We start from the raw sequence: 199,706 nt of genomic DNA, 5'->3' as shown, positions 1-199,706 counted from the left end.
CAGCCGGTCAAACCCGTTGCCGCCATCCAGCGTGTCGTTGCCATCCTCGCCGTAAAGATTATCGGCATGGTTGCCGCCATTCAGCCCGTCATTGCCACCCCCGCCGCGTAAAAGATCAAAGCCCGCATCGCCAAAGATCGTGTCATTGCCGGCACCGCCTTCGACACCATCCACCGACGTGCCAAAGTTGAAACCCGCGCGGATCAGGTCAGCGCCATCGCCGCCAAAGATGCGGTCGGCCCCGGCACCGCCAAACAGCTGGTCATTGCCGCCGCCACCATCCAAGCGGTCACTGCCGCCCTGGCCCAACAGCGTGTCTGCGCCGCCTCCGCCATTGAACGTTTCGGCCGTGTCTGTTCCATCAATTTCGTTGTTCAGGTTATTGCCATTGACCGTAAGCTTTGCAGGGGAATTCAGGATGTTCAATTTGGCCTGACCGCTGGCCATGTTGTAAACGGCAGGAGCGTTATCCTGCGTGCCATAGACCTGACGGATCCCATTGATGTCATCCTGTTGCAGAGACGTTTGGCTAAGAGATGGGGTCATAACAGAATTTACATTCTGGTCGACATGCCCCAGACCCAACGCATGGCCGATCTCGTGCAAGGCCAATCCCTTGAACGTATCCGCGGCATTGTCCAGCCAGGAAACGGTGTCCAATACGATATCGCCGGCCAAGGCGGAGGTTCCACCAAAAGGCGGAAAATAGGCCACTCCCAGCGTACTGCCGGGAATATCGCCAAAGAAGATGCGAATGTCAGGATCAGCCACCTGCCCCGCCGCGCCACCGGTATCTTCGACCTGCATGAACTCGATGTTCCCATAACGGGACCACTCTTCAAAAGACTGCCGGATCAGGTTCTCATATTGCAGGTTTTGAAACGCCGAAGCAGGATCAATCGAATTGCCGTTATTGATCCCGAATTCTGAGATATTCTCGCCGCCGCCCGCAATGCTCCAAGTGACCACGCCACCCGCATCGCCTAGTGTTGAGGGTGTACTTCCCCAGCTGCTACCGCCTGGATTTGCCATTAAATTCGCCTTTCATATGTCGCGCTCAACAGGGGTTTTGAACACGTTTCTGTCCCCGGCCTGACGGTTGACAGGGCGCGTTAAGCCGCGCAACACGCAACATTGAGCCTGGGCTCTGGCATGCGGTTTACAGCTTATTGAACGGCTTCCAGCGGCGGATTTCCGACCACCAAAGAGCGGCTCAAACGCAACGCGGGGACCGTTGTGCAGTATCTTGCCGACCTGTCGGCGAAAATCGGATCAATTGACCAGGGTTGTGGCACGTGCCCGCAATTGCCGAAAACGGAGTGTCAGGCTTAACCCCGCTGGCGATCTTGTGTCGAACCGTGCTTGCCCTGCGCCGCATGCTGACCTAAAACCGCCGAGCAACCAAGATGAGCGGAGCCATCCCATGCTGGACCTGACCTATGAGCCCCCGAAACCCAAGGTGATCGCCGGAGCGAAACACGACTGGGAACTGGTGATCGGCATGGAAGTGCACGCGCAGGTGGCCAGCAACGCCAAGCTGTTTTCCGGCGCCTCCACCCGGTTCGGGGCCGAGCCCAATTCAAACGTGGCTTTCGTGGACGCCGCCATGCCGGGCATGCTGCCGGTGATCAATGAATACTGCGTCGAACAGGCGGTGCGCACGGGCCTTGGCCTGAAGGCCGAGATCAACCTGAAATCCGCCTTTGACCGCAAGAACTATTTCTATCCCGATCTGCCCCAAGGTTACCAGATTTCGCAACTTTACGAACCCATCGTGGGCGAGGGCGAAGTGCTGGTGGATATGGAACCGGGCATCGCGCGGCTGGTACGGATCGAGCGTATTCACATGGAACAGGATGCCGGGAAATCCATCCATGACATGGACCCGCACATGTCCTTTGTCGATCTCAACCGCACCGGCGTTTGCCTGATGGAGATCGTCAGCCGCCCCGACATTCGCGGCCCGGAAGAGGCCGCCGCCTATGTCGCCAAGATGCGCCAGATTCTGCGGTATCTGGGCACCTGCGATGGCAACATGCAAAACGGCAATCTGCGCGCCGACGTGAACGTGTCGATCTGTCGACCCGGCGCTTATGAGAAGTACCAGGAAACGCAGGATTTCAGCCACCTGGGCACGCGCTGCGAGATCAAGAACATGAACTCGATGCGCTTTATCCAGATGGCGATCGAGGTCGAGGCCCGCCGCCAGATCGCGATTGTCGAAGGCGGAGGCGAGGTTGATCAGGAAACCCGCCTTTATGATCCGGACAAGAACGAAACCCGCTCGATGCGCTCCAAGGAAGAGGCGCATGATTACCGCTATTTCCCGGACCCCGATCTGCTGCCTTTGGAGATCGAGCAGGCCTGGGTGGATGACATCAAAGCCTCCCTGCCCGAGCTGCCGGACGAGAAGAAAGCGCGCTTTGTCGGCGAATTCGGCCTGTCGGAATATGACGCCAGCGTCCTGACCGCCGATGTCGCCAACGCTGCCTATTTTGAAGAAGCCGCACAGGGGCGCGACGGCAAGCTGGTCGCCAACTGGGTCATCAACGAGCTGTTTGGCCGCCTGAAGAAAGAAGATCATGAGATCACGGATAGCCCTGTCAGCCCCGCACAGCTGGGCGGGATTGTCGATCTGATCAGCTCGGATGCCATTTCCGGCAAGATCGCCAAGGACCTGTTCGAGATCGTCTATACCGAAGGGGGCGACCCGGCCGAGATCGTCGAGGCGCGTGGCATGAAACAGGTCACCGATACCGGCGCCATCGAGGCGGCTGTGGATCAGATCATCGCCGACAACCCCGCGCAGGTGGAAAAGGCCAAAGCCAACCCCAAACTGGCAGGATGGTTTGTCGGTCAGGTGATGAAAGCGACGGGTGGCAAGGCCAATCCCAAAGCGGTGAACCAGATCGTGAGCGCCAAACTGGGGCTATAGAAGCCCCAGCCGCGTCTTTATCCAAATATCGCCAGCAATGCCGCGATCAGGGTCAGCAAACCCGATGCAATTGCGCAGGCCACGATGGGCACCCCCAAAAGTGGCGCAACACAAAGCCCTGCAAGGGCAAACTGGATCATAAAGTTGGCGGTTTTCAGCATGTTTCTACTCCTTTAGCTGAAAACACCGGCCGGTGATCAATTTCCAGGTGATCTTGTTTTGAGCTCTCCCACAGGTTAGCCTTTCAGTGCGGCGCACGAGGTCCGGTTCTGACTGGTCCCTGTCCCGCAAAATCGGGCGAGCTGACCGGAAAGTTACGGAATTGAGTTCATTTGGTGAGGAATACGGCAAGCTGATCCGCAAACGCCGCGAATCCTATGGCGAGTCCCTGGAACAAGCCGCACTCGGGGCCTTTGGCGAGGCCAACAAGAAATCCCGTATTTCTGAGCTTGAAAACGGTAAGGTGAAACGCCCCCAGGCCAAGACCATCGCAGCCCTCAACGCCCATTTCGCCATTACCGATGACGAGGTGGAGGCCTGCCGTAACCCCACCGCGCCCGACCCGGCGCAGCAGACGCATATCGACGCGCTCACCGCTTATGTGGCGCGGCTGCAAACCCAGTTGGACGCCCAGCGGGCCGAGCTGCAATCAGCCCATGAAGATGAAGCCAAGATTCTGCACGCCCAGATTGTCGAGCTTGAATCGCGCATCGCCGATCCCGAAGCGGCGCTGCAAAAGGCCGAGAAAACAATCGCCGCCCTGCGCGCGGAAATTGAGCGGGACAGTAACCTTCTACCGGAAGGGCTTGAGGCCGAGGCGCAAAAGGCACTGGACGACAAGGACTTACCGAAAGCCGAAGAGATTTTCGACCTGATCATCGACGGGGAAGAGCTTGCCATCCAACGGGCCGCCCGCGCCCATTTTGCCAAAGGCCAGATCGCCGAGGAGCAGGTGCGTTGGCCCGACGCGCAGACCCACTACACTCGCGCGGCGGAGTTGCATCCTTGCTTCAAGCATCTCCGACAATCCTGGGACTTTCTGTGGAAACTCGGAGATTATAGCAAGTCATTCGATGAAGCTGAGAAACTAGTTTCCGCTGCAATTGAAGAACAGGGGGAATTCTCGCATGAACACGGTACTTCTCTGGCTTGTAGGGGCCTGAGTTGCCGTCACGTCAACGACCTTGAGGGTGCAGTAGAAAGCACGAGAAAATCCAACGAAATCGCTCATCGTAACCTAGGCAAGGATCATCCAGACTATGCAGCAAGCCTGAACAATCTAGCAAGCCTCTACTATGCGATTAACCGTCTAGAGGACGCCGAGCCGCTCGCGAAACAGGCCTCGGATATCTCCAAGGCCGCGCTTGGTGAAAACCACCCAACTTACGCCATCAGCTTAAGCAATCTTGCAGCTCTCTACCGCGGTATGAGCCGTCTGGAGGATGCCGAATCGCTCTACAAAAAAGCTATTGAGCTCGGCAAAGCCACAATCGGTGAAAACCACCCAGATTACGCCATGCTTCTCAACAATCTCGGCCATCTATATGCCGAAACCGACCGACTGGATAAAGCCCTTCCTCTGATGGTCCAGGCGGTAGAAATCACCGCCAACAACCTTGGCGCTGACCATCCCCAAACCCAGACCATGGCCAACACCATCACCGCCCTCAAATCCCGGCTTTCAGCATCCTGATCCGGACGTGTGTGACGGCAGCCTCAAAAGCGTGATCCGGTCTTTCCCTTTGCATTTCGGCGCATACCGCTCTATCCGACATAGAGGCCAATAAAGACGCATGATGATGACCCAGCCCACCCCTTTCATGTCCAGCTGGATGAGCATCGAACCCGAGTGGATCGACTACAACAACCATCTGAACATGGGATATTACACCGTCCTCTTTGATCGGGCAGCGGACGAGGTGTTTCACGAGTTCGGCTTTGGCCCCGACTATGTCAGCCGCTCCAACCACACCACCTTCTCGGGCGAGTTTCACCTGCGGTACCTGCGCGAGGTCAAGCTGGGCGACAAACTGCGCTCAAGTTTTTATCTGGTTGATTACGACGAAAAACGGTTTCACACCTTTCAGGAACTGTATCACGAGGATGGCTGGATTTCGGCCACCGGTGAAGGTCTGACGCTGCATGTCAATCTGGACGGCCCCAAGGTGGCACCGATGCCCGGCGATATCCTTGGGCGGGTCAGGGCGATGGCCGACACCCATGCCAAACTGCCCCGCCCCGACGGGGTCGGCCGCCAGATCGGGATCAAACACAAGTAGTCACGACGTCGTTCTTCCGCAGCACCCGTATGCTCACTGCCCAACAGGGTCATGCCAAGGGCGAACCGGGGCGGGAAATCCCCGGGGCCTGATCGTGGCCTCTGATCGGCGCGCACCCCGTGCGGGGCGGCATCCCAAACACCCTAAGGCAATCGGATATAGCTCCAGTAGCCTTCAAAGCGATCATCGGGAAAGCGCAGATCCTCATCGCTTTGATGATCCTGAAACCAGACTTCCGCATAATCGTCGAAAGGTTCTATGCCAATATATTCGAGGAAACGACCGCCATCTCCAAAGTCAAAGGCAAAGGCGTTCAGACCGCGTAGGGGTGTCTCGGTATATAAGTCGAGTTGCGGATGCACGAAATTAAGATCGCGCGCGCGACGATCATCATAGTTTCTCCAACTCGGCTCATACCGCCACCGGGCGTTATGCCGTATGAACCGACCATCGTCTGGGATGATGGCGTATTGCACCGTAACATCGAAGAGGAAGTCATCATCTGTAAATGTGGCGACATAGGTCTTGTAGTCCGCAAAGCCTGAGTTTTGTCTCAAACCGATACGCCTGACATGGCCATCCCCGTCGTGGCGGAGAAAGTCGTACCCTGCGATCAAAAAGATCGGAGACCCGCGGAACTGGCCAAGGCTCATGTCACAGGAGGTACGACAAGAGATCCGATTGACTGTGCGCAACCGCGTTCCTTCGGGCAGCTTGTAAAGCCAGACAAAGCCATCGGCATACTCACCACCATCCTTGTCGGTAAAGGCGAATTGCAACCCGTCGCTCTGTTGCAGGAAGGTCATCTGCTGGATCTTGGCCCCGCCACGGATGTTAAACCGCCAGCCCGCCATCGCATAGGTGGCATTAGGGTCATAGCAGCCAGACGGCTGGATGCGCGGTATCCCGTTATGCGAGGTGCCAAGCGTTCCATTGGACAAGAAGGCCGGGTTGCCGTTGGGAGCGTTGAGGTAGATGCGGCAAAGCCCGGCCGTCGGGGGGGCAGCCCCACACGCCGGATGCGCCGGGCACGTCTCTTCCTGGGCGCGAGCCGCAAGGGCAAACAAACATGTCAGGACAAAGGCCGTTAAAACGACCCAAACGGGAAATCCAATGCGTTTCATATGCTTTTCCAAAACTTCTTAAAATATAGAAGCAGGGTAGCACAGGGACGTGACACAATCACTGTTTTTCAAGAACAGTCATCTGTGTTGTACGGAACCCGCAGACCAGAGTCAGACCAGCACGCCGCTCAGCGCAGCATCACAAAGTCTGCGCGCCATTCAAACGGATCATCCGGGCGGCGGCGATCGTCTTCTCCCTGATTGTCCTGAAACCACGCCTCATATTCGGCCTCTCGGCGCTCAATCCCGATATCTTCGATGAAATGCCCTCCATTGCGAAACACAAAGTCAAACCCCTGCAGAACGGCATCGCCCGCCCCCGTCTCGGCGCGCAGTTGCCGGCGCACATCGCCCCCATTCCGCTCGTAGCTGGCCGAGACCGTGCCCCGGCGCGCGACGATGCTGGCCGGCACATAGGCATATTGCAAAATGACGTCGTAATTGAACCGGTCATCCATGAACGTGATGGGCAATCCAGGCTCGGAGGCATCTCCGGTGGGCGGGCCAACGCCAAACCGCAATACATGCCCGTCGCCATCTTGCCGCTTTGCACTAAACCCCACCAGTACGAACACCTCGTCCTCGGCGATGGGGTCTATGTCAAAGGTGCAACGCGCGTTGCATCGCACGCCGCTGGTCTCGCGCATTTGCGTGCCTTCGGGCAGCGGCACAAGCCACACAAACCCATCCGCATAGTCGTTGCCATCATCATCCAGCAACCCGAAATGCATCACATCGCCGCGCTGAATGAACAGGATCCGCTCGATCTTGTGACCGCCGCGGGTGTTATAGCGCCAGCCTTGCAAACCATAGGGGCGCGTTGGATCAAAACAGCCGTCAGGCTGATCACGCGAAATACCGGTGACGGTGCCGGTGATATCCGGAGCGTTGAGAGCGATCCGACCGGTTGGGGCGTCAAAATAGATCCGACAGGCATTGCCGATGGCATCGCTGGCCGAACAGGCCGGATGGCTGCAGGGGGCATCCTGCGCCTCGACCGGCGACGCACTGGACCACATAAGAAGGGTTAAAATGAAGACGAAGACCCAAATACATCTAAAATAAAACATGAGGTTACACCTCCAATAAACTGAAAATCAGGGGGGTATTTTATCACAGGATGTGTGTTTTTCGCGGTGGTGCGCCGTTACCATCTCGGGTCGGCGGATTCTGGCCTGAGCGCCTAGCTCATCTCGGCAAGGCGCGCGACGTAACGGGCCAGTGTATCAATCTCAAGGTTGACTGCATCGCCCACGGCCACATCGCCCCAGGTGGTGACCTCTTTGGTGTGGGGAATGAAATTGATACCGAAATCGGCCCCGTCCACCTCGTTCACGGTCAGGGATGTCCCATTCAGCGCGACCGAGCCCTTGGGCGCAATGAACCGGGCCAACCCGTCCGGCGCGCGCAGGATGACCCGGGTGCTATCCCCCTCATCCGTCACGTCAATCACCTCGGCCAGACCATCGACATGGCCCGACACGATATGCCCGCCCAATTCATCGCCGACCTTCAGGGATCGCTCCAGGTTGACGCGCGTGCCCGTCTCCCAGGCCCCCAGGTTGGTCTTGGACAGCGTTTCGCCCGAGACATCCACGTCAAACCAATCGTCCCCGAGGCCCACAACTGTCAGGCACACGCCGTTGCAGGCGATTGAGGCCCCCATATCAATGCCCGCCGTGTCATAGCCCGTGGCGATGCGCACGCGCAGATCACCCTTTTGATCCAACTGGCGAATGACGCCGATATCGGTCACGATCCCGGTAAACATCTCATTTGCTCCTTACGTGCTACACTTTCCCCCCTAAAGGGCGGTTACACCGGTGGCAAGATGTCATAATCTTGCCCCAATAAGACAGTAGTTTTCCGCAAAAAGCAGGTACAGGTGACATTCGGTATGGCAGCGTTGACAGGAGAAAACCGTGTTTTCCTGTTTTTACAGGGTCCGCATGGTCCTTTTTTCCACAAATTGGGAAAGATGTTGCGCCGTGCCGGGGCCGAGGTATGGCGCGTCGGCTTTAACGCGGGTGATCAGGCATTCTGGCCCCAGCGCAGCAGCTATATTCCCTATCGCGGCAACACCGATGACTGGCCCGAAGAATTCAGCCGCATCCTGACCGACAAGGGCGTAACCGATATCGTGCTTTACGGCGATACGCGGCCAATCCATGCCGAGGCTGTTGCGCGGGCGAACGACGCTGGCCTTCGCATCCACGTGTTCGAGGAAGGCTATCTACGCCCCTACTGGGTGACCTATGAACGTGGTGGTTCCAACGGCCACTCACGTCTGATGGAGATGAGCGTGCCGGAGATGCGCACCGCGCTTGAGAATTCGGATATGGATCAACCGCTGCCTCCCGCCAGCTGGGGTGACATGCGCCAGCATATCTTCTACGGCGCGCTGTATCATGGGTTTGTCCTGCTGACGAACTGGCGTTATCGCAACTTTCGCCCGCACAGAGCCCTCAGTGTCACGCAGGAATTCAAGCTTTATATTCAACGACTTCTACTGATGCCCGCGCAGGCGATTGACCGGCGCATTGCCACGTTACGCATCCGCCATGGCGGCTTTCCCTATCATCTTGCCCTGTTGCAGCTCGAACATGACAGTTCGTTCCAGGAACACAGCGCCTTCGCCAGCATGACCGATTTTCTGGAGACCGTCGTTGATGGGTTTGCCCATGGTGCCCCGCCCCATCACCACCTTGTGGTCAAGGCGCACCCGCTTGAAGATGGGCGCACCCCGATCCGGCGCGAGCTGAAACGCCTGGCCAAACAGCATGGCGTGGCAAACCGTGTGCATTACGTGCGCGGGGGCAAGCTGGCCCAGCTTCTGGACGAGGCCCGCAGTGCCGTGACAGTGAACTCGACCGCCGCTCAACAGGTGCTGTGGCGCGGAATTCCGCTCAAAACCTTTGGCGAGGCGGTTTATGCCAAACTCGAATTCGTATCGACCAAACCGATCCGCGATTTCTTTGCCGGGGCCGAGCGCCCGGATCACAAAGCCTACAAGGATTACCGCCGTTATCTGCTGGAAACCAGCCAGGTTCCGGGGGGTTATTACTCGTCCCGCGGGCGGCGACAGCTGCTGCGACAGGCGATTGATATGATGCTGGCCGCCGAAGATCCCTATGATGCATTGAAATCCGGCACCGCGGCACCTCGGCAACAGTTGCGGGCCGTTACCTGAACCACGTGATGACTAAAGCTGGATTTTCTCAACGGATTCAGTTAACTTAAATAAAAAAACTGAGGCAGTACATAAGGTCGAGGAGACCGTAGCAGTGAAAACTCAACCCAGCAGATGGGCGAAGTCCGTCGCCCTGGTGGTTCTTGTGGGCATGATATCGTCATGTGGCGTGTTGCCCCGTTCGGGCCCCAATAAAAAAGAAATCTATGCCGGTTCGGTCCAGAAATCAGGCGATGCGTTTGTGGTGTCGGTCAATGACCGTGTCACCCGCGCCACGGCCGTGCAACCGGCCCTTGGCTTCACCGATAAGTTCCTGAATGCAGGTCGGATCGGATCAGACACGATCAGCCCCGGCGACACGCTGGGCATCACCATTTGGGAAAACGTCGATGACGGGCTTCTGGTGATCGAAGGGGCCAATGCCGCCGTTCTGGAAGAGGTTCAGGTGGATGGTGCCGGCTTTATCTTCATTCCCTATGCGGGCCGTATTCGCGCCGCAGGCAACTCGCCCGACGCGGTGCGCCGCATCATCACCGCCAAGCTGGAAGAACAGACACCTGACCCGCAGGTTGAGGTCCGTCGTTTGGCCGGGGACGGGTCAACCGTCTCGCTGGTTGGTGCGGTTGGGGCACAAGGTGTTTACCCGATCGAGCGGCCCACCCGCACATTGTCGGCCATGCTGTCACGTGCAGGCGGTGTGGCGATCGAACCCGAGGTGGCGCAGGTCACCGTTATTCGTGGCGATCAACGCAGCAAGGTCTGGTTCCAGGACATCTTCAAGCATCCCGAGTTTGACATCGCCCTGCGCGGCGGGGATCGCATTCTGGTCGAACAGGACAGCCGTGCCTTTACCGCCCTTGGGGCAACCGGTGCACAGGCCCGTGTGACCTTTGAAACCCAAACGCTCAGCGCGATTGAGGCGATTGCCCAAGTCGGTGGCCTGTCCACCGCCAGCGCTGACCCCACGGGTGTCTTTGTTTTGCGCAATGAACCCGCCGAGATTGCCAATATCGTGCTCGGACGTGATGATCTGCAAGGCGCACAGCGTCTGGTTTATGTGCTGAACCTGACCGAGCCCAATGGCATGTTCATGGCACGCGACTTTGCCATTCGCGACGACGACACGCTTTATGTGACCGAAGCGCCCTTTGCACAGTGGAGCAAGGTGATTTCAGCCCTGACCGGCACATTGGGCGCGGTTGGTACCATCTCAACCGCAGGCGATACGTTCTCCGATCTGGGACTCTAATGCCGCCAGACAAACCGCATGAAACACCCGCCGGGCCTGAAACCCGGCGGGTTTTCTATTACAACGCCGGGTTTCTGCGCCAGCGTCGCATCCGGCGCATACTGGCTTTGGCGGGGTATGACCTGCGCCTTGGCAAACCCCGCGCCGATGATCTGATCGCAGTCTGGGGCCGCAGCCCCTATGCCCATCGCGGCGAAGGGATGGCCGAAAAAACCGGCGCCGCCCTGATCCGCGTGGAAGACGCGTTTTTGCGCTCGCTGCATCCGGGGCGAGATGGCGAACCCCCTTTGGGTCTGCTGATCGACCACACGGGCATGCATTTCGACGCCTCACAGCCCTCCGACCTTGAAACCCTGCTGGCCACGCACCCGCTGGACGACACCGCCCTGCTGGATCGGGCCCGGGGTGGGATCGAACGGATCAAAGAGGCGCATTTAAGCAAGTACAGCGCGTTCAAGCCAAGTGCCCCCTGCCCCGATCCGGGATATGTGCTGGTGATCGACCAAACCCGCGGCGATGCCTCGGTGACCCATGGTGGTGCCGATGCCAACACGTTTCGCGAAATGCTGTATTATGCGCAGGAGGATAATCCCGGCGCACGCATCCTGATCAAAACGCACCCGGAAACGATTGCTGGTCACCGTCAGGGCTACTTCACGGCTGAGGACGCGAATGACCGGATCACACTGTTTTCCGACCCGGTCAGCCCCTGGACGCTGATGGAGGGCGCGGTCGGGGTCTACACCGTGTCCTCAGGTCTCGGGTTCGAGGCGATTTTCGCCGGGCACAAACCCCGCGTCTTTGGCCAACCGTTTTATGCAGGTTGGGGTCTGACGGAAGATCACCACCCGCATTCCTTACCCCGCCGGGGCCGCGATCTGACCCGCGCGCAGATATTTGCCGCCGCGATGATCCTCTATCCGAAATGGTACGATCCGCATGCCGACAGCCTGTGTGATCTGGATCAGGCCATTGCAGTGTTTGAGGCTCAAACCCGCGCATGGCGCGAGGACCACCAGGGCTGGGTCGCGTCGGGCATGCGGTTGTGGAAGCGCAAACCGCTACAGCAGTTCTTCGGCAGCCATGGCCCCCGGGTGCAGTTCAAGGAGGTGGAACACGCCGCGCCGCTCCGCCGCCACATGGTCTGGGCCGGAAAAGCCGCACCGGACAGCCCCGCCATAAGAGTCGAGGATGGGTTCCTGCGCTCGCGCGGGTTAGGGGCCGAACTGGTTCCGCCCCTGTCCTTGGTCTGTGACGATCTGGGGATCTACTATGACCCCGGCCGCGAAAGCAGACTGGAGCGATGGATCGCAACCCGGAGCGACCTTCGCCCGGATCAGCAACTGCGTATCGAAAGGCTGATCATGCGCCTGCGCGAACTGGGTTTGTCGAAATACAATCTGGGTGGCGCACGGCCTGATCTGCCGAAAGGGCATCGCATTCTGGTGCCGGGCCAGGTGGAGGATGACGCCTCGATCCGGCTGGGCGCAGGTGAGGTTTGTACCAATCTTGCGCTGCTGGAACGCGTTCGCACCGAGAACCCCAAGGCGGTGGTTCTGTACAAACCCCATCCGGATGTTGAAGCAGGTTTGCGCGCAGGGGCCACCGCATCAGAGGCGCTGAAAGGGCTGGCCGATGCGGTCCTCTCCGAGGCTGATCCAATGGCGCTGCTGAACGACGTGCAGGAGGTCTGGACCATGACCTCGCTTCTGGGGTTCGAGGCGATGCTGCGCGATGTACCGGTTACCACCACTGGCGCACCGTTCTACGCTGGATGGGGCCTGACCCGCGATCTGGGCAAGGTGCCTACCCGCCGGGTTGCGCGGCCCTCGCTTTTCGGGTTGGCCCATGCCGCATTGATTGATTATCCCCGTTATTTCGATCCCGTCACCGGACAGGCCTGTCCTGTGGAGGTGGCTATCGACCGGTTGGCCAGCGGCGAGGTGCCCCATCCCGGTGCGGGCAACCGCCTGTTGGCCAAACTTCAGGGGGTGTTTGCCTCTTATGCTCCGCTGTGGCGCTAAGCGCCTCAGGCACGTGTCCAGCGGTGCAGAATATCGTTGCCGATGGCCCGGCATTCCACAAGGTCAAAGCGCAACGCCTCGTCAAGCCTGGACAGGCCCAGAGCACCAATGGCGGGCAGCCCTTCAGCCCCAATCGCCAGACCGGCGGTAAAGCCTACGAAATCATCCACCAGATCAGAGCTGAGTAAAGAGGCGGCAAGCGCACCACCGCCTTCGCAGAAAACCCGGGTCAGGCCCAACTGGCCCAGCTCTTGCAAAACCGAACTCATATCCAGCTGTTGACCTGTCAGGCGGCAAGGGATCAGTTTTGCACCCAAACCGTCCCATGCCTCGACCAGGGCGGCATCGGCATCCGGACCATGACAGATCCACACCGGCAGGTCCTTGGCGGTGCGCGCCAGTTGCGACATCAGAGGCAGATCAAGCCTGCGCGAGATGACAACACGGATCGGTTGATGATCACTCTCGACATCCCGCACGGTCAGCGACGGATCATCCGCCCGTGCTGTACCTGCCCCCACCATCACCGCGTCGTGGAACGCGCGCATGGCATGCACCTCGGCACGCGCCTCGGGCCCGGTGATCCATTGGCTGTGACCGCTGGCGGTGGCAATACGTCCATCCAGAGACGTGGCAAGTTTCAAAGTCAGACGCGGGCGCCCATAGGTGACGCGGTGAAAAAATCCGGCAAGATCCTGCGCAGCGATATCGGCCAGAAGGCCGGTTTCAACCGTAATGCCAGCGTCGCGCAACATGTCAAAGCCCTGCCCGGACACACGCGGATCGCTGTCTTCGATCGTGGAAACGACGCGGGCAACCCCCGCATCAATCAACGCCTGCGCACAGGGGGGTGTTTGTCCATGATGTGCACAGGGTTCCAGCGTGACATAGGCGGTGGCCCCTTTTGCAGCCGCGCCAGCCTCGGCCAAAGCAATGGTTTCCGCATGCGGACGCCCACCTGGGGCCGTGCGCCCCTGACCGATGATCTGATCATCTTTAACAATCACGCAGCCCACAGCCGGGTTGGGCCATGTGGCCCCCTGCGCACGCCGGCCCAAGGCAAGGGCCAGCGTCATATGCGTGGTATCTGTGGTGCTCACCCGTCCTCAGACTCGCCCTGATCGGCATCGGGGCGCAGTTCGCTGACGAACTTGTCGAAATCATCAGCCGCCTGGAAGTTCTTGTAAACGCTGGCAAATCTCACATATGCCACGGTGTCGATCCGTGCCAGGCTTTCCATCACGATCTCGCCCACGACTTTCGAGGCAATGTCGGTTTCGCCCAGGGACTCAAGCCGCCGGACGATCCCCGAGATCATCTGCTCAACGCGTTCCGGTTCGACCGGGCGTTTCTGCAGGGCGATCCGGATCGAGCGTTCCAGCTTGTCACGGTCAAAATCTTCGCGCCGTCCATTGGTTTTCACCACCACCAGATCGCGCAGTTGCACACGCTCATAGGTGGTAAAGCGTCCGCCACAGGCCGGGCAAAAGCGCCGACGCCGGATCGAAACATGATCTTCCGCGGGACGCGAATCTTTCACTTGTGTATCGATATTTCCACAAAACGGGCAGCGCATTGGCCGGTCCCCTTTTCTTCTCTGCCTCTGTCACATGGGTCTTATGCCCAGTTATCCACAGCCACTATAGGACAGCCGCAAGGTTTTGGGTAGAGGGGAAATTCAACCGCTGCATATAGGGCACACTGGGATCGAATTGAGGGCCAAAACCACGGGTAAAAGCGCGCAAATCGGCGTTTACGAGGCCGCGCTGCCGAGATGTGCAACGACCTGACGCGCATGTGGCGCGTCGCGATGTTCAAAGACGTAAATGCCCTGCCATGTACCAAGGGCCAGCCGCCCATCGCTGACCGGGATCGACAAGGAAACCGGCATCATCGCCGCCTTGATATGGGCAGGCATATCGTCGGGGCCTTCATAAGTATGGGTCAGATAGGACATCGACGGATCCGAGGTTGGCGGAACAAGTCTTTGAAAATAAGCCCGCAAATCGCTTTGCACTTCCGGGTCAGCATTCTCCTGAATCAGCAGGCTGGCCGAAGTATGGCGGATGAACAACGTCAAAAGGCCGGTCTGCACGGCCTGCTCAGCAACCCAGCGTGTCACCTCGCGGGTCACCTGATAGAGGCCCTGCCCATGCGTAGAGATCGTGAAATTGGTCTGCATGGCCTCTAGCACGCACCCCAGCTAAAGGCGGTACGGTCCCAACATTGGCCTTTCGCCTCTTTCGCGAGATAGACCGGATAAAACTCGCGCACCTCGACGCTGCCCGGGTCACAGGTCAGTTCGGCCAATTTCTGATCCGCCTTGGTCACCGTGATGCCACCCGTCACCTCCGGCTCATCCGCCGCAATCCGGCTGACGGCATAATGCACGGTGTAATCAACATCGCCGTTGGTGAACCCGAGCTCCTCGTAAATCGAGCTGCCAACGCCGTTCCAGGGCAACATGAACATGACTTCAACCCGGTCCGCCAAGAGCAATTCTGACGCTGCCTCAGAGGGGCCATAGCGATAGATTCCGACATCGCCCTGAAGACAAATATCAACCGCCCGCGTGCCGTTTTTGAAAGTGCAATGAAACAGCGGCTCACCCGCTCCGAAACAGCCCTGCCCCAGTGCAGGGCCAGCCAACACTCCGGCAAAAGCAAGGGCGATCCAGCGGGTCATGGCACATCCTTTGGTTCAATGCGGCCAGTTTAGCAGCCGATGCGCGGCTTGTCCTGCGTGATGATCACCGATCAGCCCTCTGGTGAGAGGTGCCCGGAATAGCGGATCAACAGGCCCAACAAAGGCAGATGCGCCGACACATCGAAACAGAACCGACCCGCTGCGTCCATAGTTTCGCGCGTCTCGCTGCGGGGGCGCAAAAGCCCCGGAACCGGCAGGCCCAGACATCGCAGGCGCGCGATATGAACCAGCAGACCGCCATTTTCGGCCTCAAACCGCATATCGACCGCAAAAGGGCCAAACCGTTCGGAGACACAGTGTGTTGACGCGGACCAACGCATGGATGACCGCGTGACATGCCCGCCGAAATCACGCTGCCACTCGGCCCCGTCCGGCGTCGTGATCAGGGTCAGGCGCACCGGCACGCGATGCCCGTCTGCCGGGAGGCCAGCCATCCGCAACAGCGCGCGCACCAGCGGGTTGCGGTCCCGGACAATGTCGCATTCACCCGCGTAATGTTTGGTGCCCAGCCCCTCATGAAAGGCGACAACGCCCGCCGCCACATCCAATTGCCCGGCGGTGATCGCGTGCCAGAACGGATCGCCGCTCATTCCCAACCCCCGGGCAGGAACCGGGCGCGCAGGTTTTCGTCAGGCAGCATACAAGTCGGGTAGCGGCCGAAAATCCGATACCGGTTGCGCGCGATCAAACCATATGCGGGATCCTTGATGAACTGCGGCAAGAACCGCAGCCCCGACAGGATCCGCCAGGGTCCGCCAACCGCCCGCATCGCAGCGGCAAAGGCATCAAGCTTGCCATAAATCCGGCCGTCAACCATCACCAGATTGGTCTCATAATCGGTGACCGGCAGGCCCAGGGCCTGGTAAACCTGCGTCCCCAATTCCGATTGCGCCAATACAAACCGAAACCGCTCTGCCCTGCCCTTTGAGAGCATGAACCGAAAGAACCCCGAGCAGAGCACACATTCACCGTCAAAGACGATCACATCCTCGCCGTTCAAGACCTCGGCCAACGCGGCGGGTAGATCGGATATAAAGGTCATTGCCAACGAAAAACGGCGCCCGCAGGCGCCGCTCCCTTACTGATCCAGGAAGGATCGCAATTTGCGCGACCGGCTGGGATGCTTCAGCTTCCTGAGCGCCTTCGCTTCGATCTGGCGGATACGTTCGCGTGTCACGCTGAACTGCTGACCCACCTCTTCCAGCGTGTGATCGGTATTCATACCGATGCCAAAGCGCATCCGCAGCACGCGTTCTTCACGCGGCGTCAGCGACGACAGAACCCGCGTCGTGGTTTCCTTCAGGTTGTCCTGAATGGCGGAATCCAGTGGCAGGATCACGTTCTTGTCTTCGATGAAATCGCCCAGCTGGCTGTCTTCTTCGTCGCCAATCGGGGTTTCAAGGCTGATCGGTTCCTTGGCGATCTTCATCACCTTGCGAACCTTCTCAAGCGGCATCTGCAGCTTTTCGGCCAGTTCCTCGGGCGTCGGTTCGCGACCAATCTCGTGCAGCATCTGACGACCGGTGCGCACCAGCTTGTTGATCGTTTCGATCATATGCACCGGAATACGGATGGTGCGCGCCTGATCCGCAATCGAACGGGTGATCGCCTGACGGATCCACCATGTGGCGTAGGTGCTGAATTTATAGCCACGGCGGTATTCAAACTTATCAACCGCCTTCATCAGGCCAATGTTACCTTCCTGAATAAGATCAAGGAATTGCAGGCCACGGTTGGTGTATTTCTTGGCGATTGAGATCACCAGACGCAGGTTCGCCTCGACCATTTCTTTCTTGGCCTGACGCGCCTCTTTCTCGCCCTTCTGGACCTGCTGCACGATGCGGCGGAATTCAGGGATATCAAGGCCCACATACTGCCCGACCTGCGCCATGTCGGCGCGCAGATCGTTCACTTTCTCGGGGCTGCGCTCCATGAACATCTGCCAGCCACGGCCCGATTTCTTGGCCATATCGTCCAGCCAGTTCGGATCCAGCTCGCGACCACGATATTCTTCGACAAACTCGCGCCGGTTGATACGGGCCTGATCGGCCAGCTTCACCATCGCTGAATCGATCTGCATAATCCGGCGGTTGATGCCATAAAGCTGGTCAATCAGCGCCTCGATCCGGTTGTTGTGAAGGTGCAGTTCGTTCACCAGTTCAACAATTTCCGAGCGCAGCTTCTGATAGGTGCCTTCCTGCTTCTTGGAAAACGAACCGTCCTCATTCAGCGTTGCGGAAATCCGGCTGTCCTGCATTTCGGCCAGCTTTTCATAATCGTCGGCGATGCGATCCAGCGTTTCCAGCACGCGCGGTTTCAGCGCGGCTTCCATCGCGGCCAGGCTCATGTTGGCCTGTTCGTCATCATCATCATCGTCATCGTCAGTGGCGATTGGATTGCCGTCAGCGTCGACTTCCTGGGTCTCTTCCTTCTTGGCCGAGGGGGCAGTGGTGACATTAGCAGCATCCACGACAGGCGCGCTGTCATCATCCTCGCCCATCTGATTGCCGAATGTCGCCTCAAGGTCGATCACGTCGCGCAGCAGAATATCTTCGCCCAGAAGTTCGTCGCGCCAGATGGTGATCGCCTGGAAGGTCAGCGGGCTTTCGCAGAGGCCCGCAATCATCGTGTTGCGACCAGCCTCGATCCGTTTGGCGATGGCAATCTCGCCTTCGCGCGACAGCAATTCGACACTGCCCATTTCGCGCAGATACATGCGCACCGGATCGTCGGTGCGATCCAGTTTCTCTTCCTTGCCCGAGCCAAGCGTGATCTCACCCTTGCGGCCAATCTCGGCCACGGCGGTGGTCTTTTGCTCTTCTTCTTCAACCTCTTCGTTCTCGATGATGTTGATGCCCATCTCAGAGAGCATCGACATCACGTCCTCGATCTGTTCCGAGCTGACTTGATCGGGCGGCAGAACCTGGTTGAGCTGATCGTAGGTGATGTAGCCTTTCTCGCGGGCCTCGGCGATCATCTTTTTGACGGCGGTCTGGCTCATATCCAGCGAGATTTCGGACTCCTGATCGTCCGTCTTCTGGTCGTCATTGTCTTTGGCGGCCATGCACATCTCCTCACTTTGGCGGGGGCTAGGTGATTCGTTTGAAACGAATCATTAGCGCGAATCACTGATTCGCACACCCGTTTACCCTGTTTTCTTTACCTAATCCTAAGCAGATGGGCTAGCGCCCTCGTTTGGAATAGGTGATCTGGTCTAACAGCGCCTCGAATTGCGCCTTCTCGTCTCGCTTGATTCGGGCGCCATTGTCGCTCGTATCGTATTCGGCCTTATCTTCGCTTTCACTGCGCAGGGCCTTGTTATGGGCCTCGGCCGCCTGCCCAAGACGCCAGGTCACGGATTCATCCGCGACATGCGCAATATCCTCGGCTGCCTCGCTGATTTCGACCCGTAGTCCGCGTTGCGCATCCAGCTTGGCCAGTTCTTCGGCCACGGTCATACGGGCGATATCGGTCTCTCCGGGATGGCGCACCGAGGGTGCCAGCCCGACATGGGGCAGGTTCAGCAGCTTTTCAAGGGTGCCTTCGCCCATCTCATTGGCAATGTGGGTTTTCAGTGTCTCCTGCCCGGCATGGAAATGGCGCAGGATCAGATTGCGTAACTGCGCATGATCTCCACCACTACACTCCATCGCCTCAACAGCGGCCTCAAACTCATCACAGATATCAGGCACGCAGATCAGTGTTGCCAGGATCACCGCCTCGCGCATCTGTGTCTCGGCACGCTCACCCGCAGCCACCAGCAGCGAGGATTTCGCCGAAGGCGTGGCCGGATCAGGCGCGTTCCACTTACGCCCTTTGCCCTGCCAGCTGCTTTTGCCTTGTGGCGCGCGGCGCGGACTAAACAGCTCCCAGCGCATGTCCTTGATCGCCTGACCATAATGGGTGCGGATCGAGGGATCACGGATCAGTTTGATCTTTTCGCGCAACGCCTTGTCCAGCGCCGCTTTACGTTCCGGGCTGTCAAAGACGCGCCCCTCGGTTTCGCGCTGCCACAGCAACTGCACCATGGGCAGGGCGCGCTCGATCAAACCCTGCACAGCAACGGCTCCTTCTGCGCGGAGCAGATCGTCGGGATCCTGCCCTTCGGGCATGATCGCAAAGCGCAGACTTTTACCAGCTTCCAACAACGGCAATGCCAGATCAATCACCCGGTGCGCGGCGCGCAGACCCGCCGTATCGCCATCCAGCGCAATGACAGGCTCATCCGCGACACGCCAAAGCATCGCCAATTGATGCTCGGTCACTGCCGTTCCCAAGGGTGCCACCGAGGCACCAAACCCGGCCTCGGCCAGCGCGATCACATCCATATACCCTTCGGCGACGATCAGGGGCTGACCCTTGCCCGCCGCCTCGCGCGCAGGCCCAAGGTTGTAAAGTGTGCGGGATTTATCAAACAGTTCGGTCTCGGGCGAGTTCAGGTATTTGGCGTTGTCATTGGGATCCATCGCGCGCCCACCAAAGGCGATAGCGCGCCCGCGCGCGTCGCGGATCGGATACATGATCCGGCCCCGGAACGTGTCATAGGGCTTGCCACCCTTTTGCGAGGGTTTGGCCAGCCCCGCGCCGAGGATCAGTTCATCCTCGACATTCTTGCCCTTCAGGTGATCCCACAGCCCTTGCCAGGCATCGGGGGCAAAGCCGATCTCAAACCGCTCCAGCGCCGCCTCCGACAGCTTGCGCCCGACCAAATAATCGCGCGCCGCTGCCCCGGCCCCGGTTTTCAGTTGCAGGCGGAAATACTGCACCGCGATCTCCATCACATCGCTCAACTGCGTGCGCCGGTCGGCCTTGGCCTGTGCCTGCGGGTCGCGTTCGGGCATGGGCATCCCGGCCTCACTGGCCAGAATGCGCACCGCCTCCATGAAATCGACATTCTCGGTTTCGCGCACGAACGAGATCGCATCACCCTTGGCGTGACAGCCAAAGCAATAGTAAAACCCTTTGCGGTCATCGACGTGAAAGCTGGCGGTTTTTTCCTGGTGGAACGGGCATGGTGCCCAAAGATCGCCCTTGCCCTGATTGGACTTGCGGGCGTCCCATATGACCTTGCGCCCCACCACCTGTGACAAGGAAGTGCGTGTACGCAAGTCATCAAGAAATCCGGGCGGCAGGCTCATACGGACTATATTGGCGCGCGTGGCGTCCGAGTCCAGCCCGCGCGGGCTTTATTTACTGCTCAAGACACGCGGTTTTGTAAGAGGATGCCACCTCATCGCCCAGTTGTTCTTCGGGCAAGGTGTAGACCCACTCTACGATGGGTTGAACCGCGGCCTCGTACGCGGATTGCTCATCCGGAAGGTTTGCGGCGATGGCCGTGACGGCACTGTTCGCGGCCTGCCCGTCCTGACGCTCGGCAACAGCAGCCCCGGCGATATCCGAAGACACCTGACACAGTTCAGCCTTGTCCTGCGCCATCACTGGCGTGGCAAAAAACAACAAACAGATCGTGGTACGCAACATGGTCAAAGCCCTCGTGAATCAGTCATTCGTCGCAAGAGTATCTTAGCGAACCGGGCTTGTCAGCGCCCAGACGGACCTACGCGGATTTGCATCGTTTCACCGCGCTGCGACACCCTCCATCGCCGTTTTCAGATCATGCACCAACGTTTCGGCGAAGGCGCGAAACACCATAATCTGATAGCTGTCCGCCCCGATCCGCGTGATCGAGGCCATCATATGCTGCAACTCGGTGCGCGCCGTGTGGCCGCGTTTGAACACAGCCTCGCGCAGATCAATCGGCGTCAGCCGCGCCAAGACATCGCGCGCACCCTGCCCTTCGAGTCGCACGACGGCCCAAGCGTCGGATTGATCGACGAGGGCAGCGTGTTTGACCAACCCGTTATCGGGCACTGGCCCCATCAGCAGAACCATGCGCTGACCGAACCAGATAGCCCGCGCGCCCTCTTTGCCCGTTGATCGGTTTGGCAACGGGGCGGCCACACCATGCGCGGCCTTCAACGCCGCGCCAAACGCCTTATCGGCCCCCTTGAACGGGGCGAACGAGGTCATCACCCCCGGGTCCACTTCTTTTAGGGCAACATCGCCGATCGAGATCGGCAATAGGCCCGCACAGGGCGATTTCGCTTGCAGTTTAATCACGCATCCGCCCTCCCTCGGGATCAAGCACCACCGGATCAATCACCTCGCACAGGGTCTCGACCCCTTTCAGATGCTCGACCATGCGCACCACTTCGCCATGACGCGCGCGACCGTTTTTGAGGAACCCCATGGCCAGCGGCGTCTCCAACGTCGGCGAATAGCCCACCGACGTGATGTACCCCTGATCATTCACGCGCACGGCCTCGTCCTCTTTTTCAAACAGATGCGCACCCGCCACCAACAATTTGACCTCGCCCACCGGTCGCAGGCCCACCAGCTGTTCACGCTCTTCGCCCCAAAGGCCCGGGCGGGCGGCGGCGGCCTGCCCGATACAGTCTTTTTTGGCGCTCACCATCCGCTCCATCCCGATGTCAAAGGCAGTGACACGACCATGAATCTCGGCATGGGTGATAAACCCCTTTTCGATGCGCAGCACGTTCAGCGCCTCCATCCCATAGGGGCCGCCATCCATCGTCTCGGCCCGCGCAACCAGCTCCTGGAACAGGCTTTCACCATACCGGCTGGGCACCGCCAATTCATAGGCATGTTCACCCGAGAACGAGATGCGGAACAGCCGTGCGGCCACATCACCGATACTGACATCCCCACAGCCCATGAACGGCCAGTCGGCCAGCGATTGCTCCAACAGCTCTTCCAACAGCGCGCGCGATTTCGGCCCCGCCACGGCAAACTGCGCCCATTGTTCAGTGACCGAGGTGAAACGCACATCCATCTGCGGCGCGAGGCATTGATGCACAAACTCCAGATGCCGCATCACTTGCCCGGCGGCCGCCGTCGTGGTGGTCATCAGGTAATGCTGTAGCCCCAACCGCGCGGTGGTGCCGTCATCCATGACATGCCCATCCTCGCGCAGCATCAGACCATAGCGCACGCGCCCCTCTTTCAGGGTCGAGAAGGTGTTGGTGTAAACCAGATCCAGAAACGCGCCCGCATCCGGGCCCTGAATGTCGATCTTGCCCAGGGTCGAGACATCACAAATCCCAACCGCCTCGCGCACCATCTGAACCTCGCAATCACAGCTTTGCCGCCATGTGGTCTCACCGGCCTTCGGGAAGTAACTGGGGCGATACCACAACCCCACTTCGATCATCGGCGCGCCGCGCGCCACGCTCGCCTTATGCGACGTGGTGAAACGTTGCGGGGCAAAGCCTGCGCCCTGCCCGCCCGCGCCCATCGCCGCGATGCTGACCGGCACGTAAGGCGGGCGGAAGGTGGTCGTTCCGGTTTCCGGGATGCCGCTGCCAGTGGCGTCTGCCAGTACAGCAAGGGCGGCCACGTTCGAGTTCTTGCCCTGATCCGGCGCCATGCCTTGCGTGGTATAGCGCTTCATATGTTCGACGGATTTAAAGTTCTCCTGCGCGGCCTGTTTGACGTCCTTGACCGTCACATCGTTCTGAAAATCCAGCCAGGCGCGGCCCTTGCCCGGCACCGTCCATAGCGGGGTGATGTCATAGGCCCCATCATCCGAGCCGGGGATTTCCACCTTGGCGGCCTTCAGGCCCAGCGCGCTTAGCGCTTCATTGGCAGACTCAACCCCTTGCTCCAGACAGGCGCGGGTAGAGAACCGGCCAGCTGCCGCGCCTGCAACCCTCATGCCGGGAATGGCATTTGGCGTGGGCACAAAGGCCTGAATATCCACATCCCACTCGGGCCGCCCGCCCATGTGACAGGTCAGATGCACCGACGGGTTCCACCCGCCCGACATGGCTAGGCAATCGGTTTGAATTTTGTCCTGCCCGCTCACGCTTTGCACCGTAACGGCCTCTAACCGCTTACTGCCTTCGGCATTGCAGACCTGCGCACCCGCATAAAACGGCACATCAAGGCCAGTGGTGGCATGGGCGCGCGCATCGACCAAAGCGCTGACATGGACACCCGCATTGATCAGATCGGCAGCCGTGCGGTGTGCGCTGTCGGTATTGCCGAACACGACCACGTTCTTGCCCGGGCTGACGCCCCAGCGGTTCAGATAGGCACGCACCGCGCCCGCATTCATAACGCCGGGGCGGTCGTTGTTGCGAAAGGCCACGGGGCGCTCCAAGGCACCGGCGGCCAGCACAGCACGCTTTGCCACGATCCGCCAAAAGGTTTCAACCGCGGCACCTTTGCGATCCCGCCTCTGGGGGGAGGACCGCTCCACAGCACCATAGGTGCCCTGATCATAGGCCCCAGTGACCGTGGTGCGGGTCATGATCCGCACATTGTCCATGCCTGCCAGCTTTGCGGTGATTTCTTCCGCCCAGATATGGCCGGGCTTCCCCTCAACCTCTAAGGTCTCGGCATTGAGCCGCCCACCGGTGCGTGTGTCTTCCTCGGCCAAAATCACATCGGCACCGGCGCTTGCTGCACTCAGTGCCGCCATCAACCCGGCAGGCCCCGCACCGATCACCAGCAGATCGCAATGGGCATAGGCCTTGTCGTATTTGTCGGTGTTATGCGCCCCCGAAAGCGCCCCCAGACCGGCGGCACGACGGATCACCGGCTCGTAAAGTTTCTCCCAGAACGCCTTGGGCCACATGAAGGTTTTATAGTAGAAACCTGCGCTTAGAAATGGCGCGGCCCAGTCATTGAGGCCCAGAATATCAAAGCCCAAGGACGGCCACCGGTTCTGGCTGCGCGCCAACAAGCCTTCGTAAAGTTCCGTCGTCGTCGCCCGGGCATTGGGCTCTTGCGCCCCTTCCAGACCCAGCGTGACAAGGGCGTTTGGCTCCTCACTGCCCGCTGTCAAAATCCCGCGCGGGCGGTGGTACTTGAACGAGCGGCCCACCAGACGCACGTCATTGGCCAAAAGGGCCGAGGCCAGCGTATCGCCCTCAAACCCCTGATATTCATGCCCGTCAAAGGAAAACTGGATCGGGGCATCGCGATCAATCAACCCACCGCTGGACAACCTCATGATGTGGCCCCCTTCACGGTGCTGGCCAGTTCGGTGCTCAGAACTTCGTGGGTGATCGTGTTGCGCGTCACCACGATCCAGGCGGAACAGCCGCTTTCGTGATGCCAAAGATCGCGGGTCACCCCGGCCGGGTTATCGCGGTTGTGAATGTAATCATCCCACGCCTCGGCAGGCGCATCGCCTTCGGGGCGGTTCAGCGCAACCGCATCACCAACATAGTAAAATTCTCGCCGGTCACGCTCGCCGCATATGGGGCAGGTCAATCGCATCTCAGTTCTCTACTCTTGCAAGGCAGGTATCCATCGCCACCCGGTTCAGACGGTATTTCACCTGCTGGCCCGGGATTTCTGCCAGATCAATCGCACCGCCGCAGTCTTCGGTCTCGCCCACCCAAAGTGTTTCGGTGGCGATGGTCAGGGTGGCGTCGGTCTGATCCGTTACAATGAACGAGCCACCGTCACACTCGACGCCACAGCCCTGTCGGCCGTCGCGCGTGTTGAAACAGATCAATTGCTGATCCAGGGTCTGCGCCCCGTGGCCATCGCGTTTGACATGGCCCTGATTGGCAAAATCGACCAACAGATAGGCAAAGCGGGTCATGAACTCACCGTCCTGTTGATCATGGATCATCATGGTCAGGGACCGCGCCACCTGATCGGGATGGGCATCCAGATGGGCTTGCGAATACTCACGGGCATAACAGCCCGGCATCGGGCCGTCTTGTGCCATCGCCGTGCCCGCCACACAGAGCGCGCTAATGAAGGTTATGCTGCGCACCCGTGCCCTCCTCGTCCATCAATCCATGGCCCGTGGCAAAGCGATCCAACCGGAAACGCGCCGCGGGTTCGTGGTGCTGATCCGTGGCCACCAGGTGCGCCATGGAATAGCCCGAGCCCGGCACCGCCTTGAACCCGCCATAACACCAGCCGCAATCCAGATAGAGGCCATCAATATGCGTCTTGTCGATGATCGGGCTGCCATCAGGGGTCATATCCATGATACCGCCCCATGAGCGCAGCACCTTGGCCTTGCCGATCATCGGCATCAGGGTCACGCCCGCTTCCATCACATGTTCAACCATGGGCAGGTTGCCGCGAGCGGCGTAAGAGGCATAGAAATCAAGGTCTCCGCCAAAAACCAGACCGCCCTTGTCAGACTGACTGATATAGAAATGGCCCATGCCAAAGCTGACCACATGGTCGATCACAGGTTTCAAACCTTCGGTCACAAAGGCCTGCAAAACATGGCTTTCAATCGGCAAGCGCATGCCCGCCATCGCCGCCACCTGACTGGTGCGTCCGGCCACGATAATCGCCACTTTCCTGGCCCGGATCGCGCCGCGCGTGGTTTGCACGCCTTTGGCCACTCCGTTTTGGATATCAATGCCGGTGACTTCGCAATTCTGGATCAGATCGACACCCCGGTCGCTGGCCCCGCGGGCAAAGCCCCAGGCCACAGCGTCGTGCCGCGCCGTGCCTGCCCGGCGCTGCAACAGCCCGCCATAGATGGGAAAGCGGGTCTGATCGTAATCGAGATAGGGCAGGATGCGTTTCAGATCATTGGTGCTTAACAGCTCGGCATCGTCGCCCTGATTGCGGATCGCATTGCCCCGGCGGATCGCGGCATCACGCTGACCATCATTGTGGAACAGGCCAATCTGCCCCCGTTGGGAATGCATCACGTTGTAATTGAGGTCTTCCTCCAGCCCCTCCCACAGCTTCAGGGAGTGGCTGTAAAACTCGGAATTGCCGGGCAGGAAATAGTTGGCGCGCACAATCGTGGTGTTGCGCCCCACATTACCGCCGCCCAGATATCCCTTTTCCAGCACAGCAACATTGGTGATGCCGTGGTTCTTGGCAAGGTAATAGGCCGTGGCCAAACCGTGACCGCCGCCACCGATAATGACCACGTCATACTCAGGCTTTGGCGTGGCATCGCGCCAGTGGGCTTGCCAGCCCGTGTTGCCCCTCAGCCCTTCTTTGAGAACGCGCAGCCCTGAAAAGCGCATCAAGCCTCTCCCCTTGTCACTGGCCGAACTCAACCAAGTTCTTTTACGGATAGCAATGGGGTGCGGTTGCTGCTGAGCGCATTTCGACAAACGCAGGTCAACGTGCGACCCCGGCGAACAACACTCAGAAAACATGCCCCAAGGGATTCAGGACAGATGCTTAGGGATCGCGGCGCGGCGTTGATCTTTGGTGATCACCTCAACCGGAGCAATCGGCTTACCGTCTTTGCCGATCAGCGGTGTGTCCTTGCTGCGCCCGCTAAGCCAAGCGGCAAGCATCCGTTGCAACACATCAAAACCAGCACGTTTAAAGCCCTTGTCCCGCGTGGATGCCCCAGCGCCTGGGCGCACACCTTCAGTCGACGCATGACAGCGCAGTTTCCCGTAGACCGCATCGGCGTCAGACCGTGCAGACTGGCGCAGGATCATACCGATGAATGGCAGCTTCAGATTGGGCAGCGTGTTGAACATCGGCGTGCCACAGCACCCCGCGTGCCAGCGCATAAGACCTTTAGGAGACAGACGGATCACTTTGAGATGCTCTGCGCCCTTTACAATCTTGATCCGATCCGGCGTGGTCTGCCAGATATCGCTGCCCCCTGCCGGGGATAGCATATCGGCACCGTCGCCGTGCAACTGAGCGGCCGTTTGGCAATCCTTACAATAACATATCGCGCGGGTGCCCGCCGAGGCGCCTGGCACATCAACACGCAGATGCGTGGCACCACAGCGGCGGGTATGATCAACCACACCCGCCGCCATTTGTTACAGGCCCAATGCGCGGTAACTGGTCGCGACCTTGCCGATCGATACCAGATACGCGGCCGTGCGCAGATCCGTGACGTCGTCACGCTCATGCCAGACCTCGCGCATGGATTGGTAGGCCGCGCGCATGGTGTCATCGAGTCCTGAGCGCACCAGTTCCAACTCACCCGCACCCCGCAGGTATCTTGACTTGAAATTCGGCGTCATGGTCCAGGCATCGCCCAGATGATCGTCGAGCTTTTCCAATTCGCGTACGATCAGCTCGTGCCGCGCTTCTTCCTGACGGCGGCCCATGCGCCCAAACCGGATATGGCTGAGGTTCTTGACCCATTCAAAGTAAGACACGGTCACACCGCCTGCGTTGGCATACATGTCCGGGATGATCACACAGCCTTTTTCGCGCAGGATCTCATCCGCGCCAGCCGTCACCGGACCATTGGCCGCCTCGATAACCAGCGGAGCCTTGATATTGGCCGCGTTGGATTTGTTGATCACGCCTTCCAGAGCCGCCGGGATCAGAATGTCGCAATCATGCTCGAGGTATTTCGAACCATCGCGGATATACTTGCCCTGCGGATAACCATCGACGCCGCCATGTTTGGCGATCCAGTTGCGCACCGCCTCAACATCAAGGCCGTTTTCGTCCATCAGACCACCATCGCGTTCGATGATCGCGGTAACTTTGCAGCCATCCTCTTCGCTGAGGAACTTGGCGGCGTGATAGCCCACATTCCCAAGACCCTGGACAACGACACGTTTGCCATCAAGCGAACCTTTCAAGCCCGCGGCCTTGATGTCTTCCGGGTGACGGAAGAATTCTTGCAGGGCATATTGCACACCTCGGCCAGTTGCTTCGGTCCGGCCCTGAATACCGCCAGCATTGACCGGCTTGCCAGTGACACAGGCGCGGCTGTTGATGTCGGTGGTGTTCATCCGGCGATACTGATCAGCAATCCAGGCCATCTCGCGCTCGCCCGTGCCCATGTCGGGGGCCGGAACGTTCTGGGACGGGTGGATAAGGTCGCGCTTGGCCAGCTCATAGGCGAAACGGCGGGTGATCCGCTCCATCTCGTGCTCGTCCCATTCGCGCGGGTCGATACGCAGGCCACCTTTAGAGCCACCAAAGGGCGCCTCCACCAAGGCACATTTATAGGTCATGAGGGCGGCAAGCGCCTCAACCTCGTCCTGATTGACGCCCATGGCAAAGCGGATACCGCCCTTGACAGGTTCCATATGCTCCGAATGGACCGAGCGATAACCGGTAAAGGTATGAATCTGACCACGCAGCCGAACACCGAACCGGACCGTATAAGTGGCATTGCAGACGCGGATCTTTTCTTCCAGCCCGGGTGGCAGGTCCATCAGGGCAACCGCGCGGTTAAACATCAGATCGACGCTTTCGCGAAAACTCGGCTCTTTGGCTGGTGACATATTCTCTCTCCCTCTGTCATCCGGGAATTGCTCTGTCTTGTTTGTTTTGACGCGCCGGATGTGAATCCATGGTTAATGCCTGCGACAATTTTGTCCACCCAATGTGTAAAATCCGTATGGCTCTCGTTGAATTGCTCAACTTTGGGTCGCATTAGCGCCCCGGTTGGAAACAACGAAAATGGCCGCACTATATTGTTGAAACATATGGGTTAATGAGCCCTCTTTTTTGCTGGTTTTGCCATAATTACGCCACAGACTTCGGCAAAAAAGAGCGCGGGGCAATGTGTTTTCTGGGCTGGAATCCGCCCAAAGAGGTGACGATATGATACTGAAGTTGACACGCAATCAACCAAGCGAGCGCTCGCTTCGCGGCGCCCTTCTGGCCCGCCTTGAGGCGAAGTATCGTACCTATGAACGGGACGAGGATGGCGGGATGGCGATTATCGCATTCTTCATCTTCCTTCTGATGTTAACGGTCGGCGGCCTCAGCATCGACTTGATGCGCCACGAGATGGAACGCACCCAGTTGCAGGCCACGATTGACAGCGCCGTACTGGCGGGTGGTGGTGCGCCCGCAGGCGCCACCAAAGAAGAAATCAAAGCCATCGTTGAGGATTTCTTTGTCAAGAGTGGCAAGTCTGAGTACATGAACGAAATCAGTGACGACGATATTGTAGCGACTCTCAATTCACGTACGGTGACCGCCTCGGCCGATATGACTCTGAACACCTATCTGATGAAGCTGATGGGCGTGAACACTCTGGATGCCGGCGGCATTGCCACGGCCGAAGTCCGCACACCCAAACTGGAGGTGGCTCTCGTCCTTGACGTGTCTGGCTCGATGCGCGGGGCCAAGCTGGACAATCTGAAAATCGCCGCCAAGCAATTCGTGACGACCATTCTGAACAGCTCGGATCCCGGCGATGTCGTGATTTCGATTGTGCCGTTCAGCTGGACCACGGCACCGGGCGAGGCGATTTACAGCGCGATGCGCCCCAACATCATAGACACGCATGACTATTCGAGCTGCCTGCGGTTTGAAGAGGGTCACTATGAAGACGCGTTCATTACGCCGACGCTGAAACCTCTTGAAGGCCCAGAATACGCGCAGCAAATCTACACCTCTGTGTATGGTGGTTTCGATGACCTAAGCTCAGGCTGGCGGTCGTGCTTCAATGATGACTATGCTGAAATCCTGGCTTACTCGATGACCGCGCAGGAACTGCATGACAAGATCGACCTGCTGCACGCCGATGGCAACACCTCTACCCATATCGGGATGAAATGGGGCGCGGCCCTGCTGGACCCGGCCTTTGCCCCCGTGGCCGCATCGCTGCAGGCAGAAGGGTTGATGGATGCATCGCTGACCAACGTTCCGGCGGCATATGACGAACCTGAGTCCCTGAAAATCATTGTCGTGATGGGCGATGGCGCAAACACGTCGTCATATTACTTTGACAAGAACAGCTCTTTTCGTGGCGAAGACTCTGATCTCCACGAAGTGATCTATCAACACATGGAGTTCGACTACGCGCGTCATAAATATAAGAACAAGACGTCGACCAGCTCGAGCAAATGCTCCAATTCCAAGTGGAACTGTTACTACAAACCGGTCGGCGAACCAGAAAAGAAGTTCTACCTGCAAGCCAGCAGTGGCAGCTACAACGAGGTCTCCGTTGAAGAAGGAAATGAAGGCGGCGAGTGGTTGAGCGAAACTGAATACGAAGAAATTGCAAATGCTGGTGAGGACAATCCGCTTCTGGAAGTCACAGAAAGAATTCTGGATTGGGAAGAGGCCTGGGGCCTTATGTCCCCGCACTTTGTCGGCAGCGTCACTGGCAACTGGAGCGCCTGGAACGACTATGTTGGTTCGGAAAGAGAGAGCGGTTCAGACAAGAATGGGATGATGCGCGACATTTGCACGGCGACCAAAGCCAACGATGTTGTGGTCTACTCGATCGGTTTCTCGGTGCCTGAAAACGGTACGGCCGAAACCGAACTGCGCAACTGCGCGAGTGATCCGCTGCTTTACTATCGCGCAACGACGAGCACAATTTCCGATGCGTTCGGCTCGATTGCTTCGAATGTTCAAAACCTGAGGTTGACCCAATGATTGGTTCTTTGCTGAAGCGGTACATGCGTCACTGGCGAGACGAAACCGGCAGTGCCGCTGTCGAGTTCGTGATCGTCTTCCCGGTCATGGCCACAATGATTGTCATGACGCTTGAGTTGGGGTTCATCACCTTGCGGCAGACCATGCTGGAACGTGGGCTGGATATGGCGGTGCGCGAAGTGCGGCTCGGAACAGGACAAACCATCGCGTATGATGATGTAAAACAGCTGGTCTGTGACAACGCGATGATCTTCGTCGATTGCGAAAACCAGATGTTCCTGGAAATGTCCAATAGCGATCCACGCGCATTTGCCCCGCTGGATCCCATAGCTGTTTGCACCGATGAGCCGATCGACGAAACTATTCGGCCCGTCAAGAGCTTCACCCCCGGTCAGGCCAACGAAGTTGTTATGATGCGCGCCTGTCTGAACTACTCGCCCCTGTTCCCAGAGGCACTTCTGGCGGGATTGCTGACCAAAGACAGTTCAGGCGACGCGGCCATTCTAGCGGTCACCGCCTTTGTACAGGAGCCCGAGTAATATGTCGTTGTTTGATCCCAGCAAAATCAAAGACCAACTGGCGCGTTTTTTCTCCAGGTTCAGCAAGGAAAAAGACGGCGTCATGACCGTCGAGATGGTTATTACCCTGCCGCTGCTGTTCTGGATGATCACCACTTCGTTCGAGTTGTTCGAGGTGCATCAGTACAAATCCGTACGCATCAAAGCGACATATACCGTTGCCGATATGCTATCACGCGAGATGCAGACGGTGAACGATACGTATATGGACACCGCCAAGAGCATTTTTGACGCTCAAGCGAACGATGGTGGCGATAACCAGCTGCGTATGTCCGTGGTGGTCTATAGCGCCGGCACTGAATCCTACTGGGTGCGCTGGTCCGAGGTCCGCGGCGATGGTCCGATGAGCGAGCTCACAACAGCAGAGGTGGCGCAAGCGCATGCCGAACTGCCAGTTCTCCAAGGTGGCGAAGAGCTAATCATCGTGGAAAGCGTGTCAAACTATCAGCCGACCTTCATCTATCCCGGCCTGAACAACAGCTATACCGCGCGTGCCAAAGTGTTTACCGGTATCCGCTTTGCCTCGCAGCTTTGCTGGGAAGACTCATACTGCGGTTAATCCGAAGTTTGTGACCGAGAAGCAATCATGGCCGATATCACGTCGGCCATGATTTTCGTTTGAGCGCCGGGCGTTACGCCGCCCACGCCCAATCGCTTGCCAAACCGCCACCACATGCCTGGATGCCAACCCGCCGGGGTCTTACCCGCCAATTTGAGGGTGAAACCGTGGGACGGTTTGAAGGCAAACATGCCTCGATCAATACTCACGATGCTGTCCGTAGCAGTCAGAACAGTGCCATCGCTGAGCCGCAACTCTTCGGTGGTGAGTTCCAGCGCCAGTTGCGTGGCCTGCCACATCCTGGCTGTCATGATCAGCGCGCCGATCCCGAAGGCAATCAGCATCAACTGAAACCCCAGCCCCGCCGGGGGTGATGCGAACGCCAGATAGATCAGCATCACACCAAGTGAGCCCAGCACAAATACCCCAAAGCCCCTGCGGGGGGGCGATGCGCGCACACTTGCCAGAACTTCATCGGCCATTGATATCTCCCTTTGACTGCCCCTTAGCGTGTTCACGGGCAAAGAGAAAGATATCTCCGGTTCGACAGGGCGAGTGTGCCTAGAATTTGGGTCTGACCTCGGCACCCCGCTCCTCGGGCTCGTCGTCCACCAATTCCTGGGGAAAGCCGGGGGCCGTGATGCTTAGGCCCGTGGCCTCTTCCAGACGTTCAATCATCCGGTCGGATTGTGCACGCTCGCCATAGCGGGCTTGACCATCGCGCATCAGGTCGATCATCATCGGCGAGATTTCCAGCGGCACGTCATTGCGCTCGGCAATTTCCTGAAACAGGCCGATATCCTTCAGGACCAGATCCATGGTGAAATCCACACAGCGTGATCCCGACAGGATCAGCTGACTTTCGGTTTCATGCACGAAGGAGGTCCCCGAGCTGATCTTGATCGCCTCATAGGTGGTGGCCATGTCCATGCCTGCCGCCTTCATCGTGGTCAACGCCTCACACAGCATCAACAGATGACCAGTCGCCAGATAGTTGGTCATCACCTTGAGCACGCTGGCCGAACCGATATCACCGGTATGAAGCACGCGCCGCCCCATGATCGTCAGGATTGGCAAAATCCTCTCAAAGGTCGGGCGATCACAGCCCGCATAGATGCTGATATTGCCGGTATCGGCCCGGTGGCAGCCGCCAGACACCGGACAATCGACGGCCGCGCCGCCTTGTTCGATCACCAAGGCCCCAAGGCGTTTCACCTCGGCCTCATCGGTAGTGGACATCTCCATCCAGATCTTGCCGGGCCCGATCTCGGGCAGCATCTCTTGCATGACGGCATTCGACGCTGAGGGACTGGGCAGACAGGTGATCACGGCATCGCAGTTGCGCATCATTTCTGCAGGACTGCCCCCAGCCGTGGCACCCTTTTCGACAAATGCCGCGACGAAGTCGTCATTCAAGTCATGCACCTGCAAATCCACGCCATTGCGCAACAGGCTGCCCGACAGTTTGCCACCGACATTGCCCAGGCCGATAAATCCGATTTTCATTGTCAAAACTCCCTGACCGTTTCAGCGACCTTTGAAAACCGAGACCCGTAAGACTATCCCGTCTGCGACATCATGCGCCCAAAACGGCGTTTAATCGCCCGCCACTGAAAAATCCGTCTGCCCGGCATGGGGCAACGGTAGGCGCACCCAGATCGGCATGTGATCGGTGAAGTCATGGGTGAAGCGGTCGTAATCGGGGCTGCCATCGGGTTTTGCCCCCGGCCCGGCATCGACAAAGGCCTGCACGAAATCGAACATGCCATAGTCGTATTCATCTACCCCCAACGTGCCGGCCTGATCATTGTGCCGCCCGCGCGGCAGGCGCGTATCGGTTGTGACCCAGGCGATATGATCAAAGGTTTCGCTGCGCCGCGCATTGGTGAAATAGGCGCCATCGAGAAATGGAAAATTCGCTTTTGATTTCAGATTCTTCTCAGCATTTATCGTGGTCATATACTCTTCAAAGGCCCGTCGCCTTTTGTCCACGTTTGACTGAAAATCAAGGTTCAGATCGGCCATCAGAAGATAGCTCTTACCGTTCTTTTCAACCGTCCTCGGGCTGTCCAGCAACAGCCATTCGAGCAACGCAAAAAACTCCAGCTCGCGTTCAGTCTTGCTGTCGCCCGACACCAGATGCGCATTCACGACACAGAACTCATATGCACCGTCCGGCCCGTCGATGATGAATTCCACCAGATGCGGGGTGCGGATAAACTGCACGAATTTCTTGAACCGTGCGCCAACCAACTTGCCCTGCCCGCCCAGCCACGCGGTCAGCTTGTCCCAAAACCCATCCTGCCCGGCAATCTCGACTTCTTTTGCCACCAGCAGTTTCAACGCTTCATCTGAATTCTCGACCACTGCCGAGCGATCAAAGGACAGGTCCGAAGCCAGATCGCCGCGCCGCACTCGATCGCTGCGATAGAGCACTGCCATGCGCTCGGCCATACCGGTGTATCCGGGGGCCATGCCGGTGACGTCACTGACGACCACTTCCCAAGGATACCCACCTGCCCGCAGCCGGTCACGCAGCATGTAGAGGCTGGTCATGTCGCGCTGCACTTCCTGAATGGCGATCAGATCGGCAAGGCCGCAGACCCGTTCGATCAGATCAAACGCGCCTGGGGATTTCTTGGGCGTACCATTCTCTTCGAACGCACCGAATTTGCGAATGTTCCAGCTCATCAACACAACGGATGCATCGCGCCGTGTGGGCAAGCCATAGGCCCCCGGATCCGCATCAAGATGCGCGTTGATCTGCGCCCACTCTGTGCTGGTAAAATCGCTGGCCATAATCCGGTCTCCCCCGGCAAGCTTTACACGGTTTTCAACATAGGTGTTACAACTGCATTTATGCACATCTTGGGCGCGTAGCGGCACATACCTATCTATTGGCGCAGGGTCACGCACGCCTTATGTCTTTGCGGAAAGGAGGACCACACCATGTCCCTCAGACCCACCTTAGAGACCCGCCGCGCGCAGCCTACGATGGAAGGCGCCGGCGTTCATCTGCACCGCGCCTTTGGCTTTGGCGATCCTTCCAAGCTGGACCCGTTCCTGCTGTTTGACGACTTCCGCAATGATGATCCGGCCAGGTTTGAGAAAGGCTTTCCATGGCATCCCCATCGCGGCATCGAGACCATCACTTATGTTCTGTCCGGCGAGGTCGATCATGGCGACAGTCTCGGCAACACTGGCACGCTTGGGGCAGGCGATGTGCAATGGATGACCGCCGGATCGGGCATCATGCATCAGGAAATGCCGCGTGGAAATGCGGCGGGACAAATGCACGGGTTTCAGCTTTGGGCCAACCTGCCCTCTTCACTGAAGATGACCACGCCGCGCTATCAGGACGTGGCCTCGCAAGATATCCCCGAGATCACCGATGATGACGGCACCGTTGTGCGGGTCATCACCGGCGCATTCTGGGGCAAGCGCGGGCCGGTCGACGGCATCGCTGCCGATCCGCAATACCTGGATATCTCGGTGCCTGCCGGGGTGAAAAAGACGTTTCGGATCGACACCTACCGCCGCGCATTCGCCTATGTCTTTGAAGGCGCCGCCGCTTTTGCCGATGCCAGCACGCCCTCAGGAGTCTTGCTGGAAAAGGAAGTGGCGGGAAAAGAAGTGAACATTCGCGACATGTCAGGCAACCGCACCCTGATCCGCTTTGGCACCGGCGATGAAGTGACCCTACAGGCCGGCGAGGAAGGTGTGCGCTTCCTGCTGATCTCGGGCGCGCCAATCCAGGAGCCTGTCGCCTGGCACGGGCCGATCGTGATGAACACGCGTGATGAGTTGTTGACCGCCATGCAAGAGCTGCGCAACGACACGTTCATCAAACCGGCACATTAAACCAAGGGCGCCGCCGCTTTCCAAACGGAGGGCTGCGCCACACATTATTTTTGATGCCTCCGGCGGGAGTATTTCGAGCAAGATGAAGAGAGACGTCAAAGCGCGACTGTCTTGCGCACCATGTCCCAGTACAGGGTTTCCACTTCGGTCAGGCTGAGGCGACCACCCTCGCGGAACCACGTATTGACCCCGGTCAGCATGGCAATCAGCGCCATCGAGGTAACACGCGTGTCGGCCACCTGAAAATCACCCGAGGTGACGCCCGCACGCAAGATACTTTCCAAAGCATTTTCATAGCGGCGCCGCAGCCCCTCGATCACCTCGAAATTCTCCGGCGTCAGGTTGCGCAACTCCATGTAAGAGATGAATACCGCCTCGGGCCGGGCGGAATGGAAATGGATGTGAAAGCGCGTGAATCGCTCCAAAGCAGCCATCGGGCTTGGCAACTCAGGCTCGGCCTGCCATGCGTCAAGCAGTTGATCCATATGGGATTTCATAAGGTCAAAGAGCAGGCTTTGCTTGTCCGGCGTGTAGTTGTAAAGCGCGCCCGCCTGCACGCCGACCTCTCCCGCGATCTGGCGCATCGACACGGCGGCAAAGCCATGCTGGGCAAACAGCCGCAACGCGGCCTCGCGCACACGCGGACCAGTGATTCCAGAATGAGAGCCTTGGGTTCGTGCCATAAGCGAGATTTAACTGAACATGCGTTCATATCAAACCCCTGCTTGCCCGCCTTTGAAAACAGTGCCAAGAAAGAAACAGGTCCAGAGCCGGAGAACCGCACCATGCCCTTGCGCCCCATCCCTGTGCTGTTTTGCGTTGCGCTTGGCGCAGGGTGTACGCAGTTCCCTGATCTGGACAGCGCCATCTCTCCAGGTGCCGAGCGGGCCGCTTATCCCAAACTGGTTCCAGCCGAACAGTTACAGGCGCGGGTTCCCGTGGCGCAGGTCGATCCCGAGAGTATCAGCAGTTTGGAGGCCCGTGTGGCCAATCTACGCTCCCGCGCCGCGCGGCTGCGCGGCACCGTGATCGACAGCTCAACCCGCACCCGGATGACAACCGGCATACCGGCAATTTAAGCCTGCTCTCAAAACCTGCGTTGCAAGGGCCAGCCGAACCCGCTACATCGCGCAGGCACAAGTTTTGCAACGATTGGAGACGCCGATGACAACCCCTTTGCGCCTAGGTATTGCAGGCCTCGGCACCGTGGGCACCGGTGTTGTGAAAATCATTCGCCAAAAGGCCAACCTACTGGCGGAACGTGCCGGGCGCCCGGTGGTGATCACCGCCGTCTCAGCCCGCTCGCGCGACAAGGATCGCGGCATCAATATCTCTGATTACGCGTGGGAGGATGACCCGGTTGCCCTGGCCACCCGCGATGATGTGGATGTGTTCGTTGAACTGATGGGGGGCAGCGACGGCCCGGCCAAAGCCTCCACCGAGGCTGCAATCGCTGCGGGTAAAGACGTGGTCACGGCCAACAAAGCCTTGCTGGCCCATCACGGGCACGCCCTTGCCATCACTGCAGAGGAAAAAGGCCATGTGATCCGGTTCGAGGCGGCCGTGGCAGGTGGCATCCCGGTGATCAAGGCGCTGACCGAAGGGCTGTCGGGCAATGACATCACCCGCGTGATGGGCGTGATGAACGGCACCTGCAACTATATCCTGACCCGGATGCAATCCGCCGGGCTTCCCTATGACGAAGTTTTTGAAGAGGCCAATCAGCTGGGCTATCTTGAGGCCGATCCCAACCTTGACGTGGGCGGGATTGATGCGGGGCACAAACTGTCCCTTCTCGCCGCGATTGCCTTTGGCACGCAGGTTGACTTCGACGCGGTCGAACTGGAAGGCATTGGCCGCATCACGATTGAGGATATCAACCAGGCCGCCGATATGGGCTTCCGTATCAAGCTGTTGGGCGTGGCCCAGATGACGGCACGCGGGCTTGAGCAACGCATGTCGCCCTGCCTGGTGCCCGACACCAGCCCGCTGGGTCAGTTGGAAGGCGGCACCAATATGTGCGTGCTGGAAGGCGATGCGGTGGAGCAGATCGTGCTGCGCGGGCCCGGTGCCGGCGAAGGCCCCACGGCCAGTGCGGTGATGGGCGATGTTATGGACATCGCGCGCGGCATCCGCATTCCGACCTTTGGTCAACCGGCCGCAGGTCTCAGCAAAGCCAAACCTGCCAAGGCCGCCACTCCCGCGCCCTACTATCTGCGCATGGCACTTGAGGACAAACCCGGTGCTTTGGCCAAGATTGCCGCGGTGCTGGGCGATGCAGGTGTGTCTATCGACCGGATGCGCCAGTACCAACATGAGGAAGCCGCAGCTCCGGTCCTGATCGTCACCCACAAAACCACGCGTGACGCGCTGGACACCGCCCTTGAGGCGATGGCGCAGCTGGATGTGATGCACACCCCGCCCGTCGCCTTGCGCATCGAAACCGTTTAAACCTCGGCCTTGTGCCGTTTCGGGCCAACCGTTAATGCTGGCCCAACTAATCTGCCAGAGGATGCCCTGATGTCTGCCAAAGCCCCGTTTGATGATCATATGCTGTCCCTGGCCCTGGCCCGTGTGGCCGAAGAAGCCGCGATTGCCTGTCAGGGCATGATCGGGCGCGGTGACGAAAAAGCCGCTGATCAGGCCGCCGTCAACGCGATGCGCGAACAGCTGAACCTGCTGGATATCGCCGGTGTCGTGGTGATTGGCGAGGGCGAACGCGACGAGGCTCCGATGCTGTATATCGGTGAAGAAGTCGGCAGCGGCACAGGCCCCGGCGTTGATATCGCGCTGGACCCGCTGGAAGGCACCACCCTGACCGCCAAGGCGATGCCAAACGCGCTGACCGTGATTTCCATGGCCCCGCGCGGCACCATGCTGCACGCGCCGGATGTTTACATGGACAAGCTGGCGATTGGGCCGGGTTACCCGACAGATGTCGTGTCGCTGGACATGACACCGACTGAGCGGGTCAAGGCGCTGGCCAAGGCCAAGAAGGTCAAACCGGATCAGATCACCGTCTGCATTCTGGAACGCCCGCGCCATGAGGATATGATTGCCGAGGTCCGCGCCACCGGCGCCTCGATCCACCTGATAACCGATGGCGATGTCGCCGGTGTCATGCATTGCGCCGAAGCCGAGACGACAGGGATTGATATGTACATGGGCTCGGGTGGGGCCCCCGAGGGTGTGCTGGCCGCTGGCGCGCTGAAATGCATGGGCGGGCAAATCTGGGGCCGCCTGTTGTTCCGCAACGATGACGAACGTGGCCGCGCCGCCAAGGCGGGCATCACCGATCTTGATCGGATTTATGCACGCGACGAAATGGTGCAGGCTGATGTGATCTTTGCGGCCACTGGCGTGACCAAGGGGTCAATCCTCAACGGGTTGCAGAACAAAGGCGACATGGTGGAAACCGAAACGCTTCTGCTGCGCTCTAAAACCGGCGAAGCCCGGCGCGTGACTTGCCGCCACCCCAAGCGGTGAGCGGCGCTTTTCTTGATGTAGAACAGTCGCTTAATGGGCGGCGCTGGATCGGTCCAGGTGTCGAAACCGACCGTCTGGCCGAGGCGCTGGCCCAAGAGGCGGGCCTGCCGCGCCCTTTATGTCAGACTCTTGCCCGGCTTGGCGTGCCGCCTGATGAGGCCGAACGCTACCTCGCCCCGCAATTGCGCGACTTGCTGCCTGATCCCCGCAGCCTCAAGGACATGGAAACAGCCGCGGCGCGGTTCCTCAACGCCCTTAATGCGCGCGAACGGATCGCCGTGTTCGCCGATTACGATGTGGATGGGGGCAGTTCAGCCGCCCTTCTGATCGACTGGCTGCGCCGGATGGGCCATCCTGCCACGCTTTACGTGCCGGACCGGATTGACGAGGGCTATGGCCCTAATGACGAAGCGATGGCCGATCTGGCTGCTCAGCATGACCTGATCATTTGCGTGGATTGCGGCACCCTTAGTCACGGCCCCATCCAGGCCGCCAAAGGCGCCGATGTGATCATCCTCGATCACCATCTGGGGGGCGAGACACTCCCGGCGGCCTTGGCCGTGGTGAACCCCAATCGACAGGACGAAAGCGGTGACCTGGCCCATCTGTGCGCCGCCGCCGTCGTCTTCCTGATGCTGGTCGAGGCCGGACGGCAACTGCGCGAGGCGGGCAAGAAAGGTCCTGATCTGATGCAGATGCTGGATCTGGTCGCTCTTGCCACGGTGGCCGATGTTGCCCCCCTGAAAGGCGTAAACCGCGCCTTTGTCCGTCAGGGCCTGCGCATCATGGCACAACGCACGCGCCCCGGACTGGTGGCGCTGTCGGATGTTGGGCGGCTGGACACCGCGCCGACCTCCTACCATCTGGGTTTTGTGCTGGGACCGCGCGTCAATGCAGGCGGGCGCATTGGCAAGGCCGATCTGGGCGCGCGACTGCTGGCGTCGGACAATCCACACGAAGCGCAATCCATGGCCGAGCGATTGGATCAACTGAACACGGAGCGGCGCGAGGTTGAGGCCTCGGTCCGCGCCGCCGCCTTGGCACAGGCGGAAGAGCGCGGTCTGGACGCTCCGCTGGTCTGGGCGGCGGGCGAAGGCTGGCATCCCGGCGTGGTCGGCATCGTCGCAAGCCGTTTGAAAGAGGCCACCAACCGCCCTGCCATCGTGATCGGCTTGGATGGGGATGAGGGCAAAGGGTCGGGGCGCTCGATCTCGGGCGTCGATCTGGGCGCGTCGGTGCAACGCCTGACCGCCGAAGGGCTGCTTCTGAAAGGTGGCGGGCACAAGATGGCCGCAGGCCTGACTGTCGCACGCGACAAGCTGGAGGTGGCCATGACGCGTCTGTCCGAGTTACTCGCCAAGCAAGGTGCAGGAGACGCGGGACCCGCCGACCTGAAGCTTGACGGGCTGATGATGCCCGGGGCCGCCACGGTCGAGCTGATCAATCAAATCGAGGCAGCAGGCCCCTTTGGCGCAGGTGCCCCTGCCCCACGCTATGTCTTTCCCGACATGGCAATCAGCTTTGCCAAACGCGTGGGCGACGCGCATCTGAAACTGCGCTTTGGCGACGGGATGGGTGCACAGCTTGACGCCATCTCGTTCGGAGCGTTCGACACTCCATTGGGGGCCGCCCTTGAGGCCCATGGCGGCGCCCGTTTTCACCTGGCAGGCCGGGTCGAGATCAACAGCTGGCAAGGCCGCCAGACAGTGCAACTGAGACTGGAAGATGCCGCCCGCACAGGATAATCCCGGTCGAGCCTGTACGACACTCAGGATCACCGCATCGCTTGGGTCTTTTTTGCAGAATCCCTCTTGCGCACAACGCCGGATTTGCCTAGGAAGCGGCTCACGCCAACGTTTGGCCCGTTCGTCTATCGGTTAGGACGCCAGGTTTTCAACCTGGAAAGAGGGGTTCGATTCCCCTACGGGCTGCCATTTTAATGTTTTATTTCAAATACTTACCACCTTATTCCCTATTGCCCGGTGAATTCAAGGGCCTGTGTGACCGTCTGTCAAACAGAGACTTATGCGTGCCAGTGAAGCGGGAATAAAGCAGACAATTCAAAGATCTAGAATCAACCAGAAAGACGGGTTTGCGTGCTGCACTTCCTGCTTTTCACTTTCTGCAAACAACTGCTTCCCGTTCACCCGGCCATTAGGTGCGTAGTTTCAATGGCTTGTGACTGGTTTTGCACCTCCGACCGATATTCCACTGACGACGGAAGTTCCAAGTTTTTCGCAGATTGGCGGAGGTTTGCGTCGAAACGTTTGATTTCAGCGCCGTGCTTTGGGCCAACCCGAATACGGTTCTTAATATTAGTCTGCTGGCAGCGGATCCGATCTCTTACCTTTGGGCGTCTGACGCGGATGCCCTTATTGCACTGCGCAACAGCCCAGCCTGCCTGACTGGTCAGGTGGTTTGCACATAGCTGATCGGCCCTTTGCGTAACCGCTTGCGATATTCAAATACCCACGAGTTAACTTGTTGGCCAACCGAATGTGCGGGAGAAGACCGGCCCACCGCCACGGATGACAGAGCTTTTGCGCTCGCGCCTGGACAGCAGCGGCATCGGCCAGAACATCCGGGACATCCGGCGTTCGCCCGACATGGTCTTGTTGCGGCGCTCTTTGCGAGACAGCAGCGGCATCGGCCAGAACATGCGCGAGGCGCGGCGATGTTTCCCAGCCGCAGAGGATTTCTTGACCTCTGGTGTAAGAAGAAGACCACCGCCCATCACCGTCCCACCGGAGTTACGCAGGCGTTGAGTCAGGAACAGTTTATGGCTTTTCAGAATGCTTGTCGCCTTCTCGGGCGGATCGGTGAAGTAATACTCTTCAACGATATCCCCCATATCGACCGTGTCAAACTTGGCAAGTGTTTCACGCGTAATTCTGGGAGCCCCCAGCGGAATATGCGTGGCCCCAACAACCAGGAGCGCACCACCTTTTTCCAGCTTTTCGGCATAAGCGGCAATCGAGGCCGCGTGAACGCGCGCCTTATCCATGCGCGCGGAGAGGGTGTCGACATTCCCGCCTGAGATCACGCTTATCGCGCGCTCTGGCACGCCTTTGAAATAGACCTTGGATGCAGCTTGTTGGGCCACAGCCTCGTCTTCGAACATCCGTGTAATAAGTGTTGTCATGGGACCTCCACCGGGTTTTTTGGGGTTGTTACATCTAAGGTTTCGGCGCGCATTTTCTTCAGTTTTCGTTCTGACCTGGGGTCGCGCACAAGGGGTAAAATGAGCGCCACGGCCAGAGCCAGGAATATGATCTCTATCATGAACACCAAAGTGTAGGGCGTTTGGCTCCCAATTCCAGAACCTTGCCAGACAACGACCAGATCACGCACTGCACCGGCAAGCGCCACGCCAATGCCAGCGGCGGTCGCCTGAACGGCACCCCACGCGCCCAGCGCCATTCCGGTTCTGCCTGCAGGCACCGCGCGAATTGTGGCTGTCAGCGTCGCATGGCCAAACAGGCCCGTGCCAAGACCTGTCAACAAGACGCCAAACAGGAACAGGGGCACACCGCCGACAAGTGTTGACAGGATAATCACCGCAAAGCCCGGGATACCGATGACTGCGCCAAGCAGCCCGAGGGAGGCGGGCTTGCCTCCATTGCTGAGAATGCGCGAGGCCGCGCCAAAGCCCAGAAGCGTTCCAAACGCGAAAAGCGCGGTCAGTTTGGTTGTGTCAGCGACTGACAATCCAAGGGCCTGGCCACCATAGGGTTCCAACAGCACATCAGCCATACCGAACCCAAATGTGCCAAGACCAATAACAACCAACAGGCGCAGCATGCCTTTGGACTGGATCAGCGCGGACCATGCCGTCGAAAACGCAATCTGTTCTTGCACTTTCATGGCCTGGGCGCGTTCGCGGTTCCGGGCCTCTTGCTTCCACATCGCCACCAGATTGAGAATGGCAGTCAGGACCGCCGCGCCCTGGATCACCTGGATCAGGCGACCGGGCGAGTAGTTTTCAAGCAGAGCACCAAACACCAGGGCACTGAACAGCATGCCAAGCAACAGCATGACATACATAAGGCCCACGACTTTGGGTTGATCCTCTTCGCGCACCAGATCCGTGGCAAGCGCCAGTCCAACCGTCTGCACGATATGCATCCCCGCACCAACCAACAGAAAGGACAGCGCGGCAGAACTGTAGCCAATCCAGCGGGGGGCATCCACCGCATCGCCATAGCCGGACAGAACCAGCAGCGAAAACGGCATGATCGCAAATCCGCCGAATTGATAGAGCGTGCCCTTCCAGATGAACGGAATACGCCTCAGCCCGAGGGCCGACACATTCATATCGGACCGAAAGCCGATCAAGGTCCGGAAGGGTGCAAAAACCAAAGGAAGGGCCAGCATACCCGCAACCAGGGACGCAGGCACTGCAAGTTCGACGATCATGACACGGTTTAATGTGCCAACCAGAAGAACCAGCGCCATGCCAACGGAGACCTGAAACAGCGAGAGCCTCAGAATGCGGCCAAGGGAGACATCATCGGTCGCGATATCGGCAAAGGGCATGTACTTGGTGCTCAGGGCACCAAGTTTGCGCATTGCGAAGGAGCGATAGTCAAACATTGGCATCTGCATTTTTTGCGCCAAGACCGACTGATTACCCGGTCTTTTGTCCGGCACGTGTGAATATCATATTTGCGTCGGGCCCAGCGCTTAGATCGCCGGGCCCGATGCGCTATTGTGTGACGGAGTAACTGGCATCTGTCGCCATCAAATCTGACGACTGAAGGATGGCCTTCGCAGGCGTCCCATCAGGCAGGATGATTGTTACTTCCAGTCCACCATCATCGGTCGGGATCGCATAGGATGCCTTTGCTGTATCCACGCCATCGGCGGTGATTGCAGACATCTCTTCACCCGCGCCCAATTCGTTGCCGGACAGGAAGTCCGCCACCCATGTGGTGTTGCTCAGTACGGCAACATGTACCGCGAAGGATCCCACCGCGACAGCACCGAGAAAGAGCGGTACGCCAACGGTCGGAGAAACCACGAGCCACATCTTTGCATTGTTCATGACGTGCCTCCTTTATCCGAGCCATGGGGTCGCGACTGCGACCAGAATGTGGGCAAGAAGCGCAATTACGCCAAAGACACGTGTCCCGTCGATGAGGTAGCTATGCACCTCTTCCGCTTCTTCCAATGTCAGGCCTGTCGGCCAGACTTTGTCTTCATTTGCCATCAACAAATCCTCCTATTTTTGGCATACTGATCAGTCGCTGATCCAGAATACGCAAAGAGTTCAGAGGACCCAGAACAAGGATCAGCACTCAGAATAGTGTCATAAAATAATTACATAAACAACTGTATATTAATATTTACATTCAGAGTGTTTGAACCATCCACAATGCGAACAGAGCAACCTGTTGTGCGGATGTGGGGCAAAAGCCAACCGAGGACTCAAGGATAGGCTGGTTAAACAACCGCTTAAAACATGAGCAGCGAACAACGCTTTAGAGCTGTCGTGCCTGATATCGAGGCTGCAATCATCAAAAAAATGCCTCGCACCAGAGTCAAAAATTGCGACGGCCACCACAAATGGTATCGCCCGGACCAAGTAAATCCGGTCAAACGAATCCTTTCCTGATCTGATATCTGACGCCCCACTGAAACCAACGCGACGCTGGGACGACCCAGTCTTTTTGCATCGGCTCGCCCGAGCAAGATATGCGCGGCGCGCAAGCAGGCACCTCGGAGCCGCGCCAGAACCGCACAATGATCAGGTTACGTGTAGAAATGCTCGACGGCAAAGAGGCTTTCTTTTGGGAAAATCATGCGAGCTTTTACAAGGCCTTTTGTCTGTAGCGCCGAAAGAAGAACTCAAGCCATTGAATATACACAATATCCCTGAAAATGTTGTTTTCGGCAGCGCCACGGCGTGTTGGAAAACTTGATCTATGTCAATTTTTTATATCATGTATAGTGTCAATATTTATTGACATACCCGGGAGGATTCTACATGCGCTTGCTCTTCGTACATCCAAACTATCGCTCTGGCGGCGCAGAGATCGCGGGCACCTGGCCCCCGGCATGGGTTGCTTATCTGACGGGCCATCTGCGCCAGTCGGGGTTTGACGATATCCACTTTATTGATGCGATGACAGATAACCTGAGCGACGCAGAGGTGGCGCAGAAGATGGAGGCGCTGAAACCGGATGTGATTGGTGTGACGGCCATCACGCCGTCGATCTACCGGGCCGAGGATGTCTTGAAAATCGCCCGGGACATTGTGCCCGACGCGGTGCGGGTCATGGGCGGTGTCCATGCAACCTTCATGTACAAACAGGTCCTGACCGAGGCGCCATGGATCGATGTGATTGTCCGCGGCGAAGGCGAGGAAATCCTGTCCGAGCTGATGCTGGCGATCCAGGACGGCCGTTTCCCGGCCGAACGCCGTCAGATCAAGGGCCTGGCCTTTGTAGAAGACGGCAAGATCGTTGCCACCCAGGCGGCATCGACTGTCAAAGACCTGAGCAAGATCAAACCGGATTGGTCGGTGCTGGAATGGTCGAAATACATCTACATCCCGCTCAATACCCGTGTTGCTATTCCGAATCTCGCGCGCGGTTGCCCCTTCACCTGCTCGTTCTGCAGCCAGTGGAAATTCTGGCGCGATTATCGTGTGCGTGACCCCAAGGATGTGGTGGATGAGATCGAGGATCTGGTCGACAATCATGGCGTCGGTTTCTTTATTCTGGCGGATGAAGAACCCACGATTAACAAGAAAAAGTTCGTGGCCTTCTGTCAGGAACTGATTGATCGTGGCCTGCCCAAGCGGGTCAAATGGGGCATCAACACACGCGTGACGGACATCTATCGCGACAAGGATTTGCTGAAATTCTACCGCAAAGCCGGGCTGGTTCATGTGTCGCTTGGCACCGAGGCCGCCGCGCAGATGAAGCTTGATATCTTCAACAAGGAAACCAAGGTCGAGGAAAACAAGGAAGCGATCCGTTTGCTGCGTAAGGCTGACATCCTGGTCGAAGCACAGTTTATCGTGGGCCTCGATAACGAGACGCCCGAGACGCTGGAAGAAACCTATCAGATGGCCTGGGACTGGCAGCCGGATCTGGCCAACTGGTCGATGTATACGCCCTGGCCCTTTACCCCGCTCTTTCAAGAGCTAAAGGATCAGGTCGAGGTTTTCGACTTCAGCCGATACAATTTCGTCACGCCGATCATGAAGCCCGCCAAGATGGAGCGCGGCGAATTACTGGACGGGGTGATGAACAATTACCGGCGTTTCTATATGAAAAAGGCGCTGTTTCATTACCCATGGCGCGGCACCGGGTTCCGGCGGCGCTATCTGCTGGGCTGTCTCTGGGCCTTCCTCAAGGCTGGCGTGGGGCGGACGTTCTACGATCTGGGCAAGGTTGGCTATACCGGGCCGCAGTCGAAGAACAAGCTCGACTTTCACTTTGACGAAACCCGCACCATTGCCGAGGCACAGATGGAAGACTGGGAAGCCTCGGCCGACAAGGCCGCCAAAGCCGCCGAGCGCCGCGAAGCCCTGCGCGCGCAGGGCAAAGAGCGCGCTATCGAGCGCAGCCGTGCCTTCAAGATGCCCAACGGGGCCGAGGTAAAAGCCTGCGGCGGCGGGTCTCAGCAGATGGAAGATGTCTAGGGGCACTCCACCCTCTCAAGGGCTGATTGGCCCCAATGCCATTCTTCAGTTCCTGCCTGTTCTGGACAATCAGAATGGGCCGGAATGGCGTGAAGGACTGCTTTTAAAAGCAGGCGTTCCCGACATTCCCGATGGTCAAAGCATGATCCCTGAAACGGACGCCGCCCGTGTGCATAAGCAAGTGCGCCTGGACGTGCCCGACCTGGCTCCGGACCTGGCCAGGCAAGCGGGTATTGCAACAGCGGATTACATTCTCAAACATCGCATACCACCTCCGGTGCAATGGCTGTTAAAGGCTTTACCAGCCAGATCGGCGGCGGCTGTATTGTCACGGGCGATTGCGCGTCACGCCTGGACCTTTATCGGGTCGGGACAATTGCGCGTCGCCGATCCCTGGACCTATAAAATCAGCGGCAACCCATTGATTGCCAACGAGAACAGCGATGTCTGCCTGTGTCATTGGCATGAAGCGGTGTTCGCACGCCTCTATCAGACGCTAGTCGCCTCGACCTGCACATGTCAGGAAACATCCTGCGGCGCGCAGGGCAACGGCCATATCTGTCGATTCGAACTGCACCGCTAACCTTGCCGATCCTTGGAACGACCCTTAGCCGCTGACAAAAGCGCCCTAAACGGCCAGCTTCTGATCCCACAATTCCGTCATCTGGTGTTTTGCTTCTTCGATGTCGCAGGCGATGCCATCCACGCCCATCAGTGACAGAATGGGCTTGATGCTGCGAATTCCCTGCCCGCAGACCACCAGCGGGGCGTTGGGGCAACAAATATGCAGCGCCACGATCAGACGGGACAGCGCATCAATCGAATGCCTGCCACCGATCGACAGACCTATGATGCTGCTGGGTGTCTGTTCCAGTTCGGACACCAAAGTGTCGTGATCTAATCCGACCTTCAGAGTGATCTCCCAACCATTCTTGCGAAAGATATCCGCGGCCATGCGCACACCCAATGTGTGATCTTCGCCGGGGGCCGAGGCAAAGACAGCGGATTTGTTGTCTGGCGAAAAGGGGTGCGTAAAGAGGTGCCGCATACCACGCATGATCGCAAACATCCGCCCGGTGCCAATGGTCACCTCGACAAAGCTGGCCCGGTCCTCGTTCCACCACTCTCCCAGCATGCGCGCGGCGGCGGCCAGGTATTTCAGATAAATCAACTCGGCAGACATACCCTCGGCCCGAATGCCAATAATGATCTCGGCTGCGGCTTCGTCGTCATCTGAAATCAGAGCGGTGCAAAACGCCTCCAATTCCTTGACGGATGGGGTTTGCGGAGACGCATCAAGTTTGCTGTCCTTCGAGGCGAGGCGTTGGATGACTTCGCGTGCCAACCCGGCGACAAGATCCTCGGGGAAGCTTTTCTTCAGGCGCCAGATGCTGGACGCACTCTGTTCATAAGCATCGACTTTCAAGCTCACAGATGACGCATTCGTGCTGTACAAGATTTGTCCTCCCATCGTCGTCTTGTTGGTCAATCGCAGAGCTGTTTTCGTACCGCTCTTGTTGATCGATCAACTTGCCACCTGTGCCTTTCCACACTCGATCCCGATCACAGAAACGCCCTATGGCCGCCAGATATGAGAGTGAAACCTCCTGCAAGACCGGCACCAAAACGCGGATTTGGCACCTGGGAAAGACTGACACTTGTCAGGCTCTCTTGTTGTCTGGCAGTGACAAGATCATCCCCTAAATCTTGTCAACGGCCCGCTCTCGACGGATGAACTTCCCCACACGTATCTTCTGGAGTGGCTTGCGCCTGTTGCCTGCAAGAGCACCAGACAAATATCCTTGCGCCCTTTTTGCTGGCTTCACTGGCAAAGCCCGCCGTCACTTATTGGCGGGCTTAGATTAATAAAACCGAGGTACAGACACTCACTCCGACTATCCTAATGGTAGTTCGGAGCACGCATCATGAGCTATTACGGATATTCCACTACGTAATTATACGTATGCTTTCGCGACCTCAGCCAACCATCCGGATCAGATCGGCAATACCACGCGCCTGCATCTTCTCGCGGATGCGCGAGCGATGAATCTCAACAGTCCGTTGGCTTAGGCCCAACACATCTGCAATCTCTTTGTTTAGCTTGCCCTGAAGCAGATGGTCCAGAACCTCGCGTTCTCTTTCCGTCAGCTTGGACAGGCGATCTGCGACGATCTTTTTCGGAACATCCGGAGGCATACGTTCAAACAACATGCCGCCTGCAAGATTAACCGCTTCGAGAAGGCGTTCGATCTCAGCCGGTTTTTCGATGAAATCAAGAGCCCCGGCCCGCATGGCCTGCACCGCGATTGGAACATCGCCATGTGCAGTGACCACGACAATCGGGATGCTGACCCGGATGTCATTCAGATGCGCCTGAAGCTGCAGCCCCGTCATGTCGGGCAAACGCAGATCAAGAACCATGCAGGCTTTGCGCTGCGGGTCGTAAACACTTAGAAATTCTTCAGCGGACTGGCAGGGAATGGTCTCGTGCCCATGCGCAGTCAGCAAAGCACATAACGACTTCAGCACCCCATCATCATCCTCGACCACATAAACCGCGAACTGTTGGTCTGAATCAGCCATCTTGATCCCTTCCCAGTGGCAGTTGAAAGATCATAACCGCGCCGGTGTTCGAGGGCTGCGACCAGATACGACCACCATGCGCCTCGACGATTGAGCGGCACAGCGACAAACCTATGCCCATTCCCTCGGTTGTCGAGGCATGAAACGGTTCGAAAAGGAGTTTTTGTTGTTCCGGCGCAATGCCATATCCTGTGTCACGCACCGACACCTGAACGTTTTTCTCGGATCGCGCCACTTCAACGGTCAGAATCTGTCTTTCGCGCGCCTCCATGGCTGCAATGCTGTTGCGCGCCAGGTTCAGGATGACCTGTGAAATCTGAACCGGATCGGCCAGAATCTTGGGAAGGTTCTGATCAAGGATCAGATTGACCTGCAGTTTCGACAGGTTGCTGGACACCAAGGCAAGGTCAATGCCCTGTTGGATCGCCTTGTTCAGGTCAATGTAATCCGTATTCAGGTCGCCACGTGAAATGAAATCGCGGACACGGCGCACCAGGTCACCGGCCCGTGCGGATTCGGTAATGGCTTCATTCAGAAGGTTTTCGGCCGGTTCGGGGATATCAATCCCGGCATTCTTGAATTCCTGGCGACAGGCGCTGACATAATTGGAAACGGCCGAGAGCGGCTGGCTCAACTCATGTGCAATCGCCGATGCCAGCTCTCCCATCGAGCTGGCTCTTGCAGCGTCCAGCAGGGCGTGGCGCAGGCGTATTTCTTCTGCTTCGGCGGCCTTCTGCGCTTCGAGGGCAGCACGTTCACGTTCTACACTGTTCAGGGCAAACAGGGCGCGTCTGAGGATGCGCAGCGCGTCCCGGTCAATTGCATCGAATGGTCGGCTGGTTCCGCGCCGTTCTTCTTGCCAAAGTGCGAAAGAGCCCCGTGGCGACAACCGTGTGATACCATGATCGTCCTTGGTTTTCAGTTTTCCGGGTTTGCCCGCCCAGCGGATTGTCTGATCAAACTGGCGACGCAGAAACACAAGATAGTCGCGCCCATCATCAGAAAGGTTCAGATACGCCGCGCCCGCCGCCGATTTCTGCTGGATTTTGTCCATGCTAATCACCGAGGCCAGGTTTGATGTGGTCGCGACACCATCTTCGACAAGGTCCCTCAGATCGGTGAAATCGAGCAATTTCTTCGGAACGTCGCCGAATCTTGCCAACTGATCGTCCAGCACCAGCAAAAGGCCCTGTGCGTCAATCATTTGCATCAGATCCGGTGCCTGTTGCCGGATCAGATCAATCAGCGGCATCCCCGAGCGTGCTTGCTGTTCGATGCGAAAGGCGGTCTTTTCCGCCTTGATACTTTTTTGCAGCTGATTGGTGTTTTCGATACTTTGCATCAGCGCCGAAATCGTCCCGCCCAGCAATTCGGCAAAGCGCAACCGGCTGGAGGTAATCTGACGCGTGCCATAGTGGTGACAGGCCACAAGCCCCCAGAGTTCGTTATTGGTGATCAGCGAAATCGACAGGCTGGCCCCGACACCCATGTTGTTAAGATACTCGACATGCACCGGTGCGACGGCGCGCAGTTTGCAATAGGTCAAATCCAGCGGATTGGCCGCGTCGGCATTGGCAACAGTGCCCGACTGGCTGAGGATAGGCACATGTTCGCTGTTGATGTCGGGGATCGAGCGCACGACATTCAGGGTGAAATGGCGGCGCGCAGGATCGGGAATATCCGAGGCCGGATAGTGCATCCCCAGAAAACTGTCAGGACGGTTGGTGCTTTCGGCGATCACCTCGCCATGTTTGTCTTCGGCGAATCTGTAGATCATCACCCTGTCAAAGCCGGTGACATCCCGGATGATCTTGGCACTGGCATCGGCTAGTTCGGACAGGGCCCCGGGTTTGACCAATTCAGAAATGATCCCGCGGCGCAGAATCTCGTCTTTCCAGACCGGTGCCGGGTCCGGTTCGGGCTGCATAAATTCCAGGATGATGTGCCCGTCATTGCGATGGGGCAGGCATTCGGCCGATATCTGCTCTCCGTTCGGCCCGCCTTTGAAGTCGATAAACCAGGGCCGCAGCAACTCCGGAGCCGAGGGAAAAAGCGGAAATTCAAGTAGGTCCGAGACGTTCTTCTCGCCAATCAGCGCCGACAGTTTCTGCCCAAACAGGGCCTCGGGAGGTGCGCCCAGAAAGGCAGCCGTATTTTGACTGGCATGGTCGATGATCATGGTTTCTGCGTTCACCGCGATCAATGCGCCATGCGGTTGGACAGCCCCGATGAAATGGATCGGCTCGCGGTCACATGTATCAAGATCGACACCGTTGCCATTCATGATCTGCCCGCCTCTCGTGTCAGGCCCGTGCGATCCAGTGGTTGTAACCACTCGGCAAAGGCCTGAAATGTGTCAAGGGCCCCGGCTGTCAGCTGATCAAGGACGTCGCCATGCGCCGGTTTGGTTTCAAGATACCGGATCATCGCTGACCAACGCTGTTTGCCATGAGACCGGCACCAGGCCCAATACCGACGGCCGTCGGGTTGATCATGGGTCAGCAGTTTTGCCGCCGCCCGATCAATTTGCGCCCCCCCCAGCGTGGCGCCTTCGATCACGTACAGCACGCCGCCAAGGGATGTCGTTGTGACGATCTCAGAAAGATTCGGGCATTGCGGCGTGTCATTGATCTGTTGGTCGCTGAACCCCAGGTCGCGCAGATCCTGGGCCAGAAAATCAGATCGGGAGACGTGATCATAGCACGCCGTTTCGGTCAGTGTTTCTGCAATAACCCGTTGAATCGCCGCGTCCAGCGGGGCGTAAAACCCATGCAGGCGCTGAGCAAGGAGACGGTAATCATCCAAGTCAAGCGTGCCATCGAACAAGGCGACAAAACTTGAGTGGTGATGCAGGTTTTCGTGACTCTCTCTGGTTTCGCCACGCAAGACGTCACGAACGGATACATCCTTCAGGGTCATGTGATCATCCAGCAAACTTCGCTCCAAGAAACCTGGTCTTGCGCGGCGTAGAGGGGCCACCTTCGGGCGATGATAGCGTGTTCTGGCAATGAGGGAAGCACGTTCCTGTCTGGCACAGATCCACCCAGCCGCCAGTCCCCGGATCTTTGCGGTTTTCAGGATCAGGCAAATATCTGTTCGGTGTGATGTTCGAGATAGATTTTCAGCCAGGGCGTGAATTTCTCCGGCTGCGCGTCGACCCGTCGGACCAGTTCGGCCATATCCACCCATTCTGTGTCCATGACTTCGTCAGGATTGGGTCGCACGGCCAGCTTTCTGGTCACCCGCCACAGGAACACGTCCACCAGTTCGTGCTCGATCAGGCCATTGCCAACATCGGCGCGGTACTCAAGGCGATCACGATAATCCAGCGTTTTGGCGCGTATCCCAAGTTCCTCATCCAGACGGCGCAGGGCGCAGTGTCTGGCGGTTTCGTTCCAGTGCGGATGCGTACAGCAGGTATTCGCCCACAGGCCCGGCGTGTGATATTTCGATTGCGCCCGACGTTGGATCAACACGTCATTTCCGTGCATCACAAAGACCGACACCGCCTTGTGACGCAACCCGCGCTGATGCACTTCCAGTTTGTCAACAGCCACCAGATCGCCGTCAACCCAGGCCGGTATCAGCATGTTCATGTCGTTTCCGCCGAGACCAGCCGGGTCAGATGAGCCAGATTCTTCAACCCGATCCGCAAATGGGCCATCGGGCGTGCCCGGACAAGCTTCTTGTTCATATAGGCCTCAAAGGTCAGCCGTTGGACATCGACATCGTGGCACAGCGAGACGAACCTCTCCCGCCGATCATCCGATCTGTAATAGGCGTTCTGCATCGAGGCCAGGACACGAAACACCATCTTGTGCTCGCGCATGAACAGCTGACGCGCCAGTTTCAGATCGCGCACCCGCCCCGAGGCGAGACAAGCGGATGCTGCGGTTGCCGCCACCCGTCCCCCCACCATCGCATAGTAAATGCCCTCGCCTGAACTGGGCGCGACAACGCCAGCGGCATCTCCGGCCAGAACGACGTCTTTGCCATTGTCCCACCGATCCAGAGGTTTAAGAGGAATCGGAGCCCCCTCGCAGCGCAGCGTCTTGCAGTCTGTCAGACCACTTGCCGCGCGCAGGTCCGCCGTGGCCTGTTTCAGATCCACCTCGCGCACCATTGACCCCATGCCGACGCTGGCGGATGTGCCATGCGGAAACACCCAGCCATAAAAATCCGGTGAGATTCGGCCATCATAGATCACGTCACAGCGCGCCGGATCATAGCTCTCATTGGCGGCCGGGGCCTCGATGATTTCATGATAGGCAATCACATATGGGATTTGCTCGGCACCGGGAACTTCGTCGCGTCCCACATTCGAGCGGGCCCCGTCGGCCCCGATGATCAGTTTTGTTTCCAAGGCGCGTTCTTCGCCACTGTGCTTGTCGCGGAAGATCACCGAGGTGTGGCCGTCTTCCCGTTCAACCCGCCGGTATGTTCCGACGAAAAGGTCGGCCCCGGCGGCAACTGCGCGCGCTCTGAGGAAGGGGTCAAACTCTTTGCGATCGACCATGCCGACAAACCCGTTCTCGATCGGGATATCGACCATGCGACCAGTGGGCGAGATCATGCGCGCGGTGTTCACTTTTGCACAGAGCAAGTCGTCGGGAATGTGAAAATCCTGGATAAGCCGCGGTGGTATGGCCCCCCCGCAGGGCTTGATCCGCCCCTCGCGGTCGATCATGGCGACCCGTTGTCCCGACCGGGCCAGATCTTCGGCTGCTGTGGCCCCTGACGGGCCGCCCCCTACAACGACGACATCATACATTGTCATTCTCCCGGTACGGCGGCCATGTAATGGCCTTTGCTATGATCAATGACCCACAGCGCCAGCAAGGCTGCGATGCCAAAAAGAGCGGCTTCCATCAGAAACACAGACCCGAAGGCTGTGGCGTCATTTGGTGTGATCAGGCGCATGACATCGACCGCTGCCGCCCCCAGCAATCCGCCGAAGCCCGCAGCCACGGCCTGGGCTGCACCCCACAGGCCCATGCGTGTCCCTTCCCGCGCCTCGCGTCCCTGGGCTGCAAGCGCCATCATCGATCCAATCGCCGCAACCGCGAACATGCCGTTGAAAAACCCAAGACAGACCACCGCATATGTCAGATTGACCGGTTTAGGGACGCTGCCCAGCAGGCTGATCATCGCCAGACTGACAGCTGACCCGATACATCCGGCAAACACCCAATTGCGCAGACTGCCCAAGCGCAGGCCAGTGGCCATCAGCCCGACCGTCAGCATGCCCAGGAACACCCCGCCATTCTGGGCCCCGCTCAGCGAGGTCGATTGCCCCGGCGTGAAGCCGAAAACCAACCCGGCATAAGGTTCAAGGATCAGCTCTTGCATGAAATAGGCGGTCATCGACAGAAAGACGAAGATGGTGAAGTTACGCGCGGCGGTTTCTGACCACACTTCGCGCAAACCTTGGAAAAAGGGTGTGGTGTCATCGGTCTGCAAGGGCGCGCAGACGTTGCCTTCAACGCCCCAGACGGCCAGCATCGTCACCAGAATCGCCCCTGTCGTCACAATCAGAACGATGCGCAGCAACAACGCCGGAGTGTAGGGGTCCAGAAAGGACCCGACCGTCCCGGCGGTGATGGCAATGCCCGCGATCATCATCAGCCAGGTGATGGTGGCTGCCGCCGCGCGCCGGTGGGGCGCGGTCGCGGTGGCCAGCAGGGCCAGAAGAGAGGTACCGGAGGCGCCGACACCGACACCGATCAGCGAATAGGCGACGATGGACAGGCCCATGGCCAGGGCAAAGCTGTTTTCAAACAGCACCACTCCAGCGGTGGCCCCCAGTGCGCCCAAGGCCAGGGCAACCATGCCGCCAATGATCCACCGGGTTCGGTGGCCGCTTGTATCCGACAGGAATCCCCATTTGGGTCGCGTGATCTGAATGCCGTAATGCAGGGCGATCAGAAATCCGGGCAACACGGCGGGCAAGGCCAGTTCGACCACCATCAACCGGTTCAGGGTGGAGGTGGTCAGCACCACAACAGCGCCAAGCGCCATCTGTACCAGGCCCAATCGCACGATTGCCAACCAGCTAAGCGTCATCCCAAACCTCCCAGAGTCCGGATTGCGAAGGCGGCGATCATCATGCCACTGACGTAAAGCGTGACACCCGTGGCGTTGTACCAGGGCGCGCGTGCCTCTGGATCAGACAGCAAAACGCGCATCGCCCAGAACTGAGCCAGAAGCACGGCACCAATCGCCGCCGCGTGCAGCGGGCGGTCCCAGAGCACCAAGGCCGCGATCACCGCAACCTGCGGCAGGGCCATGACCCAACAGGCCACGCGCGCCGCGCGTTCCGGCCCCAATACGACAGGAAGCGAGTTGACGCCGGTTTGACGGTCGCCCTCTAATGCCTTGAAATCATTCAGCGTCATGATGCCGTGTGCACCCAAAGCATAAAGCAGGGCAATCACGATGACCGGAAATGCGGGGGCACCTGCGACCATGACGGCGGCCCCGGTAAACCAAGGAAGGCCTTCGTAACACAGACCCACCAGCCCCGGTCCCCAGATGCCCGAGCGTTTCAGTCGAAACGGCTCGGCCGAATAAATCCATGCAGCAATCACACCAAACACAGTCGCGCCAAATCCCCACGGCCCAAGAAGCGAACCGAGACCCAGGGCCAGTCCGCTCATGGCGATGGCGATCCACAACCCCCATCGGCCCGGGATGGCCCCCGAGGGGATCGGACGGTTCGGTTCGTTGATGGCATCGACATGGCGATCACACCAATCGTTGGCCGCCTGGCTCATGCCGCAGACGACAGGGCCTGCCAACACCATCCCCGCCAGCAGCAGCCACGGCGAACTTGCCAGCGGTACGCCCGAGGAAACCACACCACACAGATAGGCCCAGATCGGCGGAAACCATGTGATCGGCTTGATCAGCGTCAACACGGCACGCGGATGAGGCGTGCGGCGTTTGGTATGTAAATCAAAAGTGACACTCATAGTGTCAATTAAACTATACAATCCGGATTTCGGAAAGTGTTTTTTAGGCCTGAACGATAATTGTGACGACTATTCCGGGGTCTCGTCGGATTTCAGCAGGCCATGTTTGCGCAATTTCACATACAGGCTTTGCCGCGACAGGCCCAGCATCTCGGCGGCCGCGGCCCGGTTGTTTGACGTCAGCTTGACCGCCGTTTCGATGCACATCTTTTCAATCACATCCGAGGTCGCAGACACCAATGTCTTGAGCGATGCCGTGCCCACAAGGTCCATAACATTCTGCATGGCTTCTTCGCTCATCGCCGAAGCGCCGTTGCTGGCCTCGGTCAACTCGCGCGGGGTGATGTCGCGAATGATCAGGCCAAAGCCAAGATCACCATCGCGCCGGTGCAGCCGTGTCGACGAGATATCGACATTCGCCCGCGTGCCCACCGCGCTCAGAACCTGAGTGGCGTAACTGCGCAGCCGCCCTTTCTTTTGGGTGGTTTCAAGGATCAATTTTAGATCAACCCCGCCCCGGACGAGGAAGTCACCCAGCGACTTGTTGCGAATGTCCCGGCTTTGGGTGGCATCGGTTAGAATCAGGAAGGCCTCGTTGGCGTCGCGGATCAGACCCTTGGAATCAATCAGGACAATCGCGTCGCTGGCCTCGGCGAACAAGGCAGCAAGGGATTGCGCCGATTCCGGCCCGGCTGCGTCAGCATCCTCGACAGGCGCCAGACGGCACAGCAGGAACAAATCCCCGGCAGCTCTGAAATACTGCGCATAGGCAACAAGGTCGCGCCCGCTGCGACGGGCGGCAATATCAACCACCTTCATCTCTTCGGCGCTGGCCGCATTCCGCAGCGCTTCCAGCAACCCACCCTTGCGACCGCCCTCCAGGGCCTGCACGAACGAGCTTCCGGCCAATGTCTCGACCTTCGAACCCAGCAAGGTGGCGGCGGCACTGTTCAAATCACGGATTCGACCCGCATCAGGCTCGATAATCAGCAAAGGTGTCTCGGATGCCTCCAGAACAACCCGGTAGAAGGTCTCGCCGCTGCGAATTTTCTGCTGATCACGGTCGCGGGCAATCTGTTCCGCGACAAGACGCTGCTGCACGTCTGCAATTGGCTGCATATCCCGGCCGAACAGCAAGAGCGATTTCTGCCCGGCAACCCGGTGCAGCGTATAGCAGACAGGAAACTCCCAATCCGCACTGTCCCGGTGATTGATGTGCAACGACCGCGGCACCAGATCGGGATCAGCCAGCATTGCCGCACTGCGTTCGGCGTATTTCTCCCGGCTTTCGATTGTCAGGAACTCTTCAAAGGGCCGCCCGACCCAGTGGTCCAGACTGCCCAGCGATTGGTTCTCAGAATTGACAGATATGCCTTCCACCACACCGCGATGGCTAACCACAATCGCAATGTCGGCAGCTTGCTCGACCAGACGGTCGACCCTGCCCATGATCGGCAGATCGTTCGTGTGCACTATATCCGTCCTAGGTTCTTGTCGTGCCAAACGACTTCCCCACTCAAATGCAATGTTCGACTCCGGCCAGCGGAGATACCTCAGCTGCGGTTGCGAGCCCGCAACGCTTTATAGCTTCTTTTATTGACTTAACCGCATAGTCTGCGCCTGTACACCGCGTAATTGATGTTCTGTCCCCGACAATACGCCCGCCAATGACAATCGGTGGCAATTTGTCGACAGTTGCACGCAGATGCGCGACCATCTTGGCGGTGCTTTCAACGGACTTCCAGGTGGCCAGACTAATCCCGATCATCGAGAACTGGCGCTCGGAGAGGATATTTGTCAGTTCGGCCTCAGACAATCCAACCGCCATCCGAACCCCAAGGCCATGGCGGCGAAGGCCATCGGCAACGACAAAAGCGCCCAACGAATGTTGTTCATAGTCCGGAATCACCATCAAGACCGACCCGCTGGGCGGCGCCCCCCGGCCCAGAAGCGGTTGAGTGTTGGTGGCATGAGCCCGGTCGTGGAAAAGCGCCTGGAGACGCGCGGCCCCCGTTGTGACACCCACAAAGCTTGCCTCGTCGCTCACCCATTTTTTGCCAAGATATCGGGACGCCTCGGGAATGTAGTCATGATAAAGCTGTTCCGCCGTGACCCCCGCAGCGACCAGAGAGGACAATGTCACCTGATGCGCCTCTTCCGAAGTTGACAGCAACGCGTCGCCCAGCTGTGCGATCCAGTCATCTCTGTTGCCAGGTTCCACGTCAGGCTCCTCTTGGGTCAGCGTCCGAAGGGCGGACTCAACCAAAAAACGAAGGGCCGGTTTTTGTCGTGTTGAAAGGCCGATAGTCTCATATCGGTCAGTCCCCCTTGGTCTGAAGCGGTCTTGCATGTGTCCCTCCCTTGGACGCACATCAATCAACGCCGCGCTCAGCGGTTCTATTTTCACAGCTCGAATGAGTGTAAGTCTGAGCGAAGAGTGGTATTTTGTCAATAAATGTTGACACCTTCGAAGCGCTCGATGAAATATGTCGCGCGGGCAGCTTCTTGATTTTTATTTATGCTCATGTAAATATGAAATATTCTTCAAAGTCACGATCTTTTCTCCATTTCAGATGGCGCAGATTCCCCTCTTACATACGCAATTTCAAATGTGTAAATTATAATTGACACTTTCGCATCTCAGCACGTAGCATCGAACCTGAACGTCACGGTTGCTGAGGGCAAAATGACACCACGCGCGCCGCAAAACTCTGAAAGCATCAGGCTCTACACCGACGTGCAGCGCGCCCGTCGCGATGCCACTGTTTGGACGCTGGTTCAGGGCATCTTGGCCCCGGCCCAATTCGTGGTCTTTCTGATCTCTCTCGGCCTGGTCCTGCGCTTCCTTCTGACGGGCGATGGATACGAGGTGGCGACCCTCTCGATCCTAATCAAAACCGGGGTTCTTCTGCTGATCATGGTGACCGGTGCCATTTGGGAAAAAGTTGTTTTTGATCAATATCTTTTCGCACCATCCTTCTTTTGGGAAGACGTTTTCAGCTTTGCTGTGATCGCGCTTCATCTCGCCTATGTCTGGGCCCTTTTGACCGGTGCATTGACGCCAGCCGGGCTGATGGTTCTGGCGCTAGCGGCCTATGCGGCCTACGTCATCAATGCGGGTCAGTTTCTACTTAAACTCAGGGCCGCCCGGCAACAGGCGGAGCGTGCCGCATGACCCGCCACGATGTCCCCGAAATGCCCGTTTCCGGCGCGGCGCTCAGCCCGCCCAAAACCGGGTGCCGCGACACACCGATTCTCAAGCAGCGCGGCCAACACGAAGTGTTTTGCGGACTGACAGGCATCATTTGGCTTCACCGCAAGATGCAGGATGCGTTTTTTCTGGTGGTCGGGTCGCGGACATGCGCGCATCTTCTGCAATCGGCCGCCGGGGTGATGATCTTTGCCGAACCCCGGTTTGGCACCGCCATCCTGGAAGAGGGCGATCTGGCCGGTCTGAAAGATGCCCAGGACGAGCTGGAACGCGTTGTGCAGGACCTGCTGGAGCGGCGCACGGATATTCGCCAGCTGTTTCTGGTCGGCAGTTGCCCGTCGGAAGTGATCAAGCTGGATCTTGCCCGCGCCGCCGAGAAACTGTCGGCGCAATACGCCCCGAAGGTCCGGGTGCTGAATTATTCCGGTTCGGGGATCGAAACCACGTTCACCGAAGGCGAAGATGCCTGTCTGGCGGCGATGGTACCCGCTCTGCCCGACACGGATGCACGCCAGCTTCTGGTGGTGGGCGCGCTGCCTGACGTGGTCGAAGATCAGGCGCTGGACCTGCTCGCCAAGCTGGGGATCGGACGCGTTTCCGTTCTGCCCGCACGCCATCTGGACAGCGATCTCGCTGTTGGCCCAAACACAAGCTTTATCCTCACACAGCCGTTTCTGGGGGGCACCCATGCCGCCCTGGAAAGGCGCGGGGCGCGTCACATACCCGCGCCTATCCCGTTTGGCGAAGAGGGCACCACTGCGTGGCTCTTGGCCGTGGCGCGGGACTTCGGCGTTGATCAGGCGCGTTTCGACGCCGTGACCGACGCGCCCCGTGCCCGTTCTCGCAAGGCTGTGGCCAAAGCGAAAGAAACGCTTTCCGGCAAATCCATCTTCTTTTTCCCCGACAGTCAGCTGGAAATTCCACTGGCGCGCTTCCTGACCCGCGAATGCGGCATGCAGGCCATCGAGGTGTCGGCCCCGTTCATCCACAAAGGCATTGTTGGTCCTGATCTCGACCTGCTTGCCGAAGGACCCACCATCGCCGAAGGGCAGGATGTGGAATTGCAACTGGACCGGTGCCGCGCGGCGCGCCCCGATCTGACGGTGTGCGGGCTGGGGCTTGCCAATCCGCTGGAGGCCGAAGGTCTGGCCACGAAATGGGCGATCGAGCTGGTCTTTACCCCGGTCCATTTCTACGAGCAGGCCGGGGATCTGGCCGGGCTGTTCTCGCGCCCGCTGCACCGCCGCGCAATGTTGCGGCTGGAGGCGGCGGAATGAAGCTGAGCGTCTGGACATATGAAGGTCCGCCGCATGTGGGGGCGCTGCGCGTGGCCACGGCCATGAAGGGGCTGCACTATGTGCTGCACGCCCCGCAGGGTGACACCTATGCCGATCTGCTGTTCACCATGATCGAGCGGCGCGATCACCGCCCGCCGGTGACCTACACCACCTTTCAGGCGCGCGATCTGGGAGCGGATACGGCCAACCTGTTCAAGACCGCCTGTCAGAATGCCTATGACCGGTTCAAACCGCAGGCGATGATCGTCGGGGCCTCGTGCACCGCCGAGCTTATTCAGGACGATCCGGGTGGCATGGCCGAAACCATGGGCCTGCCCGTGCCGGTGATCCCGCTGGAACTGCCAAGCTATCAGCGTAAGGAAAACTTTGGCGCGGACGAGACCTTCTTTCAGATTGTCCGCCATCTGGCCCGCCCGATGGAGCGAACACAGCACACCAGCTGCAACCTGATCGGGGCCACCGCCCTAGGCTTTCGTCATCGCGACGATATCACCGAGGTCACGGCCCTTCTGGAAGAGATGGGCATCTCGGTCAATGTCTGTGCGCCCTATGGTGCCACGCCCGAGGATATCACCCGGCTGGGGGCCGCGCATTTCAATGTGCTGCTGTACCCTGAAACCGGGGAAAGCGCGTGTCGCTGGATGGAACGCGAACTGGGCCAGCCCTTTAGCAAAACCATCCCCATCGGCGTTGGCGCGACACGAGATTTCGTTGTCGAAGTGGCCGCGTTAGCAGGGGTTGAGGCGCGGCTGGATACCACGCGCCTGCGTCTGCCCTGGTATGCTTCAAGTGTTGATTCCACATATCTGACTGGCAAACGCGTGTTCTTGTTCGGCGATGGTACGCATGTCGCCGCCGCCGCCCGCATCGCGCGCGACGAGATGGGGTTCGAGGTGGTTGGTCTGGGCTGTTACAACCGCGAAATGGCCCGGTCGATCCGGGCCCTGGCCAAAGAATACGGTGTGACGCCGCTGATCACCGAGGACTATCTTGAGGTCGAACGCTGCATTGAACAGCTGGCCCCCGAAATGATCCTTGGCACCCAGATGGAACGCCATATCGGCAAGCGTCTTGGCATTCCCTGTGCGGTCATTTCCGCGCCGGTCCATGTGCAGGATTTCCCGGCCCGCTATGCGCCCCAGATGGGCATCGAGGGGGCCAATGTCATTTTCGACACCTGGGTTCATCCTCTGGTTATGGGGCTGGAAGAGCATCTTCTGCATATGTTCCGCGACGATTTCGAGTTTCACGATGCCGCGGGTGCCAGCCATCATGGCGGTCAGGCCGTACCACCTGTCAGCGCCCCTGAAGAGGTGGACACCCCGGCGCAATCCGATGCCGAGATCATCTGGCTGGCCGATGCGGAAAAAGAGCTGAGGAAGATCCCGTTCTTTGTGCGCGGCAAGGCCCGGCGCAACACCGAACTGTTCGCTGCCAATCTGGGCGTGCAGGAAATCAGCATCGATACACTTTACGAAGCAAAGGCCCATTATGCGCGATGACGTTGTCATATCCCGCGCCGCACGCGCCTATAACGTCGTTATCCTGACGCTGGATTCCCACGCCGCGGGCCCGTGCGATCGGGTTGCCGGAGCGCTAGCCAAGGATTTCCCGGGTCTGAACCTTACTGTGCATGCCGCCGCAGAATGGGGCGAATGCCCCGATGCTCTGCGCGCCGCCAAAGAGGCTATTGCCACCGGTCATATCATCATCGCCAACCTGCTGTTTCTGGAAGAGCACGTAAACGCGGTTCTTCCCGATCTTGAGGCGCGCCGCACCGGGTGTGACGCGATGGTCGGCATCATCGCCGATGGCGCGATTGTCCGGCTGACCCGTATGGGCACACTGGATATGTCAGCGCCCGAAAGCCGCAGCAGAAAGCTTTTGAAGAAGTTGCGCGGGGCGGGCAAACCATCCGTGAACAAGGGCGCGCGCAAGATGAAGCTGCTGCGCCAGCTACCCCGAATTTTAAGGCTCATCCCCGGCAAGGCGCAGGATCTGCGCGCGTGGTTCCTGGCGATGCAATACTGGCTGGGCGCGTCAGATGATAATGTCGAAGCGATGGTGCGTTTTCTGGTGTCGCGCTATTCCAGCGTCGAGGATTGGTGCGGCGTCAAGGCGCCCGAGCCGCTGGCCTATCCCGACACCGGCCTTTACCACCCCGATCTGCCAAACCGCATCACCACCGATCTGGATGATCTGCCCGACGCGGCACCCGGCACTGCAACTGTCGGATTGCTGATGATGCGCAGCTATGTTCTGTCCGGGGATACCGCCCATTATGATGCCGTGATCCGCGCGCTTGAGGCACGGGGCCTGCGGGTTTTGCCCGCCTTTGCCGGTGGCCTTGACGGTCGCCCGGCCATCGAGGCGTTTTTCCAGGATGGTGATCTGCCCCGCATCGACGCCCTGTTGTCTTTGACCGGGTTTTCGCTGGTCGGTGGCCCGGCCTATAATGACAATGAATCGGCGATCAAGGTGCTGAAATCGCTGGATGTTCCTTATATCACAGCGCACCCGTTAGAGTTTCAGACACTGGGCCAATGGGCCGCTTCGCCGCAAGGGTTGGGACCGATTGAAACCACCATGCTGATCGCCCTGCCCGAGCTGGACGGCGCGACCAATCCCACGGTGTTTGCCGGACGGCACGGCGCCGAAGGGTGCGTTGGCTGCTCTTATGACTGTCGGAAAAAGTCGACGATCAAGGCGATGGCCCCCTGCCATGAACGGATTGACCATCTCGCGACCCGGGTTGAAAAACTGACCCATCTGCGTCGCTCGGATGTGGCGCAGCGGCGGGTCGGGATTGTTCTGTTCGGCTTCCCGCCCAATGCGGGGGCGGCGGGCACGGCGGCTTATCTTGATGTGTTCCGCTCGCTGCATAACACGTTGCACGCCATGGCCGCCCGTGGCTACGACCTGACCCCGCCCGCGACGGTGGAGGAGTTGCGCGCCGCGGTTCTGGAAGGCAGCGCACAGCAATACGGACAAGAGGCCAATGTCGCCGCCCATGTCGGTGCCGATGCCATCGTTGCCAACACGCCCTGGCTGGATGAGATCGAAGCGCAATGGGGCCCCGCCCCCGGCAAGGTGCAATCCGACGGGCGCGGCGTCTTTGTTCTGGGCACGCAATTCGGCAATGTCTTTGTAGGCCTGCAACCGGCGTTTGGGTATGAGGGCGATCCGATGCGCCTGCTGTTCGAGCGCGGCTTTGCCCCGACCCATGCATTCACCCAGTTCTATCTGTGGCTGAAAAACCAGTTCAGCGCGGATGTGGTGCTGCATTTCGGCATGCATGGTGCGCTTGAATTCATGCCCGGCAAACAGGCCGGGTGCAGCGAAGCAGATTGGCCTGACCGGCTGATCGGGGATATGCCCAACGTCTATCTTTATGCATCCAACAACCCGTCCGAGGCGACATTGGCCAAACGGCGTTCGGGTGCTGTGACCATCACCCACCTCACCCCGCCGCTGTCCAGTGCCGGGTTGTACAAGGGTCTAGCCGAGTTGAAAGACAGCCTGACCCGCTGGCGTGAAACCGCCCCCGATGCCCCTGAACGCCCGGAAATCGAAATCCTGATCGCCGAACAGGCCAGTGCTGTTGATATGGATGGCAGCGATGTCGAAAAACTGTGGCTGAAACTGTTGGAAACCGAGGATGCGCTGATCCCCGAAGGTCTGCACGTGGTCGGTGAGCCGATGAGTGCCGAGGCGCGCGCTGATTATCTGGCGATCCTGGCGGATGCGGATACCGAGACCCGGGCCCGTGTTGACCACCTGCTGCAACAGGATCACGAAATCCCTGCGCTGCTGAACGCGCTTGAGGCCCGTTTTACCGCGCCGGTGCCGGGAGGCGATCTGATCCGATCACCGGATATCCTGCCGACCGGGCGCAATATCCATGCGTTTGATCCGTTCCGCATGCCCACCGAGTTTGCCTGCCGCGATGGGGCGGCACAGGCGCAACTGCTGCTGGAGACGCACAAGACCCTGCCGCGCACCGTGGCGCTGGTGCTGTGGGGGTCTGACAATATCAAATCCGACGGGGCCCCGATTGCACAGGCCCTGGCCCTGATCGGGGCGACGCCACGCTTTGACAGTTTCGGCCGCCTAAGTGGGGCCGATCTGATCCCGCTGGACACGCTGGGTCGGCCGCGCATCGACGTGATCATGACCCTGTCCGGTATCTTCCGCGATCTGCTGCCGCTGCAGACCAAGCTGCTGGCCGAGGCCGCGCTGAAGGCCGCGCTGGCCGATGAACCGGTCGAACAGAATTTCGTGCGCGCCCATGCGCTGGCCTATGCCGATCAAATGGGCTGCGATCTGGAAACAGCCGCGCTGCGGGTCTTTTCCAATGCCGAGGGTACCTATGGCTCCAACGTCAACATGCTGGTCGACAGCTCGGCCTTTGGCGATGAAGACGAGCTGGCCGATGCCTATGAGGCGCGCAAAAGCTTTGCCTACGGGATCAACGGCAAGGCGCAACCCAACGCCGCCTTGCTGCAAAAGGTGCTGGGCGATGTGGATCTGGCCTATCAGAACCTTGAATCCGCCGAGTTGGGCGTGACCTCGGTCGATCATTACTTTGATACTTTGGGCGGCATTTCCCGCGCTGTGCGGCGCGCCCGTGGTGGCAAGGAGGCGGCTGTCTATATCAGTGACACGACCCGCGGGGTCGGCAAAATCCGCACCCTGGCAGATCAGGTGTCGCTTGAAACCCGCTCGCGCTCGCTCAACCCCAAGTATCACGAGGCCCTGCTCAAGCACGGGGCCGAGGGCGTGCGCCAGATCGAAAGCCATATCACCAACACGGTCGGCTGGTCCGCCACGACCCAACAGGTCGAACCCTGGGTGTATCAGCGGATTTCAGAAACTTTCGTGCTGGACGAAGAGATGCGCCAGCGTCTGATTGATCTGAACCCTACCGCCTCATCCCGCATGGCCAATCGCCTGCTGGAGGCGCATGACCGCGATTACTGGCAGCCTGACGAGGCCACGTTGAATGCGCTGCGCGATGCGGCGGATGCCATGGAAGACCGACTAGAGGGGGTGGCTGCCGAATGACCGCCTCATTCCCCAAACCACAACACCAGAAAGGGATCATATCATGAGCCCCCGCGATGACATTCCCCAACTCAGAGGCCAGGACGGTGAGGGGTCGGTGCAGGTGCATCAGGACCCGGCCGCCAAGATCGAAGGCGCCAAGGTGTTTTCGGTCTATGGGAAAGGTGGGATCGGGAAATCCACCACCAGTTCGAACCTGTCAGCGGCCTTTGCGGCCATGGGCAAGCGGGTGTTACAGATCGGGTGCGATCCCAAGCATGACAGTACCTTCACCCTGACGGGCCGGTTGCAGCCCACCGTGATCGACATTCTGAAAGAAGTTGATTTTCACCCCGAAGAGCTGCGTCCCGAGGATTTCGTGGCCGATGGCTGGGGCGGTGTGAAATGCGTCGAGGCTGGGGGGCCGCCTGCTGGCACCGGATGCGGGGGCTATGTGGTGGGGCAGACCGTCAAGCTGCTGAAACAACACCACATGCTGGAAGACACCGATGTGGTGATCTTTGACGTGCTGGGAGACGTGGTCTGCGGTGGCTTTGCGGCCCCTCTGCAACATGCGGATCGTGCCCTGATCGTCACCGCCAATGATTTTGACAGCATCTATGCGATGAACCGGATCATCGCCGCCGTGCAGGCCAAATCCGCCAATTACAAAGTACGGCTGGCCGGATGTGTGGCGAACCGCTCGAAAGACACCAACGAGGTGGACCGCTATTGCGACACGGTGGGGTTTAACCGCATTGCGCACATGCCTGATATCGACGCGATCCGCCGCTCGCGCCTGAAAAAGAAGACATTGTTCGAGATGGATGACGAGGAAGATATCGTCATCTGCCGCAAGGAATATGTGCGCCTTGCCGAGACCCTCTGGAACGGGACCGAACCCTTGGCCCCTGCCCCGATGGAAGACCGCGATATCTTTGAGTTGCTGGGGTTTGACTGATGTCTTATGATCGCACCCTCGCGTCGGTCGAAACCTATTTCGACAAGACAGCCACCCGCACCTGGGAACGGCTGACCAGTGATGCGCCGGTGTCAAAAATCCGCGAAACAGTGCGCCGGGGCCGCGACGAAATGCGTGCCTTGCTGCTGTCGCGCCTGCCCCAGGATCTGAGGGATGCCCGCATTCTGGATGCTGGCTGTGGGGCCGGGCAGATGACGGCCGAACTGACCGCGCGCGGGGCGCAGGTTGTGGCCGTCGATATCTCGCCCTCGCTGATCGACATCGCTCGTCAGCGTCTTCCGGCGGAATTGCAATCGCGCGCCGATTTCCGCACGGGTGATATGTCAGATCCAGCCCTGGGTCGGTTTGATTACGTGATCGCCATGGACAGTCTGATCTATTACCGGGCGGCCGATATCGCGCAGATTCTGGGCGCGCTTGGTGCGCGGACCTCAGGACATGTGAATTTTACCGTGGCCCCCCGCACCCCGTTGTTGATGGCGATGTGGCGGTTCGGCCAGTTGTTTCCCCGCTCTGACCGCTCGCCCACCATGGTGCCACATGCGCCTGCCCTGCTTCGCCGCGCCTTGCAGCTCTCCGAGACAGGCGGCGATCTGACACCGTTGGACCGGGTCAGCTCGGGCTTTTATATTTCTCAGGCGATGGAGTTCACTGCATGATCCGTCGCGCCCCCTCAGCCCTGGCCCAAATCTCGATGCGCTATCTGCCCTTCGCGGATGCGGCCAGTGAGGGACTGCCGATGGCGCAATTGCTGCGCCTGTCGCTGTTCCAGGTATCGGTGGGCATGGCCACGGTGATGTTGCTGGGCACGTTGAACCGCGTAATGATCGTGGAACTGTCGGTGCCAGCTACCATCGTCGCCTTCATGATCGCATTGCCAGTTCTGATTGCGCCGTTCCGCGCGCTTCTGGGGTTCCGCTCGGACACCTATCGCAGCGCGATTGGCTGGAAGCGCATCCCCTATCTCTGGTTTGGATCGCTGTGGCAGATGGGCGGCCTGGCGGTGATGCCCTTTGCGCTGCTGGTTCTGTCAGGCGAACAGACCATTGGCCCCGGCTGGGCCGGAGAAGTGCTGGCGGCACTGGCGTTTCTGATGACAGGGTTCGGCCTGCATATGACCCAGACCGCCGGGTTGGCGCTGGCCACAGACCGGGCTGATCCCGAGGCGCGCCCGCGCGTGGTGGCCCTGCTTTATGTGATGTTCCTGATCGGCATGGGCCTGTCGGCGGTGATCATCGGCTGGTTGCTGACCGATTTTTCCAGCCTGACACTGGTGCGCGTGGTGCAAGGGGCCGCCTCGGTCGGCATCATCCTGAACCTCATTGCGCTCTGGAAACAGGAAAAAGTGCGCCCGATGTCGCGCGCGGAACGCGCCGCACCGCGCCCGCTATTCCGGGATGCCTGGGCGGATCTGATCAACGGTGGTCAGGCAGGCAGGTTACTGGCGGTGGTGTTCTTTGGCACGATGGCGCTGAATATGCAGGATGTGCTGTTAGAGCCCTATGGCGGCGAGGTTCTGGGCTTGTCGGTCTCGGCCACGACGCTGTTGACCGCAGTCTGGGCCGTCGGGGCACTGGCCGGGTTCGCGCTGGCCGGTAGGATGCTGGCGCGGGGCAGCGATACGTTCCGCATTGCCGGTGCCGGGCTGGTCCTTGGGATCTACGCATTTTCTGCTGTGATCTTTGCCGCCCCGATGAATTCGACCGTATTGTTCTTCTGCGGCGCAGGCCTGATCGGGTTTGGTGGCGGGCTGTTTGCTGTCTCGACGCTGATCGCGGCGATGAACATGAAGGCCAACGGTGCCGCCGGGCACGGCCTTGCCCTTGGGGCATGGGGCGCGGCACAGGCCACTGCCGCCGGCCTTGCCATTGCGCTTGGCGGAGGCTTGCGCGATTGGGTCAATGCGGCGGCCACCTCGGGGGCGTGGGGCGAAGCGCTGAACACGCCCGCGACCGGCTATTCGTTTGTTTATCACGTCGAGATCGGACTGATCTTCCTCACACTGGTCCTTCTTGGCCCGCTTGTACGCAACGCGCGCCGCACGTCTCGAACGCAACATCGGAAATCGACATCCCTCGGGCTGGCCGACTTACCGACATGAAACACTGACAAGCAAAAGGAAACTGATATGACAGAGCCTTTTTTTGGAAACTTCGATTTGGTCAGCGTGACCCTGTGGCTGTTCTGGATCTTCTTCGCGCTGCTGATCTACTACATTCAGCGGGAAAATATGCGCGAGGGCTATCCGCTTGAGGATGACGACGGCAACGTCTCGGCCAATCAGGGGCTTTTCCCAGTGCCTGACGACAAGACCTTCAAACTGCCGCATGGCCGTGGCGAGGTCACGGTTCCCTCGGGTCAGACCCCGGAACGGGCAGACCTGCCGCTGGAAAAAACCGCCGCTGGCAATGGCTTCCCGTTCGAGCCGACAGGCGATCCGATGGCAGATGGTGTTGGCCCGGCCTCGTGGGCACCGCGCCGCGATATCCCCGAGCTTGATGGCACGGGCCACCCCAAGATCATCCCGATGGCCAGCAACAACCACTTCAACGTCGCCGCAGGCCGCGACCCCCGTGGGTTGCCGATCAAGGCAGGGGACGGTGCCATCGTGGGCACAGTCACCGATATGTGGATTGATGAGCCCGAACAATTGGTCCGCTATCTGGAGTTCGAACTGAATGGCGAGTTTGGCAAGGGCAAACGCCTTGTGCCGCTGACCATGGCGCGGATCTGGTCTGATCACGTCAAGGTCCGCTCGATCTTTGGCGAACACTTCGCGGGCGTTCCGAAACACGCATCACCCAAGCAGGTGACATTGCTCGAGGAAGACAAGATCTGTGGCTACTACGCAGGTGGGACGCTCTACGCGAGTGAAAGCCGGCAAGAACCGGTGCTGGGCTGATCAGGGGGACGCGCCATGAGCCATGATGATTTTGCTGTAGAACCAATCGAAGGGCTGCCGGAACTGCCCCCGGAGGGTGAGCATATTCTCTGGCAGGGGCGCCCGAACTGGTGGGCCCTGACCCGTGAGTCGCTGAACCTCTACTGGGTGGCGGGTTACTTTGTGCTGCTGACCCTCTGGCGGTTTCTCTCTCTTGTGGATCAAGCCGGTGTTGTCAGCGCCTTTGCGGCCTCTTCGCCGTTTCTGGTGATGGGCGCAATCGTCTGTGCACTGCTGTTGGTCGTCGGCTATGCCCAGGCCCGCACAGCGGTTTACACGATCACCAACCGCCGGGTCGCCATGCGGATTGGCGCAGCGCTGACGGTCACGTTGAACCTGCCGTTTACGCAGATTGCCAATGCCAGCCTGAAACTCAGCCGCGATGGCACCGGGATCATCGCGCTTGATCTGATGGGATCGACGCGGCTGTCCTATCTGGTGTGCTGGCCGCATGTGCGCCCCTGGGTCATGCGCCGCACGCAGCCCGCGTTGCGCTGTATCCCCGAGGCCGAAAAAGTGGCGCGCCTGCTGTCAGAGGCCGCCGAGGCACGGGTCTCCACGCCGGTGGTGACGCGTCGTCATATCCCAGCCACCGCCGTTGCAGCCGAATAAGAGGAAACCATGGTACAGATCGACACCCACCAGCCCACCAAGCTTGACGATAAAGAGCTGATTCCGCGCCGGATGGTGCAGGCCATGTTCGGGATGGTGATGGTCTGCCTGGTGATCGTCACGCTGGCCCGGATCACCGACACACCGCTGATTGCTACCCCACCTGAGGGCGCGGTGGTGGCCACGCGAATGATCCAACTGACTGTCGACACCAGCGGTGCCGCCATGGTGCGGGATCCCGACGGTGCCCTGATCGCCGATCTCACCCCCGAACAGGGCGGGTTCATATCGGGTGTGGGGCGCGTCATCGAACGCGAGCGCCTGAAAAACCGCATGCCGCTAGAAGGCCCGGTTCAGATTATCTGGAAGGACACGGGACGCATTTCAATTCACGACCCCAGCACAGGCTGGAGCGCCGATTTAATGGGATTCGGTGCTGATAACGCCAAGGCTTTTGCGCAGCTGATGGCACAATGAGAGAGGAGGCCAAAAATGGGATGGCTAACTAAGGAAATTGAACACGCACCTTGTACAGTGGAAATCAGTCACAAGTTTGAAAGTCTGCACGCACATGTCCGGTTCAACAACGGGGCGGTCGTTTATCCGGGCGACGAGATCAAAGTACACGGCCCCGAGATCATGGCCCCGTTTGGTGAGATCGTCAGCGAAGACCGCCAGGCGACCATCTTTCGCGCCTCGGCCCTTGAGCGGCTCTGGACCCGGCTGACCGGTGACTTTGAGGTGATGGAACTGTGCGAATTCTCGTTTTCCGAGGAGGTGACGCTATGAACGCCCATACCGGAAAACACACCGCCGATGCCACGACCGTCGAAGAAGGTCTGGCCATCGCCGAAGCGCAGGACAAGCAATACACCGATGAAATGGCCACAGAAACGGCCATGGCCAACACCCTGCTGACGCCGCGCTTTTACACCACCGATTTCGATGAGCTGGATGCGATTGACGTCTCGTCCGTGCGTCCCGAATGGGACAAGCTGATCGACCGGATGGTCAGCGATCCCAACAAGGGCCACTTCAAGAAAAATGAAGATTGGGACCATGTCGATTGGGAAAATATGGAGCCGGAACTGAAGAAGGAATTCATCGACTTCCTGATTTCTTCTTGCACTGCCGAGTTTTCGGGCTGTGTCCTTTACAAGGAAATGAAACGGCGCGGCAACAACAAGGACATCACCCAACTGTTCCAGCTGATGGCCCGCGATGAGGCCCGTCATGCGGGGTTCATCAACGACGCCCTGCGCGAAGCTGGCCTGCGGGTGAACCTTGGCTTCCTGACGCAGAAGAAGAAATACACCTATTTCCGGCCCAAGTTCATCTACTACGCGACCTATCTGTCGGAAAAGATCGGCTATGCCCGCTATATAACGATTTTCCGCCACCTTGAGGCCAACCCGGAACACCGCTTCCACCCGATCTTCAAATGGTTCGAAGAGTGGTGCAATGATGAGTTCAGCCATGGCGAGGCCTTCGCCCTGCTGATGAAGACGGACCCCAAGCTGACGCAAGGGCGTAACATCTGGTGGATCAAGTTCTTCCTCACGGCGGTCTATTCCACGATGTATGTCCGCGATCACCAGCGCCCAGCTTTCCACGCCGCCCTTGGCGTCGATCCGGATTGGTACGCCCATGAGGTCTTCACCAAGACGTCCGAGATGACCAAGCAGATTTTCCCGATCACCGTGGATATCGACCATCCGAAATGGCAGGTGAACCTTGAGAAGATGCAAAAGGCCAATGCCGATCTGGCGGCAGCGAAACAGCAAAGCGGACCGATTGCCTTTCTCAAACGGATAAGCGCCAGCGCGCGGGCGGCCAAGGCCTTTGCCAGCCTCTACTTCATCCCGGTCAAAAACCACGAGGTCCCGGCCTCGACACGATTGGAGCCCGTCTACTGATGACAAACCCCTGGATCGCCGCACTTTTCGCGCTCTTTATCTGGTGGTTTTCCACCGGGGCGATCCTGTGGGCTGTCCGCAAGGCGGATCAATCAGGCCGGGCAGCGCGACTTGCCCTGGCCGGCCTCACCCTGCCCGTTCTGGGTTTGGGCATCTGGGGGTTTATGGAAACACTGGACGATACCAGCAGCAGTGCCGCCTATTGGGGCTTTCTGGCCGCTCTGGCGATCTGGGGCTGGATCGAGACGGCGTTTCTGACCGGTGTGATCACCGGGCCGAACCTGCGTGACCTGCCGGATGACACCCCCGAGTTTGAACGCTTCATCCGCGCCTGGGGCACAATCGCCTATCACGAGATGCTGCTTGTCGGCGTGCTGATGGCGATGTGGCTCTATGGGCACGGGGCAGAGAATACATTCGGTTTGTGGACATTCACCGTGCTGTTTTTCGCGCGCATCTCTGCCAAGCTGAACCTCTATTTCGGCGTGCCACGGATCAATACCGAATTTCTGCCGGTGGCCCTGCGCCATCTGGCGAGCCATTTTCGCATCCAACGACTCAACTGGATGTTCCCTATCTCGATCAGCGCGCTGACTCTTGCCTTGGCGTGCTGGCTGGAACGGCTCTATGCCGTCGATACTGCAGGGGCCACAACCGGCTTTGCCCTGCTCACCGCCATCACGGCATTGGCCTTGCTTGAACACTGGTTCATGGTTCTGCCTTTGCCTGATGCCAAACTCTGGCGCTGGATGCTGCCCGCGCCCAAACCAAAGACAACAAAGACAACCCAAGCGGAGGGACATCATGGATTTTGATGGGATGTTCAATGCACAGCTAGGTGCGCTGAAAGATGAAGGAAACTACCGGGTATTCGCCGAACTTGAGCGGCAATGCGGCGCGTTTCCAAGGGCCAAGAGCCATGATGACAATGCCCCGGACGAAGTCACGGTCTGGTGCTCGAACGATTATCTGGGCATGGGTCAACATGAGATCGTCCGGCAAACGATGAAGGATGTGATCGACAGTTGCGGGACCGGCGCTGGCGGCACCCGCAATATCTCGGGGACAAATCATCACCATGTCGCGCTTGAAGCTGAACTGGCCGATCTGCACGGCAAACAGGACGCGTTGCTGTTCACCTCTGGCTATGTGTCGAACTGGGCGGCGCTTTCCACCCTTGGCAGCCGGCTGCCGGATGCGGTGATCCTGTCGGATTCACTGAACCACGCGTCGATGATCGAAGGCATCCGCCACTCCCGCGCACGCAAGGTGATCTGGAAGCACAATGATCCCGAAGATCTGGATCGCAAACTGGCCGATTTGCCCGCCAACGCCCCCAAGATCGTCGCCTTTGAATCGGTGTATTCAATGGATGGCGACATCTGTCCGATGGCGGAAATTGTTGAGGTGGCGGAAAAACATGGCGCGATGACCTATCTCGACGAGGTCCACGCCGTCGGCCTTTATGGCCCGCGCGGCGGTGGCATCAGCGAACGTGAAGGGCTGGCCGACCGGATCACCCTGATTGAAGGCACGCTGGGCAAGGCCTATGGCTGTATGGGCGGGTATATCGCCGGATCGGTCGCGCTGTGTGATTTCATCCGCTCGTTCGCGTCTGGCTTCATCTTTACCACCGCCCTGCCCCCGGCCGTTGCGGCGGCAGCGAAGACCTCGATTGCCCATCTCAAGACATCGCAGGTCGAACGTAAGCGCCAGCGCCAACAGGTTGCGCGCCTCAGATCGAAACTCGACGCGTGCGGCATCCCATATATGGACAATCCCAGTCACATCATCCCTGTGCTGATCAAGGACCCGGTCAAATGCCGGATGCTGGCCGATATCCTGATGCGCGACTATGGCATCTACGTGCAACCGATCAACTATCCGACCGTGCCAAAGGGGACGGAACGGTTGCGGTTCACCCCTGGGCCGCTGCATTCTGATGCGGATATCGACCGGCTGGTCGAGGCGCTGAATGTATTGTGGAAGCAATGCGCCATCGCGCATGCGGTTGCCTGATGGACTGAGAAAGCACGGACTTAGCAACGCTGCCCTGGCGTTGCAGCAACAAAAAAGAGGCCGCGCCGGAGATATCCTGCGCGGCCTTCTAATTGAGAGTGTTTCAGAGGGCGCGCGTCAGCGGCACGACACGTGCGGTTTGCCCCAGCGCGGCGCGCGCTGTGTCGGCAACGTCACCCGCCGTCATACCGGCGTCGGCATACATCTCGGCCGGGCTTGCCTGATCAATGAAACGGTCCGGCAAACAGACATTGCGTATGGCCAACCCATTGTCGAACGCCCCGTTGCGCGCCAATGAATGCATGACAATCGCGCCAAAGCCCCCTTGGGCGCCTTGCTCGACCGTGATCAGGGCCCGGTGCTTGCGTGCCAGTTTTAGCACAAGGTCGGTATCCAGTGGCCGGGCAAATCTGGCATCGGCCAAAGTTACGCTCAGCCCGTCCAGAGCCAGCAGATCGGCGGCGGCACGACACTCTGACAGATGCGCCCCGAACGACAGGATCGCAACATCCTCGCCCTCCTGCACAACCCGGCCCTTGCCGATCTCCAGAACCTCGCCCCGGTCGGGCAGCTCAACGCCCGTACCCGCGCCGCGCGGATAACGGAACGAAATCGGCCCCTCATCATGCGCAGCAGCGGTTGCCACCATATGCACCAGCTCGGCTTCGTCGGAGGCGGCCATGACAGTGAACCCCGGCAGATTGCCAAGATAGCCGATGTCGAAGGCGCCAGCATGTGTGGCTCCGTCGGCCCCGACCAGCCCGGCCCGATCAATCGCAAAACGCACGGGCAACCCTTGCAGGGCAACGTCATGTACCACCTGATCATACCCGCGCTGCAGGAAGGTGGAGTAGATGGTGCAGAACGGTTTCAGCCCGCTGGCAGCCATCCCTGCGCTAAAGGTGACGGCGTGTTGTTCGGCGATGCCGACGTCAAACACCCGCGCCGGGAACCGCTCGGCCATGATGTTGACGCCCGTACCGGATGGCATTGCCGCTGTGACCGCCACGATATCGGGGTCGCGCGCAGCCTCTGCGGTCAGGGCATTGCCGTAAACCGAGGTATAGGACGGCGCGCCGCCGCCCTTTTTGGCGGCCATCGCGCCGGTCTGGACGTCGAATTTCGAGACACCATGATACTTGTCAGCACTGGTTTCAGCCGGGTCATACCCCTTACCCTTGACCGTGCAGCAATGGATCAGAACCGGGCCTGTCGAACGCACCCGCGCGGCGCGCAGGACGGTCAACAGCTGGGTCATATCATGGCCGTCAATCGGGCCGATATAATCAAACCCCAGCTCTTCAAACACGGTCCCCGAGCCGGTCAAACCGCTTGCCAATTGCCGGGCCCGCTTGGCACCTTCGCGAATGGGCGCGGGCAACGCGGCCTCGAACCCCTCGGCCAGGGATGTCATCTTGGCCAGCGGCTCGCTGGCATAAAGGCCAGACAGATAGCTGGACATCGCGCCCACCGGCGGGGCGATGCTCATCTCGTTATCATTCAGGATCACAAACAGCCGGCGCCCCTCGGCACCAGCATTGTTCAGGGCTTCATAGGCCATCCCCGCGCTGATCGAACCATCGCCGATCACCGCAATCGCATCTCCGGTCGGTTGCCCCATATCGCGCCCGACCGCAAAGCCAAGGGCTGCCGAGATCGAGGTGGAACTATGCGCCGCGCCAAACGGGTCAAACTTGGATTCACGGCGTTTGGTAAAGCCGCTTAAACCACCCTTTTGACGCAGGGTGCGGATGCGGTCCCGCCGACCTGTCAGGATCTTGTGCGGATAGCATTGATGCCCCACATCCCAGATCAGCTTGTCCATTGGCGTGTTGAACACCGCGTGAATGGCCACGCTCAACTCGACGACACCAAGCCCCGACCCCAAATGCCCTCCGGTTTCTGATACAGCCGAGATCACCTCGGCCCGCAACTCATCAGCCAGCAGGGACAGATCTCGGTCGCTGAGCTGTTTCAGATCGGCCGGTCCGGCCACACGATCCAGCAGCGGTGTTTTTGGGTGTTCGGTGTGCATCATCTCACCTTCCTTTGGGTTGGTGGTGGACGCGTCGCCCACGAAACCAGGGCTTGAGGCGCGAACGCGCGATATGGTCCTTTTGATGGTCGGGGCCAGACATAACGCCCGGCCCCTGACCTATTCAATTGCTGTAATCGGGCTCACCGGTGGTGGCCAGTTCAGGCCAGTCGCCGATGACATTGGTGCCTTGCAGCGGTTGCTGATAGCCCTTGTGGCAGGTTTTGCAGGCTGCTTTTGGCGCATCCATGTGCACCGGGCCAAGCCGCTCGGGCGGATACTGATCCGCAAGCGGGATCAGGTACTCTTCGTTCATCTCCTGCACCATCGCGATACCAAGGCTTTCGGTGCTCCATTGCGGCGTCACCTCGGAGCCCTCATAGAAGGCGCGCGAGTTGTGGCAGAAGACACAGTTCACCCCAAGCGAGTTCGCGATATAGTTCATGAAGGCATAGGTGCGCTCGGCATGTTGAATACCAGGATAGCCATCCTGCCCCGGAATGCCGGCAACACGGCTTTCCAGATCATGTACCCCGATCACCTCATACTCCAGCAGATAGGTTTCCAGCGCATCCGACGGCAGCGAGGTAAAACTGCTGTTGAGGGTGGCCCTGTTTTGATTGGCCGACCAGCCCTGCGCGCGCATGTTCACCGGCGATATCTTGAACCAGATATCGCTGGGAACGGGTTGACCCCGGTGGCAGGTGTAGCAGGTCACACCGACCTCTTTATTGGCATTGACGTGACCATCCCAGTTTTCGTTGATGTTCTGGGTCATGGCGATCATCACATAGCCGACGCCAGTCTGGTACGAGTCCAGATCGTCGAACAGGTTCGGAATCCCGGTCCATTCGCGCATGGCGGTCAGCAGGCGATCATAGTTCTCGACCGTTAGATCCTCCAGCCCGGGTGGCACGTTCTCACGTGCGTCCCCGGCCGTCTCCTCGCCACCCACCGGTGGTATAGCCGCCGATGTCGTTTCGAGAAAGGACGCGATCGAAGGATCAGGTACCAGCCTGTCTGCATCGAACTCCGGAACGACCATGCCAGTCCCGCGAGGGCCCGTCTGCATGCTCTCAGTCGCGTAAGGCCCCCAGAGGATCGCCAGCGCCGCAACCGTGGCATATACAGCGCCACCTACTATGACGACGACAGTTGCAGGACCGGCGACATTGGTTGGGTTATCCTTTTTCCAAGTTTCGTACCATTTAGGTAACCACTTCCCAAACATGTTCAGTCCTCCCGTCCGATAAAGGCTTCGTAAGACCCATAGCTCTCGTAGCCGTAAGAGCCGTCATACATGGGTGCAAAGTGATGTTCCTGCGCCCAGATGAACCAGTTATCGACAACCGTACCGGTCAGCAGGATGCCGATACCACCGGTGATCGGGGTCAGCACCGCAAACCACCAGGCCCAGCGGTGAATGCCTTCCATCGTAGCGTTGAACCCCATGGTCCAGCGCCAGAACAGGGCCGCGCGTTCACTGGCGGTGCCACGATCTACGATCTGTTCCAGCTCGCGATCACCGCCAAACCGGGTGACCGCCAGAATGGTCGCGCCATGCATCGCAAACAGTAGGGCCGAGCCATAAAGGAACACGATCGAAAGACAGTGGAACGGGTTATAGTAGAGGTTGCCGTAGCGGATCGAAAACGCGGTTGTCCAATCCAGGTGCGGGAAGATGCCATAAGGCACCGCCTCGGACCATGATCCCATCAGGATCGGGCGGAACAGGCCCAGCACCAGGAACAACCAGATCGCCGAGCCAAAGGCCCAGAAGATATGCTTGCCCATCTTATGCTGTTGCGCCAGCAGATAGGTGCGCAACCACCATGTCATCACCGACACCAGCAACAAGAACGAGGCGATAATATACCATCCGCCATCCTGCAGGGGCGGCATTCTCAACCCGTATTCCGGGCTGGGCGGTTCAAGCGCCAGCCAAAAGCCCTGACGCAGGAATTCAGGGATCGACCAATCGACCTGCGCCAGCATGTTCAGCCCGATGATGTTCAGGCAAAGGATCATGGTTGCCGCCGAGACAAGCCCGGTCCAGCCCAGATAGATCGGGCCAATCTGCGCGTTGCCCATCCAGCCAGCCAGCGTACTGAAGAACGGCTTCACCGCGCGTTCTTCGGCCATGTTGTTTTCGTTGTCCAGACCCCATTCCGGAGGGCCCTGCACCTGAACCTGGGTAAAGATATTCTGATACTCGAACATGATCACATCCCTCCCTGACCGGGCCAGATTGGCAACTCAAGCCACCAGTTCCACCACTCAGGCCAGCCCTTGGTCCAGACCGGGCCGCTGATGATGATGCAGATGGCCGACCAGAACCCGGCATTCAGCGCCAGCAAAAGGCCGACACGGTGAATGCCCAACGTACCGACCGAGTAGCCGATGAAATCGCGGAAGAACGTGTCTTCGTGATCCGGTGTGCGCATCTCTTCGTCTTTTTCGGGGTTCGCCGCCGACAGGATCAGCCCGCCATGCAACGCAAGCGCGAAACATGTGGCGAAAAAGCAGGTTACAGCCAGCATATGCGCCGGGTTGTAATGGAAATGCAGATAGGCGTAGCCGGTGTTGCTGACCCAGTCGAGGTGGCTGAAGATCCCGTAGGGGAAGCCATGCCCCCAAGCGCCCATCAGAACCGGGCGGAACACAACCAATGTGACATAGGCAAAGATCGCGACACTGAACGCAAAGGGCACGTGAAACCCCATGCCCAGTTTGCGGCAAATCTCGACCTCTCTCAGGGCCCAGCTGCAGAACGCACCGATCGCGCAGATCGTGATGATCTGCCACAACCCGCCCTCCATCAGGGGCGCAACTCCCAGACCATAACTCAGGTCGGGCGGTGCGATATTGATCAGCCAGGGGTTCCATGTTCCCTGATGCGCCGCCCCCCAAAAGATCAGGATGGTGCCCAAGGCGGCAAAGAATAACGTCGTCACGCCAAAGAACCCGACGTAAAACGGCCCGACCCAGAAATCGAACAGGTCGCCGCCTATCAAGGTCCCTCCACGAATGCGATACTTTCTTTCAAAGCTGAGTAACGCCATGTGATGTCTCCGCATTTCGGCGGCCAGTCCCGTCGTCTTCGGCCGTCATCTTTTGAATTTTGGTTTGTCGCGGGCGACAGGCGCCGCCCGCAACTTTGTCGTCAAGAGCACATGCTCCTTGGATCACTCTTCGGCTGCAGCAGCACGCGACGCGGCTGCATTCTCGAACCAATTGACGCCATTCGACAGAACCACCAGGTGGATCATCGCGGCCAACAGAAAGAGAAAAGCACCCTGCGCAACGAATACGCGGCGCGGATCGAAAATGAGCCAGATCTTGTAGAACTTTGACATTTACGATCCCTCCTTAGAACCAAGGCGCCCAGATGTAGGTTGCGATATGTGCAACCAATGCGATCAGTGCGAACAGGTAAAGCCCGCTCATATACACCGAATGCAGCTCCTGAGCTTGCTCGTCCGTGAGACCTGTGAAGGACAGGTCGTGATTATCAGCCATAAACTTTCCTCCGGAACGTTACGCTGACGCCGCGTACCCCGCGGCCGGGTCCATCAGGGCGATGATGCCCGTCAGGTTTCTGTCCGCCCGTCAGGGCGTGCAGACAGATCTCGGGTTCTTCGCCAATTGGCTCAGACCGAGAATATGATTGGCGTCAGCCTGTCGGCTTCGGACCAGGCGCGCGCCATGGGCCCGGGCACATTCAGAGAACTTTGACGCCACACATCGCGGACGTAGCGAAAGTGGGTCGAAGGCAAGGCAAACAGGAAAATGATCGTGAAATAGACCCAAAACTCGATGGTGCGGCGGCCCTTGCAAGGGCGACGCGGCGTGTTTGATGTCATGTCAGTCATGAGGTGTTTCCTCCTTTTGGATTTCGGTGCTTTCAGGCGAAAGCGCCCGAACATATTCAAGTACGACGCGTTCAGCGCCCTGACGCAGGGCCGATTCCTCGGCGGCGTCACGCAGGGTTTTGGCCGCGGAAATGCGGGTCAGGATCGGATGGGTCGAAACGATCCGGTCCAGTTCTTTCTGAGCATCGGCGTCCCAGGGAAAATCGCGCCGAAGCGGGGTGGGTGTGGCCTGAACAGCGTCCATTTCGGAGGCCAGCGGCAGAATATGAAACAGCGCATCAAACAGGCCGTTGCAAATCTCCTGCACCAGATAGGTGGCCCCGGCATATCCCATCATCGGCGTGCCTGTGGCCCGGCGGATGGCAGCCCCCGGAAAGCTGGCAGGGATGAAGGCCGGTTTGGGACCATGTCCCGCTTCCAGCTCGGCAAGATAGATTTTCTCGTTGATGGACCCCATGAGGACCAGCGGCCTGTGCTGGGCAATCAGCGCACGCACCTCTTCGTTGTTGGTCTTGGTGCCCGCACAACGCGCCACCGCAAAGGCACAGGGCAATCCCATGTCGTTCTCAAGAAAATTGCGGATACCTCGGGCATAGGTTTCGTTCGCAACGATGCCAAAGCTGGCCGTGGCAAAGAAATCCTGTGTCACGCTGCGCCACAGATCCCAGACCGGCTTGATGGTCGAATGCTTCTCGCGGGCGATGAACCGCTCGGGGTCCAGGTCCAGCATCTCCCCCAGCTTGCGCAGGAACAACGTGGTGCTTTCGATGCCAATCGGCGCTTGCAGATAAGGCTTGCCCAATACTTCGCTCAGGCCGCGGCCGAATTCGCGGTACATGCAGATATTCACATCCGCATTCACCAGATTGCGCATATCCGCCAAATGTGCACCCAGCGGCAGGACCATGTTGACCTCGGCGCCGATGCCTTCCACCAGACGTCGGATTTCATGCAGATCGCTTGGCATGTTAAACGTGCCATACATCGGACCCAGAATATTGACACGGGGGGCGGCACCTTCTTCACGCTTCTTCTCGCGGGGCATACGGCCCTTGGTCATGCCAAACTCGGTAAACAGCCAAGTCATTGCCCGGTCCGCGGCTTCCCACTGATCTTCGTCAATCGTGCGCGGCAGGAACCGCTGGATGTTGGTGCCTTGCGGAGTAACACCGCCACCGATCATCTCGGCGATGGATCCTGTGACCACCACAGCAGGCAAAGCCGGGTCCAGCGTGCCCCAGGCGCGCTTCATCGCGCCCTCGGTGCCTTCGCGGCCCAGTTCCTCTTCACCCAGGCCGGTCACGACAATCGGCAATTCATGCGGTGGCAGCGCATCGGTGTAGTGCAGAACGCTGGTGACCGGCAGGTTTTCACAGCCCACCGGGCCATCGATCACAACCTGCAGGCCCTTGACCGCGCAAAACGCATAAACGGCCCCCCAATAGCCGCCTGCCCTGTCATGATCCTGAATCAACATCAGATCATCTCCTGAGCTTTGGCGGCGCGGGCCTTCTTCTCAAGCTTCTTGAGATTCAGAGCGCGGAAATCTTCCCGGACATTCGGGGCCCCTTCCCAGATACCCGCCGTGTCACCCTTGCCCACACCCTCAAAGAAAGCCTTCATATGGTCCATACGGTCCTTGTTGGCGATCGCGGCATTGGCCACCTCTGCCAGGCTGCCCGCACCGGCCGGACCCATCAGGGGCCGTGCCGAAATCAGGTTGGTAAAGTAGAGCGCCGGGATGCCCAGCTCTTTTGCCTTTTGCACAACCGGGGTCGTGCCGATCGCCAGGTCGGGGTTGATGCCTTCCATGGCGGCGCAATCCTCTTCCAGCGAGGCGCGGAATTTGACGGTCACCCCTTTGGCGCGCAGCCAGTCCGCATCTGCCTGTGACCAAGGTGTTTTGGGGCAAGCCGTGCCCACATAGGGCACATCTGCGCCGCTTTCGATCAACAGACGGGCCACCAGCAATTCACTGCCTTCGTAGCCGGACAGGGTGATCGTGCCCTTGACCGGTGTCGCGGCCAATGCGCCCTTGATCGCGGGCAGAAAGGCGTTTTGTGCCGCTGCGATCTGGTCTGCCGAACAGCCGAACGCGTCGCCGATATTCTTCAGCCAGTCGGCGGTGCCGTCATGGCCCACCGGGGCGCTGCCCACAATCGGGCGGCCTGCGGCCTCAAACTCGCGGATGGCCGCGGTATAGAACGGATGGATCGCGGCAACGGCCCCGCAATCCAACGCGGCATAAAGCTCGCGCCATTCGCGGCAGGGTACAACTGGCCCTGCGGCCAATCCCAACGGGGCCAGCATCGCACCGATCATCATCGGATCGGCCGGGAACATCTCGCCCAGCAGGCTGACGGTGGGACGATCCGATTTACCGCCTTCGGGCGCGGCCACCGGGCCTGCTTTCACTTCGTCGCGGGCGTATTTCAGCATCGCCCCGGCCAGAACATCCTTGGCCTCGGCATGGGTGGGGATGCCAAAGCCGGGCACATCAATGCCGACGATCCGCACACCGTTGATCTCATCCGGCAACAGCCGCAGCGGCACGCCGCTGGCAGTCGGCACGCAGAGGTTGGTGACGACAACCGCATCAAACCGGTCCGGATCGGCCAGTTCGTGAACCGCGTCGCGGATATCTTCAAACAGTTTGCCGGTGACAAGGGATTCAGAATTGAACGGCACATAGCCAACCGACCGGCGCGCACCGTAAAAGTGACTGACAAAGGTCAGGCCATAAACACAGCAGGCCGAGCCGCTGAGAACGGTCGCCACACGTTTCATGCGCAATCCGACACGCAGACTGCCAAAGGCCGGGCACATGCTTTGCGGTTTGTCATGCGGGCCCTGGGGATAATCTGCGGCGTATTGATCCAGAATGTCCGATTGTCCGGCGGCACGGGCCGCCTTTTCCATCTCGGACCCGGAATGACAGCCCAATCCGTCAACCGCGCCACCGGTGTCTGCCAGCGCGCTCGGCTTGCCCTTGATCACGTCAACCTCTGCGGCGGTGTCATATGTGACTTCGTCGGTCATGTGGCTCTGGTGTATTTGGTGTTATCACTTGGCGTCGCCGTCAGAATGTCGCGTAGAAGACGTTCAATCTGATCCGGGCGCGCGGCTTTCAGCATGGTTTGCACATCGTTCAGGGTCTGGCTGTCAGGCGTCGTCATAGATCACCTCCAGCGATTCCACGGGCTTGGCATTCTTGCCGCGCATATCGGCATCAGTGGCAGGTTCCAGCGTGACACCCGCCCCGGTTTCCGAGCCGTCAAACAACTCCAGCAGCCCATCCTGATCCAGTGGGCTGGGGCGCACAGGCGGGGCCTCAGACACTTCTTCGGCCAGCCCTGCAAACAGATTGCCCCACTGGCTGGCATCAGTACCAACAATCTGATAATTCGCGGATTTCTTGCGCAGATCGTCATCCTGCGGGATTGACGCCAGCACCGGAATGTCCACCGCCTTGGCAAAGGCCTGGGCCTCGCCCGAATGGTCATCCTTGTTGATCACCAACCCGGCGACACCGACATTACCGCCCAGCTTGCGGAAATACTCGACCGCGGAACAAACATTGTTGGCCACGTAGAGGGATTGCAGATCGTTCGAGGCCACCAGAATGACCTTCTGCGCCATGTCCCGCGCAATCGGCAGGCCGAATCCGCCACAGACCACATCGCCCAGAAAGTCGAGCAGCACGTAGTCAAAATCCCAATCGTGAAAGCCCAGCTTCTCCAGCAGTTCGAATCCGTGGATGATCCCGCGCCCGCCACAGCCGCGTCCCACTTCGGGGCCCCCAAGCTCCATCGCGAACACGCCGCCCCGCTTGAAACACACATCCCCAATCTGCACCTGCTCACCGGCAAGGTTTTTCTTGGTGGAGGTTTCGATAATCGTCGGGCAGGCCTTACCGCCAAACAACAGGCTGGTGGTGTCGGATTTTGGATCACATCCGATCAAAAGCACACGTTTGCCCTGTTCGGCCATCATATGGCTGAGATTGGCCAGGGTGAAGGATTTGCCGATTCCGCCCTTGCCATAGATGGCAATGATCTGGGTTTTGCTTGTCGGCTCGTCGGTGGCGATATCCGCCAAGTCCTGGCCCGCCTCATCCCGGAGGCGCTGGTCGAAATCTTTCAGATTTGGCACATCGTCTTTCACGCTGCGTCCTTCCAGTTGAGTATCATTTTCAGGCAAGCTGGATCCTCGAAGGCCGTGCGATAGGCGCCTGGCACATCGCTGCAATTTGCCTCGTGGGTGATCAGGCCGCCCAGAGACAGCGCGCCGCCTTCCACCAGATCCCGAACGGCATTCAGATCGGGGCGCGCCCATTCGGCGGCCACGCGAAACCGCGCCTCTTTCATGAAGGCAGGCGGAAAGGCAAAACTCAGCGGTTCGGCATAAAACCCGGCCAGTACGATTTCACCGCCCCGGGTCAGCCGCCCAATCAATGTGTTCAGTATCTCGGCATTGCCCGAAGCATCATAGATTGCCGTGTAGTCCCGGCGCGGATCACCCTCGGGGTCGATCACCAGATAGCCTTCGGCACCACTGCGGCGGTCGGGCTCGATCTCCCAGACAGTTGGTGCGGGCGCTCCGGCGGCCACGGTCAGGCGCGCCAAAAGCCGCCCCAAAACGCCATGGCCCACGATCAGATCCGGCACGGCCTTGTCCAGACCGGCAATGGCATGGCGGGCTGTAGCTGCCAGCGCCAGCAACGCGCCCTGCGCCCCAAGCGCCGGATCAATACGAATCACGCGATCATTAGCTGTCACCAACCGCGACGCCGCGCCCCCAAACAACCCGAACACACCGTCAAAGCAGTCAGCACCTGGAATGAACACATGATCGCCCGGGCGAAACCCGCTTGCGGCTCCGGCCTCGACAACTTCGCCAGCGGCCTCGTATCCCGGCACCAATGGATATCCCATGCCGGGAAAGGGCGGCATCTCACCGGTCCAGAACAGTTTTTCGGTGCCAGTGGAAATTCCGGAATAGGCGATATCCACAACCAGATCGCTGTCTCCCGGCTCTTTCAGCGGCAGCGTATCCAGGTGCAGATCTCTTGGACCTCTCAGATTAACGGCTCGCGCCTCCATTTGGGTCTCCCATCCCTCCGCCGCAGATCAGACTCAGCGGATGCGGCTTTTACCTAATGTAAGTTTATCGGGACATTAGTATGTGTCAAGTTATCTTTACACATTGAAGGAAAGCCTATGCTGGCTTCTCACAGGTGACGACACTGGTCACATAAGGGCGCAATGGGCGGGGGCTGCGCAGGTTTTCAAACCCGGCATCCCGGCACAGCCCGGCAATATCCGCTGCCGAGCGCACACGCCCCGTGCCCATCGCCATGGTGTAGAAGTTGAAATAGATATCACCTGCCGGGTCCGGCTTTGCCCCACCGGACATAGGTTCGGATACGATCAACCGGCCACCCGCAGGCAGGGCCTGGTGCACTTTGGACAGCAGATCAGTGACCGTCTCATCCGAATGATCGTAAAGCACCCGGATCAAAGAAATCGCATCGGCCCCCAGCGGCAAGGCGCCGTCCCGAAAGCTGCCGGGATGCAAGTCGACCCGCCCCTCCAGACCAGCGGCTTTGAAGGCCTCTTTGGCGGATGGAATAACCTCGGGCAGATCAAGCAGCGTAGCCTGCAGGTTTGGATACCGCCGCAACACCTCGGTCAAGAACGCGCCCGACCCTCCACCCACATCCAGCAGCCGCGTGACCCCCTTTAGCTTGACCATCTTCAAGGTGTCATGTGCCACCAGCAGCTGGGACTGGGCCATCAGTTTCGAATAGCGGCCGGCGATGTCTTCGGGCATATCCCCGGCCTGTCCGAACACGTAAGGCCAGAACTGCGCCAGATGCGTTTCGGTCTGCCCGCGCAGCAACGCCACCGGGTCAGCCATGTCGTCATAAAGCGCGCGATTGTGAAGGATCATCTGCGTCAGCCCCGGCACCCCAAGAATGGCCGCGCCGCGCCGTGCCAGCGCATACCTGCCATCACGCCTGCGCTTGAGCAGTTTCATTGCTGCCCCGGCCGACAGAAGCCGGGCCATTTGATCCTCGGGAACACCCGTGGCCAAGCCCAGCTGTGCAGGCGATGTCGGGGCATCCAACAAACGGCTCAGCACGTCCAGATCGATTAGGGCAAGCAAGGTCTGAGACTTTACAAAGCCCTGCAATATATCGAAAATTTCAGCACCGTCGCGACGCGCCAGCGACTTACCAAACGGCATCAGGCTGGCGAGTTTCTGAAAGTCGGCCCGCGCGACAAGGCGCATGAACCACAAGGATGGTGACATCCGAACCCGTGATGTCGGCCCCTCTGGCAACGCGCCGCCTCAGAGCCCGTGGCCGGCGGGAATCTTGGGCATGATCGATTGCGCCTTCATGCGCACCATCTTGGCCAGCGCCGCCTCTCCGGGGCAGGACGGAATCGAAGCGATCGCCCCCGCAAGTGTATCAGACAGGCGCTCAACCGCCCCTTCGACGCCCCATTCCGACACCGCGTTGGGGCGACCGTGCAGATCATCCTGACCGACGGGTTTGCCCAGCGTGTCTGCATCCATCAACGCATCGCGCAGATCATCTGCGACTTGAAATGCTTCGCCGATCAACGCACCCAGATCATACCAGGGCTCAGGGTCGTGCCCGGCCGAGATGGCACCCATTTCCGTTGCCGCCACGAACAATGCGGCGGTCTTCGACCGGTGATACGCACCCAGATCAATCTCGGACTCGCTTTCCCAGCCCTGCCCGGCACATATGCCATCGGGCATTCCCGAGCGCTGGGTCAGCGACAACATCATCCGAGCGGCACGAGCGCAGTCAATTTCGGCACTGCGCGCCAATGTCTCGAAGGCCAGGATGATCAGGCTGTCACCGGTCAGAACGGCCAAGGGCTCGGAGAAGGCGCGATGCACCGCCGGCTTTCCGCGCCGCAGATCAGCGTCATCAAAGCAGGGCAGATCATCGTGAACAAGGCTGGCACAATGCATCAACTCAAGCGCAGTTGCAGCCGCATCTGACAATGCGGGCTGATCATCGCCACAGGCCGCTGCCACCGACAACAGGATCGTGGGGCGAATGCGCGCCCCGCCAGGGAATGTCGCATAACTCAGAGCTTCGGACAGACGCTTTGGGGCCTGCCCTCCCTGCGCCGACGAAATGGCGCGGCCCATGGCCATTTCAATGCGTTCAGATAGCGGCATCTAAGCCTCCCGACTAAAACGTCATGCAATAATTGACACCTATAGTGTAAATCATACTGGACACATTGAGGCAACGAGTCAACAATCAGGCATGCCTGCCGACCGAAAATCGATCAGACTCAACACCCGCGCGCTTGTGATCGGCGCGGGAATTGCCGGGCTTGCCACAGCAGCCCGCCTTGCCCATGTCGGCCTGGATGTCACCGTCTGCGAGGCGCAGGCCACACCCGGCGGCAAAATGCGTTGTCTTCCCAGTGCCGCAGGGCCTGTTGATGCCGGCCCGACGGTTTTGACCATGCGCCCGGTTTTTGAACAACTCTATGCGGATATTGGCGAAACCCTGTCTGCGCATGTGACATTGGTCCGGCAGCGGATGATCGCCCGGCATTTCTGGCACGATGGCAGCCAGCTGGACCTGTTTGACAGCGAAGAGGCCAATATCGCCGCCCTTCAGGAGTTTGCCGGCAGCACCGCCGCCCGGCAGTTCCGCGATTTCAGCGGACAGGCGCGTCTTTTGTTTCAGGCCTTTGAGGCACCGATGATGCACGCCGCCGCCCCAAGCTTTCTCAAGCTCGCGCGCCATGTTGCAGCCCGGCCCCATCTTCTGACCCGGCTGGCCCCATTTTCCAGCCTCAACAGACTGTTACACCAACATTTCGACGACCCCCGGCTGATTCAGCTGTTTGGGCGCTATGCCACATATGTGGGCGGATCACCTTACCAGGCCCCTGCCCTGCTGGCGCTCATCTGGCAGGCCGAGGCTGCAGGCGTCTGGGCGATCGAAGGTGGGATGCACCAGCTGGCACAGTCCCTTGCCGATCTCGCCAAAGCACGCGGTGCCCAGTTTCATTACGGCAAGGCTGTCGACAGGATCGAGGTTGATGGCGGCGCGGTCACCGGGGTCACCCTGGCAGATGGAACAGGCATCACCGCGCCGGTGGTCGTCTATAACGGTGATCCCCGCGCGCTTGCTCTGGGGGCGCTTGGGCCGGGCTGCGGCGGTGTTGCCCCGCAGACAAAGCGCAAACCGCGCAGCCTCTCTGCCGAGGTCTGGGCCTTTGCCGCCCGCGCCTCGGGGCCAGAGCTTGCCCATCACAATGTGTTCTTTCGCGACGATCCAAAGCCCGAATTTGACGGGTTGGCCCGTGGCGAGATCAGCCCAGACCCCACCATCTATGTCTGCGCGATGGATCGCGGGATATCAACACCCACCCCCGAGATCGAGCGGTTTGAAACCATCGTCAACGCACCGCCCCTGACGGGCAAACCGAATACAGAGGATATATCACAATGTCAGAGCCGCACCTTTCAGACGCTGGCGTCATTCGGCCTGCAGTTCGACCGGATGCCGGACCCAGAAAGCCTGACAACGCCCAGCGATTTCGAGACCCTGTTTCCCGGCTCGGCCGGTGCACTTTACGGGCAGAGCCCGCATGGGCTGACGGCGGCGCTGCAACGTCCGCAGACGCGCACACCGATTTCGGGGCTCTATCTGGCGGGCGGGGGGGCGCATCCGGGGGCCGGGGTGCCCATGGCAACGCTCTCCGCACAGCACGCGGCCGAGGCGATCTTGAGCGACCGAATTTCGACCTCACCGTCCCGCCCAACGGCTATGCGTGGTGGTATATCGACGGTATCCGCGACGGTGGCGGACAGGCCATCAGCGTCATCGGGTTCATAGGCTCGGTCTTTTCGCCCTGGTATGCCTGGTCGGGGCGGAAGGACCCGCACAACAATGTGTGCATCAATGTCGCCACCTACGGGCCGGGTGGGCGTTTCACAATGACTGATCGAGGCAGATCGGCCCTACAGCAAAGCGCCGATACGTTTACCGTCGGCCCTTCATCCCTCAGCTGGCAGGATGGCAAACTGGTCATCCGTGTTGATGAAATCGGATCACCTCCCCTGATCTCGCGGGTGCGCGGGACGATCACGGTGACCCCTTCGGCCATCACCTCGGTCGAAATGCCGCTGACACCGGATGGCAGCCATATCTGGCGCCCCTTTGCCCCCACATGTGTCATCGACGTCGATCTTGAGGCGTCAGGTTGGCAATGGCAGGGTCATGGCTATTTCGATGCCAATTTTGGCACCCGCGCGCTGGAACAGGATTTCACTTATTGGACCTGGGGCCGCTTTCCGGTCACGGGCGGCAGCACCTGTTTTTATGACGCTGAACTGCGCGATGGCAGCACATTGGCCCTGGGCGCACATTTTAGTGCGGATGGCCAGGCCAATGAGGTCACACCACCGCCGCGCGCGCGCCTGCCCCGGACCCTCTGGGCGCTGGCGCGTGAAACCCGCGCAGATCATGGCTATGCCCCAAAGCAGGTGCAAAGCATGCTGGACGCGCCGTTTTACAGCCGTGCATCGGTCCAGACGTCGATTGATGGACAAGAAAGCATTGGTGTGCATGAGGCCCTTGATCTCAGGCGGTTCCGTTCGCCCCTGATCAAGCCGATGCTGGCCTGTCGCGTGCCGCGCCGGGCAAACTGGACTTTCGAGTAAGGTCAGACATGGCCCTTGTTGAGGCGCATGACCGAGAAATTCAGCGCCCCGGCCACCGATACCCAAGCCAGATACGGCACGAACAAAAGCCCTGCAATCCAGTCCACCTGCCACAAAGCCACCATCGCAGCGGCGACGGCAATCCACAAGCAGCACAGCACCAGCAAGCCCGCCTTGATCTTGCGAAGGCCAAAGAAGACCGGGGTCCACAAGGCATTCAGCGCGATCTGCAGTGACCATAGGGCCATCGCCAATCCGTTGTCCGGGGCGGCCGCCACGCGTGCGCCCGCAATTGCCATAAAGATGTAAAGCGTGGTCCAGGCCAGCGGGAACAGGACATTAGGGGGCGTCCAGGACGGCTTCTTGAGTTCGTCATACCAGGCCCCCGGAGAAAACATCGCACCCGTCGTGCCAGCCGCAAGACACGCAGTGAGGAATATTGAGAAATAAAGCCAGTTCAAATTGGTTTTCCAATCCCATGCTGGCGATGCACGCTGGCCTTGCCCTGGGCGATGTCGTTGGCTTTCAGCCCTGCAAGAGTTCCATACAACGTATCGCTCCAACCGCGCTCGGCCAATGCCGGATCGGCAGCGGCATCCACCAGGAATTTGGTTTCCGGCAGGGCGCGCGCATGAATAACGGGCGAGCGTGGCATCGCCATCGTCCCAGCCGCACGCGCGACTGACAAGGCCAGCCAACCCAGTTTCTGGGTCGTGTTGGTTCTGGCCCGATAGTCTATCGAATTACAGTTCAACCGCTGAAGCTCCCCGCCGATCCCGGCATAAATGTAACGTGCCGCAAATATTCCAGACCTGCTGCTTGCTGGCAATGCACTTATGCCGGCATCAGCGCGTTGATAAAGAGCCTTCGCGTCGCACAATAGGCGCGCAACACAGTTTTGAACCGCATCAGACATGCGCGGTGCAGCCAGGAAGGCCTCGGGGTCTAATCCGGCCTCGCGCATCCAGTCTGTCGGAATATAAAGCCGCCCCTCGCGGGCATCTTCGCCCACATCGCGCGCGATGTTGGTCAGTTGCATCGCGACACCCAGATCGCAGGCCCGGGCCAGCGCATCGCGATCGCGCACCCGCATCAGCACGCACATCATCGCCCCGACTGTCGAGGCCACACGCGCGGAATAGGCCCGCAAATCCGAAATCGTGCTGTATCTCTTTTCCATTGCGTCCCAAGCCAACCCCTCCAGCAATGCTTCGGGCAAGGCGCTAGGCATCTGGAACTCCTCGATGATCGCGGCAAAGGCGCGGTCTGCCGGGGCATTGCGAGGCCGTCCGGCATAAGCCAGATCAAGCCGCTCGTGCAGGCGCAGCACTGCCTCGGCCTTGGCCGGCTGCAGATCAACGGCATCATCGGCCAGTCGGCAAAAAGCGTAAAGCGCCAGGGCCGGATCGCGTATTTGGCGCGGCAACAGTTTTGATGCAGCATAGAATGATCGTGATCCATGCCGGATCGCCTCGACACAATGCGCCATGTCCTTAGGGTCAATCATTGCACCGTCACCTTCTGTGCATCCGGGACCAGCTTGGCCAGCACTTCGGCACTGGCCACCACGCTGGGCAGGCCTGCGCCCGGATGGGTCCCTGCCCCGACCACATAGAGACCATTGACTTCTTCGCTGATGTTATGGGGGCGGAACCACGCGCTTTGCAGGATGCGCGGCTCCAGCGAAAAGCCGGCGCCATAGGGGCTGAGATATCTGTCGCGGAACGTTTCGGGTGTGAATATCATCGACGCACTCACATGATCGCCCAAGCCCGGTAACAGCTGATCTTCCAGAACGTCCTGAACCTTTCGGCGATAGGTCTCGGCCATCTCGCCCCAGTTCACCTGCGTGTCGTGCCCCAGATGTGGCACAGGGCTGAGCGCATAGAAAGCGTCATCCCCTCCGGGTGCGGCACTGGGATCGGTCACCGTCGGGCGATGCACGTAAAGGCTCATGTCATCCGCCAGCGTACCCTTGGAAAAAATGTCGCGCAGCAATCCCTTGTAGCGGGGGCCGTTCAGGATGGTGTGATGGCCGACATCCTGCCATTTTTCGCGCGTGCCCCGGGTGCCGAAATACCAGACGAACAGGCTCATAGACCAGCGCGACCGTTTCAAGCGGGCCTGGGTCCATCTGCGCCGTTTGTACTTACGAAGCAAGTGATCATAGGTGTGGCCCGGATCCGCGTTCGAGACGACGATATCAGCTGTTACCATCTCGCCACTCTTTAGACGCACCCCGTTGGCCTGTTGGCCCTGCACGCAGATTTCATCGACTTCGGCATCCTGACGCACCATGCCGCCCTGATCCTCGATGACACCGCGCATCGCACAGGCAATGGCATCGACTCCACCAATGGCATAATGGACACCAAAGGCCTTTTCCAGATGATTGACTAGAATATAGACCGAGGTCACCTTGGTCGGATTGCCCCCGATAAACAGGGGATGCAGCGACAGCGCCATGCGCAACCGTTCATCGCGCACCCGCGCAGCCGCATGGGCATAGACCGACCGATCCGCGCGCAGCGCCGCAAAACCGGGCAAGGCCTTGACCAGCTCCCACAGCTTGTTCATCGGCCGCCGCCCCAGCCCCTCAAAGCCAAAATGATAGCGTTTCTCGCTGTCGCGCAGGAACCGCTCGTACCCCTCCACGTCCCCCGGGGACAGGCGGGCCACCTCGGCGCGCATCTCGTCATCGCCCTTGAACACCTTGAAGGCGCTGCCATCCGGCCAGCGGATCTCGTAATAGGGATCCAGCGGGGCCAGCGTGACATCGGCATCAAAATCCCGCCCACAGGCCTGCCACAGTTCGCGAAATACATAGGGCACCGTTACAATGGTCGGCCCCAGATCAAACCGGTACCCGTCCTGCCAAATGCTTGAGCCACGCCCGCCGGGGCTGTTCAGACGGTCCAGCACGGTCACCCGATATCCCTTGGTCCCCAGCCGCATGGCCGAGGCAAGACCGCCGATACCCGCCCCGATCACCACGGCATGAGGACGGTCATCTGTCGCCAGGCGGTCGGGGAGAAAAGATTCGGGGCGTGTCAACATATCCAAAGCTTACATGTGTCTAGTTTAGTTGACAATCATTCCCTGTAACGCTTTCTTATGGGTTGACGGCATGCCATCAAAAGGCACCCGAACCAAAAGGAGCGCTGTCATGCAAACTGTCTCGCTCAGTTTCTATCAGTTTAAACCCGGACTTAGCCGAGTTTGGGCTTTTGCAATGATGGGATTGGCGCGTCCTCAAATGCGGCGCGTGGACAGGATCGGGTTCTGGAAACTCTGCGGATCGGGCACAGGTGAGGGGTTTACACCGGTGCCAAACCTAGGCGTCTATTCCATTCTGGCAGTCTGGCCGGACGAGGAAACCGCCCGCCGCCAAACCCGCGAGGCAACCATCTTTCGCAAATACCTCTCAAAAGCCAGCGAATGCTGGACGGTGTTTCTCACGCCGGTGTCGGCGCGCGGCCAATGGTCGGGCGAATCCCCGTTCGAGGCACAGGAACCCGTCACCGGCGGCCCAATTGCGGCCCTGACCCGTGCAACCCTTAGACCCGTCACAGCCCTCAAGTTCTGGCGCAAGGTGCCCGATATCAGCGCGATGGTCGGCAAGAACCAGAATATCCTCTTCAAGATTGGCATCGGCGAGGTGCCTCTGATCCACCAGATCACCTTTTCGATCTGGCCCGACACGACGTCGATGGCACAGTTCGCCCGTGTCGATGGCCCCCACGCCTGCGCCATCCGCGCCGTCCGCGAGGGCAATTGGTTCAGGGAGGAACTCTATGCGCGCTTCCAAATTGTCGGAGAATGCGGCACATGGAATGGGATTAGCCCGCTAAGCAAACAGGTAGTGACTGCATGACGGTAGACTTCCCATTTTCGGCCATTGTCGGGCAGGGCCAGATGAAACTGGCCCTGATCCTGACCGCGATTGATCCCAGCCTTGGGGGTGTTCTGGTGTTTGGTGATCGCGGCACGGGCAAATCCACGGCAGTGCGCGCGCTGGCCGCCCTCTTGCCTCCGATCCGTGCCGTTGCGGGCTGTCCTGTGAATTCTGAAACACTGGCTGACAGCCCGGACTGGGCCGGGATCAAAACGGAAAAGATCGTCAGGAAACCCACGCCGGTGGTCGATCTGCCCCTCGGTGTCACCGAAGACCGCGTCACAGGCGCGCTGGATATTGAACGTGCGCTGACCCGTGGGGAAAAAGCATTTGAATCCGGCCTGCTGGCCAGCGCCAACCGTGGCTACCTTTATATTGACGAGGTGAACCTGCTTGAGGACCATATCGTCGATCTGCTGCTGGATGTGGCCCAATCCGGCATCAACGCGGTCGAACGCGAAGGCCTGTCGATCCGCCATGCGGCCCGGTTCGTCCTGATCGGTTCGGGCAACCCTGAAGAGGGCGAATTGCGCCCCCAGCTGCTGGATCGGTTCGGCCTGTCGGTCGAGGTTGCCTCGCCTACGGATATCGACGAGCGTATCGAGGTGATCCGCCGCCGGGATGCCTTTGAGAACGACACCAAGAAATTTCTTACCCGCTGGCGGCGCAAGGATGGCAAAATCCGCAAGGATATCCTTGCCGCGCGCGATCTGTTGCGGCAGGTGACGACCCCCGAGGACGTGTTGCGCGATTGTGCCGCGCTCAGCCTTGGTCTTGGGGCGGATGGTCTGCGGGGCGAGTTGACGTTGCTGCGCTCGGCTCGCGCGCTGGCCGCCTATGAAGGGGCCGCCACCACTGATCGGTCCCATCTGCGCAAGGTTGCGACCATGGCGCTCAGCCACCGTATGCGGCGCGATCCGCTGGACGAAGCCGGCTCGGCGACACGGGTCGAGCGCATCGTGAAAGATATTCTGGGATGAGTGGGCCCGCCTCTGTCGTCGCGCGCACCGCGCGGGCATTGGCGGCGCTGGCGATTGATCCGGCCGGGTTGAAAGGCATGTCGGTCCGGGCGCGCACGGGCCCTGTGCGTGCGGCGTTTGAAACCCTGTTACCGCGTTTGCCCAACCTTGTGCGCCGCATCCCCCCAACCGTGTCAGACACACAGCTTTTTGGCGGCCTCAACATCGCCGCCACCCTGGCCGAGGGCCACCCTGTCGCCGATCCGGGGCTGGATCAGACCGCTGCCCTGTTTGTCATTCCGATGGCCGAACGCATCCAACCGGGCGTGTCGGCGCGTCTGGGCGGCATTCTCGACAGGTCGCTGGGCCATGCTGTGATCCTGCTGGATGAAGGCGTGGAAGAGGATGAAACCATCCCCGGCGCATTGCGGGACCGGCTGGCCTTTCGCACCGATCTCAACGCATTGTCTTATCGCGAGGCGCAATTCCTTCTGCCCGCCCCGGCCGATATCAAACAGGCGCAAACCCGTCTGGAGGCGCTGCGCATCCCCCCCGACGATCTGGGCACGCTGACGCTGCTCGCGGCGCGCTTTGGCATCGACAATCTGCGGGTACCGACATTGGCGGCCCATGCGGCCCGCGCGCTGGCCGCTCTTGATCGCAGCGACAGCATCACCGAGGCGCATATCAGTGAGGCGGCCGAACTGGTCCTGCCGCATCACACTAAGATCATGCCCGAGCCCCAAGAGGATGCCCCCGAGCAAGATCAGAGTGCTGCCGAACCCGAGGTGACAGAGGCGGATGGCGAAACCTCAACCGGGTTGCCGGAAGAGTTGCTGGTCGACGCCGTGGCGGCCCTGTTGCCGCCCGATCTGCTGACGCTTACCGCGCGGGACAAATCGCCAAGGGGCCGGTCGGCTGGCAGCGGTGCGGGCGGGCGCCGACTGGGCAATCGGCGGGGTCGCCCCCTGCCCTCGCGCCCCGGCAAACCGGATGGGCGCAACCGGATTGATCCCGTCGCAACCCTGCGCACCGCGGTGCCCTGGCAACGGCTTAGGCGGGTGCAAAGCGACGACAAACGCACCGTCATTATCTATCCCTCTGATTTGCGCATCCGGCGTTACGAAGAAAAATCGGACCGGCTGTTGATCTTCACGGTCGATGCCTCTGGTTCGGCTGCGATTGCGCGGCTGTCCGAGGCGAAAGGCGCGGTCGAATTGCTGTTGGCGCAGGCCTATGCCAAGCGTGATCAGGTGGCTTTGATCGCATTCCGGGGCACCGGGGCTGAACTGTTGCTGCCCCCGACACGGTCTTTGGTTCAGGGCAAACGCCGGTTGGCCGGCCTGCCCGGCGGGGGCGGCACACCCCTGGCGTCAGGATTGCAGGCAGCGTTCTCACTAACGGATCTGGCGCAAAGTCGCGGCTTGACCCCGATGTTGGCCGTGCTAACCGATGGGCGCGCCAATGTGGGCCTTGATGGTGCGCCAGGCCGGGCAGCGGCACAAAGCGATGCCGCGACGCTGGCCAGACATATTCGAGGCGCGGGCGTCAAAAGCGTGTTGATCGATACCGCGATGCGTCCCGGCGCGCAGGCGGCGGCGCTGGCCGAGGATCTGGGCGCGCGCTACCTTGCCCTGCCCCGCGCCGATGCCCAGGGAATTAGTGCAGCAGTGGATCAGGGTCTGGACGGTTAGCGAATGAACTGGACACGCGATCTTCCCAGCTGGCCCTTGGCGCATCTGTCCCGTCAGATCGATCACCGCCCGCATCGCTGGCATGTGCAGGAGGCAGGCATGGGCGACACGATCCTCTTGCTGCATGGCGCCGGGGCCAGCACCCATAGCTGGCGCGATATCATCCCGATTCTGGCCGAGCAGTATCACGTCGTTGCGCTGGACTTGCCCGGTCATGGATTTACCCGGATCGGCAGCAAAAACCGCTGTGGCCTGACCGCCGTGACCCAGGATATCGCAGCCCTGTGCGCCAGCCAGAACTGGGCCCCGCGCGCCATTGTCGGCCATTCGGCTGGCGCCGCCATTGCGCTCAACCTGTCCACCACCCTGTCAGCGCCCCCGGTTGTGATCGGGATCAACGCCGCCCTGGGCCGGTTCGAAGGCGTGGCGGGGTGGCTGTTCCCGCTTCTGGCCAAACTTCTGGCGCTGAACCCGCTGACCTCGCATCTCTTCGCGGCAGGGCGCAACAGCGCGGCGCGGGCGCGGCGTTTGATTTCCGGGACCGGGTCGCACCTGTCGGAGGATGGCATCAGCTATTACGCGCGGCTGATATCAGACCGGGATCATGTGGAAGGTGCCCTGCAGATGATGGCGCAATGGGATATTGATAGCCTGCTGGATCGGCTTAGTGATATTCCCACCAGATGCCTCTTTGTGGTTGGTGAAAACGATCAGGCGGTCAAACCCGTCATCGCCGAACAGGCATGTGCCGCCATGACCAATGCCCGGATCGCCCGGATGACCGCCCTCGGCCACCTTGCCCATGAAGAAGATCCGCCACAAATCGCCCAGACCTTGCTTGATTGGATCTCGGCGGCGTAGTGCCCGCACGACACAACAGCACCAGACGTTGAGATCGATGTATTAAGGGAATCTCGGAATACTCCTGTGGTGCCATGTTCGCGTAAAGAAAACGAGCTGATGGGCGCGCATCGTGACGCCTTGATCCACAGTGCCAAGGAGACGTTGCGCACCAAGATGGAAGAAATCAGCATCGTTGTGCGCAATCAACACCACAAAAAAGCGGCATGAGTTGTGTTCATCCATCAAATGGATCGATTTGATGGGTAGTGTGTCCCAAGCCTTTCCAGCAGGCGGACTCCTCCAATTTCGGAAAGTGGTTTACGGTCAGCGCCAAGAGGCCAGCCCGGCCTTTTACTCTGACAAAGCAAATGAAGACGTCACACTGCAGATGATCCTTCCTTTGATAGAAGGCTTTTTTAGAGAGCAGCAGGTTCTCTACTCAAGCGCGTCCAAAACTCTTCCCTCGCGCTGCCGAGCCAGTCGTCTGACGCCCGTTTTGGGAAACCTGCACTGCAGCGGGGTTGATCGCGATGGGTCGCAGCTTTGGGCCGCTGATGCAGGTTATCAGGCAACGGCGCGCAATTCTCAGAGGTAATCAAAGGCCCATTCGTTGTAGCCCTGCTCCCCGCGGTACCAGAGCACTTTGTCTGCATCGGTTTCGCCGTGGTTCCAGCGTTGCTTCACGCCTTTTACCATCGCATCGCGCACCAATGCGCGTCGTTTCTGGCTGAGGCGGATTTCCCGAGACAACGCTTCCTCATTCCATTTTCCTGCAAGTTCGTCCTGGAATTGTGAGACCAGCTTCGCGTGTTTCTGATCGTAGGCCAGATTCGTAAGCTCATCGGGGTCCGCCGCAAGATCAAACATAAGAATGCCGTCCTGCGAAGAGGTGATGAACTTGTAGTTCCCTCGCCGGATCATAAAAATTGGCACCTTGGTCGCTTCAGCCAGATATTCAGCATAGACGGCCCGATCAGGGACAGAATTTCCGCCATCTATCAGCGTGTTCAAGTCTATACCTTCCAGCGGTTCTACATCCGCCGTCACGCCTGCGATCCCATTGAAGGTCGGCACAAGGTCAACCAGCGAGGTCAATTCTCTCACGCGTTGTGGATCAATCCCAGGACCTGACATGATGAGAGGGACACGCAAAGATTTTTCGAAGAAATGTTTCTTGAACCACATGCCACGTTCACCCAGCATTTCCCCGTGGTCTGACGTGAAGACGATCACGGTATTCTTAGCTGCCTCGGTGGCTCCCAGTGCCGCGATGACTTTGGCGACCAAACTGTAGATGTAGCTAATCGATCCGTAGTAGGCGCGAATGGCGCGCAAGACATCTTCGTCTTTGAATCGAATACCCAGCATGCCGAAATCCTTAAGTAAACGGACAGAATGCGGATCATGCTCGTTTTCGGACATAGCACCGACACGCGGCATAGGGATGTCTTTACCTTCATAAAGATCCCAGAACTCCTTCCTGCAAAGGTAGGGCTCATGCGGATGGGTATATGAAACCTGTAAAAAGAAAGGTCGCTCATCGTCACTTCTTGCCATGTCATAGATGTGTTGAACGGCCTTGAACGTCACCTCTTCGTCATAGTCGATCTGAACAGAGCGTTCGCAGATGCCGGCAATGCGCACCGCGCGCGGATCGTTGGTGTCACGTTTGCCTTCATTTTCCCAGTTCGGAACTCAGGCGAAATCACCGGGGTAAAGGTCAGCCGTCAGGCGCTTTTCAAAGCCGTGAAACTGATCGGGGCCAATGAAATGCATCTTGCCCGACAGTGCCGTCTGATACCCCGCGGCGCGCAAGTAATGCGCATAGGTGGGGATTTCTGCCGAGAATTCTGCCGCGTTGTCATACGCCCCTACATTCGAACACAGTTGTCCCGTCGCCATGGAGAACCGTGACGGTGCGCAAAGCGGGAAATTGCAATAGGCGTTTTCGAATACAACACCGTTCTCCGCTAAAGCATCTAAGTTTGGCGCGTGGCAGATTTTGTCACCATAAGATCGCAGGGCAAAAGCCGTCAGTTGGTCGACCTGAATGAACAGGATATTGGGTCGTTCGCTCACCGGCTCACCCTTTCCCAAGCAGGCTGCGGACATAGCCCACGGGGCCGGTCTTGTACCATTTCTTGTGACCGCGATCGCGCGAGGAGATGCCAAAGCTTTGCGAGGTGCGATCAATCACGATGGCGAGGAAGACGATGCCAAGGCCGCCCACGGTTGCCAGCCCCATATCGAGACGGCCAATGCCGCGCAACACCATCTGGCCAAGGCCAGTGACCGAGATCATCGACGAGACCACAACCATGCTGAGCGCCATCATGATAGTCTGGTTCACCCCGGCCATGATGGTCGGCATGGCGAGTGGCAATTCGACCTTGTAAAGCGTTTGCCGGTTCGAGGCGCCAAAGGCGCGTGCGGCCTCGACCATATCTTCGCGCACCTGCCGAATGCCCAGATTGGTCAGCCGCACCACCGGCGGCAAGGCATAGATGAAGGTCACAATCACCCCCGAAACGTTGCCAATCGAAAACAGCATCACGATGGGCACCAGGTAGACGAAGGACGGGATCGTCTGCATCAGGTCCAACAACGGCTGCAATACCGCCCAGAACCGATCATTCTTGGCCGAATAAACACCCAGCGGAATACCGATCAGCGAACAGAACACCACGCAGGTCGGTACAATCGACAGCGTGGTCATGCTTTCTTCCCAGGCACCCATCAATCCTATGGCCAACATGCAAGCTGCGGCAATTGCCCCAAGCCGACGCCCGCCCGCCTGCCAAGCGACCAGCACGATCAAAGCCAGGATAAGCAAGTCAGGCGCCTGTGTCAGGCTGTCTTCAAGGCCTGTCAGAACAATGTCGAACGGCACCTTGATGGCCTGGAAGATGAACCTGAAATTCGTCACCACCCATTGCAGAAGAGTTTCGACCCAGGCCCCGACAGGGACCCATTCCGTATCGAAAATATTCCAGATATCCATTGGCTTGCCCCTTATCCGCGCAACGCGGTCAGCGCGTCTTTGATGGTGATTTGCCCCACGGCGGCCTGATCCGGGCTGATCACCGTGACGGGCGATTGATCCTCCATGAAGAGGTCGATGATTTCGCCGAGTTCGGCATCGGGACGCACTGTCTTAAGTGTGATGTCCTGACCGTTTTGTGGTTTCATAATGGTTTCAGCCTTAACCAAAGCCACGCGACTAATGCCTTTCACGAATTCGGCGACGTAATCGTCCTTGGGGTTTGTCACGATCTCTTCAGGCGTTCCGATCTGTACGATTTCACCGTCATTCATAATCGCGATGTGATCGCCCATGCGGATCGCCTCATCCAGGTCGTGGGTGATGAACAGCGTGGTCTTGTGCATGTTCGCCGACAGGCTCAGGAATTGATCCTGCAGCTGGCGGCGAATGAGAGGGTCCAGGGCCGAGAACGGCTCGTCCATCAGCAGGATTTCAGGATCGGCGGCCAAGGCCCGCGCCAGCCCAACGCGTTGCTGCATTCCGCCAGAAAGCTGGTCCGGATAGTGGTCAATCCAGCCCCCAGATCCATAGCGTCAAGCGCCCTTACGGATGCATCAAGGCGTTCCTTCGGATCGATGCCGCGCACCTCAAGGCCAAAGCCGACATTCTCGCCCAACGTGCGGTGCGGCCACAGGGCCATGTGCTGAAATACCATCCCGATGGTTTCGGCGCGCAATTGGCGCAGCTGTTCTTCGCCCATGGTATCGACACGATGCCCGGCCACATGGATCTGTCCTGAAGTCGGCTCGATCAAACGATTCACATGGCGCACCAATGTCGACTTACCCGAACCGGACAAGCCCATGATGCAAAAGATTTCACCCTTTTTGACGCTGAAGCTGGCGTTGCGCACGCCCAGAACGCAGTCAAACCGATCACGGACCTCCTCCTTGGACAGCCCTTCGGCCAGAACGGCCCTCATGGCTTCTTCGGACCTCTTGCCATAAATTTTCCAGAGATCCCGGCATTCGATCTGCGCATCGCTCATCACGCATTCCTTTTCGAGAAAAAAGAGGCGCAGACTCGCGTGCGCCTCTCAGGTTCAGGGAGGATCAGTTGGCAGCCGCTGCCGCCTCGACAACCCAGGCGTCAAATTGCGCCTGATTATCAGCCACCCAATCGGCTGCGTGACGTTTAAAGTCGTCCAGCGTGTTTTCGCCATCGCGCAGTTTGACCTGCGCTGCATTCACCGCACTGATGGGAATATCCACGAGTTCAAAGAACCTGGCCGCCGCCGGGTTATCTTCGAGGAAGTCATTATTTGCGACAATGTAGACATCGTTGACTGCAAAGCCTGCCTCCATGTCACCGTCTGCCTGCACGCCGATCTGTAAGACATCGGTTCCCGGGACCAGAACATCGCTGATCCAGTTTGGGGTCCAGGTGTAGTAAAGGATCGCGCCACCTTCGTTATAACGGGTAATCGTGTCGGCCATGATGGCAAAGTAACTGCCCTGATCGTGCTGTACGGTGTCGCGCAGATTGAGCGCGTCAAGGTGATCCTCAATCGCTATCTCGCACCCCCATCCCGGATTGCAGCCCGAGAGATTTGCGCGCCCATCACCATCCGCATCAAACAGCGCCGCGACGGCAGGATCGCTCAGTTGCTGAATGCTGGTGATACCATTGGCCTCGGCGGTTTTCTTGTCGATATAAAACCCCTGGCCGGCCCCCGTTATGGCCGCGTTCACGCGGGTCATGACAGCCTCGCCCCCGGACTTGTCAAAAAAATCGTTGTGCAGCGGTTTCCAGTGATTGAACGTGTAATCCGCATCACCCGACCCCACAGCAAGGTGAACAGCCGGGAAATCCGCCTCAAGCGTTTCCTCCACGTCGTAACCCAGCGCCTCTAGCCCCTGCTGCACCACCATATGCTGGAACCAGGCATTCGCAGGAGATCCTTTGATCGGCGATACCTTGACTCCGTCTCCGGGCAAATCGGCGGCGTGCGCTGGTACGGAGACAGCGATAGCAATCGCGGCGCTCCAGGCGAATTTCGAAATCTGGCTCATAGTGTCCTCCCAACAAGTCAGGCCAGCCATGATGCCAGCCTTTTTAAATTTGAGTAATTCTCCTAAAGCGCCGCTGATCTGTGAAGTTCCAAAATTCGAACCAATATGTTAACTATTCTGTTATGGTAAATCTTCGCAAAACACTTACAAAATTGCCGTATCTGGTGACTTTTGAGGCGGCAAGCCGAAATTCAAACTTTACACGGGCAGCGGAAGAGCTCGGCGTAACGCGCGTATCCGTCAGCCGCCAGATTGCCGATTTGGAACGCGAAATAGGCGCACAGCTCTTCTATCGTGACCACCGCAAGGTGACCCTTACGCAGGCAGGCCGCGCGCTCGAAGCAGATGTGTCGCCAGCGCTTCACCAGATTGCCGGCGCGTTGCGGCGTGTTTCCGAAACGGCCGGCGACGCCCGTCTTACCGTTACGACAACATCAGCCTTTGCTACCTACTGGTTGATGCCAAGACTTGTTGATTTCAGCAACCTTCATCCCGAGATAGAACTGAATCTTGTTGTTTCGGATCGAATGCTCGATCTCAGGGCAGAAGGTGTTGATATCGCCATCCGATATTCAAAAAGCCCGCCAAATGAGAGAAACGTCACAAAGCTTCTGCAAGAGAGAATTTTTCCTGTTGTCAGCCCCAAGTATTCCGCAAACACAAAACTCGACTCTCCGCAGGACTTGTTGAAGGAAAATCTTCTTCATCTTTCGGGCATCTACCGACCCGGCGCGCGCTGGCCCAACTGGTTCAGAGCGAACGGCATATCACCTCCAAAAGAATCCAGCGGCGGCGTCCTGAACACCTATATCAACATGTTGCAGGCGGCGATCGAAGGGCAAGGTATAGCTCTGGCTGGTAATCCGCTTGTCGATCCCTATCTGGCTGACGGATCGTTGTATAAACTCGACGGGTTCCTCGAATTGGAACGAGACCACTTCTATCTTATCAATGCGACGGTCGGTCGCGACGATGCTGTTTGCTTTTGTGATTGGTTGCTCAAGCAATCGCAGAAATGAGTTCAGTATGATCAGCTGCCCGCGCGTTTTGATCCAAACTGCACAGGAGAGCTACGACCTAGCCTTGCGCGGGATTAGCTGGCAGCCAGCCGATTTAGCGATATCGGTTCGGACCCACCGAACGCACACCTCGTCCCAACGAGAAAGCCGACGTTGATGAGTGATCGTATCACAACGAGCGGAACACTCGTCCAACTGTGCCGATCTTTTCAGCCACCAATTTCCAGAGCATCCAAGCTGTTCCTAGCTCCGCGTCCGCGGTATCGCGTGATCCGGATCATAGAGGCAGGGTTCCACCACAGTTGCCCGAGTGCTTTTGCCGATCAGCAATACGCTGAGCTCTGTTCCAACGGACGCAAAGGCCGGGTCAAGATATGCCATCGCAAGGTTTTTCCCGACGCGATACCCCCAGGCCGCTGACGTGATCGTCCCGACGGGGCGGTCGTCGTCAAAAACCGTCTCGCCAGCATGGGCGGGTGTGGTCGTGTTGTCGATCTCGATCAACACCCGATTACGGCGATCACCCAGAGCGATTTGACGTATCAGCCCGTCTTTGCCGGGAAAGTTCTTGCCCATATCAACAAAGCGTTCAACTCCGGCCTCCAACGTCGTGCCCTCGGCGGTTCACACGGCCATCAATCAGGTTGAGGGCGCATTTGGCCTGCAGTTGACGACAAGAAGCCGTGCAACGGGCATTTCCCTGACGGCCACCGGTCGGCAGATGGAGCCCAAAATTCAAAGCCTCCTGGATGACTACGAAAGCCTGATGCAAGACGGCAATGACATGCGGACGCAGCCGAAAGGCACCCTGCGGATCGGCTATTACGCGCCCGCTGCTCCGGCGTTTATGCCCTCGATCATCGCGCCTTTGCTGTCTGGAAGCGATGACATCTCGGTCAAGTTCTTCGAATGTGAGAACCAACGGGCCCAGGACGGTCTGATCTCGGGGGATTACGACGTGATCGTTTGCGTTGCGAATGCGATGAAGCCCGGCATTACCTATGAAACGCTCCTGGAGGTCCCTGCATACGCGTTGGTGCCGCGCAGTCATCCCTTTGCAGCCCGGTCCAGTATCGCGATGGAAGATCTATCCGAGGAGAAGCTCGTGCTGCTCGATTTGCCCATCATCAGCGAGTATTACGCGACCCAATTTGACCATGCGGAGATCGCGCCGAATATCGTTGCAACAGCAACATCATTGGAAATGGTTCGCAGTCTTGTTGGCCGAAATGTTGGCTGCTCGGTCCTGCACATGGTGACCGCCAATGACGTGACCTATGCAGGCGACAAAGTCACCGCGGTACCACTGCGACCTCCCGTTCAGCCTTTCAAGATCGTTGCCGGCCACTTATCAGATAATCCGCGCCGTCTGGTCAAAGCCTTCGTTGACGAGTTGCGCACTTACTTCAAACAGCCGCGGGCACAAAAGCTACGTATCCTCGCCGACATTAACTGACGCACGGCATTACGTTGAGGGCCTGCTCTGCAGAAGCCCTGGCGCGGCAGCGTCTATAGTCGTGAATGTCGGCTAACCAGGCTGTCCTTATGGTCAGCCGCTTGCGCTTCCCCTGCCGGAGCGGTCCTTGGCAGCGGCGGTTCCTTCTTTGCCTCAGCTGGCCGAAGACTGAATCCAGATTGTCTTGGTCTGCATATACTGTTCCAGCGCCTCTGTACCGTTATCGCGCGCAAGCGAGCCGGACTGCTTGTAACCGCCGAATGGTGTCTTGATATCACCTTCGGAGAACCCGTTAACCGATACGGTTCCGCAGGGCAATGCACGGGCCATGTGGAGCGCACGGTCGATGTCCTGCGTGAAGACAGTGGCATGCAGCCCGTACTCGGTATCACTGGCAACAGCCAGGGCGTCTTCGGCGGACTGCATTGGCATGATGCCCAGCACGGGGCCGAAGATTTCTTCGCGTGCGATTTTCATCTCGGGTGTGACGCCCTGGAAAACCGTTGGTTCGACGAAATAGCCCGGCAGCTCGCTATCGCCGCCCATCACCTTCTGCGCGCCGTCGTCGATGCCACTCTGGATATAGCTCATCACCATTTCCTTGTGGCCTTTCGTGATCATCGAACCAATATCGGTGGCCGGGTCCAGCGGATCCCCCAGCTTGAAAGCCTTGACGCGCTCCATGATCCGCGCGGTGAATTCCTCGACCAGAGGGGCCGCGATCAGCTGGCGCATATTGGCAGAGCAATTCTGCCCGCCGTTCCAGAACGCCGACATCGCGGCATGTTCGATCAGGTCGTCGCTGATCCGCGCGTCATCCAGCACGATAAAGGGGCTTTTACCCCCCATCTCCAGCCCCACGCCCTTGAGGTTGCTGTCACCGGAATAGCGCATGAACATGCGTCCGACCTCGGTCGATCCGGTGAAGGACACGGTGTCGATGTCATTGTGCAGACCAATCGCAGCACCCGCGGTTTCGCCAAAGCCCGGCACGATGTTGATGACACCGGCGGGCACACCGGCCTCTAGCATCAGCTCGGCCAGCCGAATGGTTGACAGCGGTGTCTGTTCCGCCGGTTTGATCACCGCCGAGCAGCCGACCGCAAGCGAAGGCGCGATCTTCCAGGCGGCCATAACAAGTGGGAAGTTCCAGGGTAGGACGGCACCGGCGACACCGGCAGGCTCTCGCGTGATCAGCGCCATGGCTCCGGGGCCGGTTGGGGCGATCTTGCCAAAGGTCTTGTCGGCCAGTTCGGCGTACCACTGGAAGAATTTCGGAACCTCTCCGCCAATTTCCTCCATGCAGTCATTGATTGTCTTGCCCGTATCAAGGCTTTCCAGAACGGCCAGCTCATGGGTGTGGTCCCGAACCAGTTGAGCGACCTTCAGAAGCACCTCTTTGCGCTCTTCCGGCTCCGCACGCGACCATGTTCCATCGTTGAATACGCGCCGCGCCGCTGCAACAGCGCGATCAACATCCGACGGTTTGCAATGCGCAACCTCGGCAAGGACCTGACCAGTGGCCGGATTGGTCGTCTTGAATGTGTCACCATCCGCAGCATCGCAGAACTGGCCATCGATAAAGGCCTGGCCATTTGGTTTCAGATTGCTGGCGATAGCCCGATATTCGGCATGGGAAAGCGTCATTGGTGTCTCCGTCGGATCAAGTGCGCAAGCTGCGCGCGAATGTTCGAATGTCGTTCAGAAGCATCTCGGGCTCTTCCATCGCCGCGAAATGACCGCCGCGGGGCATCTCGGTCCATTGGGTGATATTGTAGATGCGATCGGCGTAGGATTTCGGCGGCCAGCGCAGCATTTCCGCCGGGAATACCGCACAACCGGTTGGCACTTCGACGCGGCGGCCCTCAGGCGACAGGATGCGCCCGCCTTCCTCGCGCCGTCCGTAGTAGATCCACGAAGCCGTATTGAAGCTGCGCGTTGCGATGTAGATCATGATGTTGGTCAGCAATTCGTCCTTGCTGTGCGCCTGCTCAATGCCGCCCACTGGCACATCGGACCAGTCGTGAAACTTCTCCACCAGCCAGGCGGCGATGCCCACGGGGCTGTCCATCATCGCATAGCTCAGCGTTTGGGGCCGAGTGGCCTGTTGCGTGCGATATCCGTTCTGCATGATCTGGTCTGTGTCGAATTGCCTGTCCCAGTCGATCTCCTCAGGCGTTTGCGGGCCATCCGGGTGGCGCATGGTCAGAACGTTGATGTGGATCGCCTGGCAGGCCGGGGCATGTTCAAAGCCAAGCCAGGAACAGATCGCCCCTCCCCAGTCGCCGCCCTGGGCAAGGTAGCTGTCGAAGCCAAGCGTCTTGGTCATCAGGGAATTCAAAACACCCGCAATTCTACGCGGGCCGTAGGGGCGTGGAGGCCGCCCGGAAAAACCAAAGCCCGGCAGCGAAGGCGCGATAACCGTGAAGGCATCGGCCACATCGCCGCCGAACCGTTCGGGATGCGCCAGCGGTTCGATCAGGTTCAGAAACTCGGCAACTGAACCCGGCCAGCCATGGCTGATCATCAGCGGCATCGGGTTTGGACCGCTACCCACCTCGTGAATGAAATGCATGTCGATTCCGTCGACATTCGCACGAAACTGCGTAAAGGCGTTCAGCCGGGCCTCCTGCGCGCGCCAGTCGAATTCGCCGACCCAATAGGCGCAAAGCTCTTTCAGGTAATCCAGATTGGTGCCGTAATCCCAACCACCGTCATCCGGCATCTCGTGCCAAGGGAACTCAGCCACACGAGTCCGGATCTGGTCCAGAACGCTGTCGGAGATGTGGCATTCGAACGGGGTCACCGGGGTGTCAATGGTCATCGGATCCTGTTCAACCGTTTCAACTGTCATGACTTGTTCCGCGTCGCTGTGATAATCGTGATGCAAAGCCAGTTAACTGCTTCGCTTCAGATACGGCGAGAGACAGGTGATGAAATTCGAAGGGACAGTTGGTCAGGGAATTCAGAGTACGGCCCGTACTTCTTCGGCGATGATCTTTACCCCCGCTTCCAGTTTTTCGACTGGCACATAGGCAAATCCAAGGCGGAAACTGCGGCAGTCATTCATGCTCAGGTAGTAGTCCTGACCCCGATCCACCAGAACGCCCTTTTCGCGCAAACGCACGGCCAGGGCAGAGGCATCAAAACCCTCGGGCCCAGTCAGCCAGAAAGACGTTCCTCCTTCCGAATCGGTGCGTCGCAACATGCCCAGATGCTTGGTGATGGCGTCGTTCATGGCGTGCCAGCGCTTGTTGTAGCGCCGCTCGATGTTACGCAGATGGGAATCATAGTGCCCAAGCTGGAAGAACAGCGCGACGATTTCCTGCACGATGGTGGGCGGATGGCGCATCATCACGCCGCGCGCGATACGGGCTTCGCGGATAATGTCACGATGCGCGACGATAAAGCCAAGCCGGATGCCCGGTGACACCGTTTTCGATAAGCTGCCGACATAGATGACCCGGCCCGTCTCGTCCATGGAACGCATGGAGGGCGACGATTTGGCGACGTAGTTCATCTCGGCCTCATAGTCGTCCTCGATGATCAGGAAATCCTTGGCAATGGCAGCCTCCAGTAACTCTTCGCGCCGCGCCTGGCTCATGGTGACCATGGTCGGGAATTGATGGCTGGGTGTTGTGAAAACAAGCTGACAGCCAGACGGAATGGCACTGGGGACAATGCCGTCATCGTCGATGGCGACGCCGATCAGGTCGCTTCCCGCCAACCGAAAGGCATTGCGCGCACCGAAGAAGCCGGGATCCTCCAGCGCGATGGGTTTTCCGGATTGAGCAAAGATCGTGCCAAGAAGATACAGCGCGTTCTGCGATCCGAGGGTGATCAGGATTTCATCATCATCGGCATAGATGCCGCGCGTGTTCAAAAGCCTCTGACGCAATTGTTGCACCAACTGCGGGCTATCGCTTTCGACGGAATCGTTGGCCCAAAGCGGCATCTGTTTGCGCCCCAGGGCCTGCCGGGTGCATTCGCGCCAACCATCTACCGGGAACAGGTCCGGGTCGATTTGATTGTAGATGAACGGATAGGGATAGGCATTCCAGTCCAGCGGATTGACCACGGGCATGAGGTTGTTCGGCGGGAAATTGACCGGGCAAGGCACTTGCCGTTTTGCCATCGCCCCGCTCTTGAATTGCGCCTTTCGCAACTCCGCCACTTGCGGCGCAGCGAAGTAACCCGAACGATCGCGCGACACCAGGAGTTCCAGGTCAACCAGGCGGTTGTAAGCGGCAAAAACCGTGTTCCGTGACACGCCCAACTGGTTCGCCAACTCGCGGCATGACGGCAGCGGCCGGTCGGAAGCCAGAGATTCAGACATGATGGCCGCACTCACAACTTCGCAGATCTGATCGCGTAGGCTTAGAGGAGAGTTTTTGGGCAATTGAATGAACTTGGGGGTGACAGGGGCCAAGGTCTACCTCCTCTCGAATTCGGACAGGACAGACTCTAGAGTCTCTGGGGACAGTTTGTCAGGTGCAATCCGATCTGTCCCTTTCATTCAAAGTATCTGTCACTTTCTTTGACCCTGCCTCCAGTGAAAAATAATCGCAACGAACAAACCAATGATGGGAGTAATGAAGATGAGACTGAAATCCGTAGGAAAAGTTTTATGTCTGGCCAGCGCCCTGGCACTATCGGCCGGGATTGCCAGCGCCGAGAAAGTACTTAAGCTTGGCACCGTGGGCTTTATCGGGATGCCAATCGGGGATGCCATCGATCAGGCGCTGATCCCGACCTTGGAAGAGGTTTCGGGCGGGCAAATGAAAATCGAACCGCATTACCGCAAGTCACTTTGCAGCGAGCAAACCTGTGGTGAACAGGCCAACCAGGGTCTGCTGGCCCTATGGACCAGTTCCACCGCGAATTTCGGCAATTTCGGCACGTCGCTCGCCATTTTCGACCTGCCCTACATTTTCAAAAGCATCGAGGATGCCGATCGCATCTCGTCCGAATGGCTGGCTGAAAAACAGTGCCAGGTGGCGGCCGAGGAGGCAGGACATGTCTGTCTGACGGTCTATTCGTCGGGCGGTTTCCGGCAGTTGGGCAATGCCGCCGGTCCGGTTCGCGTCCCTGCGGACATGGAAGGTCTCAAGTGGCGCGTGACCAAGAGCCCGATTGAATACACATTGGTCAAGAACTGGGGCGCTGTCCCGGTGCCCTATGATTGGGCACAGCTGTATCAGGGCCTGCAAACCGGTGTTGTTTCGGGCCAATATGTAGCCACGCCCTGGCAACACGTGGCGAAGCTGCACGAAGTCGCCCCCTATTTCACCGAGATCGGCGGATCATGGTCCGGCAACCAGCTCTCGATCGACAAGCGTCAGTATGATGCGCTGAGCGATCAGGAGAAGGAATGGCTGCATGCCGCGGCCAAAGCGTTTGGCCAGAAGGTGCAGGAACTTGACCGTGCCTGGGTCGAAGCGGGCGAAGCCGCCATCAAGGAAACCGCGAAGGACTGGTATGTGCCGACCGAAGAGGAACTGACGCTCTGGCGGGCAGGCGCCATCGACGCCTGGCTCAATGCCAAAGGCACCTATGACCCGGCAACCGCCCGCCGCGTTCTGGAAGAACAGGGCATGACCGACTTCATCGCCCAACTGGAAGAAGCAGGGGCGCTCTAGTCCACGAGCGTCAAGATTGAAACGAGCATGGGCGCGGAATCGGGTTCCGCGCCTTTTGACGACACCCAAGCCGCAACGGGGCAGATTGAATGGAAAGCGTCGCACTACTGACCATCCTGGTCGTGATGATCATGCTGGGCGCCCCCGTGGGCTTCGTGATGATCCTCATCCCGGTGGTCTACATCCTGATCACCGATGCAGCACCGATGATCCTGATCCCAAGCCAGATGTTTCAGGCCATCGACTCGGTCCCGCTGACGGCCATTCCCTTTTTCATGCTGACCGGCGAGCTGATGACCTCTGCCACCATCACCGACCGTCTGGTTGATCTGAGCCAGCGGATCATCGGGCGGATGCGGGGCAGCATGGCGCAGGCGAACGTTCTGGTCAGTATGTTCTTCGCCGGCATGAACGGCTCGGTCGTGGCCGACACGGCGACAGTCGGCTCACTACTGGTGCCGGGGATGAAAAAGGCGGGATACCCTCCGGAGTTCGCCGCCGCCATCACCGCAGTCAGCTCGACCATCGGCGGGATCATCCCGCCGTCAATCATGATGATCGTGCTGGCCAATGCGGGCGGTATTTCTGTTGGGGCCTTGTTCGCGGGTGGTATCATCCCTGGCCTCATGATCGGCGGGCTTCTGATGGTCATCAACTACATCATCGCGCGTCAGAAGAATTTCGAACGCAGCGATCAGCCCTTCAGCCTCAAAGGCATCGTCATTGCCGGGTACAAATCGTCCTTTGCACTTCTGATCCCTGTGGTTTTAGTTGGTTCGGTTGTCTTCGGCATCGCCGGTGTGGTTGAGGCGGGCGCGCTGACGGCAACAATCGCGTTGTTTGTGGGTCTCTTCATCTACCGCACGATCACCTGGACCAACTGCAAGAGCGCCTTCGTGCGTGCCTTCCGCAACTCTGCAATGGTCTTTATCATCATCGCCGCGTCCGGGCCCTTCAGCTGGCTTCTGACCTCCCTTGGAGCCATCGGACAGCTTGAGAGCTGGCTGTTAAGCTATACCTACAACCCGATGGTTTTCGCCCTGGTCCTGGTGCTCTTCATCTGCTTGCTCGGCATGGTGATGGACTCAGCGGCCAACATCATCGTCGCGGGGCCTGTGCTGGTCGATGTAATGGTCAAGGCCGGATATGCGGATGTGCAGGCAGCCCTGGTTGTGGTTGTCGGCTTCCTGATCGGATCAGTGACGCCGCCGGTTGGTGTCGCGTTCTTCACGGCAGGTGCGATTGCGGAGGTCCGGCTTGAGAAGGTCGCCATTGCAATGCTGCCTTATCTCGTCGCGCTCTTCGTGCTGCTTTTCGTTCTGATAGTCGTGCCAGACTTCACCATGTACCTGCCACGCGTCCTGGGCTTCGCGAGTTGAGAAAGGAGACTGCTATGATCGCCGTCATCAAGTTCATCGACAGCGCAGCCAAGAAGACGCTTACTGCCTTATGCGCCGTACTGCTTCTGGCGATGGTGGCCTTCACTGTCTATTCCGTCGTGATGCGTTATGTCTTCAAGGACCCGCCTATCTGGGGCGATTTGCTCACAGTGCTCAGCAATATCTGGCTGGTTTTCTTTGCGCTTGCACTTACGGTCCGCGACAAAGATCACATCGCTCTGGACCTGATTTATAACTGGCTTCCCCAAAAGGCCGCATTCTTCATCCAGCAATTCTGGACGGCGATCATCTTTTGCCTGGGCCTCGTGATGATCATCTGGGGGTTAGAGGCTGTAGCGACCATGGGCGGCAAATACTGGGAGATGTGGTATTTCGCCTGGGAAGACGGTGGGATCGTCTTCAAACCAAATTACATGCCGAAAAAATACGCCGTCGCTATCGTGCCGATCTCGGGCTTTCTGGTTTGCCTGGCCGCGGTTGCCTCGATCATCGAGGACAGCCTGCGGCTGAAGGCGGGAACCTACAAGCAATCCCAGGATATGGAACCGGACAACTAGCGGCGCAAATCGGAATATCTGATCATTGGCTTTGCGGACCTTCGTCCATCTTGCGGAGTCGGGTAAGGATCTCACTCAGGCCTGCTGTGAGCCTGCTTCGACTTCGCCGCCATATCGCGTGGCACTCAGCCCAAGGACACAGGCTGCTCCGTTTCACAGGAGCAGCACCGTTTTCTTTAACGCCGAGGTTTTTCAGAATCAGCCCCTAGCTGTCAGGGAAGCTTGGAACACCTGACCAACAGGGCACGTAAAACTCTTCCTCTTCGCTGTTCTGGGCGTGGCATTTGTTCAGCAACCAGGTTTTGGCCCCGGGACCCGAACCGCCTTCATAGCTTTTCGTGGACCGTCCCAGCGACAGGAAGCCAGCCACCAGCGCAGAGGCCGCCGAGGTGCCCCCAAACCGGCAGAAATACGAGCCGAACTCCCGCAACGACCCATCTTTGGTCGCATGATGGTAGGGGCTGTCAGAATAGCCTGCCGGCCCCGGCACATCCGTGCTGATGACATCGTAGCTTGAGTACTTGTGGTTGGAGTTTTTGACGGGAACGCCGATCGGATCGTAAAGCGGGTCCTGCTCATCAAGACGGACCTCTGCCGCGTCAAAGGCTTCGCCGTCATTGCTTGGGGCCATCACGGTGATGTTGCGTGTCACGGAATAGCTGCTGCGAAATCCCTTGGCGTTCACCGACCCGACCGAAATGATGCCATTATGCTCGGACGCCAGATTGGCCGGGTAGATGGCGTTCTCTTCATTGGCATTGCCTGCAGCGCACACAACGGGACGCGTCTGCGAGACATTGACAATCAGCGCAGCAAGCTCACTCCACAATTCAGCCTCTTCCTGGGTTGCCGAGGTTTGGCGCACCAGATCGGTCAGGCTTTCATCGCCCAGATGAATATCTCCCAATTCCGGCACAAAACGATACGGATCGGAAATGTTGCGGGGCAAGAGCACAACGTCGGCGCCAATTAGCTCGGCATAGAGAAACGCCAGGATCAGCCCCTCCGGCTCCGGATCAAAATTTGCAGAGATCTGCACGATTTCGCACATCGGGTCGACGCCAGTGTAGGGCAAAGGCAGCGGCACAGGTTCTCCTTTGGGCGTAAGCTGCGTGGTGATACAGGGCCGCGCCCCTACAAGGCCCGCGATACTGGTCCCATGCGCCGAGAAAAACGGAGATACACACGGCTGGATATCCTTGAAATGCGGTTTGGCATCGTGTGACAGCCGGTCAACCAGTTCTGCAAGCAATTGCACCGTGTGCGGAAGCCCATCCGCGATATCGGTTTCCCAGTTCAGATCAAGATTTCCAAGCGTTTCCTGATCCTTGGGCAGATAAGGAAAAGACCCCAATCGCGCCGAAAAGAAATCGAGCGAAAGACTTTTGTTGATCACACCCTGCAGATTTGGATGTTGAACCGCCGCGGATGTATCAATGACGGCTATCCGCGTTGGTTTGACTGGTGGGTTGACCGACCAGTCAACGGGCGCATCGTTTTCATCCAGCACACCGAGCGTTCGCAGATGCCACAGCGCGTCATATTGCGGATAAGCCTGTTGGCCGGTGATTTGAGCTTCGGCTTTTGTCATCAGATCCACTCCGATTGCGCTGCAAGCATTGGTTTTTCAAGTACCTTTTCCAGAACCGGCGCAACCATCCGCGCCAATTGGTAACCGGCTTCCGTGTCGGACGCGTAGTGCAGCCCGGCCCATTCCCGGTTCTCGGCAATTCGGCGGGCGCTGTTAAACATCTCTGAACTGGCCGGGTGCTCCGGCAGCATGCGCGAAAACAGGAATGCGATCGAAAACGACTGGAATGAGTGATTTGACGGGTAAGACTGATGCGCCGGGTTTGGCAGAACCGGGCGCAAACGCGGCTCGACCTGGTTTGGTCTGAGCACGTCAAAGCGGTCCTTGTAGCGTAGCCCGATCTCGTCCGTGAGTGCGAGGATGAGATAGAACAGCGCCTCGGTCGCTTCGTAGCCCCCCAGTTCTTCCACGCCCAAGGGACGCAGGTAACCGGAGAGTTCGATATTAGCCTCGCGGAAAATCTCTTCGATTCGATGGACTTCCTGAGGCGTTTGGCGCAGCACCTGCTTGACCAGAAGATCCACCGCTTCATGACGCAACTGTTCGATTGTCGGCGGAAGCGGCACCGGCAGATCAATCCATTCGCCAAGCAGCGCGTGCAGCTTTTCGCGCTCTTTCCAAGGCTCCAGAATGTCGCTGGCCACCACATCGAGGTTCCGGTTGCGATTTCTGTTGCGGTTCCTGTTCCGATTGCGATTTCTATTCCGGTTTCTGTTGCGATTGCGGTTTCTGTTGCGGTTGAGCGCCAGCAACGACAATACGGAGCCCCCGGCCGCCCCCACGGCCGGGTTCTCCACCGGTTGTGCGGTCGTATCGTTCAACCGCAGGCCGGTCTGCGTAACAACAAATCGATTTTCTGCAAGTATTTGATGAATATCCACTTTCCCCTCCTAGGTGGTAAATCGTCTGATTGCCTCTAACAGCTCGGATTGTTGGCTTTTCTCGGCAATTCTAAAGCGCTCTTTTTGCACCTCGATATCAATGAATTCGGGATCGCGAACCAAAAGCTTTTTGTGGATGTCGGCCGCTTCGGCCTCGCGCCCCGTCTTGGCAAGATTGACCAGGAGGTAGCGCATCGCAGCCGTGAACTTCGGTTGTTTTTTCAACGCATTCCTGCTGGCAACAATCGCTTTTCGATGATGGCCCAACATGGTCGATGCCATGGCAAGCGTGGTGTCATAGCTATAGCTGATAGGGCTGTAGCTGCCTAAATAAACAGCGCGTTCAGCCGCCTTATAGGCCGCATCGTAGTCACCCGTATAAAGCTTGTTGAGGGCGTAGTGATCCCAGACAAAGGCCTGATTCTGGTTGAGCTTCAGCGCACGCTCCAACAATTCGCAGCCCAGTTCGTAATCGCGGAAAATATAGCCCATGGTATGTCCCAGGCACGCTAGCGAGATGGAATTGAACGGGTTCTGGCTTAACACCTCGCGCGCCAGTTGGTCTGTCTCGGCCTCGGACGTCGCATCAAACGATCCCAGGTTTTCGCCGATCTTGAAACTCGTCGCATATGTCTTCAGCGCAGCGAACAGGGCCTCGTTCTGACTGCTTTTTTGCGCCAGCAGAGCTTCCGCGTTCTCCAGCGCTTTGTCATCCAGCCGAAACATCATGTTCAGCGCGGTGTACCCGGCCACAAGCGGTTTGGGCTCGGGGGCGCTCTCGCTCAGAACGCGCTGTTCCAGACTGCGCGACACACGGTCCGTGTTCTGCGTGACAAAGCCGGACAGAAGGTAGCTGTCCAGATTCAGGGCCTCGTCAACCGTGGTCTGAACAGATTGGCTCCACTCCAGCGACATGTTCGCAGCGGTGTAGAAGAAAAAGGTAAGCGTAAGCGACTCTCTGATCTGAAGGGCGCGGACACGAACGAAATAATCCGTATTGCTTGCCCCAATCAGGGTGTCGGAATGGCCTGTGGTGTCACGCAAATCGAACACGTCGATCGGATGCAGTTCTTTCAGGCTTTTGACGATGCCTTCAAGCAGATGGTCGGGCACAAAGGCTGTCGCCGCATCACACCCTTGTTGAATGCTGGGCAACACCCCAAAAGAGACGCGGGGCTCGGGTGCGGGCCCAAAGCTGAAGTTCTGATATGCACTGACGGTGGACGACCCCGGGCGATCTGGCGCTTCGGCTGCACGCGTGAAAAGGTCTTCCGATTTGTCGCGCCAGATTTGTCGCTCAAGCATAAGCCAGTCTTCAAATTCTTCATCCTGAACATCTATGCCCTCAAGCAATTCAGCCTCGGGCGAAATTGACAGGGCTGCCAGTTGCGAGGGATCCTGTTCAAACGCATGGTAGTCGATCCATATCGCGTTGGATCGAAACGTGACGGAATGGCGATCCACCTGAATGATGCTGTCAAACAGCCAACCAAGATCGCGGCGAAGCTCAAACAACAACTGTCGCAGACTGGTCGAGGATTTCCGTTCGCTGCTTTCGCTCCAGAGTTTGTCGCGCAACCAGACCCGCGTGCGCTGACGTCGTGGTGCAAGCGCAAGCAAGGCCAGCAGGGCACAGGCCTTTTTGCTGCGCGGCGTGAAAGAGTTGCCAGAGGTGTCAGTCAGCTCCAGCGGTCCAATAACAAATAACTTTGCTACAATTTGATTTGTGCCAGTCATGTCCGAAGCATGCTCAAAATTGGGTGTATTTGGAAGGGACTTGGGAGAAACAGGTGTGGCAAAAACCGCTGCGGTCGCGCCTTCGGAAGAGTTAGCGGCTGACCGCAACGAACACGCGCCGGATACAAAAACCCTTTTTGAAATAGAGACTTTGGTCATAAAAACGATTTTCCACTTCCCCTCCAAATACGAGAATCAGCCTAGAAAATCCGGCGTTAGTGAATCGTTAACGAATTTGGGTACTGGCCTTCAGAAACCTCGCCAACAGCGCCAAGCACCGACGCAATGCGCCTGTATTTCAAGACAGAATTGACAGTTTCGCAGGCTCAGATTCGGCATCAGGACGGCCCTGTCAAACCAGCCCAACCTCAGAGACATTGGCGCAGTTCTTAACGAATCGAATAGCTAAAACTGGCCGCGTACCGCTTCGGTCAGGCCTTGGTGAGGTCTTTGGTAAGTGATCCGATTTTGATCCGTTGAATCTTGCCCGAAGGCCCCTTGGGAAGATCCTCAAGCACATGCACCATATCGGGACATTTGAATGTGCCAAGCTTTTCGCGGCAGATCTCGATCAGCTTTTCGGGCCCAAGCTCGGATCCTTCTCTGAGCTTGACGGCAGCCTCCACGCGCTCTCCGTAGGTCTTGCAGGGCAGGCTGAACGCCGCGGCCTCTATCACGTCGGGGTGTGAATAGAGCGCCTCGTCAATTTCGCGCGGGGCGATGTTCTCACCCCCCTTGATGATCAGTTCCTTCAATCGTCCAGTAACAAAGAAGTAACCGTCTTCATCAATGTGCCCCAGATCACCGGTACGTAACCAGCCATCGGGAGTGAAGGTATCCCGCGTTGCGTCTGGATTCTTCAGGTATTCGCGCATCAGGTTGGGGCCGCGCACGGCGATTTCACCCTGGGTGTTGGGTGGCAACGGCGTCAGGTCAGCCGACAAGATACAGCCTTCGTTACCATAGGCCTTTCCGGGCGAGCCGATTTTGCGCACTCCGGGTGGCAGCGGGTTTGACAGGATCTGGGCGGCCGTTTCAGTCAGCCCCATGGTTTCCACGATCGGCACGTCAAAGCGGGTTTCAAAACTGGTCTGCACGTCCGGCGCCAGAGGGGACGACGCCGAACGCCCGAACCGCAGCCGTGCCCGGGTTTCAGGAGTGGGAGAGGTGTCGGAATGCAGCAGGTGCGAGATAATTGTCGGCACGACCGAGAACCAGGTGGCCTGCGCCGTTTCGCATTGGGTCCAGAACTTGCTGGCCGAAAACTTCTCTGCGATGGCCAGCCGCCCGCCTGTGATCAGTGTGCTTATCACCGACACGCAAAGCCCGTTGATATGATAGATCGGCAAGACACAAAGCCCGCAATCCTGCGCCGTGAGACGGTGGGCAACCGCCGGCGTCCAGCCTCCAGCCAGAAGGCTGGAATGGCTATGAGCAACACCCTTGGGCCGTCCCGTGGTGCCGGACGTATACATCAGCAAGGCGTCGTCATCCGGATCGAGCGAGTGCAGTTCGATGTCAGCGGAGGCATCTATGTTTTGAAGGGTGGTCAGTCCCGATGGGCGCACACGCTCGAACAGGGCCTGCTGAGCCTTGCCAACAAGGGCCACGGGCGCTTCGCAATGTTCAAGCGCATAGCCAATCGCCTCATCCCCCGCCACGAGGTTCACGACCGTGGCGCGGAACCCGCCGTAAAGTGCACCAAACAGACACTCGATCGCGTCGCGCCCGTTGGGCTGCAGGATGGCAACACTTGCCCCTTTAGGTAACCCTTGTACGGTAAGATGGGCGGCCATCGCCTGTGCCCGTTGCCGAAGAGCCGCCCAAGTCAGAGGGGCGTCTTCGTCAAGGAACATGTATGCGGTGACATCACCGGACAGCCTTGCGCGCTGATCCAGCCAGTCGCGAACGGTTCCCTGAGGGGGTGCATTTAGGTCCATGTTCACTGCCCTGCGCGGTCCCAGTAATCTGCGAAAATGTCCTCGACGGCGGGTTCGTTCGGCGCGATTTCCCGGATCACCTTGGTGGTTTGGATAAAGTGCTTCCAATGCAGATTCTCATCGATGGAATTGCCGCCCCAGCTGCCGCATCCCATCGACAGGGAAAACGGCATGCCATTGGTGAACGACCCACCGGTCGCAAAGGTATGGGCCTGATTGACGACAACCCGACAGGTCGGCATGGCCCGCCCCAGTTCAACCGCGCGTTCGTCTATAGCGGTGTGAACACCCAGCGAATGGCCTGCGCCCTGATAGTCCAGGATACGGGCCGCGATCTGGCGTGCCGCATCATAATCCGCCGCACGGTAGAGCGCTGCCACGCGGCTCAGCTTTTCACCGGAGAGCGGGTGGTCCGCGCCGATACCCGCCGTCTCGACCGCGAGGAACTTGGTGCCAGCGGGCACCTGCCCTGCCATGCCGAGCGCCTCCAGCATTTTGTCGGCATCCTGAGCGATAACAGCGCGGTTCAGATGCCCGTCCGGCCAAAGCTTTGAGACGATCGCGGCCTCATCGGTAACACGCGCGCCGCCTTCTTTTGCCAGCGCCTCCACGAAGGCGTCATAAACCTCGTCGACCACGATGATTGAATTCTCGGAGGAACAGGAGGTCGCGTTGTCAAAGGTCTTGGAGGCCGTGATCTTGGCGGCAGCGGCGGCAAGGTCGGCTGTTTCGTCCACAATTGTTGTGACATTGCCTGCGCCCACCGCCACGGCCGGGGTGCCGCAGGTCTGCGCGCGGTGCACGTTGTTTTGACTGCCCGTGCAGATCACGCGATCAGACAGCTCCATCATGGCCTGGGTCTTGGCCTTGGAACCGGGGGGCGGGATCATCTGAACCAGATCGTGGTCCAGGCCGATCTTGTCGAATTCAGTATGGATATAGCTCAGCAATTGTTCGCAACTCGCGACACCCTTGGGCGACGGGGCCACAACAACCGCATTGCCGCATTTCAGCGCGTTGATGATGTTATTGGCAGGGGTCGCCGCAGGGTTGGTCGAGGGCACAACAGCGCCGACCACCCCCACTGGACGGGCAATCTCGGTGATACCGGTCGCGGGATCGTCTGACAGCACACCGCAGGTTTGCACATTCTTGATGTCACGCATCAGGCCAAGCGTCTTGCGATGGTTCTTGGTGATTTTGTCGGGCACATTGCCAAGGCCTGTAGTCTCAACCGCCAACTCAGCCAGAGCGCGATTTCTGCTTGGTTCCATAATGGCCCAGGCGGCGGCAGCGGCGGCATGGTCATAACGCTCCTGCGTGGCATCGCTCTCATACGCTTTTTGGGCTGCGCGCGCGCGGGCCATGATCATCTCGACCTGGGCAATGTCATCATGGGCGTTCATCATGGAAGTCCTTCTGAGATGGACAGGGCGACCATCGCCCTGCCCCATTGGTTTGGCAATCAGAGACCGGCCAGAAGTTCTTTGAGGGTCTCTTCCCGTGCGGCCCACATTTCGATGACCTCATCGCGGGTCATGATATGCATGGGCGAGCCACCGGCCTCCATCTTCTTGGCAACACGAGCGTTCCTGAACATCTCGGGGACCGAGGCGGCAAGCTTGTCGATCACCTCTTGCGGGGTACCTTTCGGCACCATGATGCCACGGAAGTTCACGCTGGCATTGTCGATGTCATATCCCTGTTCTTTCAGCGTTGGTACATCGGGCAGAAACGCATTGCGCTCAAGGTCAAACACCCCAAGGATTTTGACATTCCTGGCTTCTTGCGCGCGGAACGCATCCGAGAGGTTGTTCACACCGCCCATGACCTCGCCAGCAATCACGGCTTTCATCGCTGCCGCACCGCCACCCTTGGTCGGGATATAGGCCATCTTCACGTCCGCCGCTTTCTCAAGCTGAAGCGCTGCGATGTGGTGGCCAACGAACAGGCCCGCGCCGGAAAAGGTCAGCTTGCCGGGGTTTTCCCTTGCGAAGTTCACCACGTCGTCCATCGAGTTCATCTCACTATCTGCAGCAACGACAAACACCGCCGGATCGGCGCCCCAGTTGGCGATGGGCTCGAAGCTGTCTGTCGAATACTGCACACCGCCTTTGATCGACTGGGCGATGAAGTGCGGTACATTATAGGCACCCAGCGTATACCCATCAGCATCGGCCTGCGTTGCGAACCAGTTCCAGCCGACACGGCCCCCGGCCCCGGGTTTGTTGATGATGGCAATGGGCATCCCAAGGGCGTCTTCATTGCCTGCGGTCATGGTGACAATGCGCGCCTGAAAGTCGGTGGCACCGCCCGCCCCATAACTGACCATCATCATCACGGGACGTTCGGGGTATTCGTCGGCTATAGCCACCCCTCCACCCAATGTTGTCAGGGCCAGTGCTATCCCTGCTAAAAGTTTCTTCATGGTTAAATCCTCCCTTGGATCATTTTTTATTTTCAGTTTTCAGAACAGTATCTCTGCCGGCGTGTAGACCTTCAGCAGCTTGGCGAAGAGCCCGTACATGATCGCCAGATAGCAGGCCGTGATAATCCCGCGCTTGACCCAGGTGCGGATCTCGCGATGGGGGGCCGGGTCATAAAGCGATAACAGTATAAAAAAGGCGATCCCGCCCGCCGTGTAGAAACCCAGCGTTTTTGCCGCCCAGAAGATATAGATCAGCGCAACCACGATGCCGGGCAGGAGATTGGCAAAATCATAGGTTCCCAACCCGTGCCCGACCTTGGTCCAGCCCAGCAGCGCCTTGATGAAGGTCCAGACAGCCAGCACAACAAAGACGGTCGAGATCAGCCTGGGGAACAGGAAAGCTTCGGACGGCTGTTGCGTATAACTGATCCAGGCCACCCAAGCGCCGACCACGGCGATGATCCCTGAGGCGACGATATGCTGAAGGCGGGGAAGAGACGGCGTATTCATCCCATGATCTCCTCTTTTGAGGTGTAACGACGCGAGCGTATTTCCATCCAGGCCGAGTAGATGATCGAGGCGATCACGGCGGCGATCAGGACGATGTTCAGTGTCCCGCTGAGGAAGTACGTTCCCAGCCCATCGGTGGCATTGGCGATCATGCTGCCTTGAATGAAGTTCGCTTCGGCAATCGGCCCCAGGATCAGGCCCAGCACCAGCGGTGCCGCCGAAAAACCGAACCGTTCGAGAAAGTACATCATCACGCCCAGCGCGGCCATGACATAGACATCGCCCATTGAGGATTGAACTGAATAGCTCCCGAACACCGCAAGCCCCAGAACCACCGCAGCCATCACGCATTGCGGCACCTGTGCCACGCGGGCGGCAAGACCTGCGACATAAAGGCCAAAGATGCACATCAGCACCTGGCCGATCAGCATCGAGTTGATGAAGGTCCAAGCCACATCCGGGTGATTGTCAAACAGGTCTGTGCCCGGAAAAATTCCGTGGATCAGCAGGCCACCCAGAAGGACTGCCGCGGTCGGTGAGCCGGGGATAGACAGGGTCAGCAGCGGCACGAGGCTCGGGCCGACCATCGCATTGTTGGCGGCTTCTGCTGCGATTACGCCCTCGGGATGCCCTTTGCCGAACTTGTCGCGCTCGGGGCTGAACTTCTTGGTCTGATCATAGGCCACAAGCCCCGCAATCTGACCGCCAACACCCGGGATCAATCCAATAATCGCCCCCGTGATCGTCCCGATCGAAAGGGCACGGGGACGACTCGCCACCTCGCGCATTGCATCGGTAACGGAATGCTTTTGGACCTTTATCACCTCGGCGCCTTTCACCCGGCGCCCCTTGGCGAACATGGTCAGGACCTGCGGAATTGCGAAAAGACCAATAAGTGCGGCAATAATGTTGATCCCCCCGCCCAATGAAGGATGGAAGATGAACCGCTGTGCGCCCATGATGTCGTCAAACCCGATCGTGGCAAGCCACAGACCGATACACCCCGAGAGCAGCCCTTTGACAACCGACGCCGTGTCCAGCGAGCCGATCACGGTCACCCCAAGGATTGCCAGCCAGAACAGGTGACTTGGCCCAAAGGCCAGCGCCCATTGGGCCAATACCGGTGTCAGGAAGATAAGCAACAGAACCCCGATCACGCCCCCCACGGCGGATGCCAGAAAGCTGAGCTGCAGGGCTCTTGCCCCCTCGCCCTGCTTGGCCATCGTGTGGCCATCCAGAGTTGTCGCGATATTGGCGGGTGCGCCGGGAATCTTCAAAAGGATCGCGCTGACGGCACCACCCGCGACAGTCGAGGTATAGGCCGCCCCCAACAGGATCAGGCCCTGGACCGGCTGAAGGTGGAACGTGAACGGGATCAGCAAAGCAACCGCCATGGTTGGCGACAGGCCAGGGGTTGCCCCCAGAATCAACCCGCCAATGGTGCCCAAAAGCAAAAGCCCAAAGGACACAGGCGTGAAGACATCGCCGAAGTAATAAATGAATTCCAAGTCGCCACCCTGACAGTTGTCTTTGATTGACAGTCAAGCGTAAGTCATGAAAATAGTATTGCAAACGTTTTCATAAATTTCTGATTTTGGAATATCAAGTGTCTGAAATAAATAAAGGAAAACCAGATATTGTCGATGTTGCAAAGGCAGCGCGCGTTTCGATCTCGACCGTCTCGCGCAGCTTCAACCACCCCGAGCTGGTCAACCCGGCGACTCGCAAAAGGATAGACCGGGCCGTCCAGAAACTGGGCTACATCCGCAACCGCGCAGCACAGGTGATGCACGGTCGGCGCAGCGGCACGATCGGACTGGTGGTGCCCACGATCGACAATGCGATTTTTGCCGAACTGATCCAGTCCTTTTCCAACGCGCTCGACAATCGCGGCTTCACGATGCTGATCGCCTCGCACGGGTTTGACCTTGATCGTGAGTACGCGATGCTGCGCAAGCTGCTGGAGCACCGCGTGGACGGGCTGGCCTTTATCGGCCTCGAACACTCAGAAGCAACCTACCAGTTGATTGATCAGCAAGGAATCCCAACCGTTGCGATCTGGAACTATAGTGAATCATCACCAGTCTCTTGTGTCGGCGTGGAGAATACCGAGGCCGGACACCTGGCGGCGCAGCATCTGATGTCTCTTGGCCATCGTGATATTGCCCTTGTTTTTCCCTCCACACTTGGCAATGACCGCGCCCATGATCGATTGCAGGGTGCCCTGTCGTTACTGCGCAGCGAAGGTATCGAGGTTCCCGAAAAGTGGCGTCTTGATGCCCCCTACAACGTGACCCAGGCAAAACGCGCCTGCATCGCGCTGTTGGAACAACCCGAACGTCCCACCGCCATTCTGTGCGGCAACGATATCATCGCGCAGGGGGCACTCTACGCGGCCCGACATTTGAACCTTCATGTACCGAATGACCTGTCGATCATGGGTATTGGAGATTTCCATGGGTCGGCAGAAATTGAACCCTCTCTGTCGACCGTACGCATTCCGGCAAAGAGTATTGGCGTTCTGGCTGCGGAACAAATCGTCGAAGCAATCTCGGGGCAGCATTCCGGGGTTCGGACAAACAAGTGTGACCTTCGCTTGATTAAAAGAACCTCAACCGCTGCACCCGCGAAACACACGCTTCGTTAAGAGGTGTGATCCAGCAGGTCGTTTCCGATCAGTTCCTTCAACGGTTATGCACAATATCCATGCTTGTCAGTCTGAGAGTTCATCGGCCAACCACGCCAAAAGCTGCTCTGTCCGTGGGTGCTGATCGCGTGACGTACCGCGGAAAACGGAAAGCTCTGTCGGCCGCGCCACAAACTGTGTGCAAGGCCGGATCAGTTTCGAATCAGCGATCAGACCTTCGGTGGTCCGGCGCCATCCCAAAGCGATGCCCTGACCCGAAACCGCGGCTTGTAGCGCAAGCGGGTAGCTGTCGAAAGGGACGATCCTGGGGCGTTTTGGAAGCGCGCCGCCGACACCCTCGAACCAATGCTGCCATTCCATCCAGTCTTGCGGAACAACGAGGTGAGAGAGCAGAGGAAACGCAACCAGATCGTGCGGTTCCAACGGCAGGCTGCGCTCCGATACAAGCGAGGGTGCGCAGACCGGAAAGATGTCATCTGCCGCCGTGAAGGCCAATCGCGCCGAGCCAGACGCGCGACCCGACGTCTGGATGGCAACATCAAAGGCCTCGGATGCCTTGGTCAAAGGATCAAGGGTGCTTACCACCCGCAGTTCAACGCCGGGGTGCTGTTCGTGGAAGCGGGCAAGCCGTGGCATCAGCCAGTAGAATGCCTCGCAAAGCTGACAGTGGAGTACAAGTTCGCCCGAGCGTCTGGCGCCACGCAAAAGCGCTATTTCGGCGGCAACCTCGGACAGCGCCGCACCAACCACCTGCCCGAGCCTTTTTCCGGCGTCTGTCAGGAAAACCGCCCTGTTGCGCCGCTCGAAAAGATGTATCCCAAGTTCCTTTTCCAAAAGACCAATTTGCTTGCTGACAGCCGTCTGGGTCATGCCAAGTTCAGCAGCGGCCAGTGAAAAGCTTTCATGCCGCGCTGCGGCCTCAAATGGTTTCAGACGCGACATGGGTGGAAGAAGGCGACTAGAATTATCCATAACTTTAACTCATGCAAATAAGACAAAAACTCTTTTTTCATCTGAGGTAATACATGATTTCTGAGTGATGTTGAACCATATAGAAAGTTTGAAACGACATGACAGTCACGGCAGAAAGAGACACGTCACGACACGCCGTTCCGGCGATCATTTTGTCCGTTGCCGCCCTGTCGCTGGGCGACGCCGTTATCAAGGCGACTGGCCTGTCGTTGCCCTTGTGGCAGATGTATATCCTGCGCTCTGCCCTCGTCGTTCCCGTCCTGTGGTGGCTTGCCCGCAGGCGGGGTCCGATCACGCTCACCGCGCCGTTCTGGATTGTTATGCGCAGCACGTTGTTGGTCATCATGTGGCTTAGCTACTATTCCTCCCTATCGCTGATGCCGTTGTCACTGGCCGCGGCAGCCTATTACACCGGGCCCCTGATGATCGTGGCATTGGCCGCCCTTGTCGCCCGTCAATGGCCACCAGCCCGCGCGATCTTGGCGATCGGATGTGGGTTCGTGGGCGTGCTGATGATCATCCGGCCCGACACATCTGGCTTCGCAATCGGCACCTTATTCCCGGTCATCGCCGCTTTGTTTTATGCCTGCGCGATGGTGCTGACATCGACCAAGTGCCGTGAGGACGACCCTTTGATTCTGGCCCTGTTTCTGAACGTGGCCTTTATCATCGGCGGGGCTGTCCTCAGCCTTTTTTCTGGTCGCGACGGATCGCTGTTCTTTGGTCCGTGGCAACCAGTCGATCTGCGACTTCTGGGAACTGTCTTGGCTCTTGCAGCCCTGATCCTGATCGGGAGCGTAGGGGCCGCGTTCGCTTACCAGAACGGGCCGCCAGCCACGGTTGCCGCATTCGATTACAGCTATCTCGTGTTCAGTCTGGTCTGGGGCAGTTTGTTCTTCGCTGAGTGGCCGGGCACGATCGCCCTGATCGGCATCGCCATCATCCTGGTTGCAGGCCTTCTGGCGCTGCCAAGTCGGAATAAACCTGCGAAGTCAGATGCCTTCCGGAACGAGGTTTGATCTGTCAAAATGCATCAGAAGGTGCCGCTTGATTCTTTAGACGCGTAGGAGAGGGTTTGCCCTGACAAACTACGGGCGCTCATCCTGCCATCAGCTGGCGCGGGGTCACCCTCAGCCGTGCATGGATTATCGACCTGTCGCAAAATGTCTTTGGTTGTCGGAAAACTCCACCGCTTGCCAATAAGTTACCCACCATAACTCAATGGGTAGACCTACTTCTTTGCGACCCGAAGCCCGTGCCGGTCTGTGAGATATGGCAGTCGAGCCTGTGCGGCGGCAACTTTGTCCAGGTCAAGGGTCGCATAGATCACCTCGGAAGCAGCACCGGCCCGCGCCAGTTCGTGGCCGTCAGGCGCCGCGACAAAGCTCTGGCCCAGAAATTCTAACCCGTTTTCGATGCCCGCGCTGTTGGCATAGGCCAGGAATACGCCGTTCTCATAGGCCCGGGTCGGGACCATGCGCTGTGCCACCCATTCCCACTGCGCTCCCAAAGCGGTTGGCGCGAGGATCAATTCGGCGCCCAGCCCCGCCACATGGCGAGCGGTTTCGGGAAATTCGATATCGTAACAGATCAGAGTGGCGATACGCACATCCCGATAAGTGAACAGGGTGCAACCATTCCCGGCAGTGAAGTAATCCCGCTCAAACCCCGGCGGAACGCCCAGTTTGCGATGCCCGCCCAAAACGGTGCCGTCCGGGCCAAAGCATTGGGCGCTGTTGAATATCGCGTCCCTGTCGCTCTCGACAAAGCCGTAGTGAATGGCAACGGAATGCGCCTTGGCCAGGCTGGCAATCGCAAGGGCCAAGGGGCCATCCGCCGGTTCAGCGCGCTCTGCAATAAGATCGCCGATATGATACCCGGTCGCGAACAACTCGGGCAGCAAGAGTAGGTCCGCGCCCTGCCTTGCCACCTCCGGCAATATGCCGGTCAGCCAGTCCAATCGCGCCTGCGAGGTGGACAGCGCGGCGGGGGATTGGCCAACAGCCAAGCGGAAGGTGCGGCCCATCGCTATTGATCCGTCACCAGCAAGGTGCGGGGATAGTCGGTGATGTATTCAAAGCCCGTTTCGGTCACCACAACCGAGTCCCCGATCCGCCCAGCGGTCACACCATCCACGGAAATGCCTCCATCCACCGCAAAGGTCATGCCTGCCTGCAACACGGTTTCATCGCCAGCCTTCAACTCGGGCGCTTCGAGATATGCCACTCCAATTGAGCGGCCCGTACGGTAGCCGGTTTCATATCCCCTCTCGGCGTAAACCTCATTGGCGGCGGCAGCCACCTCTTGCGCCTGAATGCCGGGGCGGATCGCGGCAATAGCGGCTTGCTGTGCGGCAATCGCTGCCTCCTGCACGCGTGCGCCCTCGTCCGAGACCTCGCCAATATGGAACATCCGGTCAAAGCCCAGCTTGTACTGTTTGAACTGCGCCATATTGCAGAAGCAGAAATAGACCGGATCGGCGCGTTCATAGGTCTTCACGCTGGCCCGGCGATGCACCATCGAGGCATCCCGCCCACTTTGCAGGATTTGCAGGTTGTGGATCATCGGCGAGACAAACCTGTCCCACCCCTTGTCGGTCAGGAACGTTGCCGCCTTGCGCGATCCGGCCTCGATCACGGCCAGCGCGCTTTCATATTCCTGCGCCCCTTCCCGCAGGCTGTGATGGGCCGCTTTCATCATCGCACCTGCGATCTGGCCTGCTTCTTTCATCACCTCAATCTCAAACGGTGTCTTGATCACGCGCATCTCGCCCAGCACCGGCGAGATATCTTTCAGCGGGACGCCGGGATAGGTCTCGTCCAGATGGTTGCGCACGATGGCAGGCAAGGTGCCGCGCTCGATCCAGATTTCATCCGGTGCATCGCCCAGCGCCCCGGCCAGTGCGCGGCCCCAACTTCGCTGACCCATATCCTCCCAAACGCGGATATCCTCGACCCATGTCATCGCGCCGACCATTTCGGATTCCATCAAGGGCGTGATCACGATCGGGGCCTCATCGACGCTGACCACCAACATGGTGGGGCGGCCAAATTCGATACCCAGATAGCCCCAGAATCCGGCCAAATAGGCGATGGACGATTCATCCGTGAAGACCGCGCGGGTGATGCCCTGATCCTTCATCCGGGTCTGCAGGGCAAGGGTGCGGATTTTGGCTTGGTCAAGCATGAATCTGTCCTCGCATTGTTGAGTCGAGTTGTCCCGATTTTTCTAAGCTGTATACAGCGAATGAGTCAATGATAGTGAAATGGCGGCTAATTGCGCAGAAACTGCCATTGATGTATGCAGGGTGCGATTGAGAGAGCGTGATGACCCACAGCACATATTCTGATGATGCGGATAAAAAAAGCACGGCTGAGAGCATACAGGCCGACATCCTGCAGCGCATTTGTTTTCTCGACTATCCCCCCGGCACCCCCTTGAAAGAGGCGGAACTGGCGGCTGAGTTTGGCGTTAGCCGCACACCGGTGCGCGACGCGATCGGCCGGATCAGCCATCTGGGTCTGGTTGAAACACGCAACGGGGTGGGCAGCGTGGTTGTGGCCCTACCTGCCGCCAAAATCCACCACGTCTATGCCATGCGTCTGGAGCTGGCCGGGTTAATCGGCACCATGTCGCCGCGCGCGATAAATGACGCGGATTGCCTTGCAGGCCATTCGTTGCTTGATGCGGCCACAGCATTGGCGAACCAGTTTGATCCCCGGCTTTATGTTGAGATCAATCACCAGCTTCACAGCCTCATCGCCAGCCTGATCGGCAACAGCGCGCTGCAATCCTTTTGGTGGCAGACCTATTATCAGGCCGCCAGCACCTGGTATCGCATGGCCAATCAACGGGGCCCGGATATGGCCGAGGCCCTGATCGGCGAGTTGCGCGACATCACCACCGCCCTTGATAACGGCGATTCCTCCGCCATCGGGTTCATTCAGCGCACTCATATCGGCTATGGGTATCAGCGGATCAAAACCCACCTTCTTGCGCCTGAGACGGCATAGCCACGAAAAAAACCCGGCACCTGTCGGGGCCGGGTTTTCAAACACTCAAGCGTTAGCTGGCTTATGCCATTGTGCCGCCCTGCGGAATGCGCAGACGCTGTCCAGGGTAAATCTTGTCCGGGTGGCTGAGCATCGGCTTGTTGGCCTCGAAAATCTCTTCGTAGCGCGCACCGTTGCCAAGGGTTTCGGTGGCAATCGCCCAAAGCGTGTCGCCCTTCTTGACCTCGTGGAACACCGGATCATCGCCGCCCGCGTTGTCTTCGACCGCGGCCACACCAGCGGCATTGCCCACCGCCATGATCACCTTTTCCTTAACTTCCTGGCTCACGGCCGTGCCGGAAACCTTCACTACATCGCCCTCGACAGCGATGTCTAGACCTGCAGTATCCAGGCCCAGTTCCTCGACCTCTTTTTGCAGGGCTTCCGCTTCGGGCGGCTCTTCTTCGCCCTTCCAGAAATTCCAAAATCCCATCGTCCGTACCTCTCTGATGTTCTGAACAGATGCCAACATCATCGCGATCACGGCTTTGCGAACAAGGGGGAAAACGCTCTACGCTGCCTCAGACCCGGTGAATTGCAGCCGTGCCAGGCGCGCATAAAGCCCGCCTTCGGCGACCAGGCTGTCATGGGTGCCGGTGGCGACGATGCGCCCTTCATCCATCACGATGATGCGGTCTGCCTGCTTCACGGTGGCCAGCCGGTGGGCCACGATGATCGTCGTGCGGGTGCGGGCCATCGCTTCGACCGCCTGCTGCACAGCGCGCTCGCTTTCGGCATCCAACGCCGATGTGGCCTCGTCCAGCAACAGCACAGGCGCATCCCGCAGGATCGCACGGGCGATGGCAATGCGTTGTTTTTGCCCGCCCGACAGCATCACGCCACGTTCACCCACATAGGTGTCATAGCCCTGCGGCATTGCACTGATAAACTCGTGCGCGGCAGCAGCACGGGCGGCCTCTTCAACCTCGGCGTCCGTGGCATCCAGGCGGCCAAAGCGAATGTTGTCGCGCGCAGAGGCGGCGAAAATCACCGGGTCCTGCGGGACCAGCGCCATGGATTTGCGGAAGTCCTCCCGCCGCATCTGCTGCAGCGGCACTTCGTCAAAGGTGATCTGCCCGGCATCCGGGTCATAGAACCGCTGGATCAGCTGAATGATGGTGGTCTTACCGGCCCCCGACGGACCAACAAGGGCGACCGTTTCACCCGGCGCAATATCAAGGTCGAACCCATTCAGTGCCTTCGTCTCCGGACGCGCCGGGTAGTGGAAACTGACATCCTCAAACCGGATCGCGCCCTTGGTAGGGGTCGGCAGCGCTGTGGGGTTGGCAAGATCAACGACCTTGTCTTCGGCCTGCAACAGCTCGACCAGACGCTCGGTAGCGCCTGCGGCGCGTTGCAACTCGCCCCAGATCTCCGACAGGGCCGCGACAGCCCCGGCCACCATCACCGAATAGATCACGAACTGGATCAGCATACCCGGCGTCATCGTGCCCTGACGGACTGCGTTCGCGCCCATCCAGAGCACGCCGACAATGCCAGTAAAAACAAGGAAAATAACGATGATTGTCATCAGGGCGCGCGTGTTCACCCGGCGGTGCGCGGCACCATAACTGCGCTCGGTAATGTCGGAAAACTGCGTGCGACTGGCGTCCTCATGGGTGAAGGCCTGCACGGTCTGCACACTCAGCAGCGCCTCTGATGCATTGCCCGAGCTGGCGGCGATCCAATCCTGGTTCTCGCGGCTAAGGCCTCGCAGTTTCCGCCCCAGCACAAGGATCGGTACGATTACCAAAGGCACGATCAAAAGCACCATCCCGGTCAGCTTGGCCGAGGTGAACAGCATCAGGATTAATCCGCCCACGAAAATCAGCAGGTTGCGCAGCGCAATGGATATGGACGAACCGATGACGCTGAGGATCAGCGTCGTGTCCGTGGTGATCCGGCTGAGCACTTCGCCGGTCAGGATGTTTTCGAAATAGGCCGGGCTCATCCCGATCACGCGGTCAAACACCGCCTTGCGGATATCCGCAACCACCCGTTCGCCTAAACGCGTGACCAGCAGATAGCGCAGCCCGGTACCAACCGCCAGCAGCGCGGCAATGCCCAGGGCAGCCGTGAAGTAGTAATCCAGGATCGCGCCATCCTCGACGCTGAAATTATCAACCACCCGACGCACGGCCATCGGCAGGATCAGCGACACCGTCGCCGTCAGGACAAGCGCCAGTACAGCGGAAACCACCAGTACGCGGTAAGGCTTCAGGAACGGCCATAGCTCGGCAAGCGCGCCAATCTGCTTTGACTTGTCCCGATCCAGACTTTCGGCCCCTTCCGGGGATCTGCGGACCATGGTGTCTCCCTCGTTCCGTAAACTGCACGCGTTTTGGCGGGCAACGCCAAGGGCGTCAATAGCCAGATGTGTCACAGGAGATTTTGGCTTGGAGCGGGCGGCGGGAATCGAACCCGCGTCATCAGCTTGGAAGGCTGAGGTCTTACCACTACACAACGCCCGCACTACGGGTTGAGCGATTACTTGATGGGGTCTGGCGCGTCAAGTCGGACCTTTGGCAAAGGCCCTTCGGATCGCAAAAAATGCAACGCTTCGCTTGATTAAAGTCAAACACTTTTTCGCCCCGATCAGGCACAATCTGGGGTGGAAATCATGCGATTGTCGAGAACGGAGGCAAAAGGTGGTTGAGCGCTCGACAAGACGCGCTTTTTTGCGTGGACGCTTTCAAGATACAAATGAGATACGTCCGCCGGGTGCCGCGCCTTGGCAAAGCTTTCTGGACACCTGTACGCGTTGTTCGGATTGCGCAAACGCCTGCCCTGAACAGATCATCACGCTTGATACAGACGGTTTGCCCGTCGTTGATCCCCGGCTCGGGGCCTGCACGTTTTGCGGTGCCTGCACCGAGGCATGCCCGACCAAGGCACTGACCGCCGGACAGCCATGGCTCTGGCATGCTGCAATCGCATCCACCTGCCTGTCAATGAACGGAGTACAGTGCCGCGCCTGCGAAGATTACTGCGACGACCGGGCGATCCGCTTTCGCCTGGCTTTGGCCGGCAAGGCCTCCCCCGAGATCGACCTTGAGGCATGCACCGGGTGCGGTGCCTGCGTCGCCCCCTGCCCGGTCAACGCCGTCACATTGGCCCGCGCGCCCCAGCCCATAAAGGAGACCGCGACATGCTGAATATCTGCGGATGTCTGGTTCATGCCATGCCCGAACGGGCCGAGGACATCATCACCGCCATCAATGCCGCCGAGGGCAGCGAAGTGCACGCCCACGAGGACGGGCGCATCGTTATCACCGTCGAAGACACCGAAACGCGCCGCGCCTCCGAGCAGATCATGGAGCTGCACCAGATCCCCGGCGTGCTGACTATTTCGCTGACATACCACCACTTTGAAGAGGCCGAGACCCCCGACGCCCCTATCCTGCAACACTGAGCCTGGGAGGCTAGCCAGATGACCACATCCCGCCGTTCTTTCCTCAAAGCCACCGCCGCTGCGGCCACCGCATCCGCCGCGGGCATCAATATGCCTGATCAGGCCGCTGCACAGGCACGCGCCTCGGATATCCGCTGGGACAAGGCCGCCTGCCGGTTCTGCGGCACCGGGTGCTCCGTGCTCGTAGGCGTCAAAGATGGCCGCGTTGTTGCCACCCAGGGCGACCCCGAAGCGCCGGTAAACCGGGGCCTGAACTGTATCAAGGGCTATTTCCTGTCCAAGATCATGTATGGCTCGGACCGGCTGACAACGCCGCTTCTGCGCAAATCAGGTGGGGTTTATGACAAGGAAGGCGAGTTCGAGCCGGTCAGTTGGGACGAGGCCTTCCAGGTCATGTCGACCAAGTGGAAAGATGCGATTGCCAAGAAGGGACCAACCGCCGTGTCGATGTTTGGCTCGGGGCAATGGACCGTCTGGGAAGGCTATGCTGCCGCCAAATTCATGAAGGCCGGTTTGCGCAGCAACAATATCGACCCCAATGCGCGTCACTGCATGGCCTCGGCCGTGGCCGCCTTCATCCGCGGCTTTGGCATCGACGAGCCGATGGGGTGTTACGACGATCTCGAACATGCCGATACGTTTGTGCTCTGGGGCTCGAACATGGCCGAGATGCACCCGATCCTGTGGTCACGCCTGACCGATACGCGCCTGACCAAGCCGGGCTGCGAGGTGCATGTGCTTTCGACATTCGAACACCGCAGCTTCGAACTGGCTGACAACGGCATGATCTTCACGCCACAGACCGACCTGGCGATCCTCAACTATATCGCCAACTACATCATCCAGAACGGCGCGGTGAACGAGGAGTTCGTCAAGAACCACGTCAATATCACCAAGACGGCGACCGATATTGGCTATGGCCTGCGCCCCAACAACCCGCTGGAAGAGGCCGCCACCAACCCCTCCCATGAGGGCAAGCACGGCAAGCTGACCAAGATCACTTTCGAGGAATACGCCGAAGCCGTCAGCGAATACACGGTGGAGAGAGTGTCAGAGCTTTCGGGCGTACCCGCAGCCAAGCTTGAACGCCTGGCCCAGCAATATGCCGACCCCAACCGCAAGGTCATGTCGCTCTGGACCATGGGGTTCAACCAGCACACCCGCGGCTCTTGGGTGAATGGGCTGATGTATAACGTCCACCTGCTTGTGGGTAAAATCTCGGAACCGGGCAACTCACCCTTCTCGCTGACCGGGCAACCCTCGGCGTGCGGCACTGCGCGCGAAGTGGGCACCTTCGCCCACCGTCTGCCTGCCGACATGGTGGTGATGAAGGAAGAACACCGCGACATCTGCGAAACCGCCTGGGGTATCCCGAAAGGCACCATTCCGGGCAAGCCGGGCTTCCACGCCGTGTTGCAGCACCGGATGCTGAAGGATGGCAAGCTGAACTGCCACTGGGTGCAATGCACCAACAACCTGCAGGCGGCGCCCAACATGAATGACGAAGGGTATCCGGGCTATCGCAACCCGGAAAACTTTATCGTCGTGTCCGATCCCTACCCGACCGTCACGGCCATAAATGCCGACCTGATCCTGCCCACCGCCATGTGGGTCGAGAAAGAAGGGGCCTATGGCAACGCCGAACGACGCACCCAGTTCTGGCGCCAACAGGTGGCCGCACCGGGCGAGGCCAAGTCGGATGTCTGGCAGGTCATGGAATTCTCGAAATACTTCAAGACCGAAGAAGTCTGGCCCGCCGAACTGCTGGATCAGAAACCGGAGCTGCGCGGCAAAACCCTGTTCGAGGTGCTGTTCGCCAATGGGGTGGTCGACAAATACCCGACCTCCGAAGTGGCAGACGGGTTTGACAACGACGAATCCAAGGATTTCGGTTTCTATGTCCAGAAGGGTCTGTTCGAGGAATACGCCGCCTTTGGCCGCGGGCATGCCCACGACCTGGCCGATTTCGACACCTATCACGCCTCGCGCGGTCTGCGCTGGCCGGTGGTGGATGGCAAGGAAACGCTCTATCGCTTCCGTGAAGGCTATGACCCCTATGTGGAGGCTGGCAAAGGCGTTCAGTTCTACGGCAAGCCTGATGGCAAGGCCAACATCATCTTCGCGCCCTATGAAGCCCCTGCAGAATCCCCGGATGAGGAGTTTGATCTGTGGTTCGTTACCGGCCGTGTGCTGGAGCACTGGCACTCGGGCTCGATGACGCGGCGAGTGCCGGAACTGCATCGCTCGTTCCCCTTCGCGATGGTGTTCATGCATCCCGATGACGCCAAGGACCGCGGCCTGCGCCGGGGTCAGGAGATCGAGATTTCCACCCGTCGCGGCTCGGTTCTGAGCCGGGTGGAAACCCGGGGCCGGAACAAGATGCCCAAAGGTGTCGTCTTCATGCCGTGGTTTGACGAGGGTCAGCTGACCAACAAGCTGACTTTGGATGCCACCTGCCCGATCTCGAAAGAGACCGACTTCAAGAAATGCGCCTGCAAGGTTGAACGCGCATAACGACACCACTTCAAAAGGCCAGCACAATGTCCGCCAGCTTGACCAAACCCCGCACCGCCATGAACCGGCGTCGCTTCCTTCAGGATGCGGCCCGGGCGGCGACAGGGTGCAGCCTGGCGGGCGCTGGCCTTGCGTATTTTGTAACCGACGCCCGCGCTCTCCCAGCGCAGGCGTTGCGGCCCCCGGGGGCCCTGCCCGAGGCGGATTTCCTGGGGGCCTGCATTCGCTGCGGGCTATGCGTGCGCGATTGCCCCTATGACACGCTGTCCTTGGCCGAGCTTGGATTTGACGGCCCGGCCACAGGTACGCCCTTCTTCACCGCACGCGATATCCCTTGCGAGATGTGTGACGACATCCCCTGCGTCGTCGCCTGCCCGACCGGTGCGCTGGATCCCAACCTGACCGATATCGACGATGCCGACATGGGTGTGGCCGTTCTGGTGGACGAAGAAACCTGCCTCAACGCGCTCGGACTGCGCTGTGACGTATGTTACCGCGTCTGCCCCGCGATTGACGAGGCGATCACGCTGGAACGCAGCCACAACGAACGCTCGGGCCACCATGCCATGTTCATGCCGACCGTGCATTCCGATGCCTGCACTGGCTGTGGCAAATGTGAAAAGTCCTGCGTGCTGCCCGAAGCCGCGATCAAAGTGCTGCCTCAGCGCCTGGCCAAGGGTGCAGCCGCCGAACACTATAAACTGGGCTGGGACAACCCCGATCCGCTTGTGGATGAGTTGATCGACCTGCCCGACCGCCTGCCGGGACCGGGCACCGACAATCTGGCAGCGCCCGGCGGGTTTGAACCCACTTTCAAACTGCCAACGGGAGGGGCGGGCCAATGAGCACCAAGACCTCCCTTCCCACCGGGCAAGAGGCCATCGCCGTCAAAGGCTGGATTGGCGCGCATCGCTACCTGTTGCTGCGACGGGCCTCACAATTGTTCTTTCTTGCGCTCTTCCTCTTGGGGCCATGGGCCGGGATCTGGTGGGTCAAAGGCAATCTTGCCGGGTCGATGACCTTCGATTTTCTTCCCCTCACCGATCCGATGATCCTGCTGCAAACCGCCCTTGCCGGGCATCTTCCCGAGCTTACAGCCCTTATCGGCGCGCTGATTGTCGTGCTGGCCTATGCGCTGATTGGCGGGCGGGTCTACTGTAGCTGGGTTTGCCCGATCAACCCGGTCACGGATGCGGCCCATTGGCTGCATGTGAAACTGGGCATGCCCAAAGGCTGGCAGCCCAAACGCAGTACGCGGTACTGGATTCTGGGTATGGTTCTGGTCGTCTCGGCGATCACCGGCACCGTGGCATGGGAGGCGATTAACCCCGTCACCATGGTGCATCGCGGATTGGTCTTTGGCCTCGGGATGGCCTGGGCGGTTATCCTCGCGGTCTTTGCCTTTGATGTTTTTGCCGCGCGGCGGGGATGGTGCTCGCATCTCTGCCCGGTGGGGGCGTTCTATGGTCTGCTGGGCCAGAAACAGCTGCTCCGCGTCAGCGCCCCAAACCGCGCTGCCTGTGACGATTGCATGGATTGCTTTGCCGTCTGCCCCGAAATGCACGTGATCACCCCCGCCCTGCGCGGCGGAGACGATGACACCCCGCTGATCCTCAGCCCCGATTGCACCAATTGCGGGCGCTGCATCGATGTCTGTTCCGTCGATGTCTTCGCCTTCACCCACCGTTTTGACACTTCGCCAGCGCCAGGCCGCGTCGCGCCGACCCGTTCTGACACTTCCAAGGCCAACTACGCGGCCTGACCCATCAACAGGAGACGCTCCAATGAAGAAAAGCGCCAGCATCATCGCCATCGCCTCGCTGCTTGCAGCCACTGTCACGATCGCTCAATCCGCAGACACAGGGGTTACGACCCTGCGCAACGGGGGCGTCGAGGGCACTGTTCCGCTTGAGAACACGTATCGCCAGGACGAACAACGCTTCGTGCGTAACTATCGTCAGCAACCGCCGCTGGTCCCCCATGCGGTGGATCAGTATCAGGTCGACCTCAAGGCCAACCGCTGCCTCAGCTGCCATGACTGGAGCAATGCAGGTGAACGCAACGCGCCCACCCTGTCGATGACCCACTATCTGGACCGCGATGGCAACCAGCTGGACGTGGTCGCAGGCACCCGCTGGTTCTGCAGCCAGTGCCATGTCCCGCAGGTGGATGCCCCTGCCCTGATCGATAATGAATTTACCCCCTCGCACTAAGTGTGGGACGCATAAAAGAGGACGTGCACCATGTCTGCTGAAAATCCCGGTTTCATTCGCCGCCTGTGGCGGTCTTTCAGGTCCCCGACCGGGGCCTACTCGCTTGGCTCTCTGCTGATCGTCGGTTTTGTGGTCGGGGTTGTGTTCTGGGGCGGGTTCCACACGGCGATGGAAGCCACCAACACCGAGAAGTTCTGCATCTCCTGTCACGAGATGAAAGAAAATGTCTTTGCCGAGTATGAGGGCACGATACACCAGAACAACCACTCGGGCGTGCGCGCCACCTGCCCGGATTGCCACGTCCCCAAGGCCTGGGGGCCAAAGGTGGTCCGCAAGATTCAGGCCACCAAGGAACTCTATGGTCACTTCATCGGCATCATCGACACGCCCGAGAAGTTTGAAGCCCACCGGCTGGAGATGGCGACGCGGGTCTGGGCGGCGATGAAACGCACCGACAGCCGCGAATGCCGCAACTGCCACAACTTTGATTACATGGACCTGACTCAGCAGGAAACCCGCGCCGCAGACAACCACCAACGTGGATTTGACGCAGGCCAAACCTGCATCGATTGCCACCAGGGGATCGCGCATGAACTGCCCGAAGACTGGATGGATGGGTATGAGGGGGTGCTGGACGATCTGGCCAAGGCCGACCTTTTGCCGCCAGTGCCCTCGCACGATGTGGCGCAGGCCGATGACATCCGCAGCTATGTCGGGGCTGACTAAGCCTTTCGGAACCGGGATGTAAGCGTAAAGGGCCGCGCAGCAAAAGCTGGCGTGGCTCTTTTATGTTCTGCCCCAAAGCTGAGGCCGCTCAGGACTTTCCGCGATTTTTTGCGCCGCCCGGTTTGCGTGTCTTGCCTTGCCCGCCCTTTGCGGTCTCGGCCTTTGCTGCCGCTCGGCGTGCGCGGTTCTTCTTGCTCGATGGTTTGCCCACTGGGGGTTTCGGACCTTTCCAATGCCCGTCCTTTCCGCCCGAACGGTCGGATTTTCCGTCGCTCGACTTGCGCGGTGTCCATGGGTCCTCCCCGGTGCCAGCGCGCTGGGTATCCTTGCCGTGGCGGGGCTTTCTCTGTTGGGCAGTTTTTGCACCGGGCTTTGGCTTTTTCACCCGTGGTTTTGGATCATCGTTCCACTCGACCGGCGTGGTTGTTCCAGGTGTCTTACCCTTTGAAGCCGTTTCATGCTGTCGCGGTTTACCCCGCTTTGGCCCCGAAGGTTTTTCTGACCTTGGTCCACGATCCAGTTTCGGTGGTTTAGCCAGACGCGTCAGTGTTGCACCCTCTTCCAACGTCATATCCGGACCAATAGCCGCCAGAAAACCCTCGACTGCCGTCTCCCGTAACTCGATCAGAGAGGCGTCGGGCTGAATGCGAATGGCCCCGATGTCCTCGCGCGAGACGTTGCCCATCTTGCACAGCATCGGCAGCAGCCTGCGCGGCTCGGCCCCCGCTGCCCGCCCACCGGCTAGCGAAAACCAGACGCTTGGCCCAAAGGGCGCGCGCGGTTTGGCCGGCTCGTTAACATCTGACAGATCCTCGGGCGCTGAATGGCGTTCGCGGTAGAGCCGCAGATACGCTGCCGCGATTTGCTCGGCACTGAAATTGTCCATCAAGCGGGCGACGGTGGTGCTGTCAGACTCGGCCACCGGTTCATGCCAGTCGGGATTGGCCAGCATCCGCTCTTCATCTTTGGCCGACACCGCCTCGGCCGACGGGGCCTCACCCCACTCGGCAGACAGCTTGGCCCAGCCCAGCAGCCGCTCGGCCTTGCGCCGGGCTGCGGGCGGCACGATCATCGCACTCACCCCTTTGCGCCCGGCGCGGCCCGTCCGGCCCGAGCGGTGCAACAGCGTTTCCTGATTGCTTGGCAGCTCCGCATGGATCACCAGATCGAGATTGGGCAGATCAATGCCGCGCGCCGCCACATCCGTGGCCACGCAAACCCGGGCACGCCCGTCGCGCATCGCCTGAAGGGCGTGTGTGCGTTCAGACTGAGACAGCTCGCCCGACAGGGCCACAACGGAAAAGCCGCGATTGGACAGCCGCGTGGTCAGCCGGTTCACCATCGCGCGGGTGTTGCAGAACACGATGGCATTGGGGGCCTCGTAAAAGCGCAGCACGTTGATGATCGCATTCTCGCCATCGCGCGGCGAGACCCGATAGGCGCGATACTCGATATCGGCATGCTGGCTTGACCCGCTTGTGGTGGCGATGCGCAACGCATCCTTTTGATAGCTCTTGGCCAGTTTGGCGATGGCGGGCGGAACCGTAGCGGAAAACAGCAATGTCTGACGCTCTTCCGGAGCATTTTCCAGAATGAACTCAAGATCTTCGCGAAAGCCGAGGTCCAGCATCTCGTCCGCTTCGTCCAGCACGACGGCCTTCAATGCGCTCAGATTGATCGAGCCGCGCATGATATGGTCGCGCAGCCGTCCGGGCGTCGCGACAACGATATGCGCCCCGCGTGCCAGAGCACGCCGCTCGTCCCGCATATCCATCCCGCCCACGGTCGAGGCCACAACAGCCCCGGCCTTGGCAAACAGCCAGGCCAACTCGCGCTTGACCTGCAACGCCAGTTCGCGCGTCGGGGCAATCACCAGCGCCAAGGGCCCATCGGCGGCGTCAAACACATCGCTGTCGCCCAGCAGGCCGGGTGCAATCGCAAGGCCAAACCCAAGGGTTTTGCCTGATCCGGTTTGCGCCGAAACCAAAAGGTCCTTGCCTGTGGTGTCGGGTGCGGTGACCGCCTCCTGCACCGCGGTGAGGGTGGTATATCCGCGCGCATCCAGCGCCTCTGCCAAGGTCTTCTTCACAGCCGTTCCAAATCCGTCATGTTTCAGGGGGGATGCAGGCCCTTTATCGCGAAGCCTGCTGTCAAGGGGCCGCATCTAGCCCTTTGGCGACGGGATGTACAGGTCTGTTACCGTGTTTGGTTCAACCAAATGCGACAAGCACGCATGAAAAATGGGCTGCGTTCAGCAAAGATCACACGGCTTGACCTGCTGTGTTTCATATGTTTCAGTTTCCTATGTTTGGAAAAAATTGCTACAGAAGCCGGCCATGACCTCTCAGGCGGTTTCGGATCGGCTCACAACTGAAACGTTGAGATCGCTCAGCCCGCAGCTGCGCAAGGCCGCGCGATATGTCGTGGAACACCCCGGCGAGGTTGCGACGCGCTCACAACGCCACGTCGCGCGCACCGCCAAACTGTCGGCCCCGACCTTCACTCGATTGGCCCATGCCATCGGCTATGACAGCTATGACGAACTGCGCGACCTGTGTCGCGCCGAGGTGATGCAGCCACGCACCCTTTTGGCCGAAAAAGCGCAGACACTGGTCGAGGCAGGCAGCGAAACACCCGATAAAACAGCGTTTTTTACCCAGCACGCTTTGGCCGGGGTGCAAAACATCGAGACGTCACTGGGCCATCTGGACCATGACGATCTGGGTGCGCTGGTCACGAGATTGGCCAAGGCGCGCCGCGTCGTTTTGGTCGGGGTGATGAGTGCCCGGCCTATTTTGGAATACACCGCCTATATCGCAAACATGTCGCTGGGCGGGTGGTCTTTGCTGGGGCGCGACGGGGATGGCGCAGCAGGCATACTGGCCGATCTTGGCCCCGAGGACGCCGCGCTGGTGTTCAGTATCGCGCCCTATGCCGCCACCAGCGTTGCATTGGCGCGACACCTGAAAGCGGCGAATGTGCCGGTGATCGCGGTGACGGACAACCACCTGTCTCCACTGACCGAGGGCGCACAGCATTGCGTCTATCTCAGCACCGGCAGCCCACAGTTTTTCCCATCGCATGTTGCCGCGATGGTTTTTTTCGAAGCGGTAATCGGTATGGTTATCAGAGAAAGAGGGGGCGACTCTCAAAGAAAAATCGCCCGCGTGGAACTTCAAAACCACGAACTCGGAGAATACTGGCAGGACAAACCAGCCAGAGACAAGGGAGACTAACACCATGAAAAAGACACTGACCACAGCGGCCAGCGCCCTGGCACTGACCGCGATGACAACAAGCGCGGCTTTCGCCGAATGCACCAACGAGCGTTGGAATTCGGTGATGGAGCGCGGCACATTGGTTGTCGGCGTGAAGGCCGATTACAAGCCCTGGGGGTTCCGCGATGAAAGCGGCAACATCGTGGGCATGGAAATTGACATGGCCGCAGACGTCGCCCGCGCCATGGGCGTGGAGCTGGAATTGGTGGCGGTGCAATCCTCCAACCGGATGCAGTTCCTGGAGCAAGGCAAGATTGACTTGATGATCGCCACCATGTCCGACCGCGCCGACCGCCGCGAGATCGTCGGTATCGTGGGGCCAAACTATTACACTTCGGGCACCAACGTTATGTCGCCCAAGGCACTGGGTTTCACAGAATGGGAAGACTTGCGCGGCAAGCCGGTTTGTGGCAAGCAAGGTGCCTTCTATAACCAGATCGTCGAAGAGCGCTATGGCGTTGAAATTGTGGCCTTTACCGGAAATGCCGAGGCGAAACAGGCACTGCGCGACAAGAAATGCGTCGCCTGGGTTTATGACGACAGCTCGATCGGCTCTGATCTGGCCTCGGGAAACTGGGACGAGTTTGAAATGCCGCTCAGTTCGGAAGACGACAACCCCTGGGGTCTGGCCGTTCCCATCGAAGAGCAGGATTGCGTCTTTGGCAACTTCATGTCGGGTATGCAGTACAACTGGCACCGCGATGGCACGCTCATAGAGTTGGAAGCCAAGTGGGGCATCAAACCCACCGCCTACCTGGCCGATAAGGCCGAGCGGTATGGCGATTGGCTGGCTGAGTAATCCGGCCCTGCAACGGCGCCCTTCCCCAGCGGGAGGGGCGCAAATGATTGGATCCCCCCCGAATGGAAGATTTCTTCCGCGAACTGGCTGCTGATGCGCCGCGCTGGAATTTCGTCTGGATGTATGACGAACGCCAACAGGGCAAGGTGCTGGCCGGGCTTTGGATGACCATCAAACTCAGCGTAATGTGCCTGATCCTGTCGGTGATCATCGGGCTGGTTGGGGCGTGGATGCAAGGCGCGCGTTCTGCCGTTATCCGCGCCATTGTTCAGGGCTATATCCAGTTCTTCCGCAACACGCCCCCGATGGTCCAGCTGCTGTTTTTCTACTTCGCACTTGGGCAATTCACACCCGTGGTTACGGGCGAGGATGGCTGGACGGTTCAGCCCATTATCTCAAATGTTGGCTGGGCGGTGATCTCGCTCAGCCTGTTCGCCGGGGCCTTCAATGTCGAGATTTTCCGCGCCGGGATCGAAGCGGTGCCTGAAAGCATGATCGAAGCCGCTGAATCCCTCGGCTTCAGCCGATTGCAAATCTATCTTTATATCGTGCTGCCACTGGCCTTCCGGGTGTGCCTGCCGGCGTTGAACAACAACCTTGTGAACCTCGTGAAAACCACAACGCAGGCCTATGCAATTGCGGTTCCTGAGCTGCTTTACCATTCGGTGTCGATCTGGAACGATTTCCCCTCGGCTCAATACCCGACCATGCTGCTGGTCTTTGTCTCCTACATCCTGCTGGTGGCCATCCTCGTCTTTGGGATGAGCCGTTGGGAACGGGGCATGAGAATTCCGGGGTATGGCACATGAGACGTATTCCTGGCATCAACGCGCCCGGCAGCGACATGGCCGTGCTCAAACCTTTCGACACAAAGGCGCATGTGCCCGATGGCTATATCTTCACCCGCTGGGTCGCAAACCTGCCGTGGTGGACCCCGTTGGTTCTGTTGATGGTGATGGCCGCGTGGCCCTCGATTGCCTACGCCCAAAGCCGGTTCAGCACGGGCGAGGCCTTTGGTGCCTTGTGGCGGTGGATGCCGTTCCTGCTCTGGTCGGGTTTCGTGTTCAACGTGGTCATTTCGCTTCTGGCAATGGCCATCGGTACGGTGGCGGGTGCGGCGCTTGGACTGGCGCAAATCTCGCCGCTCAAACCCCTGCGCTATGCGGCGTGGTTCATCACGCAACTGTTCCGCAACTCACCCTGGCTGGTGCTGCTGTTCATTGTCCTCCTGGCCTTCCCGTTTGAAATCAACGCCTTTGGCATGACCATCCGCATCCCTGACTGGATGAAAGGGGTGATCGGCCTGAGCTTGCCTGTGATGGCCAACATTTCCGAGGTGGTGCGAGGTGCTGTGCAATCCGTACCCACCGCACAATGGGAGGCTGCCGAAAGCCTTGCCTTCTCACGTCGCCAGATCTTGTGGCAGATCATCCTGCCGCAATGCTACAAGCGCATGTTGCCGCCCTGGATGAACTGGTACGCAATCCTGACCATGGCCACGCCCTTGTGCAGCCTGCTTGGCATCGAGGAAATCATCACCCTGTCGCGTCAGGCGATGGAGGCCGAAGACAACCATCCCGAACTTCTGGTGCCCTTCTTCGGTTTCGCCCTGATGATGTTCTTTCTCTACTGCTATCCCATCGCCCGGCTGACCATGCGGCTGGAACGTAAATTCGCCGTGAAACTATGAGGACACGCTATGACCTGGACCTCTGACCAACCGATCATTTCGCTGAAAGGCGTTCATAAGTCCTTTGGCTCGCTTGAAGTACTGAAAGGTGTCAGCATCGACGTGATGAAAGGCGAGGTGATCTGCATCATCGGCCCTTCCGGATCAGGGAAATCGACGCTGATCCGCTGTATCAACGGGCTGAATGACATCCAGCAAGGCTCGATCACCGTTGAAGGCCAGGAAGTGCATGACGTGAACCTCGACAAGCTGGAACTGCGCAAAAAGGTCGGGATGGTGTTCCAGCAGTACAACCTGTTCCCGCACAAGACGGCGCTGGAAAACGTGATGATGGCACCGATCAAGGTGCTGAAACAGGACAAGGCCGAGGTAGAAAAGCGCGCCTTGGAACTGATGAAAAAAGTGCGACTGGACGGCAAGGAACACAGCTATCCGGGCGAGTTGTCAGGCGGGCAACAACAACGCGTTGCAATTGCCCGGTCGCTGGCGATGAACCCCGATGTGATGCTGTTTGACGAGGTCACGGCCGCGCTGGACCCCGAGACGGTGAAAGAAGTGCTGGTCACGATCAAGGATCTGGCCTCTGAGGGAATGACCTGCATCCTTGTAACCCACGAAATGGGATTTGCCCGCGAAGTGGCCGATCACATCTATTTCACCGATCGCGGCGTCATCGTCGAACACGGCCCCCCGGCAACGTTCTTCACCGAAGCCAGCGATCCGCGTACCCGCGAATTCCTCAGTCAGATTCTTTAAATCATCACGTCACACAACGACTTAGCGGCAACAACAATTGCAGTATTGCGGCATTGCGCATAAGGTTAACTCGACGGGGTAAGTGGTTAGGACGTGATTGGCACAACAAGGACGGCGCTTTTCCGCGTCTCCTTTTGTCTGCCTTTCGACTGTTTAACCTCCCAAACGCACCCCTTGAAATTAGACCATCGGGACAGGAACCCATATGAAGCGCATCGAGAATCTCGATATGGTCCGCACCTCGCTGTTGTTACGCAGCCTGCCGGATGAGGCCGTTGATACTTTGCTACAGGATGCATCCGTACGCACGGCCACGCGGGGTGAGACGATCTTTCTGCAGGGGGAGCCGGCAGATGCGATCCACATTGTCGCCGAAGGCTGGGTCAAGCTGTATCGCGTGTCGCCCAATGGCAACGAGGCCGTGGTGAATGTCTTTACCCGTGGCCATAGCTTTGGCGAGGCGGTCGCCTTTCGTATGGGCACCTACCCTGTATCAGCGGAGGCCGTGACTGACTGCAAACTGCTCGCGGTCTCGTCACGCACTTTCATCAACCTGCTGAAACACGACCCGGAGGTGGCAATTGCGGTGATCGCCTCGACCTTTGCGCATCTCAACCAGTTGGTCGGACAGGTCGAGCAGATGAAAGCCCAGACCGGCGCGCAACGTGTGGCCGATTTCCTGCTGGAGCTTTGCGATTGCAAGACTGGAAGCTGCACGGTCACCCTGCCCTATGACAAGGCGCTGATCGCCGGGCGTCTGGGGATGAAACCCGAAAGCCTGTCGCGTGCCTTTACCAAGTTGAAACCGATCGGCGTGGGCATCACGCGCAATCACGCCACGATCAAGGATGTCACCGCCCTGATGACCTATGCCGAGGAAGACCCGGCCTCGGCCTGGGGGAAGGCGTTATGAGCCGTCTGGACGCGGCGCTGACCGCGATTGACGCCGCTAATGCCCATGATCCCAAGCAGGAAGACGGCCAGCCCGAAGCACAGCTTTATGGCCACCGGATGAGTGAAGAGATGGCGCGGCTGTTTCCCGGGGCGTCCGAGCCTCTGCAAATCGCCGCCCGAGGGCAGCATATCGAACGCTGGGTCTTGCAGCGCAAAGACTTCCCGGAAGGGCGTGCTGGCTATCTTGAATGGCGCAGTGCGCTGGCCCGCCATCATGCCAGCCGTGTGGGAGAAATCATGATCGCCGCCGGCTATGCGCAGAACGAGGCCGAGGCCGCAGGCCGGATGATCCGCAAGGAAGGCATCAAGCGCGACGCCGAGGTGCAGGCATTGGAAGACGTGATCTGTTTCGTCTTCCTGAAATGGTACTTCGCCCCGTTCTCAGGGACGCAATCGCCTGGAAAACTGGAAAGGATCGTCGCAAAAACCGCGCGCAAGATGTCGGCCGAGGGCCGCGCACGGGTGTTGCGGGAATTTGACCTGCCTTCACCCTTCGCGGAGGCGTTTGGCGGCTGACGTTAAAGCAGCGTTGGCACCAGAAAAAGGCCCAACAACACCAGACAGAACAGCCCCAGCGCGATGTCGAAACCCCGCTGCCAGAACGGAGCATTGCACAGGCCCAGATAGCGCGAGAGGATCACCCGCGCCTTGGCCCAGGCGAGGCACAGGATCACACAGCCCGCCAGCCAGGTCAGGCTCTCGGGCCAAACCCATAGCGTGATCGCAGTGGACCCAAGGCTCAGCCCCACCAGCCAGATCCAGGCGCGCAAGATGGACGTCGCTTTCATCCTCTTACCGCAGCAGGTAAATGACGGGAAACAACAGCACCCAGACCAGATCGACCATGTGCCAGAACGCGGCGCCTGCCTCGATATTGCGCGGTGCATCCTTCCACGCGATCAGCAACAGCACGACGACCCCCGCCACCACATGGGCGGCGTGAAATCCGGTCAGCAGGTAGTAGAACGTGTAGAAGGGATGCGTGTCCCACGCGATGCCCAAGCTGGCCTTGTCAGCATATTCCACGCCCTTGATGATCAGAAAGACAATGCCCAGACTCGCCGCCGCGATCAGGGCCAACCGGGCCACGCCACGGCGGGCGTTTTCACGCAGATAAAGCGCCCAGGCCGCCAAGGCCCCGCTGGTAACCAGCACCACGGTATTGATCCCGGCACCCGTGCGCGACAGGGCATCCTGAGCCATGGCAAATCCCGTTGGATCACTCACGCGCACAGCCATAAACGCCGCCAATCCGGCACCGAACACCAGGAGTTCGCTGATGATCAGCACCCAGATCATCAGATCACCGGGCAGATCATCAAACACGGTTGTGTCGCTCATGCACCAACCAGTTCGCGGTAGATCATCGGCAGGGCTTCGGTCAGCTTTTCAGGCCTTGGAATCACATGAAATCCGCCCTGACCAAACAAGCGCGGGAACCAGCTTTTGGCCTGTTTGTCGACCGTCACACCAAAAACGGAATGCCCGGCTCGGCGTGCCTCCCGCACGGCCATGGCGGTGTCTTCAATGCCGTGCCGCCCCTCGTAGTGATCGAGATCGTTGGGTTTGCCATCGGTGATCACCAAGAGCAGCCGGCGCTTGCGGCTTTGGCGCGCCAACTCGGCCGAACTGTGCCGGATCGCGGCGCCGACGCGGGTGTAAAAGCCGGGTTTCAGCCCACCAATCCGTGCCTCGACATCACCGTTCATCGGCTGATCAAAGCTCTTGCATTGCTGGATATAGACGCGATTGCGCTTGAGGGACGAAAACGCGTTGATCGCAAAATCATCACCACAGGCATCCAGGCCCCAGGCCAATGCGGCCAATGCCTCCCGTTCGATATCAATCACCGCACGATCCCCGACCGCGCTTTCGGTTGACCGGGACACATCCAGCAGGATCGACACCGCCAGATCACGCTGGATGGGCCGCGACTGTCGCCAGATGCGATTGCTGCCCGCGCCATTGGCCAGAATATCGACGCGCGCACGCACGGTGGCTTCCATGTCCAACTCGTCGCCGTCCAATTGACCGGGCACATAAATGCGTCCCGGGCGCAGCGCCTCGAACTGGCGTTTGACATGGGCGATCCGGCGCGCGGCCTTCGGGTCTTCGCGGAAAGACGGGATGGCATCATCTGGTTCGGCAACGGAATGCAGCACGCGAGCATGATCGGGCAGGTAAACACCGGCGCGCGCATCCCATTCCGGATAGGTGCTGATGTCTGACAAGCGTTCACGATCCACATCTTCAGGTGACAGATCAAGATGCAGTTTCAGCCGCGTGGCCGGCGCTTTGGAAATCTGGCCCAGCCCGATTTCCTCCTGATCATCCGCAGCCTTCTTGGCGCTGTCGGGGTCGTCGTCATCGACCCGGCGGTTGAGGTTGAGAAACTCGGCCCAGCTCAGGATCGCCTCGAACTTGTGCAGGATCAGGCTGTCCTTACGCTCGGCCTGATCAGCATTGCGACGTTGTGCGCGGTGGGTCTTTTCGCTGCCCTCTTCGGGGGGGCCATCGGTATCGCGGGTTTCGGTCTTGGTGGCGGCGCTAAAGGTGAGCGGTTTAAGATCGGGCCAGAGTGGCACCGGCAGGAAAGGGCGATAGCCACGCGGGGCCGACAGATCGTCCAGCCCCTCCTCCATCGCCATCAGGAATTCCTGCGCACGGGGCGGCAGATCGGCAGGATCGCCAAGCATCTGGCGGATCAACGCCTCGATGGCCGCCTCATCCGTCGGCAGGCTTCGGGTGTCGCGTTGATGCAGGGTTGCGGAACACAGGCCCGTATACAGATCGCGCAGGCCGGGCGCGGCCTCAAGCGCGGCGTCACACATCTGGCGCGCTACGATCAGCGCTGTCAGGTCGGCGCGCAGCGGATCGGTTTCGGGGCGATGGGCCGGCGCATGGGCCAGCGCGGCCACCAACCACAGATACAGCGCGCCATTGGCCTCACGCATCGGAAAGACCGCCAGACTGTCGGGCAGACGCAGGATTTCGCCATCGAAGCTGGCGCGCGGGGTCTGTTCGGCCTCGGTGCCCAGACGGCGGCGCAGGCCAAGGCGGTGGTGGCTGGTTTGCGGCGCGACGGCGCGCAACTCAATCCCATGCCCCCCGCCCAGTCCGCGAAAAAAAACGGCCAGCCGCCCGCTGACCTCGGAGAGGTCAACAGCGGCTCCATGATGCACCTCGGGCGCATCCAGGCGGCTGGCAAAAGCGTGCCACAGTTTCCCGATTGTTTCTTCGGGTTCCCATGGCTCGATGTCGATCTTTGTCATGGCCATGCCTCACCCAAAGACGGCTGTAACCAGATCGAGGAGCCCGCGTTTGATATCTTCGTCATCGGTCAGCGGCGCGATCATCGCCGCCTCGACAGCCCGCTCAACGGGCATGCCAGTTGCAATCAGGGTCGCGGCATAGATCACCAGCCGGGTCGAGACCCCTTCTTCAAGGTCCTGCCCTTTCAGTGCCCGCAGTTTCCCTGCCAGACGCACCAACGCCTTGCAGCGATCTGCCTCAAGCCCGCTTTCCTGCACCACGATCTGTGTCTCAAGGTCGGGGTTCGGAAAATCAAACTCCATCGCGACAAAACGTTGCCTTGTCGAGGGTTTGAGGGTTTTCAGGATGTTCTGATAGCCCGGGTTGTACGAGGCCACGAGCATGAAACCGGGTGCCGCTTCAAGCTCTTCTCCGGTGCGATCAATGGGCAGGATGCGGCGATCATCGGTCAACGGGTGCAGCACCACGGTGACGTCCTTGCGGGCCTCAACCACCTCGTCGAGATAGCAGATCGCGCCTTCGCGCACCGCGCGGGTCAGCGGTCCATCGACCCAGACGGTTTCGCCCCCTTTCAAAAGGTAGCGCCCGATCAGATCCGAGGCCGACAGATCATCATGACAAGCCACGGTGTAAAGCGGGCGGTTCAGACGGGCGGCCATATGGGACACGAACCGGGTCTTGCCGCAGCCGGTCGGTCCTTTCAGAAGCACCGGCAGATCATTATCGCTGGCCGCCTGAAACAGCGCACATTCGTCGCCCTGGGCCAGATAGAAGGGGGCGGTGGCCGCCCCCCCCTTGTTTTGTGGCAATGTGCCGTCCATACCACTCACTCCGCAGCAACCGGTTCGGCCGGTGTGATGATCTCTTTACGCGGTACAAGGATCGCGTAGAGGTACAGCAGCACACCGAGAAGAACCACGACGCCAGCTCCAAAGCGCATCCAGTAGAAGATCGAAATCGCATCCTGAACGTCCATGAAATAGTCCCCCTCCACACGTTGCATGTGGGTTTGGACAGTGCCCGCAAAGGTCAGCACGAAGGTCATGAAGACCATCCCGCTCGATATCAGCCAGAAGCTTGCCATGTTCAGCACCTGATTATAGGGGTCGCGATTGCGCAGAATCGGCATCGCATAGCTGAACAGAGCCAGGTTAAGACAGACATAGGCACCGTAGAAGGCCAGGTGACCGTGGGCGGCTGTGATCTGTGTGCCGTGGCTGTAGTAATTCACCCCGTGCAGCGTGTGCATGAAGCCCCAGACACCGGCGCCGAAGAAGGCCAGAGTGGCACAGCCAAGGCTCCACAACAGGGCGGCCTTGTTGGGGTGGTCCCGCTTGCCTTTCCAGACCATCACGAAGGCGAAGGCCATCATTGCAAAGAACGGGATCACTTCGAGGCTGGAGAAGATCGAGCCGATCCACTGCCAGTAACCCGGTGAGCCAATCCAGTAATAGTGGTGCCCGGTGCCAAGGATGCCCGAGAACAGCGCGGCCGCAACGATGACATAGAGCCATTTCTCAACGATTTCGCGGTCGACGCCGGTTAGTTTCAGCATCAGGTAGGCCAGGATTGAGGCCATGATCAGTTCCCACACGCCTTCGACCCACAGGTGCACAACGTACCACCAGTATTGCTTGTCCAGCGCCAGGTTTTCAGGGTTGTAGAAGCTGAACAGGAACAGCAATGCCAGACCCCAGAGACCCAGAAGAAGGATGTTGGAAATCGCGGTCTTGCGCCCTTTCAGCACCGTCATCGAGACATTGAAAAGGAAGATCAGCGCCGCCACGACGATACCGGCCTTGACCCATTTTGGTTGCTCAAGGAACTCGCGCCCCTCTTTGCCCAGCAACCAGTTGCCTTCAAAAAGGTTGAAGACATAAGTCAGCACCACGCCCAGCGTACCGACCACGAGAATGATCAGTTGCAGATAGGCCAGTTTGGTCGAGTGCAATTCCCGCTCGGCTTCTTCGGGGATCAGGAAATAGGCGGCCCCGAAAAACCCGAGCAGCAGCCACACGATCAACGAGTTGGTGTGCAGCATCCGTATAGTGTTAAATGGCAGAAGTTCAGACAGCGTGTTGGGCATGACGTAGACCCAGCCAGCCAGAAGGCCGCCAAGAATCTGAACCGCGAACAGGGCCATTGCCACGGCGAAATAGGCAAGAGCCACTTTTTGAGATTGATATTTCATGGTTGTGGTCCTTTCTCAGCCCGCATCATTCGGCGGCCAGCCCTGTGCGTCGATCTTGTCGACCCAGATCAGGAAATCGGACAGCCCCCGGGTTTCTTCCTCAGTGAGCTCGAAATAGGGCATCTGACGGCGCCCCTCGACTCCACTGGGTTGGGATTTCATCCAGCCATCGAGCGTCTCAAAAGCCCCTTCGGGATCATCTACAACGCCCCAGCGGGTCATCACATTGGCCAGTTCGGGGGCAAAGTAGGCCCCTTCGCCCATGATTGTGTGACAATTGATGCAGGTGTGACGTTCCCAGACCTTTTTGCCCAGTGCGACACTTTCAGTCAGGTTTTCAGAGTTTGAGGAAGTGTTGACGATATACAGGTGCGAGTGCACCGACAGCCCCAGAAATATCAGGATGAAAAAAAGTGATCCCCCATAGAATATGTTCCGGGCCATGCCTTTTGTCATGACGTCGCGCATGCATGTCTCCTTTGCGCGTTGAGTTAGATAGACCGATTGTGAGGCCCGGAAGCGGCGTGCTCCTTGACTATTGTCAACGGCACCCGAATTCAGCGAAACAAAGACCTGGCCACAAACCGCAGATCAGCTTGCATCGGTCAGGCGGGGGCCGGTCAGGGCCGGCCAAAGGGCGACCAGGTAAAGCATGAAGGCCGAAATCCAAAGGCCACCGGTCAACAGAACGGCCGGGAAATACCAATCTTCACCCAGCCCCGTCGCCAGCCAGCGCAACCCGGCCGCCAAAGCAATCAACCCATAGGCCAGCGCAACAGCCGAAGGGGCCTGCAACGCCCGTCCGGTATGCCCCAGAACGGCACGGCTCATCACCGCAAGGGTCATACCGCCTACGGCCCCAATGCCCAGAACATGGATGGCCGCCACCTCGCTGCCCGCTCCAAACAGGCTTAGGCCCCAAAGGACCATACCCAGCCCCAACATCAACATGGCCAGATGCAGCGCCCAGAGAATCGGTTGGTTCAGCGTCCAGAGGGGACGCCAGAACAGAACCCGCACCATCTGGGCGATCCCGGCGACCAACGCCACCGCCCCCACCAGCATGTCAGGCAGGCCAAACAGCAAACCGGGTAATAAAAGCGCCATTCCCGCCATCGCCACCATATCAACGGGTTTGCGGCTATTGGGCCAATCCGCCTCGACCACGCCAGCCTTTTTCATGGCATTGCGCGTAAAGGCCGGTGTCACACGTCCCCCCAGCACCGCGATCATCAGGCACAGCCCGATCAGGCCAACGCGTAGTCCGTTATATAGGGTATCATCACTCAGCCCCATCCACTCCAGATGGACCATCAGGTTGCCCACCCAGATCAGGCTGAGGAACACCAGGAAGGCCACGTTTTGCCGCTTGGGCCGCTTGATTAGCATCAGCGCGATTTTCAACCCCAGCAATGGCAGGAACGCCAGGTCGATCACCGCCACGGCCAAGGGCGGCAAGGCCCCGGACAACCACATCACAACGCGTCCGGCCAGCCAACACGCCACGACCAGCCACACAAAAACATGCCCGACGGCCTTCGAGCCGGTCCAGTTCGGCACGGCGGTCAGGAAAAAACCGCCCAAGGCCGCGCTGGCATAGCCAAAAATCATCTCATGGGCGTGCCAAAGATGCGGTGGCGGCGCAAATGGCAAGGCCAGAACCGAACTGCCAGCGGCCTGCGCCCCCAGCCACGCCTCCCAGACCAAAAGAGCAAGAACCGCGTAAAGCCCTGCACACAGGAAGAAGATACGGTAGGGCTCGCCCAGGACGCGCAACAAGGTGGATTTCATCAGATCAACCTCCGTTTGATGAACGGCACGATCCAGAACCTGGCAGGAGGTGACAAAAAGCATCGCCACCGGACAGCTTGGACGCATCGCGCGGGTATTCATGGGCAATGCTCCTGCTGGTTCCTTGGCGATCAATCGCTTCGATCACGGAACGCACGGGCCAGGGCAGCGCCTTCGCTACCACACAGCATCGCTTCATCTCCCCGCGATCTCGTTGACAAAAGTCAAGGTATGGCTCCGTGGATGATGCCAGTTTTTCAGGAAGTTGAGAGAGTGCAAAGGGAGACCCCGAAATGACCCTAGTGATCGCCACAGGCTGCGTCATCATTTTGTTCAGTGTGACCATCGCCTTCGGTCGCCTTGCATCTGCCACATGCCCCAGACGCATCACGTGACGACCTCCCCGTCCTTTCCACTTGTTTGACATCCATCCCTCATTCGCCCGCCGCAAGGAGCCAGCAAAATGACAGAACCCGGTAAAGTTTATCTGATCGGCGCAGGCCCCGGAGCACTGGACCTGATGACGCTGCGGGCGTTGCGTATGCTCGAATCGGCGGATGCGGTTGTTTATGACCGTCTGGTCTCGCCCGAGATTCTGGAAATGGCACCGACAACGGCGCAGATGATCCCCGTGGGCAAGGCCCCGAAATGCCACACGGTACCGCAGGATCGCATCAACGAAATTCTTGCCGAGCTGGCCCAGCAAGGTCTGACCGTTGCTCGCCTGAAGGGCGGCGATCCGTTGATTTTCGGACGCGGCTCGGAAGAAGCCGCGCATCTGAGCGATCTTGGCATCGCCGTTGAATACGCCCCCGGCATCACCGCCGCGCAGGGCATGGCCGCCGCAACCGGCGTGCCGCTGACCCATCGCGGGCTGGCCACGGGTGTGCGTTATGTGACCGGCCACCGCGCGCGCGATCAGAAGCTTGATCTGGATTGGGCCAGCCTCGCCTGTGAAGACACGACGCTGGTGGTCTATATGGGAGTGGCAAACATCGCCGAGATCGCCCTTGGACTGATGCGCGAAGGCATGCCCGGCAGTCTGCCGGTGCTGGCAGTCTCCAACGTCACCACCCCGCGCGAAGGGCGATTGATTTCACGGCTGGATCAGATCGGTCTGGACATGGCGGCCCGCCCCATGCGCGCGCCGGTGCTGTTCGTGATCGGACATGTTGTGTCGCTCTATCGCGAGGATCACTCGGCGTGTGAACTGGGCGAAGAGATCCCGACGCACGCAGTGGCCATGGCGGGTGAATAGACAACCCTTCCCGATCCTGCGCCCTTGTTGGTCTGGGCAGACGCGCGTATCGCGTTAGGTTATGATGCCCGCACCCTAGAGGAACCCATCATGCCCGGACCCGACACGCCCACAGCGCGCTGCGCGATTATCGTCAGCCATGGTCAGCCCTCGGACCCTGACCCGGCCGAGGCCGGGTTGGCGGCCTTTACAGCCGATGTGGCCAAGGCCCTGCCCGGCTGGCGCATCGAAAGTGCAACTCTGGCAGCCCCCGGCGCTCTGGATACTCAGCTTGAGGCGTGCCCGCCCGATCCATTGATTTACCCGATGTTCATGTCGCAAGGCTGGTTCACCGGCGACAATCTGCGCAAACGGCTGGGCAGCCATCCTGCACAGCTGCTCTTGCCTTTCGGGGTTGACCCTCACCTGCCCGATATGGCCGCGCAGCTGTTACAGGGCGTGCTGGACAAGGCCACATGGTCCGCGGCCGAGACACAGCTGTTCATCCCCGGACACGGATCCGGGCGCAGCCCGAATTCGGCCCGCGACACATACGCCTTTGCCGAGGCGTTGAAAGAACGCATTCATTTTGGCGAACAACGCGTCGGATTCGTCGAACAAGACCCCTCGCTGGTCGATATGGCCACCGGGCTGGGCCCTAAATCCATCTGCCTGCCCTTCTTTGCCGCGCGCGGCGGGCATGTGGTGGATGACATCACCGAGGCGCTGGAAAAAGCCGCGTTCAGCGGCATTCGCCTTGATCCGATCGGCTGCGCACCCGAGGCTCCGGCCCTTGTCGCCCGGGCATTGCGGCGCGCCCAGGTAAAAGAGGCAGCCGCATGAGCAAACAGACCAAAGTCACCCCCAAACTATTCCTGCTACTATACCCATTTACGGCACTGGCCGTGGCGATCAACCTCTTCATGCTGGGGCTGATGTGGCAGACCGTGGGGCTGCCCATGATCTCTCCTGTCGCCGCATTGATCGCGTGTGTTCCCTTGGGCCTGCCCGCCAATTGGTGGATCACCAGATGGGTTCAGGGCCTGATTGACGAAGCCGAAGGGCGCTCCTGACCAGCCAGGCGGAACCGGCTTTGCCAGTCTTTTACTCTCGTTGATCAATAAGTCAGCGCCGACCTGCGCGCCGGTTTTAGGGCAACCGATAACTTTCCGAAGGCATCCGGCAAGAACGACCATGCTGCGTGCAATGCATCGCCCCAAGCCTCTGTTTCCAAGAGAATTTTGCAACCTACCCTATAGGGGGTAGTCCGGCCTGATCCGCGTCATGTTCGCTTGACAGACTGCCCTCCAGCGCCTTTGATCAAAAAAATGGCGATCGGGGGGGCCTGCCAGTGATCGAAATTGAAAACGTGACGAAAATCTTTGGCGACGGCAAGGATGCCTTCACTGCCCTTGATGATGTCTCGGTGACGATCAAGTCGAACGAGTTTTTCACCCTACTTGGTCCATCCGGCTGCGGGAAAACCACGTTGTTGCGGGTCATTGCCGGATTTCTGGACCCGACACGCGGCGAAGTGGCGTTGGATGGGCAGGACATCCTGCCGATGCCCCCTTACGAGCGTCCGGTGAACACCGTGTTCCAATCCTACGCCTTGTTTCCCCATCTGACGGTGCGCCAGAATATCGCCTTTGGGTTGGAAATGCTGAACCGTCCGAAAGCGGAGATCACCGAAACCGTCAATGAAATGCTGTCCCTTGTGCAGATGGAGCCGATGGCGGATCGCAAAACCTCGGAAATCAGCGGCGGGCAACAACAGCGTGTCGCTTTGGCCCGCGCTTTGGCCCCACGCCCCAAGGTTTTGCTGTTGGACGAGCCGCTGTCGGCGCTGGATTTCAAACTGCGCAAGGAAATGCAGCTGGAACTGAAACGCCTGCAGCATGAAACCGGCATCACCTTTGTCTTCGTCACTCATGATCAGGAAGAAGCCCTGACCATGTCCGATCGCATCGCAGTGATGAAGGGCGGGACCATCCGCCAAATCGGCGGGCCGCGTGACATCTATGACCACCCGGCAGAGCGATTCGTGGCCGATTTCATTGGCGACACGAATTTTATTGATGCCGAATTGCTCTCGACCGACGGCACCACCGCACAGGTCAAACTGGCCTCGGGCATGGAGGTTGCCGCCAGCGCCTTGGGCGGCGAAGGCACAGGCAAGGTCACTTTGGCCATCCGCCCCGAACATGCCACGCTTGATGCAGCGGAGGGCGCGCTGTTGCCCGGAACCTTGGCCGATGTGGTCTATTTCGGCACCGACACGCATTATCACGTTGATCTGGACAGTGGCGGGCGCTTTGTGGTGCGCCGTCAGAACCAGCCGGACCAGGCCCAGGCCGGGGCCGTGGGCGACAAGGTGGGCGTTAATTTTGCCCCCGGCATCGGCCAGGTTCTGAGGGACTAGCGGCATGAGCGAGCATATTCTCAACCGCCGCCGCGAAGAACGCCGGGCTCGCTTTCTTCTGCTGGCCCCGGCGATGTTCCTGCTGCTGATAGCTGCCAGCGGCCCGTTGTTGATCGTGGTGGTCTATTCTTTCCTGACCCCCGGTGACTATGGCGGGGTGGTGTGGGAGTTTTCCGCCAAAGCGTGGTTCAACGTCGTGGCGCAGATTGATTTCTTCACCGACGAACTGACATTAGCCGATGCACATCTGGCGGTGTTCTGGCGTTCGCTCAAACTATCTCTAATCACCGCGGCCATGTGCCTGGTTGTGGGCTTTCCCACAGCCTATTTCATCGCCACACGCCCCGCGGGACAGCGCGATATCTGGATGCTGCTGATCATGATCCCGTTCTGGACCAACCTGTTGATCCGCACCTTCGCGATCATGGAACTGATCCGAAACGAGGGCACCGTCAACAGCCTTTTGATGGCAATGGGGATCATAGACGAACCCATTCAGATGCTGTTCACCGAATTCGCGATCATGGTGGGGATGACCTATGTCTATCTGCCGCTGATGATCCTGCCGATCTATGCCTCGATGGAGCGCTTGGATTTCTCTCTGGTCGAGGCGGGATATGACCTCTACGCGAACCGCTGGAAGGTCCTGCGCAAAGTGATCTTCCCATTGGTCAAGCCGGGCGTCGTGGCCGGGTCGATCCTGGTCTTCGTGCCGTGTCTTGGAGCCTATGTCACGCCGCGCGTGCTTGGCGGAGGCACGCAGCTGATGCTGGGCAATCTGATCGAATTGCAATTCGGACAGCTGAGAAACTGGCCGCTTGGGGCCGCGCTGTCGCTGACCCTGTTGATGGTGGTGATGGTCGCGCTGATCTTCTATGTGCGCGCCGTGGGCCGCGAGGAGCAGCACCATGGCTAAACGTGGCTTTGATGTGCGCCGCCAGACCGGCTTTACCACGATCGCGTTCGTCTGTTTTGCCCTGCTTTATCTGCCGATCGTGCTGCTGGTGGTCTACTCCTTTAACGCTGGTGAATCGATTGCGGTCTGGGAAGGGTTCTCGCTGCGCTGGTATCAATCCGCCTGGGAGAACGAGAAAGTGCAGGGGGCCACGATACGATCCCTGATCATCGCCTGTGCAGCCTCTCTCATTGCCACCTCGGCCGCCGTTCTGGCCGCCATGGCAACAACCCGTGTGAAACCCTGGAAAGGCCAGACGATTGCCTTTTCGCTGATCAACCAGCCATTGATGGTGCCCGAAATCGTGACCGCCGTGGCCCTGTTGATCTTCTTTGCGATGATCAAAACGGCCACCGGTTACACCGGGCTGTGGTATCTGATTGTTGCCCACTCGGCCTTTTGTATTCCCTTCGCCTATATGCCGATCCGTGCGCGATTGCAGGGTATGGATTTGAGCCTCGAACAGGCAGGGGCCGATCTTTACGGCTCGCCCTTCAAAGTGTTCCGCCGTATCACTCTGCCCCAGCTTTGGCCGGGTATCCTTGCCGGGGCAATGCTGGCCTTCGTGATCTCGCTGGATGACGTGGTGATCACCGAGTTTGTGAAATCCGCCGGTCAGGATACACTGCCCACCTATATGCTGGGTCAGTTGCGCCGGGTGATCACCCCCGAAATCAACGCCATTTCCACCGCGCTTCTGGCGATATCCGTGGCCATGGTGATCGCGTTTTTCTTGCTGAGCCGGAAAAAGACCTAACAAGATGCGGGATCAACCCGCCAAAATCCAAATCAAACAGAGGAGATACAAATGAAAAACCTACTCGGAACCGCCACGGCGCTCTCGCTGATCGCCGGCATTGCCGCCGCCGAGGGCGAGCTGAACATCTATAACTGGGGCAATTACACCAGCCCCGAGATGATCGAGAAATTCGAGGCCGAAACCGGCATCAAGGTCACCATCACCGATTACGACAGCAACGACACCGCGCTGTCTAAGATCAAGGCCGGTGGCCATGGCTTTGACATCGTGGTGCCCTCCAGCACCTATATCCCGATCTGGGTCGGCGAAGGCCTGTTGATGGAATCCAAGCCAAACGAGATGGAAAACTTCAAGCATATGGACCCGCGCTGGGTCGATGTGGAGTTTGATCCAGGCCGCAACTACACCGTTCCGTGGCAATGGGGCACCGTGGGCATCACCGTGAACACCTCGGTCTATGGCGGTGATGTCAACACCGCCGCCGTGATCATGGACCCGCCGGATGAGCTGAAAGGCAAGATCAACGTCGTGCCGGAAATGAACGACGTGATGGGCATCGCCATTAACTATGTCGGCGGCGAGCAATGCACCGATGACAAGGAAGTGCTGAAGAAAGCGCGCGATGCGCTGGTCGCGGCCAAGCCACACTGGCTGTCGATGAACTATGGCAATATCGAAAGCTTCGTGAAGAACGACGTCTCGGCTGGCGTCTACTGGAACGGCGCTTCCTTGCGCGTGCGCCTGCAGAATGAAGATGTGGTCTATGGCTACCCGCAAGAAGGCTTTCCAATCTGGATGGATAATGCCGCCGTGCTGGCCGACGCCAAGAATGCGGACAATGCCAAGACCTTCCTGAACTTCATCATGGCCCCTGAAAATGCCGCGATGATTTCGAACTTCGCGCGCTATGCCAACGGCATCAAAGGCTCGGAAGAGTTCATGGATGAAGTGATGACAACCGCCCCCGAGGTGGTCATCCCGGCGGAATTGGCCGATGCGGGCTATGTCGCGAAAACCTGCGATCCTGCCACGCAGAAGATCTACAGCGCGATCTGGACGGAACTGACCAAATAAGCGCCACGAAAAACCTCGCGTGGCCGCACGTTCGCTGTGGCCACGCGTTTTCTTTTTTCTACCCCGGAGCACCCTCATGGCCCATCCCGCAGATATCGTGATCCTCAATGGTACCCTGATCACTTTTGATCCCGCACAGCCCAAGGCCGAGGCACTGGCCGTCGCGGATGGCATGATCACAGCCGTGGGGAGCACTGCCGACATCCGTGAACTGGCAGGGCCAGCCACCCGCGTGGTGGATGCAGGCGGCCATACGGTTCTGCCGGGGTTTATCGACAGCCACGTGCATCTGTTCGGCGGCTCGGTCGAGATGGGGTATCTTGACCTGACCGACGTGGTTGGGATCAATCAACTGACCCCTCTGGTGCGCGATTGGGCTGCCAAATGCCCGGACGAGACGTTGGTTTTTGCCGTTCAGGCGGGCTATGACATGATGGGAGAAGGACGCCCCACCACCCGCCACGATCTGGACGCGGTTCTGCCGGATCGTCCTTTTGCCTGTTTCTCGCCCTGTCACCACACGGTCTGGGCCAACACCAAGGCGCTGGAACTGGGCGGTGTGCTGCACGGTGGCAAGGTCGATGCCGGGGCCCAGATTGTCATGGGAGAAGACGGTCTTGCTGCGGGCGAGTTGCAGGAGCCCTCGGCCTATGCATCCGTTCTGCTTCATACCCGTCACGGCGGGCGTGACATGGCCGGGCTGACCAGCGGTGCCAGCCCGGAACCACCTGCGACCGCCGCCGAACGTGCGGCCGATAAGGATGCCATCGAGCGGGGAATGAAACATTGCGCCAGCCACGGCATCACTGGCCTGCATCTGATGGATGGCAATTTCTATCAGGGCGAATTGCTGTCTGACCTCGAAGAAGAGGGGCGCATCCTGTGCCGCAGCCAGGTTCCGTTCCATTACAAAAGCTTTGATCCGCTGGACCGTTTTGCCGAAGCCGCCGAAATGCGCACCCAGTTCAACAGCGACTGGGTCTGGACCACCAATGTGAAGATGTTCATGGACGGGGTCTGCGAAAGCCGCACGGCGCTGATGCTGCAACCCTATCCCGGCACCGATCATATTGGCGATGCTGTGTTTGAGGCCGATCATTTTGCCGAGGCTTGCGTGACTGCCGATGCGATGGGGTTGCAAATCGCCACCCATGCGATTGGTGATCTTGGGGTGCGGGTCACGCTAGATGGATACGAGGCTGCGCAGAAAGCCAATGGCGTGCGCGATTCCCGCCACCGCGTGGAACATATCGAGGTGCTGCATCCCGATGATCTGCCCCGTTTCGCCGAACTTGACGTTGTCGCCTCGATCCAACCCGGCCATGCGCCCTTTGGCGGCATCTTTCCGCCCGTCGGTATGGACGAAGTCCTGCATAAGCATCAGATCCCGCTTTGCTTTGCCTGGCAGGACATCCGCAACAGCGGCGCGAAAGTCGTGTTCTCAACCGACTGGCCGGTGATTCCTGTCGATGTGATGCCCAATATCAAAGGCGCTGTGGCGCCTGTGCCCATCGAGGGCTGGCGCGATCAGACCCAAAGCCTGATGGACACGCTGGAAAGCTACACCGCAGGCAATGCCTGGGTCGAGTTCAACGAGGGCCGCAAGGGACAGCTGAAGCCGGGCATGATGGCCGACATCGCGGTGATGTCGCATGACCTTGAGGCGATGGAGCCTGCAAGCATCGATGCCTCGCGCGCCGTGCTGACCATTTGCGGCGGTCGGGTGACTTACGAGGGATAAAGGCGGGTTGGGCTGAGCGCGGCGACCAAGTCAGGCGCGAGTGTCGGTGATTTCTCCAGACAAAGCTCTGCGGTCAATGCCCCCAGCGCGGGCGAGGTCTGCACACCATAGCCGCCCTGCCCGGCCAGCCAGAAAAAACCCGGTGCATCCGGAGCAAAACCGCAAACCGGCGTGCGATCCGCCACGAAACTGCGCAAGCCTGCCCAGCTGTGCACAGGGCGTACAAGAGGGAGATCGACCATCTGCGAAAACCGGTCCAACCCTTCGGCCAAAACCATGTCATCGGGGTAGATATCCTGCGCCTCGACCGGGTCTTCATCCGCCGGGGAAATCATCAGCCCCGGCGCTTGCGGTTTGGCATACCAATCCTCACTTATGGATCCCACCATCGGCCAGTTTCGATGTTCCGGAAACTCGGGCGGCACCGGCATGATCACGGCTGAGCGCCGCATCGGTTGCAACCCAATCGGGCGCACCCCGGCCAATGCGGCAACATGATCGGCCCAGGCCCCGGCGGCGTTGAGCAGAATGGGCGCGCTTACATGATGCGCGCCCGCCCGCACCCGCCAGCCATCGGCCGTCGCAGTGATCGCACCGACCTTCGCACCGGTCAGAACCGTCCCGCCGCACGCGCGCAGGTGCCGCGCGTTGATCTGCAACAGGCGATTCACGTCAATATCCTGCGCATCGCGTTCCAGCAGGGCCGCCGCGATCTGATCACGCCGCAGCACGGGGATCAGCTCCAACGCATCATCGGGGCCGAGACGCTCAAGGCCGTTGCCCTCTTTCATCTGCGCGTCCAGCAAGTCCAACTGGTCCTCGCGGGCCAGCAACAGTTCACCGCGCGGTGACAACACAGTTTCGCCGGTTGTCGCCCCGTTCAGCGTCGGCAGCGAGGCTGCATTCAATCCTCGCAGCGTGGCATTGCCGTAATTCAGCACAAAAATCGCCGCAGACCGCCCGGTGGAATGATAGGCCAGTTGGGCTTCGGCCTCGATCACGGTGACGCGCGCCTCTTGGGCCAGGGCAGCCGCTGCACTGATCCCGGCGATGCCGCCGCCAATTACAATGATATCGGGCTGGGTTTTCATCCGTGCGCGAAGACGTCAAGAATACTGGTCAGATTGTCGCCCAGCGCGTCGCTAAGATACCCGCCTTCCTGTACCAGAACAGTCGGCAGGCCAAGCCCGGCAATCGCCTTTCCAATACGGGCAAATCCGGGCGTGGTCAGGCCCATTCCCTTGAACGGATCACTCTCATGGGCGTCAAGTCCCAAGGCAACAACCAGAGCAGTACAACCAAACGTCTCGATCCGGGCCAGCGCAGTGTCCAAGGCTTTCAGATAAGCGTCATCGCCGATGCCCTGTTCAAGTGGGAGGTTCAGGTTATAGCCCTGACCCGCGCCCTCGCCCCGTTCCTGCGCATGGCCCCAGAAGAAGGGATAAAACCCCTCTGGATCGGTATGCAGTGACACCGTCAGCACATCACTGCGTGCATAGAACATCCCTTGGGTGCCATTGCCGTGATGCACATCCACATCCAGAATGGCGGGGCGATGGCCCGCCTCCAGCAATCGCTGCGCGGCGACCCCGGCATTGTTCAGAAAACAAAAGCCCCCCGACTGATCACCAAAGGCGTGATGCCCGGGTGGACGGCAAAGCGCGTAGGCGGCCCATTCGCCCTCACAAATCACGTCCGCCCCGGCAATCGCACATTGCGCCGACCAATAGGCCGCCTCCCACGTATGTGCCCCAATCGGACAGGCTGTATCGGCCTGATGATACCCCGCCTGCCCCACGGGCGAGGTCGGATAACTGTCAGTGCGGCGACGGGGATGAACATTCGGGATCACCTCAGGGCCTGCGCCCTCCATCTGTCGCCAGCGTCCATGGATGGTTTGCAGGAAATCGAGATATTCAGGCGAATGCACCGCCGCAATCGAGGCCAGCCCGGCATCCGAGGGTTCGCGCATCTCGCATCCTGCCGCCTTGGCACCGGCCAACAGGCGGGCAATCCGCTCGGGTTGTTCCGGGCTGGGTTTCGCGACACCCATTGACAGGAAATGCTGGGGATCATGCTGCCACTGCCGATCATCAAAGAACGCTTTCATCTGCTCTCCCTCAGACGACAAAGGCGGGTCCGATGACCCGCCTTGCCAGAGTTAATCCACTGCGCATCATTTGCGCAGGAATGCATCTCCAAAGCCCATCGCGCGGACGCGTTTCAGGGCCGAATTCAGCTGAGCTTGTGACTGGAACGGACCGGCGACGACCACACCATAGGTGCGCCCGTTGCGTGTCGCTTTGCCCAGCTTCGCGGGCAGACCTGCATTCGCGACACGTTGGGCCGCACGCTGTGCGTTGCCTCGGTCAGCGAACATTCCCGCCTGAACATAGCGATGGCTGACGGCACTTGGCTGGGCCTTGCGCACGGTCGAGCGTGACGAGACAACCGCCGTTTTCTGCGCCGGTTTCCGGGCCTGCTGCTGCGCTTGTTCCTGCTTGCGCAAAGCGCGACGTTGCGCGCCTGGATTGGCAGCTTCAACCTGACGCTTGGCCTGTTGAACCTTTCCACGGCTCGACATGGTTACCTGCGCCTGTTCTTGCTCGGCATAGCTCAGATGCGGATATTGCAGGCCGGGATACATATCGGCCACCTCACGCCCACTCCTGCGATCCACCAACCGGCGCGGCACCGTATTGGTCCAGACCAACTGCATCTGCGCGCGTCCAGAATAGGTTTGATAGGCGCGTCTGGGGTTCAGGCGGTCGTCATCCCACGCGGCCTTATAGCCTTTCGGGATATAAACGCCGCGCGTGCTGGCCACCCTTTCCTCATAGATACGGCGCGGCACGATGCGGGTCGAAACCGCCGTGACGGTTCCCGTACCATAGGTGCTGGCGTGCGTGGCGCTGCGTTTCAGCGGCACAGGCTGCGTATAGCTGGGGCTGTTGCTGACCGAGGTCGTTCGTATCACACGCCCCTGCCCGTCTTTTCTGAGAGTGGCATGGGTTGTTGCCTGCGGTCCGCAGCGCACATTCACCCCGGAAGCGGCTTTCAAATACTGGCTGGAAATCGCGCTGGCACCCCGGCACGCGCTTTGACGCGGAGGCACCGCGGTTCTCTTGACCACTTTTTTAGGTGCGACCTTTTTGGGGGCGGCTTTGACAACTTTCACGGTTTTCGGCTTGGTGGCGACTGTGGGTTGCGTCGGCGCGGGGACCCGTACGACCTGGGGTTTGGGGGCGGCGGCCGGTTTTGCAGCAGGCGCGCGTGCCACTGTCGCAGTCGTGGATTTCGGTTTCGCGGCAGGTTTTGCCGCCGGTGCGGTCGACGCCGGAGCAGCGGCCGGCGCTGTCTGCGCCGGTGCCTCGGTCACCTGCGTTGGACGCGCGATGCTGGGCTGGAAACCGCAAATCACTTTGCGATCCCGCGACACACGCGGCACCCATGTCACATTGCCGTCGATCCCCGCACGGACGAAAACGCACCCGTTACTGTCAACATATTGTCGACCCGTAAAGGACGATGGCGGAAACTCTGCCGGTGCCTGAACGCTGGAAATTGACTGGGCCTGAACCTGTGAAAACCCAAGGCCCGATGAGGCTGCGATAACTGCGATCGCGATGTAACTGCTGACTCTCACTTTTATCCCCACGGTTTTGTGAGAAAGAGTGCCTTAATTCAGGTTCTGAGTAAACCGTTTATCGCCATTTCAGGAACAGTTTGTCCCCATTTTGAGGGTAAATTTTAGCTTATTTAGTGCCAAACATCCGATCACCCGCATCACCTAGCCCCGGCAGGATGTATCCGATCTCGTTCAGTCGCTCGTCCAGAGAGGCGGTTACGATGGGCACATCCGGGTGGTTTTCTTTCATCTTTGCAACGCCTTCCGGAGCCGCCAGAAGGCACAGAAAACGGATGTCCTTGGCCCCGGCCTCTTTCAGCAAATCGATCGCCGCAGAAGAGGAGTTGCCCGTCGCCAGCATTGGATCGACCACGATCACAAGACGTTCATCAATATGGTCCGGCACCTTGAAATAATACTGAATGGGCTGAAGCGTCTCTTCATCACGGTAAAGGCCGACAAATCCGACCCGCGCCGAGGGAATCAATTCAAGCATGCCATCCAGCAATCCATTGCCCGCCCGCAGGATCGAGATCAGCGCCAGTTTGCGCCCATCCAGTACCGGGGCGTCCATTTCAACCAGCGGCGTTTCGATGGACTTCGTGGTCATCGGCAAGGCGTGGGTGATCTCGTAAGCCAGAAGCTGACTGATCTCGCGCAGAAGCTGGCGGAAGACAGCGGTCGAGGTGCCTTTCTCGCGCATCAGCGTCAGTTTGTGTTGCACAAGGGGGTGTTTGACGATGGTCAGATGCTGGGTCATGTCCGCTCTTCGATTGGCTGGCGTTGATGTCCTGTCATCTCAGATCGCGACGCAAAGGGCAATCTGTCAATCGGGCAGAAAGCTGGTTCCCGGTCCGCGCTCGGGCAGGTCAAGGTGATCTGCAATTGCAGCAGCCACATCGACAAACCCGACCTGTCCGATCTCACCAACGCCTTTACCCGCCACCAGCACCGGCACCCGTTCACGGGTGTGATCTGTGCCTGCCCAGGTCGGATCGTTGCCATGATCGGCTGTAATCAAAAGCATGTCACCGGCGCGCAATTGTCCCAGAAGACGGCCCAATTTGCGGTCAAACCATTCAAGGGCTGCAGCGTATCCTTCCAAATCTCGGCGGTGGCCGTACTCGCTGTCAAACTCGACAAGATTGGCAAAGGTCAGGCTGTGATCCGCAGCCTCCGCCACGGCAGCATGCAGATGTTCCATCAAGGCCGCATCGCGCCCCTTCACCGCATCGTCGATCCCCTGCATCGAGAAGATATCGCCGATCTTGCCAATGGCATGGACCGTCCCACCTGCCTGCTGCACCCAATCGCACAGGCCCGGACTTGGCAGAGGGCGTGCAAAATCCTTGCGGTTGGCGGTGCGGGTAAACCCCTGCTCGGGATTGCCCTTGAAGGGGCGCGCAATCACCCGGCCCACATTCATCGCATGAAGACGCGGGGCGATCTCGGCACAGAGGGACAACAGACGCTCGAGACCGAAAACCTCTTCATGGGCGGCGATCTGGAACACGCTGTCGACAGAAGTGTAACAGATCGGCCAACCGGTGCTCAGATGCTCGGCTCCCAACCGGTCGAGGATCTCAGTGCCCGACGCATGGCAATTGCCCAAGATATCTTGCGTACCTGCCGCCTCGGCCACCGCGCGGGACAAATCATCAGGAAACGCCGGGATATCGTTTGGGAAATAATGCCACGCGAAGGGCACTGGCACGCCAGCCAGTTCCCAATGGCCCGAGGGTGTATCTTTGCCCGGCGACACCTCGCTCGCTGCCCCCCAAAGGCCTGTGATGTCGCTTTTCAACCCCGGCGCGTCCTCGCCGGACGCCAGATGCACCGCGCGCCCCAAGCCCAAACCGCTCAGATGTGGCAGATGCAATGGCCCGCGCGGCAAACTTGCGCAGACCTGTGCTATATGTCCCACCGTGTTGGCGCCCGTATCAGGCAAATCACCGTTGAAAAACTGATCTGCATCCGGCGCGCCACCGATTCCCACGCTATCCAGAACAACCAGGAAAGCGCGCGGCATCACCCCACCCTTTCATGCAGCAGGGGCGGCAGATCGGGGGCATCGGGCGTAACTTCAATTGCAGCGCGCAATGCGGCCTCGGCCCGTTGGACGTGATCCTCGCGCGTGGCATGGATACGCAGCAACGGCTGCCCCCGGCGCACAGGCGCGCCCAGAGGCAATACATCGCTCAGCCCGACCGAGGGCTCGATCTTGTCGGTTTCGACCTGCCGTCCGCCGCCAAGTGAGATCACCACCAATCCCAGCGCCTCGCCGTCCATCGCGCCCACATAGCCATCCCGATCGGCCACCAGCTCATGGATCACGGTGGCCTCAGGCAAAAACCTGCGCCAGTTCTCGACAAACTGCACCGGGCCGCCCATCGCGGCAACCATCTGGCCGAACCGGTCCGCCGCACGGCCATCATCCAGTACGTCCGAGATCGTCTCGGCCCCACCTGCCAGATCATTGGCCAGCCCTGCATTCAACAGCGCCAATCCCCCCAGGGCACAGGTCAAATCAGCCAGCGGGCCACCCTTCCCGGCGGTCAGCACCTGCATCACCTCGGCCACTTCCAGCGCATTGCCAATGGCTGGCGCAAGGGGTTGGTTCATATCTGTAATCACGGCGCTGGTTCGACACCCGGCGGCATTGGCCGTCTCAACCAGCGCCTCGGCCAGCGCGCGCGCCTCGGCAGGGGTTTTCATGAAGGCCCCGCTTCCGGCTTTGACATCCAAAACCAACCCATCCAAACCCGCGGCCAGTTTTTTCGACAGGATCGAGGCGGTGATCAGATCAAGGCTTTCGACCGTGGCGGTCACATCACGCACCGCGTAAAGCCTTTTGTCCGCCGGGGCGATCTGCCCCGAGGCGCTGACGATGGCACACCCAGCCCGCGCCACGACCTGTCGGAATTTCGGCTCGCTAAGGTCAGTGCGCAGGCCAGTAATCGCTTCGATCTTATCCAACGTCCCGCCGGTATGGCCCAGTCCACGGCCCGAGATCATCGGCACATAGGCCCCGCAAGCCGCCAGCGCAGGGGCCAGGATCAGGCTGACACAATCGCCGATTCCGCCCGTTGAATGCTTGTCGATGACCGGGCCATCTTCCATCCCCCAATGCAGGGTGTCGCCGCTGTCGCGCATCGCCAACGTCAGTGCCACGCGCCCCTCGGGGCCCAGCCCATTCAGCAAGGTCGCCATGGCAAAGGCCCCGGCCTGCGCATCACTGATCGTCCCATCAGCAAGACCCGTGGCGAACCACGTCAGTTGTTCGTGGCTGAGTGGGCGCTTGTCCCGCAAGGCGGCGATGATGGCGCGGGCGTTCATGGGCTATTCCTGCTCCATATGACGACGCCCAAACGCCCCGGGCAGCAGTTCGGCCAATGTCATGGTCAGGCTTTGCCCGGCGGTGGTAGCCATGGTAACGGGTACATCCGCATCCCCAAACTCCGCCAGCTTCTGCCGGCACCCTCCGCAGGGCGTCACCGGCTCGGGACTATCGGCAATCACGGTGATTTCGTGCAGCGTGGTTTCCCCGGCAGAAATCATGGCAGCAATTGCACCCGCCTCGGCACAGGTGCCTTCCGGGTAGGCCACGTTTTCCACATTGCACCCCGCATAGACCTGTCCCGATCCAGCGCGCAGGGCCACCCCCACCTTGAACCCCGAGTAAGGCGCGTAGGCGTTCTCGCGCACATCCCGTGCAGCTTGCAGCAACTCATCGCTCATGGTTTCGGGGCCCATCCTTTTGATTGTCAATCATTTCAAGATTGCGCGCAGGGCCGCCAAGATGCAAGCTGCTCGGACAGACCGGACTGGTTGGCCCGCTTGCATCCCGTCCGAAATTTAGTTTAATACTAAACTATATTCCCCAGGGAGACGATTATGACCGACAGCCAGAACGAAACGCTCCGCCAGGCATCGCTGCTTTATCATGAGTTTCCCAAACCCGGTAAGCTTGAGATCCGCGCCACCAAACCTCTGGCCAATGGCCGTGATCTGGCCCGCGCTTATTCCCCCGGTGTCGCCGAGGCCTGCCTGGAAATCAAAGCCGACGCTTCCAATGCCAGCCGCTATACCTCGCGCGGGAACCTGGTGGCGGTGGTCTCCAACGGCACTGCTGTTCTGGGCCTTGGAAATATCGGCGCACTGGCCTCCAAACCGGTGATGGAAGGCAAGGCCGTCCTGTTCAAGAAATTCGCCAATATTGACTGCTTTGATATCGAGGTGGACGAACCCGACCCCGAAAAACTCGCCGAGATCGTCTGCGCCCTTGGCCCCACCTTTGGCGCGATCAACCTCGAAGACATCAAGGCACCCGACTGTTTCATCGTCGAGAAAATTTGCCGCGAGCGCATGGACATCCCGGTTTTTCACGACGATCAGCACGGCACGGCGATTGTTGTCGGGGCGGCGGCCACCAACGCGCTGCACGTGGCGGGCAAGTCATTCGAGGACATCAAGATCGTCTCGACCGGCGGCGGCGCGGCGGGCATCGCCTGTCTCAACCTACTGGTGAAACTGGGCGTGAAACGCGAAAACATCTGGCTCTGTGATATTCACGGGCTGGTCTATGAGGGCCGGACCGAGGATATGAACCCGCAGAAATCGGCCTTCGCGCAAAAGACCGATAAGCGCACGCTGGAGGACGTGATTGACGGGGCCGATCTGTTCCTAGGCCTGTCGGGTCCAGGAGTTCTGAAGCCCGAACAAGTGGCCAAAATGGCCGACAACCCGATCATCTTTGCACTGGCCAACCCAACGCCCGAAATCATGCCCGATCAGGTGCGCGAGGTGGCACCCGGAGCGATCATCGCCACAGGGCGGTCCGATTTTCCCAATCAGGTCAACAACGTGCTGTGCTTCCCCTTCATTTTCCGGGGCGCGCTGGATGTAGGTGCGACTGAAATCAACGATGCAATGCAAATCGCTTGCGTTGAGGGCATCGCCGAACTCGCCCGCGCCACGACCTCGGCGGAGGCGGCAGCGGCCTATAAAGGCGAGCAACTGACCTTCGGGGCCGACTACCTGATCCCCAAGCCGTTTGATCCGCGGCTGTCCAGCATTGTTTCAAGCGCGGTCGCCAAGGCGGCGATGGAAACCGGCGTGGCCACGCGCCCGCTGGACGATCTGGATGCCTATCGCGCCAAGCTGGATGCCTCGGTCTATAAGTCCGCCCTGCTGATGCGCCCGGTCTTTGAATCCGCCAGCCAGGAGGCACGCAAGATCGTCTTTTCCGAAGGCGAGGACGAGCGGGTTCTGCGCGCCGCACAGGCGATCATGGAAGAAACCAATGAGCAACCTATCCTGATCGGGCGCCCTCAGGTGATTGAAACGCGTTGCGAGAAACTGGGTTTGGAAATCCGCCCGGACAAGAACGTGCATGTGGTGAATCCGGAAAACGATCCGCGCTACCGCGACTATTGGGGAAGCTACCACGAAGTGATGCAGCGGCGCGGTGTGACCCCCGATCTGGCCCGGGCGATCATGCGCACCAACACCACGGCCATTGGTGCGGTGATGGTGCATCGCGAAGAGGCCGACAGCCTGATCTGCGGCACGTTCGGCGAATACCGCTGGCATCTGAATTACATCACACAGGTTCTGGGCAATGACAAACTGCGCCCGCAGGGGGCCTTGTCGATGATCATCATGGAAGATGGCCCCCTGTTCATTGCTGACACCCATGTGCGCGTCTTCCCCTCGCCCGAAAACCTCGCCGAATCCGCGATTGGTGCGGCACGCCATGTCCGTCGCTTCGGGGTCGAACCGAAAGTCGCTTTCTGCTCGCAATCACAGTTCGGCAATCAGGGCGAGGATTCAGGCAAACGCCTGCGCGCAGCACTTGCCATTCTGGACAGCGAACCTCGGGATTTTGTTTATGAGGGCGAAATGAACGTTGATACCGCCCTGGACCCTGAGCTGCGCGAACGCCTGCTGCCCGGCAACCGCATGGAGGGCGCGGCCAATATCCTGATCTTCTCGAACGCGGATGCGGCCTCGGGCGTGCGCAACATTCTCAAGATGAAGGCTGGCGGTCTGGAAGTGGGACCGATCCTGATGGGCATGGGCAACCGCGCCCATATCGTCACCCCCGGCGTCACGCCGCGCGGGTTGCTGAACATGGCGGCGATTGCAGGCACACCGGTGGCGAAATACGGGTAAAAGCCACCCGCCGAAAGGCATTAGTTTGCATTAAAAAACTTTGCAGATTTGCAAAGCAATGGCATTTCGCGTCCAAAGCTGCCCATAAAAAGGGGTTTGCAAAAATTTACACATCAATTCTTACCAATATTGCAAATGTTTGCGATAACCTATGCTGTCGCCCATCCAAGGCCCTTGCCGCCCTGTCACCCGATCCGTAACACATCTTCAAAGGTTCGGAGGAGGACAGTATGGGATACAAAGAGGTATATGACGGCTGGAAGGCCGATCCGGAAGCGTTCTGGATGGAAGCCGCACAGGCGATCGACTGGGACCAGAAACCAACCAAGGCCTTGTTTGCTGAAAATGCCCCGCTCTACGAGTGGTTCGCGGACGGTATGGTCAACACCTGCTGGAACGCCGTGGACCGCCATGTCGAAGCCGGGCGTGGCGATCAGGTGGCGATCATCCATGACAGCCCGATCAGCGGCGTCACCCGGCGCATCACCTATGTGAACCTGCGCAATCGCGTGGCCCAACTGGCCGGGGCGCTGCGCGCCAAGGGCGTGGAGAAAGGCGACCGTGTCATCATCTACATGCCGATGATCCCCGAGGCGCTTGAGGCGATGCTGGCCTGTGCCCGACTGGGCGCGGTGCATTCCGTGGTGTTCGGCGGATTTGCCGCGAACGAGCTGGCCGTGCGGATCGACGATTGCGCGCCGAAATGCATCATCGCAGCCTCCTGCGGGATGGAGCCGGGCCGCGTGGTGCATTACAAACCGCTGCTGGACGGCGCCATTGAAATGGCAGAGCACAAGCCCGAGTTCTGCGTGATTTTCCAGCGCGAACAAGAGGTTGCCCATCTGGAAGAGGGCCGCGATTACAACTGGCACGGTTTCCAATACGGGGTTGAGCCTGCGGAATGTGTGCCGGTTGAAGGCAACCACCCGGCCTATATCCTCTATACGTCCGGCACCACTGGCGCGCCCAAAGGCGTCGTGCGCCCCACAGGCGGCCATCTGGTGGCGCTGAACTGGACGATGAAGAACATCTACAATGTCGACCCGGGCGACGTGTTCTGGGCGGCCTCAGATGTCGGCTGGGTCGTGGGCCATAGCTATATCTGTTACGGGCCGCTGATCCACGGCAACACCACGATCGTGTTTGAAGGCAAGCCCATCGGCACCCCCGATGCGGGCACGTTCTGGCGTGTGATCGAGGAACATAAGGTCAAGACCTTCTTCACCGCCCCTACTGCTTTCCGCGCCGTGAAACGTGAGGACCCCAAGGGTGAGTTCCTGAAGAAATACGATCTCAGCAACCTTGATGGAATCTATCTGGCCGGCGAGCGCGCCGATCCGGACACGATCGAATGGACCCGTGAGATGACTGGCAAGCCGGTCTATGACCATTGGTGGCAGACCGAGACAGGCTATACCATCGCCGGGAACCCTGCAGGGATCGAGGCGCTGCCTGTCAAGATCGGCTCACCCACCGTGGCGATGCCGGGATATGACGTGCAGATCCTTGATGATGCAGGGCACGAAGTGCCCGCCGGTGAATTGGGCGCGATTGCCATCAAGCTGCCCCTGCCCCCCGGCACCCTGCCGACGCTGTGGAACGCCGAAGAGCGGTTCAAGAAATCCTATCTCAACACCTTCCCGGGCTATTACGAGACCGGCGATGCGGGCATGAAGGACGAGGATGGCTATCTGTGGATCATGGCCCGAACTGATGACGTGATCAACGTGGCCGGGCACCGCCTGTCCACTGGCGGGATGGAAGAGGTTCTGGCCTCGCACCCTGATGTGGCAGAATGCGCGGTGATTGGCGTGACCGATCAGCTGAAGGGGCAATTGCCGGTTGGTTTTGTCTGCCTCACCAGCGGCGTGAACCGCCCGCATGAGGAGATTTCAAAAGAATGCGTCAAGCTGGTCCGTGACAAGATTGGCCCGGTGGCCGCGTTCAAACTGGCCGTCGTGGTGGATCGTCTGCCCAAGACCCGCTCGGGCAAAATCCTGCGCGGCACGATGGTCAGCATCGCCGATTGCAAACCGTTCAAACAACCGGCCACGATTGATGATCCCGCCATTCTGGATGAGATCAAGGACGCGTTGCAGACCATCGGCTACGCAAACGCCTAAAAGCATTCCCCCTGCGCCTGATGGCGCAGGGGGCACACCTACCGTAAGGGTTACCCATGCGCGTCCAAACCAGTAACTGAGACAGGCGCGACAAACAGACTTTTTACCAGATCCACCTGACGCTCTTTCACCTCTCCGGTTGGAGAGGGCAGAACCGTTCCGGTGGCAATCAATACCGCCAGTACCAAAGACCTAATCGCATATTGCGCCTGCATGGGTGTTCTCCTTTGTCCTCGCTGACATTGGCAGGTGCACCCATGCTGTTCACCTGCGGCCCGACAAACAATAACAGGGGGATGTTATCAGATATCATTAAACTTTATTGTTTTAAATCTGGTACTTGAATAAATATCACCTTCAAAGAGAGACGTCCGAACGGCTTGCACAGCAACCGCATTTCCGCCCCATAAGTGAGACCAATCAAAAGGCAGAATCGGGCACGGTCTGGATTTTCATCCCGAGTGCGCCATCTATTGATCAGACCCGGGGATCATCATGCCGTTTCACATTTTCAAACCTGCCCTGGTGGCCGCCATGTTGATCTGGCCCAGCCTTGCCATGACGGAGGATTGGATGATTGACCTGCCCCTGGCGGAACCAACCAAGTGGCGCTATTTCAGCGATCAGGTGATGGGCGGTGTGTCCGAAGGACAGGCCCGGATGGTCTCCGAAAACGACCAACCGACCCTGCGTTTAACGGGCGATGTCAGCACGGCAAATCGCGGCGGGTTCGTTCAGGTGCGCTATGATCTGGACAATCCCCTGCCTGCCGGGGCGCAGGGCGTATTCCTGACCGTGCACGGCAATGATCAGCCCTATTTCGTGCATCTGCGTACCCGTGGCACCGCCCTGCCCTGGCAGTATTATCAGGCGGAATTCGACGCGACCGGACAGTGGCAAGAGGTGCGCCTGCCCTTCGCGGCTTTCAGTCCATCAGGCGGACTCTTGCGCAACACGCCGAAACCGCAAAGCATTCAAAGCCTTGGTATTGTCGCCTACGGGCGTGATCATATCGCTGATGTGTCGATCAAATCGGTCGGATTTTACTAGGCCCTAGCAGGCCATGTAGACGCCCAGATCACACGCCTTATCAAAGTATCGATCCGCCGTGGCTTCGTTGGCGGCAACACCGTCACCCGCCAGGTACATCTTCCCCAGATTGCCGCAGGCCGACCCGCTGCCGCCCTCACAGCCCTGTTTGTAATACCCAAGCGCTTTCTCGCTGCTCTGTGGAAATCCGGTGCCCGTGTAATGCATCCACCCCAGATTTGCGCAGGCGCGATAATAGCCCTTCTTACAGCCATTCTGAACATAGGGTTTGGCCTTTTCGACATCCTTTTCTACGCCCAGCCCGACAAGATAGGCCATTCCAAGATCCGAGCAGGAAATGACATTCTCCAGCGCGCAACCTTTGCGGATGAATGTCAGCATCAGGGCATTGTCGCCCGCTGCCTGTGCCTCACGCGTCCCTTGCAAACAGGCTTCCGTGTCACCGCCCGCACAGGCCGCCATCAGGCCCGTATCCTGCGCCATCACCGGCAAAGCCATCACAACGAGCGCCGCTATATATCTGAAAAACCTCATCCCCCCACCGTTACACAAACTGTTCGCGCAAAAGCCGTTCTTCCAGCCCGTGGCCCGGATCAAACAACAGCCGATGCGCGATACTCGGCTCGGTCTGGATTTCCACCCACAGAACGTCACGCACTGATTGCCCATCGCCCTCGGCCATCACCGGGCGTTTTTTCGGATTGATCACGTCAAAGCGCACTTTCGCCGTTTTGGGGATCAGGGCCCCACGCCAGCGCCGTGGACGAAAGGCCGCCACTGCCGTGATCGCCATCACATCCGAGCCGATCGGCAGGATCGGCCCATGCGCGCTGTAGTTATACGCGGTGGAACCCGCCGGCGTTGCCACCAAGGCCCCGTCACAAACCAACTCGTCCAGACGCACGCGGCCATCCACAGTGATGCGCAGCTTGGCCGCCTGCGGGCCTGCGCGCAGCAACGAAACCTCGTTGATTGCCAGCGCCTCAAAGACATTGCCCTCGCTATCTTCGGCCTTCATCGACAAGGGATTGACGATCTCTTCGTTGGCGGCCTCCAGCCGCTCCATCAGGTCGTCCTCGCTATATTCATTCATCAAAAAGCCGACCGTGCCGCGATTCATCCCATAGACAGGCGCGGCCAGCCCCTGCATCCGGTGCAGGGTCTGCAACATGAACCCATCACCGCCAAGCGCAACAATCACTTCGGCCACGGCCTCGTCCGTATTGCCGAACCGCGCGATCAGCGCATCGCGTGCGGTTTGGGCGATGGGCGCATCGCTGGCCACGAAGGCGATATTTTTGCGCATTGCGGACTGTCCCATCTTTTATCTTTATCTTATGAGGTTGATCGAAGCACAGATCGACCGCCTGTGCCAGCCTTGACGGTCCTTAAGGCAGAATTGTCGCTTTCTGGGCTTTTACCAAAGAGGCGTTTCCTATAGGAAACCCTTCAAACGCAATCCTGTTGGAGCTTTGTCTTATGTCTGATTCCGGTTTCTTCACCGAGGCGCTGTCCTCGCGCGATCCTGACCTTCACGCCGCCATCACCAAAGAGCTGGGCCGCCAGCGGGACGAGATCGAATTGATCGCCTCCGAGAACATCGTCTCGGCCGCCGTGATGGAGGCGCAAGGCTCGGTCATGACCAACAAATACGCCGAAGGTTACGCCGGTCGGCGCTATTATGGCGGCTGTCAATATGTTGATATCGCAGAAGAACTGGCCATCGAACGCGCCAAGCAGTTGTTTGATTGTGGCTTTGTGAACGTGCAGCCCAACTCTGGCTCGCAGGCTAACCAAGGGGTCATGCAGGCGCTTCTACAGCCCGGCGACACCATTCTGGGGATGAGCCTGGATGCAGGTGGTCACCTGACCCACGGCGCCGCGCCCAACCAGTCGGGCAAATGGTTCAACGCCGTGCAATACGGGGTACGCCGCGACAACCTGAACGTGGATTACGATCAGATGGAAGCGATGGCCAAAGAGCATAAGCCCAAGATGATCATCGCGGGTGGTTCCGCCATTCCACGTCATCTCGATTTCGCCCGCATTCGCGAGATTGCCGATATGGTTGGCGCATATGTGATGGCCGACGTGGCCCACTTCGCCGGTCTGATCGCGGCGGGCGAATACCCCTCGCCCTTCCCGCATGCCCATGTGGCAACCACCACCACGCACAAAACCCTGCGCGGTCCGCGCGGCGGCATGATCATGACCAATGATGAAGCCCTGGCCAAGAAATTCAACTCGGCCATTTTCCCCGGCATTCAGGGCGGCCCGCTGATGCATGTGATCGCCGCCAAGGCCGTCGCTTTCGGCGAGGCGCTGCGCCCCGAATTTAAGGCGTATCAACAACAGGTTAAGGCGAACGCAACCGCCCTCGCTGATCAGTTGATCAAGGGTGGGCTGGACATCGTCACCGGTGGCACCGACACACATGTGATGCTGGTTGACCTGCGCCCCAAGAATGTGACGGGCAACATCGCCGATGCCGCCCTGGGCCGCTCGCATATCACCACCAACAAGAACGGCGTGCCGTTTGACCCTGAAAAACCCACGGTCACCAGCGGCCTGCGCCTGGGCACACCGGCGGGCACCACGCGTGGCTTTGGCGAGGCCGAGTTCCGCCAGATCGCCGACTGGATCGTCGAAGTGGTCGACGGGCTGGCTGCCAATGGACCGGACGGCAACGGGGCTGTTGAAGAGAAAGTGAAGGGCGAAGTGGCGGGGATGCTGAAAAACTTCCCGCTTTACCCAAACCTCTGATCTAAAAAGGCTTTTACCCCGCGTGACCCACAGGTTGCGCGGGGTTTTCTATGCTCAGATCATGCCTTGCCAGCGCAGCAAAATAACCAGCAGCGCGATGATCACCATCAGATTAAACACCTGACCGCCCAACCAGTTGAGCAGCTTGCCTTTGCGTCGATCAGCAGGGTCGATGGTTTTGAGATGCGCTGTGATTTCCTGATAGGCCGCTTTGACCGGGTCAGGATCTACCGTTAGCGCCAGCCGGGGGTGGGCCGCTTTTTTCTGCGCGTCTACAATGGTTTGCCCGGCACGATGCAGCCGTTTCGGCAGGGTCCGGCCCGCTTGCGACAAGCGGGCCTCCAGCGTGCGCCCCCGAACGGAAAGCTTGCTTCGCAGAAGCTCGCTCAACGTGTCGACTTTCTGGTTTAGCTCTTTTGGATCAATCACTTGGTTATCTCCCGCAGCGCACCATACAATCCCCGATGCGCCGCCTCAATAGGGCTGGCCCCTGATTTTTCCCTGCGTTAGAACAGGCCATGCTGAACATGATCCGCCATGGCGCACCGACCGACCAACCTGGATTGTTGATTGTGCACGGACTTTACGGCTCGGCGCGCAACTGGGGTGTGATTGCCAAACGGCTGTCTGACACCCGCGAGGTGATCGCCGTCGATCAACGCAACCACGGCTTAAGCCCCTGGAATGAAACGCAATCTTATCCTGACATGGCCGAGGACCTTGCCGAGGTGTTGGGCAATCTGACCGGCCCGTTCGACGTGTTGGGCCATTCCATGGGCGGTAAGGCCGCGATGGTACTGGCGCTTCTTCAACCTGAGATGGTCAACCGCCTGATCGTGGCGGACATCGCACCGGTCGGATACACCCATTCCCAAATCCAGTTCATCAAGGCGATGCGGGCCGTGGACCTAGGTAGTGTTGAGCGGCGCTCGGATGCCGAGGCGCAACTGGCGAGCCATGTAGAAGACCCGATCCTGCGAAGCTTTTTCACCCAATCACTTGATGTGAAAGAGAAAAAATGGCGACTCAATCTGGATGTGCTGGCCGATGAGATGCCCAAGATTCTTGGCTTCCCTGCGGTGAGCGGGGAATTCGACAAACCAACATTGTTCCTGTCGGGGTCCGAGTCCGATTACGTCAAGCGCGAGTATCGACCTGACATAAAAGCGCTTTTCCCGCAGGCGGGTTTTCTGAAAATCCCCGGCGCGGGGCATTGGCTCCACGCCGAAAAACCTCGTGAATTTGAAGCGGCGGTGCGGGCCTGGCTGGATCGATAGCCCGCCTCAGCCCTCTTCATAGAGCTTCTTTGCCACCATCCAACTGATTGGAAACGCTGCTAAAAAACCCACAAGCGCGGCAATAATGATCATCTGTACTGTATCCTGCCCCGCGACCAAAGTCGCGATCACGGCGGACCCGGCGAGGGTGGAACCGATGAAGAGATGCAAGATCAAAGCGAGCCGAAACATGAGGGCCTCCTTAGGGCGTTGATGTTATGGGCAAAAGCTATCATCAAGGCGCGCCGGGGACTTTGATTTGGGTCAGATTGGGGGGTGCGATAGGCAATTCACAAGATGTGACCTTCTTGCCCACCGACAGTAGAAAACTTCAAAAAGCACACAAGATTTTGTTGATCCCGGAATCGTTAAAGTATACCCAAAATGTACAGGTGCAAGACGCGGTCGCATTCTGACGGCGAGGTCCGGTTGCCAAGGGGCGGCGGGCCTCGTTTCCTTTTTTGGGGGCTGGAATCAGTAAAGGCGCCAGGTGCTCAGACGCGGTCTTCGCATTCTCCTGACGCCTTCCTGAACTGATCAGACCCGAAGGCCGTATCAGATCAATGCTCGGGTTCCGAAGAACCGTCGCTGCCACGCGCCCCGAAGGGTTTGTGACGACCCTGTCCCCGAAGGAACAAGGCTGCATTGGGTCCGAAAACCCGCCGCTGTTACCTCCCCGAAGGACGGTAACCGCCCGAATTCCCGAAGGAAACCGGACATGTCACGCGGGATCATAAGATCCTTTGCGACCCGCTCTGCCCTTCTGTCCTGCGCCGTCTGCCCGATCCATCCGAAGATGGTCCGAGGGTCTGACACAGACCATGGAAGCGTATCGAAGGTCGTTCACCCGAAGGTTCGCAATCTCCGCATCGGCAACCCGGCCAGCGCGTCCTGCTGAGGGTCCGAAAACCCGCTGCAGTAAAGGTACTTTCGCCAATGATCCGGGTCCGGGCAAGAAAATAGCAGTGCAGCATGAAAATTTCTTGGGGATAACATGTTGATATCACTCCGGAAACTCCTGTGGATAAATCGGAATTTGCATGGATTTCAGCAGGGTTGCGCTGGGGGTAAGTGGCGTTTTGGTGAATTTCCCGTCCAAGGCGGTTTTTCTGCACCTGCAAAGGCGATTTCTGGCCATTCCTTAACGCACCGCGCGATGCGGGCAGAATCGCTTTGTACATTTCGGGGTAACTCTGACGGCCCCAAAACCCATTTTGTACAGAATTCAGGAGGCTGATTTTGGACTATGGACCCTCGTTTTCCGTGTCGACCTCGGCGGCGCGGGACAGGTTATCGGCGATCATCACGCAGGTGCAGGACCCGCGCTCGACCGTGATCCTGACGCGGCACGGCAAACCGGTGGCGGCGGTGGTGTCGATGGCCGAGCTGAAACGCATCTGGAAGGAAGAAGAGATCGAGGACATCGTGCAAAACGGCCGCCGCCCGGCGCGGTTTATGTTCGGACGCGGGTTGAAGGCGAAAACCGCGCATGAGGCGGCGGAACAGGTGCATCAGGTGCAGTTGGACCGGTTGATGGAACGCGAGATTTTGCAAAGCGTCGGGATGGAGCCAATTCCGGGTGGGGAGTTGATGACGGAGGTGGGGGAGCCGAGGCGGACGCGGCGGTGGTGGGAGAGGTTTAGACGGCGTTAACCATACGCGCGGCATGGTAGGGGCATGTCGAATTATCGCAGACCAAAGATCACAGGCGCGCGCGTGTTTTTCACCGTGGCGTTGGCGCAGCGCGGATCGTCCTTGTTGGTGGACGAGATTGTGCGGCTGCGGGAAGCGGTGCGGGTGACGAAGGCCGAGCGTCCGTTTGAGATAGATGCGTTCGTGGTGTTGCCGGATCATGTGCATTGCGTTTGGACATTGCCAAAGGGGGATGCGGATTTTTCAACGCGATGGCGGTTGATCAAAAGCCGGTTTTCAATGTCCGTCCGTAGGGCGGGGTTCACCCCGCCACCCCGTTTGCCGGTTGTCGCATCCGGAAGGTTTGCCGGGGTGAACCCCGGCCTACGGCATGACAAGGGTGAGGTGGGCATTTGGCAACGGCGGTTTTGGGAGCATCACATTCGCGACGAGGCCGATTATTGGGCGCATGTGCGGTATTGTTGGATGAACCCGGTGAAGCATGGGTTTGTCGCGCGGCCCGAGGAGTGGCGGTATTCGAGCGTACATCGGGATACGCGGTATATGCCCGGCATGGATATGGCGATGTAGGGCGGGATTTCAGCCGGCCAATATGGATTTGATGATGTAGGGATGAGCGCCGGTTCGGGCAACGCCCGGCAAACCGTCCGGGGGACGGTTTGAGGCGGGAACGGGCGGAGCCCCGGGCGTGATTTCACGCACCAATGCGCCGGTTCAGGGGGTGGGGTGGTGCGTGCAAACACACGCCCTACGCTTGCCAGAGCACGCCTCTAGCTTGCAGGTCGGCGAGTTTCTGCTAGTTTATCGGGAAAAAGCGCAATGCTAGGTCATTGCCGCAGGCAATTGATTAACGAGCATCACTGCATGGATATTGTTGAAGTATTAAAAGAGGTAAGAGTTCTCGCAGAGACCTTTTCGTTTACCAAATGGGAACTATATGCCGTTTTACTGCTGGTACTTGTCACTCTAAGATTGCGAACGATCTTGACACATGTTCGCGAAATGGCCGTAATTAGGGCGGAATCTGCTCGTAAGAGTAAACTGCTTGATGCGAAAATTCAGCGCCAAAAGAAAAAGCGGTCGAAACGGGTAGAAAAGGGAGACAACAAATGATCATGACGGTCATCGGTTGGGCAGGCTTCGCGGCTGTGTCGGTGGGTACAGTAATTGTATTCACGATATATCTCCGTGCGCGCTCAATTTCCAACAAGCTGCTCGTCTCTTCATCCGAGACGTTTTTTGATTCATGTGACAGCCTATTTAAGACTCCAGATGAGATTCCCGACTCGGTAGTGGAAATGATTGAGATGATGAATAAGTCCATTTCATCCAAACGAGGACATTGGGCTCTTCTAAGAGTACTAAAAGCGCGTGGGAACGGCCCCACAATTGATGTCGAACAGATAAAAGCATTTGACCGAGACGTTGATGGAATGAGGCAAGAATTGCGCGATATTTTTAACCGGGTAGTGGTCTCATGGTTGACCTATCTTGCTCACCAAAACGTTTTTACCCTAATGCGTATTGCATTGACAGTAATGCGTGTGAGATCAACCGGTGTTGGTCCAAAGGAAGCAGAGGAAACCGCTGGGCTAAGTTTTCTCAGACGTATGGAGCCATGCTAGTTAGCCTAACTGACATCTACCCACGGCTCTGCACCACTCTTCCACCCATATCTGGCATGTATCTGGCATGAGATCGGCGTCTCTCCAACATCCAAGGCGGGGTGAACCCCGCCCTACGGCAGGTTGGAGGGGTCACTCATCCATCTTCAGCGCCGAGATAAACGCCTCTTGCGGGATATCGACTTTCCCGAACTGGCGCATCTTTTTCTTCCCCGCTTTCTGCTTGTCCAAAAGCTTGCGCTTCCGGGTGGCGTCGCCGCCGTAGCATTTGGCGGTCACGTCTTTGCGCAGGGCGGATAGCGTCTCGCGCGCGATGACCTTGCCGCCGATGGCCGCCTGGATCGGGATTTTGAACATGTGGCGGGGGATGAGGTCTTTGAGCTTTTCGCACATGGCGCGGCCACGGGTTTCGGCGCGGTCGCGGTGGACCATCATCGAGAGGGCATCGACCGGCTCTTCATTGACCAGCACCTGCATCTTGACGAGGTTGTCCTCGCGGTAGCCCTCCATCTGGTAGTCAAACGAGGCATAGCCCTTGGTGACCGATTTCAGGCGGTCGTAGAAGTCAAACACCACCTCGTTGAGCGGCAGATCGTAGACCACCATCGCGCGGCTGCCCGCATAGGTGAGGTCAAGCTGAATGCCGCGGCGGTCCTGGCAGAGTTTGAGCACGTCGCCGAGGTATTCATCCGGCACCAGGATCGTGGCCTTGATGCGGGGTTCTTCGATGTGATCGACCAGCGTCATGTCGGGCATGTCGGCGGGGTTGTGCAGGTCGATCTTGGAGCCGTCGCGCATGTAGACGTGGTAGATCACCGAGGGCGCGGTGGTGATCAGCTCGATATTATATTCGCGTTCGATCCGGTCGCGGATGACCTCAAGGTGGAGCAGCCCAAGGAAGCCGCAGCGGAAGCCAAAGCCCAGCGCCGCCGAGCTTTCCATTTCCGAGGAGAAGGACGCGTCGTTGAGGGCGAGTTTTTCAATGGCGTCGCGCAGGTCCTCGAATTCGGCCGAGTCCACGGGGAAAAGGCCACAGAACACCACGGGCTGCGAGGGTTTGAAGCCGGGCAGCGGTTCTGTCGCGCCCTTTTTCTCATGCGTGATGGTGTCGCCGACTTTGGTGTCGCGCACCTGTTTGATCGAGGCGGTGATGAAGCCGATTTCGCCGGGGCCGAGCTGGTCGACGGTCTCCATCTGCGGGCGGAAGACGCCGATGCGGTCGACACCGTATTTGGCCCCGGTCTGCATCATCTTGATTTGATCGCCTTTTTTCAGGGTCCCGTCCATGATCCGCACCAGAACGATCACGCCGAGATAGGCGTCATACCAGCTGTCGACCAGCATGGCCTTGAGCGGGGCATCCGCGTCGCCCGTGGGGGCGGGCAGGTGTTGGACGATGGCCTCTAACGTCTCATGAATGCCCTCGCCGGTTTTGGCGGAGACGGGGATGGCACCAGAGGCGTCAATGCCGATGACATCCTCGATCTGCTCGGCCACGCGGTCGATGTCGCTGGCCGGCAGGTCGATCTTGTTCAGAACCGGGACCAGTTCGTGATCGGCATCAATGGCCTGATAGACGTTTGCCAGTGTCTGGGCCTCGACGCCTTGCGTGGAGTCCACCACCAGCAGTGAGCCCTCAACCGCGCGCATGGAGCGGGAGACCTCGTAGGCGAAATCAACATGGCCGGGGGTGTCGATCAGGTTGAGCACATAGGCCTCGCCATTCTCGGCGGTATAGTCGATGCGGACGGTGTTGGCCTTGATGGTGATGCCGCGTTCCCGCTCGATATCCATGGAGTCGAGCAGCTGCTCTTTCATATCGCGTTCGGCCACGGTGTTGGTGGACTGGATCAGGCGATCCGCCAGCGTGGATTTCCCGTGGTCGATATGGGCCACGATGGAGAAATTGCGGATATGGGAAAGCGGTGTCATGGTGAGGGGATATGGAGTGGTTTGGGGGGGTGGTCAAGCGTCGGTTGAATGGTAAGCCGCAACGGCTATGCTGCCGGAGAGAGAGGTGAAGGAAATTGGCTTGGCAATTAAGACCCGGAAAGAATTCGAGACGTGGCTGAGAGCACAATCACAGGAGACTTGCGTCTTGTTTGTAATGCGGGCAGCGCTGCGGGGTTTTCCATTTACGGCGCACATTTCGAAACCATCTAAGGAGCAAAAACATCTTGCGCTCTCGTCAGTGCGAGCCATTCTGACTTCGGGGGTTTCGGCCAAAATGCCAACCCCCAAGGTCAGAGCCGCCGCCGATGCCGCCTATGCCCTCAGTGCCGCCGACGCCGTCGATGCCGTCGCCTATGCCGCCTATCCCGCCGTCTATCCCGTTGCAGCCGGTGCCGTGGCCTGTACGGCCACCCTTGCCGCCGCCAATGCCGATACTGACATCAGATTTGAAGACCTTTTTCAGACCGCGTTGTGGCACCAGCTAGGTGAGCCGGACTGGCTGGCTTCGGCATTGATAACCAATAGCAATCTGCTGGAGAGCGGCCCAGAATGGTCCTTCTGGCGCGAGTGGTATCAAGGGTTTCTCGATGGAAAGCCGATGGACTGGAAGCTTCAGCGGCGGGTTGCGTTGATTGACGATGCCATCTGGGAGGCCGGGCCGGAGAAGGTTGCGGAAGAGATTGAGCGTATCAGGGCGGCGTTTGAGGTTGAGACACGAGCCGGTGATCTACGGGAGGCTGCGTTTGTTGCTGCCGCTCCTTCGAGAGGGATTGGGGACAACAACCCACCGGACTCGATTGATGACGCAGTGAAGACCCAAGATGGGGTGACCATCATATGGGCGGCGGCGCGGGACCTTGAGGAGGAAGCCGCCTCGGACACGCCCAACCTAGAGCGGGTCAAGAAAGCCATTGGTGCTATCATCGGTGTGATGAAGGCGGCGGGCATTTGGGCAGCTAAGAAGGTCGATAAGGCGCTGACAGCTTTCGTTGTAACGGTGGGGGCTGCAGGAGGAACGGCCAGTGTTGCGTGGCTTACCCAGAATTCTGATAAGATTGGCGAATTGATCGAGGCAGCAGAACGTTGGTGGAAGTTGATGCAGTGATGGCGGGGTGAAACCCCGCCCTACGGGTGTTGCCGACGATAGTGTCTGAGCAGCCAGCCCGGTTAACAGGCGCGGAGCGCCCCGGGCCATCGTCCGTTGACCGAAAGGCGATTGCAAAGCAATCGATGCAGGTGGCCCCCTCCTTTGGGCTGGCGATTGGTTGAGGGTAGCGCGCCAATTCTTCTGTATACGGATTTTGCGGGAATAAAGTGCTTCGCAACTCCCGTCGGGATCGCCATCCCGGGGGCTGACGATGGCCCGTGCGGGGTGGACAGGCCACGCGGATGGGTTAGGTGGGAGGCAAAGGAGGTCCGACATGCAGATCATCTGGCTTTATCTGGCGACAGCATTCGTGTTTTTCGGGCTCGATTTCTTTGGGCTGCGCTATCTGATCAAGCCGGTGTTTGATCGCTATGTCGGTGAGTTGCTGGCCGAGTCTGTGCGGATTGGGCCCGCGTTTGCGTTTTATTCGGCGTATATTGCCGGGGTACTCTATTTCGCCTCGCTGCCGGCGCTGAAGGCGGGTAACCCGACGATGGCGCTGGTCAACGGGGCCATTCTGGGCGCGCTGGCCTATGGCACCTATGAGTTCACCAATCTGGCGACGCTGAAGCACTGGAACTGGCACATGGTGGCGGTGGACCTGACCTGGGGCACGCTGTTGACGGGGGTGTCGGCCTGGGCGGGGGTGATGATCGTGCGGGCTCTGAGTTGAGCGCCCGGCCCGGATTTCGCAGCCTCCCGCCATCTTGTGAATTGAAAAACCGCGCCGGATCGGGCAAAACCATCATAACGGTATAGGTGAGCAGGCATATGAGGGCGAAACGCCCCGACGCCGACCGGGATAAAGAGGCGATGTTATGAAGCAGGTCATTTTACTGGTACTGATCTCGGCCCTTGCGGGCTGTGGGGGCTATCACAAGGCCCGAAAAGGGGGCGCGCCCAGACCCGCGCCCATATCGGCGCCGATCCCGATCACCCCGACGGTGGTGGGGGTCACCACGCCGGGCGTGGCGCAGAGCACGCCGACACAAGTGGCCGTGGTGCCCGTGGCCAAGCCCTTTGCCAGCGGGCCGCTGCAAAAGGCCTGTATGGCCTCGGAACGCAAGGCACGCTCGCGCGAGCTGTGCGGCTGTATCCAGGCGGTGGCGGACAACACGCTGAGCAATTCGCAACAGCGCATGGCAGTCGGGTTTTATGACGACCCGCATCGCGCACAGGAAATCCGCCAGTCGGACAATCCCAGCCACGAGAAATTCTGGAAGGATTACCGCGCTTATGGCGATGCGGCCGAGCGGACCTGTCGGTAAAGCCGTTACGCCTTGAGCCGCGTGCCGCGCGCGATCATTGCCCAGCCCAGGATCGAGATTGCCAGCGTGGCCGTGACCGCCACGGCCAAGCCCAGCACCGGCGCGCTGTCCGAGACACCGATCATCCCGTAGCGCACCCCGTCGATCAGGTAGAAGATCGGGTTGAGATGGGTGATTTCGTTCAGCACCGGCGGCAGATCCTGCACCGAGTAGAACGTGCCCGACAGGAAGGCCAGCGGCGTGACGATGAAATTGGTGATCGCTGCCATCTGATCGAACTTGTTGGCAAAGATGCCTGCAACGATGCCAAGCCCGCCCAGAAAGGCCGATCCCAGAACCGCGAAGCTGAGCGCCCAGAGCGGGTGCTGTGGCACGATCCCGAGGAACAGCGCCAGCCCCAGCGCGATCACGCAGGCCACGAGAACCCCGCGTGCAATCGATCCGGCCAGGTAGCCCAGCACGATTTCGCCCGCTGACAGGGGCGGCATCAGCGTGTCGACGATATTGCCCTGCACCTTGGAGATCACGATCGAAGAGGAGGTATTGGCAAAAGCGTTCTGGATCACCGTCATCATCAGGATGCCGGGGGCGATGAAGGTGGTGAATTCGACGCCCATCACCTCGCCTCGGCGCGGACCGATGGCGATTGAGAAGATCAGAAGGAACAAGGCCGCCGTGACCAGCGGCGCGCAGATCGTCTGGGTCCAGACCGACAGGAAGCGCTGCACCTCGCGCGAGGCCAGTGTATAAAGGCCCAGCCAGTTCACCCGGCCGAAGCGGCGCGTGCCCATTTGATCGGTTAGCATATGCGGGTGCCCTTCGCGTGATTCGATGTCTTGTAACTCAGGCGCGGGTGATTAGAATAGGGGACTGAACGAATTTTGGTCAAAGGCGGCGCTGAGTGCCGCCTTTTGAGATAAGGATGAGCGTATGTCCTGGAGTGACGAGCGCGTAGAGCTGCTGAAAAAAATGTGGGGCGAGGGCCAGTCGGCCAGCCAGATTGCCAAGGAACTGGGCGGGGTGACCCGCAATGCCGTGATCGGCAAAGTGCACCGTCTGGGCCTGTCGAACCGGTCGGGCACCGGCAAGAGCGATGCCACCAAGGCCAAGGCAAAGGCCGATGCCAAACCGGCCGCCAAGGCAAAACCGGCGGCCAAGGCCAAGCCAGCGGCAAAACCGGCCGCAGAGGCGCCTGCAGCCGAGGCCCCTGCCCCGATGACCCGTGCCCGCGCGGCGATCATACCGGCCGGTCAACGCCTGCCGCCGCAGCCCTCGGCCAACGAGATTGACCCCGCGGCGCTGGCCAAGGTCAACGAGATCGAGAAGAAGGCCAAGAAGCTGAACCTGATGGAGCTGACCGAGCGGACCTGCAAGTGGCCCGTGGGCGATCCCGCCACGGAAGATTTTTGGTTCTGCGGGCTGCCGGTACAATCGGGCAAGCCTTATTGCGAGGCCCATGTGGGCGTGGCCTTTCAACCGATGAGCAGCCGCCGCGACCGCAAGCGGTAGCGGCAACGCGCGCCATGACCATTGGTGTGCTATCTGCCGAACCGCGGCTTTGAGCCCTTGGTGGTCATCCCCCCGCGCGGAATCAAGGCCGCAGGCTGCCGCGCGATCGTCCGTTGACCGAAAGTCGATTGCCTTGCAATCGACGCAGGGGGGCCGCCCGCAAGGGCTGGCGATTTGGTGAGGAAGGCGCATCGTTTTGATCTTGTACGGATTTGGCGGCCATAAAGCGCCTCGCACAGAGGTCGGCTCGCCATCCCGCGGTCTGGCCATCGTGCGGCTGATCAGGGTGTCCGCTTTGTTCCGCCAGCCAGACATCCAACCATCTAAGACCGTCGGCTCTTACTCCAGCTCCTGCGCTGCAAGTGCGCGTTGGATTTCGCGGCGAACGAGTTTGCGCACGTTGCGGGTGATGCGTTCGCCCAGTGAGCCCTGCAGCTCCTGGCGGACAATCTCGGTCACCAGATCGCGCAGCGTGTCTTCGTCTATGATCGCCTCGGCGCCTTCTTCCAGAAGATCGTCTTCCGCAAGGAACGCATTTCCGGGTTTCGCGGCCGGTGCGGGATCGTCGGCGACAACCTCTTCGGCATAGAATTCGGCATCATCCGACGGATCATCCTCGGGCACGAACGGGTCCAGACCTTCGGTTTCCGAGGCCGCCATCGGCCCCTCGGGTTGTCCTGTGTCAGTGGCAAGGTGATCCTGCCATGGCAGCGCGGTCATGGGCTGTGCGGCGTTGTCATCCCCGATCTCACCATCGGGTTCCCAATCATCCTCGCGGGCGGCAACGGCATCTTCAATCTCGGCAATATGCGCTGTCAGAACCGAGGTTGCACCCGGAATTTCACCCGCGTCGACAGCGCTCTCTTCAGGGTCCCCGGCGATCTCTTCCTCAGGATCGTCGTCAAGGCCGTCATTCTGGGGGGCATCGCTTTGCGACGTATCCTCGTCATCAACGCCACCGTCGTCCCAGACATCTTCGGGCACGTCGTGATCGCGCGCCTCGCCTGTATCAACACTCTCGTCGGCCGCATGCTGATCGTCTGACGCGGCATCAAAACCCGCCTCATCCGCAACGCTGTCATCAGATTCGGGCGCGGTGTCATTGTCCACGCGCAAGGCAGGGGTCAGCACCAGCTTGTCAGCCGCCGCATCCTCTTGAGGGGCTTCTTTTTCAGGGCGATCATCCGCCGAAACAAGCCGACGGATCGACGACAAAACGTCTTCGATTTCCACATTCGTGACGGGATCGGACATATCTTTTACCACTCTTGCCTGCGATCAGTTTACCTTTGGGCGCCCAATCGCACAACCTGTTAGGAAAGGTTTTAATTTTGCCAGCCAAGCACATATGCCGGGGTCAAAGCACGCGTCACGGGCATCCAAACCCAACGCAATGGACATTCACAATGACCGGATGATCACAGCCGGGTGCCTTGCGCGGCAGGTTACTTCTTGCCGAGCGATTCAAGCACCTTGTCCAACTGACGCCCCTGCCGAGATTTGGCCACAGGAGCAGTTCTGACAAGGTTGTAATAGGCGGTTGGATCATAGGTTTGCACGTTCAGACGCAGATCTTTCGCCGTCAGTTCACCCATCGCCGACAACACGGCATATGAGGCGATGAAGGCATCGGCCTCGGCAGAGATCAGATTGGCCTCGGCATCCAGCAGATCCTGTTCTGAATCCAGCACATCCAGCGTTGTACGCGCGCCCAGCTTGGCCTCTTCGCGCACCCCTTCAAAGGCAACGCGCGCGGCGCGCACCTCTTGCTGGCTGGCGGCCACTCCGGCACGCGCAGCCCGCAGGCTGGCATAGGCATTGCCGACATTCTGCATCACGTCGAGACGCACCAGATGCAGCTGCGCCCGCAGGTTGTCGCGCTGCGCCATCGCCCTGCGCTTGGTCGCAGACAGCGCACCGCCCTGATAGATCGGGCCGGTGACCGACAGGCCGACGCTGCCCGTGCGGCTGTAATCATCGCCATAGACCTCTTCGCCCGCCGCCAATCGGCCGGTCAGGCTGAGCGAAGGTTTCATCGCCGCATCAGCCGCCAGAATGTTCAGTTCAGCCGCAGCGATATCCCGCTGTGCGCGCAATATATCGGGATGCTTGCGCACGGCGACGGCCTTGGCCGCCTCAACATCGCCCTTCAGATTGGGAATACGACGGGGCACCTGCAGGCTGCCGGGCTTGCGGCCAACGGCCGAGCGAAACTCTTCGATAGCCTGCAACAGATCGCCCTGCGCAGCGGCCAGCCCGCTTTGGGCGCTGGCCAGCCGGGCTTCGGCGAGGGCCACATCGGTGCGGGTCACCTCGCCCACTTCAAACCGGTCCCGCGCCGCGCGCAGTTCCTGATTGAGCAAACGCAGGTTGTTTTCGCGCAGCGATACGAACCGGCTGTTGCGGCGCACATTCATATAGGCCTGCACCGCGCGCAAAAGCACCTGCTGTTCAACGCTGACCAGCGCCTGGCGTGTCGCAAGCACGGTTTCCTGCGAGGCACCGATCTGAAACTCCGTGCGTCCGAAATCATAGAGCAGCAGGCTGGCGGTGATGCCGATATTCGCATCGGTCGATCGAATGCCTGTGCGGCGGTTCGATGTGCTGGTTTTGCCAAACGTTCGGGTCAGATCCGCCGTCCAGTTCAGGATCGGGCGCAACCGCGACGTCGCAATCGCCACGTCTTCGTCCGCGGCCCGCAACAGGGCGCGATTTTGTTCCAGAAGGCCGCTGTTGTTATAGGCCGCCGCCAGCGCATCCGCGATGGTTTCCCCCCGTACGGGTGCCGCCAGGCACAAGGCCACAGCCGCACCAAGCATGGCCGATTTCATCAAATGTTTCATTCCCTGCCCTTTCAAATCGTCTGCCCAACGCCTTGAAATACCTAGAGCGTAAAGGCCGCATGTTTTTCAAAGCCCGGCAAAACCGGTGCTCCGGCATTGAACGCAAACCGCCAGCTTATGTCGCCGTCGATTTTATACCCTATCCGCACAACGCCCAGAGCACCTTCCATAAAGAGACAGGCAATGCGTCCTCCCTCTTTCAACTGGTCGGTGATCGTCTCGGGCAGATGCTGAATAGCACCCTGCACGGCAATCACGTCGTAAGGGCCATGCTCGCCTGCACCGGCGGTCAGGGCCCCGTGATGAACAACCACATTATCAGCGCCGTTTTCGGACAACAGCGTCTGGGCCTCGGCGGCCATGCTGTCATCTTCTTCGACACCCACGACCAATTCGGCCATGCGCGCCATCACAGCAGTAGAATAGCCCAGTGCACAGCCAATATCCAGCACCAGCTCATCCCCCTGAATTTCCAACGCATCCAACATCTTAGCCAGGGTGCGTGGCTCAAGTACAACACGTCCCCCGCCCAGGGACACGTTTTCGCCCACATAAGCGGCTTCGCGCAGGGCGCGGGGCACAAAGGCCTCCCGCGGGACACTGAGCATGGCATCGATGATTGGAAACTTGGTCACATCCGAGGGTCGGATCTGGGTATCAACCATCATGGTGCGGCGCGTGGCATAGTCGGTCATCAGCTAAACTCTTATGTTCATGATCCTGTATCAGGGTTGTGACACAGAACCCCGCGCCGGACAATGGCCGAAGGCCGCGCAGAATGGCTTGCAAGCGCCGGGACGATCAGATAATCGGATGCGACCACGAGCTGAGGCGAGTTGGCGGAGTGGTGACGCAGCGGATTGCAAATCCGTGTACACCGGTTCGATTCCGGTACTCGCCTCCAATAAAATCAATGACTTATGGATTTCTGCTGTCATGGGGTATCACCTCAGGTATCAGTTTCTCGTTCTGTGCTTGTTCTGTTCGCATGTCATTTGCGCTTTGCTGCGGCCTGACGCGCAAGCATGATTTGCCGCGCCTCACCTGCATATTTGACGATCATGGCCTTGGAAGTGTGTCCACTAAAGCTGGCAATCTCGTCGTCGGTACAACCAGCCCACGCCAACTCCATCACACCACGATATCGCAATGCGTGTTGGTCAAAGGCCATCAGGCCCAGCCGCTTACGCTCTCGCACCATCACCCGCGCCATCGCGTGATAATCCATCGCCGAGCCGTCCGCCCGTGTCAGGATGTGTCGCAAGGGATGTGGAACGAACCCTAGTTCGGCCTTCGCCCGGTCCAGTGCGGTTTTCAACGCCTCAGTACAAGGCAGGAGCAAAGGCTTGCCAGTTTTGTTCTGGCGTAGCTTCAGGGTTTCGCCATCATAATCGCCCCACTGGAAATCCACCCAATCACCGGGGCGCTGCACACTGCCCACGCCGATCTCGAAGATCAGCACGGGCAACGGCTCTCCCTCATCACGCAGCTTCTCCACCGCCCAATCAGTCCATGGCACATGTGGCTTTTTACGCGCCTTCGGAACTTTGAGCGGCTCGATATCAATCGCAGGATTATCCTTGCGCCACCGTTTGCGGATCGCCAGCTTGGACAACATGCTGATCGCAGTCGGGATGTAATTTGCGAACCGAACCCGATGCTTGTTCTTTTCCATCGCATCGTAAATATCGGCTTGTGTCAGGCGCACCACGTCCGCTTTGCCAATCTTTTCAGTCAGATATGTAAAAACAGGTTCCAGATCCTTGCGATACCGAGGCGAAAAATTCGCCCACTTATCAGTTTCGCGCATTGCAGCAATCAACGCGGTCCATGAGGTTTTCGCCTCCGCTCTCTTGCCGCTCACGATTTCCCAATACTGATGGTCAAATTCGGCAGTGTCTTCCTTAGCCGTGATGCGTCCAAGATAGATCATCTTGCCATTGACGCATTTACGCACGTACCAGCGACCGGACGAATGCTGCCACAGATATTTCTTGCGCCGACTTACCATTCAATTACCTCGCTCCCGTCGATAGCATCGCCACGCGCAATGGATTGCAGCTGCTCAACATCCCATCGTTCAAAATCACCGATCCTCATCGGTTTTGGCAAAACGCCCTCACTGACAAGTCCATGAAAATCTTTCGGTTTCAGGTCCAACAGCGCCGCCGCATTCCTATCGTTTGCAAATAATAGAGTTGGGCGCTTCATGACTTCAGCCCATCTATAGTCTGTAGCTGCGCCTTGTTTTTGCTTTGCATCGCAAGCGATTCCAGCCGCATCATTTCGTCAATATGTTCTGGCAGAAGCATCATCATTCGACCCAGCGAATAATACTGATCATATTCACGCGCTTTGGAACGAATTGTCCGGGGCGAGATCAACACACCTCTTGCCTGAAGCTTCAGGCTCCACTCTTCTGGTGTAAGTGCTTTTTCAACGATCTGAGACACGTTTTTTCCTCCGATTGAGGACACTCAAACGCAGGAAAAAAATATCGACAACTCATTTTTGCTACACTAAGCATTAAGTGCAACATGCTGCACAAAAGTTGATATGTAGGATTTATAACAATGGCTAATTTCCTCAAAGGCACCCAAAATTGGGATGAAAAGGAGTATTACAGAATGCTTGGAGAGCAAGCCGTTGCGAATGACGAGCAGGAAAGATTCGAAAAGGTTCGCCCCGACATCGGATTAAAGTTCTTTCGAAGCTGGAAAGGTTTGTCGCAGGTTGAGATGGCGACGGTCATGGACGTCTCGCGGAGAAGTTACATCGATTATGAGCACGGGGAAAAGCCGATTCCGAGTGTTGCACTGGCGCGGCTTCTGTCCAAGTTCGATTGCGACCTCAACGTGCTATTCACCCAGCAACCAGCACCGATTACCGCCGCACAAGGCGCGAAATTCACCAACCGGGCGATAGACCTCACCATTGAACTCATGCAGCTCTGCAAAGGCATGGATAAAGAGGATGCAAGAAAGGTCGTCGGTGCCATAATTGCGGATGAAAGCGACCCTGCCTGTTGGGACGAAAAATACATTCTGGATTATGTCGAAACCTATACCAACTATTTTCCCTCTGCAAAAGAACGGAGAAGCTGGCCCGAATACCAATAGCTATACGCCGGGCAAGATGGATTACGCGAAAATTGACCCTCACCATCTGTCGCAGTTTACTGATCGACCGCTCGCAAAATAGCTTGCCAATTCTGGCTTGCGCCAAGGACACGCAAGACGGCAAGATGATGATCCTCAATGCAGTACACAATCAAATGTTCAGCGCTCGGATGGATGCGCACTGGCGGGTTAAATTCCAGCCGCTCACGGGCCATTTCCGGCATAAACACCAGACGATCCAAGGTGTCTTCCAAGATATCAGCATACCGATCAGCCTGCGCGGCTGACCAATTCTGCATCGTGTAATACCAGATATCTTCGAGATCATTCTGAGCCGCTGGCGTGAGCCGATACCCCGTCAGGTTATTTTCGGACATGTCGTTCGCGCATCCGTGCCTTGAAGGTTTTGAAGTCAAATTCCTCTGGCGGACCGCTGTTCACGCCTTCATCAATTGCGGCCTGCAAAGCCTCAATTGCCTCCTCACGTTCTTGATCACGGCGGATCAGATGTCGGACATAATCACTGGTATTGCTAAAGCTGCCCGCCTCAAGCCGTCCATCAATCCAAGACTTCATCGGATCAGGAAGAGAAACATTCATCGTTGCCATGGGTCATTCTCCGTTGCTGGTGCTTTGTAGCACGAATGCACGAGATTGTCAAAAATTATGGCAAACTTTGCCATGCATGCGTGTGGTAACAAGTTATTCCGTGAACCATGATGTCGCGACAATTTTACTGCCGTGACGAAGCCTTACATACAGTAATTATAAATATTTGAAATTGTTTCAAAATAATTATCTCAACTGGATCGCACCACAGTTTACACCTCCCTGTGAGTTGGAAAGTCATTGCATGGCTTAGAAGCCATACTTCGTTCGCCGGGTTGTAAATGCTTGTTCTCCACCCTCGAGCAAATCCTTGATCAGTTGTTGAACCGAGGCCTTGTCGATTGAGCCACAGTTTTCGTCGGTGACTTTTGTGCGATCAACAGCGTCCTCTACTGTTGGTGTCAGCCCAATGATTTGGTCAGCATCACCCAGCACCGGAATGTTCGGGTTGTGGCTTGAGAAAATAAACTGCCTCCGCTTCTTACCACCGCGCATAATTGGAACCACCCGGCCAGCGATGAATTGGTTGTCTAAATCATCTTCAGGCTGATCGATTATCAATGGCGCATCCGCATCCAGAAGAAGGAGAAGTAGAACCGCAGTGGCTTTTTGCCCTGCTGACAGGTTTTCAAGCCTTTTCCAATTATCTGCACCTTCACGCCCTACATTCAGCTCAATTATTGCTTCTGGAGGAATCCGGCACTCTTCTACCTCAAGAGCAAGAGTTTCACCCGCATCAGCGATCTTTCTCGCCCCGATTTCGGTGAAACCATACTCCGCCATCAGGGTGTCGGCCCCATCGCGAATATTATCCGCAAGCTGAGACATAGAAAGCGCTTCAATCTCTTCCAGTTTTCCAAGTGCTTGACTGATGTTTCCATCAACATGCCCTCGAAATACATCTCGAAGTGGTTCAATCGCTGCGCTTGGCTGAATTACTGCCTTTACGGTCCCCTTCAATTTCTTCGAAACCCGCTTTGCTGCCCTCTCAAGCTCGCCGAAAGCGCGAGAATCCGCCTTCTCCCATTCGTCGATAATACCCTGACGGGTGTGCCGGGCCGCTTCCAGTTCACTTTCAAGGGCGGTCTTTTCGGCTTGCCTTGGCTCCAGCCGCGCGACTTGGTCATCGAGACTAACATATTCATCAGGGTTGTAACCCTCTTTGGAAAGTTCCGATTTGACATCTTCGAAGCGCTTATTTGCAGCCTCGCGAAGAGGTTCCCAGCTTGTTTTAATTGCTTCTAGATCCTGTTCTGCCTTTTTGTGCGCTTCCGCTACAACTACCGATGCCGCCCTCAATGCATCATGCAAATCCTGAGCAATTTTCTGAATTGGCTCCAATGTGGAGCGATGCGGGAGATTTTGATCGGCTTCAGCTGGCAAAAAAAGATCGGCCTCTTCTCGGGCAGGTTGTAGCTGCTGCGCTTGCGTTTCAATCCCTGCCACCATGGCTGACATTGCTTCAAGCAACCGAGCCTCCGCTTGAACCGCTGTCTTTTCTTCTGCGTGTTTTCTTAAGTTAGTGGCCTGAAAGCGTTTCAGCTTTTCACGAAGCCCCGGCAAAGCCGCCAGAGCTTCATCGAGCTCTTCGATTTTGCGACGGGTATCCGCAATTCCGCCACGTGATGTTCTGAGCCTCGAACGGATACCGTCCATCGCGACGTTTTCTTTGTCTTCTTCGCCGATAAAACGCTTGAGAATACCTGCTAGTTTGGCGCGGTCCCGCGTCAACTCGGAAATCTCATGCTGTCCGTAGACTTCAAGCCCCGGAATAAGGTCTAGGGGCTTCAGGCTCGGGATAATATCACCATTTTGATCTTTGACCCGTGGATCTTGTCCATAATTGCGCTCCACAAGATAGTAACCGGGGGACGGCATTGGGGAATGTAGCAAAATCGCGACGCTGGCCTTTTGTCCCATCAACTCTTTCATCATTGCCTTATGAGTAGACGATGCATCCTTGCCCTTCGGCTCAAGCCCAAATGCGTAACGGATACTCTCCACAATGGTGGATTTGCCCGCTCCGCGCCCGCCAATCAGCACGTTTAAGCCTGCATTAAGCGCAATTGATTGCTGGGACAGCAAACCACGGTCCCAAGAAAGAGCAACAAGCCGAATATATTCGGCGGGTATCCCGTCCGAATTGAGCAGGATACGACCTTCCGCATCAAGGAACGCCTGCTTTAAGCCCTCGATTGAAATGTCCGTCATCTTCACAAGGCATGTTGCCCCATCTCTTGCGAAATCAACCGGCTGTGAAATATCCGCTGCATTCAGGAATGCGACTGGACGGCTGCGTTGATAGTCAGGGTTTTTGTTCTTGCATATCTGCGACAACCCGTTTGGGACATCATCGACTGGACCTGGAATGGCAGCTGCCAGATGGTGCTTCGAAGTCCAAGCATTCATTCTTGAGGTGCCATTCAAGGTCGTTAGTAAGCCAGCGCTCAGCGTCACGTGGGCAGAGATTGCAATTCCCCCACGCTCTTGCACGAGCTGAAACAGTTGTTCACAGGTTTTGTTGGAAATCGGAGAGTCCGCCTTTGGATCGCGAACGTCGCACGCTCCAATCAAAGCATTCATTTCCGAGGCGGTTGTGGCGGGGGGGAATAGGCATAGGATGTGGACTCCTTCCGCAGAGTTCGCCTCAAAGCCGGGAAAGACGGTGATGCCATCAGCTCTAAGCCGGTCTGCAAGGGTAATCGATGCATCGAAGCGAAAATGGTCTGTGATTGCAACAACCTGTACGCCGTTTTCGCGACAGGCCTTAGCCATCGCATCGTTGTAGTCACTTTCTGACGAAAACTCTGCGCCCTTAGCGTGTCGCTGACCATATTCAAACGGGTTCACTTGAAAAGCACAGCGATAGAATTGGCTTCCCTTTGGCTTTTCCAGAGCCTCTACAATGCCTTTGGGCGTTCCAGCATGGGCGATTAGGGTTTCGAGATTTGGATCGCGTGGCTCTGTCATTTTAATACCTTAATCAATCTCTAGCCCCGGCAGGCCATTCACAATTTTCATCGTCTCAAGACTCACGGTGATCACGCGCTGGAACAATTCCAGTGGGTAGCGCGGGTTGCCAACGGTTTCGTTGGCGTAATCGTTGGCGTCGTTGACGATGCCGCTTTTCTTGTCGGTTTTGACGATTTGGCGCTCCATCACCCATTCCAGCGCGGGTTTGCCGTTGACGACGTAGCCATAGGCCTCCAGCGGGATGTTCTGGATGGTGATGTTGTCGTTGTAGATCACCGTGGACAGGTCTTTTTCCTTGCCCTTGCCGCCCCATTTCCACTTGTTCGTGTGTTTGACGCGATAGAAGGCGACGGGGTCTTCCTGCGCCTCGGGGATCAGGCGGTGGTCGCCTTCTTTGAATGTGGCCATGTATGGATCAACACTCTCGAAATTCACATGAAGATCACCAAGGGCGCGGCCCGCATCGCGGAAGGCGGCGAAGTCATCAAAGCTCTTGACCGCTGGAATGCGGGGGAGCTGTTTGGGTAGGTTGTTCTTGTACCGCTTGCGATAGTCAGGCGAGTGCAGAAGACCGTAGATGTAGAAGAACAAGTCCTCTTTGCTAATCTCTTGTCCCGGATATGACACTTCAAAATGAGCCAAACCCTCATCAGTGATACCGTCTCGCCGAGTTAGCCCATTCTCGCTTTCGTCGACTGCAAACAAGTCATCATCAGGACTAGACATTTCATAGACGTTGAGGGGGTAAAACTCACTACAGTCCATGCTTGCCAAGTATAGACCCGGTATCTGCGAACACATCATCACCGAGAACTCACCGCGATATCCTCTGCTCGAAACACCAATGGCAAGGTTTTGCGCGTCGTTTGACGGGAAGAGACGTCCCGTCTTATAGGCGCTCCAGTTGAGGAAATTATCCGTATACAGCCAACTTCTCGAAAAGGGACGTGCATCTGACAAGAACAATCGGGACTGGTCCGGTTGATATTGCACACCTCTCTCGGCTGCGGATTTCGTTTTCTGACACCAGCTAAACTCACGTGCGTCTGAGCCTGTAGCGTCATTCTGAACGGCATACCTATTGTAAGCTGCAGTCGCTTCTTGAATCAGATCCCAAAGATGCTGTTTGGAAGCGTTAAAGCACCACGCGTCGCGATTGGTTTTGACCCCGCTGGTATACATCCCGAAGACTGTCGGAGCTTTGCTAGCCTGATCTTTGCTGCCAATTTCAATGAAACGATCAAAACTCCGATCAACCTGATCAAGCCAATCACTGTTTTCATCAGGCTCAATTGACTGCCATTCGTTTGCTCGTGCAATACCACCAATGGACTGGAACTCACGAATGATGGCCAGCTTTTGTTTTTGATCCAGATAATCACCAATGTCGTGAAAATGGATGTTGCCATGCCCGGGGGCATCCGGGTTCTTTACGAATACCGAAATCGCAATCGGGGCGCGGCTACCGGAGCCGAAAATCTTGCCCCCTTCTTTGCGAGAAGTCTCGCCCGATGTCCGTTGGTTTCCCCGCAAATGGAACACGTAGAGGTCGCTGAATTCCTCGGCCAGACATTTACGTAGACCGTCCGCCGCATTGCCGTTTACCCATCCAGCGTTAGAGACATAGGCCATGACACCGGCATCCCCGATCCGGTCGCTCGCCCAACGGATTGCGCGAATATAGCTATCGTACAGAGCGCGTTTATTCGTTGTACTTGAATGCGCGGCGTAGGTTTCCCGTATCTTCGCATCCAAACTCGTGTAGGTAATATTCGCCGCGTTGTCGTTGGCGCTACCTTGCCCCGCCGAATAAGGTGGGTTGCCGATGATGACGCGAATATCCAGCTCTTTCTGCCGTGTGCGGCGTTCTGAGTTGTCCGGCAGAAGATTGGCGATCATATCGCGTTCCTGCTCGTACATCTGAAACGTATCGGTCAGGAGAATGCCCTTGAAAGGTTCATAGGGGGTGTCGTCGCTCAGCGCGCCCTGAGCTAGTTCGTGATAGACTGTTTCGATATTCACGGCGGCGATGTAATAGGCGAGCAACACGAGCTCATTGGCGTGAATTTCGTGCTTATATTTATGCTCCAGCTCTTCGGGCGAAATCAGTCCCGATTGCAGCAGGCGTGTGATGAAGGTGCCCGTGCCGGTGAAGGGGTCAAGGATATGTACGCCCTTTGATCCAAGCGTCTGGCCGAACTGGGATTTCAGCACGTCATTGACGGAATGCAGAATGAAATCCACCACCTCAACCGGGGTATAGACGATGCCCAGCCGTTGGGTCAGCACAGGGAACGCGCCCTTAAAGAAGCTGTCATAGAGTTTCAGGATCAGTTCCTGACGGCCATGGGCGGTGACAACATCAGCGGCGCGGCGTTCAACACTGGCGTAGAATTTGGCGAGGCTTTCGCTTTCCTTCGCCAGATTGTGTTCATGGAGCTGGCCCAGCACGATCTCCATCGCGCGGGATACCGGATTTTCCTTGGTGAATTCACTGCTTTTTGTCTGACGTCAGCGTCGATGGGACAGTTTAGGGCGATTTGATAAGGGAGGGTTTCTGGCCCATCGTAACCACCAAGGAGTGGAGATGAGACAGAAACCCGGAACACGTAAGAGCCACGGCGAGAAGGTCGTCAAGGACATCCGCCGCGCGACGCGCAAGCAGTATTCGGCGGAAGAGAAGATCCGGATCGTGCTGGACGGTCTGAAGGGCGAGGACA

At 58.9% G+C, this 199,706-nt stretch carries 190 protein-coding genes, 3 tRNA genes and 2 pseudogenes; 83 read left to right on the top strand and 112 right to left on the bottom strand.

Annotation, left to right across the window (positions count from 1 at the left end; all coding sequences use genetic code 11):
• On the bottom strand, window positions 1-1,032 hold a 1,032-nt coding region (locus V6N02_RS17285), incomplete at its 3' end, for a matrixin family metalloprotease (protein WP_371227534.1).
• 391 nt (window positions 1,033-1,423) lie between these two features.
• On the opposite strand from V6N02_RS17285, the gene gatB reads away from it, so the two are divergent.
• On the top strand, window positions 1,424-2,935 hold the full coding sequence (gatB, locus tag V6N02_RS17280; protein WP_371227532.1) for an Asp-tRNA(Asn)/Glu-tRNA(Gln) amidotransferase subunit GatB: 1,512 nt from the start codon (window positions 1,424-1,426) through the stop codon (window positions 2,933-2,935).
• A 17-nt stretch (window positions 2,936-2,952) separates the two neighbouring features.
• Here gatB and V6N02_RS17275 read toward each other — a convergent pair whose 3' ends face one another.
• Window positions 2,953-3,096: a hypothetical protein gene (locus tag V6N02_RS17275; protein ID WP_371227530.1), complete on the bottom strand. Its 144-nt coding sequence runs from the start codon at window positions 3,094-3,096 to the stop codon at window positions 2,953-2,955.
• Between the two features lie 161 nt (window positions 3,097-3,257).
• Between V6N02_RS17275 and V6N02_RS17270 the strand changes: the two genes are divergently transcribed.
• The gene (locus V6N02_RS17270) at window positions 3,258-4,628 is read left to right on the top strand and encodes a tetratricopeptide repeat protein (RefSeq protein WP_371227528.1); all 1,371 of its coding nucleotides are present in this window, start codon (window positions 3,258-3,260) and stop codon (window positions 4,626-4,628) included.
• Between the two features lie 106 nt (window positions 4,629-4,734).
• The gene (locus V6N02_RS17265) at window positions 4,735-5,214 is read left to right on the top strand and encodes a thioesterase family protein (protein ID WP_371227526.1); all 480 of its coding nucleotides are present in this window, start codon (window positions 4,735-4,737) and stop codon (window positions 5,212-5,214) included.
• Between the two features lie 143 nt (window positions 5,215-5,357).
• On the opposite strand, the gene V6N02_RS17260 is transcribed toward V6N02_RS17265, so the two are convergent.
• The 3 genes from V6N02_RS17260 to V6N02_RS17250 form a co-directional block, all read right to left on the bottom strand.
• Complete coding sequence (locus V6N02_RS17260) at window positions 5,358-6,338, bottom strand: hypothetical protein (RefSeq protein WP_371227524.1); 981 nt, start codon at window positions 6,336-6,338, stop codon at window positions 5,358-5,360.
• A gap of 128 nt (window positions 6,339-6,466) precedes the next feature.
• Complete coding sequence (locus V6N02_RS17255) at window positions 6,467-7,357, bottom strand: hypothetical protein (protein WP_371227522.1); 891 nt, start codon at window positions 7,355-7,357, stop codon at window positions 6,467-6,469.
• A gap of 164 nt (window positions 7,358-7,521) precedes the next feature.
• The gene (locus tag V6N02_RS17250) at window positions 7,522-8,109 is read right to left on the bottom strand and encodes a riboflavin synthase (protein WP_371227520.1); all 588 of its coding nucleotides are present in this window, start codon (window positions 8,107-8,109) and stop codon (window positions 7,522-7,524) included.
• 126 nt (window positions 8,110-8,235) lie between these two features.
• Between V6N02_RS17250 and V6N02_RS17245 the strand changes: the two genes are divergently transcribed.
• From V6N02_RS17245 to V6N02_RS17235, 3 genes are all read left to right on the top strand, one after another.
• The gene (locus V6N02_RS17245; RefSeq protein WP_371227518.1) at window positions 8,236-9,528 is read left to right on the top strand and encodes a capsule biosynthesis protein; all 1,293 of its coding nucleotides are present in this window, start codon (window positions 8,236-8,238) and stop codon (window positions 9,526-9,528) included.
• Between the two features lie 94 nt (window positions 9,529-9,622).
• Entirely contained in the window at window positions 9,623-10,777 is a 1,155-nt protein-coding gene (locus tag V6N02_RS17240; RefSeq protein WP_478013487.1) for a polysaccharide biosynthesis/export family protein, read from the top strand.
• Entirely contained in the window at window positions 10,777-12,801 is a 2,025-nt protein-coding gene (locus tag V6N02_RS17235) for a capsular polysaccharide biosynthesis protein (protein ID WP_371227516.1), read from the top strand. The genes V6N02_RS17240 and V6N02_RS17235 overlap by 1 nt, the downstream gene beginning before the upstream one ends.
• A gap of 5 nt (window positions 12,802-12,806) precedes the next feature.
• Here V6N02_RS17235 and ribD read toward each other — a convergent pair whose 3' ends face one another.
• The 16 genes from ribD to V6N02_RS17155 form a co-directional block, all read right to left on the bottom strand.
• The gene (gene ribD / locus V6N02_RS17230; RefSeq protein ID WP_371227514.1) at window positions 12,807-13,901 is read right to left on the bottom strand and encodes a bifunctional diaminohydroxyphosphoribosylaminopyrimidine deaminase/5-amino-6-(5-phosphoribosylamino)uracil reductase RibD; all 1,095 of its coding nucleotides are present in this window, start codon (window positions 13,899-13,901) and stop codon (window positions 12,807-12,809) included.
• On the bottom strand, window positions 13,898-14,377 hold the full coding sequence (nrdR, locus tag V6N02_RS17225; RefSeq protein ID WP_371227512.1) for a transcriptional regulator NrdR: 480 nt from the start codon (window positions 14,375-14,377) through the stop codon (window positions 13,898-13,900). The genes ribD and nrdR overlap by 4 nt, the downstream gene beginning before the upstream one ends.
• Before the next feature lie 177 nt (window positions 14,378-14,554).
• Complete coding sequence (locus V6N02_RS17220) at window positions 14,555-14,983, bottom strand: secondary thiamine-phosphate synthase enzyme YjbQ (protein WP_371227510.1); 429 nt, start codon at window positions 14,981-14,983, stop codon at window positions 14,555-14,557.
• Between the two features lie 5 nt (window positions 14,984-14,988).
• Window positions 14,989-15,486 carry a hypothetical protein gene (locus V6N02_RS17215; protein ID WP_371227508.1) on the bottom strand — a complete coding sequence of 166 codons (498 nt, stop codon included), beginning with the start codon at window positions 15,484-15,486 and terminating at the stop codon, window positions 14,989-14,991.
• A gap of 71 nt (window positions 15,487-15,557) precedes the next feature.
• Entirely contained in the window at window positions 15,558-16,097 is a 540-nt protein-coding gene (locus V6N02_RS17210; protein WP_371227506.1) for a DUF4166 domain-containing protein, read from the bottom strand.
• Window positions 16,094-16,549, bottom strand: a complete 456-nt coding sequence (locus tag V6N02_RS17205) for a thiol-disulfide oxidoreductase DCC family protein (RefSeq protein WP_371227504.1) — start codon at window positions 16,547-16,549, stop codon at window positions 16,094-16,096. Before V6N02_RS17205 ends, V6N02_RS17210 begins: the two co-directional genes overlap by 4 nt.
• A 36-nt stretch (window positions 16,550-16,585) precedes the next feature.
• Window positions 16,586-18,571: an RNA polymerase sigma factor RpoD gene (gene rpoD / locus V6N02_RS17200; RefSeq protein ID WP_371227502.1), complete on the bottom strand. Its 1,986-nt coding sequence runs from the start codon at window positions 18,569-18,571 to the stop codon at window positions 16,586-16,588.
• Window positions 18,572-18,689: 118 nt separating this feature from the next.
• The gene (gene dnaG, locus V6N02_RS17195) at window positions 18,690-20,645 is read right to left on the bottom strand and encodes a DNA primase (RefSeq protein ID WP_371227500.1); all 1,956 of its coding nucleotides are present in this window, start codon (window positions 20,643-20,645) and stop codon (window positions 18,690-18,692) included.
• A gap of 52 nt (window positions 20,646-20,697) precedes the next feature.
• Window positions 20,698-20,988, bottom strand: a complete 291-nt coding sequence (locus tag V6N02_RS17190) for a DNA primase (protein WP_371227498.1) — start codon at window positions 20,986-20,988, stop codon at window positions 20,698-20,700.
• Between the two features lie 96 nt (window positions 20,989-21,084).
• Window positions 21,085-21,627, bottom strand: a complete 543-nt coding sequence (locus V6N02_RS17185; RefSeq protein ID WP_371227496.1) for a sarcosine oxidase subunit gamma — start codon at window positions 21,625-21,627, stop codon at window positions 21,085-21,087.
• A complete protein-coding gene (locus V6N02_RS17180) occupies window positions 21,620-24,544 on the bottom strand; it encodes a sarcosine oxidase subunit alpha family protein (protein WP_371227494.1) in 2,925 nt (974 codons plus the stop codon). The genes V6N02_RS17185 and V6N02_RS17180 overlap by 8 nt, the downstream gene beginning before the upstream one ends.
• Window positions 24,541-24,813: a sarcosine oxidase subunit delta gene (locus V6N02_RS17175; RefSeq protein ID WP_371227492.1), complete on the bottom strand. Its 273-nt coding sequence runs from the start codon at window positions 24,811-24,813 to the stop codon at window positions 24,541-24,543. The genes V6N02_RS17180 and V6N02_RS17175 overlap by 4 nt, the downstream gene beginning before the upstream one ends.
• Window position 24,814: 1 nt before the next feature.
• Window positions 24,815-25,321, bottom strand: a complete 507-nt coding sequence (locus V6N02_RS17170; protein WP_371227490.1) for a hypothetical protein — start codon at window positions 25,319-25,321, stop codon at window positions 24,815-24,817.
• On the bottom strand, window positions 25,299-26,552 hold the full coding sequence (locus V6N02_RS17165) for a sarcosine oxidase subunit beta family protein (RefSeq protein ID WP_371227551.1): 1,254 nt from the start codon (window positions 26,550-26,552) through the stop codon (window positions 25,299-25,301). Before V6N02_RS17165 ends, V6N02_RS17170 begins: the two co-directional genes overlap by 23 nt.
• A gap of 147 nt (window positions 26,553-26,699) precedes the next feature.
• Window positions 26,700-27,302, bottom strand: coding sequence for a DUF6151 family protein (locus V6N02_RS17160; RefSeq protein ID WP_371227488.1), 603 nt, complete (start codon window positions 27,300-27,302; stop codon window positions 26,700-26,702).
• A gap of 15 nt (window positions 27,303-27,317) precedes the next feature.
• Entirely contained in the window at window positions 27,318-28,748 is a 1,431-nt protein-coding gene (locus V6N02_RS17155) for a Glu/Leu/Phe/Val family dehydrogenase (protein ID WP_371227486.1), read from the bottom strand.
• A gap of 322 nt (window positions 28,749-29,070) precedes the next feature.
• Between V6N02_RS17155 and V6N02_RS17150 the strand changes: the two genes are divergently transcribed.
• Genes V6N02_RS17150 through V6N02_RS17140 form a run of 3 tightly spaced genes read left to right on the top strand, consistent with a single transcriptional unit; the run spans window position 29,071 to window position 31,998 of the window.
• Window positions 29,071-30,861 (top strand): TadE/TadG family type IV pilus assembly protein, encoded by a 1,791-nt coding sequence (locus tag V6N02_RS17150; protein WP_371227484.1) that lies wholly within the window; start codon window positions 29,071-29,073, stop codon window positions 30,859-30,861.
• On the top strand, window positions 30,858-31,400 hold the full coding sequence (locus tag V6N02_RS17145) for a TadE/TadG family type IV pilus assembly protein (RefSeq protein WP_371227482.1): 543 nt from the start codon (window positions 30,858-30,860) through the stop codon (window positions 31,398-31,400). Before V6N02_RS17150 ends, V6N02_RS17145 begins: the two co-directional genes overlap by 4 nt.
• Before the next feature lies 1 nt (window position 31,401).
• Window positions 31,402-31,998, top strand: coding sequence for a TadE/TadG family type IV pilus assembly protein (locus V6N02_RS17140; protein ID WP_371227480.1), 597 nt, complete (start codon window positions 31,402-31,404; stop codon window positions 31,996-31,998).
• Here V6N02_RS17140 and V6N02_RS17135 read toward each other — a convergent pair.
• The 3 genes from V6N02_RS17135 to V6N02_RS17125 all read right to left on the bottom strand — a co-directional run bounded on the left by V6N02_RS17135 (window position 31,995) and on the right by V6N02_RS17125 (window position 34,797).
• The gene (locus V6N02_RS17135; protein ID WP_371227478.1) at window positions 31,995-32,480 is read right to left on the bottom strand and encodes a hypothetical protein; all 486 of its coding nucleotides are present in this window, start codon (window positions 32,478-32,480) and stop codon (window positions 31,995-31,997) included. The two genes, V6N02_RS17140 and V6N02_RS17135, sit on opposite strands and share 4 nt — an antisense overlap.
• Before the next feature lie 79 nt (window positions 32,481-32,559).
• Complete coding sequence (locus tag V6N02_RS17130) at window positions 32,560-33,504, bottom strand: NAD(P)-dependent oxidoreductase (RefSeq protein WP_371227476.1); 945 nt, start codon at window positions 33,502-33,504, stop codon at window positions 32,560-32,562.
• Window positions 33,505-33,594: 90 nt separating this feature from the next.
• Complete coding sequence (locus tag V6N02_RS17125; protein ID WP_371227474.1) at window positions 33,595-34,797, bottom strand: exonuclease/endonuclease/phosphatase family protein; 1,203 nt, start codon at window positions 34,795-34,797, stop codon at window positions 33,595-33,597.
• Between the two features lie 150 nt (window positions 34,798-34,947).
• Here V6N02_RS17125 and V6N02_RS17120 point away from each other — a divergent pair, with 150 nt between their 5' ends.
• On the top strand, window positions 34,948-35,859 hold the full coding sequence (locus tag V6N02_RS17120; RefSeq protein ID WP_371227472.1) for a pirin family protein: 912 nt from the start codon (window positions 34,948-34,950) through the stop codon (window positions 35,857-35,859).
• Between the two features lie 95 nt (window positions 35,860-35,954).
• On the opposite strand, the gene V6N02_RS17115 is transcribed toward V6N02_RS17120, so the two are convergent.
• Window positions 35,955-36,542: a TetR/AcrR family transcriptional regulator gene (locus V6N02_RS17115; RefSeq protein ID WP_371227470.1), complete on the bottom strand. Its 588-nt coding sequence runs from the start codon at window positions 36,540-36,542 to the stop codon at window positions 35,955-35,957.
• 102 nt (window positions 36,543-36,644) lie between these two features.
• On the opposite strand from V6N02_RS17115, the gene V6N02_RS17110 reads away from it, so the two are divergent.
• From V6N02_RS17110 to V6N02_RS17090, 5 genes are all read left to right on the top strand, one after another.
• Window positions 36,645-36,938 (top strand): hypothetical protein, encoded by a 294-nt coding sequence (locus V6N02_RS17110; RefSeq protein WP_371227468.1) that lies wholly within the window; start codon window positions 36,645-36,647, stop codon window positions 36,936-36,938.
• A gap of 85 nt (window positions 36,939-37,023) precedes the next feature.
• Window positions 37,024-38,310 carry a homoserine dehydrogenase gene (locus tag V6N02_RS17105; protein ID WP_371227466.1) on the top strand — a complete coding sequence of 429 codons (1,287 nt, stop codon included), beginning with the start codon at window positions 37,024-37,026 and terminating at the stop codon, window positions 38,308-38,310.
• Window positions 38,311-38,379: 69 nt separating this feature from the next.
• Complete coding sequence (glpX, locus tag V6N02_RS17100) at window positions 38,380-39,345, top strand: class II fructose-bisphosphatase (RefSeq protein WP_371227464.1); 966 nt, start codon at window positions 38,380-38,382, stop codon at window positions 39,343-39,345.
• Window positions 39,342-41,090 (top strand): single-stranded-DNA-specific exonuclease RecJ, encoded by a 1,749-nt coding sequence (gene recJ / locus V6N02_RS17095; protein ID WP_371227462.1) that lies wholly within the window; start codon window positions 39,342-39,344, stop codon window positions 41,088-41,090. Before glpX ends, recJ begins: the two co-directional genes overlap by 4 nt.
• Window positions 41,091-41,204: 114 nt before the next feature.
• Window positions 41,205-41,279, top strand: a tRNA-Glu gene (locus V6N02_RS17090).
• A 542-nt stretch (window positions 41,280-41,821) separates the two neighbouring features.
• Here V6N02_RS17090 and V6N02_RS17085 read toward each other — a convergent pair.
• From V6N02_RS17085 to pufB (V6N02_RS17070), 4 genes are all read right to left on the bottom strand, one after another.
• Window positions 41,822-42,487 carry a hypothetical protein gene (locus tag V6N02_RS17085; protein WP_371227460.1) on the bottom strand — a complete coding sequence of 222 codons (666 nt, stop codon included), beginning with the start codon at window positions 42,485-42,487 and terminating at the stop codon, window positions 41,822-41,824.
• Window positions 42,484-43,938 (bottom strand): PucC family protein, encoded by a 1,455-nt coding sequence (locus V6N02_RS17080; protein WP_371227458.1) that lies wholly within the window; start codon window positions 43,936-43,938, stop codon window positions 42,484-42,486. Before V6N02_RS17080 ends, V6N02_RS17085 begins: the two co-directional genes overlap by 4 nt.
• Window positions 43,939-44,050: 112 nt before the next feature.
• Entirely contained in the window at window positions 44,051-44,389 is a 339-nt protein-coding gene (locus tag V6N02_RS17075) for a light-harvesting protein (RefSeq protein WP_371227456.1), read from the bottom strand.
• A 12-nt stretch (window positions 44,390-44,401) separates the two neighbouring features.
• A complete protein-coding gene (gene pufB, locus V6N02_RS17070) occupies window positions 44,402-44,554 on the bottom strand; it encodes a light-harvesting antenna LH1, beta subunit (RefSeq protein WP_371227454.1) in 153 nt (50 codons plus the stop codon).
• 777 nt (window positions 44,555-45,331) lie between these two features.
• On the opposite strand from pufB (V6N02_RS17070), the gene bchE reads away from it, so the two are divergent.
• Window positions 45,332-46,996, top strand: a complete 1,665-nt coding sequence (gene bchE, locus V6N02_RS17065) for a magnesium-protoporphyrin IX monomethyl ester anaerobic oxidative cyclase (protein ID WP_371227452.1) — start codon at window positions 45,332-45,334, stop codon at window positions 46,994-46,996.
• Window positions 46,989-47,579: a bacteriochlorophyll 4-vinyl reductase gene (gene bchJ / locus V6N02_RS17060; protein ID WP_371227450.1), complete on the top strand. Its 591-nt coding sequence runs from the start codon at window positions 46,989-46,991 to the stop codon at window positions 47,577-47,579. The genes bchE and bchJ overlap by 8 nt, the downstream gene beginning before the upstream one ends.
• Before the next feature lie 45 nt (window positions 47,580-47,624).
• Here bchJ and V6N02_RS17055 read toward each other — a convergent pair whose 3' ends face one another.
• The 10 genes from V6N02_RS17055 to V6N02_RS17010 form a co-directional block, all read right to left on the bottom strand.
• Window positions 47,625-48,428, bottom strand: coding sequence for a cobalamin B12-binding domain-containing protein (locus tag V6N02_RS17055; RefSeq protein ID WP_371227448.1), 804 nt, complete (start codon window positions 48,426-48,428; stop codon window positions 47,625-47,627).
• A 545-nt stretch (window positions 48,429-48,973) separates the two neighbouring features.
• A complete protein-coding gene (locus V6N02_RS17050; RefSeq protein ID WP_371227447.1) occupies window positions 48,974-49,579 on the bottom strand; it encodes a response regulator transcription factor in 606 nt (201 codons plus the stop codon).
• A complete protein-coding gene (locus tag V6N02_RS17045) occupies window positions 49,572-51,863 on the bottom strand; it encodes an ATP-binding protein (RefSeq protein ID WP_371227445.1) in 2,292 nt (763 codons plus the stop codon). Before V6N02_RS17045 ends, V6N02_RS17050 begins: the two co-directional genes overlap by 8 nt.
• Window positions 51,860-52,498 carry a biliverdin-producing heme oxygenase gene (locus tag V6N02_RS17040; protein ID WP_371227443.1) on the bottom strand — a complete coding sequence of 213 codons (639 nt, stop codon included), beginning with the start codon at window positions 52,496-52,498 and terminating at the stop codon, window positions 51,860-51,862. The genes V6N02_RS17045 and V6N02_RS17040 overlap by 4 nt, the downstream gene beginning before the upstream one ends.
• Window positions 52,499-52,659: 161 nt before the next feature.
• Window positions 52,660-53,175, bottom strand: a complete 516-nt coding sequence (idi, locus tag V6N02_RS17035) for an isopentenyl-diphosphate Delta-isomerase (RefSeq protein ID WP_371227441.1) — start codon at window positions 53,173-53,175, stop codon at window positions 52,660-52,662.
• The gene (locus V6N02_RS17030; protein ID WP_371227549.1) at window positions 53,172-54,350 is read right to left on the bottom strand and encodes a geranylgeranyl diphosphate reductase; all 1,179 of its coding nucleotides are present in this window, start codon (window positions 54,348-54,350) and stop codon (window positions 53,172-53,174) included. Before V6N02_RS17030 ends, idi begins: the two co-directional genes overlap by 4 nt.
• Window positions 54,351-54,352: 2 nt before the next feature.
• On the bottom strand, window positions 54,353-55,642 hold the full coding sequence (locus tag V6N02_RS17025) for a BCD family MFS transporter (protein WP_371227440.1): 1,290 nt from the start codon (window positions 55,640-55,642) through the stop codon (window positions 54,353-54,355).
• Entirely contained in the window at window positions 55,639-56,550 is a 912-nt protein-coding gene (gene chlG / locus V6N02_RS17020) for a chlorophyll synthase ChlG (RefSeq protein WP_371227438.1), read from the bottom strand. Before chlG ends, V6N02_RS17025 begins: the two co-directional genes overlap by 4 nt.
• A gap of 69 nt (window positions 56,551-56,619) precedes the next feature.
• On the bottom strand, window positions 56,620-58,023 hold the full coding sequence (gene ppsR, locus V6N02_RS17015) for a transcriptional regulator PpsR (RefSeq protein WP_371227436.1): 1,404 nt from the start codon (window positions 58,021-58,023) through the stop codon (window positions 56,620-56,622).
• A 43-nt stretch (window positions 58,024-58,066) separates the two neighbouring features.
• On the bottom strand, window positions 58,067-58,771 hold the full coding sequence (locus tag V6N02_RS17010) for a radical SAM protein (RefSeq protein WP_371227434.1): 705 nt from the start codon (window positions 58,769-58,771) through the stop codon (window positions 58,067-58,069).
• 465 nt (window positions 58,772-59,236) lie between these two features.
• Here V6N02_RS17010 and bchF point away from each other — a divergent pair, with 465 nt between their 5' ends.
• Genes bchF through hemA form a run of 14 tightly spaced genes read left to right on the top strand, consistent with a single transcriptional unit; the run spans window position 59,237 to window position 74,572 of the window.
• Entirely contained in the window at window positions 59,237-59,725 is a 489-nt protein-coding gene (gene bchF / locus V6N02_RS17005) for a 2-vinyl bacteriochlorophyllide hydratase (RefSeq protein WP_371227432.1), read from the top strand.
• Complete coding sequence (locus V6N02_RS17000) at window positions 59,722-61,038, top strand: ferredoxin:protochlorophyllide reductase (ATP-dependent) subunit N (RefSeq protein ID WP_371227431.1); 1,317 nt, start codon at window positions 59,722-59,724, stop codon at window positions 61,036-61,038. Before bchF ends, V6N02_RS17000 begins: the two co-directional genes overlap by 4 nt.
• Complete coding sequence (bchB, locus tag V6N02_RS16995) at window positions 61,035-62,561, top strand: ferredoxin:protochlorophyllide reductase (ATP-dependent) subunit B (protein ID WP_371227429.1); 1,527 nt, start codon at window positions 61,035-61,037, stop codon at window positions 62,559-62,561. The genes V6N02_RS17000 and bchB overlap by 4 nt, the downstream gene beginning before the upstream one ends.
• Window positions 62,551-66,123: a magnesium chelatase subunit H gene (locus V6N02_RS16990; RefSeq protein ID WP_371227427.1), complete on the top strand. Its 3,573-nt coding sequence runs from the start codon at window positions 62,551-62,553 to the stop codon at window positions 66,121-66,123. Before bchB ends, V6N02_RS16990 begins: the two co-directional genes overlap by 11 nt.
• Window positions 66,124-66,166: 43 nt before the next feature.
• The gene (gene bchL / locus V6N02_RS16985) at window positions 66,167-67,063 is read left to right on the top strand and encodes a ferredoxin:protochlorophyllide reductase (ATP-dependent) iron-sulfur ATP-binding protein (protein ID WP_371227425.1); all 897 of its coding nucleotides are present in this window, start codon (window positions 66,167-66,169) and stop codon (window positions 67,061-67,063) included.
• Window positions 67,063-67,743, top strand: coding sequence for a magnesium protoporphyrin IX methyltransferase (bchM, locus tag V6N02_RS16980; protein WP_371227423.1), 681 nt, complete (start codon window positions 67,063-67,065; stop codon window positions 67,741-67,743). The genes bchL and bchM overlap by 1 nt, the downstream gene beginning before the upstream one ends.
• On the top strand, window positions 67,740-69,185 hold the full coding sequence (locus tag V6N02_RS16975) for a PucC family protein (protein WP_371227421.1): 1,446 nt from the start codon (window positions 67,740-67,742) through the stop codon (window positions 69,183-69,185). The genes bchM and V6N02_RS16975 overlap by 4 nt, the downstream gene beginning before the upstream one ends.
• A 27-nt stretch (window positions 69,186-69,212) precedes the next feature.
• Window positions 69,213-69,986, top strand: coding sequence for a photosynthetic reaction center subunit H (puhA, locus tag V6N02_RS16970; protein WP_371227419.1), 774 nt, complete (start codon window positions 69,213-69,215; stop codon window positions 69,984-69,986).
• Window positions 69,987-70,001: 15 nt separating this feature from the next.
• The gene (gene puhB / locus V6N02_RS16965) at window positions 70,002-70,637 is read left to right on the top strand and encodes a photosynthetic complex putative assembly protein PuhB (protein WP_371227417.1); all 636 of its coding nucleotides are present in this window, start codon (window positions 70,002-70,004) and stop codon (window positions 70,635-70,637) included.
• Window positions 70,638-70,646: 9 nt separating this feature from the next.
• Window positions 70,647-71,114: a photosynthetic complex assembly protein PuhC gene (puhC, locus tag V6N02_RS16960; RefSeq protein WP_371227414.1), complete on the top strand. Its 468-nt coding sequence runs from the start codon at window positions 70,647-70,649 to the stop codon at window positions 71,112-71,114.
• 15 nt (window positions 71,115-71,129) lie between these two features.
• Window positions 71,130-71,426 carry a hypothetical protein gene (locus V6N02_RS16955; protein ID WP_371227412.1) on the top strand — a complete coding sequence of 99 codons (297 nt, stop codon included), beginning with the start codon at window positions 71,130-71,132 and terminating at the stop codon, window positions 71,424-71,426.
• The gene (gene acsF, locus V6N02_RS16950) at window positions 71,423-72,553 is read left to right on the top strand and encodes a magnesium-protoporphyrin IX monomethyl ester (oxidative) cyclase (RefSeq protein ID WP_371227410.1); all 1,131 of its coding nucleotides are present in this window, start codon (window positions 71,423-71,425) and stop codon (window positions 72,551-72,553) included. The genes V6N02_RS16955 and acsF overlap by 4 nt, the downstream gene beginning before the upstream one ends.
• Window positions 72,553-73,368 carry a putative photosynthetic complex assembly protein PuhE gene (gene puhE / locus V6N02_RS16945; protein WP_371227408.1) on the top strand — a complete coding sequence of 272 codons (816 nt, stop codon included), beginning with the start codon at window positions 72,553-72,555 and terminating at the stop codon, window positions 73,366-73,368. Before acsF ends, puhE begins: the two co-directional genes overlap by 1 nt.
• Complete coding sequence (hemA, locus tag V6N02_RS16940) at window positions 73,358-74,572, top strand: 5-aminolevulinate synthase (RefSeq protein WP_371227406.1); 1,215 nt, start codon at window positions 73,358-73,360, stop codon at window positions 74,570-74,572. The genes puhE and hemA overlap by 11 nt, the downstream gene beginning before the upstream one ends.
• Window positions 74,573-74,675: 103 nt before the next feature.
• Here the strand turns inward: hemA and dxs are convergent, their stop codons facing one another.
• From dxs to V6N02_RS16870, 14 genes are all read right to left on the bottom strand, one after another.
• Entirely contained in the window at window positions 74,676-76,607 is a 1,932-nt protein-coding gene (gene dxs / locus V6N02_RS16935) for a 1-deoxy-D-xylulose-5-phosphate synthase (protein WP_371227547.1), read from the bottom strand.
• A 124-nt stretch (window positions 76,608-76,731) separates the two neighbouring features.
• Window positions 76,732-77,838: a photosynthetic reaction center cytochrome PufC gene (pufC, locus tag V6N02_RS16930; RefSeq protein WP_371227404.1), complete on the bottom strand. Its 1,107-nt coding sequence runs from the start codon at window positions 77,836-77,838 to the stop codon at window positions 76,732-76,734.
• 2 nt (window positions 77,839-77,840) lie between these two features.
• The gene (gene pufM, locus V6N02_RS16925; RefSeq protein ID WP_371227402.1) at window positions 77,841-78,827 is read right to left on the bottom strand and encodes a photosynthetic reaction center subunit M; all 987 of its coding nucleotides are present in this window, start codon (window positions 78,825-78,827) and stop codon (window positions 77,841-77,843) included.
• 2 nt (window positions 78,828-78,829) lie between these two features.
• The gene (gene pufL, locus V6N02_RS16920; RefSeq protein ID WP_371227400.1) at window positions 78,830-79,669 is read right to left on the bottom strand and encodes a photosynthetic reaction center subunit L; all 840 of its coding nucleotides are present in this window, start codon (window positions 79,667-79,669) and stop codon (window positions 78,830-78,832) included.
• Window positions 79,670-79,792: 123 nt separating this feature from the next.
• Entirely contained in the window at window positions 79,793-79,963 is a 171-nt protein-coding gene (gene pufA, locus V6N02_RS16915; protein ID WP_371227398.1) for a light-harvesting antenna LH1, alpha subunit, read from the bottom strand.
• 13 nt (window positions 79,964-79,976) lie between these two features.
• Window positions 79,977-80,126: a light-harvesting antenna LH1, beta subunit gene (pufB, locus tag V6N02_RS16910; protein WP_371227396.1), complete on the bottom strand. Its 150-nt coding sequence runs from the start codon at window positions 80,124-80,126 to the stop codon at window positions 79,977-79,979.
• A 131-nt stretch (window positions 80,127-80,257) separates the two neighbouring features.
• Entirely contained in the window at window positions 80,258-80,479 is a 222-nt protein-coding gene (pufQ, locus tag V6N02_RS16905) for a cytochrome PufQ (RefSeq protein WP_371227394.1), read from the bottom strand.
• Window positions 80,472-81,956 (bottom strand): chlorophyllide a reductase subunit Z, encoded by a 1,485-nt coding sequence (gene bchZ, locus V6N02_RS16900; protein ID WP_371227392.1) that lies wholly within the window; start codon window positions 81,954-81,956, stop codon window positions 80,472-80,474. The genes pufQ and bchZ overlap by 8 nt, the downstream gene beginning before the upstream one ends.
• Window positions 81,956-83,518: a chlorophyllide a reductase subunit Y gene (gene bchY / locus V6N02_RS16895; protein WP_371227390.1), complete on the bottom strand. Its 1,563-nt coding sequence runs from the start codon at window positions 83,516-83,518 to the stop codon at window positions 81,956-81,958. The genes bchZ and bchY overlap by 1 nt, the downstream gene beginning before the upstream one ends.
• On the bottom strand, window positions 83,515-83,655 hold the full coding sequence (locus V6N02_RS16890) for a hypothetical protein (protein WP_371227388.1): 141 nt from the start codon (window positions 83,653-83,655) through the stop codon (window positions 83,515-83,517). The genes bchY and V6N02_RS16890 overlap by 4 nt, the downstream gene beginning before the upstream one ends.
• Window positions 83,642-84,643 carry a chlorophyllide a reductase iron protein subunit X gene (locus V6N02_RS16885; RefSeq protein ID WP_371227386.1) on the bottom strand — a complete coding sequence of 334 codons (1,002 nt, stop codon included), beginning with the start codon at window positions 84,641-84,643 and terminating at the stop codon, window positions 83,642-83,644. Before V6N02_RS16885 ends, V6N02_RS16890 begins: the two co-directional genes overlap by 14 nt.
• A complete protein-coding gene (bchC, locus tag V6N02_RS16880; RefSeq protein ID WP_371227384.1) occupies window positions 84,640-85,581 on the bottom strand; it encodes a chlorophyll synthesis pathway protein BchC in 942 nt (313 codons plus the stop codon). The genes V6N02_RS16885 and bchC overlap by 4 nt, the downstream gene beginning before the upstream one ends.
• A 115-nt stretch (window positions 85,582-85,696) precedes the next feature.
• Complete coding sequence (locus V6N02_RS16875) at window positions 85,697-86,794, bottom strand: methyltransferase (RefSeq protein WP_371227382.1); 1,098 nt, start codon at window positions 86,792-86,794, stop codon at window positions 85,697-85,699.
• 39 nt (window positions 86,795-86,833) lie between these two features.
• On the bottom strand, window positions 86,834-87,703 hold the full coding sequence (locus V6N02_RS16870) for a polyprenyl synthetase family protein (protein WP_371227380.1): 870 nt from the start codon (window positions 87,701-87,703) through the stop codon (window positions 86,834-86,836).
• A gap of 91 nt (window positions 87,704-87,794) precedes the next feature.
• On the opposite strand from V6N02_RS16870, the gene crtD reads away from it, so the two are divergent.
• Together crtD and crtC are read left to right on the top strand one after the other, a co-directional pair.
• Window positions 87,795-89,384 carry a 1-hydroxycarotenoid 3,4-desaturase CrtD gene (crtD, locus tag V6N02_RS16865; RefSeq protein WP_371227378.1) on the top strand — a complete coding sequence of 530 codons (1,590 nt, stop codon included), beginning with the start codon at window positions 87,795-87,797 and terminating at the stop codon, window positions 89,382-89,384.
• The gene (crtC, locus tag V6N02_RS16860) at window positions 89,339-90,211 is read left to right on the top strand and encodes a carotenoid 1,2-hydratase (RefSeq protein WP_371227545.1); all 873 of its coding nucleotides are present in this window, start codon (window positions 89,339-89,341) and stop codon (window positions 90,209-90,211) included. Before crtD ends, crtC begins: the two co-directional genes overlap by 46 nt.
• Window positions 90,212-90,213: 2 nt before the next feature.
• Here crtC and tspO read toward each other — a convergent pair whose 3' ends face one another.
• The 3 genes from tspO to V6N02_RS16845 are packed head-to-tail and all read right to left on the bottom strand — an operon-like array spanning window position 90,214 to window position 93,268.
• Window positions 90,214-90,672: a tryptophan-rich sensory protein TspO gene (gene tspO, locus V6N02_RS16855; protein ID WP_371227376.1), complete on the bottom strand. Its 459-nt coding sequence runs from the start codon at window positions 90,670-90,672 to the stop codon at window positions 90,214-90,216.
• Window positions 90,669-91,718, bottom strand: a complete 1,050-nt coding sequence (crtB, locus tag V6N02_RS16850; protein WP_371227374.1) for a 15-cis-phytoene synthase — start codon at window positions 91,716-91,718, stop codon at window positions 90,669-90,671. The genes tspO and crtB overlap by 4 nt, the downstream gene beginning before the upstream one ends.
• On the bottom strand, window positions 91,715-93,268 hold the full coding sequence (locus V6N02_RS16845; protein ID WP_371227372.1) for a phytoene desaturase: 1,554 nt from the start codon (window positions 93,266-93,268) through the stop codon (window positions 91,715-91,717). Before V6N02_RS16845 ends, crtB begins: the two co-directional genes overlap by 4 nt.
• Window positions 93,269-93,377: 109 nt before the next feature.
• Between V6N02_RS16845 and crtA the strand changes: the two genes are divergently transcribed.
• The 4 genes from crtA to bchO are packed head-to-tail and all read left to right on the top strand — an operon-like array spanning window position 93,378 to window position 97,620.
• On the top strand, window positions 93,378-94,085 hold the full coding sequence (gene crtA, locus V6N02_RS16840) for a spheroidene monooxygenase (protein WP_371227370.1): 708 nt from the start codon (window positions 93,378-93,380) through the stop codon (window positions 94,083-94,085).
• Window positions 94,082-95,086: a magnesium chelatase ATPase subunit I gene (bchI, locus tag V6N02_RS16835; RefSeq protein WP_371227368.1), complete on the top strand. Its 1,005-nt coding sequence runs from the start codon at window positions 94,082-94,084 to the stop codon at window positions 95,084-95,086. Before crtA ends, bchI begins: the two co-directional genes overlap by 4 nt.
• Window positions 95,083-96,759 carry a magnesium chelatase subunit D gene (locus tag V6N02_RS16830; protein ID WP_371227366.1) on the top strand — a complete coding sequence of 559 codons (1,677 nt, stop codon included), beginning with the start codon at window positions 95,083-95,085 and terminating at the stop codon, window positions 96,757-96,759. Before bchI ends, V6N02_RS16830 begins: the two co-directional genes overlap by 4 nt.
• 3 nt (window positions 96,760-96,762) lie before the next feature.
• Entirely contained in the window at window positions 96,763-97,620 is an 858-nt protein-coding gene (gene bchO, locus V6N02_RS16825) for an alpha/beta fold hydrolase BchO (protein WP_371227364.1), read from the top strand.
• A gap of 567 nt (window positions 97,621-98,187) precedes the next feature.
• Here bchO and betC read toward each other — a convergent pair.
• From betC to proX, 5 genes and pseudogenes are all read right to left on the bottom strand, one after another.
• A pseudogene (betC, locus tag V6N02_RS16820) lies at window positions 98,188-99,714 on the bottom strand (choline-sulfatase).
• A complete protein-coding gene (locus V6N02_RS16815; protein WP_371227362.1) occupies window positions 99,686-100,603 on the bottom strand; it encodes an ABC transporter permease in 918 nt (305 codons plus the stop codon). Before V6N02_RS16815 ends, betC begins: the two are co-directional and overlap by 29 nt.
• 11 nt (window positions 100,604-100,614) lie before the next feature.
• A complete protein-coding gene (locus V6N02_RS16810) occupies window positions 100,615-101,124 on the bottom strand; it encodes an ATP-binding cassette domain-containing protein (protein WP_371227360.1) in 510 nt (169 codons plus the stop codon).
• Window positions 101,067-101,633: an ATP-binding cassette domain-containing protein gene (locus V6N02_RS16805; RefSeq protein WP_371227358.1), complete on the bottom strand. Its 567-nt coding sequence runs from the start codon at window positions 101,631-101,633 to the stop codon at window positions 101,067-101,069. Before V6N02_RS16805 ends, V6N02_RS16810 begins: the two co-directional genes overlap by 58 nt.
• Window positions 101,634-101,697: 64 nt before the next feature.
• Window positions 101,698-102,657 carry a glycine betaine/L-proline ABC transporter substrate-binding protein ProX gene (proX, locus tag V6N02_RS16800; RefSeq protein ID WP_371227356.1) on the bottom strand — a complete coding sequence of 320 codons (960 nt, stop codon included), beginning with the start codon at window positions 102,655-102,657 and terminating at the stop codon, window positions 101,698-101,700.
• A gap of 152 nt (window positions 102,658-102,809) precedes the next feature.
• Between proX and V6N02_RS16795 the strand changes: the two genes are divergently transcribed.
• Window positions 102,810-103,676, top strand: a complete 867-nt coding sequence (locus tag V6N02_RS16795; protein ID WP_371227354.1) for a LysR substrate-binding domain-containing protein — start codon at window positions 102,810-102,812, stop codon at window positions 103,674-103,676.
• A gap of 243 nt (window positions 103,677-103,919) precedes the next feature.
• On the opposite strand, the gene V6N02_RS16790 is transcribed toward V6N02_RS16795, so the two are convergent.
• Window positions 103,920-104,252 carry a glycine cleavage T C-terminal barrel domain-containing protein gene (locus tag V6N02_RS16790; protein WP_371227352.1) on the bottom strand — a complete coding sequence of 111 codons (333 nt, stop codon included), beginning with the start codon at window positions 104,250-104,252 and terminating at the stop codon, window positions 103,920-103,922.
• On the opposite strand from V6N02_RS16790, the gene V6N02_RS16785 reads away from it, so the two are divergent.
• Complete coding sequence (locus V6N02_RS16785) at window positions 104,245-105,132, top strand: LysR substrate-binding domain-containing protein (protein WP_371227350.1); 888 nt, start codon at window positions 104,245-104,247, stop codon at window positions 105,130-105,132. The two genes, V6N02_RS16790 and V6N02_RS16785, sit on opposite strands and share 8 nt — an antisense overlap.
• Before the next feature lie 153 nt (window positions 105,133-105,285).
• On the opposite strand, the gene V6N02_RS16780 is transcribed toward V6N02_RS16785, so the two are convergent.
• From V6N02_RS16780 to pdxR, 3 genes are all read right to left on the bottom strand, one after another.
• The gene (locus V6N02_RS16780; protein WP_371227348.1) at window positions 105,286-106,779 is read right to left on the bottom strand and encodes an aldehyde dehydrogenase; all 1,494 of its coding nucleotides are present in this window, start codon (window positions 106,777-106,779) and stop codon (window positions 105,286-105,288) included.
• 16 nt (window positions 106,780-106,795) lie between these two features.
• Entirely contained in the window at window positions 106,796-107,986 is a 1,191-nt protein-coding gene (locus V6N02_RS16775; protein WP_371227346.1) for an epoxide hydrolase family protein, read from the bottom strand.
• A gap of 111 nt (window positions 107,987-108,097) precedes the next feature.
• A complete protein-coding gene (gene pdxR / locus V6N02_RS16770; RefSeq protein WP_371227344.1) occupies window positions 108,098-109,561 on the bottom strand; it encodes a MocR-like pyridoxine biosynthesis transcription factor PdxR in 1,464 nt (487 codons plus the stop codon).
• A 169-nt stretch (window positions 109,562-109,730) separates the two neighbouring features.
• On the opposite strand from pdxR, the gene V6N02_RS16765 reads away from it, so the two are divergent.
• From V6N02_RS16765 to V6N02_RS16755, 3 genes are all read left to right on the top strand, one after another.
• Entirely contained in the window at window positions 109,731-110,771 is a 1,041-nt protein-coding gene (locus tag V6N02_RS16765) for a TRAP transporter substrate-binding protein (protein WP_371227342.1), read from the top strand.
• Window positions 110,772-110,860: 89 nt separating this feature from the next.
• A complete protein-coding gene (locus tag V6N02_RS16760) occupies window positions 110,861-112,150 on the top strand; it encodes a TRAP transporter large permease (protein WP_371227340.1) in 1,290 nt (429 codons plus the stop codon).
• Window positions 112,151-112,164: 14 nt separating this feature from the next.
• On the top strand, window positions 112,165-112,728 hold the full coding sequence (locus V6N02_RS16755; RefSeq protein WP_371227338.1) for a TRAP transporter small permease: 564 nt from the start codon (window positions 112,165-112,167) through the stop codon (window positions 112,726-112,728).
• A gap of 205 nt (window positions 112,729-112,933) precedes the next feature.
• Here V6N02_RS16755 and V6N02_RS16750 read toward each other — a convergent pair whose 3' ends face one another.
• The 3 genes from V6N02_RS16750 to V6N02_RS16740 are packed head-to-tail and all read right to left on the bottom strand — an operon-like array spanning window position 112,934 to window position 116,937.
• Window positions 112,934-114,319, bottom strand: coding sequence for a S8 family serine peptidase (locus tag V6N02_RS16750; RefSeq protein ID WP_371227336.1), 1,386 nt, complete (start codon window positions 114,317-114,319; stop codon window positions 112,934-112,936).
• Window positions 114,319-115,200 (bottom strand): phosphatase PAP2 family protein, encoded by an 882-nt coding sequence (locus V6N02_RS16745; RefSeq protein WP_371227333.1) that lies wholly within the window; start codon window positions 115,198-115,200, stop codon window positions 114,319-114,321. Before V6N02_RS16745 ends, V6N02_RS16750 begins: the two co-directional genes overlap by 1 nt.
• A gap of 9 nt (window positions 115,201-115,209) precedes the next feature.
• The gene (locus V6N02_RS16740; RefSeq protein WP_371227332.1) at window positions 115,210-116,937 is read right to left on the bottom strand and encodes a transcriptional regulator; all 1,728 of its coding nucleotides are present in this window, start codon (window positions 116,935-116,937) and stop codon (window positions 115,210-115,212) included.
• On the opposite strand from V6N02_RS16740, the gene V6N02_RS16735 reads away from it, so the two are divergent.
• Window positions 116,936-117,250: a hypothetical protein gene (locus V6N02_RS16735; protein ID WP_371227330.1), complete on the top strand. Its 315-nt coding sequence runs from the start codon at window positions 116,936-116,938 to the stop codon at window positions 117,248-117,250. The genes V6N02_RS16740 and V6N02_RS16735 overlap by 2 nt on opposite strands.
• A gap of 118 nt (window positions 117,251-117,368) precedes the next feature.
• Here V6N02_RS16735 and V6N02_RS16730 read toward each other — a convergent pair whose 3' ends face one another.
• The 5 genes from V6N02_RS16730 to V6N02_RS16710 are packed head-to-tail and all read right to left on the bottom strand — an operon-like array spanning window position 117,369 to window position 123,323.
• Window positions 117,369-118,883: an AMP-binding protein gene (locus V6N02_RS16730; RefSeq protein ID WP_371227329.1), complete on the bottom strand. Its 1,515-nt coding sequence runs from the start codon at window positions 118,881-118,883 to the stop codon at window positions 117,369-117,371.
• Window positions 118,880-120,283 carry an acylating sulfoacetaldehyde dehydrogenase gene (gene sauS, locus V6N02_RS16725; protein ID WP_371227327.1) on the bottom strand — a complete coding sequence of 468 codons (1,404 nt, stop codon included), beginning with the start codon at window positions 120,281-120,283 and terminating at the stop codon, window positions 118,880-118,882. Before sauS ends, V6N02_RS16730 begins: the two co-directional genes overlap by 4 nt.
• A gap of 59 nt (window positions 120,284-120,342) precedes the next feature.
• Window positions 120,343-121,305: a tripartite tricarboxylate transporter substrate binding protein gene (locus V6N02_RS16720; RefSeq protein WP_371227325.1), complete on the bottom strand. Its 963-nt coding sequence runs from the start codon at window positions 121,303-121,305 to the stop codon at window positions 120,343-120,345.
• A 39-nt stretch (window positions 121,306-121,344) separates the two neighbouring features.
• Window positions 121,345-121,815 (bottom strand): tripartite tricarboxylate transporter TctB family protein, encoded by a 471-nt coding sequence (locus V6N02_RS16715; RefSeq protein ID WP_371227323.1) that lies wholly within the window; start codon window positions 121,813-121,815, stop codon window positions 121,345-121,347.
• Window positions 121,812-123,323: a tripartite tricarboxylate transporter permease gene (locus V6N02_RS16710; RefSeq protein ID WP_371227321.1), complete on the bottom strand. Its 1,512-nt coding sequence runs from the start codon at window positions 123,321-123,323 to the stop codon at window positions 121,812-121,814. The genes V6N02_RS16715 and V6N02_RS16710 overlap by 4 nt, the downstream gene beginning before the upstream one ends.
• 83 nt (window positions 123,324-123,406) lie before the next feature.
• On the opposite strand from V6N02_RS16710, the gene V6N02_RS16705 reads away from it, so the two are divergent.
• Complete coding sequence (locus V6N02_RS16705; RefSeq protein ID WP_371227542.1) at window positions 123,407-124,462, top strand: LacI family DNA-binding transcriptional regulator; 1,056 nt, start codon at window positions 123,407-123,409, stop codon at window positions 124,460-124,462.
• A 66-nt stretch (window positions 124,463-124,528) separates the two neighbouring features.
• On the opposite strand, the gene V6N02_RS16700 is transcribed toward V6N02_RS16705, so the two are convergent.
• On the bottom strand, window positions 124,529-125,404 hold the full coding sequence (locus tag V6N02_RS16700; protein WP_371227318.1) for a LysR substrate-binding domain-containing protein: 876 nt from the start codon (window positions 125,402-125,404) through the stop codon (window positions 124,529-124,531).
• 128 nt (window positions 125,405-125,532) lie between these two features.
• Here V6N02_RS16700 and V6N02_RS16695 point away from each other — a divergent pair, with 128 nt between their 5' ends.
• On the top strand, window positions 125,533-126,453 hold the full coding sequence (locus tag V6N02_RS16695) for a DMT family transporter (protein WP_371227316.1): 921 nt from the start codon (window positions 125,533-125,535) through the stop codon (window positions 126,451-126,453).
• 212 nt (window positions 126,454-126,665) lie between these two features.
• On the opposite strand, the gene V6N02_RS16690 is transcribed toward V6N02_RS16695, so the two are convergent.
• Window positions 126,666-127,460, bottom strand: coding sequence for a carbon-nitrogen hydrolase family protein (locus V6N02_RS16690; protein WP_371227314.1), 795 nt, complete (start codon window positions 127,458-127,460; stop codon window positions 126,666-126,668).
• Between the two features lie 2 nt (window positions 127,461-127,462).
• Window positions 127,463-128,620 carry a M24 family metallopeptidase gene (locus V6N02_RS16685; RefSeq protein ID WP_371227312.1) on the bottom strand — a complete coding sequence of 386 codons (1,158 nt, stop codon included), beginning with the start codon at window positions 128,618-128,620 and terminating at the stop codon, window positions 127,463-127,465.
• 140 nt (window positions 128,621-128,760) lie between these two features.
• Between V6N02_RS16685 and V6N02_RS16680 the strand changes: the two genes are divergently transcribed.
• The gene (locus V6N02_RS16680; RefSeq protein WP_371227310.1) at window positions 128,761-129,447 is read left to right on the top strand and encodes a GntR family transcriptional regulator; all 687 of its coding nucleotides are present in this window, start codon (window positions 128,761-128,763) and stop codon (window positions 129,445-129,447) included.
• A gap of 61 nt (window positions 129,448-129,508) precedes the next feature.
• Here V6N02_RS16680 and lysM read toward each other — a convergent pair whose 3' ends face one another.
• The 3 genes from lysM to V6N02_RS16665 form a co-directional block, all read right to left on the bottom strand.
• On the bottom strand, window positions 129,509-129,919 hold the full coding sequence (gene lysM, locus V6N02_RS16675; protein WP_371227308.1) for a peptidoglycan-binding protein LysM: 411 nt from the start codon (window positions 129,917-129,919) through the stop codon (window positions 129,509-129,511).
• A 78-nt stretch (window positions 129,920-129,997) separates the two neighbouring features.
• Window positions 129,998-131,794, bottom strand: coding sequence for an ABC transporter transmembrane domain-containing protein (locus tag V6N02_RS16670; protein WP_371227306.1), 1,797 nt, complete (start codon window positions 131,792-131,794; stop codon window positions 129,998-130,000).
• A gap of 89 nt (window positions 131,795-131,883) precedes the next feature.
• A tRNA-Gly gene (locus V6N02_RS16665) sits at window positions 131,884-131,957 on the bottom strand.
• A 177-nt stretch (window positions 131,958-132,134) separates the two neighbouring features.
• Here V6N02_RS16665 and napF point away from each other — a divergent pair.
• From napF to V6N02_RS16630, 7 genes are read left to right on the top strand one after another with little or no spacing between them, the layout of a single operon-like run.
• Complete coding sequence (gene napF / locus V6N02_RS16660; protein ID WP_371227304.1) at window positions 132,135-132,641, top strand: ferredoxin-type protein NapF; 507 nt, start codon at window positions 132,135-132,137, stop codon at window positions 132,639-132,641.
• Complete coding sequence (locus V6N02_RS16655) at window positions 132,635-132,898, top strand: chaperone NapD (protein ID WP_371227302.1); 264 nt, start codon at window positions 132,635-132,637, stop codon at window positions 132,896-132,898. Before napF ends, V6N02_RS16655 begins: the two co-directional genes overlap by 7 nt.
• 18 nt (window positions 132,899-132,916) lie before the next feature.
• Window positions 132,917-135,412: a nitrate reductase catalytic subunit NapA gene (napA, locus tag V6N02_RS16650; protein ID WP_371227300.1), complete on the top strand. Its 2,496-nt coding sequence runs from the start codon at window positions 132,917-132,919 to the stop codon at window positions 135,410-135,412.
• Window positions 135,413-135,438: 26 nt separating this feature from the next.
• Window positions 135,439-136,257 (top strand): ferredoxin-type protein NapG, encoded by an 819-nt coding sequence (gene napG / locus V6N02_RS16645; protein WP_371227298.1) that lies wholly within the window; start codon window positions 135,439-135,441, stop codon window positions 136,255-136,257.
• A complete protein-coding gene (napH, locus tag V6N02_RS16640; protein WP_371227296.1) occupies window positions 136,254-137,174 on the top strand; it encodes a quinol dehydrogenase ferredoxin subunit NapH in 921 nt (306 codons plus the stop codon). The genes napG and napH overlap by 4 nt, the downstream gene beginning before the upstream one ends.
• A gap of 22 nt (window positions 137,175-137,196) precedes the next feature.
• Window positions 137,197-137,625, top strand: a complete 429-nt coding sequence (locus V6N02_RS16635) for a nitrate reductase cytochrome c-type subunit (RefSeq protein WP_371227294.1) — start codon at window positions 137,197-137,199, stop codon at window positions 137,623-137,625.
• Window positions 137,626-137,655: 30 nt separating this feature from the next.
• Entirely contained in the window at window positions 137,656-138,351 is a 696-nt protein-coding gene (locus tag V6N02_RS16630) for a NapC/NirT family cytochrome c (RefSeq protein WP_371227292.1), read from the top strand.
• A gap of 88 nt (window positions 138,352-138,439) precedes the next feature.
• On the opposite strand, the gene V6N02_RS16625 is transcribed toward V6N02_RS16630, so the two are convergent.
• Window positions 138,440-140,440 (bottom strand): DEAD/DEAH box helicase, encoded by a 2,001-nt coding sequence (locus tag V6N02_RS16625; RefSeq protein ID WP_371227290.1) that lies wholly within the window; start codon window positions 140,438-140,440, stop codon window positions 138,440-138,442.
• A 247-nt stretch (window positions 140,441-140,687) separates the two neighbouring features.
• Between V6N02_RS16625 and V6N02_RS16620 the strand changes: the two genes are divergently transcribed.
• From V6N02_RS16620 to V6N02_RS16590, 7 genes are all read left to right on the top strand, one after another.
• Window positions 140,688-141,587 carry a MurR/RpiR family transcriptional regulator gene (locus V6N02_RS16620; protein ID WP_371227288.1) on the top strand — a complete coding sequence of 300 codons (900 nt, stop codon included), beginning with the start codon at window positions 140,688-140,690 and terminating at the stop codon, window positions 141,585-141,587.
• Window positions 141,588-141,591: 4 nt separating this feature from the next.
• Complete coding sequence (locus V6N02_RS16615; protein ID WP_371227286.1) at window positions 141,592-142,428, top strand: transporter substrate-binding domain-containing protein; 837 nt, start codon at window positions 141,592-141,594, stop codon at window positions 142,426-142,428.
• Between the two features lie 62 nt (window positions 142,429-142,490).
• Window positions 142,491-143,237: an amino acid ABC transporter permease gene (locus V6N02_RS16610; protein WP_371227284.1), complete on the top strand. Its 747-nt coding sequence runs from the start codon at window positions 142,491-142,493 to the stop codon at window positions 143,235-143,237.
• Complete coding sequence (locus V6N02_RS16605; RefSeq protein WP_371227282.1) at window positions 143,234-144,118, top strand: amino acid ABC transporter permease; 885 nt, start codon at window positions 143,234-143,236, stop codon at window positions 144,116-144,118. Before V6N02_RS16610 ends, V6N02_RS16605 begins: the two co-directional genes overlap by 4 nt.
• A gap of 9 nt (window positions 144,119-144,127) precedes the next feature.
• On the top strand, window positions 144,128-144,874 hold the full coding sequence (locus V6N02_RS16600) for an amino acid ABC transporter ATP-binding protein (RefSeq protein ID WP_371227280.1): 747 nt from the start codon (window positions 144,128-144,130) through the stop codon (window positions 144,872-144,874).
• Window positions 144,875-145,079: 205 nt separating this feature from the next.
• Window positions 145,080-145,787 carry a Crp/Fnr family transcriptional regulator gene (locus tag V6N02_RS16595; RefSeq protein ID WP_371227278.1) on the top strand — a complete coding sequence of 236 codons (708 nt, stop codon included), beginning with the start codon at window positions 145,080-145,082 and terminating at the stop codon, window positions 145,785-145,787.
• Window positions 145,784-146,344, top strand: a complete 561-nt coding sequence (locus tag V6N02_RS16590; RefSeq protein WP_371227276.1) for a DUF4202 domain-containing protein — start codon at window positions 145,784-145,786, stop codon at window positions 146,342-146,344. The genes V6N02_RS16595 and V6N02_RS16590 overlap by 4 nt, the downstream gene beginning before the upstream one ends.
• Window positions 146,345-146,346: 2 nt before the next feature.
• On the opposite strand, the gene V6N02_RS16585 is transcribed toward V6N02_RS16590, so the two are convergent.
• The 7 genes from V6N02_RS16585 to V6N02_RS16555 all read right to left on the bottom strand — a co-directional run bounded on the left by V6N02_RS16585 (window position 146,347) and on the right by V6N02_RS16555 (window position 153,185).
• A complete protein-coding gene (locus V6N02_RS16585) occupies window positions 146,347-146,616 on the bottom strand; it encodes a nitric oxide reductase F protein (protein ID WP_371227274.1) in 270 nt (89 codons plus the stop codon).
• A 4-nt stretch (window positions 146,617-146,620) separates the two neighbouring features.
• On the bottom strand, window positions 146,621-147,169 hold the full coding sequence (locus V6N02_RS16580; RefSeq protein ID WP_371227272.1) for a cytochrome c oxidase subunit 3: 549 nt from the start codon (window positions 147,167-147,169) through the stop codon (window positions 146,621-146,623).
• On the bottom strand, window positions 147,166-149,100 hold the full coding sequence (locus V6N02_RS16575) for a nitric oxide reductase activation protein NorD (RefSeq protein ID WP_371227270.1): 1,935 nt from the start codon (window positions 149,098-149,100) through the stop codon (window positions 147,166-147,168). Before V6N02_RS16575 ends, V6N02_RS16580 begins: the two co-directional genes overlap by 4 nt.
• Before the next feature lie 9 nt (window positions 149,101-149,109).
• The gene (locus V6N02_RS16570) at window positions 149,110-149,922 is read right to left on the bottom strand and encodes a CbbQ/NirQ/NorQ/GpvN family protein (RefSeq protein WP_371227268.1); all 813 of its coding nucleotides are present in this window, start codon (window positions 149,920-149,922) and stop codon (window positions 149,110-149,112) included.
• Between the two features lie 5 nt (window positions 149,923-149,927).
• Window positions 149,928-151,292 (bottom strand): cbb3-type cytochrome c oxidase subunit I, encoded by a 1,365-nt coding sequence (locus V6N02_RS16565; protein ID WP_371227266.1) that lies wholly within the window; start codon window positions 151,290-151,292, stop codon window positions 149,928-149,930.
• A gap of 15 nt (window positions 151,293-151,307) precedes the next feature.
• Window positions 151,308-151,760 carry a c-type cytochrome gene (locus V6N02_RS16560; RefSeq protein WP_371227264.1) on the bottom strand — a complete coding sequence of 151 codons (453 nt, stop codon included), beginning with the start codon at window positions 151,758-151,760 and terminating at the stop codon, window positions 151,308-151,310.
• A 123-nt stretch (window positions 151,761-151,883) separates the two neighbouring features.
• Window positions 151,884-153,185, bottom strand: a complete 1,302-nt coding sequence (locus V6N02_RS16555) for an NnrS family protein (RefSeq protein ID WP_371227262.1) — start codon at window positions 153,183-153,185, stop codon at window positions 151,884-151,886.
• A 361-nt stretch (window positions 153,186-153,546) separates the two neighbouring features.
• On the opposite strand from V6N02_RS16555, the gene cobA reads away from it, so the two are divergent.
• The 8 genes from cobA to V6N02_RS16515 all read left to right on the top strand — a co-directional run bounded on the left by cobA (window position 153,547) and on the right by V6N02_RS16515 (window position 161,272).
• Window positions 153,547-154,341 carry a uroporphyrinogen-III C-methyltransferase gene (gene cobA / locus V6N02_RS16550; RefSeq protein WP_371227261.1) on the top strand — a complete coding sequence of 265 codons (795 nt, stop codon included), beginning with the start codon at window positions 153,547-153,549 and terminating at the stop codon, window positions 154,339-154,341.
• Window positions 154,342-154,431: 90 nt separating this feature from the next.
• Window positions 154,432-155,163 (top strand): CbiX/SirB N-terminal domain-containing protein, encoded by a 732-nt coding sequence (locus tag V6N02_RS16545; RefSeq protein WP_371227259.1) that lies wholly within the window; start codon window positions 154,432-154,434, stop codon window positions 155,161-155,163.
• Window positions 155,160-155,393, top strand: coding sequence for a hypothetical protein (locus V6N02_RS16540; RefSeq protein WP_371227257.1), 234 nt, complete (start codon window positions 155,160-155,162; stop codon window positions 155,391-155,393). Before V6N02_RS16545 ends, V6N02_RS16540 begins: the two co-directional genes overlap by 4 nt.
• A gap of 278 nt (window positions 155,394-155,671) precedes the next feature.
• Window positions 155,672-156,742 carry an ABC transporter ATP-binding protein gene (locus tag V6N02_RS16535; RefSeq protein ID WP_371227255.1) on the top strand — a complete coding sequence of 357 codons (1,071 nt, stop codon included), beginning with the start codon at window positions 155,672-155,674 and terminating at the stop codon, window positions 156,740-156,742.
• A 4-nt stretch (window positions 156,743-156,746) separates the two neighbouring features.
• Window positions 156,747-157,658: an ABC transporter permease gene (locus V6N02_RS16530; protein WP_371227254.1), complete on the top strand. Its 912-nt coding sequence runs from the start codon at window positions 156,747-156,749 to the stop codon at window positions 157,656-157,658.
• Complete coding sequence (locus V6N02_RS16525; protein ID WP_371227252.1) at window positions 157,651-158,454, top strand: ABC transporter permease; 804 nt, start codon at window positions 157,651-157,653, stop codon at window positions 158,452-158,454. The genes V6N02_RS16530 and V6N02_RS16525 overlap by 8 nt, the downstream gene beginning before the upstream one ends.
• Window positions 158,455-158,505: 51 nt before the next feature.
• Entirely contained in the window at window positions 158,506-159,531 is a 1,026-nt protein-coding gene (locus tag V6N02_RS16520) for an ABC transporter substrate-binding protein (protein ID WP_371227249.1), read from the top strand.
• Between the two features lie 76 nt (window positions 159,532-159,607).
• A complete protein-coding gene (locus tag V6N02_RS16515; RefSeq protein ID WP_371227247.1) occupies window positions 159,608-161,272 on the top strand; it encodes an amidohydrolase in 1,665 nt (554 codons plus the stop codon).
• Here V6N02_RS16515 and V6N02_RS16510 read toward each other — a convergent pair.
• From V6N02_RS16510 to V6N02_RS16480, 7 genes are all read right to left on the bottom strand, one after another.
• On the bottom strand, window positions 161,260-162,363 hold the full coding sequence (locus tag V6N02_RS16510; protein ID WP_371227245.1) for an NAD(P)/FAD-dependent oxidoreductase: 1,104 nt from the start codon (window positions 162,361-162,363) through the stop codon (window positions 161,260-161,262). The genes V6N02_RS16515 and V6N02_RS16510 overlap by 13 nt on opposite strands.
• The gene (locus V6N02_RS16505) at window positions 162,360-163,382 is read right to left on the bottom strand and encodes a histone deacetylase family protein (RefSeq protein WP_371227243.1); all 1,023 of its coding nucleotides are present in this window, start codon (window positions 163,380-163,382) and stop codon (window positions 162,360-162,362) included. Before V6N02_RS16505 ends, V6N02_RS16510 begins: the two co-directional genes overlap by 4 nt.
• A 66-nt stretch (window positions 163,383-163,448) precedes the next feature.
• A complete protein-coding gene (locus tag V6N02_RS16500) occupies window positions 163,449-164,918 on the bottom strand; it encodes an SPOR domain-containing protein (RefSeq protein WP_371227241.1) in 1,470 nt (489 codons plus the stop codon).
• Window positions 164,919-165,027: 109 nt separating this feature from the next.
• Window positions 165,028-165,660, bottom strand: a complete 633-nt coding sequence (gene upp / locus V6N02_RS16495) for a uracil phosphoribosyltransferase (RefSeq protein ID WP_371227239.1) — start codon at window positions 165,658-165,660, stop codon at window positions 165,028-165,030.
• 66 nt (window positions 165,661-165,726) lie between these two features.
• Window positions 165,727-166,929 carry a phosphopentomutase gene (locus tag V6N02_RS16490; RefSeq protein ID WP_371227237.1) on the bottom strand — a complete coding sequence of 401 codons (1,203 nt, stop codon included), beginning with the start codon at window positions 166,927-166,929 and terminating at the stop codon, window positions 165,727-165,729.
• Window positions 166,929-168,236, bottom strand: a complete 1,308-nt coding sequence (locus tag V6N02_RS16485) for a thymidine phosphorylase (RefSeq protein WP_371227235.1) — start codon at window positions 168,234-168,236, stop codon at window positions 166,929-166,931. Before V6N02_RS16485 ends, V6N02_RS16490 begins: the two co-directional genes overlap by 1 nt.
• 3 nt (window positions 168,237-168,239) lie before the next feature.
• Window positions 168,240-168,653 (bottom strand): cytidine deaminase, encoded by a 414-nt coding sequence (locus V6N02_RS16480; RefSeq protein WP_371227233.1) that lies wholly within the window; start codon window positions 168,651-168,653, stop codon window positions 168,240-168,242.
• 141 nt (window positions 168,654-168,794) lie between these two features.
• On the opposite strand from V6N02_RS16480, the gene V6N02_RS16475 reads away from it, so the two are divergent.
• A complete protein-coding gene (locus V6N02_RS16475; protein WP_371227231.1) occupies window positions 168,795-171,074 on the top strand; it encodes an NADP-dependent malic enzyme in 2,280 nt (759 codons plus the stop codon).
• 230 nt (window positions 171,075-171,304) lie between these two features.
• Window positions 171,305-173,197, top strand: coding sequence for a propionate-CoA ligase PrpE (gene prpE / locus V6N02_RS16470; RefSeq protein ID WP_371227229.1), 1,893 nt, complete (start codon window positions 171,305-171,307; stop codon window positions 173,195-173,197).
• A 50-nt stretch (window positions 173,198-173,247) separates the two neighbouring features.
• Here prpE and V6N02_RS16465 read toward each other — a convergent pair whose 3' ends face one another.
• Entirely contained in the window at window positions 173,248-173,412 is a 165-nt protein-coding gene (locus tag V6N02_RS16465; protein ID WP_371227227.1) for a hypothetical protein, read from the bottom strand.
• A gap of 280 nt (window positions 173,413-173,692) precedes the next feature.
• Between V6N02_RS16465 and V6N02_RS16460 the strand changes: the two genes are divergently transcribed.
• Window positions 173,693-174,247, top strand: a complete 555-nt coding sequence (locus tag V6N02_RS16460) for a CIA30 family protein (RefSeq protein WP_371227225.1) — start codon at window positions 173,693-173,695, stop codon at window positions 174,245-174,247.
• Window positions 174,248-174,250: 3 nt separating this feature from the next.
• Here V6N02_RS16460 and V6N02_RS16455 read toward each other — a convergent pair whose 3' ends face one another.
• Window positions 174,251-174,781 carry a tetratricopeptide repeat protein gene (locus V6N02_RS16455; RefSeq protein WP_371227223.1) on the bottom strand — a complete coding sequence of 177 codons (531 nt, stop codon included), beginning with the start codon at window positions 174,779-174,781 and terminating at the stop codon, window positions 174,251-174,253.
• Window positions 174,782-174,791: 10 nt separating this feature from the next.
• The gene (locus V6N02_RS16450; RefSeq protein ID WP_371227539.1) at window positions 174,792-175,553 is read right to left on the bottom strand and encodes an NAD kinase; all 762 of its coding nucleotides are present in this window, start codon (window positions 175,551-175,553) and stop codon (window positions 174,792-174,794) included.
• Window positions 175,554-175,726: 173 nt separating this feature from the next.
• On the opposite strand from V6N02_RS16450, the gene glyA reads away from it, so the two are divergent.
• The gene (gene glyA / locus V6N02_RS16445) at window positions 175,727-177,010 is read left to right on the top strand and encodes a serine hydroxymethyltransferase (RefSeq protein ID WP_371227221.1); all 1,284 of its coding nucleotides are present in this window, start codon (window positions 175,727-175,729) and stop codon (window positions 177,008-177,010) included.
• A 54-nt stretch (window positions 177,011-177,064) separates the two neighbouring features.
• Here the strand turns inward: glyA and V6N02_RS16440 are convergent, their stop codons facing one another.
• Entirely contained in the window at window positions 177,065-177,439 is a 375-nt protein-coding gene (locus V6N02_RS16440; RefSeq protein ID WP_371227219.1) for a hypothetical protein, read from the bottom strand.
• An 89-nt stretch (window positions 177,440-177,528) separates the two neighbouring features.
• Here V6N02_RS16440 and V6N02_RS16435 point away from each other — a divergent pair, with 89 nt between their 5' ends.
• The gene (locus tag V6N02_RS16435; RefSeq protein ID WP_371227217.1) at window positions 177,529-178,287 is read left to right on the top strand and encodes an alpha/beta fold hydrolase; all 759 of its coding nucleotides are present in this window, start codon (window positions 177,529-177,531) and stop codon (window positions 178,285-178,287) included.
• A 6-nt stretch (window positions 178,288-178,293) separates the two neighbouring features.
• Here the strand turns inward: V6N02_RS16435 and V6N02_RS16430 are convergent, their stop codons facing one another.
• Complete coding sequence (locus V6N02_RS16430) at window positions 178,294-178,479, bottom strand: CTP synthetase (RefSeq protein WP_371227215.1); 186 nt, start codon at window positions 178,477-178,479, stop codon at window positions 178,294-178,296.
• A gap of 1,047 nt (window positions 178,480-179,526) precedes the next feature.
• Between V6N02_RS16430 and V6N02_RS16425 the strand changes: the two genes are divergently transcribed.
• From V6N02_RS16425 to V6N02_RS16410, 4 genes are all read left to right on the top strand, one after another.
• Window positions 179,527-179,940 (top strand): type II toxin-antitoxin system Phd/YefM family antitoxin, encoded by a 414-nt coding sequence (locus V6N02_RS16425; RefSeq protein ID WP_371227213.1) that lies wholly within the window; start codon window positions 179,527-179,529, stop codon window positions 179,938-179,940.
• A 24-nt stretch (window positions 179,941-179,964) separates the two neighbouring features.
• Window positions 179,965-180,510 carry an REP-associated tyrosine transposase gene (locus V6N02_RS16420; protein WP_371227211.1) on the top strand — a complete coding sequence of 182 codons (546 nt, stop codon included), beginning with the start codon at window positions 179,965-179,967 and terminating at the stop codon, window positions 180,508-180,510.
• A 294-nt stretch (window positions 180,511-180,804) separates the two neighbouring features.
• Window positions 180,805-181,053, top strand: a complete 249-nt coding sequence (locus V6N02_RS16415) for a hypothetical protein (RefSeq protein WP_371227209.1) — start codon at window positions 180,805-180,807, stop codon at window positions 181,051-181,053.
• The gene (locus tag V6N02_RS16410; RefSeq protein ID WP_371227206.1) at window positions 181,050-181,565 is read left to right on the top strand and encodes a hypothetical protein; all 516 of its coding nucleotides are present in this window, start codon (window positions 181,050-181,052) and stop codon (window positions 181,563-181,565) included. The genes V6N02_RS16415 and V6N02_RS16410 overlap by 4 nt, the downstream gene beginning before the upstream one ends.
• Window positions 181,566-181,697: 132 nt before the next feature.
• Here V6N02_RS16410 and lepA read toward each other — a convergent pair whose 3' ends face one another.
• The gene (gene lepA / locus V6N02_RS16405) at window positions 181,698-183,497 is read right to left on the bottom strand and encodes a translation elongation factor 4 (RefSeq protein ID WP_371227204.1); all 1,800 of its coding nucleotides are present in this window, start codon (window positions 183,495-183,497) and stop codon (window positions 181,698-181,700) included.
• A 100-nt stretch (window positions 183,498-183,597) separates the two neighbouring features.
• On the opposite strand from lepA, the gene V6N02_RS16400 reads away from it, so the two are divergent.
• The 3 genes from V6N02_RS16400 (at window position 183,598) to V6N02_RS16390 (ending at window position 185,933) form a co-directional block, all read left to right on the top strand.
• Entirely contained in the window at window positions 183,598-184,623 is a 1,026-nt protein-coding gene (locus V6N02_RS16400) for a hypothetical protein (protein WP_371227202.1), read from the top strand.
• 316 nt (window positions 184,624-184,939) lie between these two features.
• Window positions 184,940-185,338, top strand: a complete 399-nt coding sequence (locus V6N02_RS16395; RefSeq protein WP_371227200.1) for a DUF2177 family protein — start codon at window positions 184,940-184,942, stop codon at window positions 185,336-185,338.
• Between the two features lie 145 nt (window positions 185,339-185,483).
• Window positions 185,484-185,933, top strand: a complete 450-nt coding sequence (locus V6N02_RS16390) for a hypothetical protein (protein ID WP_371227198.1) — start codon at window positions 185,484-185,486, stop codon at window positions 185,931-185,933.
• Between the two features lie 5 nt (window positions 185,934-185,938).
• On the opposite strand, the gene V6N02_RS16385 is transcribed toward V6N02_RS16390, so the two are convergent.
• Window positions 185,939-186,739, bottom strand: coding sequence for an ABC transporter permease (locus V6N02_RS16385; protein WP_371227196.1), 801 nt, complete (start codon window positions 186,737-186,739; stop codon window positions 185,939-185,941).
• A 124-nt stretch (window positions 186,740-186,863) separates the two neighbouring features.
• Here V6N02_RS16385 and V6N02_RS16380 point away from each other — a divergent pair, with 124 nt between their 5' ends.
• The gene (locus V6N02_RS16380; RefSeq protein WP_371227193.1) at window positions 186,864-187,442 is read left to right on the top strand and encodes a GcrA family cell cycle regulator; all 579 of its coding nucleotides are present in this window, start codon (window positions 186,864-186,866) and stop codon (window positions 187,440-187,442) included.
• A gap of 339 nt (window positions 187,443-187,781) precedes the next feature.
• Here the strand turns inward: V6N02_RS16380 and V6N02_RS16375 are convergent, their stop codons facing one another.
• The 3 genes from V6N02_RS16375 to V6N02_RS16365 all read right to left on the bottom strand — a co-directional run bounded on the left by V6N02_RS16375 (window position 187,782) and on the right by V6N02_RS16365 (window position 190,980).
• Entirely contained in the window at window positions 187,782-188,696 is a 915-nt protein-coding gene (locus V6N02_RS16375; protein WP_371227191.1) for a hypothetical protein, read from the bottom strand.
• Window positions 188,697-188,887: 191 nt separating this feature from the next.
• A complete protein-coding gene (locus V6N02_RS16370) occupies window positions 188,888-190,285 on the bottom strand; it encodes a TolC family outer membrane protein (RefSeq protein ID WP_371227189.1) in 1,398 nt (465 codons plus the stop codon).
• 41 nt (window positions 190,286-190,326) lie between these two features.
• Window positions 190,327-190,980, bottom strand: a complete 654-nt coding sequence (locus V6N02_RS16365; protein WP_371227187.1) for a protein-L-isoaspartate O-methyltransferase family protein — start codon at window positions 190,978-190,980, stop codon at window positions 190,327-190,329.
• A 135-nt stretch (window positions 190,981-191,115) separates the two neighbouring features.
• On the opposite strand from V6N02_RS16365, the gene V6N02_RS16360 reads away from it, so the two are divergent.
• A tRNA-Cys gene (locus V6N02_RS16360) sits at window positions 191,116-191,189 on the top strand.
• Between the two features lie 87 nt (window positions 191,190-191,276).
• On the opposite strand, the gene V6N02_RS16355 is transcribed toward V6N02_RS16360, so the two are convergent.
• From V6N02_RS16355 to V6N02_RS16345, 3 genes are read right to left on the bottom strand one after another with little or no spacing between them, the layout of a single operon-like run.
• A complete protein-coding gene (locus V6N02_RS16355) occupies window positions 191,277-192,296 on the bottom strand; it encodes a tyrosine-type recombinase/integrase (protein ID WP_371227185.1) in 1,020 nt (339 codons plus the stop codon).
• Complete coding sequence (locus tag V6N02_RS16350) at window positions 192,290-192,496, bottom strand: hypothetical protein (RefSeq protein ID WP_371227183.1); 207 nt, start codon at window positions 192,494-192,496, stop codon at window positions 192,290-192,292. Before V6N02_RS16350 ends, V6N02_RS16355 begins: the two co-directional genes overlap by 7 nt.
• A complete protein-coding gene (locus tag V6N02_RS16345; protein WP_371227181.1) occupies window positions 192,493-192,738 on the bottom strand; it encodes a DNA-binding domain-containing protein in 246 nt (81 codons plus the stop codon). Before V6N02_RS16345 ends, V6N02_RS16350 begins: the two co-directional genes overlap by 4 nt.
• A gap of 120 nt (window positions 192,739-192,858) precedes the next feature.
• On the opposite strand from V6N02_RS16345, the gene V6N02_RS16340 reads away from it, so the two are divergent.
• A complete protein-coding gene (locus V6N02_RS16340; RefSeq protein WP_371227179.1) occupies window positions 192,859-193,404 on the top strand; it encodes a helix-turn-helix transcriptional regulator in 546 nt (181 codons plus the stop codon).
• Between the two features lie 56 nt (window positions 193,405-193,460).
• On the opposite strand, the gene V6N02_RS16335 is transcribed toward V6N02_RS16340, so the two are convergent.
• The 5 genes and pseudogenes from V6N02_RS16335 to V6N02_RS16315 form a co-directional block, all read right to left on the bottom strand.
• The gene (locus V6N02_RS16335) at window positions 193,461-193,781 is read right to left on the bottom strand and encodes a type II toxin-antitoxin system RelE/ParE family toxin (RefSeq protein WP_371227177.1); all 321 of its coding nucleotides are present in this window, start codon (window positions 193,779-193,781) and stop codon (window positions 193,461-193,463) included.
• Entirely contained in the window at window positions 193,768-194,013 is a 246-nt protein-coding gene (locus tag V6N02_RS16330; protein ID WP_371227175.1) for a type II toxin-antitoxin system ParD family antitoxin, read from the bottom strand. Before V6N02_RS16330 ends, V6N02_RS16335 begins: the two co-directional genes overlap by 14 nt.
• 249 nt (window positions 194,014-194,262) lie before the next feature.
• Window positions 194,263-196,983, bottom strand: a complete 2,721-nt coding sequence (locus V6N02_RS16325) for a TrlF family AAA-like ATPase (RefSeq protein ID WP_371227173.1) — start codon at window positions 196,981-196,983, stop codon at window positions 194,263-194,265.
• A 9-nt stretch (window positions 196,984-196,992) separates the two neighbouring features.
• Window positions 196,993-198,885, bottom strand: coding sequence for a type ISP restriction/modification enzyme (locus V6N02_RS16320; RefSeq protein ID WP_371227536.1), 1,893 nt, complete (start codon window positions 198,883-198,885; stop codon window positions 196,993-196,995).
• A gap of 459 nt (window positions 198,886-199,344) precedes the next feature.
• Window positions 199,345-199,473: pseudogene (locus V6N02_RS16315) on the bottom strand (hypothetical protein); the annotation flags it as partial.
• Window positions 199,474-199,706: the final 233 nt, after the last annotated feature.

The sequence above is a fragment of the Roseovarius conchicola genome, assembly GCF_041403425.1.
GTDB classification, from domain to species: domain Bacteria; phylum Pseudomonadota; class Alphaproteobacteria; order Rhodobacterales; family Rhodobacteraceae; genus Roseovarius; species Roseovarius conchicola.
This window is presented reverse-complemented; position numbering and strand designations above follow the sequence as displayed.

Bases quoted from the DNA above. Each gene is read 5' to 3' on its own strand.
- gatB (WP_371227532.1), top strand. From the start codon at position 1,424: ATGCTGGACCTGACCTATGAGCCCCCGAAACCCAAGGTGATCGCCGGA.
- V6N02_RS16365 (WP_371227187.1), bottom strand. From the start codon at position 190,980: ATGACCGACTATGCCACGCGCCGCACCATGATGGTTGATACCCAGATC.
- V6N02_RS17175 (WP_371227492.1), bottom strand. From the start codon at position 24,813: ATGCGATTGACCTGCCCCATATGCGGCGAGCGTGACCGGCGAGAATTT.
- V6N02_RS16845 (WP_371227372.1), bottom strand. From the start codon at position 93,268: ATGTTGACACGCCCCGAATCTTTTCTCCCCGACCGCCTGGCGACAGAT.
- napH (WP_371227296.1), top strand. From the start codon at position 136,254: ATGAGCACCAAGACCTCCCTTCCCACCGGGCAAGAGGCCATCGCCGTC.
- V6N02_RS16570 (WP_371227268.1), bottom strand. From the start codon at position 149,922: ATGGACGGCACATTGCCACAAAACAAGGGGGGGGCGGCCACCGCCCCC.
- pufA (WP_371227398.1), bottom strand. From the start codon at position 79,963: ATGTCAAAGTTCTACAAGATCTGGCTCATTTTCGATCCGCGCCGCGTA.
- bchL (WP_371227425.1), top strand. From the start codon at position 66,167: ATGAGCCCCCGCGATGACATTCCCCAACTCAGAGGCCAGGACGGTGAG.
- V6N02_RS16485 (WP_371227235.1), bottom strand. From the start codon at position 168,236: ATGAACGCCCGCGCCATCATCGCCGCCTTGCGGGACAAGCGCCCACTC.
- V6N02_RS16390 (WP_371227198.1), top strand. From the start codon at position 185,484: ATGAAGCAGGTCATTTTACTGGTACTGATCTCGGCCCTTGCGGGCTGT.
- V6N02_RS17125 (WP_371227474.1), bottom strand. From the start codon at position 34,797: ATGGCCAGCGATTTTACCAGCACAGAGTGGGCGCAGATCAACGCGCAT.
- V6N02_RS16635 (WP_371227294.1), top strand. From the start codon at position 137,197: ATGAAGAAAAGCGCCAGCATCATCGCCATCGCCTCGCTGCTTGCAGCC.
- V6N02_RS16590 (WP_371227276.1), top strand. From the start codon at position 145,784: ATGAGCCGTCTGGACGCGGCGCTGACCGCGATTGACGCCGCTAATGCC.
- V6N02_RS16975 (WP_371227421.1), top strand. From the start codon at position 67,740: ATGATCCGTCGCGCCCCCTCAGCCCTGGCCCAAATCTCGATGCGCTAT.
- V6N02_RS16630 (WP_371227292.1), top strand. From the start codon at position 137,656: ATGTCTGCTGAAAATCCCGGTTTCATTCGCCGCCTGTGGCGGTCTTTC.
- dxs (WP_371227547.1), bottom strand. From the start codon at position 76,607: ATGCACACCGAACACCCAAAAACACCGCTGCTGGATCGTGTGGCCGGA.
- V6N02_RS16415 (WP_371227209.1), top strand. From the start codon at position 180,805: ATGGATATTGTTGAAGTATTAAAAGAGGTAAGAGTTCTCGCAGAGACC.
- V6N02_RS17025 (WP_371227440.1), bottom strand. From the start codon at position 55,642: ATGACGCTTAGCTGGTTGGCAATCGTGCGATTGGGCCTGGTACAGATG.
- V6N02_RS16585 (WP_371227274.1), bottom strand. From the start codon at position 146,616: ATGAAAGCGACGTCCATCTTGCGCGCCTGGATCTGGCTGGTGGGGCTG.
- V6N02_RS17110 (WP_371227468.1), top strand. From the start codon at position 36,645: ATGCCCTTGCGCCCCATCCCTGTGCTGTTTTGCGTTGCGCTTGGCGCA.
- V6N02_RS17245 (WP_371227518.1), top strand. From the start codon at position 8,236: ATGGCAGCGTTGACAGGAGAAAACCGTGTTTTCCTGTTTTTACAGGGT.
- V6N02_RS16740 (WP_371227332.1), bottom strand. From the start codon at position 116,937: ATGACTGGCACAAATCAAATTGTAGCAAAGTTATTTGTTATTGGACCG.
- V6N02_RS16340 (WP_371227179.1), top strand. From the start codon at position 192,859: ATGGCTAATTTCCTCAAAGGCACCCAAAATTGGGATGAAAAGGAGTAT.
- V6N02_RS16410 (WP_371227206.1), top strand. From the start codon at position 181,050: ATGATCATGACGGTCATCGGTTGGGCAGGCTTCGCGGCTGTGTCGGTG.
- bchI (WP_371227368.1), top strand. From the start codon at position 94,082: ATGACGGTAGACTTCCCATTTTCGGCCATTGTCGGGCAGGGCCAGATG.
- V6N02_RS17250 (WP_371227520.1), bottom strand. From the start codon at position 8,109: ATGTTTACCGGGATCGTGACCGATATCGGCGTCATTCGCCAGTTGGAT.
- V6N02_RS16715 (WP_371227323.1), bottom strand. From the start codon at position 121,815: ATGAATACGCCGTCTCTTCCCCGCCTTCAGCATATCGTCGCCTCAGGG.
- crtD (WP_371227378.1), top strand. From the start codon at position 87,795: ATGCCTGCCGACCGAAAATCGATCAGACTCAACACCCGCGCGCTTGTG.
- V6N02_RS16380 (WP_371227193.1), top strand. From the start codon at position 186,864: ATGTCCTGGAGTGACGAGCGCGTAGAGCTGCTGAAAAAAATGTGGGGC.
- V6N02_RS16525 (WP_371227252.1), top strand. From the start codon at position 157,651: ATGGCTAAACGTGGCTTTGATGTGCGCCGCCAGACCGGCTTTACCACG.
- crtA (WP_371227370.1), top strand. From the start codon at position 93,378: ATGCAAACTGTCTCGCTCAGTTTCTATCAGTTTAAACCCGGACTTAGC.
- V6N02_RS16385 (WP_371227196.1), bottom strand. From the start codon at position 186,739: ATGCTAACCGATCAAATGGGCACGCGCCGCTTCGGCCGGGTGAACTGG.
- V6N02_RS17210 (WP_371227506.1), bottom strand. From the start codon at position 16,097: ATGAGCGGCGATCCGTTCTGGCACGCGATCACCGCCGGGCAATTGGAT.
- V6N02_RS16375 (WP_371227191.1), bottom strand. From the start codon at position 188,696: ATGTCCGATCCCGTCACGAATGTGGAAATCGAAGACGTTTTGTCGTCG.
- bchJ (WP_371227450.1), top strand. From the start codon at position 46,989: ATGTCTAGGGGCACTCCACCCTCTCAAGGGCTGATTGGCCCCAATGCC.
- V6N02_RS16780 (WP_371227348.1), bottom strand. From the start codon at position 106,779: ATGACGCTTTCCCATGCCGAATATCGGGCTATCGCCAGCAATCTGAAA.
- V6N02_RS16890 (WP_371227388.1), bottom strand. From the start codon at position 83,655: ATGACGACGCCTGACAGCCAGACCCTGAACGATGTGCAAACCATGCTG.
- glyA (WP_371227221.1), top strand. From the start codon at position 175,727: ATGTCTGATTCCGGTTTCTTCACCGAGGCGCTGTCCTCGCGCGATCCT.
- V6N02_RS17120 (WP_371227472.1), top strand. From the start codon at position 34,948: ATGTCCCTCAGACCCACCTTAGAGACCCGCCGCGCGCAGCCTACGATG.
- V6N02_RS17265 (WP_371227526.1), top strand. From the start codon at position 4,735: ATGACCCAGCCCACCCCTTTCATGTCCAGCTGGATGAGCATCGAACCC.
- V6N02_RS16580 (WP_371227272.1), bottom strand. From the start codon at position 147,169: ATGAGCGACACAACCGTGTTTGATGATCTGCCCGGTGATCTGATGATC.
- V6N02_RS17135 (WP_371227478.1), bottom strand. From the start codon at position 32,480: ATGGCCGATGAAGTTCTGGCAAGTGTGCGCGCATCGCCCCCCCGCAGG.
- V6N02_RS16775 (WP_371227346.1), bottom strand. From the start codon at position 107,986: ATGACAGTTGAAACGGTTGAACAGGATCCGATGACCATTGACACCCCG.
- pufB (WP_371227454.1), bottom strand. From the start codon at position 44,554: ATGGCAAATGAAGACAAAGTCTGGCCGACAGGCCTGACATTGGAAGAA.
- V6N02_RS16355 (WP_371227185.1), bottom strand. From the start codon at position 192,296: ATGGTAAGTCGGCGCAAGAAATATCTGTGGCAGCATTCGTCCGGTCGC.
- V6N02_RS16685 (WP_371227312.1), bottom strand. From the start codon at position 128,620: ATGCTTGACCAAGCCAAAATCCGCACCCTTGCCCTGCAGACCCGGATG.
- V6N02_RS16435 (WP_371227217.1), top strand. From the start codon at position 177,529: ATGCTGAACATGATCCGCCATGGCGCACCGACCGACCAACCTGGATTG.
- V6N02_RS17260 (WP_371227524.1), bottom strand. From the start codon at position 6,338: ATGAAACGCATTGGATTTCCCGTTTGGGTCGTTTTAACGGCCTTTGTC.
- V6N02_RS16540 (WP_371227257.1), top strand. From the start codon at position 155,160: ATGAGCAAACAGACCAAAGTCACCCCCAAACTATTCCTGCTACTATAC.
- V6N02_RS17080 (WP_371227458.1), bottom strand. From the start codon at position 43,938: ATGTTTGACTATCGCTCCTTCGCAATGCGCAAACTTGGTGCCCTGAGC.
- V6N02_RS16990 (WP_371227427.1), top strand. From the start codon at position 62,551: ATGCGCGATGACGTTGTCATATCCCGCGCCGCACGCGCCTATAACGTC.
- V6N02_RS17255 (WP_371227522.1), bottom strand. From the start codon at position 7,357: ATGTGGTCCAGTGCGTCGCCGGTCGAGGCGCAGGATGCCCCCTGCAGC.
- lysM (WP_371227308.1), bottom strand. From the start codon at position 129,919: ATGGGATTTTGGAATTTCTGGAAGGGCGAAGAAGAGCCGCCCGAAGCG.
- puhC (WP_371227414.1), top strand. From the start codon at position 70,647: ATGGTACAGATCGACACCCACCAGCCCACCAAGCTTGACGATAAAGAG.
- V6N02_RS16320 (WP_371227536.1), bottom strand. From the start codon at position 198,885: ATGATCGCCAATCTTCTGCCGGACAACTCAGAACGCCGCACACGGCAG.
- V6N02_RS16565 (WP_371227266.1), bottom strand. From the start codon at position 151,292: ATGAAATATCAATCTCAAAAAGTGGCTCTTGCCTATTTCGCCGTGGCA.
- V6N02_RS16765 (WP_371227342.1), top strand. From the start codon at position 109,731: ATGAGACTGAAATCCGTAGGAAAAGTTTTATGTCTGGCCAGCGCCCTG.
- V6N02_RS16620 (WP_371227288.1), top strand. From the start codon at position 140,688: ATGACCTCTCAGGCGGTTTCGGATCGGCTCACAACTGAAACGTTGAGA.
- V6N02_RS16655 (WP_371227302.1), top strand. From the start codon at position 132,635: ATGCTGAATATCTGCGGATGTCTGGTTCATGCCATGCCCGAACGGGCC.
- idi (WP_371227441.1), bottom strand. From the start codon at position 53,175: ATGAACATGCTGATACCGGCCTGGGTTGACGGCGATCTGGTGGCTGTT.
- bchF (WP_371227432.1), top strand. From the start codon at position 59,237: ATGACACCACGCGCGCCGCAAAACTCTGAAAGCATCAGGCTCTACACC.
- V6N02_RS16695 (WP_371227316.1), top strand. From the start codon at position 125,533: ATGACAGTCACGGCAGAAAGAGACACGTCACGACACGCCGTTCCGGCG.
- V6N02_RS16750 (WP_371227336.1), bottom strand. From the start codon at position 114,319: ATGACAAAAGCCGAAGCTCAAATCACCGGCCAACAGGCTTATCCGCAA.
- bchB (WP_371227429.1), top strand. From the start codon at position 61,035: ATGAAGCTGAGCGTCTGGACATATGAAGGTCCGCCGCATGTGGGGGCG.
- pufQ (WP_371227394.1), bottom strand. From the start codon at position 80,479: ATGACTGACATGACATCAAACACGCCGCGTCGCCCTTGCAAGGGCCGC.
- V6N02_RS16465 (WP_371227227.1), bottom strand. From the start codon at position 173,412: ATGCAGGCGCAATATGCGATTAGGTCTTTGGTACTGGCGGTATTGATT.
- V6N02_RS16460 (WP_371227225.1), top strand. From the start codon at position 173,693: ATGCCGTTTCACATTTTCAAACCTGCCCTGGTGGCCGCCATGTTGATC.
- puhA (WP_371227419.1), top strand. From the start codon at position 69,213: ATGACAGAGCCTTTTTTTGGAAACTTCGATTTGGTCAGCGTGACCCTG.
- V6N02_RS16490 (WP_371227237.1), bottom strand. From the start codon at position 166,929: ATGCCGCGCGCTTTCCTGGTTGTTCTGGATAGCGTGGGAATCGGTGGC.
- V6N02_RS16670 (WP_371227306.1), bottom strand. From the start codon at position 131,794: ATGGTCCGCAGATCCCCGGAAGGGGCCGAAAGTCTGGATCGGGACAAG.
- V6N02_RS17115 (WP_371227470.1), bottom strand. From the start codon at position 36,542: ATGGCACGAACCCAAGGCTCTCATTCTGGAATCACTGGTCCGCGTGTG.
- V6N02_RS16370 (WP_371227189.1), bottom strand. From the start codon at position 190,285: ATGAAACATTTGATGAAATCGGCCATGCTTGGTGCGGCTGTGGCCTTG.
- V6N02_RS16700 (WP_371227318.1), bottom strand. From the start codon at position 125,404: ATGTCGCGTCTGAAACCATTTGAGGCCGCAGCGCGGCATGAAAGCTTT.
- V6N02_RS16870 (WP_371227380.1), bottom strand. From the start codon at position 87,703: ATGCCGCTATCTGAACGCATTGAAATGGCCATGGGCCGCGCCATTTCG.
- V6N02_RS16395 (WP_371227200.1), top strand. From the start codon at position 184,940: ATGCAGATCATCTGGCTTTATCTGGCGACAGCATTCGTGTTTTTCGGG.
- V6N02_RS16605 (WP_371227282.1), top strand. From the start codon at position 143,234: ATGAGACGTATTCCTGGCATCAACGCGCCCGGCAGCGACATGGCCGTG.
- cobA (WP_371227261.1), top strand. From the start codon at position 153,547: ATGACAGAACCCGGTAAAGTTTATCTGATCGGCGCAGGCCCCGGAGCA.
- prpE (WP_371227229.1), top strand. From the start codon at position 171,305: ATGGGATACAAAGAGGTATATGACGGCTGGAAGGCCGATCCGGAAGCG.
- pufL (WP_371227400.1), bottom strand. From the start codon at position 79,669: ATGGCGTTACTCAGCTTTGAAAGAAAGTATCGCATTCGTGGAGGGACC.
- V6N02_RS16455 (WP_371227223.1), bottom strand. From the start codon at position 174,781: ATGAGGTTTTTCAGATATATAGCGGCGCTCGTTGTGATGGCTTTGCCG.
- V6N02_RS16555 (WP_371227262.1), bottom strand. From the start codon at position 153,185: ATGAATACCCGCGCGATGCGTCCAAGCTGTCCGGTGGCGATGCTTTTT.
- V6N02_RS17000 (WP_371227431.1), top strand. From the start codon at position 59,722: ATGACCCGCCACGATGTCCCCGAAATGCCCGTTTCCGGCGCGGCGCTC.
- V6N02_RS16760 (WP_371227340.1), top strand. From the start codon at position 110,861: ATGGAAAGCGTCGCACTACTGACCATCCTGGTCGTGATGATCATGCTG.
- hemA (WP_371227406.1), top strand. From the start codon at position 73,358: ATGGATTTTGATGGGATGTTCAATGCACAGCTAGGTGCGCTGAAAGAT.
- V6N02_RS16810 (WP_371227360.1), bottom strand. From the start codon at position 101,124: ATGCAGCAACGCGTTGGGCTGGCGCGGGCCTTGGCCGCCGATCCTGAA.
- V6N02_RS16600 (WP_371227280.1), top strand. From the start codon at position 144,128: ATGACCTGGACCTCTGACCAACCGATCATTTCGCTGAAAGGCGTTCAT.
- sauS (WP_371227327.1), bottom strand. From the start codon at position 120,283: ATGAACGCCCATGATGACATTGCCCAGGTCGAGATGATCATGGCCCGC.
- V6N02_RS17155 (WP_371227486.1), bottom strand. From the start codon at position 28,748: ATGTCACCAGCCAAAGAGCCGAGTTTTCGCGAAAGCGTCGATCTGATG.
- V6N02_RS16615 (WP_371227286.1), top strand. From the start codon at position 141,592: ATGAAAAAGACACTGACCACAGCGGCCAGCGCCCTGGCACTGACCGCG.
- pufC (WP_371227404.1), bottom strand. From the start codon at position 77,838: ATGTTTGGGAAGTGGTTACCTAAATGGTACGAAACTTGGAAAAAGGAT.
- V6N02_RS16430 (WP_371227215.1), bottom strand. From the start codon at position 178,479: ATGTTTCGGCTCGCTTTGATCTTGCATCTCTTCATCGGTTCCACCCTC.
- V6N02_RS17190 (WP_371227498.1), bottom strand. From the start codon at position 20,988: ATGTTGCGTACCACGATCTGTTTGTTGTTTTTTGCCACGCCAGTGATG.
- V6N02_RS17030 (WP_371227549.1), bottom strand. From the start codon at position 54,350: ATGTATGATGTCGTCGTTGTAGGGGGCGGCCCGTCAGGGGCCACAGCA.
- V6N02_RS16610 (WP_371227284.1), top strand. From the start codon at position 142,491: ATGGAAGATTTCTTCCGCGAACTGGCTGCTGATGCGCCGCGCTGGAAT.
- V6N02_RS16790 (WP_371227352.1), bottom strand. From the start codon at position 104,252: ATGGGCAAGAACTTTCCCGGCAAAGACGGGCTGATACGTCAAATCGCT.
- puhE (WP_371227408.1), top strand. From the start codon at position 72,553: ATGACAAACCCCTGGATCGCCGCACTTTTCGCGCTCTTTATCTGGTGG.
- glpX (WP_371227464.1), top strand. From the start codon at position 38,380: ATGTCTGCCAAAGCCCCGTTTGATGATCATATGCTGTCCCTGGCCCTG.
- V6N02_RS17140 (WP_371227480.1), top strand. From the start codon at position 31,402: ATGTCGTTGTTTGATCCCAGCAAAATCAAAGACCAACTGGCGCGTTTT.
- V6N02_RS16955 (WP_371227412.1), top strand. From the start codon at position 71,130: ATGGGATGGCTAACTAAGGAAATTGAACACGCACCTTGTACAGTGGAA.
- V6N02_RS17220 (WP_371227510.1), bottom strand. From the start codon at position 14,983: ATGCAGACCAATTTCACGATCTCTACGCATGGGCAGGGCCTCTATCAG.
- V6N02_RS16475 (WP_371227231.1), top strand. From the start codon at position 168,795: ATGACCGACAGCCAGAACGAAACGCTCCGCCAGGCATCGCTGCTTTAT.
- V6N02_RS16530 (WP_371227254.1), top strand. From the start codon at position 156,747: ATGAGCGAGCATATTCTCAACCGCCGCCGCGAAGAACGCCGGGCTCGC.
- bchZ (WP_371227392.1), bottom strand. From the start codon at position 81,956: ATGTTGATTCAGGATCATGACAGGGCAGGCGGCTATTGGGGGGCCGTT.
- V6N02_RS16735 (WP_371227330.1), top strand. From the start codon at position 116,936: ATGTCCGAAGCATGCTCAAAATTGGGTGTATTTGGAAGGGACTTGGGA.
- pufM (WP_371227402.1), bottom strand. From the start codon at position 78,827: ATGTTCGAGTATCAGAATATCTTTACCCAGGTTCAGGTGCAGGGCCCT.
- V6N02_RS17105 (WP_371227466.1), top strand. From the start codon at position 37,024: ATGACAACCCCTTTGCGCCTAGGTATTGCAGGCCTCGGCACCGTGGGC.
- V6N02_RS16815 (WP_371227362.1), bottom strand. From the start codon at position 100,603: ATGGATATCTGGAATATTTTCGATACGGAATGGGTCCCTGTCGGGGCC.
- acsF (WP_371227410.1), top strand. From the start codon at position 71,423: ATGAACGCCCATACCGGAAAACACACCGCCGATGCCACGACCGTCGAA.
- V6N02_RS17050 (WP_371227447.1), bottom strand. From the start codon at position 49,579: ATGGCTGATTCAGACCAACAGTTCGCGGTTTATGTGGTCGAGGATGAT.
- V6N02_RS16520 (WP_371227249.1), top strand. From the start codon at position 158,506: ATGAAAAACCTACTCGGAACCGCCACGGCGCTCTCGCTGATCGCCGGC.
- pufB (WP_371227396.1), bottom strand. From the start codon at position 80,126: ATGGCTGATAATCACGACCTGTCCTTCACAGGTCTCACGGACGAGCAA.
- V6N02_RS16805 (WP_371227358.1), bottom strand. From the start codon at position 101,633: ATGAGCGATGCGCAGATCGAATGCCGGGATCTCTGGAAAATTTATGGC.
- V6N02_RS16420 (WP_371227211.1), top strand. From the start codon at position 179,965: ATGTCGAATTATCGCAGACCAAAGATCACAGGCGCGCGCGTGTTTTTC.
- V6N02_RS17215 (WP_371227508.1), bottom strand. From the start codon at position 15,486: ATGACCCGCTGGATCGCCCTTGCTTTTGCCGGAGTGTTGGCTGGCCCT.
- V6N02_RS16575 (WP_371227270.1), bottom strand. From the start codon at position 149,100: ATGACAAAGATCGACATCGAGCCATGGGAACCCGAAGAAACAATCGGG.
- dnaG (WP_371227500.1), bottom strand. From the start codon at position 20,645: ATGAGCCTGCCGCCCGGATTTCTTGATGACTTGCGTACACGCACTTCC.
- nrdR (WP_371227512.1), bottom strand. From the start codon at position 14,377: ATGCGCTGCCCGTTTTGTGGAAATATCGATACACAAGTGAAAGATTCG.
- V6N02_RS16690 (WP_371227314.1), bottom strand. From the start codon at position 127,460: ATGGGCCGCACCTTCCGCTTGGCTGTTGGCCAATCCCCCGCCGCGCTG.
- napA (WP_371227300.1), top strand. From the start codon at position 132,917: ATGACCACATCCCGCCGTTCTTTCCTCAAAGCCACCGCCGCTGCGGCC.
- bchO (WP_371227364.1), top strand. From the start codon at position 96,763: ATGAACTGGACACGCGATCTTCCCAGCTGGCCCTTGGCGCATCTGTCC.
- V6N02_RS16450 (WP_371227539.1), bottom strand. From the start codon at position 175,553: ATGCGCAAAAATATCGCCTTCGTGGCCAGCGATGCGCCCATCGCCCAA.
- V6N02_RS17085 (WP_371227460.1), bottom strand. From the start codon at position 42,487: ATGACAACACTTATTACACGGATGTTCGAAGACGAGGCTGTGGCCCAA.
- bchC (WP_371227384.1), bottom strand. From the start codon at position 85,581: ATGGAGGCGCGAGCCGTTAATCTGAGAGGTCCAAGAGATCTGCACCTG.
- V6N02_RS16480 (WP_371227233.1), bottom strand. From the start codon at position 168,653: ATGGGCCCCGAAACCATGAGCGATGAGTTGCTGCAAGCTGCACGGGAT.
- bchE (WP_371227452.1), top strand. From the start codon at position 45,332: ATGCGCTTGCTCTTCGTACATCCAAACTATCGCTCTGGCGGCGCAGAG.
- proX (WP_371227356.1), bottom strand. From the start codon at position 102,657: ATGAGCCAGATTTCGAAATTCGCCTGGAGCGCCGCGATTGCTATCGCT.
- napG (WP_371227298.1), top strand. From the start codon at position 135,439: ATGTCCGCCAGCTTGACCAAACCCCGCACCGCCATGAACCGGCGTCGC.
- V6N02_RS17145 (WP_371227482.1), top strand. From the start codon at position 30,858: ATGATTGGTTCTTTGCTGAAGCGGTACATGCGTCACTGGCGAGACGAA.
- V6N02_RS16875 (WP_371227382.1), bottom strand. From the start codon at position 86,794: ATGTCACCATCCTTGTGGTTCATGCGCCTTGTCGCGCGGGCCGACTTT.
- V6N02_RS16330 (WP_371227175.1), bottom strand. From the start codon at position 194,013: ATGGCAACGATGAATGTTTCTCTTCCTGATCCGATGAAGTCTTGGATT.
- lepA (WP_371227204.1), bottom strand. From the start codon at position 183,497: ATGACACCGCTTTCCCATATCCGCAATTTCTCCATCGTGGCCCATATC.
- V6N02_RS16325 (WP_371227173.1), bottom strand. From the start codon at position 196,983: ATGACAGAGCCACGCGATCCAAATCTCGAAACCCTAATCGCCCATGCT.
- V6N02_RS17275 (WP_371227530.1), bottom strand. From the start codon at position 3,096: ATGCTGAAAACCGCCAACTTTATGATCCAGTTTGCCCTTGCAGGGCTT.
- V6N02_RS16545 (WP_371227259.1), top strand. From the start codon at position 154,432: ATGCCCGGACCCGACACGCCCACAGCGCGCTGCGCGATTATCGTCAGC.
- V6N02_RS17165 (WP_371227551.1), bottom strand. From the start codon at position 26,552: ATGCGCTTTTCAGGGCTGCGCGTTCTCAAAGAAGGGCTGAGGGGCAAC.
- crtB (WP_371227374.1), bottom strand. From the start codon at position 91,718: ATGATTGACCCTAAGGACATGGCGCATTGTGTCGAGGCGATCCGGCAT.
- V6N02_RS17040 (WP_371227443.1), bottom strand. From the start codon at position 52,498: ATGACCCTGAAGGATGTATCCGTTCGTGACGTCTTGCGTGGCGAAACC.
- bchM (WP_371227423.1), top strand. From the start codon at position 67,063: ATGTCTTATGATCGCACCCTCGCGTCGGTCGAAACCTATTTCGACAAG.
- V6N02_RS16350 (WP_371227183.1), bottom strand. From the start codon at position 192,496: ATGAAGCGCCCAACTCTATTATTTGCAAACGATAGGAATGCGGCGGCG.
- V6N02_RS16680 (WP_371227310.1), top strand. From the start codon at position 128,761: ATGACCCACAGCACATATTCTGATGATGCGGATAAAAAAAGCACGGCT.
- V6N02_RS16595 (WP_371227278.1), top strand. From the start codon at position 145,080: ATGAAGCGCATCGAGAATCTCGATATGGTCCGCACCTCGCTGTTGTTA.
- V6N02_RS16510 (WP_371227245.1), bottom strand. From the start codon at position 162,363: ATGAAAACCCAGCCCGATATCATTGTAATTGGCGGCGGCATCGCCGGG.
- V6N02_RS17180 (WP_371227494.1), bottom strand. From the start codon at position 24,544: ATGAGGTTGTCCAGCGGTGGGTTGATTGATCGCGATGCCCCGATCCAG.
- V6N02_RS16830 (WP_371227366.1), top strand. From the start codon at position 95,083: ATGAGTGGGCCCGCCTCTGTCGTCGCGCGCACCGCGCGGGCATTGGCG.
- chlG (WP_371227438.1), bottom strand. From the start codon at position 56,550: ATGAGTGTCACTTTTGATTTACATACCAAACGCCGCACGCCTCATCCG.
- V6N02_RS16720 (WP_371227325.1), bottom strand. From the start codon at position 121,305: ATGAAGAAACTTTTAGCAGGGATAGCACTGGCCCTGACAACATTGGGT.
- V6N02_RS16755 (WP_371227338.1), top strand. From the start codon at position 112,165: ATGATCGCCGTCATCAAGTTCATCGACAGCGCAGCCAAGAAGACGCTT.
- V6N02_RS16515 (WP_371227247.1), top strand. From the start codon at position 159,608: ATGGCCCATCCCGCAGATATCGTGATCCTCAATGGTACCCTGATCACT.
- V6N02_RS16505 (WP_371227243.1), bottom strand. From the start codon at position 163,382: ATGAAAGCGTTCTTTGATGATCGGCAGTGGCAGCATGATCCCCAGCAT.
- V6N02_RS17075 (WP_371227456.1), bottom strand. From the start codon at position 44,389: ATGAACAATGCAAAGATGTGGCTCGTGGTTTCTCCGACCGTTGGCGTA.
- V6N02_RS17150 (WP_371227484.1), top strand. From the start codon at position 29,071: ATGATACTGAAGTTGACACGCAATCAACCAAGCGAGCGCTCGCTTCGC.
- V6N02_RS16335 (WP_371227177.1), bottom strand. From the start codon at position 193,781: ATGTCCGAAAATAACCTGACGGGGTATCGGCTCACGCCAGCGGCTCAG.
- puhB (WP_371227417.1), top strand. From the start codon at position 70,002: ATGAGCCATGATGATTTTGCTGTAGAACCAATCGAAGGGCTGCCGGAA.
- V6N02_RS16560 (WP_371227264.1), bottom strand. From the start codon at position 151,760: ATGCGCGACGTCATGACAAAAGGCATGGCCCGGAACATATTCTATGGG.
- V6N02_RS17235 (WP_371227516.1), top strand. From the start codon at position 10,777: ATGCCGCCAGACAAACCGCATGAAACACCCGCCGGGCCTGAAACCCGG.
- rpoD (WP_371227502.1), bottom strand. From the start codon at position 18,571: ATGGCCGCCAAAGACAATGACGACCAGAAGACGGACGATCAGGAGTCC.
- V6N02_RS17205 (WP_371227504.1), bottom strand. From the start codon at position 16,549: ATGACCTTTATATCCGATCTACCCGCCGCGTTGGCCGAGGTCTTGAAC.
- bchY (WP_371227390.1), bottom strand. From the start codon at position 83,518: ATGACCGACGAAGTCACATATGACACCGCCGCAGAGGTTGACGTGATC.
- V6N02_RS17045 (WP_371227445.1), bottom strand. From the start codon at position 51,863: ATGAATGGCAACGGTGTCGATCTTGATACATGTGACCGCGAGCCGATC.
- V6N02_RS17130 (WP_371227476.1), bottom strand. From the start codon at position 33,504: ATGAAAATCGGATTTATCGGCCTGGGCAATGTCGGTGGCAAACTGTCG.
- upp (WP_371227239.1), bottom strand. From the start codon at position 165,660: ATGACCCAGCATCTGACCATCGTCAAACACCCCCTTGTGCAACACAAA.